The sequence below is a fragment of the Streptomyces sp. NPDC047917 genome, assembly GCF_043204345.1.
In the GTDB taxonomy this organism is placed as follows: Bacteria; Actinomycetota; Actinomycetes; order Streptomycetales; family Streptomycetaceae; genus Streptomyces; species Streptomyces sanglieri.
The window spans coordinates 462,816-692,375 of the sequence record NZ_JBIDCA010000002.1 but is presented as its reverse complement, the minus strand read 5'-3'; the positions used below and the strand labels follow the sequence as shown (position 1 = coordinate 692,375).

General features: G+C 71.0%; 193 protein-coding genes, 1 tRNA gene and 2 pseudogenes (2 of these 196 running past the window's edge). 89 read left to right on the top strand and 107 right to left on the bottom strand.

Annotated features, from left to right (window positions below; all coding sequences use genetic code 11):
* From ACGF8B_RS06745 to ACGF8B_RS06725, 5 genes are all read left to right on the top strand, one after another.
* Positions 1-1,206, top strand: partial view of an alpha-1,4-glucan--maltose-1-phosphate maltosyltransferase gene (locus ACGF8B_RS06745; protein WP_392735378.1) — the 3' portion only. 834 nt of this gene lie to the left of the window's left edge; only the last 1,206 of its 2,040 coding nucleotides appear in the window; the start codon falls outside the window, past its left edge; the stop codon is at positions 1,204-1,206.
* Positions 1,203-2,909, top strand: a complete 1,707-nt coding sequence (gene treS / locus ACGF8B_RS06740) for a maltose alpha-D-glucosyltransferase (protein ID WP_392735377.1) — start codon at positions 1,203-1,205, stop codon at positions 2,907-2,909. Before ACGF8B_RS06745 ends, treS begins: the two co-directional genes overlap by 4 nt.
* Before the next feature lie 238 nt (positions 2,910-3,147).
* A complete protein-coding gene (locus ACGF8B_RS06735; protein WP_392735375.1) occupies positions 3,148-4,551 on the top strand; it encodes a maltokinase in 1,404 nt (467 codons plus the stop codon).
* Between the two features lie 71 nt (positions 4,552-4,622).
* A complete protein-coding gene (glgB, locus tag ACGF8B_RS06730; protein WP_392735374.1) occupies positions 4,623-6,953 on the top strand; it encodes a 1,4-alpha-glucan branching enzyme in 2,331 nt (776 codons plus the stop codon).
* A 185-nt stretch (positions 6,954-7,138) separates the two neighbouring features.
* Positions 7,139-7,492 carry a beta/gamma crystallin domain-containing protein gene (locus ACGF8B_RS06725; protein WP_392735372.1) on the top strand — a complete coding sequence of 118 codons (354 nt, stop codon included), beginning with the start codon at positions 7,139-7,141 and terminating at the stop codon, positions 7,490-7,492.
* Positions 7,493-7,535: 43 nt separating this feature from the next.
* Here the strand turns inward: ACGF8B_RS06725 and trxA are convergent, their stop codons facing one another.
* From trxA to ACGF8B_RS06710, 3 genes are all read right to left on the bottom strand, one after another.
* Positions 7,536-7,877: a thioredoxin gene (gene trxA, locus ACGF8B_RS06720; RefSeq protein ID WP_342284793.1), complete on the bottom strand. Its 342-nt coding sequence runs from the start codon at positions 7,875-7,877 to the stop codon at positions 7,536-7,538.
* 3 nt (positions 7,878-7,880) lie between these two features.
* A complete protein-coding gene (locus ACGF8B_RS06715) occupies positions 7,881-8,285 on the bottom strand; it encodes a MerR family transcriptional regulator (protein WP_342284795.1) in 405 nt (134 codons plus the stop codon).
* 109 nt (positions 8,286-8,394) lie between these two features.
* A complete protein-coding gene (locus ACGF8B_RS06710; RefSeq protein WP_392735369.1) occupies positions 8,395-9,753 on the bottom strand; it encodes a cation:dicarboxylate symporter family transporter in 1,359 nt (452 codons plus the stop codon).
* A 167-nt stretch (positions 9,754-9,920) separates the two neighbouring features.
* Between ACGF8B_RS06710 and ACGF8B_RS06705 the strand changes: the two genes are divergently transcribed.
* From ACGF8B_RS06705 to ACGF8B_RS06695, 3 genes are all read left to right on the top strand, one after another.
* Positions 9,921-11,756: an ATP-binding protein gene (locus ACGF8B_RS06705; protein ID WP_392735368.1), complete on the top strand. Its 1,836-nt coding sequence runs from the start codon at positions 9,921-9,923 to the stop codon at positions 11,754-11,756.
* Positions 11,753-12,427, top strand: coding sequence for a response regulator (locus tag ACGF8B_RS06700; protein WP_392735367.1), 675 nt, complete (start codon positions 11,753-11,755; stop codon positions 12,425-12,427). Before ACGF8B_RS06705 ends, ACGF8B_RS06700 begins: the two co-directional genes overlap by 4 nt.
* A 158-nt stretch (positions 12,428-12,585) precedes the next feature.
* Positions 12,586-13,227, top strand: a complete 642-nt coding sequence (locus ACGF8B_RS06695) for a helix-turn-helix domain-containing protein (RefSeq protein WP_392735496.1) — start codon at positions 12,586-12,588, stop codon at positions 13,225-13,227.
* A 28-nt stretch (positions 13,228-13,255) separates the two neighbouring features.
* Here the strand turns inward: ACGF8B_RS06695 and ACGF8B_RS06690 are convergent, their stop codons facing one another.
* Together ACGF8B_RS06690 and ACGF8B_RS06685 are read right to left on the bottom strand one after the other, a co-directional pair.
* Positions 13,256-14,287 carry a helix-turn-helix domain-containing protein gene (locus ACGF8B_RS06690; protein ID WP_392735365.1) on the bottom strand — a complete coding sequence of 344 codons (1,032 nt, stop codon included), beginning with the start codon at positions 14,285-14,287 and terminating at the stop codon, positions 13,256-13,258.
* A 253-nt stretch (positions 14,288-14,540) separates the two neighbouring features.
* On the bottom strand, positions 14,541-15,566 hold the full coding sequence (locus ACGF8B_RS06685) for an ATP-dependent 6-phosphofructokinase (protein ID WP_392735364.1): 1,026 nt from the start codon (positions 15,564-15,566) through the stop codon (positions 14,541-14,543).
* Positions 15,567-15,785: 219 nt separating this feature from the next.
* Here ACGF8B_RS06685 and pta point away from each other — a divergent pair, with 219 nt between their 5' ends.
* From pta to pyk, 3 genes are all read left to right on the top strand, one after another.
* The gene (pta, locus tag ACGF8B_RS06680; RefSeq protein ID WP_392735362.1) at positions 15,786-17,912 is read left to right on the top strand and encodes a phosphate acetyltransferase; all 2,127 of its coding nucleotides are present in this window, start codon (positions 15,786-15,788) and stop codon (positions 17,910-17,912) included.
* Positions 17,913-17,917: 5 nt separating this feature from the next.
* Positions 17,918-19,189, top strand: coding sequence for an acetate kinase (locus ACGF8B_RS06675; RefSeq protein WP_392735360.1), 1,272 nt, complete (start codon positions 17,918-17,920; stop codon positions 19,187-19,189).
* 74 nt (positions 19,190-19,263) lie between these two features.
* Positions 19,264-20,694, top strand: a complete 1,431-nt coding sequence (gene pyk, locus ACGF8B_RS06670; protein ID WP_124716322.1) for a pyruvate kinase — start codon at positions 19,264-19,266, stop codon at positions 20,692-20,694.
* 93 nt (positions 20,695-20,787) lie between these two features.
* Here pyk and ACGF8B_RS06665 read toward each other — a convergent pair whose 3' ends face one another.
* The 4 genes from ACGF8B_RS06665 to ACGF8B_RS06650 form a co-directional block, all read right to left on the bottom strand.
* Positions 20,788-22,062, bottom strand: coding sequence for a hypothetical protein (locus tag ACGF8B_RS06665; RefSeq protein ID WP_392735358.1), 1,275 nt, complete (start codon positions 22,060-22,062; stop codon positions 20,788-20,790).
* On the bottom strand, positions 22,052-22,618 hold the full coding sequence (locus ACGF8B_RS06660; RefSeq protein WP_392735357.1) for a DUF6114 domain-containing protein: 567 nt from the start codon (positions 22,616-22,618) through the stop codon (positions 22,052-22,054). Before ACGF8B_RS06660 ends, ACGF8B_RS06665 begins: the two co-directional genes overlap by 11 nt.
* 94 nt (positions 22,619-22,712) lie before the next feature.
* A complete protein-coding gene (locus ACGF8B_RS06655) occupies positions 22,713-23,354 on the bottom strand; it encodes a DUF6230 family protein (protein ID WP_342284814.1) in 642 nt (213 codons plus the stop codon).
* A 602-nt stretch (positions 23,355-23,956) separates the two neighbouring features.
* On the bottom strand, positions 23,957-24,934 hold the full coding sequence (locus tag ACGF8B_RS06650) for a tetratricopeptide repeat protein (protein WP_392735355.1): 978 nt from the start codon (positions 24,932-24,934) through the stop codon (positions 23,957-23,959).
* A 340-nt stretch (positions 24,935-25,274) separates the two neighbouring features.
* On the opposite strand from ACGF8B_RS06650, the gene ACGF8B_RS06645 reads away from it, so the two are divergent.
* Positions 25,275-25,904 carry a TetR/AcrR family transcriptional regulator gene (locus tag ACGF8B_RS06645; protein ID WP_392735353.1) on the top strand — a complete coding sequence of 210 codons (630 nt, stop codon included), beginning with the start codon at positions 25,275-25,277 and terminating at the stop codon, positions 25,902-25,904.
* A 135-nt stretch (positions 25,905-26,039) separates the two neighbouring features.
* On the opposite strand, the gene ACGF8B_RS06640 is transcribed toward ACGF8B_RS06645, so the two are convergent.
* The 13 genes from ACGF8B_RS06640 to ACGF8B_RS06580 all read right to left on the bottom strand — a co-directional run bounded on the left by ACGF8B_RS06640 (position 26,040) and on the right by ACGF8B_RS06580 (position 39,569).
* Positions 26,040-27,740, bottom strand: a complete 1,701-nt coding sequence (locus tag ACGF8B_RS06640; RefSeq protein WP_259934717.1) for a methylmalonyl-CoA mutase — start codon at positions 27,738-27,740, stop codon at positions 26,040-26,042.
* A 120-nt stretch (positions 27,741-27,860) separates the two neighbouring features.
* Positions 27,861-28,193 carry a DUF3817 domain-containing protein gene (locus tag ACGF8B_RS06635; protein ID WP_124716328.1) on the bottom strand — a complete coding sequence of 111 codons (333 nt, stop codon included), beginning with the start codon at positions 28,191-28,193 and terminating at the stop codon, positions 27,861-27,863.
* A gap of 64 nt (positions 28,194-28,257) precedes the next feature.
* Entirely contained in the window at positions 28,258-28,767 is a 510-nt protein-coding gene (locus tag ACGF8B_RS06630) for a MarR family transcriptional regulator (protein WP_342284820.1), read from the bottom strand.
* 175 nt (positions 28,768-28,942) lie between these two features.
* Entirely contained in the window at positions 28,943-29,836 is an 894-nt protein-coding gene (locus ACGF8B_RS06625) for a siderophore-interacting protein (RefSeq protein ID WP_392735350.1), read from the bottom strand.
* Positions 29,833-31,656 carry an ABC transporter ATP-binding protein gene (locus ACGF8B_RS06620; RefSeq protein ID WP_392735348.1) on the bottom strand — a complete coding sequence of 608 codons (1,824 nt, stop codon included), beginning with the start codon at positions 31,654-31,656 and terminating at the stop codon, positions 29,833-29,835. The genes ACGF8B_RS06625 and ACGF8B_RS06620 overlap by 4 nt, the downstream gene beginning before the upstream one ends.
* Positions 31,653-33,362, bottom strand: a complete 1,710-nt coding sequence (locus ACGF8B_RS06615; protein ID WP_392735346.1) for an ABC transporter transmembrane domain-containing protein — start codon at positions 33,360-33,362, stop codon at positions 31,653-31,655. The genes ACGF8B_RS06620 and ACGF8B_RS06615 overlap by 4 nt, the downstream gene beginning before the upstream one ends.
* Positions 33,359-34,186: an ABC transporter ATP-binding protein gene (locus tag ACGF8B_RS06610; RefSeq protein ID WP_392735344.1), complete on the bottom strand. Its 828-nt coding sequence runs from the start codon at positions 34,184-34,186 to the stop codon at positions 33,359-33,361. Before ACGF8B_RS06610 ends, ACGF8B_RS06615 begins: the two co-directional genes overlap by 4 nt.
* 64 nt (positions 34,187-34,250) lie before the next feature.
* Positions 34,251-35,330 (bottom strand): FecCD family ABC transporter permease, encoded by a 1,080-nt coding sequence (locus ACGF8B_RS06605; protein ID WP_392735343.1) that lies wholly within the window; start codon positions 35,328-35,330, stop codon positions 34,251-34,253.
* A gap of 92 nt (positions 35,331-35,422) precedes the next feature.
* Positions 35,423-36,505 (bottom strand): FecCD family ABC transporter permease, encoded by a 1,083-nt coding sequence (locus tag ACGF8B_RS06600; protein ID WP_392735341.1) that lies wholly within the window; start codon positions 36,503-36,505, stop codon positions 35,423-35,425.
* Positions 36,506-36,552: 47 nt separating this feature from the next.
* The gene (locus tag ACGF8B_RS06595) at positions 36,553-37,641 is read right to left on the bottom strand and encodes an iron-siderophore ABC transporter substrate-binding protein (RefSeq protein WP_392735339.1); all 1,089 of its coding nucleotides are present in this window, start codon (positions 37,639-37,641) and stop codon (positions 36,553-36,555) included.
* 293 nt (positions 37,642-37,934) lie between these two features.
* A complete protein-coding gene (locus ACGF8B_RS06590; RefSeq protein WP_392735337.1) occupies positions 37,935-38,786 on the bottom strand; it encodes a helix-turn-helix domain-containing protein in 852 nt (283 codons plus the stop codon).
* Positions 38,787-38,928: 142 nt separating this feature from the next.
* Positions 38,929-39,222, bottom strand: a complete 294-nt coding sequence (locus tag ACGF8B_RS06585; protein ID WP_030971479.1) for an MTH1187 family thiamine-binding protein — start codon at positions 39,220-39,222, stop codon at positions 38,929-38,931.
* Positions 39,219-39,569, bottom strand: coding sequence for a DUF3817 domain-containing protein (locus ACGF8B_RS06580; RefSeq protein ID WP_342287225.1), 351 nt, complete (start codon positions 39,567-39,569; stop codon positions 39,219-39,221). Before ACGF8B_RS06580 ends, ACGF8B_RS06585 begins: the two co-directional genes overlap by 4 nt.
* A 246-nt stretch (positions 39,570-39,815) precedes the next feature.
* Between ACGF8B_RS06580 and ACGF8B_RS06575 the strand changes: the two genes are divergently transcribed.
* The 4 genes from ACGF8B_RS06575 to ACGF8B_RS06560 all read left to right on the top strand — a co-directional run bounded on the left by ACGF8B_RS06575 (position 39,816) and on the right by ACGF8B_RS06560 (position 42,459).
* A complete protein-coding gene (locus ACGF8B_RS06575; protein ID WP_124717356.1) occupies positions 39,816-40,448 on the top strand; it encodes an AIM24 family protein in 633 nt (210 codons plus the stop codon).
* Positions 40,448-41,098 (top strand): AIM24 family protein, encoded by a 651-nt coding sequence (locus ACGF8B_RS06570; protein WP_392735334.1) that lies wholly within the window; start codon positions 40,448-40,450, stop codon positions 41,096-41,098. The genes ACGF8B_RS06575 and ACGF8B_RS06570 overlap by 1 nt, the downstream gene beginning before the upstream one ends.
* Complete coding sequence (locus tag ACGF8B_RS06565) at positions 41,095-41,859, top strand: AIM24 family protein (RefSeq protein ID WP_259934722.1); 765 nt, start codon at positions 41,095-41,097, stop codon at positions 41,857-41,859. Before ACGF8B_RS06570 ends, ACGF8B_RS06565 begins: the two co-directional genes overlap by 4 nt.
* Positions 41,860-41,982: 123 nt before the next feature.
* A complete protein-coding gene (locus ACGF8B_RS06560) occupies positions 41,983-42,459 on the top strand; it encodes a MarR family winged helix-turn-helix transcriptional regulator (RefSeq protein ID WP_124716332.1) in 477 nt (158 codons plus the stop codon).
* A gap of 16 nt (positions 42,460-42,475) precedes the next feature.
* On the opposite strand, the gene ACGF8B_RS06555 is transcribed toward ACGF8B_RS06560, so the two are convergent.
* Together ACGF8B_RS06555 and ACGF8B_RS06550 are read right to left on the bottom strand one after the other, a co-directional pair.
* Positions 42,476-43,948 (bottom strand): ATP-binding protein, encoded by a 1,473-nt coding sequence (locus ACGF8B_RS06555; RefSeq protein WP_392735332.1) that lies wholly within the window; start codon positions 43,946-43,948, stop codon positions 42,476-42,478.
* Complete coding sequence (locus ACGF8B_RS06550) at positions 43,945-44,607, bottom strand: response regulator transcription factor (protein ID WP_392735330.1); 663 nt, start codon at positions 44,605-44,607, stop codon at positions 43,945-43,947. Before ACGF8B_RS06550 ends, ACGF8B_RS06555 begins: the two co-directional genes overlap by 4 nt.
* Positions 44,608-44,726: 119 nt before the next feature.
* Here ACGF8B_RS06550 and ACGF8B_RS06545 point away from each other — a divergent pair, with 119 nt between their 5' ends.
* Entirely contained in the window at positions 44,727-45,341 is a 615-nt protein-coding gene (locus ACGF8B_RS06545) for a PepSY domain-containing protein (protein WP_392735328.1), read from the top strand.
* A gap of 21 nt (positions 45,342-45,362) precedes the next feature.
* Here the strand turns inward: ACGF8B_RS06545 and ACGF8B_RS06540 are convergent, their stop codons facing one another.
* From ACGF8B_RS06540 to ACGF8B_RS06525, 4 genes are all read right to left on the bottom strand, one after another.
* Complete coding sequence (locus ACGF8B_RS06540; RefSeq protein ID WP_392735326.1) at positions 45,363-47,657, bottom strand: protein kinase; 2,295 nt, start codon at positions 47,655-47,657, stop codon at positions 45,363-45,365.
* A gap of 28 nt (positions 47,658-47,685) precedes the next feature.
* Positions 47,686-50,157, bottom strand: coding sequence for a protein kinase (locus ACGF8B_RS06535; protein WP_392735324.1), 2,472 nt, complete (start codon positions 50,155-50,157; stop codon positions 47,686-47,688).
* A gap of 310 nt (positions 50,158-50,467) precedes the next feature.
* Positions 50,468-51,427, bottom strand: coding sequence for a methylmalonyl Co-A mutase-associated GTPase MeaB (gene meaB / locus ACGF8B_RS06530; RefSeq protein ID WP_342285659.1), 960 nt, complete (start codon positions 51,425-51,427; stop codon positions 50,468-50,470).
* 51 nt (positions 51,428-51,478) lie between these two features.
* Positions 51,479-52,681, bottom strand: a complete 1,203-nt coding sequence (locus ACGF8B_RS06525) for an acetyl-CoA C-acetyltransferase (RefSeq protein WP_392735323.1) — start codon at positions 52,679-52,681, stop codon at positions 51,479-51,481.
* 134 nt (positions 52,682-52,815) lie between these two features.
* Between ACGF8B_RS06525 and mce the strand changes: the two genes are divergently transcribed.
* The 7 genes from mce to ACGF8B_RS06490 all read left to right on the top strand — a co-directional run bounded on the left by mce (position 52,816) and on the right by ACGF8B_RS06490 (position 62,547).
* Positions 52,816-53,244, top strand: a complete 429-nt coding sequence (mce, locus tag ACGF8B_RS06520) for a methylmalonyl-CoA epimerase (protein WP_124716340.1) — start codon at positions 52,816-52,818, stop codon at positions 53,242-53,244.
* A gap of 243 nt (positions 53,245-53,487) precedes the next feature.
* Complete coding sequence (gene scy, locus ACGF8B_RS06515) at positions 53,488-57,381, top strand: polarized growth protein Scy (RefSeq protein WP_392735321.1); 3,894 nt, start codon at positions 53,488-53,490, stop codon at positions 57,379-57,381.
* Between the two features lie 184 nt (positions 57,382-57,565).
* Positions 57,566-58,504 carry a cellulose-binding protein gene (locus tag ACGF8B_RS06510; RefSeq protein ID WP_072486740.1) on the top strand — a complete coding sequence of 313 codons (939 nt, stop codon included), beginning with the start codon at positions 57,566-57,568 and terminating at the stop codon, positions 58,502-58,504.
* An 85-nt stretch (positions 58,505-58,589) separates the two neighbouring features.
* Positions 58,590-59,591: an ABC transporter ATP-binding protein gene (locus tag ACGF8B_RS06505; protein WP_392735319.1), complete on the top strand. Its 1,002-nt coding sequence runs from the start codon at positions 58,590-58,592 to the stop codon at positions 59,589-59,591.
* A gap of 5 nt (positions 59,592-59,596) precedes the next feature.
* Positions 59,597-60,376: an ABC transporter permease subunit gene (locus ACGF8B_RS06500; protein ID WP_392735317.1), complete on the top strand. Its 780-nt coding sequence runs from the start codon at positions 59,597-59,599 to the stop codon at positions 60,374-60,376.
* A 192-nt stretch (positions 60,377-60,568) separates the two neighbouring features.
* Positions 60,569-61,687, top strand: a complete 1,119-nt coding sequence (locus ACGF8B_RS06495; RefSeq protein ID WP_392735315.1) for an ABC transporter ATP-binding protein — start codon at positions 60,569-60,571, stop codon at positions 61,685-61,687.
* Positions 61,684-62,547: an ABC transporter permease subunit gene (locus ACGF8B_RS06490; protein ID WP_392735313.1), complete on the top strand. Its 864-nt coding sequence runs from the start codon at positions 61,684-61,686 to the stop codon at positions 62,545-62,547. The genes ACGF8B_RS06495 and ACGF8B_RS06490 overlap by 4 nt, the downstream gene beginning before the upstream one ends.
* A gap of 17 nt (positions 62,548-62,564) precedes the next feature.
* Here the strand turns inward: ACGF8B_RS06490 and ACGF8B_RS06485 are convergent, their stop codons facing one another.
* On the bottom strand, positions 62,565-62,894 hold the full coding sequence (locus ACGF8B_RS06485) for an ATP/GTP-binding protein (protein ID WP_259931852.1): 330 nt from the start codon (positions 62,892-62,894) through the stop codon (positions 62,565-62,567).
* A 211-nt stretch (positions 62,895-63,105) separates the two neighbouring features.
* Between ACGF8B_RS06485 and ACGF8B_RS06480 the strand changes: the two genes are divergently transcribed.
* Entirely contained in the window at positions 63,106-64,149 is a 1,044-nt protein-coding gene (locus ACGF8B_RS06480) for an LLM class flavin-dependent oxidoreductase (RefSeq protein WP_392735311.1), read from the top strand.
* 76 nt (positions 64,150-64,225) lie between these two features.
* Here ACGF8B_RS06480 and ACGF8B_RS06475 read toward each other — a convergent pair whose 3' ends face one another.
* Positions 64,226-64,618 carry an SCO5389 family protein gene (locus ACGF8B_RS06475; RefSeq protein WP_392735309.1) on the bottom strand — a complete coding sequence of 131 codons (393 nt, stop codon included), beginning with the start codon at positions 64,616-64,618 and terminating at the stop codon, positions 64,226-64,228.
* A 270-nt stretch (positions 64,619-64,888) separates the two neighbouring features.
* On the opposite strand from ACGF8B_RS06475, the gene nucS reads away from it, so the two are divergent.
* Positions 64,889-65,560, top strand: a complete 672-nt coding sequence (gene nucS / locus ACGF8B_RS06470; RefSeq protein WP_392735307.1) for an endonuclease NucS — start codon at positions 64,889-64,891, stop codon at positions 65,558-65,560.
* Positions 65,561-65,641: 81 nt separating this feature from the next.
* Here the strand turns inward: nucS and ACGF8B_RS06465 are convergent, their stop codons facing one another.
* From ACGF8B_RS06465 to ACGF8B_RS06450, 4 genes are all read right to left on the bottom strand, one after another.
* Positions 65,642-68,122, bottom strand: coding sequence for an ATP-binding protein (locus ACGF8B_RS06465; protein WP_392735305.1), 2,481 nt, complete (start codon positions 68,120-68,122; stop codon positions 65,642-65,644).
* Between the two features lie 258 nt (positions 68,123-68,380).
* Positions 68,381-68,704, bottom strand: a complete 324-nt coding sequence (locus tag ACGF8B_RS06460) for an STAS domain-containing protein (RefSeq protein WP_072486732.1) — start codon at positions 68,702-68,704, stop codon at positions 68,381-68,383.
* A 236-nt stretch (positions 68,705-68,940) separates the two neighbouring features.
* Positions 68,941-69,789, bottom strand: coding sequence for a 3-hydroxyacyl-CoA dehydrogenase family protein (locus ACGF8B_RS06455; protein WP_392735302.1), 849 nt, complete (start codon positions 69,787-69,789; stop codon positions 68,941-68,943).
* A 162-nt stretch (positions 69,790-69,951) separates the two neighbouring features.
* The gene (locus ACGF8B_RS06450; RefSeq protein WP_392735299.1) at positions 69,952-70,593 is read right to left on the bottom strand and encodes a TetR/AcrR family transcriptional regulator; all 642 of its coding nucleotides are present in this window, start codon (positions 70,591-70,593) and stop codon (positions 69,952-69,954) included.
* Between the two features lie 82 nt (positions 70,594-70,675).
* Here ACGF8B_RS06450 and ACGF8B_RS06445 point away from each other — a divergent pair, with 82 nt between their 5' ends.
* The 3 genes from ACGF8B_RS06445 to ACGF8B_RS06435 all read left to right on the top strand — a co-directional run bounded on the left by ACGF8B_RS06445 (position 70,676) and on the right by ACGF8B_RS06435 (position 72,880).
* A complete protein-coding gene (locus ACGF8B_RS06445) occupies positions 70,676-71,458 on the top strand; it encodes an ABC transporter ATP-binding protein (protein WP_392735297.1) in 783 nt (260 codons plus the stop codon).
* A gap of 86 nt (positions 71,459-71,544) precedes the next feature.
* Positions 71,545-72,294, top strand: a complete 750-nt coding sequence (locus tag ACGF8B_RS06440; protein ID WP_392735295.1) for an ABC transporter permease — start codon at positions 71,545-71,547, stop codon at positions 72,292-72,294.
* 13 nt (positions 72,295-72,307) lie between these two features.
* A complete protein-coding gene (locus ACGF8B_RS06435) occupies positions 72,308-72,880 on the top strand; it encodes a cob(I)yrinic acid a,c-diamide adenosyltransferase (protein ID WP_392735293.1) in 573 nt (190 codons plus the stop codon).
* A gap of 33 nt (positions 72,881-72,913) precedes the next feature.
* On the opposite strand, the gene ACGF8B_RS06430 is transcribed toward ACGF8B_RS06435, so the two are convergent.
* Entirely contained in the window at positions 72,914-73,519 is a 606-nt protein-coding gene (locus tag ACGF8B_RS06430; protein WP_392735291.1) for a hypothetical protein, read from the bottom strand.
* A 152-nt stretch (positions 73,520-73,671) separates the two neighbouring features.
* Between ACGF8B_RS06430 and ACGF8B_RS06425 the strand changes: the two genes are divergently transcribed.
* The 3 genes from ACGF8B_RS06425 to ACGF8B_RS06415 all read left to right on the top strand — a co-directional run bounded on the left by ACGF8B_RS06425 (position 73,672) and on the right by ACGF8B_RS06415 (position 77,570).
* Complete coding sequence (locus ACGF8B_RS06425; protein WP_392735289.1) at positions 73,672-74,868, top strand: sensor histidine kinase; 1,197 nt, start codon at positions 73,672-73,674, stop codon at positions 74,866-74,868.
* Entirely contained in the window at positions 74,865-75,518 is a 654-nt protein-coding gene (locus ACGF8B_RS06420) for a response regulator (protein ID WP_392735287.1), read from the top strand. The genes ACGF8B_RS06425 and ACGF8B_RS06420 overlap by 4 nt, the downstream gene beginning before the upstream one ends.
* Before the next feature lie 174 nt (positions 75,519-75,692).
* Positions 75,693-77,570 (top strand): glycosyl hydrolase family 18 protein, encoded by a 1,878-nt coding sequence (locus tag ACGF8B_RS06415; RefSeq protein WP_392735285.1) that lies wholly within the window; start codon positions 75,693-75,695, stop codon positions 77,568-77,570.
* Positions 77,571-77,890: 320 nt separating this feature from the next.
* On the opposite strand, the gene ACGF8B_RS06410 is transcribed toward ACGF8B_RS06415, so the two are convergent.
* The 25 genes from ACGF8B_RS06410 to ACGF8B_RS06290 form a co-directional block, all read right to left on the bottom strand.
* Positions 77,891-78,337, bottom strand: coding sequence for a DUF2550 domain-containing protein (locus ACGF8B_RS06410; RefSeq protein ID WP_342281463.1), 447 nt, complete (start codon positions 78,335-78,337; stop codon positions 77,891-77,893).
* Positions 78,338-78,478: 141 nt separating this feature from the next.
* Positions 78,479-78,853: a F0F1 ATP synthase subunit epsilon gene (locus tag ACGF8B_RS06405; protein ID WP_148839239.1), complete on the bottom strand. Its 375-nt coding sequence runs from the start codon at positions 78,851-78,853 to the stop codon at positions 78,479-78,481.
* Positions 78,854-78,963: 110 nt separating this feature from the next.
* The gene (gene atpD, locus ACGF8B_RS06400; RefSeq protein WP_351260792.1) at positions 78,964-80,406 is read right to left on the bottom strand and encodes a F0F1 ATP synthase subunit beta; all 1,443 of its coding nucleotides are present in this window, start codon (positions 80,404-80,406) and stop codon (positions 78,964-78,966) included.
* Entirely contained in the window at positions 80,406-81,320 is a 915-nt protein-coding gene (locus tag ACGF8B_RS06395) for a F0F1 ATP synthase subunit gamma (protein WP_392735282.1), read from the bottom strand. The genes atpD and ACGF8B_RS06395 overlap by 1 nt, the downstream gene beginning before the upstream one ends.
* Positions 81,321-81,323: 3 nt before the next feature.
* Positions 81,324-82,895 carry a F0F1 ATP synthase subunit alpha gene (gene atpA, locus ACGF8B_RS06390; RefSeq protein WP_124716362.1) on the bottom strand — a complete coding sequence of 524 codons (1,572 nt, stop codon included), beginning with the start codon at positions 82,893-82,895 and terminating at the stop codon, positions 81,324-81,326.
* A 138-nt stretch (positions 82,896-83,033) separates the two neighbouring features.
* Positions 83,034-83,849: a F0F1 ATP synthase subunit delta gene (locus tag ACGF8B_RS06385; RefSeq protein WP_392735280.1), complete on the bottom strand. Its 816-nt coding sequence runs from the start codon at positions 83,847-83,849 to the stop codon at positions 83,034-83,036.
* The gene (locus ACGF8B_RS06380; protein ID WP_392735279.1) at positions 83,846-84,394 is read right to left on the bottom strand and encodes a F0F1 ATP synthase subunit B; all 549 of its coding nucleotides are present in this window, start codon (positions 84,392-84,394) and stop codon (positions 83,846-83,848) included. The genes ACGF8B_RS06385 and ACGF8B_RS06380 overlap by 4 nt, the downstream gene beginning before the upstream one ends.
* 38 nt (positions 84,395-84,432) lie before the next feature.
* A complete protein-coding gene (gene atpE, locus ACGF8B_RS06375) occupies positions 84,433-84,660 on the bottom strand; it encodes an ATP synthase F0 subunit C (protein ID WP_030386954.1) in 228 nt (75 codons plus the stop codon).
* A 72-nt stretch (positions 84,661-84,732) separates the two neighbouring features.
* Entirely contained in the window at positions 84,733-85,569 is an 837-nt protein-coding gene (atpB, locus tag ACGF8B_RS06370) for a F0F1 ATP synthase subunit A (protein WP_360550605.1), read from the bottom strand.
* 210 nt (positions 85,570-85,779) lie between these two features.
* A complete protein-coding gene (locus ACGF8B_RS06365; protein WP_342281449.1) occupies positions 85,780-86,217 on the bottom strand; it encodes a hypothetical protein in 438 nt (145 codons plus the stop codon).
* A gap of 262 nt (positions 86,218-86,479) precedes the next feature.
* The gene (locus tag ACGF8B_RS06360) at positions 86,480-87,892 is read right to left on the bottom strand and encodes an MraY family glycosyltransferase (protein WP_392735277.1); all 1,413 of its coding nucleotides are present in this window, start codon (positions 87,890-87,892) and stop codon (positions 86,480-86,482) included.
* A gap of 120 nt (positions 87,893-88,012) precedes the next feature.
* Positions 88,013-89,278, bottom strand: coding sequence for a serine hydroxymethyltransferase (gene glyA / locus ACGF8B_RS06355; protein ID WP_392735276.1), 1,266 nt, complete (start codon positions 89,276-89,278; stop codon positions 88,013-88,015).
* A 295-nt stretch (positions 89,279-89,573) separates the two neighbouring features.
* Complete coding sequence (locus ACGF8B_RS06350; protein WP_392735274.1) at positions 89,574-90,215, bottom strand: protein-tyrosine-phosphatase; 642 nt, start codon at positions 90,213-90,215, stop codon at positions 89,574-89,576.
* Positions 90,212-90,859: an L-threonylcarbamoyladenylate synthase gene (locus ACGF8B_RS06345; protein WP_392735272.1), complete on the bottom strand. Its 648-nt coding sequence runs from the start codon at positions 90,857-90,859 to the stop codon at positions 90,212-90,214. Before ACGF8B_RS06345 ends, ACGF8B_RS06350 begins: the two co-directional genes overlap by 4 nt.
* A gap of 64 nt (positions 90,860-90,923) precedes the next feature.
* The gene (prmC, locus tag ACGF8B_RS06340; protein WP_266912138.1) at positions 90,924-91,769 is read right to left on the bottom strand and encodes a peptide chain release factor N(5)-glutamine methyltransferase; all 846 of its coding nucleotides are present in this window, start codon (positions 91,767-91,769) and stop codon (positions 90,924-90,926) included.
* 41 nt (positions 91,770-91,810) lie between these two features.
* Positions 91,811-92,887 carry a peptide chain release factor 1 gene (gene prfA / locus ACGF8B_RS06335; RefSeq protein ID WP_266912140.1) on the bottom strand — a complete coding sequence of 359 codons (1,077 nt, stop codon included), beginning with the start codon at positions 92,885-92,887 and terminating at the stop codon, positions 91,811-91,813.
* 229 nt (positions 92,888-93,116) lie between these two features.
* Positions 93,117-93,341: a 50S ribosomal protein L31 gene (gene rpmE / locus ACGF8B_RS06330; protein ID WP_093693080.1), complete on the bottom strand. Its 225-nt coding sequence runs from the start codon at positions 93,339-93,341 to the stop codon at positions 93,117-93,119.
* Positions 93,342-93,483: 142 nt separating this feature from the next.
* Positions 93,484-94,587 carry an LCP family protein gene (locus ACGF8B_RS06325; protein ID WP_392735269.1) on the bottom strand — a complete coding sequence of 368 codons (1,104 nt, stop codon included), beginning with the start codon at positions 94,585-94,587 and terminating at the stop codon, positions 93,484-93,486.
* Between the two features lie 376 nt (positions 94,588-94,963).
* The gene (gene rho / locus ACGF8B_RS06320; RefSeq protein WP_392735268.1) at positions 94,964-96,988 is read right to left on the bottom strand and encodes a transcription termination factor Rho; all 2,025 of its coding nucleotides are present in this window, start codon (positions 96,986-96,988) and stop codon (positions 94,964-94,966) included.
* A gap of 385 nt (positions 96,989-97,373) precedes the next feature.
* Positions 97,374-98,291, bottom strand: a complete 918-nt coding sequence (thrB, locus tag ACGF8B_RS06315) for a homoserine kinase (protein ID WP_342281441.1) — start codon at positions 98,289-98,291, stop codon at positions 97,374-97,376.
* Positions 98,292-98,671: 380 nt separating this feature from the next.
* The gene (gene thrC, locus ACGF8B_RS06310; protein WP_392735266.1) at positions 98,672-99,742 is read right to left on the bottom strand and encodes a threonine synthase; all 1,071 of its coding nucleotides are present in this window, start codon (positions 99,740-99,742) and stop codon (positions 98,672-98,674) included.
* A 6-nt stretch (positions 99,743-99,748) separates the two neighbouring features.
* On the bottom strand, positions 99,749-101,098 hold the full coding sequence (locus ACGF8B_RS06305; RefSeq protein ID WP_392735264.1) for a homoserine dehydrogenase: 1,350 nt from the start codon (positions 101,096-101,098) through the stop codon (positions 99,749-99,751).
* 95 nt (positions 101,099-101,193) lie between these two features.
* Positions 101,194-102,585, bottom strand: coding sequence for a diaminopimelate decarboxylase (gene lysA, locus ACGF8B_RS06300; RefSeq protein WP_392735263.1), 1,392 nt, complete (start codon positions 102,583-102,585; stop codon positions 101,194-101,196).
* Between the two features lie 26 nt (positions 102,586-102,611).
* Positions 102,612-103,610, bottom strand: a complete 999-nt coding sequence (nrtL, locus tag ACGF8B_RS06295) for an ArgS-related anticodon-binding protein NrtL (RefSeq protein ID WP_392735261.1) — start codon at positions 103,608-103,610, stop codon at positions 102,612-102,614.
* A gap of 55 nt (positions 103,611-103,665) precedes the next feature.
* Positions 103,666-104,079: a response regulator gene (locus ACGF8B_RS06290; RefSeq protein ID WP_392735259.1), complete on the bottom strand. Its 414-nt coding sequence runs from the start codon at positions 104,077-104,079 to the stop codon at positions 103,666-103,668.
* Between the two features lie 239 nt (positions 104,080-104,318).
* Here ACGF8B_RS06290 and ACGF8B_RS06285 point away from each other — a divergent pair.
* Positions 104,319-104,390, top strand: a tRNA-Arg gene (locus tag ACGF8B_RS06285).
* Between the two features lie 170 nt (positions 104,391-104,560).
* On the opposite strand, the gene ACGF8B_RS06280 is transcribed toward ACGF8B_RS06285, so the two are convergent.
* Positions 104,561-105,709 (bottom strand): hypothetical protein, encoded by a 1,149-nt coding sequence (locus ACGF8B_RS06280; protein WP_392735258.1) that lies wholly within the window; start codon positions 105,707-105,709, stop codon positions 104,561-104,563.
* A 109-nt stretch (positions 105,710-105,818) separates the two neighbouring features.
* Between ACGF8B_RS06280 and ACGF8B_RS06275 the strand changes: the two genes are divergently transcribed.
* The 9 genes from ACGF8B_RS06275 to ACGF8B_RS06235 all read left to right on the top strand — a co-directional run bounded on the left by ACGF8B_RS06275 (position 105,819) and on the right by ACGF8B_RS06235 (position 115,007).
* Positions 105,819-106,139 (top strand): Scr1 family TA system antitoxin-like transcriptional regulator, encoded by a 321-nt coding sequence (locus ACGF8B_RS06275; RefSeq protein ID WP_392735256.1) that lies wholly within the window; start codon positions 105,819-105,821, stop codon positions 106,137-106,139.
* A 253-nt stretch (positions 106,140-106,392) separates the two neighbouring features.
* Positions 106,393-106,878: a hypothetical protein gene (locus ACGF8B_RS06270; RefSeq protein WP_392735254.1), complete on the top strand. Its 486-nt coding sequence runs from the start codon at positions 106,393-106,395 to the stop codon at positions 106,876-106,878.
* Between the two features lie 15 nt (positions 106,879-106,893).
* Positions 106,894-108,393, top strand: coding sequence for a hypothetical protein (locus ACGF8B_RS06265; protein WP_392735253.1), 1,500 nt, complete (start codon positions 106,894-106,896; stop codon positions 108,391-108,393).
* Between the two features lie 10 nt (positions 108,394-108,403).
* Entirely contained in the window at positions 108,404-109,036 is a 633-nt protein-coding gene (locus tag ACGF8B_RS06260) for a hypothetical protein (protein WP_392735252.1), read from the top strand.
* Between the two features lie 365 nt (positions 109,037-109,401).
* Positions 109,402-110,442, top strand: coding sequence for a helix-turn-helix transcriptional regulator (locus tag ACGF8B_RS06255; protein ID WP_392735250.1), 1,041 nt, complete (start codon positions 109,402-109,404; stop codon positions 110,440-110,442).
* Positions 110,443-110,589: 147 nt separating this feature from the next.
* Complete coding sequence (locus ACGF8B_RS06250) at positions 110,590-111,615, top strand: ABC transporter substrate-binding protein (protein ID WP_392735248.1); 1,026 nt, start codon at positions 110,590-110,592, stop codon at positions 111,613-111,615.
* Positions 111,612-112,733 (top strand): FecCD family ABC transporter permease, encoded by a 1,122-nt coding sequence (locus tag ACGF8B_RS06245; RefSeq protein ID WP_392735246.1) that lies wholly within the window; start codon positions 111,612-111,614, stop codon positions 112,731-112,733. Before ACGF8B_RS06250 ends, ACGF8B_RS06245 begins: the two co-directional genes overlap by 4 nt.
* Positions 112,723-113,586: an ABC transporter ATP-binding protein gene (locus tag ACGF8B_RS06240; RefSeq protein ID WP_392735244.1), complete on the top strand. Its 864-nt coding sequence runs from the start codon at positions 112,723-112,725 to the stop codon at positions 113,584-113,586. Before ACGF8B_RS06245 ends, ACGF8B_RS06240 begins: the two co-directional genes overlap by 11 nt.
* A complete protein-coding gene (locus ACGF8B_RS06235; RefSeq protein WP_392735242.1) occupies positions 113,583-115,007 on the top strand; it encodes an MFS transporter in 1,425 nt (474 codons plus the stop codon). The genes ACGF8B_RS06240 and ACGF8B_RS06235 overlap by 4 nt, the downstream gene beginning before the upstream one ends.
* Before the next feature lie 224 nt (positions 115,008-115,231).
* On the opposite strand, the gene ACGF8B_RS06230 is transcribed toward ACGF8B_RS06235, so the two are convergent.
* Entirely contained in the window at positions 115,232-115,624 is a 393-nt protein-coding gene (locus ACGF8B_RS06230; RefSeq protein WP_342281425.1) for a hypothetical protein, read from the bottom strand.
* A 366-nt stretch (positions 115,625-115,990) separates the two neighbouring features.
* On the opposite strand from ACGF8B_RS06230, the gene ACGF8B_RS06225 reads away from it, so the two are divergent.
* The gene (locus tag ACGF8B_RS06225) at positions 115,991-118,198 is read left to right on the top strand and encodes an ATP-binding protein (protein WP_392735240.1); all 2,208 of its coding nucleotides are present in this window, start codon (positions 115,991-115,993) and stop codon (positions 118,196-118,198) included.
* A 421-nt stretch (positions 118,199-118,619) separates the two neighbouring features.
* Here the strand turns inward: ACGF8B_RS06225 and ACGF8B_RS06220 are convergent, their stop codons facing one another.
* Positions 118,620-119,873 (bottom strand): hypothetical protein, encoded by a 1,254-nt coding sequence (locus tag ACGF8B_RS06220; protein ID WP_392735238.1) that lies wholly within the window; start codon positions 119,871-119,873, stop codon positions 118,620-118,622.
* Between the two features lie 392 nt (positions 119,874-120,265).
* On the opposite strand from ACGF8B_RS06220, the gene ACGF8B_RS06215 reads away from it, so the two are divergent.
* Entirely contained in the window at positions 120,266-123,391 is a 3,126-nt protein-coding gene (locus ACGF8B_RS06215; RefSeq protein WP_392735237.1) for a tetratricopeptide repeat protein, read from the top strand.
* 36 nt (positions 123,392-123,427) lie between these two features.
* Here ACGF8B_RS06215 and ACGF8B_RS06210 read toward each other — a convergent pair whose 3' ends face one another.
* On the bottom strand, positions 123,428-123,619 hold the full coding sequence (locus ACGF8B_RS06210) for a hypothetical protein (protein ID WP_392735235.1): 192 nt from the start codon (positions 123,617-123,619) through the stop codon (positions 123,428-123,430).
* 457 nt (positions 123,620-124,076) lie between these two features.
* On the opposite strand from ACGF8B_RS06210, the gene ACGF8B_RS06205 reads away from it, so the two are divergent.
* On the top strand, positions 124,077-126,038 hold the full coding sequence (locus ACGF8B_RS06205; protein WP_392735233.1) for a protease pro-enzyme activation domain-containing protein: 1,962 nt from the start codon (positions 124,077-124,079) through the stop codon (positions 126,036-126,038).
* Positions 126,039-126,122: 84 nt separating this feature from the next.
* Here the strand turns inward: ACGF8B_RS06205 and ACGF8B_RS06200 are convergent, their stop codons facing one another.
* Positions 126,123-127,187, bottom strand: a complete 1,065-nt coding sequence (locus ACGF8B_RS06200) for a Ku protein (protein WP_392735231.1) — start codon at positions 127,185-127,187, stop codon at positions 126,123-126,125.
* 61 nt (positions 127,188-127,248) lie between these two features.
* Between ACGF8B_RS06200 and ligD the strand changes: the two genes are divergently transcribed.
* The 7 genes from ligD (at position 127,249) to ACGF8B_RS06165 (ending at position 136,261) form a co-directional block, all read left to right on the top strand.
* Entirely contained in the window at positions 127,249-128,145 is an 897-nt protein-coding gene (gene ligD / locus ACGF8B_RS06195; protein WP_392735230.1) for a non-homologous end-joining DNA ligase, read from the top strand.
* A 244-nt stretch (positions 128,146-128,389) separates the two neighbouring features.
* Positions 128,390-130,573, top strand: a complete 2,184-nt coding sequence (locus ACGF8B_RS06190; protein ID WP_392735228.1) for a HEAT repeat domain-containing protein — start codon at positions 128,390-128,392, stop codon at positions 130,571-130,573.
* The gene (locus ACGF8B_RS06185; RefSeq protein WP_392735226.1) at positions 130,570-130,893 is read left to right on the top strand and encodes a zinc-ribbon domain-containing protein; all 324 of its coding nucleotides are present in this window, start codon (positions 130,570-130,572) and stop codon (positions 130,891-130,893) included. Before ACGF8B_RS06190 ends, ACGF8B_RS06185 begins: the two co-directional genes overlap by 4 nt.
* A gap of 110 nt (positions 130,894-131,003) precedes the next feature.
* Complete coding sequence (locus tag ACGF8B_RS06180) at positions 131,004-131,789, top strand: hypothetical protein (RefSeq protein WP_392735224.1); 786 nt, start codon at positions 131,004-131,006, stop codon at positions 131,787-131,789.
* Positions 131,786-133,156 (top strand): ATP-binding protein, encoded by a 1,371-nt coding sequence (locus ACGF8B_RS06175; RefSeq protein WP_392735223.1) that lies wholly within the window; start codon positions 131,786-131,788, stop codon positions 133,154-133,156. Before ACGF8B_RS06180 ends, ACGF8B_RS06175 begins: the two co-directional genes overlap by 4 nt.
* Before the next feature lie 271 nt (positions 133,157-133,427).
* Positions 133,428-134,807, top strand: coding sequence for an FtsW/RodA/SpoVE family cell cycle protein (locus ACGF8B_RS06170; protein ID WP_392735221.1), 1,380 nt, complete (start codon positions 133,428-133,430; stop codon positions 134,805-134,807).
* On the top strand, positions 134,804-136,261 hold the full coding sequence (locus ACGF8B_RS06165) for a penicillin-binding transpeptidase domain-containing protein (RefSeq protein ID WP_392735219.1): 1,458 nt from the start codon (positions 134,804-134,806) through the stop codon (positions 136,259-136,261). Before ACGF8B_RS06170 ends, ACGF8B_RS06165 begins: the two co-directional genes overlap by 4 nt.
* Before the next feature lie 80 nt (positions 136,262-136,341).
* Here ACGF8B_RS06165 and ACGF8B_RS06160 read toward each other — a convergent pair whose 3' ends face one another.
* A complete protein-coding gene (locus ACGF8B_RS06160; RefSeq protein ID WP_392735216.1) occupies positions 136,342-137,028 on the bottom strand; it encodes a hypothetical protein in 687 nt (228 codons plus the stop codon).
* Between the two features lie 248 nt (positions 137,029-137,276).
* Positions 137,277-138,398: a ferritin-like domain-containing protein gene (locus tag ACGF8B_RS06155; RefSeq protein ID WP_392735214.1), complete on the bottom strand. Its 1,122-nt coding sequence runs from the start codon at positions 138,396-138,398 to the stop codon at positions 137,277-137,279.
* Positions 138,399-138,576: 178 nt separating this feature from the next.
* Here ACGF8B_RS06155 and ACGF8B_RS06150 point away from each other — a divergent pair, with 178 nt between their 5' ends.
* From ACGF8B_RS06150 to ACGF8B_RS06135, 4 genes are all read left to right on the top strand, one after another.
* A complete protein-coding gene (locus ACGF8B_RS06150) occupies positions 138,577-139,512 on the top strand; it encodes a diiron oxygenase (RefSeq protein WP_392735213.1) in 936 nt (311 codons plus the stop codon).
* 88 nt (positions 139,513-139,600) lie between these two features.
* Entirely contained in the window at positions 139,601-140,353 is a 753-nt protein-coding gene (locus ACGF8B_RS06145) for a TetR/AcrR family transcriptional regulator (protein WP_392735210.1), read from the top strand.
* A gap of 17 nt (positions 140,354-140,370) precedes the next feature.
* Positions 140,371-140,637, top strand: a complete 267-nt coding sequence (locus ACGF8B_RS06140) for a hypothetical protein (RefSeq protein ID WP_072483748.1) — start codon at positions 140,371-140,373, stop codon at positions 140,635-140,637.
* A gap of 86 nt (positions 140,638-140,723) precedes the next feature.
* Entirely contained in the window at positions 140,724-143,492 is a 2,769-nt protein-coding gene (locus ACGF8B_RS06135; RefSeq protein WP_392735208.1) for a PQQ-binding-like beta-propeller repeat protein, read from the top strand.
* Here the strand turns inward: ACGF8B_RS06135 and ACGF8B_RS06130 are convergent.
* Positions 143,471-144,421: a Dyp-type peroxidase gene (locus ACGF8B_RS06130; RefSeq protein WP_392735206.1), complete on the bottom strand. Its 951-nt coding sequence runs from the start codon at positions 144,419-144,421 to the stop codon at positions 143,471-143,473. The two genes, ACGF8B_RS06135 and ACGF8B_RS06130, sit on opposite strands and share 22 nt — an antisense overlap.
* A 253-nt stretch (positions 144,422-144,674) precedes the next feature.
* Between ACGF8B_RS06130 and ACGF8B_RS06125 the strand changes: the two are divergent.
* Positions 144,675-144,914: pseudogene (locus ACGF8B_RS06125) on the top strand (tyrosine-type recombinase/integrase); the annotation flags it as partial.
* A 140-nt stretch (positions 144,915-145,054) separates the two neighbouring features.
* Here the strand turns inward: ACGF8B_RS06125 and ACGF8B_RS06120 are convergent.
* The gene (locus tag ACGF8B_RS06120) at positions 145,055-145,483 is read right to left on the bottom strand and encodes a hypothetical protein (RefSeq protein WP_392735204.1); all 429 of its coding nucleotides are present in this window, start codon (positions 145,481-145,483) and stop codon (positions 145,055-145,057) included.
* Between the two features lie 13 nt (positions 145,484-145,496).
* Positions 145,497-153,131 (bottom strand): polymorphic toxin-type HINT domain-containing protein, encoded by a 7,635-nt coding sequence (locus ACGF8B_RS06115; protein ID WP_392735202.1) that lies wholly within the window; start codon positions 153,129-153,131, stop codon positions 145,497-145,499.
* 669 nt (positions 153,132-153,800) lie between these two features.
* Here ACGF8B_RS06115 and ACGF8B_RS06110 point away from each other — a divergent pair.
* On the top strand, positions 153,801-154,976 hold the full coding sequence (locus ACGF8B_RS06110) for an NlpC/P60 family protein (RefSeq protein WP_392735201.1): 1,176 nt from the start codon (positions 153,801-153,803) through the stop codon (positions 154,974-154,976).
* A gap of 73 nt (positions 154,977-155,049) precedes the next feature.
* Here ACGF8B_RS06110 and ACGF8B_RS06105 read toward each other — a convergent pair whose 3' ends face one another.
* The 5 genes from ACGF8B_RS06105 to ACGF8B_RS06085 are packed head-to-tail and all read right to left on the bottom strand — an operon-like array spanning position 155,050 to position 160,763.
* A complete protein-coding gene (locus tag ACGF8B_RS06105; protein ID WP_392735198.1) occupies positions 155,050-156,297 on the bottom strand; it encodes a styrene monooxygenase/indole monooxygenase family protein in 1,248 nt (415 codons plus the stop codon).
* Positions 156,298-156,327: 30 nt separating this feature from the next.
* Positions 156,328-156,978, bottom strand: a complete 651-nt coding sequence (locus ACGF8B_RS06100; RefSeq protein ID WP_342286948.1) for an ATP/GTP-binding protein — start codon at positions 156,976-156,978, stop codon at positions 156,328-156,330.
* Positions 156,959-157,372, bottom strand: a complete 414-nt coding sequence (locus ACGF8B_RS06095) for a DUF742 domain-containing protein (RefSeq protein ID WP_392735196.1) — start codon at positions 157,370-157,372, stop codon at positions 156,959-156,961. Before ACGF8B_RS06095 ends, ACGF8B_RS06100 begins: the two co-directional genes overlap by 20 nt.
* Positions 157,369-157,848, bottom strand: a complete 480-nt coding sequence (locus tag ACGF8B_RS06090; RefSeq protein WP_342286944.1) for a roadblock/LC7 domain-containing protein — start codon at positions 157,846-157,848, stop codon at positions 157,369-157,371. The genes ACGF8B_RS06095 and ACGF8B_RS06090 overlap by 4 nt, the downstream gene beginning before the upstream one ends.
* Positions 157,845-160,763, bottom strand: coding sequence for a nitrate- and nitrite sensing domain-containing protein (locus ACGF8B_RS06085; protein ID WP_392735194.1), 2,919 nt, complete (start codon positions 160,761-160,763; stop codon positions 157,845-157,847). The genes ACGF8B_RS06090 and ACGF8B_RS06085 overlap by 4 nt, the downstream gene beginning before the upstream one ends.
* A gap of 365 nt (positions 160,764-161,128) precedes the next feature.
* Between ACGF8B_RS06085 and ACGF8B_RS06080 the strand changes: the two genes are divergently transcribed.
* Complete coding sequence (locus ACGF8B_RS06080; RefSeq protein WP_392735191.1) at positions 161,129-161,914, top strand: protein phosphatase 2C domain-containing protein; 786 nt, start codon at positions 161,129-161,131, stop codon at positions 161,912-161,914.
* Between the two features lie 66 nt (positions 161,915-161,980).
* On the opposite strand, the gene ACGF8B_RS06075 is transcribed toward ACGF8B_RS06080, so the two are convergent.
* Positions 161,981-162,463, bottom strand: a complete 483-nt coding sequence (locus ACGF8B_RS06075) for a MarR family winged helix-turn-helix transcriptional regulator (protein ID WP_392735190.1) — start codon at positions 162,461-162,463, stop codon at positions 161,981-161,983.
* A gap of 242 nt (positions 162,464-162,705) precedes the next feature.
* Between ACGF8B_RS06075 and ACGF8B_RS06070 the strand changes: the two genes are divergently transcribed.
* Both ACGF8B_RS06070 and ACGF8B_RS06065 read left to right on the top strand, forming a co-directional pair.
* Positions 162,706-163,557: a lysozyme gene (locus ACGF8B_RS06070; protein ID WP_392735188.1), complete on the top strand. Its 852-nt coding sequence runs from the start codon at positions 162,706-162,708 to the stop codon at positions 163,555-163,557.
* A gap of 245 nt (positions 163,558-163,802) precedes the next feature.
* The gene (locus ACGF8B_RS06065) at positions 163,803-164,561 is read left to right on the top strand and encodes a polysaccharide deacetylase family protein (RefSeq protein WP_206433395.1); all 759 of its coding nucleotides are present in this window, start codon (positions 163,803-163,805) and stop codon (positions 164,559-164,561) included.
* Positions 164,562-164,638: 77 nt separating this feature from the next.
* Here ACGF8B_RS06065 and ACGF8B_RS06060 read toward each other — a convergent pair whose 3' ends face one another.
* On the bottom strand, positions 164,639-167,401 hold the full coding sequence (locus tag ACGF8B_RS06060) for a M4 family metallopeptidase (protein ID WP_392735186.1): 2,763 nt from the start codon (positions 167,399-167,401) through the stop codon (positions 164,639-164,641).
* A gap of 319 nt (positions 167,402-167,720) precedes the next feature.
* Here ACGF8B_RS06060 and ACGF8B_RS06055 point away from each other — a divergent pair, with 319 nt between their 5' ends.
* A complete protein-coding gene (locus ACGF8B_RS06055; RefSeq protein ID WP_392735184.1) occupies positions 167,721-168,731 on the top strand; it encodes a TrmB family transcriptional regulator in 1,011 nt (336 codons plus the stop codon).
* Between the two features lie 277 nt (positions 168,732-169,008).
* On the opposite strand, the gene lon is transcribed toward ACGF8B_RS06055, so the two are convergent.
* The 4 genes from lon to ACGF8B_RS06035 form a co-directional block, all read right to left on the bottom strand.
* Positions 169,009-171,432 carry an endopeptidase La gene (gene lon / locus ACGF8B_RS06050; protein WP_392735183.1) on the bottom strand — a complete coding sequence of 808 codons (2,424 nt, stop codon included), beginning with the start codon at positions 171,430-171,432 and terminating at the stop codon, positions 169,009-169,011.
* A 514-nt stretch (positions 171,433-171,946) separates the two neighbouring features.
* Complete coding sequence (locus tag ACGF8B_RS06045; protein WP_392735181.1) at positions 171,947-172,510, bottom strand: hypothetical protein; 564 nt, start codon at positions 172,508-172,510, stop codon at positions 171,947-171,949.
* Positions 172,511-172,512: 2 nt separating this feature from the next.
* Positions 172,513-174,780, bottom strand: a complete 2,268-nt coding sequence (locus tag ACGF8B_RS06040; RefSeq protein ID WP_392735180.1) for a DUF6571 family protein — start codon at positions 174,778-174,780, stop codon at positions 172,513-172,515.
* An 18-nt stretch (positions 174,781-174,798) separates the two neighbouring features.
* Positions 174,799-175,170 carry a hypothetical protein gene (locus ACGF8B_RS06035; protein WP_392735178.1) on the bottom strand — a complete coding sequence of 124 codons (372 nt, stop codon included), beginning with the start codon at positions 175,168-175,170 and terminating at the stop codon, positions 174,799-174,801.
* Between the two features lie 408 nt (positions 175,171-175,578).
* Between ACGF8B_RS06035 and ACGF8B_RS06030 the strand changes: the two genes are divergently transcribed.
* Both ACGF8B_RS06030 and ACGF8B_RS06025 read left to right on the top strand, forming a co-directional pair.
* A complete protein-coding gene (locus ACGF8B_RS06030; protein WP_392735177.1) occupies positions 175,579-176,295 on the top strand; it encodes a DNA alkylation repair protein in 717 nt (238 codons plus the stop codon).
* Between the two features lie 70 nt (positions 176,296-176,365).
* Positions 176,366-177,193 carry a nucleotidyltransferase gene (locus ACGF8B_RS06025; RefSeq protein WP_392735175.1) on the top strand — a complete coding sequence of 276 codons (828 nt, stop codon included), beginning with the start codon at positions 176,366-176,368 and terminating at the stop codon, positions 177,191-177,193.
* Between the two features lie 60 nt (positions 177,194-177,253).
* Here the strand turns inward: ACGF8B_RS06025 and ACGF8B_RS06020 are convergent, their stop codons facing one another.
* Entirely contained in the window at positions 177,254-178,018 is a 765-nt protein-coding gene (locus ACGF8B_RS06020) for a rhomboid-like protein (RefSeq protein ID WP_392735173.1), read from the bottom strand.
* Between the two features lie 179 nt (positions 178,019-178,197).
* Here ACGF8B_RS06020 and ACGF8B_RS06015 point away from each other — a divergent pair, with 179 nt between their 5' ends.
* The 9 genes from ACGF8B_RS06015 to ACGF8B_RS05975 all read left to right on the top strand — a co-directional run bounded on the left by ACGF8B_RS06015 (position 178,198) and on the right by ACGF8B_RS05975 (position 189,627).
* Entirely contained in the window at positions 178,198-178,803 is a 606-nt protein-coding gene (locus ACGF8B_RS06015) for an RNA polymerase sigma factor (protein ID WP_392735171.1), read from the top strand.
* Complete coding sequence (locus tag ACGF8B_RS06010; protein ID WP_392735169.1) at positions 178,800-179,984, top strand: zf-HC2 domain-containing protein; 1,185 nt, start codon at positions 178,800-178,802, stop codon at positions 179,982-179,984. Before ACGF8B_RS06015 ends, ACGF8B_RS06010 begins: the two co-directional genes overlap by 4 nt.
* A 10-nt stretch (positions 179,985-179,994) precedes the next feature.
* Positions 179,995-180,798, top strand: coding sequence for an ABC transporter ATP-binding protein (locus ACGF8B_RS06005; RefSeq protein ID WP_392735167.1), 804 nt, complete (start codon positions 179,995-179,997; stop codon positions 180,796-180,798).
* The gene (locus tag ACGF8B_RS06000) at positions 180,795-182,096 is read left to right on the top strand and encodes a hypothetical protein (protein ID WP_392735165.1); all 1,302 of its coding nucleotides are present in this window, start codon (positions 180,795-180,797) and stop codon (positions 182,094-182,096) included. The genes ACGF8B_RS06005 and ACGF8B_RS06000 overlap by 4 nt, the downstream gene beginning before the upstream one ends.
* Positions 182,093-182,716 (top strand): hypothetical protein, encoded by a 624-nt coding sequence (locus tag ACGF8B_RS05995; protein ID WP_392735163.1) that lies wholly within the window; start codon positions 182,093-182,095, stop codon positions 182,714-182,716. The genes ACGF8B_RS06000 and ACGF8B_RS05995 overlap by 4 nt, the downstream gene beginning before the upstream one ends.
* Positions 182,717-182,830: 114 nt before the next feature.
* On the top strand, positions 182,831-183,523 hold the full coding sequence (locus tag ACGF8B_RS05990) for a spermidine synthase (protein ID WP_392735161.1): 693 nt from the start codon (positions 182,831-182,833) through the stop codon (positions 183,521-183,523).
* 223 nt (positions 183,524-183,746) lie between these two features.
* Positions 183,747-184,484: a response regulator transcription factor gene (locus tag ACGF8B_RS05985; RefSeq protein WP_124716425.1), complete on the top strand. Its 738-nt coding sequence runs from the start codon at positions 183,747-183,749 to the stop codon at positions 184,482-184,484.
* On the top strand, positions 184,481-185,557 hold the full coding sequence (locus ACGF8B_RS05980) for an ATP-binding protein (protein ID WP_392735160.1): 1,077 nt from the start codon (positions 184,481-184,483) through the stop codon (positions 185,555-185,557). Before ACGF8B_RS05985 ends, ACGF8B_RS05980 begins: the two co-directional genes overlap by 4 nt.
* Positions 185,558-185,814: 257 nt before the next feature.
* Positions 185,815-189,627: a multifunctional oxoglutarate decarboxylase/oxoglutarate dehydrogenase thiamine pyrophosphate-binding subunit/dihydrolipoyllysine-residue succinyltransferase subunit gene (locus ACGF8B_RS05975; protein ID WP_392735158.1), complete on the top strand. Its 3,813-nt coding sequence runs from the start codon at positions 185,815-185,817 to the stop codon at positions 189,625-189,627.
* Positions 189,628-189,708: 81 nt separating this feature from the next.
* Here the strand turns inward: ACGF8B_RS05975 and fxsT are convergent, their stop codons facing one another.
* The 8 genes from fxsT to ACGF8B_RS05935 form a co-directional block, all read right to left on the bottom strand.
* Positions 189,709-192,702, bottom strand: coding sequence for an FxSxx-COOH system tetratricopeptide repeat protein (fxsT, locus tag ACGF8B_RS05970; protein ID WP_392735156.1), 2,994 nt, complete (start codon positions 192,700-192,702; stop codon positions 189,709-189,711).
* Positions 192,703-192,792: 90 nt separating this feature from the next.
* On the bottom strand, positions 192,793-194,202 hold the full coding sequence (locus tag ACGF8B_RS05965; protein ID WP_392735153.1) for an aKG-HExxH-type peptide beta-hydroxylase: 1,410 nt from the start codon (positions 194,200-194,202) through the stop codon (positions 192,793-192,795).
* On the bottom strand, positions 194,199-195,344 hold the full coding sequence (locus ACGF8B_RS05960) for an FxsB family cyclophane-forming radical SAM/SPASM peptide maturase (protein ID WP_392735493.1): 1,146 nt from the start codon (positions 195,342-195,344) through the stop codon (positions 194,199-194,201). Before ACGF8B_RS05960 ends, ACGF8B_RS05965 begins: the two co-directional genes overlap by 4 nt.
* A gap of 250 nt (positions 195,345-195,594) precedes the next feature.
* Positions 195,595-195,804: an FxSxx-COOH cyclophane-containing RiPP peptide gene (gene fxsA, locus ACGF8B_RS05955; RefSeq protein ID WP_392735151.1), complete on the bottom strand. Its 210-nt coding sequence runs from the start codon at positions 195,802-195,804 to the stop codon at positions 195,595-195,597.
* 242 nt (positions 195,805-196,046) lie between these two features.
* Positions 196,047-199,538, bottom strand: coding sequence for an SAV_2336 N-terminal domain-related protein (locus ACGF8B_RS05950; RefSeq protein WP_392735149.1), 3,492 nt, complete (start codon positions 199,536-199,538; stop codon positions 196,047-196,049).
* Positions 199,539-199,545: 7 nt separating this feature from the next.
* On the bottom strand, positions 199,546-200,577 hold the full coding sequence (locus tag ACGF8B_RS05945) for an AAA family ATPase (protein ID WP_392735147.1): 1,032 nt from the start codon (positions 200,575-200,577) through the stop codon (positions 199,546-199,548).
* Positions 200,578-200,666: 89 nt separating this feature from the next.
* Entirely contained in the window at positions 200,667-202,733 is a 2,067-nt protein-coding gene (locus ACGF8B_RS05940; protein WP_392735145.1) for a trypsin-like peptidase domain-containing protein, read from the bottom strand.
* A complete protein-coding gene (locus ACGF8B_RS05935; protein WP_392735143.1) occupies positions 202,730-203,341 on the bottom strand; it encodes a CU044_2847 family protein in 612 nt (203 codons plus the stop codon). Before ACGF8B_RS05935 ends, ACGF8B_RS05940 begins: the two co-directional genes overlap by 4 nt.
* Positions 203,342-203,581: 240 nt before the next feature.
* Between ACGF8B_RS05935 and ACGF8B_RS05930 the strand changes: the two genes are divergently transcribed.
* A complete protein-coding gene (locus ACGF8B_RS05930) occupies positions 203,582-203,764 on the top strand; it encodes a DUF6104 family protein (protein ID WP_019075209.1) in 183 nt (60 codons plus the stop codon).
* Between the two features lie 18 nt (positions 203,765-203,782).
* On the opposite strand, the gene ACGF8B_RS05925 is transcribed toward ACGF8B_RS05930, so the two are convergent.
* Complete coding sequence (locus tag ACGF8B_RS05925; RefSeq protein WP_392735141.1) at positions 203,783-204,718, bottom strand: hypothetical protein; 936 nt, start codon at positions 204,716-204,718, stop codon at positions 203,783-203,785.
* 229 nt (positions 204,719-204,947) lie between these two features.
* On the opposite strand from ACGF8B_RS05925, the gene ACGF8B_RS05920 reads away from it, so the two are divergent.
* Both ACGF8B_RS05920 and ACGF8B_RS05915 read left to right on the top strand, forming a co-directional pair.
* On the top strand, positions 204,948-205,805 hold the full coding sequence (locus ACGF8B_RS05920; RefSeq protein WP_392735139.1) for a DUF4097 domain-containing protein: 858 nt from the start codon (positions 204,948-204,950) through the stop codon (positions 205,803-205,805).
* A gap of 1 nt (position 205,806) precedes the next feature.
* Positions 205,807-206,832, top strand: coding sequence for a helix-turn-helix transcriptional regulator (locus ACGF8B_RS05915; RefSeq protein WP_392735137.1), 1,026 nt, complete (start codon positions 205,807-205,809; stop codon positions 206,830-206,832).
* Between the two features lie 247 nt (positions 206,833-207,079).
* Here the strand turns inward: ACGF8B_RS05915 and ACGF8B_RS05910 are convergent, their stop codons facing one another.
* From ACGF8B_RS05910 to ACGF8B_RS05890, 5 genes are all read right to left on the bottom strand, one after another.
* Positions 207,080-207,661, bottom strand: coding sequence for a Clp protease N-terminal domain-containing protein (locus tag ACGF8B_RS05910; RefSeq protein WP_392735136.1), 582 nt, complete (start codon positions 207,659-207,661; stop codon positions 207,080-207,082).
* On the bottom strand, positions 207,661-207,870 hold the full coding sequence (locus ACGF8B_RS05905) for a sigma factor-like helix-turn-helix DNA-binding protein (RefSeq protein ID WP_114249297.1): 210 nt from the start codon (positions 207,868-207,870) through the stop codon (positions 207,661-207,663). Before ACGF8B_RS05905 ends, ACGF8B_RS05910 begins: the two co-directional genes overlap by 1 nt.
* A gap of 81 nt (positions 207,871-207,951) precedes the next feature.
* The gene (locus tag ACGF8B_RS05900; protein ID WP_392735132.1) at positions 207,952-209,355 is read right to left on the bottom strand and encodes a cellulase family glycosylhydrolase; all 1,404 of its coding nucleotides are present in this window, start codon (positions 209,353-209,355) and stop codon (positions 207,952-207,954) included.
* A 68-nt stretch (positions 209,356-209,423) separates the two neighbouring features.
* Positions 209,424-210,389 (bottom strand): zinc-binding dehydrogenase, encoded by a 966-nt coding sequence (locus tag ACGF8B_RS05895; RefSeq protein ID WP_392735131.1) that lies wholly within the window; start codon positions 210,387-210,389, stop codon positions 209,424-209,426.
* 283 nt (positions 210,390-210,672) lie between these two features.
* Positions 210,673-211,884, bottom strand: coding sequence for an NADP-dependent malic enzyme (locus ACGF8B_RS05890; protein WP_259928693.1), 1,212 nt, complete (start codon positions 211,882-211,884; stop codon positions 210,673-210,675).
* Between the two features lie 522 nt (positions 211,885-212,406).
* Between ACGF8B_RS05890 and ACGF8B_RS05885 the strand changes: the two genes are divergently transcribed.
* The 3 genes from ACGF8B_RS05885 to ACGF8B_RS05875 are packed head-to-tail and all read left to right on the top strand — an operon-like array spanning position 212,407 to position 215,092.
* Entirely contained in the window at positions 212,407-213,354 is a 948-nt protein-coding gene (locus tag ACGF8B_RS05885) for an ABC transporter substrate-binding protein (protein ID WP_392735129.1), read from the top strand.
* A 29-nt stretch (positions 213,355-213,383) separates the two neighbouring features.
* Positions 213,384-214,334 carry an amino acid ABC transporter permease gene (locus ACGF8B_RS05880; RefSeq protein WP_392735127.1) on the top strand — a complete coding sequence of 317 codons (951 nt, stop codon included), beginning with the start codon at positions 213,384-213,386 and terminating at the stop codon, positions 214,332-214,334.
* Complete coding sequence (locus ACGF8B_RS05875; protein ID WP_392735125.1) at positions 214,331-215,092, top strand: amino acid ABC transporter ATP-binding protein; 762 nt, start codon at positions 214,331-214,333, stop codon at positions 215,090-215,092. Before ACGF8B_RS05880 ends, ACGF8B_RS05875 begins: the two co-directional genes overlap by 4 nt.
* Positions 215,093-215,162: 70 nt before the next feature.
* Here ACGF8B_RS05875 and ACGF8B_RS05870 read toward each other — a convergent pair whose 3' ends face one another.
* The 3 genes from ACGF8B_RS05870 to ACGF8B_RS05860 all read right to left on the bottom strand — a co-directional run bounded on the left by ACGF8B_RS05870 (position 215,163) and on the right by ACGF8B_RS05860 (position 217,305).
* Positions 215,163-215,912 (bottom strand): hypothetical protein, encoded by a 750-nt coding sequence (locus tag ACGF8B_RS05870; RefSeq protein WP_392735124.1) that lies wholly within the window; start codon positions 215,910-215,912, stop codon positions 215,163-215,165.
* Positions 215,909-216,397 carry a sigma-70 family RNA polymerase sigma factor gene (locus tag ACGF8B_RS05865; RefSeq protein WP_365476016.1) on the bottom strand — a complete coding sequence of 163 codons (489 nt, stop codon included), beginning with the start codon at positions 216,395-216,397 and terminating at the stop codon, positions 215,909-215,911. The genes ACGF8B_RS05870 and ACGF8B_RS05865 overlap by 4 nt, the downstream gene beginning before the upstream one ends.
* Before the next feature lie 146 nt (positions 216,398-216,543).
* Entirely contained in the window at positions 216,544-217,305 is a 762-nt protein-coding gene (locus ACGF8B_RS05860; protein WP_392735122.1) for a class I SAM-dependent methyltransferase, read from the bottom strand.
* 88 nt (positions 217,306-217,393) lie between these two features.
* On the opposite strand from ACGF8B_RS05860, the gene ACGF8B_RS05855 reads away from it, so the two are divergent.
* Complete coding sequence (locus tag ACGF8B_RS05855) at positions 217,394-218,023, top strand: CGNR zinc finger domain-containing protein (RefSeq protein ID WP_392735120.1); 630 nt, start codon at positions 217,394-217,396, stop codon at positions 218,021-218,023.
* Here ACGF8B_RS05855 and sodX read toward each other — a convergent pair.
* The gene (sodX, locus tag ACGF8B_RS05850) at positions 217,927-218,385 is read right to left on the bottom strand and encodes a nickel-type superoxide dismutase maturation protease (RefSeq protein WP_392735119.1); all 459 of its coding nucleotides are present in this window, start codon (positions 218,383-218,385) and stop codon (positions 217,927-217,929) included. The genes ACGF8B_RS05855 and sodX overlap by 97 nt on opposite strands.
* Positions 218,386-218,565: 180 nt before the next feature.
* On the opposite strand from sodX, the gene sodN reads away from it, so the two are divergent.
* Positions 218,566-218,961, top strand: a complete 396-nt coding sequence (gene sodN, locus ACGF8B_RS05845; RefSeq protein WP_093899557.1) for a superoxide dismutase, Ni — start codon at positions 218,566-218,568, stop codon at positions 218,959-218,961.
* A gap of 7 nt (positions 218,962-218,968) precedes the next feature.
* Here the strand turns inward: sodN and ACGF8B_RS05840 are convergent, their stop codons facing one another.
* From ACGF8B_RS05840 to ACGF8B_RS05825, 4 genes are all read right to left on the bottom strand, one after another.
* Complete coding sequence (locus tag ACGF8B_RS05840) at positions 218,969-219,199, bottom strand: hypothetical protein (protein ID WP_392735116.1); 231 nt, start codon at positions 219,197-219,199, stop codon at positions 218,969-218,971.
* 508 nt (positions 219,200-219,707) lie between these two features.
* Positions 219,708-220,424 carry a WbqC family protein gene (locus ACGF8B_RS05835; protein ID WP_392735114.1) on the bottom strand — a complete coding sequence of 239 codons (717 nt, stop codon included), beginning with the start codon at positions 220,422-220,424 and terminating at the stop codon, positions 219,708-219,710.
* A 19-nt stretch (positions 220,425-220,443) separates the two neighbouring features.
* Positions 220,444-221,112 (bottom strand): YdcF family protein, encoded by a 669-nt coding sequence (locus ACGF8B_RS05830; protein ID WP_392735113.1) that lies wholly within the window; start codon positions 221,110-221,112, stop codon positions 220,444-220,446.
* A 14-nt stretch (positions 221,113-221,126) separates the two neighbouring features.
* Entirely contained in the window at positions 221,127-222,230 is a 1,104-nt protein-coding gene (locus tag ACGF8B_RS05825; RefSeq protein ID WP_392735111.1) for a hypothetical protein, read from the bottom strand.
* Positions 222,231-222,384: 154 nt separating this feature from the next.
* Between ACGF8B_RS05825 and ACGF8B_RS05820 the strand changes: the two genes are divergently transcribed.
* The 6 genes and pseudogenes from ACGF8B_RS05820 (at position 222,385) to ACGF8B_RS05795 (ending at position 226,412) form a co-directional block, all read left to right on the top strand.
* Positions 222,385-222,813, top strand: coding sequence for a hypothetical protein (locus ACGF8B_RS05820; protein WP_392735109.1), 429 nt, complete (start codon positions 222,385-222,387; stop codon positions 222,811-222,813).
* A gap of 11 nt (positions 222,814-222,824) precedes the next feature.
* Positions 222,825-223,088, top strand: coding sequence for an ATP-binding protein (locus ACGF8B_RS05815; RefSeq protein WP_392735107.1), 264 nt, complete (start codon positions 222,825-222,827; stop codon positions 223,086-223,088).
* Positions 223,089-223,477: 389 nt separating this feature from the next.
* Complete coding sequence (locus ACGF8B_RS05810) at positions 223,478-224,599, top strand: adenosylhomocysteinase (protein WP_392735105.1); 1,122 nt, start codon at positions 223,478-223,480, stop codon at positions 224,597-224,599.
* Positions 224,600-224,604: 5 nt separating this feature from the next.
* Complete coding sequence (locus tag ACGF8B_RS05805) at positions 224,605-225,147, top strand: NUDIX hydrolase (protein ID WP_392735103.1); 543 nt, start codon at positions 224,605-224,607, stop codon at positions 225,145-225,147.
* A gap of 131 nt (positions 225,148-225,278) precedes the next feature.
* Positions 225,279-225,602: pseudogene (locus tag ACGF8B_RS05800) on the top strand (NUDIX domain-containing protein); the annotation flags it as partial.
* Between the two features lie 144 nt (positions 225,603-225,746).
* Positions 225,747-226,412, top strand: coding sequence for a hypothetical protein (locus ACGF8B_RS05795; RefSeq protein WP_392735102.1), 666 nt, complete (start codon positions 225,747-225,749; stop codon positions 226,410-226,412).
* A gap of 23 nt (positions 226,413-226,435) precedes the next feature.
* Here ACGF8B_RS05795 and ACGF8B_RS05790 read toward each other — a convergent pair whose 3' ends face one another.
* Complete coding sequence (locus ACGF8B_RS05790) at positions 226,436-227,020, bottom strand: helix-turn-helix domain-containing protein (RefSeq protein WP_392735100.1); 585 nt, start codon at positions 227,018-227,020, stop codon at positions 226,436-226,438.
* Between the two features lie 115 nt (positions 227,021-227,135).
* On the opposite strand from ACGF8B_RS05790, the gene ACGF8B_RS05785 reads away from it, so the two are divergent.
* Together ACGF8B_RS05785 and ACGF8B_RS05780 are read left to right on the top strand one after the other, a co-directional pair.
* Positions 227,136-227,972 carry an EamA family transporter gene (locus ACGF8B_RS05785; RefSeq protein WP_392735098.1) on the top strand — a complete coding sequence of 279 codons (837 nt, stop codon included), beginning with the start codon at positions 227,136-227,138 and terminating at the stop codon, positions 227,970-227,972.
* A gap of 49 nt (positions 227,973-228,021) precedes the next feature.
* The gene (locus ACGF8B_RS05780; RefSeq protein WP_392735097.1) at positions 228,022-228,729 is read left to right on the top strand and encodes a B3/4 domain-containing protein; all 708 of its coding nucleotides are present in this window, start codon (positions 228,022-228,024) and stop codon (positions 228,727-228,729) included.
* On the opposite strand, the gene ACGF8B_RS05775 is transcribed toward ACGF8B_RS05780, so the two are convergent.
* Positions 228,719-229,546: a response regulator gene (locus ACGF8B_RS05775; RefSeq protein ID WP_392735095.1), complete on the bottom strand. Its 828-nt coding sequence runs from the start codon at positions 229,544-229,546 to the stop codon at positions 228,719-228,721. The genes ACGF8B_RS05780 and ACGF8B_RS05775 overlap by 11 nt on opposite strands.
* On the bottom strand, positions 229,543-229,560 hold the end of the coding sequence (locus ACGF8B_RS05770; protein WP_392735093.1) for a sensor histidine kinase. 1,242 nt of this gene lie beyond the right edge of the window; the window shows 18 of its 1,260 coding nt (coding positions 1,243-1,260); its start codon lies beyond the right edge, outside the window; it ends in the stop codon at positions 229,543-229,545. Before ACGF8B_RS05770 ends, ACGF8B_RS05775 begins: the two co-directional genes overlap by 4 nt.

Here is a 229,560-nt window from a genome sequence, read left to right as displayed (position 1 = left end):
GCCCCGCACGACGTGGGGGTGCCGTGGGCGATCGGCTCGGCCGAGGGCGGTCACGACGCCGTGCACCCCGCTCTCGGCACCCTCGACGACTTCGATCATTTCGTTGCGACCGCCCGGAATCTGCGTATGGAGATCGCTCTCGATTTCGCGCTCCAGTGCTCTCCGGACCATCCCTGGGTGGAGAAACATCCGGAGTGGTTCCACCATCGCGCGGACGGCACGATCGCCTATGCCGAGAATCCGCCGAAGAAATACCAGGACATCTATCCGATCGCCTTCGACAAGGACATGGGCGGACTGGTCGCCGAGACGGTGCGCATTCTGCGGTTCTGGATGGATCACGGTGTGCGGATCTTCCGCGTGGACAATCCGCACACCAAGCCGGTGATCTTCTGGGAGAAGGTGATCGCGGACATCAACAGCACCGATCCCGATGTGATCTTCCTGGCCGAGGCATTCACCCGGCCCGCGATGATGAAGACGCTCGCGTCCATCGGATTCCAGCAGTCCTACACGTATTTCACCTGGCGCAACACCCGGCATGAAATCACCGAATACGTCACGGAGCTGTCGGGCGAAGCCGCCTCCTGCATGCGGCCCAACTTCTTCGTGAACACCCCGGACATCCTGTCCGGATATCTCCAGGACGGAGGCCGCCCGGCCTTCGAGGCGCGGGCCGTGCTCGCCGCGACGCTCTCCCCGTCCTGGGGTGTGTACGCGGGCTACGAGCTCTGCGAGAACACCCCGGTCCGGCCCGGCAGCGAGGAGTACCTCCACTCGGAGAAGTACGAGATCCGGCCCAGGGACTGGGAGGCGGCGGAGCGCGAGGGCCGTTCGCTGGCCCCGCTCATCACCACGCTCAACCGCATCCGGCGGCGCAATCCGGCGTTGCAGCAACTGCGGGACGTGCACTTCCACTCCACCGACAACGACGCGTTGATCGCGTACAGCAAGCGTTCGGGTTCGAACATCGTTCTGGTGGTCGTCAACCTCGACCCGCACCACACCCACGAGGCCACGGTCTCGTTGGACATGCCGCGACTCGGCCTCGACCGGCACGAGCGCGTGCCGGTGCGCGACGAGCTCACCGGCGATACCTATCACTGGGGCAGGACCTTCTACGTGCGCCTAGAGCCGGGCGTCACGCCCGCGCACGTCGTGGTCCTGCGACCGTCCCCGCCGACCGGAGGGTCACCCACACCATGATCGTCAATGAGCCTGTCCACGACACGTTCGAGGACACCCCGGCCAAGGACCGCGATCCCGACTGGTTCAAGCGCGCCGTCTTCTACGAGGTCCTCGTCAGGTCCTTCCAGGACTCCAACGGCGACGGAATCGGCGACCTCAAGGGCATCACCTCCAAACTGGACTATCTCCAGTGGCTGGGCGTCGACTGCCTCTGGCTGCCACCGTTCTTCAAGTCGCCGTTGCGCGACGGGGGTTACGACGTCTCCGACTACACCGCCGTGCTGCCGGAGTTCGGTGATCTGGCCGACTTCGTGGAGTTCGTCGACGCCGCGCATCAGCGCGGGATGCGCGTGATCATCGATTTCGTCATGAACCACACGAGCGATCAGCACGACTGGTTCCAGCAGTCCCGCACCGACCCCGAGGGGCCGTACGGCGACTACTACGTCTGGGCCGACGACGACAAGCAGTTCCCGGACGCCCGGATCATCTTCGTGGACACGGAGACGTCCAACTGGACCTTCGACCCGGTGCGCAAGCAGTACTACTGGCACCGGTTCTTCTCCCACCAGCCCGATCTCAACTACGAGAACCCGGCGGTGCAGGAGGAGATCATCTCCGCGCTCCGCTTCTGGCTGGACCTCGGCATCGACGGCTTCCGGGTGGACGCCGTGCCGTACCTCTACCAGCGGGAGGGCACCAACTGCGAGAACCTCCCGGAGACCCACGACTTCCTCAAGCGGGTCCGCAAGGAGATCGACGCGCACTACCCGGACACCGTGCTGCTCGCCGAGGCCAACCAGTGGCCGGAGGACGTCGTCGACTACTTCGGCGAGTACCGGGCCGGCGGCGACGAGTGCCACATGGCGTTCCACTTCCCCGTGATGCCGCGGATCTTCATGGCGGTGCGGCGCGAGAGCCGCTACCCGGTCTCGGAGATCCTGGCGAAGACACCGGCGATCCCGGCGAACTGCCAGTGGGGCATCTTCCTGCGCAACCACGACGAGCTGACCCTCGAAATGGTCACGGACGAAGAGCGCGACTACATGTACGCGGAGTACGCCAAGGATCCGCGGATGCGGGCCAACATCGGCATCCGGCGGCGACTCGCGCCGCTGCTGGACAACGACCGCAACCAGATCGAGCTGTTCACCGCGCTGCTGCTGTCACTGCCCGGCTCCCCGATCCTCTACTACGGGGACGAGATCGGGATGGGCGACAACATCTGGCTCGGCGACCGGGACGCGGTACGCACCCCGATGCAGTGGACGCCCGACCGGAACGCCGGGTTCTCCTCCAGCGACCCGGGGCGGCTCTACCTCCCCACGATCATGGATCCGGTCTACGGCTACCAGGTCACCAACGTCGAGGCGGCGATGGCCTCCCCGTCGTCGCTGCTGCACTGGACGCGGCGGATGATCGAGATCCGCAAGCAGAACCCGGCCTTCGGTCTCGGCTCGTACAACGAACTGCCGTCGTCGAACCCGGCCGTGCTCGCCTTCACCCGTGAGCACGGCGACGATCTCGTGCTGTGCGTGCACAACTTCTCGCGGTTCGCGCAGCCGACGGAGCTCGATCTGCGGTCGTTCGAGGGGCGTCATCCGGTGGAGCTGATCGGCGGGGTGCGCTTCCCCGCCATCGGCAAGTGGCCCTACCTGCTCACTCTCGCGGGGCACGGTTTCTACTGGTTCCGGCTGCGCAAGGACGCGCCGCCCAGCTGACCGGACAGCACGTCGTACCACCAACCGCGGGGCGGTTTCCGCCGCCCCGCACGGGACGCCCTCCCCCACATCGCACACGTACGGCCCCTTCCGGGCCCCATCTGGCGTTTTGATCCCATCGAGTCGAGTCCGTACGGACCATCCTGACCCGACACGTCCCGCACAGCCGGACAGCTATTGCCGCAATCCGGGACACTCTTCGCATCCTGTGGTGTGCCCGGGGAAAGGACGCGATGCCATGTCGGAGGCTGCATCCCTTCGGGTCGCCCTGGCCGACAGCCCAGCCCTGCTCCCGTCTCTCGCCCCCCTGCTGTACGAATGGCTGCCCCGCCAGCGGTGGTTCGCGGGCAAGGGGCGGCCGATCACCGCGTTCTCGCTGGTGTCGGCGACCGAGATACTGCCGGTGGGCACCGGTCCCGTCGCCGCCGGAACCGGAACCGGGCTGCTCCATCTGCTGGTCCAGGTCCAACAGCCGGCCACGCCCGAGCGGTCACCGGACGACTGCTACCAACTGCTGCTCGGCGTACGGTCCATGCTGCCGCCCCGGCTGGCACCCGCGCTCATCGGCAGGGTGACCGAGGGGCCGCTGACCGGCCGCACCGTCTACGAGGCGCTGCACGATCCGCGCCTGGCCGAACTTCTGCTGGAACGATTCCGTACCCCCGGCACCCTGGGCGCGCTGCGCTTCGACCGGAGCGGCCCGGCCATCGCGGCGGGCCTCGCGCCGCGGGTGCTCGACACCGAGCAGTCCAACACCTCGCTCGTCTACGGCGACGCGTACATCCTCAAGATCTTCCGCCGGATCTTCCCGGGCACCAACCCCGATCTGGAGCTGCCGCTCGCGCTGGCACGGGAGGGTTGCGGGCGGGTGCCCGCCCCGGTCGCCTGGTTCGAGGCCGCCACCGCCACGGAGCCGCTCACCCTCGGCGTCCTCCAGCCGTTCCTGAGCGGCGCGCAGGACGGCTGGCAGCTCGCACTGCGCGCCCTGGCCGAGGGCCGGGACTTCACCGACGAGGCCCACGCGCTGGGCCGGGCCACCGCCGAGGTGCACACCGCGCTGGCCGCCGCCCTGCCGACGCCCGCCCTGCACCGCGCCCAGACCGAGCACCTGGCCGCCGCGATGGTGCGCCGGCTGGAGGCCGCCGCCCAGGCGGTACCGGAACTCGTGCCGTACGTCCCCGGGCTGCGCACCGCCTTCGACGCGGTGGCCGCGCTGGGGCACCGGGCACGCGACCGGGCGGCCCAGCGGGTGCACGGCGATCTCCATCTCGGCCAGACGCTCCGCGCGGCCGACGGTTTCTGGTCACTGATCGACTTCGAGGGCGAACCGGCCAGGCCGCTGCCCGAACGCCGCCGGCCGCAGCTCCCGGTCCGCGACATCGCCGGGATGCTCCGCTCCTTCGACTACGCGGCCCGCTCGCACCGCCCGTGGAACGCCGACTGGGCGGCCCGCTGCCGGACCGCCTACTGCGAGGGGTACGCCCGCGCGTCGGGCGCCGACCCGCGCGGCGAACCGGAGCTGCTGCGCGCCCACGAGACCGACAAGGCCGTGTACGAGGTGCTGTACGAGGCACGGCACCGGCCCGACTGGCTGCCGGTCCCGATGGCCGCGATCCACCGCCTGGCCGCCGCCGACGACTGACGGCCCGGCACGCGCCGCCCGCCGCCGCTCCCCCGCTCCTTTCCCCGACCCCCTCCGAGGAGGCTGTCCCCGTGACCGCCCGCAAGCCGTCCCGCAAAACGCCCGCCCCCACCGAGACCCCCCAGGTCAAGCCCCCAGCACCCGAGGCGGCGGCCCCCGCCGCGAAGCCGCGCCCCCGCCGCAACGCCGCAGGCCGGGGCGTACGGCGGGCACACCCCCTCGACGACGGCGACCGGGGCCGGCTGCTGGCCGGCGAGCACCACGCCCCGCACGACCTGCTCGGCGCCCACCCGGTCCGGGGCGGGGTGACCTTCCGGGTGCTGCGCCCGTACGCCCGCTCGGTGGCCGTGCTCGCCAAGGGGCTGCGGGCCCAGCTGCACGACGACGGCGACGGGTTCTTCTCCGGGCTGCTGCCGATGCCCGAGCTGCCCGAGTACCGGCTGCTGGTCGCCTACGACGACAACGAGACCGAGGTGCATGACCCGTACCGCTTCCTGCCCGCGCTCGGCGATCTCGATCTGCATCTGATCGGCGAGGGCCGGCACGAGGAGCTGTGGACCGCCCTGGGCGCACAGCCCATGGAGCACCAGGGGGTGGCGGGCACCCGGTTCACCGTGTGGGCGCCCAACGCCCGCGGGGTGCGGGTCGCCGGGGACTTCAACTACTGGGACGGCACCGGCTTCCCGATGCGCTCGCTCGGCTCCTCCGGGGTGTGGGAGCTGTTCCTGCCCGCGATCGGGGAGGGCACGCTCTACAAGTTCGACGTCTGCCGCCCGGACGGCTCGCACACGCTGCGCGCCGACCCGATGGCCCGGTACGCCGAGGTGCCGCCCGCCAACGCCTCGATCGTGACGGCCTCGCACCACCGGTGGCAGGACCAGGAGTGGATGGCGCACCGCGGGGACGTCCCGGTGCACGAGGCGCCGGTCTCGGTGTACGAGGTCCATCTGCCGTCCTGGCGACCGGGCCTGACGTATCGTCAACTCGCTGCCCAGCTGCCGGCGTACGTGAGGGATCTCGGTTTCACCCACGTCGAGCTGATGCCGGTCTCCGAGCACCCCTTCGGCGGCTCGTGGGGGTATCAGGTCACCGGCTTCTACGCCCCGACGTCCCGCATGGGCACCCCCGACGACTTCCGGTTCCTCGTCGACTCCCTGCACCGGGCCGGGATCGGGGTGATCGTCGACTGGGTGCCGGCGCACTTCCCGCGCGACGACTGGGCACTGGCCCAGTTCGACGGCCGCCCGCTGTACGAGCACTCGGACCCGTCGCGGGCGGCGCATCCCGACTGGGGCACCCTGGAGTTCGACTACGGGCGCACCGAGGTGCGCAACTTCCTGGTGGCCAACGCCACTTACTGGTGCGAGGAGTTCCACGTCGACGGGCTGCGGGTGGACGCCGTCGCCTCGATGCTCTACCTCGACTACTCGCGCGAGGAGGGCGAATGGTCCCCCAACGAGCACGGCGGCCGGGAGAATCCGGACGCCGTCGCGTTCCTCCAGGAGATGAACGCCACCGTCTACCGCCGCAATCCCGGTGTGGTGACCATCGCCGAGGAGTCCACCGCCTGGGACGGCGTCACCCGCGCCACCCACCACACCGGACCCGGCGGCTTCGGGGGCCTCGGCTTCGGGCTGAAGTGGAACATGGGCTGGATGCACGACTCGCTGGAGTACGTGTCGAAGGAGCCGGTGCACCGCAAGTACCACCACAACGAGATGACCTTCTCGATGGTGTACGCGTACAGCGAGAACTACGTCCTGCCGATCTCGCACGACGAGGTGGTGCACGGCAAGCGGTCGCTGGTCTCCAAGATGCCCGGCGACTGGTGGCAGCAGCGCGCCAACCACCGCGCCTACCTCGGCTTCATGTGGGCCCACCCCGGCAAACAACTCCTTTTCATGGGACAGGAGTTCGCCCAGGGAGCGGAGTGGTCGGAGGGCCACGGCCCGGACTGGTGGCTGCTCGACCCCTCCTACGCGGCGGAGAGCGACCACCGGGGCGTGCGCACCCTGGTGGGCGATCTGAACACGGTCTACGCCGAGACTCCCGCGCTCTGGCAGCGCGACACCGTGCCGGAGGGCTTCGACTGGGTGGACGGCGGCGCCGCCGAGGACAACGTCTTCGCCTTCCTGCGCTACGACGCGCACGGCTCACCGCTTCTCGCGGTCAGCAATTTCTCCCCGGTGGTGCGGCACGACTACCGCGTGGGCGTCCCCCGGGTGCCCGGTGACCGGGTCGCGTGGGCGGAGGCGCTGAACACCGACGCCGCGCGGTACGGCGGCAGCGACGTGCTCCACGGCGGACCGCTGAAGCCCGAACCGGTGGCCTCGCACGGCCGGCCCGGCAGCATCGTGTTGACGCTGCCGCCGCTGGCGACGGTCTGGTTCAAGCCGGTGTGAGCCGGAATTCACCAGCGTGTGGCCGATTCCTTTCCGGTGTCCGTGGCCCACGCATTCACGTTCAGGTGATTTCCCTCCGGCACCCTCCTGAATCGATGATCCACTTCATACGATGCTTACCAAGCGCCGATGTCCACGCCTGACGGAGTGGGCTCCTGGTTCCATATTCGATTCAAGGGGAAACCATGATCTCAAGAACGAGGAACGTCATGCGCACGATGGCCGCGGCGCTCGCCGCAGCCGCCGCGTTCACCCTGGCCGGCCCGGTCGGCACTGCTTCCGCCATCGACCACGTCACCTGCGACCCGGACGCGGGCTTCCTGAAGATCTGGTCGCACAACGGCAGCGGGCGCGACAGCGTGGACTGCTATGCGAATCGCGGGAAAATCGACTTCGGCGGGTGGTGGGTCGACCAGATCTCCACGGGAAACAACGACGTGAAGTACTACGACGCCAATGGCGATGTGGTGAAAATCGCCCGGAATTCGAATATCAAGTATTCGAACGTACCGAAGGTCAATGCCATCGAAATCCTGTAGGGATTTCTTCCCGGGACGTTCCGTGGTCCCGGTCGCGCCCGCCTCACGCCGTCTCGAAGACCTCCTCCAGCTCCTGGAGGAGCTTGCGCCTGGGGCGGGCGCCCACCATCGCCTTCACGGGTTCACCGCCCCGGAAGACCATCAGGGTCGGTGCGGAGAGCACCGCGTACCGGCTCGCTACGCCGGGGCTGGTGTCGATGTCCAGCTGGACGACCTCCATGCGCCCGGTCAGTTCGGTGGCCACGGCGCTGAGCACCGGGGCGAGCTGTCGGCACGGGCCGCACCAGTCGGCGGTGAATTCGACGAGCACCGGGCCGTCCGCCGCGAGCACCTCGGCGTCGAAGGTGGCATCGGTGACCTCGGCCACGCCCTCTGCATGAATCATCTGTCATCCTCCCAGTTCACAACGTGGTTCCGGACCGCCGGGGAGTACCGCCCCGGCCTCCAGCTCGGCCCTGGCGAGCTGTGCGCCCACCTCGGCGCGGACCGTGCGGAGCTGTTCGATGAGCGAGTCGAGCTCGCCGAGCTTGCGCCGGTAGACGGCGAGCGAGGCGGGGCAGGCGTCACCGGCGGGGTGGCCGGCCCGCAGACAGTCGACGAACGGCCGGGTCTCCTCCAGCTCGAAGCCGAAGTCCTGAAGGGTGCGGATCTGCTGGACGAGGCGCAGATCGTCCTCGTCGTACGCGCGGTAACCGTTGCCGGTCCGCCGCGCGGGCAGCAGTCCGCGGGACTCGTAGTAGCGCAGAGTCCGCGTGGTCGTCCCGGCCCGTTCGGCCAGCTCCCCGATTCGCATGTCCTCGACCGTAGACCTTGACGCGGACGTCAAGGCAAGCGCGAAGGGGCCGCCGCGGGAATCCCCGCGACGGCCCCTTTCCGGTGCCCGCTTCCGGTGCCCGGTGTGGTTACGCCTTCGCCACCGCGCGCCGCTCGTCGCCCTCGCGCGGCTCCGGGACGCCGTGCGCGTCGGCGTCCTGGTTGAGCATCTGCTCGTTCCACGGGAGCGCGCCGGAGAGCACCCGGTCCACCCGCTCCTTGTCGATCTCCTTGGTCCAGGTGCCGACCAGGACGGTGGCGACCGCGTTGCCCGCGAAGTTCGTCATGGCCCGGGCCTCGCTCATGAAGCGGTCGATGCCGACGATCAGGCCGACGCCGTCGACCAGGCCGGGGCGGTGCGACTGGAGGCCGCCCGCGAGGGTTGCCAGGCCCGCGCCGGTGACTCCGGCCGCGCCCTTCGAGGCGACGATCATGAAGAGCAGCAGCGAGATCTGCTCACCGGCGCTCAGCGGGTCGCCCATCGCGTTGGCGATGAAGAGCGAGGACATCGTGAGGTAGATCGCGGTGCCGTCGAGGTTGAAGGAGTAGCCGGTCGGCACGGTGATGCCGACGACCGGGCGGCTGACGCCGAGGTGTTCCATCTTGGCGATGAGCCGGGGCAGCGCGGACTCGGAGGAGGAGGTGGAGAGGATCAGCAGGAACTCGCGGCCCAGGTACTTCAGCAACGCGATCAGGTTGACCCCGGCGACCAGCCGCAGGATGGTGCCGAGCACCACGAAGACGAAGATCGCGCAGGTCAGATAGAAGCCGATCATGATGATCGCGAGGGACTTCAGCGCGTCGACACCGGTCTCGCCGACCACCGCCGCCATCGCGCCGAACGCGCCGACCGGGGCCGCCCACATGATCATGGCGAGGATGCGGAAGACGAGGCGCTGGATGTGGCCGATGCCGCGCAGCACCGGTTCACCGGCCGAGCCCATGGCCTGGAGCGCGAAGCCCGCGAGCAGCGCGACGAGCAGGGTCTGGAGCACCTCGCCCTCGGTGAAGGCGGAGACGATCGTGGTCGGGATGATGCCGAGCAGGAAGTCGGCGGTGGACTCGCTCGCCCCGGCGGCCTGCTTCTCACCGGCGGCGCGTACCGCCTCGGTGAGGTGGAGGCCCTGGCCGGGCTCCAGGAGGTTGCCGACGAGCAGACCGATGGCGAGCGCGACGGTCGACATCACCAGGAAGTAGCCGAGGGCGAGGCCGCCGACCGCGCCGACCTTGGCGGCCTTGCGCACCGACCCGACGCCCAGCACGATCGTGCAGAAGATGATGGGCGAGATCATCATCTTGATCAGGTTGACGAAGCCGGTGCCGATCGGCTTGAGCTCGACGGCGACGCCCGGGGCCGCGAAGCCCACCAGGATGCCGAGCCCCACCGCCGCGATCACGGCCAGATACAGATAGTGCGTGCGGTCCCGCTTGGCGGCTGCCACTCCCACGGGGGGTTCTCCTCGGCTCGTCCGGTAACTCCCCCGTCCCTGGGGGTGCAAGGGCTGCCCGGCGGATGGGAGCCGGAAGAACCCTTGGCGAATATCTCGCTCCCTGTGACGCCGGTCACCGTTGCGTGCATTTCGTTCATCGGATTTCGGCCAGGCAGACTGTGGCCATGCGTCTCCCCCGCCCCCGTACCCGCCCGCGCAGCCTGGCCGGTCAGCTCTTCGCCATGCAGGTGGTGCTGGTGGCGGCCGTGGTGGCGGGGTGCGCGTTCTTCGCGTACGCGTCCGGCAGCGAGCAGGCGAAGGAGACCGCGGCCCGGCAGGTCAGGGCGGCCGCCCTGGCGATCGCCGATTCGCCGTCGGTACGGGAGGCGATCGGCACCCCGGACCCGTCCGCCGTGCTCCAGCCGTACGCGGAGCGGGTCCGCAGGGACACCGGGATCGCCTTCGTCACGATCATGTCCCCGCAGCGGGTCCGCTGGACCCACCCGGACTCCGACCGGATCGGCGAGCAGTTCCTCGGGCACACCGCGCGGGCGCTGCGCGGCGAGACGTTCACCGAGACGTACACCGGCACGCTCGGCCCCTCGATCCGGGTCGTCACACCGATCCGGGACGGCTCCAGGATCACCGGCCTGGTCAGCGCGGGCATCACGGTCGAGCGGGTCTCCTCCCAGGTGCGGGCGCAGCTCGGGGCACTGGGGCTGGCGGCGGGCGGGGCGCTCGCCCTCGGCGGTCTCGGCACGTACGTGATCAACGCCCGGCTGCGGCGGCACACGCACGGGATGAACGCCGCCGAGCTGAGCCGGCTGCACGACTACCACCAGGCCACGCTGCACGCGGTGCGCGAGGGGCTGCTGATGCTCGACGGGCGGCGCCGGATCGCGCTGATCAACGACGCGGGCCGGGAGCTGCTCGGTCTGGGGCCGGGTGCGGTGGGGCGCAGGGTCGCCGAGCTGGATCTGCCGGCGCCGCTGACCGGTGCGCTGCTCGCCTCCGAGGAGCGGGTCGACGAGCTGCATCTGACGACGGACCGGGTGATCGTGGTCAATACCCGCCCGGTGGTGGGCGGGGAGCAGCGCGGCACCGTGGTGACGCTGCGCGATCACACGGAACTCCAGGCGCTGTCCGGTGAGTTGGACTCCGAGCGGGGGTTCACCCAGGCCCTGCGCTCGCAGGCGCACGAGGCGGCGAACCGGTTGCACACCGTCGTCTCGCTGATCGAACTGGGCCGGGCGGAGGAAGCGGTGGGCTTCGCCACCGCCGAGCTGGAACTGGCCCAGGCGCTCACCGACCGGGTGGTGGGGGCGGTCGCCGAACCGGTGCTGGCGGCACTGCTGCTCGGCAAGGCGGCGCAGGCGAACGAACGAGGGGTGGAGCTGGTGCTCGCGGACGACAGCCTGATCGACGACGGCGACCTGCCGGCGACGCTGTCGCACCGGGATCTGGTGACGATCCTCGGCAATCTCATCGACAACGCGGTGGACGCGGCGTCGGAGGCGGTGACCGGTGCGGGGCCCGGGTCCGTGCCCGCCCAGCGAGGGGGCGGGCGGGCCGCCCGCGCCCGGGTCACCGTCACCGCGCTGGCCGGGGAGGGCGAGCTGCTACTGCGGGTCGCCGACACCGGTGCCGGGATCGGCCCGCAGGACGCCGCCGCGGTCTTCGACCGCGGCTGGTCGACGCACGGCACCGGCCGGGGAATCGGCCTGGCCCTCGTCAAGCAGGCGGTGCACCGCAACGGCGGCACGGTCACCCTGGACGGCGGCACGGACGGCGGCACGGACGGCGGCACGGACGGCGGCACGGTCACCCTGGACGGCGGCACGGGGACCGGCACGGCCGACGCCGCGGCGACCGGTACGGAGACCGCCGCGGAAGCCGGTGCGGCCGGCGATGCGGAGGCCGGTACGGAAGCCGGTGCGGACGGCGGTGCGCGGTTCACGGTGCGGCTGCCGCTGGAAGTCGCCGGCCGCACGGCGCACACCACGAAGGAGGCCACGGCGTGATCCAGGTGCTGGTCGTCGAGGACGATCCCGTCGCCGCGGACGCCCACCGGCTGTACGTGGGCCGGGTTCCCGGGTTCACGGTGGCGGCCGTCGCGCATTCGCGGGCCCAGGCGGTGCGGGCGCTGGACCGTACCCCGGTCGATCTGCTGCTCCTGGATCTGTATCTGCCCGACGGGCACGGCCTGCAGCTGCTGCGCTCGCTGCGTGCGGCCGGACACTCGGCGGACGTCATCGCGGTGACGTCGGCGCGGGATCTGGCGGTGGTCCGGGAGGGGGTGTCGCTCGGGGTCGTCCAGTACGTGCTGAAGCCCTTCACCTTCGCCACCCTGCGCGACCGTCTGGTGCGCTACGCGGAGTTCCGAGCGGCGGCCGGCGAGGCGAGCGGCCAGGACGAGGTGGACCGGGCGCTCGGCGCGCTGCGCGCCCCGCAGCCGGCCCAGCTGCCGAAGGGGCTCAGCGGCCCGACGCTGGAGGCCGTCACCCGGGCGCTGCGGGCCGCCCCGGACGGGGTGACGGCGTCGGCGGCCGGGGAGGAGCTGGGCATCTCGCGGATCACCGCACGCCGCTATCTGGAGCACCTGGTGACGGTGGGGCGCGCGGTGCGCAGCCCGCAGTACGGCCAGATCGGCCGCCCGGAGCTGTACTACCGGTGGGTGACCCAGCACCGCTGAACCCGTACGGCCCACGGCCCTTAGGACGTTCCTACGATCCGTGGATATCGGTGGAACACACCGTAGTCATTCCATGCCTTGACTCCTACGGTGGGGCCGTGCACCCGTCCCCGCCGTTCAACGCCCCCGCCGCGCGCCGCCTGCGCGAGGCCCTGGGGATGCTTCCCGGCCATGTCGCCTACGGTCTCGGTGCCCAGTACGGGCTCCGGGTGAGCACCGATACGGTCGTCGCCTGGGAGCGCGGGCTCGCCTCGCCGACCGAGTACGAACTCACCGCGCTGGCCGGGGTGCTGTGGTGTTCTCCGGCCGAACTCCTCACCGCCGCACGCACCCTGCGGGAGCACCGGGTGGCCAGGGAGCTGGCCGTGGAGGAGCTGGCGCGGCTGCTGGGGCTGACCGCCTCCGCGTATCGGCGGATGGAGGAGTCGGGGCGCTGGCGCGGCAACGAACGCCAGTCCGCGGCGCTCGCCCAGGTGCTGGAACTGACGCCGGCCGGGTTCGTGACGGTGTCCGGCCGGGACGAGGAACTGGCGGAGCTGCTGCGCGGCGCGGTGACCACCCGCTGGCAGGCGCAGCTGCGGCCGGTGGCGAAGCTGGTGCCGCTGGAGCGCGGCTTCCTCCAGGACGTGCTGGAACAACTGCACACCGATTACCAGGCGCTGATGGTGTCGACGCTGAGCTGGAGCAGCACGGGTACGGAGCGGGCCGGGACCACGGGCGACGAGGGACGGGTGTTCCTGGCGGAGATCCTGCAACGGTTCTGGCGGGCGGCGGGGGTGCCGGGGCCCGACGGCCGCTGAGGCGTCCGGCCCCTCCCCCCGCGGGTGCTCAGCCGCCGGCCGTCTCCGCGGCCACCGGGTCGAAGGAGAACAGGTTTCCCCGGTCCGCCCGGTCGCAGCCCGTCTGCACCAGTTCGGCGCCGCGCTCCTTGCTGTTCCCCTCGGCACCCACGCACAGGCGGGTGTGGACGGGACGGATGCGGTACCCCTCGACGGGACGGCCGACGGGCTCGATCAGGAACTCCTCCGCGTCACCGCGCTTGCCGCACTCCTGGTCCTGCAAGGGTGCTTCGGCGTCCCGTATCCCGTTCCACACGCCGGTGCAGCCCTTCAGGTGCACCGGGTGATCGGTCACGATCCGCCAGGCGTCACCGGCCAGTGGTCCCAGGGAGAAACGCGGGATCGTCTCCTGCTCGCACGGCACCTGGTACAGCTCCCCGCTGTCGCTGTCCCGCTTCTCGGAGAGGCAGAACCCGGAGTGCACGGACCGTATCTGCACCGCACGCCCGGCCACCGGCCCGGTCACCCGGCGGGATTCCGGCCGGTCGTCGTCCCGCAGGAGGAGGGTGACGGTCACCGCGGCGGCGGCGAGCACGACGAGCGCGACGGCGGCCACCACGACGGTCCCCGGCCGGCGCCGGCGGGCCGGGGACGGTCCGGGGAGGGGGACGGTGGGCGGTCCGGGGAGGAGGACGGCGGGCGGTTCGGGGAGGAGGACGGCGGGCGGTTCGGACGAGTGCCCGGCGGTCGCTTCCGGTGCCGTCACGGACGCCTGCGCCGTCCCGGCCCGCTCCCCGCGCACGGCGAGTTCCTTGCGTACGGCGAGCCAGTCCGCCACCTGCTCGGGCCCGCAGCCGCAGGCCCGTACGAAGGCGGCGAGGAGTTCCTCGCGCGGCACCGACGTACGCCCCAGCATGTTGGCGATCGTGGAGCGCGGCAGCACGTCCCCGACCACTTCGGCCCGCTGGGAGAGTTCACGGAACGTCAGGCCCGACACGTCCTTGAGCAACCGCAACAGGGCGATGAACTCGGGTGCGCTGCGCGCCTCACGAGGATCCGGAGCTCTGCCGTCGACGACCATCTGCTGTGCCTCTCCCCTGGATTCCGCGCCCGGACAAGGTTGGGACATGTCCCGGACAGGGACAAGCCTTGTTGATCCGGTCCGCGGGCTCAAGAGTTGTTTCCGGCACCGCGGCCCGTCCGGATCCGACCATCCGGAACGGCTCCCGGACGCCGGGGGAACGGCAAGCGGCCCTGACCGTCCACGGGGGGACAGTCAGGGCCGCCGGGTCGTCACCCCCGGTCCGCTGCCGCGCGACCGGGGCCTGCCGGGGTCAGAAGACCGACTCGGCCTCGTCCATCCGGTCCTTGGGCACCGTCTTGAGCTGTGTGATCGCGTCGGCAAGCGGAACCATCTCGATGTCGGTGCCGCGCAGCGCGGTCATCCTGCCGAAGTCGCCCCGGTGCGCCGCCTCCACCGCGTGCCAGCCGAAGCGGGTGGCGAGCACCCGGTCGTACGCGGTCGGCGTGCCGCCCCGCTGCACATGGCCGAGAATGACCGGCCTGGCCTCCTTGCCGAGCCGCTTCTCCAGCTCGATGGCCAGCCGGTTGCCGATGCCCTGGAAGCGCTCGTGGCCGAACTGGTCGATCTCGCCCTTGGCGTACGGCATCGAGCCCTCCGCCGGGTGCGCGCCCTCGGCCACACAGATGACCGCGAACTTCTTGCCGCGCGCGAAGCGCTTCTCGACCATCTTCACCAGGTCCTCGACCTCGAAGCGGCGCTCGGGAAGGCAGATGCCGTGTGCGCCGCCCGCCATTCCGGACTCCAGCGCGATCCAGCCCGCGTGCCGGCCCATCACCTCGACGACCATGACCCGCTGGTGCGATTCGGCGGTGGTCTTGAGACGGTCTATGGCGTCGGTGGCGACGCCCACCGCGGTGTCGAAGCCGAAGGTCCGGTCGGTGGCGGAGATGTCGTTGTCGATGGTCTTGGGAACGCCGACGACGGGCATCCCGGCGTCCGACAGCATCCGGGCGGCGGTGAGGGTGCCCTCGCCGCCGATCGGGATGAGGGCGTCCATGCCGTAACGGCGGCTCAGCTCGGCGCAGTTCTCGGCGGCCTCGCGCAGCCGGTCGCGCTCCAGCCGGGCCGAGCCGAGAATGGTGCCGCCACGGGCGAGGATGCCGCTGACCGCGTTGAGGTCGAGGGGGCGGAAGTGACCGTCGAGGAGTCCCTTGAACCCGTCCTCGAAGCCGATGACTTCATCGCCGTGGCCCACCACGGCGCGGTGCACGACCGACCGGATCACTGCGTTCAGACCTGGGCAGTCGCCGCCTGCGGTGAGAATTCCGATGCGCATCGTGCCTTGTCTCCTGCTCGCTAGTGCCGTGCATTTCGGGGGACGTCCACAGAATCCCCCGTACCGTGAGCCACGACGAGTGTCCCATGCCAGGTCCGGACCTGGTGCTCCCCCTCACCCCGGTACGGGCACCTCGCCCGGCGGGCGACGCCTCGGCCCCCGCGGGTATCGTCAACATGGCAATACCATCCCAAACCGAAATTGGACGGGAGAACACGCGTGACGCGCAGCGTGTACGTGACCGGGATCGACCGGGGAGACGGCCGGCAGGTCGTCGATCTGGGAGTCATGGAGCTTCTGACGCGTCAGGTGGACCGGGTCGGGGTGTTCCGGCCGCTCGTCCACGATGGACCCGATCGGCTGTTCGAACTGCTGCGGGCCCGCTACCGGCTCTCCCAGGACCCCGGGTCGGCGTACGGGCTGGACTACCACGGGGCGTCCGCGCTCCAGGCGGAGCAGGGCACGGACGAGCTGGTGTCCCGGCTGGTCGACCGGTTCCATCAGGTGGCCCAGAAGTACGAGGTGGTGCTGGTGCTCGGCACCGACTTCGCCGCCACCCAGCTCCCCGACGAGCTGGCGCTCAACGCCCGGCTGGCCAACGAGTTCGGCGCCTCGGTGATCGCGGTGGTCGGCGGGAAGGGCCAGACCGCGGAGTCGGTACGGGCCGAGACCCGCAACGCCTACCGGGCGTACGCCGGGCTGGGCTGCGACGTGGTCGCGATGATCGTGAACCGGGTAGCGGCCGAGGACCGCGACGCCATCGCGGAGCGGCTGACGGCCACGCTGCCCGTCCCCTGTTCGGTCCTGCCCGACGACGCGGCGCTCTCCGCGCCGACCGTCGCCCAGATCACCGCGGCGCTCGGCGGCACGGTGCTGCTCGGCGACGACTCCGGGCTGGCGAGGAACGCGCTGGACTTCGTCTTCGGCGGCGCGATGCTGCCGAACATGCTGAACGCGCTGACGCCGGGCTGTCTGGTGGTCACGCCCGGGGACCGGGCCGACCTGGTGGTCGGCTCGCTGGCCGCGCACAGCGCCGGGACGCCGCCCATCGCGGGGCTGCTGCTGACCCTGGACGAGCGCCCCGGCGAGGAGATACTCAGGCTGGCCGCGCGACTCGCACCGGGCACCCCGGTCGTGTCGGTGGCCGGCGGATCCTTCCCCACCGCGGCCCGGCTCTTCGCCCTGGAGGGCAAGCTGAACGCCGCGACGCCCCGCAAGGCGGAGACCGCGCTGGGCCTCTTCGAGCGCCATGTGGACACCGGCGCCCTGCTGGAGCGGATCTCGGTGGCCCGCAGCGGCCGCGTCACCCCGATGATGTTCGAGCACGAACTGCTGGAGCAGGCCCGCGCCGACCGTCGCCGGGTCGTCCTGCCGGAGGGCACCGAGGAGCGGGTGCTGCGCGCCGCCGACGTACTGATGCGCCGCGACGTCTGCGAGCTCACCCTGCTCGGCGACCCCGACGTCATCCGCAAGAAGGCCGCCGACCTCGGCATCGATCTCGCCGGTGCGCAGCTCGTCGACCCGCAGACCTCCGAGCTGCGCCAGACCTTCGCCGAGCGGTACGCCCAGCTGCGGGCCCACCGCGGGGTCACGGTCGAGCTGGCGTACGACGTGGTCGCGGACGTCAACTACTTCGGCACCCTGATGGTCCAGGAGGGGTTCGCGGACGGCATGGTCTCCGGGGCCGTGCACTCCACCGCGGCGACGATCCGCCCGGCCTTCGAGATCATAAGAACGAAGGGGGCCGAGCGCAGCTCGTCAGGCAGGGTGGCGGCGGGCGACGGGGGGACGAAGCCGGACGCCTCGATCGTCTCCTCCGTCTTCTTCATGTGCCTCGCCGACAAGGTGCTGGTGTACGGCGACTGCGCGGTCAATCCGGACCCGGACGCGGAGCAGCTCGCCGACATCGCGGTGCAGTCGGCGGCCACCGCCGCCCGGTTCGGCGTGGAGCCGCGGATCGCGATGCTGTCGTACTCGACGGGCACCTCGGGCTCGGGCGCCGATGTCGACAAGGTGCGCGCGGCGACCGACCGGGTCCGTGCGAGCCGGCCGGATCTGCGGATCGAGGGCCCGATCCAGTACGACGCCGCGGTGGAGCCGAGCGTCGCCGCGACGAAGCTGCCCGGTTCCGAGGTGGCGGGCCAGGCGACGGTGCTGATCTTCCCGGACCTGAACACCGGCAACAACACCTACAAGGCCGTGCAGCGCTCGGCGGGCGCGGTGGCCGTCGGGCCGGTGCTCCAGGGGCTGCGGAAGCCCGTCAACGACCTGTCCCGGGGCGCGCTCGTCCAGGACATCGTCAACACCGTGGCGATCACGGCGATCCAGGCGCAGGGCAAGGAGTGAACCGGATGACCACCCCGACCACCGCGGGTTCCAGCACACCGGGCGCGTACCGCGTGCTGGTCCTCAACTCCGGCTCCTCGTCGGTGAAGTACCAGCTGCTGGACATGAGCGACCGCACCCGGCTCGCGGTGGGGCTGGTCGAGCGGATCGGCGAGGAGACCTCCCGTCTGGTGCACACCCCGCTGACCGGCGGCGGCGCGGAGCGGCGGGAGCGGATCGGTCCGATCGCCGACCACGAGGCGGCGCTGAAGGCGGCGGCGGCGGAGCTGGCGGCCGACGGGCTGGGGCTGGACTCCCCGCAGCTGGCGGCGATCGGCCACCGGGTGGTGCACGGCGGACTGCGGTTCACCGAGCCCGTGGTGATCGACGACGAGGTGCTGAAGGAGATCGAGCGCCTGGTCCCGGTGGCCCCGCTGCACAATCCGGCGAACATCACCGGCATCCGTACCGCTCAGGCCCTGCGGCCGGACCTTCCGCAGGTGGCGGTCTTCGACACGGCCTTCCACACGACGATGCCGGAGTACGCGGCGCGGTACGCGATCGACACCGAGACCGCCGACGCGCACCGCATCCGGCGCTACGGGTTCCACGGCACCTCGCACGCGTACGTCTCTCGCAGGACCGCCGAGCTGCTGGGACGCACCCCCGAGGAGGTCAATGTCATCGTGCTGCACCTGGGCAACGGCGCCTCGGCGTCGGCGGTGGCCGGTGGCCGGTGCGTGGAGACCTCGATGGGGCTGACCCCGCTGGAGGGGCTGGTGATGGGCACCCGCTCCGGGGACATCGATCCGGCCGTCACCTTCCATCTGATGCGGGTCGCGGGGATGTCGGCGGACGAGGTCGACGAACTGCTCAACAAGAAGAGCGGCCTGGTCGGGCTCTGCGGCGACAACGACATGCGGGAGATCCGGCGCCGGGTCGACGAGGGCGACGAGCGCGCGGCGCTGGCGTTCGACGTCTACGTGCACCGGCTGAAGAAGTACATCGGCGCCTATTCGGCGGTCCTCGGCCGGGTGGATGCCGTGGCGTTCACGGCGGGGGTCGGGGAGAACTCGGCACCGGTGCGGGAGGCTGCCATCGCCGGTCTGGAGGAGCTCGGCCTGGTGGTGGACGCGGATCTGAACGCCGTGCGGTCCGGTGAGCCCCGGCTGATCTCGCCGGACTACGCGCGGGTCGCGGTGGCCGTGGTGCCGACGGACGAGGAGCTGGAGATCGCCGTACAGATCTTCGCGCTCGTCGGGCAGGCCCACACCCCCGTCGGACAGGCCCACAACTGAGCACCCCCGCGCCCCTTTGTACCTTCCGCCAGACGGAATATTCCGTAGCGAAACAAACCGATAGGATCCGCCTCATGCGCCGTTCCAAAATCGTCTGCACACTCGGTCCCGCCGTCGACTCCCACGAGCAGCTCGTCGCTCTGATCGAGGCCGGCATGAGCGTGGCCCGCTTCAACTTCAGTCACGGCAGCCACGAGGAGCACCAGGGTCGTTACGACCGGGTCCGCAGGGCCGCCGCCGAGACCGGCCGGGCGATCGGTGTGCTCGCCGACCTCCAGGGACCGAAGATCCGCCTGGCGAAGTTCGCCGAGGGCCCCGTCGAGCTGGTCCGCGGGGACGAGTTCACCATCACCGCCGAGGACGTCCCCGGTGACAAGTCGATCTGCGGCACGACCTACAAGGGCCTGCCCGGCGACGTCGCCAAGGGCGACCCGATCCTGATCAACGACGGCAACGTCGAGCTGAAGGTCGTCGCGGTCGAGGGCCCCCGGGTGAAGACCATCGTCATCGAGGGCGGTGTCATCTCCGACCACAAGGGCATCAACCTGCCCGGCGCGGCGGTCAACGTCCCGGCCCTGTCCGAGAAGGACGTCGACGACCTGCGGTTCGCCCTGCGGATGGGCTGCGACCTGGTGGCGCTGTCCTTCGTGCGGGACGCGGACGACGTCAAGGACGTCCACAAGGTGATGGACGAGGAGGGCCGCCGGGTCCCCGTCATCGCCAAGGTCGAGAAGCCGCAGGCCGTCGAGCACATGGAGGGCGTCGTCATGGCGTTCGACGGTGTGATGGTCGCCCGTGGTGACCTGGCCGTCGAGTATCCGCTGGAGAAGGTCCCGATGGTGCAGAAGCGCCTGGTGGAGCTCTGCCGGCGGAACGCCAAGCCGGTGATCGTCGCGACCCAGATGATGGAGTCGATGATCACCAACTCGCGGCCGACCCGCGCCGAGGCGTCCGACGTCGCCAACGCGATCCTGGACGGCGCGGACGCGGTCATGCTGTCGGCCGAGTCCAGCGTGGGCGCTTACCCGATCGAGACCGTCAAGACGATGTCGAAGATCGTCGTGGCCGCCGAGGAGGAGCTGCTCTCCAAGGGCCTGCAGCCGCTGGTGCCGGGCAAGAAGCCCCGTACCCAGGGCGGTTCGGTGGCCCGTGCGGCCTGCGAGATCGCGGACTTCCTGAACGGCAAGGCGCTGGTCGCCTTCACCAAGTCCGGTGACACGGCCCGCCGGCTCTCCCGCTACCGCGCGGCGCAGCCCATCCTGGCCTTCACCACGGACGAGTCCACCCGCAACCAGCTCGCCCTGAGCTGGGGCGTCGAGGCCCACGTCGTGCCGCACGTGGACAACACCGACGCGATGGTCGACCTGGTCGACGGCGAGCTGCTGAAGCTCGGCCGCTACAACGAGGGCGACACCATGGTCATCACGGCCGGCTCGCCCCCCGGCATCCCCGGCACCACCAACATGGTCCGGGTGCACCACGTCGGCGGCGGCAGCCGCGACTGACGCACCCGTCACGCCCGGACGAACGACCGTGGGCCGCACTCCTGAGGAGTGCGGCCCACGGCCCTGTGCGGCTCCCGAACGGGACCGTGTCGGCTAGCCGTTGCCGCCGGTGAAGTAGTTGTGCAGCCCGGGGACCTTGAGCGAGCCGCCGAACTGACCGGCCTGGGTCACCTTGACCTTGGTGAAGAAGGCGAACGGCACGTTCAGCGGAGGCGGTGTCTCCGGGCTGAACGTCACCGGGATGAGACCGAAGAGGTTGCCCTTCAGCTCCTCCGTGTACATCGTCACCGTGCCGTTGCGGATGGTGGACTTGGAGCCCTTCCGCGCCTCGACATGGGTCGTCGTACCGGCCGGACCGACCGTCTTCTGGTGAAGGTTGTCGATGTCGATGGACTTGGCGGTGAACTTCAGGACCTTCTTGACCTTGCCGCCGTACGTCTTCACCTCGACGATGCCCTCGTAGTCGAGCCCGTTGAGGGTGAGCATCGAGCTCTCCAGGATCCACGGGTCGTCCGGAAGCAGCGGAACGCCCGTCTCCAGGTCGGCCGCGGCCAGCGCCTCGGGGTCGGCGGTGGGACAAGGGAAGCGCTGCTTGGCGCCGTCCGGGATGTCCTCGTCCTTCTTGGCGTCGAGTCCCTTGGCGCTGTCGTCGAGCTCCTCGACCGGCTTGCCCGCCTTGCCGGCCGCCTCGCGGATGGCGGCGGCCGTCTTGTCGGCCGTCTCCTTCGCGGCGCCGGTGGCCTTCTCGACGGGCTTCTTCGCCGGCTTCTCGGCGGTGTCGGTCGCCGAAGGCTTCGGGGAAGCGGTGCTCGCGCTCGGGGACGGGCTCGCCGTCTCCTTGTCCGGTCCGTCGAAGAGGTCCCTGAGCGCGTCGCCGACGCCCAGCGGGTCGAGCGGGTTCCTCGACTTCGTGGGGGTGGGCGAGGCGCTCGGCGTGGCGGCAGGCGCGTCGGCCTCGGCGGCCTTCGCCTCCGTCCTGGCCTCCGGCTTCGCCGATTCGCCCGCGGACGGGGTCGCCGAGGGCTTCGGGGTCGCCGAACCGCCCTTGTCACCGGAGTCGGTGGCGGACGGCGACGGGGACGCCGGCTTCGACGCGGACGGCGACGGCTCTTCGCTCGGCTCGTCGGAGCGGGTCACGCAGGGGCCTGGCGCGAAGGGAATGTCGGAGCTGTCGTCGGCCAGCGCGAGCTTGGGGGTGAGCCCCATGCCCACGAAGACGGCCGTCGGCATCGCGGCGAGCGCGAACGCCTTGCCCGCGGGAATGTGCAGCTTCGTCAGCAAGGACTTCCTGGGAGCCGCGTGGCGCGGTCCGCCTCTCGTACCGGAATCCTCCCCGGTCGAGTTCAGCTGCCTCTCGTCACCCCGCACGATGCCTCCCGCCGTCGACCTCAACTGTCGTGTCGTACTGCTCCGGCTGCTGCTGGGGCACCGCTGCCGTGCTGTGGAACTCGGGTCCGGACTCCTGCGTGCCGAGGCCGGCCCCGGACTTCTCCCCCACCGCGCCGGCCGGCGCGAGTTCCGGCTTCGGCTCGCCCGGGGCCCAGGAGATGGAGAGCGCGCCGCCCAGCAGCGCGAACAGGAAGCCGACCAGGAAACCGCCGATGTTGGCGACCGGTATCGAGATCAGCGCCAGCAGGATCGCGGCGACTCCGGCGAACACTCTCACGATGTGGTGGAACCACATGGTGAGGCCCAGCGTGACGAGCAGGATCCCGATGATCAGGGAACCGGCACCGGCAGTGGTGGACATCGCCAGTGTGACGTTGCCGAGGTGCATGTTGGCGTACGGAAAATAGGCGATGGGTAGACCACCCACCATGGTGAACAGGCCCGCCCAGAACGGCCGGTTACCCCGCCAGGTGCGGAATCCCCGCCAGAAGACGCGGAGGTAGTGCTCGTTCTGCCCTGTGGACTCGGGGCTCATGGAAAACAGCTCCCTGGAACCGGTACTGCTGTGAGAAGAGAAAAGGTGGGCGGCCGGAGTCCCCTCGGGAGCGCTCCGGCCACCCGGCGGGTGCTTAGTAGCACTCCTTGACGCCACTGTGCAGCCGCAGGCTCAGGTTGCTGAGCTTGAAGGTGCCGGCGGTGGTCGCCCATGCCGTCTGCTTCACGTTGGTCAGCGTCGCCGTCTTGGCGCGCTGCGCGAAGCCGTTGGGGTTGACGGCCTTCTCGGTACCGGCCTGGATGCCGGGCTTGCCCATGTCTCCGGCGGCGACACCGATGTCGATGTGCTCGAAGTACGCGTCGGCGTCGAGCTCGGCGACATCGAGGTACAGGTTGGTCGCCTCGACCGGCTTCTCCGGGTCGGTGCCCGCCTTCAGCTGAAGCGTGACGTTGCCCAGACCGAACGGAAGGTTCGGAGTGACCACCGACTGGCACATGTTGGTGATCGTGGCATCGCTGAAGCCGGACACGGCAACGGCGTGAGCCCCGTTCTTGCCCTCGGGGTCCATCCCGGTGGCGACGGAGCCGTACTGCACGAAGTCATGGCCGACGAGCTTGTCCGCACGCACCTTGAAGCTCTGGCCGGACACGCTGAAGGACGCCGCGAGGGCACCCTGCGCGAGACCGACACCCACCGCCGCGGTCGCGACGACGCTCGGCACCATGACCAGAGCGAAACGCTTCCATCTGGTGCCGCCACGAACCTGGGAACTCATAATTTTCCTCCTTCTCGGACGTACATCTCCGGTCCGGGCCTGGGCCCGTCCTGGGATGGGAGAAGTGCTACGTCCTCGGCAAGGAGAGCGCCCGCGGACGGAGGCAGGAACCGCGTCCGAATCACCGGCGATCACCCCCGAGCGACAACCACTGGCCACGCGTTCGCGCAACCTGTATCGGACAGGCCCTGCCGGACGACAGGAACCCCCCTGTCCGGAGCCCGCGTCACTGCCGCCGGCCCACTCGGTGGGGACCCAACAAGGGCCGCCGCACCGACTGGCAGCCGGGCTGGCGTTATTGGACCGAGCGTGGCCGATCGTGGTGCATTCCCGCCCGTGACACAAGGGGGTTCGTTACTCGCTAGTAACGGCGCGATAACCGATGCGCGACCGGCTGGTACCGCCCGGCCACACAGGGTGGCGCCGAGGCGAAGGACGAAAGGGTGGATCGATGCGCCAATGCGGACAGATCCCGGTGCTTGATTTACTGCGAGTAACAGGCCCTCGCTTTATCAAGATTTGGTAAAGCAGAGGCGTCTCTTATCGCCCGGACGCGAAAACGGCCGCGGTCCCCGGCGGGGGTACCGCGGCCACTTGTCACATCAGAACAAGACCCGCGCCAGCGCAGTACGCGCGGCACCGACCCGCGGGTCGTCGGGGCCGATCACCTCGAACAGCTCCAGCAGCCGCACCCGTGCGGCGTCCCGGTCGTCACCGAAATTGCGCCGCACCGTCTCGACGAGCCGGCCGAAGGCGTCCTCGACATGACCGCCGACCAGATCCAGGTCGGCGGCGGCGAGCTGCGCCGGGACGTCGGCCGGGTTCGCGGCCGCTTCCTCGCGGACCCGCTGGGCGTCCATGTCCTTGACCCGGGAGAGGAGTTCGGCCTGGGCGAGGCCGAGCTTGGCCTCGGTGTTGGCCGGGTCGTCGGAAAGGACGTTCCGGTACGCCTGGACGGCACCGGCGAAGTCGTCGGCGTCCAGGGCGCGCACGGCCGATTCGAGCAGGGCGTCGTACGGCCCCGCGGGCGCCTCGGCCGGAGCCTGGTCGGCGCTCTCACCGGCGACGTCCTGGTCGACCACGATCCCGGTGAGCCCGAACCGCTCCTCGCCGACCTGGATCAGCTGGTCCAGCGTCTGGCGGATCTGGGCCTCGGGGGCCGCTCCCTGGAAGAGCGGGAGGGCCTGCCCGGCGACGACGGCGAAGACCGCCGGGATGCCCTGGATGCCGAACTGCTGCATCAGCATCTGGTTGGCGTCGACATCGACCTTGGCCAGCACGAAGCGGCCGTTGTACTCATGGGCCAGGCGCTCCAGGAGCGGACCCAGCTGCTTGCACGGCTCGCACCACTCGGCCCAGAAGTCGATGACGACCGGGACTTCGGCGGAACGCTGCAGGACATCGTTCTCGAAGCCCGCCTCATCGACATCGATCACCAGGGCGGACGGCGGCACGGCACCGCCACCACCCTGCCGGGAGGCCTCCGCACGGGCCTGCTCCGCCTTCACCTTGGCCTCGCCGGCCGCCTTCACCGCGGCGAGGTCGACGACGCCGCTCATGGACATGTTCCTAGGCTGCATGCGTACATCCTCCCCCCTTGGTGCACCGATCCGGAAAGCGATACGGGAACCGCGCCCGTCCGCCGCCCCCGCCGGTGTGCGGGGTGTACGGACAGACACGGTCCGAGGCCGTGTCACGGACACGGCCCTGGGCCCCTGAAAGACCCGTTTCGGCGCCGGGTCCCCACCCGGTGCCTGTGGCTGCCATTCGGTTGCGGCGTCACGACGGCATGACCGTCGTCCTTACGCTACGGGTCGTAGCGTAACTGCCGACCGCCCCTCGCGCACAGGTGCGATCGGTGATCTGTCTCACGGCGATCGGGACCGGCCGCTTCTACTTACTGACCGGTATGGTCACGGCATGCTGAGCCGCAGCCACCCCAAACCCCCTCGAACGGGACGTCCGCGCAGTGTCGCGGCCGATGAAGCGATCCTGGAGGCGACCAGGTCCTCGCTGGTCGACCTCGGCTGGTCGAAGCTGACGATGAGCGATGTGGCGACGCGGGCCGGGGTGGCCAAGACGACCCTGTACCGGCGGTGGGCGGGCAAGAACGAGCTGGTCGTGGATGCCGTCGCGGTCCTCTTCGACGAGCTGGAACTGCCCGATCTGGGCAGTCTGTCGGCCGATGTGCAGGCGGTGGTGCTGCAGTTCGCGGCGCTGCTGGAGCGGCCGGAGACCCGGACGGCGCTGATGGCGGTGGTCGCGGAGTCGACGCGTGACGAGGCGCTGCGGACCCGGATCCGCGACTCGATCGTGGACCGGCAGAAGCGGCTGGTGCTCCAGGGCCGTCAACGGGCGCAGGAGCGCGGGGAGTTGCCGGTCGAGCAGGACGAGGACACGGCGTCGACCACCGCCGACCTGATCTTCGACGTGATCGCCGGCGCGGTCGTGCACCGGGTCCTGGTGAGCGCCGAGCCGGTGGACGCGGACTGGGCCCGGCGCTTCACCGTGCTGCTGCTCACGGGGCTGGGGGCCGCGGCCTCCGCCTAGGGCACGCCGAAGGGCCCAGGGCACACCGAAGAGCCCAGGGCGCGTCGAAGGGCCCGGGACACGCCGGAGAGCCCAGGACACGCCGAAGGGGCGGGACGGCCGCGCCGCCCCGCCCCCGGCCGCGTACCGGCCCCGTCAGAAGCCGGGCGGCTCCGTGTAGCTGCCCCACTCGTCGCGCAGGACACCGCAGATCTCGCCGAGCGTCGCCTCGGCCCGTACCGCGTCCAGCATCGGGGCGATCATGTTGGATCCGTCGCGGGCGGCGGCCAGCATCGCGTCCAGCGCCGACTTGACCCGGGCGTCGTCGCGGGCGTCCTTGCGGCCGCCGAGCACCCGGACCTGCTCGCGCTCGACCTCGTGGCTGACCCGCAGGATCTCCAGGTCGCCGGTGACCGAGCCGTGGTGGACGTTGACGCCGACGACCCGCTTGTCGCCCTTCTCCAGCGACTGCTGGTAGCGGAAGGCGGACTCGGCGATCTCGCCGGTGAACCAGCCGTCCTCGATGCCGCGCAGGATGCCGGAGGTGATCGGGCCGATGGGGTGCTGCCCGTCCGGGTGGGCCCGGGTGCCGCGCTCCTTGATCTGCTCGAAGATCTTCTCGGCGTCGGCCTCGATCCGGTCGGTGAGCTGCTCGACGTACCAGGAACCGCCCAGCGGGTCCGCCACGTTGGCGACGCCGGTCTCCTCCATCAGCACCTGCTGCGTGCGCAGGGCGATCTCGGCGGCCTGCTCCGAGGGAAGCGCGAGGGTCTCGTCGAGGGCGTTGGTGTGCAGCGAGTTGGTGCCGCCGAGGACCGCGGAGAGCGCCTCGACCGCGGTGCGTACGACGTTGTTGTACGGCTGCTGGGCGGTGAGCGAGACACCGGCGGTCTGGGTGTGGAAGCGGAGCCACTGCGCCTTGTCGGTCTTCGCGCCGTACGTCTCCTTCATCCAGCGGGCCCAGATCCGGCGGGCGGCACGGAACTTGGCGATCTCCTCGAAGAAGTCGAGGTGCGCGTCGAAGAAGAAGGAGAGGCCGGGCGCGAAGGTGTCGACGTCCAGGCCGCGGGAGAGGCCGAGCTCGACGTAGCCGAAGCCGTCGGCGAGGGTGTACGCCAGCTCCTGCGCGGCCGTCGCCCCGGCCTCGCGGATGTGGTAGCCGGAGACCGAGAGCGGCTTGTAGGCGGGGATGTCGCGGGCGCAGTGCTCCATCAGGTCGCCGATGAGGCGCAGATGGGGCTCGGGCTGGAAGAGCCACTCCTTCTGCGCGATGTACTCCTTGAAGATGTCGGTCTGGAGCGTGCCGTTGAGCACGCCCGGGTCGACGCCCTGGCGCTCCGCGGCGACCAGGTACATGCAGAAGACCGGGACGGCGGGGCCGCTGATCGTCATGGACGTCGTGACATCGCCGAGCGGGATGTCCTTGAAGAGGACCTCCATGTCGGCGGCGGAGTCGATGGCCACGCCGCAGTGCCCGACCTCGCCGAGCGAACGGGGGTCGTCGGAGTCGCGGCCCATCAGCGTCGGCATGTCGAAGGCCACGCTCAGCCCGCCGCCGCCGGCGGCCAGGATCATCTTGTAGCGCTCGTTGGTCTGCTCGGCGTTGCCGAAGCCGGCGAACTGGCGGATGGTCCAGGTCCGGCCGCGGTAGCCGGTCGGGTAGAGCCCCCGGGTGAAGGGGTACTCGCCGGGCCAGCCGATCCGCTCGAAGCCCTCGTACGTGTCCCCGGGCCGGGGGCCGTACGCGGGCTCCACCGGATCCCCGGAGAGTGTGGTGAAGTCCGCGTCACGCTTGCGGGCCTTGTCGTAACGGGCCTGCCAGCGGCGGCGGCCTTCCTCGATCGCGTCAGCGTCCATACCATCGAATTTACTAGGACGTCCTAGTAAATGTCGATGGCAAACCGCCCGGTGCTTCGCACGGGGCGGTTCGGGGGGCCCGCGCGGACCGGAGTCCGGCGCGGACCGGAGTCCGGCCGGTCAGGCCTTGGCGGTGGCAGGGGAACCGTCGACGATCAGCGGCTCGACCTCGCGGACGACCTTGCGCTCGACGAAGAACGCGGCTGTCGGGATGGTGCCGGAGATCAGCACCCACAGCAGCTTGCCCATCGGCCACTTCGCCTTGGAACCGAGGTCGAAGGCGAAGATCAGGTAGATGATGTAGAGCACACCGTGGATCTGCGAGACGACGAGCGTCAGACCCTCGCCCGTCTCGAAGCCGTACTTGAAGACCATGCAGGTGCAGAGCACCAGCAACATGACGGCGGTGACGTAGGCCATCACCCGGTACCGGGTCAGCACACTGCGTTTCATGGCATCGAGCGTAACCGGACGGCCGGGGCGATCTTGCAGCGGGCCGGGCTCTCGAAACGCCGTTCTACGCCTCTTCGAAGTCCTGGGCGGCGATCCGCAACGGGCGCAGCATCGCGAAGATCTCCGCGCACTCCTCGGCGTCGTACACACCGAGCCCGAACTCCATGGCGACCAGTTCCTCGGTGGCCGCCTCGACGACCTCGCGGCCCTTGTCGGTGATGGAGGCGAGGGTGCCGCGGCCGTCGTTGGGGTTGGGGCGCTTGGCGACCAGGCCGGAGCGCACCAGCCGGTCCACGGTGTTGGTGACGGAGGTGGGGTGGACCATGAGCCGCTCACCGATCTTGGACATCGGCAGCTCGCCGGCCTTGGAGAAGGTGAGCAGCACCAGCGCCTCGTACCGGGCGAAGGTCAGTCCGTACGGCTTGACGACCGCGTCGACCTCGGCGAGCAGGATCTGCTGGGCGCGCATGATCGAGGTGATCGCCCCCATCGAGGGCACGGGGCCCCAGCGCTGCTGCCAGAGTTCGTCGGCGCGGGCGATGGGATCGAAGGGAAGACTGAGCGGCTTCGGCACGGCACCGACCTTACCCACTGGTCATATGCTGGTCAGCCCCGTCTCGAACTTCGGTCCGAATACGGTCTGCGGGGGGCGGTTGTCCCGGGCCCGGGCGGGCTCTCCCGGAGGCCGGGGCGGAGCGGGGCGGACCCGACGCGATCACCGGCCCCCGTGCGTCCGCCCGCTCCGGAGGTCACAGCCCGAGCCCGCTGAGGCGGTCCTCGTACCGGATGGCGAGGTCCTCGGGCTCGTCGGCCGGGTTGTCCCACATGCTGTTCAGCTCGGACCGTACGGCGGCGGGCAGCGCTTCGTAGCGCCGGGTCCAGGACTCGCCGTCCGGCATCCAGTAGCCGACGACCTTGAAGCGTTCGGCGGGCAGCTTCAGCTCCCTGCGCAGATAGCGGCGTACCGCGCGCAGGGTGTCCGTCTGGCCGGCGACCCACACATAGCCGCCGGTCGGGTCGGTGCCGGGCGGGATCGCGGCGGCGACCAGTTCGGCCAGGCGGCTGGGGCCGTGGCCGTTGCCGCCGTAGGTCCAGGTCACCCGGACCTCGGGCCGGTCCGGGAGCGGCTGGACGCAGGACGGGTCGGGGACTTCGAGGACGGCCCGGGTCGTGATTCCGGCCGGGGTGTTCTCGATGAGGCGTCCGACGGCCGGCAGACCGCTCAGGTCGGAGACCAGGACCTGCCGGACGAGGTCGGCCGGGGGGCTGTAGAGCCCGGTGGGCGAGTTGAGGCCGATCACGTCGCCGGGGCGGGCGGCGGCGGCCCAGCCGGAGGCCGTCCCGTGGCCGTGCAGCACGAAGTCGATGTCGATCTCGCCGGCTTCCGGGCGGACGGACCGGATGGTGTAGGTGCGTACGGGGGCCTCGGGCCGTCCCTCGGGGGTCTGCCAGCCGCCGTTGTCCGTCGGGTCGGGCAGCGAGACATCGGTGCGGTCGGGGCCGTGCGGCAGGAACAGGCGGACGTACTCGTCGCCGATGCCCGTGGAGGTGAACGCGGCGAGGCCCTCGCCGTGGAACGTGATGCGGGCCATGGTCGTGGTGAGCGGCCGTACGCGGGCCACCACGGCGCGGTGGATGGTCATGGGTGCTGCTCCTTCGTGTGCGGGTTCAGATCGGGGTCCGGGGCCGGGTCCGTGCGGGGGCCGGTGGCGGTGTACGCGTGCCAGAGGGCGGCGTACTCCCCGGCGGAGGCCAGGAGTTCGTCGTGTGTGCCCTGCTCGGCGACCTCGCCGCGGCGCAGGACGAGGACGCGGTCGGCGTCGCGCGCCTGTTCCAGGTGGTGCGCCACGATCACGCCGGTGCGTCCGCGGATGGCTTGCCGCAGGGCCGTCCGCAGCTGTGCCCGGGTCTGCGGGCCGGACTGCGCGGTGGCCTCGTCGAGGACGACGACGTCGGGGTCGGCGAGCAGCACCCGGGCCAGCGCGAGGTGCTGGACCGATCCCTCGTCGAGGGGGGTGCCGGCGTCACCGAGGACGGTGTCGATCCCCCACTCCGGCTCCAGCGCCCAGCCGGCTCCGGCCCGGCGCAGGGCGCGGCGGAGTTCGTCGTCGGTGGCGGCGGGCCGGGCGATCCGGAGGTTGTCCGCCAGGGTGCCGCCGAACAGATGGGTCTCCTGGGTGACCAGATAGCGGGCCGGGTCCGGGGCGGACGCCGACCGGCCGGTGCTGATCTCCCCGTGGTCCGGTTCGCCCAGGCCCGCGATCAGCCGGGCGAGCGTGCTCTTGCCGGAGCCGCTGGCGCCGACGAGGGCGAGGCTGGTGCCCGGCGGCACGTGGAGCGAGACGTCGCGCAGGGCGTCGCGGGCGCCGTCGTAGGAGAACGAGACGCCCTTCACGTCGATCGCCGGACGGTGGCGCGCGTCCGCCGGGGCGGTCCTCCGGCGGCCGTCGCCGCTCCCCCCGGCGGCGCTCTCGCGGCCCAGGTCGATGACGCCGACGAGCCGGGACAGCCCCGCCGTCGCCCGCTGGATGTCGTCCAGGCTGCCCAGCAGCGCCCCGACCGGGCCGAAGAGGCGGTGGAAGTACAGGGCCGCGGCCGTTGCGGCGCCCACCGTGACGGCCCCGGAGCCCAGGAGCACGAAGCCCGTGACGAGCACGGCGGCGAGGCCGAGGAACTCCGCCGCGTTGAGCAGTCCGGTGAACCGGTTGCGCAGCCGTACGCCGTCGCGCTGCCGTGCGATGGCCAGTTCGCTGTGCCGGGCCAGTTCGCCGAGGTGCCGGTCCTGGGTCCGGTACGTACGGATGGTCTCGGCGCCGTGCACCGCCTCGATGACGGACTGGCCGCGGGCCGACTCCAGCCGGCGGATGTCCCCGTACACGAGGTGCGAGCGGGCGAGGAACTGCCGGGTGGCGCATATGTGGACGGGCAGGCAGACCAGGCCGGCGAGGGCCAGGCGGAAGTCGAGGACCGCGAGGCCCACCACGCTCAGGCCGATCGTGAAGCCCGCGCCGGTGACGTCGGGAAGCACGTCGGAGGCCGCCTCCGAGACGGCCTCGACATCGCGGGTCACGCGGGAGACGACATCGGAGCTGTCCGAGGACTCCAGCGTGCGCGCCGGGAGGTGGACCGCGGTCTCGAACACGTCCTCGCGCAGGGCCGCGAGAACGCCCTGGACGAGGACGACCAGCATCCGGCCGCCGGCGTGGGCGAGTGCGGCTCCGGCCACGGCGACCAGCACGAGGACGACGCCGAGCACCATGACACGGTCCCGCCCGCCGTCGTCCGCGACGGCGTCCACGATGCCGCCGAGGACCGCGGGCGTGACGAGGGTGACGGCCGTACCGCCGAGCAGGGTGAGCAGCGAGAGGGCGAGCCGGCCGCGGTGCGCGCCGAGCCGGCGGACGACCTCCGCACGGGTGCGGCGGGGGCCGGCGATGGGCAGGGTGCCGTGCGCGGGGGTCACCTGGGGGTTCCGTTCGGTTCGGGGCGGGCGCCGCCGAGGTCGACGACCCGGTCGCAGGCGGAGAGCAGGATCCGGCTGGTGGTGATCAGGAGCGTCGTGGCGGGCAGGCCGCGCAGCCCGGCGGCGATGCGCTGTTCGGTCACCGGGTCGACGGCGGTGGTGGGTTCGTCGAGAACGACGAGGTCGGCGTCGCTGTGCAGCGCGCGGGCGAGCAGCAGCCGCTGGCGCTGGCCGCCGGAGAGCCTGCGGCCGTGCTCGCCGACCTCGGCCAGGTCGCCGCCGACCAGTTCGAGTACGTCGTCGAGCATCGCGGCCGCGAGCACGGCCGGGTCGCTGTCGCCGCCCCGGGGGGTGAGGTTGGAGCGGAGCGTGCCGGAGAACACCGCGCCGTGGTGGGGCGGGGCGGCGATCCGGGCGCGCACCCGGTCCGGGCCGAGGTCGACGGCGTCGACGCCGTCGATCAGGAGTTCACCGCGGGGCAGCGGGACGCGGTAGCCGAGCCGGTCGCTGAGTTCCCTGGCGTGCCCGGGGTGGCGGGGGACGACGCCGAGGAGTTCGCCGGGCCGCGGATCGAGGGGCTCGCCGTGCCCGGGCGGATACCACCGCAGGGCGGGGGCCGAGGCGTCGGCGACGGATTCGGCGGTGGCTGCGGCGACGGCTTCGGTGGTGGTTGCGGGGACGGCTTCGGGGGCGGTCCCGGCGGGGTCGATCAGCGGCGGCTCGTCCAGCAGATCGCCCAGCCGCCGGGCGGAGGCGCGTTTGTGGATCCAGTTGGAGGCGAACGTACCGACGTGTGCCAGCGAGCCCTGGAGGAACTGGGCGAGTCCGAGGACGGTGACGAGTTGGCCGACGGTGATGGAGCCGTCGAGGGCGAGAAGCCCCGACGCCGTCGCGAGTGCGGCGAGGAACACCCCGGACAGCAGCAGGCTGAGGTTGCCGTATGCCAGGACCGAGCGCGAGGCGGCCACGGCACCGCGCCTGGATTCCTCGCTGGCGGCCCGGTAGCGGCGGGCGGCCTCCGGCCGGGCGTTCATGCCCGCGACCACCCGGAGTCCGGTGATCATGTCGGTGGCCACCTCGCCGGCCCGGGCCGCCGAACTCTGCTCGGCCAGTCCCCGTGCCTCCAGCGGCATCGAGACCCGGCGCATCACGACGAGCACCAGTGCCGTGCCGGCGATGACGCCCAGACCCAGGGGTACGGAGATCACCAGCAGCGCCGTCGACGCCGTGAGGATCGCGGTGACGGTCGAGGCCTGCTGCACGACGCTCCAGGAGACCCCGGCGACCCGGTAGGTGTCGGAGGAGACCAGGGAGAGCGCCTCCCCCGGGCCGGGCCGGCGGCGCAGGGAACGCGGGTCCAGCAGCCGGGCCATCACCCGTTGCCGCAGCTCGTGCTCCCCCCGGCCGTAGACGCCCACCATGGCCGTCGACGCCCGCTGGTACGACAGGGACAGGACGACGAAGACCAGGCCGAGCACGCCGAGCCACCGGAGCAGGGCGGCGCGGTCCGAGGGGGCCAGTGCCCGGTCGATGACGACGCCGATGAGGACCGGCACCAGCGCCTCGCACAGCTGGTGGACCATGAACGCGAGGGTGACGAGGGTGAGCCGGCCGCCGCGCCCGTCGCGCAGCAGCGCGATCCGGAACAGCGCCGGGACGGAGTTCGGCCCGTGGACACCGTTGCGGGCGGCCCCGGAACGGTTCACCGGGTGTCCCGCCGCCGGGCCAGCGGGACGACCATGGGCGTGCCGGTGACCGGGTCGGGCACGACCTGGCAGGGCAGGTCGAACACCTCCTTCACCAGGGCGGCGGTCACCACCTCCTGCGGGGCGCCCTCGGCGACGACCCGGCCGTCGCGCATGGCGATGAGGTGGGTCGCGTAGCGGGCCGCGTGGTTCAGGTCGTGGAGTACGGCGACGAGGGTGTGCCCGGCGCGGTGCAGATCGGTGAACAGCTCCATCAGGTCGATCTGGTGGGCGATGTCGAGGAAGGTGGTCGGTTCGTCCAGCAGCAGGATCGGGGTCTGCTGGGCTAGGGCCATCGCCACCCAGACGCGTTGGCGCTGGCCGCCGGAGAGTTCGTCGACCGGTCTGCCGGACAGCTCCGTGACGGAGGTCGCCGCCATGGCGTCCAGTACGGCCTGCTCGTCCTGGGCGGTCCACTGGCGCATCGCCTTCTGGTGCGGGTGACGGCCCCTGGCGATCAGGTCGGCGACGGTGATCCCGTCGGGCGCCGAGGAGGTCTGCGGGAGCAGTCCGAGGGTCCTCGCCACTTCCCTGGAGCGGTACTCCGCGATGGACCGGCCGTCGAGGACGACCCTTCCCGCGCTGGGCTTCAGGAGCCGGGAGACGGCGCGCAGCAGGGTCGACTTGCCGCAGGCGTTGGGGCCGATGACGACGGTGAAGGACTGGTCCGGGATGCGGACGTCCAGGTGCTCCGAGACGGGCCGCCGGCCGTAGCCGATGGATGCGTCGAGCACCTCCAGCCGTGCCGGGACCGGGGTCCGGGTGCGCTGTGCGGTGATGGTCACGGGTACTCCTCGCGGATGGGGGGCGGGGGTGTCGGGGCGGTCCCGGTGCGGCGGGGGCGGGCGGTCATCGGCGCCGTCCCGCGTACTGGCGGGCCAGCAGCCAGGCCAGATAGGCCCCGCCGACGCACACCGTGACGACGCCCACGGGCAGGTCGACGCGCTGGGCGATGAAGTCGGCACCGGTCAGGACCGCGGCGCCGGTCAGCGCCGCCGGGACGATCCGTACCGTGGTGGGGCTCCGTGTCAGCCGCTGGGCGATCTGCGGTGCGGCGAGTGCGACGAACGAGATCGGGCCGACGGCCGCCGTCACGAGCGCGGTGAGCGCGACCCCGACGAGGGTGGCGGCGAACCGTGCGCGCTGCGCGTCGACCCCGAGGGCCACGGCCGCGTCGTCGCCCATCTCCAGGTGGACCAGGGGCCGTGCCACCGCCGCCGAGCAGACCAGCAGGAGGGCGAAGACGATGGCCGCCGCCCGCAGTTGCCCGAAGCCGAGTCCGCTGAGGGAACCCGCTCCCCAGGTCGCCGCCAGCATCGCCTGTTGCGGGTTGACGGAGAGCAGCAGCATCGAGGTGAGGGAGCTGAGGAAGGCGCCGACGGCGATCCCGACGATGATGAGACGGAACGGGGCGAGCCCGTTGCGGTAGGCCAGCAGATAGACCAGGAGCGCGGTCCCCGCCCCGCCGATCAGTGAACCCGTGGCGACGGCCAGGTAGTTGGCGGTGCCGATCAGCAGCATGACGACGCTGGCGCCCGCGTACGAACCGGAGGCGAAGCCGATCACGTCGGGGGAGCCCAGCGGGTTCTTGGTGAGGGACTGGAAGAGCGCGCCGCTGATGGCGAGCGCCGCTCCGCAGAGAATCGCGAACAGCAGCCGGGGCAGCCGCCAGGTGACGACGACCAGCCGGTCGCGGGGGTCGGCGTCCGGGTCGAACAGGGCGGACAGCACCTGTGCCGGGGTGAGCGAGATGGACCCGGTGCCGAGGGTGAGGATGCCGAGGGCGGCCACGGTGACGACCAGGGCGGCGCAGACCAGGACGGAGCGCCGGTCGACGCGCAGCGCCGTCCCGGTCCGCCGCCAGGTCCAGACGGTCCGCCCGAAGTCGACCCGCTCCGGCGCCGCTTGCTTCGTGGTTCCGGTGGTCACGGGGTGCTCACCTTCCGGCGCCGCTTGCTTCGTGGTTCCGGTGGTCACAGGGTGCTCACCTTCCGGCGCCGCTTGCTTCGTGGTTCCGGTGGTCACAGGGTGCTCACCTTCCGGCGCCGGACGAGCGCGACGAGGACGGGTGCGCCGACGAGCGCGGTGACGAGGCCGACCCGCATCTCGCCGGAGGGCAGCACCACGCGTCCGACGATGTCGGCGGCCAGCAGGAAGGCGGGCGCGGCGATGACCGTGACGGGCAGGATCCAGCGCTGGTCGGGTCCGACGAACCAGCGCACGATGTGGGGCACCATCAGCCCGACGAACGAGACCGGCCCGGCCACGGCGACCGAGGTCCCGGCCAGCAGGGTGACGGCGACGACCAGCACCACGCGGGTCAGGGCGAGCCGGGTGCCCAGGGACCGTGCGAGGTCGTCGCCCAGCGCCAGGGTGTTGAGCGAGCCCGCGCTGCACAGCCCGAGCACGAGTCCGGCGCCGATCAGCGGGAGGGCGACGGGGAGGATGTCGAGGGACCGGCCGCCGATGGAGCCGACGCCCCAGAACCGCATGATGTCGAACGTGGTGGTGTTCTTGAGCGCCATGGCGGAGGTGAGGCCGCCGCACACGGCGGTGAACGCGACTCCCGCGAGGGTGAGTTTCACCGGGCTGCCCCGGTCGGCGCCGATGGAGCCGAGCATGTAGACGAGCACGGTGAGCCCGAAGGCCCCCGCCAGCGCGAACCAGATGAACTGGCCCGCGCCGGTGTAGCCGAGTACGGCGACGGCGAACGTCACCGCGAGGCTCGCGCCCGCGTTGACGCCGAGGATGCCGGGGTCGGCCAGGGGGTTACGGGTGAACGCCTGGATCAGCGCGCCGCTGAGGCCGAGGGCCGCGCCGACGACCAGCCCGATCACGGTGCGCGGCACCCGCAGTTCGCGCACCATCACGTGCTCGTCGGAGTCGTCGAAGTGGAACAGCGCGTCCCACACCGTGCCGGGCGCGATGGAGCGGGCGCCGACCATCACGCTGAGGACGGCGACCAGGAGCAGCAGCCCGATCGCGGTCAGCAGGATCAGCAGGCGGGACCGGTTGCGCCGGGCCGGTCCCACGCCGTGGCGCGGGCCCGGCGCATCGCGCACCGTGCCGGTGGTGGGTTCACCCGTGAGTGGGGCGGTCGTCATGGTTGTCCTTGGGAGAGGGCGTCACCTGCGGAAGCGGCGGACGGCGGTCAGCCGGCCTCGCCGGTGTTGCCCCTGCCCGCGACGGCGTCGGCGAGCATCGGGACGTAGCGCTTCAGCGCCCAGGGGATGGAGAGCACCGACGGTCCGCTGGTGGCCATGCCCATCGTCGCGTCCTGCACGAACGCGTAGTGCTTCCCGGCGATCGGCTTCCAGCGGGAGAACAGCGGGTCCTTGAGGCTGTAGGGGACCTCGGCCGTGCCGTTGGCCCAGCCGACGAAGATGTCGGCCTCGATCGTGTCGAGCTTCTCCAGGCTGACTCCGCCGTACCAGTTGGTGCCCTTCGCGGTGGACGCGATCGTTTTCATCGACGGGGTGTTCTTGAAGCCCATCTCGGTCAGCAGCCGGACGCGGGCGTCGTAGTTGAGATACAGACCGACGTCCGTCGCCCCGGGGGTGAGGGCGACTCCGTAGGTGAAGGTCGTGTCCTTGAACTCGGGGTGGTCCGCGGTGACCCCGGCCAGCTGTCCCTGTACGTCGGTGACCAGGCTCTCGGCCTTCTCGCTCTCGCCCAGCGCCGTGCCGATGGTGCGGGTCATCTCCTGCCAGGTCCCGCCGTCCCACGGCTTCTTCAGGTAGGGAAGGGTGGGTGCGATCTCGGAGAGGCGCTTGTACTCGACGTCGGTGATGCCGGAGTACAGCCCGACGATGAGGTCGGGCTTCAGCGAGAGGATCTTCTCGAAGTCCATCTCGCCCGCGTCACCGTATTTCAGCGTCTCGGGGAGGGGCCCGCCGAGCTTCTCGACAGTGCTGCGGAACCACGGGGTGTAGCCCTGCTTGTCGCCGCCCCACTGTTCGTCGACGCCGACCGGGACCGTGCCCAGTGCCGCGACCACGTCCAGCGACATCCAGCTGACCGCCACGACGCGCTTGGGCTTCTCCTTGATCGTCGTGGTTCCGTGGCCGTGCTTGATGCTCACGGGGAAGCTGCCCGAAGCGGCTCCGGCCCCGGCCTTCGCCGTGTCCGGTCCGGACGTGCCGCTGCCGCAGCCCGCCAGCACGACGACGGCCGCGACCGCCAGCGCCACGAGGCGCGCCACGGCGCCCGGTCCGCGTCCGGCCGGGATGGATCTGGACATGCTTCTCCTCGGATCTGTGCACGCCGCGGTGGTGCGACGGGGGGTGTACGGGGAGGGCGACCGCGGCGGGGCGGCACTCATGCGACCGGGCCCACATCTCGACTTAGGTAACCCTCACCTAAATGAACGCTAGAGAACGGGGCTGCCACCAGGGGACGCGGACCGGCCACGATGTGTCGAGATTCGGCCAGATACCGGACCCCCGCGGTCCGCCGCCTCCGCCCCGGGGACGAGCGCGGGCACACGAAAGGGCCCCCGCCGGGGCGGGGGCCCTTGCACAACCGGAGCCGGGCTCAGCGACCGGCCCGCTCCGGAACCGTCCGCTCGCGCAGATACCCGGTCGGGCTGATCCCGGTCACCCGGCGGAAGGCGGCGGAGAACGCGCTCGTCGTGGAGTAGCCGCTGCGGTGCGCGACCAGGCTCACCGACCGGCCCTGCGCCAGCATCGTCGTCGCCGCGGACATCCGCACCAGCGAACGCCACCGCGCGAAGGACATGCCGACGTCGCGGCCGAACGCCCGGCTGACGGTACGCACGCTCAGCGCGTGCCGTGCCGCCAGCGCCTCCAGCGAGAGCTCGCTCTCCGGGTCGCGCATGACGTCGTCCGCCAGCGCCCGGATCCGCCCGTCCCCGGGGACGGGGACCTCGATGGCGGGACGGGGGTCGTCCTCCAGCAGTTCGATGACGACGCGCTGCGTCCGCAGCCGGAGATCGTCGGGCATCGGGGTGGCGTCGAGGTGGAGCAGCATCTCCTGGAGGGCGCGCCGTACCCGCAGCGGGCGCGGGGCGGTCCAGTGCGGCGGGATCGCCGCCCGGGTCACATAGGTGTAGCAGCTGACCCCGTCCGGATCGGCCGAGGAGTCGTGCGGGGTGCCGGGCGGCAGCCACATCCCCTGGCCGGGTACGAGCCGGCGCACGGTGTTGGGGGTGTACAGCGTCAGCGAACCGTGGTGCGGCCAGACCAGGAGCCCGTCCCAGTGGGCGTGCACGCCGGAGACGGCCGGCGCCGTCGGCGGGGATCCGTCGAGGACGGCGGTGGTGAGCAGATAGGGGGCGGACACTTCGGCGCCGCCCGCCGAAGGCTCGGCCCATCGGAGCGCCGGGGACGCTTCGCCGCGTTCGCGGCCCGGGACGGTAGCCAGCATGAACTTAGGCTACCCTAACTCACCCGGAAGGCCCCTTGCCCGGCCCGGAATTCCGCCCGGCGGCCACGCCCCGGCACAAGGAAACCCCCGCCCCTCCGGCGGATCCGGCAGAGGGGCGGGGGCTCCGGGAGCGGCACCGGCGTCAGTCCGCCAGGTACCGCTCCACCGTCTCGACCTTGGAGGTCAGACCGTCGGTGACACCCGGGCGGATGTCGGCCTTGAGCACGAGGGAGACCCGTCCGGCACGCGCCTCGACGGCGGCGACGGCCCGCTTGACGACGTCCATGACCTCGTCCCACTCCCCCTCGATGGAGGTGAACATGGCGTCCGTGCGGTTGGGCAGCCCGGACTCGCGGACGACCCGGACGGCGTCGGCGACGTACTCGCCGACGTCCTCGCCGACACCCAGCGGGCTGACCGAGAACGCGACGATCATGCGCTGACCACTCCCTCGCGGCGGGCGCGGGCGGCGATGACGCCGTCGGCCTCGTACCGCTTGAGCAGCTTGTCGCCGTACAGCCCGCCGAACGGCAGCAGCGCGAGCAGGAAGAAGAGCGCGACGCGCTTCAGCGGCCACTTGGTCTTGACCCAGACGTCGAGCAGCAGCACGGCGTAGATCACGAAGAGCACACCGTGCAGGATGCCCAGCGGCATCATCAGGAAGTCGATGTCGGAGACCCGGCTGAGGACCGAGCCGAAGATGATCAGCGCCGGGAAGGAGAGCGCCTCGGGAATCGAGATGAGGCGCAGCCGGTGCAGGGCGGTAGCGGTCTTGATGTCCACGGGGGCACCTTCGGTGGGAGGACGGTGACAGCTTGTGAATACAGGCACAAGCGCCCCCATTGTGACATCGGCGCGGGCGGCCCACGGCGCCGGGGCCGGATAGCGGGGACCGAACGCAGCGGGTCATACGTCCCGGTTGCGTACGCATCAGGTACCGGATGCGTATCAGGGGCCTTTCGGGGCGAGGGATCCTCCTTCGGACCCTGTCCGGGCCGGGGGCCCTGCCGCTAACGTCGCTCCGTGGCAATGTTCCGACTCCAAGGCAGCAGAACGCTCGCCGTCGACCTGGCCGGTGACGCCGTCAAGGCGAAGAACGGCTCGATGGTCGCCTACGACGGCCGGATGACGTTCAAGAAGATGACCGGCGGCGGTGACGGGCTGCGCGGCATGGTGACCCGGCGGCTGACCGGCGAGCAGATGTCCGTGATGGAGGTGACCGGCCAGGGCACCTGTTACTTCGCGGACCGCGCGAGCGAGATCAGTCTCGTCTCGCTGCACGGCGACAAGCTCCATGTCGAGGCGAGCAATCTGCTGTGCACCGACTCCGGGCTCCGCACCGGCACCACCTTCACCGGCCTGCGCGGCGGGGCGAGCGGCAACGGCCTGTTCACCACCACCGTCGAGGGCACCGGCCAGGTGGCCATCATGTCGGACGGCTCGGCGGTGGCGCTGCGCGTCTCTGCCCAGTACCCGCTGTTCGTCGACCCGGGCGCCTACATCGCCCACCAGGGCAACCTCCAGCAGCACTTCCAGTCGGGGGTGAACTTCCGGACGCTGATCGGCGAGGGTTCCGGGGAGTCCTTCCAGATCCGGTTCGAGGGCGAGGGCGTGGTCTACGTCCAGCCCAGTGAGCGGAACACCATCGGGGGCGATGTCTGATGCCGTTCCGCGAGATCAACTCGAAGATGGTCGAGGCGACGGTGGTTCCCGGCCAGAAGATGTACAGCCAGCGGGGCGCGATGCTCGCCTACCGCGGCGAGGTGTCGTTCACCCCGAACATCCAGGGCGGCCAGGGCGGACTGATGTCCATGATCGGCCGGCGGGTGGCGGGCGAGGCGACGCCGCTGATGACGGTCGAGGGCAGCGGAACGGTGATGTTCGGCCACGGCGGCCATCACATCCAGGTGATCAACCTGGCCGGCGACACCCTCTACGTGGAGGCCGACCGGCTGCTCGCCTTCGACGGGACGCTCCAGCAGGGCACCATGTTCATGGGCTCGCAGGGCGGTGTGATGGGCATGGTGCGCGGCCAGGTGACCGGGCAGGGCCTGTTCACCACCACGCTCCAGGGGCACGGCGCGGTCGCGGTCATGGCCCACGGCGGGGTGATCGAGCTGCCGATCGTTCCCGGCCGCGATGTGCATGTCGACCCGCAGGCGTACGTCGCGCACCACGGCGACGTACGGAACAAGCTCTCGACCGCGCTCGGCTGGCGCGACATGGTGGGGCGCGGCTCCGGCGAGGCGTTCCAGCTGGAGCTGAGCGGCAGTGGCGCGGTGTACGTACAGGCCTCGGAGGAGAAGCTGTGAGCACGCCCGTGGTCTTCGACCCGATGACGCTGCCGTCGGACGACAACGTCAACTCGTACACCTTCTGCGTGGAGCTCAAGGGGAGCCAGTGGTTCCTGCAGAAGGGCAAGATGATCGCCTACTACGGGCGGATCGACTTCAACGGCATCGGCCACGGCCGCTTCGAGCGGCTGATCCGTACGAGCTTCCACTCGCCGCTGCACGCGAGCGACTGGGTGGTGGCCGAGGGCAGCGGCAAGATGCTGCTCGCGGACCGGGCCTTCGATGTGAACTCCTACGACCTGGACGAGGGGAACCTGACGATCCGGTCGGGCAATCTCCTCGCCTATCAGCCCACCCTGGCACTCAAGCAGTCGATCGTGCCCGGATTTCTCACCCTGATCGGCACGGGGAAGTTCGTGGCCGCCTCCAACGGCCCGGTGGTCTTCATGGAGCCGCCGCTGCGGGTCGACCCGCAGGCCCTGGTGGGCTGGGCGGACTGCCCCTCGCCGTGCCACCACTACGACCACGGCTACATGACGGGCGTACTGGGCGGGCTGCGGTCGCTGACGGGCATCGGGGGCACCTCGGGCGAGGAGCACCAGTTCGAGTTCGTCGGTGCGGGCACGGTACTGCTCCAGTCGACCGAGATCCTGATGGCCGAACAGCCCACGGGCGCGGTGCCGGGGCAGCCAGGGGTACCCCCGGGCGCGGGTCAACCTGGCGCCACCCCCCGCATGCCCGGTCAGCTCGGGGACCTCCAGCGTCGCTTCGGGTTGTGAACGGTAGTCTGCGGAGTGTGACGTCGAACGTCAGCGCCCCGCACCCGGACCCGTCTCCGGACGGGTGCGGACCGTCACACTCCCACTTCGTCCGGCTTTCAACTTCTTAGGTAGAATCCATATATGGAGACCGAGACGGCCACCCGCTGGCTGAACGACGCGGAGCAGTGCGCCTGGCGCACCCACCTGGACGTCAGCAGGCTGCTGATGCATCAGCTGGAGAAGGACCTCCAGCCGTTCGGGCTGACCAACAACGACTACGAGATCCTGGTCAACCTCTCGGAGTCGGACGACCAGCGCATGCGGATGAGCGACCTCGCCGCCGCGACGCTGCAGTCCAAGAGCAGGCTCTCGCACCAGATCACCCGCATGGAGACCGCCGGCCTGGTCCGCAGGGAGAACTGCGAGTCCGACCGGCGCGGTCTGTACGCGGTCCTCACCGAGGACGGCGCGGAGACGATGCGCAAGGTGGCGCCGCACCACGTGGCGTCGGTCCGCAAGCACTTCATGGACCTGCTGACGCCGGAGGCACTGGCGAACCTGCACGCGGCCCTGACCCCGGTCGCCGAGCACCTGCGGGGACGACGCGGCAAGGTCTGACCGGAACGGGCGGCGCTCAGCCGGCTCCGGGCAGCCGGAGCTCGAAGCGGGCGCCGCCCTCCCGCGCGTCGCCGACCGTGAGCCGGCCCCCGTGCCGGGCGGCGACGTCCCGGGCGATGGCCAGGCCGAGACCCGCGCCGCCGTCGTCCCGGGTGCGGGCGTCGTCGAGCCGCACGAAACGTTCGAAGATCCGCTCGCGCTCCCGCGGCGGCACCCCCGCCCCGTCGTCGGTGACGGCGACGACCACGTCACCGCGCTCCGCCGTGAGCAGCGAGACGGTCACCGCGCTGTGCGCGTGCCGCTGTGCGTTGTCGAGCAGATTGCCGATCACCCGCGCCAACTGCCCACGTGATCCGGCCACTTCGAACTCCCCCGAGTCCGGCGCGGACACCGTCACCGGGATCCGGTCGCCGGTGCGCTGCGAGACCTCCTCGCGGACCAGCGCGCCCAGGTCCAGCACCGTTCGGCCCGGCCGCTCGCCCGCGTCCATCCTGGCCAGCAGCAGCAGATCGGCGGCCAGCGCCTGGAGCCGCACGGTGTCGGCGACCGCGCCCGGCACGTCCAGCAGCTCCGGATGGGCCGCCCCCACCTCCAGTTGGGTGCGCAGCGAGGCGATCGGGCTGCGCAGTTCGTGCGAGGCGTCCGCGACGAATCGCCGCTGCCGCTCCACCGACGCCTCCAGCGCGGTCAGCGTCTCGTTGGTGGTCCGGGCGAGCCGGGCGACCTCGTCGCGCGAGCCGGGCTCCGGCACCCGCCGGCTCAGGTCCTCGGACGCGGTGATCGCGGCCATCTCGCGCCGGATCCCCTCGACCGGGCGCAGCGCCCGCCGGGTCACCAGCCAGGTCACCCCGGCGACGACCAGCAGCAGCAACGGCAGCCCGATCAGCATCGCGCCGCGCACCGTGCCCACGGCCTCCTGCTCGGCGGCCAGCGGGGCGCCCGCGTGGACGGTCAGGGTCACCCCGGCGGAGGTCGTCGCCCGCACGGACGCGAAACGGTAGTCGGCGCTCTCGCCGTCCACGGTGGCGGTGCCGTTGGTGAAGTCCGGTTCGTCGGAGTCGACTTCGCCGCGGCCCGGGGTGCCGCGGTCGTCGTCGTCCGCGTCGTCGTCACTGCCGTCGTCGTCGCTCCCGCCCCCGCCGCCGCTCCCGTCGCCGGACCGTCCGGGGACCGGTGACGGGTCCGGGGTGACCCGGTCGGTGCCGGTGCCGGAGACGGCCCGGAGGTCCTTGGACACGGCGACCACCCGCCCGTCCTCGTCGGTCACCTGGACCGGATGGTCCTCCTCGTCGCGCATCTCCAACCGGTCGTACGGCACGTCGAGGGCGAGCTGCCCGGCCACTTCCCGGGCCACCACCTCGGCCTGGAGCCCCGCCTGATCGGTCAGGTTGGCGCGCAGGACCAGCAGCACGGAGAGCCCGGCGCCGATCAGGGCGAGGGCGACCACCACGGTGGCGCCGAGCGCGGCCCGGGCCCGGACCGACCTCACAGCGCCTCCAGCCGGTACCCGGCGCCGCGCACCGTGCGGATGGCGGCCGCGCCGAGCTTGCGGCGCAGCGTGCTCACGTACACCTCGACGATGTTCGGGTCGCCGTCGTAGGCGAAGTCCCAGACGTGTTCGAGGATGTCCGCCTTGCTCACCACCTGCCCGGACCGCAGCGCGAGTTGTTCCAGCACCGCGAACTCCTTGGTGGTGAGGGTGATCTCGGTCCCGCCGAGGTGGACGCGGCGGGCGGCGGTGTCCATGCGCAGGGCGCCGACGGTGACCACCGGCGAGGCGGAGCCGCCGCCCCGGCGCCGCAGCAGCGCCCGGATCCTGGCCACCAGCACGACGTACGAGAAGGGCTTGGTCAGGTAGTCGTCGGCCCCGGTGTCCAGGCCCTCCGCCTCGTCGTACTCGCCGTCCTTCGCCGTCAGCATCAGGATCGGCGTCTCGTGCCCGGCGGCGCGCAGCGCCGCACAGACCCGGTAGCCGTTCATCCCTGGCAGCATGATGTCGAGGACGACGAGGTCGTAGGTCCCCTCGGCGGCACGGTGCAGCCCTTCGAGTCCGTCGTGCACGACGTCCACGGCGAAGCCCTCGGCGGTGAGTCCCGCGGCCAGGGACCTCGCGAGCCGCTTCTCGTCCTCCACGATCAACAGGCGCATACGCACAGGGTCGCAAACCGAACCTGAAGACGGCTTCAGGTGGCTTCAGGCTGCGTTCAGCATCACCCGGGCAATGTGGTCCTCGTCGAAACCGGCCACCCGATCGGGGAGGAACCCTCATGAAGCGCAAGTTCGTCATCGCCGCAGTCACCGCCGCCGTGCTCGTCGGCGGCACGGCGGCCACCGCGGTCGCCTTCACGGACGACGACAGCCACGACCGCGGGGCCCGGTCCAGCGTGAAGAGCGGTGACACCGCCCGGACCGGCGTGGCGGAAGCGGTGACGTCCGCCGTCCGGGCCGTCCCCGGCACGGTCACCGAGGCCGAGCTGGACGACGAGGACGGCGGGCTCGTCTGGGAGCTCGACGTGTACGGCTCCGACAAGGTCTGGCACGACGTGACAGTGGACGCGGGCAACGGCAAGGTGCTCGGCAAGCACACCTCGGACGACGACGGCGACGACGACCGCGACCGGTACGCGCCCCGGTCCGCCCCCGTGTCGCTGAACGCGGCCGTCGACGCCGCGCTGAAGGCGCAGTCCGGGACCGTGACCTCGGTCGACCTGGACGACGACCACGACGACCGGGGCGGCAGGGCGCCGCACTGGGAGGTCGACGTCCGGGGCAAGGACGGCACGAAGCACGAGCTGAACGTCGACGCGAAGTCGGGCAAGGTGACGGTGGACCGGTCGGACGACGGTCACGGGGACGACGACCGTGACGGGGACGACGACTGAGGACGCCGCCCCGGCGGGCGGTCAGGGCGCGTACCCGGAGAGAACTCTTCCGTCCTCGAAGCTCAGGAAGAGCACGTCTCCCTTCGCGAGAAGGGAGACGCTCCCCGGGGAAACCTCATTGTTGTGTTCTTCCGGCCAGCCGCTGTACGCCTTGGTCGCGACCGGGATGTCCTGCCCCCCGGGGGTGAACTCGTAGGACTCCAGGAATTGCTCCGTGACGAGGTAGGCGTGGTCGCCGACAATGACCGGTGCGCCCGAGTAGCCCACCGACTCGGGCGTCGCCCAGCTCTGGAGCCCGTCCGCCAGGCCGAAGGCGTACACCCGTTCCTCTGTGCTCAGCACGACTGTGCCGTCCCTGGTGAGAGCGGGCCGATAGGCGATGTCCACTCCGTCGGCGACGGTCCGGCGGTTGTGCGGGGCGGTCACATCGAGGACCGTCAGACCGCTCGGCCCCGTACAGAGCAGTGCCTTCCCCTTCAGGACCGGCGTACGGCAGGTGACGTCCCCGGGCCCGGTGCTCCCCGACCGCGCCCCGTCCGTGCTCTTCAGGACGGTGACGGCATCGCCGACCGCGACGAGCCGGCCGTCGGCGAAGAGCAGTTCCCCTTCGTCGGCCGGGTCGTCCCACGGCGTGTCCCACTCGCGGGTGTGCGTGCCGGTGAGCTGGTGGGCGAAGATCCGGCCCGCACCCGTGCCGGTGGTCCTGGTGGCGTAGTACAGGACTCCGGCCGACTGGACGGAGTCGGTCACCCGCGCACCGCCCGCCAGCGGCTCTCGCCACTTCTCGGTGCCGTCGGCGAGGCCGAGCGCCACCAGGGCGCCGTCGTCGAAGGCGTAGACGGTGGTGCCGATCACCGCGGCCACCGAGGCCGGTCCGGTACCCGCCCTTCCCGGACCGGTCTGCCACCGCTGCTTGCCGTTCGCCGCGTCCAGCACGGTGATCCGCTCCGGTCCGCCGCAGACCAGGGACGTGTCCGCGATCACGCACTCGACGCGGCCGTTCGCAATCCTTACGTGCCACGGCTGCCAGCCCGCCGGCTTCCCGGAGACGTCCGCGGCGGCCGTCCCGAAATCGCCGGTACGACCCGCGTCCGCACCCGGAATGACGGTAGGCCCGGCCTTCGTCCGTACGGCGCCGGAGGCCGAAGCGGTCGGCTGCGCGCCACCGGCCCCGTCCGCGTTGCCGCCGCCCCCGCCGCCCCCCTCGAAGAGCCCCGGCAGCAGGACCGCCCCCAGCACCACGCACACCGCCGTGGCCACTGCCGCCAACGCGATCCACAGCCTCTTCTTGCCCTGCCGATCACTCGGTACGGCCACCGGCACGACCGGTGTCGGGGCGAGGGCGGCCCCGCCGGGGTGCGGGGCACCGGACGGGACCGGAGGCGCGGCGGCCGATGTCGCGGCCGCCTCGACGACGGCGCGCGCCCCCGCCGCGTGCGCCGCGAGCTGCCCCCGGATCGCGTCGGTCCAGGGGAAGGGTTCCCCGGCCGCCCGGCCTTCCGGCAGCAGCATGTCGGCCAGCTGCCGGGGCGTCGGCCTGGCCCCGGCGTCGCTGTGCAGGCACTCCTCGATCACGGCGCGCAACTGCGGTGGTACGCCGGAGAGTTCGGCCTCGCCCTGGGCGATCCGGAAGATCACGGCAGCCATGTCGGAGTCGTCGAACGGGCCCCGCCCGGTCGCCGCGAAGGCGAGCACCGCACCGAGGCAGAAGACGTCCGACGCCGGTACCAGCGCCCGTGAGCCGTTGACGTGCTCCGGCGAGATGTAGCCGGGGCTGCCCACCACGACCCCGGTCCGGGTCAGCTGGGTGGCGTCGAAGGCCTGGGCGATCCCGAAGTCGATCACCTTCGGCCCGTCGGCACCGAGCAGCACGTTGCCCGGCTTGAGGTCTCGGTGCAGTACGCGCACCGCGTGCATGTCGGCGAGCGCGTGGGCCAGACCGGCGCCCATCTCGCGCACCACCGGCTCGGGCATCGGCCCGCCCCGGATCACCGCCTCGGCGAGCGAGGGGCCGGGGACGTACTCGGTCGCCAGCCAGGGCAGCCGGCCGCCCGCGTCACCGCCGACGAGGGACGCGGTGTGCGGGCTGCGCACGGCGCCCGCCGCGTCGATCTCGCGCCGGAAGCGGATCCGGAAGCCGTCGTCGAGGTCGAGATCGGCGCGTACGGTCTTCAGGGCGACCAGCCCGGCGAGCGGATCCGGCGCACCGGCGGGCCGGGCCAGATACACCTCGCCCATGCCGCCCGCGCCGAGCAGCCCGAGCAGCTGGTAGGGGCCGATCAGCCGGGCGCGGCCGGGCGGAAGCGGCTCGATCACTGTGCGGTCCCCTCAAGCGGTTCGTCGTTCATCCGGGCAGCGGTACGGAGACCGTGGTGCCGTCGTCGTACACGACATGGACGACGCCGCCGACCGGCAGCACCTGCGGGTCGAGCAGTTCCTGCTCCAGATCGATGCCGTTGGTGACACTGTCGTAGGTCGGTGTCCTGGTCGGGCCGGGAGCGCCCGGAACCGGCGTCCTGGACCGGGGCCCCAGGGATCCGTCGGCGCGGATCGGAACCGTGTAAAGCGTTGTGCTGTCCGCCCAGACCAATGTGTCGGCAGCGATCAGCGGGGCGGACACCGGGTTGCTCATGCCCTGTGCCGGCTTCCCGCCGAGCGGGAACCTGCCGAGGATGCGTCTGCCGTCGCCACTCACGACCACGAGCTCGTCGTGCACGCCTTCGCCGCTCCTGCGAAGCGTGATCACCCGGTCGTCCAGCGCGGTGAGCGTTGCCTCGGCAACGAGCGCGGGGTCCAGCGGCAGCTGCCCCAGCGTCTTCAGCGTCCCCGCCGAATACCGCAGCAGATGCATGTCACTGCCGAAGCCCGAAGGGTTTTCGTTGGTGAAGTAGGCCGTGCAGAAGGCGGAACCACCACGCACCCGGAGGTTCCCGCACCCCGAGTTGGTCGGCTCGCCGGCCCCTTGGACCGCCTCGCCACCGGCTGTGCCGAGCAGGGTGCCGTCCTTCGGCCGGAAAGCCTTGGGCGCCTCCTCGCCCATGGCGTACACCACGCCGTCGGCGGTGGCGACCGGCCAGAAGTTGCCGCCCTGGGCGTTGGAGACACCCTGCGGGGACAGCGGCTTCCGCCATTTCTCGGCGCCGGTCTTCAGGTCGTAGGCAGCGAGGGACGCGTTGTCGAACGTCGGTGAGGTGGAGGCGAAGACCAGGCCGTCCGCCACGAGCGGCGCACTCTCCAGGTTGTGCGCACCGCCGGACCGGGCCTCCCAGCGGACCTTGCCGGACCGGGCATCCAGCGACTGCAGCCGGTCACCTGCCGCGAGCAGGACGGTGTCGTCGTACACGACGGGACAGGTGGAGCCGGCCGGCATGAAGAACTGTCCACGGGGGCCCCAGCCCGCCGGGCGGGTGGTCTCCCCCGCGTCCAGCGTCCACATCCGGTGCCCGTCCGCCGCCGACAACGCCTCGTACGTACCGTCCACCTTCCGGCAGACCACCACGTCCCGGCCCGCCGAACAGCCGATCGGCGCCCCCGTGAACTTCCCCTTCCAGGACTTCTTCCACCCCGCCGGACGGACGTCCCGGCCGTACGGGACCGTGCCCGAGGCGTCCGGTCCCCCGTTCTCGTCCACGCCCGCCACGATGCGGACGGCGGGCGAACCCCCACCGCGCGCGGTCCCGCCGGGTGTGCCGCCCTTGTCGCGCCAGGCCAGGATCCCGCCCGTCGCCGCGCCCAGCACGATCAGCGCGGCCAGGGAGACGGCCAGCGCGCGCCGGGAGCGGCGCGGGGGCGGGGCGGTACCGGGACCCTGGGTGGGGGCGATGTGCAGACCCGGGGCGAAGTCGGTTCCCCGGGTAGGCAGCTGATGGAGCCCGGGCCGGCCGTCGGCGGCCACCTCCGTCGGGGTGTACCCCGGCAGCAGCGGGCCGCCCAGCGCGACGACCCGGGCCAGTTCGCGCTCGTGCTCGGCGATGTGCTGCGCCACCGCGTCCGGCCACCGCCCGGCCGCGCCGGGGTCGAGCAGCCCGGCGAGTTCGGCGGCGGCCGGGCGGGCGGCCGGGTCCGCCACCAGGCAGCGGTCCAGCACGGCCCGCAGCGCGTCCGGCACGTCGTCGAGATCGGCCTCGACGTACTTGACCCGGTAGAGCACGGCGGCGACCGGGCCGTCGCCGAAGGGGTCGCGTCCGGTGACGGCGTAACAGAGCAGGGAGGCGAGGCAGAAGACGTCCGAGGCGGGCACGACGCGTCCGCTGCCCGCCACGTGTTCCGGGGACATGAAGGCGGGGCTGCCGACCATGCGGCCGGTGGTGGTGAGCGGGGTCGCGCCGGAGTCGCGGGCGATCCCGAAGTCGATGAGGCGGGGGCCGTCCGCCGCGAGCATCACGTTGCCGGGCTTCACGTCGCGGTGGACGATCCCCGCCGCGTGGACGGCCGCCAGGGCGCGGGCGAGTCCGGCGCCGAGCATCCGCACCTCGGCCTCGTCCGTCGCGCCAGCCCGGCGGACCGCGGCGGAGAGGGTCGGCCCGGCCACGTATCCGGTGGCGAGCCAGGGCACTTCGGCGTCGGCGTCCCCGTCGAGCAGCGGGGCGAGATGGGGGCCGGCGACGGACCGGGCGACGGTGATCTCGCGGCGGAAGCGGTTGCGGAAGCCGGGGTCACGGGCGACGTCGCGGCGGACGGTCTTGACGGCGACCGGGTCGCCGCCGCCGTCGTGGACGCCGAGGAAGACCTCTCCCATTCCGCCCGCGCCGAGCCGGGCCCGTATCCCGTACGGTCCGATCCGTCTCGGCGAGTCCTCCCGCAGTGGACCCAGCATGCGCCACTCCCCCCGTCGCCACGCACGGATCGACGGGCACCCCGTGCCCGTGTCCGGCGGTAATCCTGCCACGGACACGTCATCCGCGGCAGCGTCCAGCGGGACGACCGGGAGCGGACACGTCATCCGCGGCAGCATCCAGCGGAACGACCGGGAGCGGACACGTCATCCGCGGCAGCATCCAGCGGAACGACCGGGAGCGGACACGTCATCCGCGGCAGCGTCCAGCGGAACGACCGGGGGCGGACACACGGGCGGGACCGGGAGCGGCCCGCACGCCGCCCCGGTCCCGCCCGGCCGTACCGTCGGATCAGGCCCCGCCGGTGAGCCCCGCGACCAGCTCGTCGGCCGCCGCGTACGGGTCGAGGCCGCCCGCCACGATGCGTTCGGCGAGCGCGCCGAGGTGGCGGTCGCCGTGCAGGTCACCGATGCGCTCGCGCAGCCGGGTGACGGCGATGGTCTCGACCTCGCGGGCCGCGCGGGCGGTACGCCGCTCGGCGAGCACACCGTGCTCCTCCATCCACGCCCGGTGCTTCTCCAGCGCCTCGACCACCTCGTCGATGCCCTCACCCCGGGCGGCGACCGTCTTCACGATCGGCGGCCGCCAGTCGCCGGGCCCCCTCGCCTCGCCGAGGCCCAGCATGTGGTTGAGCTCGCGCGCGGTGGCGTCCGCGCCGTCCCGGTCGGCCTTGTTGACGACGTACACGTCACCGATCTCCAGGATTCCGGCCTTCGCCGCCTGGATGCCGTCGCCCATGCCGGGTGCCAGCAGGACGACGGAGGTGTCGGCCTGGGAGGCGATCTCCACCTCCGACTGGCCGACGCCGACCGTCTCCACCAGGATCACGTCACAGCCCGCCGCGTCCAGCACCCGGATCGCCTGCGGCGCCGACCAGGCGAGGCCGCCCAGATGGCCGCGGGTGGCCATGGAGCGGATGTAGACGCCCGGGTCGGAGGCGTGCTCCGACATCCGGACCCGGTCGCCCAGGAGCGCCCCGCCGGAGAACGGCGAGGACGGGTCGACGGCCAGCACGCCGACCCGCTTGCCGGCCCGCCGGTACGCCGAGACGAGCGCCGACGTCGATGTCGACTTGCCGACACCGGGCGAACCGGTCAGGCCGACGACGTACGCGTTGCCGGTCAGCGGCGCGAGGGCCGCCATCACCTCGCGCAGCTGCGGCGACGCCCCCTCCACCAGTGAGATCAGCCGGGCCACGGCCCGTGGCCGGCCCGCACGTGCCTGCTCGACCAGGGTGGGGACGTCCACCATCACCGCTCCGTTCACTCGCTGCGTGCTCTACGTGTACCGCGTACTGCCTGCTTACTTGCCCGGAACGCGGATGATCAGCGCGTCGCCCTGACCGCCGCCGCCGCACAGCGCCGCCGCACCGGTGCCGCCGCCGCGCCGCTTCAGCTCCAGCGCCAGGTGCAGCACCACGCGGGCGCCGGACATGCCGATGGGGTGGCCGAGCGCGATGGCGCCGCCGTTGACGTTGACCTTGTCCGGGGTGACGCCGAGGTCCTTCATCGACTGGACGGCGACGGCGGCGAACGCCTCGTTGATCTCGATCAGGTCGAGGTCGCCGGCCTCCAGGCCCTCCTTCTTGAGGGCGTGCCTGATGGCGTTGGACGGCTGCGACTGGAGCGAGTTGTCCGGGCCCGCCACATTGCCGTGGGCGCCGATCTCGGCGATCCAGTCCAGGCCCAGCTCCTCGGCCTTGGCCTTGCTCATGACGACGACCGCGGCGGCGCCGTCGGAGATCTGCGAGGAGGTGCCCGCGGTGATCGTGCCGTCCTTGGCGAACGCGGGGCGCAGCTTGCCGAGCGACTCCACGGTGGTCTCGGGGCGGATGCCCTCGTCCTTGGCGAAGAGGACCGGGTCGCCCTTGCGCTGCGGGATCTCGACCGGGGTGATCTCGGCCTCGAAGAGGCCGTTCTTCTGGGCGGCGGCGGCGCGCTGGTGCGAGAGGGCGCCGATCTCGTCCTGGTCGGCGCGGCTCAGACCGAGGCGGGTGTTGTGCTTCTCGGTGGACTCGCCCATCGGGATGTTCTCGTAGGCGTCGGTCAGACCGTCGTACGCCATGGAGTCGAGCATCTCGATCGCGCCGTACTTGTGGCCCTCGCGGGACTTGGGGAGCAGGTGCGGGGCGTTGGTCATGGACTCCTGGCCGCCGGCCACGACCACGTCGAACTCACCGGCGCGGATCAGCTGGTCGGCCAGTGCGATCGCGTCGAGCCCGGACAGGCACACCTTGTTCACGGTGAGCGCGGGAACGTTCATCGGGATGCCCGCCTTGACGGCGGCCTGACGGGCCGGGATCTGGCCCGCGCCGGCCTGGAGCACCTGGCCCATGATCACGTACTCGACCTGGTCGCCGCCGATGCCGGCCCGGTCCAGCGCGGCCTTGATGGCGAAGCCGCCGAGGTCGGAGCCGGAGAAGCTCTTCAGCGAGCCGAGGAGGCGGCCCATGGGCGTACGCGCGCCCGCGACGATCACTGAGGTGGTGCCGGTCGTTCCAGACATGAGGGGCGCCCCTTGGGATGAGGAGTGAACGAGGGTTTACTTGAATGTACTGAGCGGTACCTCGCCCGTCATCCGGCAGCGGGTGTGACGGCGCGCACGTTGCGTAACCATCCGTGTGGCGCTGCACTGGTTCCATGCTGACGCGAATCGACCACATCGGGATCGCCTGTTTCGACCTCGACAAGACAGTCGAGTTCTACCGCTCGACCTACGGGTTCGAGGTGTACCACTCCGAGATCAACGAGGAGCAGGGCGTACGGGAGGCCATGCTCAAGATCAACGATACGTCCGACGGCGGTGCTTCCTACCTCCAGCTCCTGGAGCCGACCCGGGAGGACTCGGCGGTCGGCAAGTGGCTGGCCAAGAACGGGGAGGGCGTCCACCACATCGCCTTCGGCACCGCGGACGTCGACGCGGATTCCGCGGACATCCGGGAGAAGGGTGTCAGGGTGCTGTACGAGGAGCCCCGGACGGGTTCGATGGGGTCCCGGATCACCTTCCTGCACCCCAAGGACTGCCACGGGGTCCTCACCGAACTGGTCACGTCCGCAGCGGAGCACTGACCTCCGCATACCCGGCCCGGTAGAGTGGGCTGTTCCGGGCCGGGGCCGGGTCGGGGCCGCGGCGCGTCCCCAGCCGTTGATCTGTCACCATTCCCCGGGGGGACCGTTCACCGGTGAACGGTACTCGTTGGAGACTTGCGACCAGGGTTGGGGCCTCCCCTGCTCAGTGGGGCATCCCCTGCTCGAACGAAGTTGAGGGTTTGGGGAAGAAGTTGAGAGCTCGGGGAAGGATGGGACCGCGCAGTGCGGGGCTACGAACGCCAGGAGAGCCACCGAGCTGACGACGACCATCTCTCGCGGTTCGAAGCCGAGATGGACCGGCTGAAGACCGACCGGGAGAAGGCCGTCCAGCACGCCGAGGACCTCGGATACCAGGTCGAGGTCTTGCGCGCCAAGCTGCACGAGGCCCGGCGCAATCTCGCGACCCGTCCCGCGTACGACAGCGCGGACATCGGCTACCAGGCCGACCAGTTGCTCCGTAACGCCCAGATCCAGGCGGACCAGCTGCGGACCGACGCCGAGCGGGAGCTCCGCGACGCCCGTGCGCAGACGCAGCGGATCCTCCAGGAGCACGCCGAGCACCAGGCGCGGCTCCAGGCCGAGCTGCACAACGAGGCGGTGCAGCGGCGCCAGCGGCTCGACCAGGAGCTGGCGGAGCGCCGCCAGACCGTCGAGTCCCACGTCAACGAGAACGTCGCCTGGGCCGAGCAGCTCCGGGCCCGGACGGAGTCCCAGGCCCGACGGCTGCTGGAGGAGTCCCGGGCCGAGGCCGAGCAGTCCCTGTCCGCCGCGCGCGCCGAGGCGGGCCGGCTGGCGGAGGAGACCCGCCGGCGGGTCACCTCCGAGGCGGACACCGCCCGGGCCGAGGCCGAGGCGATCCTGCTGCGCGCCCGCAAGGACGCCGAGCGGCTGCTGGACGCCGCCGCCGGCCAGGCCCAGGAGGCCACCAGCCACGCCGAGCAGCTGCGTACGTCGACGTCGGCCGAGACCGAGCAGGCCCGGCAGCAGACCGCCGAGCTGAACCGGGCCGCCGAGCAGCGCATGCAGGAGGCCGAGACCCAGCTGCGCGAGGCCCGGCTGGCGGCCGAGAAGGTCACCGGCGAGGCCAAGGAGGCCGCGGTCAAGCGGCTGGCCGCCGCCGAGTCGCAGAACGAGCAGCGCACCCGGACCGCGAAGTCGGAGATCGCCCGGCTGGTCGGCGAGGCCACCAAGGACGCCGAGACGCTCAAGGCGGAGGCCGAGCAGGCGCTCGCCGACGCCCGCGCCGAGGCGGACCGGCTGAAGTCCGAGGCGTCCGAGAAGGCCCGCACGGCCGCCGCCGAGGACACCGCGGCCCAGCTCGCCAAGGCCGCCAGGAGCGCCGAGGAGGTGCTGACCAAGGCGTCCGAGGACGCCAGGTCCACCACCCGGGCGGCGAGCGAGGAGGCCGACCGGATCCGCCGCGAGGCGGAGGCCGAGGCGGACCGGCTGCGCGGCGAGGCCGCCGAGCAGGCCGACCAGCTCAAGGGCGCGGCCAAGGACGACACCAAGGAGTACCGGGCCAAGACGGTCGAGCTCCAGGAGGAGGCCCGCAGGCTGCGGGGCGAGGCCGAGCAGCTGCGCTCCGAGGCGGTCGCCGAGGGCGAGCGGATCCGCGGCGAGGCCCGCCGCGAGGCGGTCCAGCAGATCGAGGAGGGCGCGAAGACCGCCGAGGAGCTGCTGGCCAAGGCGAAGGCCGACGCGGAGGAACTGCGGTCCACCGCGGGCACCGAGAGCGAGCGGGTCCGCGGCGAGGCGGCCGAGCGGGCCGGCGCGCTGCGCAAGCAGGCAGAGGAGGCCCTGGAGCGGGCCCGCGCCGAGGCCGAGCAGCTGCGTACCGAGTCCGAGGAGCAGGCGTCCTCGACCACCACCGCGGCCGAGCAGGCCGCGGCGGAGCTGCGCGAGGAGACCGACCGCGCGGTCGCGGCCCGGCAGGCGGAGGCGGCCGAGGAGCTGACCCGGCTGCACACCGAGGCCGAGACCCGGGTCGCCGACGCCGAACAGGCGCTGGGCGACGCGCGCGCCGGGGCGGAGAGCCTGCGGCGCGAGACGAACGAGGAGTCCGAGCGGCTGCGCGCGGAGGCCGCCGAGCGGATCCGGGCGCTGCGGGAGCAGGCGGAGACCGAGGCGGAGCGGCTGCGCGACGAGGCCGCGGCGGACGCGTCACAGGCCCGTGCGGAGGGCGAGTCCGTCGCCGTGCGGCTGCGGTCCGAGGCCGCCGCCGAGGCGGAGCGGCTCAAGTCCGAGGCGCAGGAGAGCGCCGACCGGGTGCGGTCCGAGGCCGCCGCCGCCGCGGAGCGGGTCGGCACGGAGGCCGCCGAGGCGCTGGCCGCCGCCCAGGAGGAGGCGAACCGGCGCCGTCGGGAGGCCGAGGAGACCCTCGCCTCGGCACGCGCCGAGGCGAACCAGGAGCGGGAGCGGGCCCGCGAGCAGAGCGAGGAGCTGCTCGCCTCCGCCCGCAAGCGGGTCGAGCAGGCGCAGGCCGAGGCCCAGCGGCTGGTCGAGGAGGCGGACAGCCGGGCGACCGAGCTGGTCTCCGCGGCCGAGCAGACCGCCCAGCAGGTGCGGGATTCGGTCAGCGGGCTGCAGGAGCAGGCCGAGGCGGAGATCGCCGGGCTGCGCTCGACCGCCGAGCACGTCGCGGAGCGGACGAAGTCCGAGGCGCAGGAGGAGGCGGACCGGGTCCGCACCGACGCGCACGCCGAGCGGGAGCGGGCCGGCGAGGACGCGTCCCGGATCCGCCGGGAGGCGCAGGAGGAGTCCGAGGCCGCGAAGGCGATGGCCGAGCGGACCGTCGCGGACGCCATCGCCGAGTCGGAGCGGCTGCGGGCGGACACCGCCGAGTACAGCCAGCGGATGCGCACCGAGGCCTCCGACGCGCTGGCCTCGGCCGAGCAGGACGCCTCACGCAGCCGCGCGGAGGCCCGCGAGGACGCCAACCGGATGCGTTCCGACGCCGCGACCCAGGCCGACCGGCTGGTGGGCGAGGCGACGAGCGAGGCCGAGCGGATCGGTACGGAGTCGACGCAGCGGGCCACCGGGCTGGTGGAAGAGGCGACGCAGCGGGCCACCGGGCTGGTGGAAGAGGCGACGCAGCGGGCCACCGCACTGGTCGACGACGCGACGCAGCAGGCTGCCCGGCTGGCCGACGAGGCCGCGGGCGAGGCCGAGCGGCTCCGGGCGGAGGCGGCGGCCACCGTCGGCTCGGCGCAGGAGCACGCGGCCCGCACCCGCGAGGAGTCCGAACGGCTGCGCGCCGAGGCGGAGTCGGCGGCCGAGCAGATGCGCACGGAGGCCCGCCAGGAGGCGGACCGGTTGCTCGACGAGGCCCGGGAGGCCGCGGCGAAGCGCCGGACCGATGCCGCGGAGCAGGCCGATCAGCTCGTCAACAAGGCCCAGGAGGAGGCGCTGCGCGCCGCCACCGAGGCCGAGAAGCAGGCCGACACGATGGTCGGCGCGGCCCGCAAGGAGGCCGTGCGGATCACCTCGGAGGCGACGGTCGAGGGCAACTCCCTGGTGGAGCGGGCCCGTACGGACGCGGACGAACTGCTGGTCGGCGCGCGCCGGGACGCCACGGCGATCCGGGAGCGGGCCGAGGAGCTGCGGGCCCGGATCGAGGGCGAGATCGAGGAACTGCACGACCGCGCCCGGCGGGAGACGTCCGAGCAGATGAAGACGGCGGGCGAACGCGTCGACAACCTGATGAAGGCGGCGACGGAGCAGCGCGACGAGGCGGCGGCCAAGGCCAAGGAGCTGCTGGCGGACGCCAATTCGGAAGCGAGCAAGGTCCGGATCGCCGCGGTGAAGCGGGCCGAGTCGCTGCTGAAGGAGGCCGAGCAGAAGAAGGCCACGCTGGTCCGCGAGGCCGAGAAGCTGCGCGCCGACGCCGAGGTCGAGGCGAAGCGTACGGTCGACGACGGCAAGCGCGAGCTCGATCTGCTGGTGCGCCGGCGCGAGGACATCAACACCGAGATCTCGCGTGTCCAGGACGTGTTGGAGGCGTTGGAGTCCTTCGAGACGCCCGGCGGCGGCGGCAAGGGCTCGGGCGGTTCCGCCGGCGGCGTCAAGGCAGGCGCCTCGGCAGGCACTCGATCGAGTGGCAAGTCGTCCGAGGGGTAGTCGTCTTGCCATTTCCCATGCTCTGTCAGGAACGTTCAACCCTCCGAGTGGCAAGGGTTGCGGGGCTCAGCCACTCAAAAGGGGTGTCATTCTCCAGATCAAACGGGCATCCGCTCGATGACACGCCGTCCCGGCCCCTAGGATTCCCTCTAACACCTCACCGGTCTCATTCGACAGGAACCCCATGAGCGACCCTTCCTCCCCCTTCGGCTTCGAGCTCGTGCGACGTGGATACGACCGCGGTCAGGTGGATGACCGCATTACCAAGCTCGTCGCCGACCGTGATAGTGCTCTCACCCGCATCACGTCTCTGGAAAAGCGCATCGAGGAGCTCCACCTCGAAACGCAGAACGCCCAGGCCCAGGTGAACGACGCGGAGCCGTCGTACGCCGGACTCGGTGCCCGCGTGGAGAAGATCCTGCGGCTGGCCGAGGAGGAGGCGAAGGACCTGCGCGAGGAGGCCCGTCGCGCCGCCGAGCAGCACCGCGAGCTCGCCGAGTCGGCCGCCCAGCAGGTGCGCAACGACGCCGAGACGTTCGCCGCCGAGCGCAAGGCGAAGGCCGAGGACGAGGGCGTCCGGATCGTCGAGAAGGCCAAGGGTGAGGCCGGCTCGCTGCGTACGGAGGCCCAGAAGGACGCCGCGCAGAAGCGCGAGGAGGCGGATGCCCTCTTCGAGGAGACCCGCGCCAAGGCCGCCCAGGCCGCCGCGGACTTCGAGACCAACCTGGCCAAGCGCCGCGACCAGTCGGAGCGCGACCTCGCGTCCCGTCAGGCCAAGGCCGAGAAGCGTCTCGCCGAGATCGAGCACCGCGCCGAGCAGCTCCGCCTGGAGGCCGAGAAGCTCCGTACGGACGCCGAGCGCCGGGCCCGTCAGACGGTGGAGACCGCGCAGCGCCAGTCCGAGGACATCGTGGCCGACGCGAACGCCAAGGCCGACCGGATCCGCAGCGAATCGGAGCGCGAGCTGGCGGCGCTCACCAACCGCCGCGACTCGATCAACGCCCAGCTGACCAACGTCCGCGAGATGCTGGCCACGCTGACCGGTGCCGCGGTCGCCGCAGCCGGCACCCCCGCCGACGACGAGCCGGTCACCCGTGGTGTTCCGGCTCAGCAGGGCCGCTGACCCCGAGTACGTCAGCTGTACCCCTTGCGCGCCCGGTTCCGCCCTTGTGGTGGCGCCGGGCGCGCGGCCGTTCTAGCGTGAACGCATGATCGAGCTCGATGGCCTCACCAAGCGCTTCGGCAACAAGGTTGCCGTCGACCGGCTCTCCTTCCGGGTCAGACCCGGAATGGTGACGGGTTTTCTGGGGCCCAACGGGGCGGGCAAGTCCACGACGATGCGGATGATGCTCGATCTCGACAACCCGACCAGCGGTTCGGTGCGCATCGACGGCAAGCACTACCGCGAGCTGGAAGAGCCGCTGAAGTACATCGGGGCGCTGCTGGACGCCAAGTCGATGCACGGCGGACGCAGCGCGTACAACAATCTGCTCTGTCTCGCGCAGAGCAACCGCGTCCCGGAGAGCCGGGTCGCCGAGGTGCTGGACACCGTCGGGCTGACCGCGGTGGCGAAGAAGAAGTCCAAGGGCTTCTCGCTCGGCATGGGCCAGCGGCTCGGCATCGCGGCGGCGCTGCTCGGCGACCCGCAGGTGCTGCTCTTCGACGAACCGGTCAACGGCCTGGACCCCGAGGGCATCCACTGGATCCGCAATCTGATGAAGACGCTCGCCTCGGAAGGCCGGACGATCTTCGTCTCCTCGCACCTGATGAGCGAGATGGCCCTCACCGCGGACCACTTGATCGTGATCGGTCAGGGCCGGCTGCTCGCCGACACGTCGATGGCCGATTTCATCCACCAGAACTCCCGCAGCTACGTACGGCTGCGCTCGCCGCAGCAGGAGCGGCTGCGCGACGTGCTGCACGAGGCGGGGCTGATCGTGGTCGAGACCGGGGGCGGCACGCTGGAGATCGACGGCGCGACGACCGAGGCGCTGGGCGAGCTCGCCGCGCAGCACCAGATCGTGCTGCACGAGCTGAGTGCCCAGCGGGCCTCCCTGGAGGAAGCGTTCATGCAGATGACGGCGGACTCCGTGGAGTACCACGCGCACTCGGACCATGCCCCGGCGCCACCGCCGGCGGGTCCGCAGTGGGGCGACCAGTGGAACCAGCAGTCCGGTGGCCCCGCCGCCGGCAGTGGCAAGGGGGTGTGACGACGATGGCATCGGTACCCGCGGTCCTGACCTCCGAGTGGACCAAGATCCGTACGGTCTCCTCGACCGTCTGGACGCTGATCTCCGCGTTCGTCGTCACCGTCGCGATGAGTGCGGCGCTCTGCGCCCTGATGAACTCCCAGTTCGACGACCTCCCGGTGGCGCAGCGGGCCACCTTCGACCCGACCCTGATCAGCTTCTCCGGCATGGTCCTCGGTCAGCTGGCCATGGTCGTCTTCGGCGTGCTGGTGGTCGGTACGGAGTACAGCTCCGGGATGATCCGCACCTCGCTGGCGGCGGTGCCCCAGCGTGGTTCGTTCCTGTTCAGCAAGGTCGCGGTGGCCGGGGTGCTGGCCCTGGTGGTCGGCCTCGCGACCAGCTTCGTCTCGTTCTTCCTCGGGCAGGCCCTGCTCGGCGACCACCACACGGACATCGGCGCGGACAACGTGCTGCGCGCGGTCGTGGGCGGCGGCCTCTACATGGGGCTGATCGGGATCTTCTCGATGGGCGTGGCGACGATGCTGCGCAGCTCCATGCTGTCGCTCGGCATCCTGATGCCGTTCTTCTTCCTGGTCTCCCAGATCCTGTCGGCGGTGCCGGGGGCGAAGAAGGTCGCGCGATACTTCCCGGACCAGGCCGGTTCCAAGATCATGCAGGTGGTCCCCGACGCGATGAACAGCAATCCGGCCCCGTACGGGCCGTGGGGAGGGCTCGGGATCCTGGTCGCCTGGGTGGCTGCCGCGCTGATCGGCGGCTATGTCGTACTGAAGAAACGCGACGCCTGACCGCTCGCCGGGCAGCACCGCGCGCCGTTCCGAGCAGCCCGGAAGCCTCGCCTCCGCTCCGCCCCGAAGCGACGCACGGCACAACGGCTTGGCCGGAACCGTCAATGCCTGGATATCCTCCTAACTCTTACGGGGGCGTGCGGCCACATGGCCTGGGCCCCGACGACAGATGTGAGTCGATGGGGCTGGAGCATGATCGAGGCAGTCGGCCTGACCAAGCGCTACGGCGCGAAGACGGCCGTGCACAACCTTTCCTTCCAGGTGCGGCCGGGTGCCGTCACCGGATTCCTGGGTCCCAACGGGTCGGGCAAGTCCACCACCATGCGCATGATCCTGGGCCTGGACCAGCCGACCTCCGGCCATGTGACGATCGGCGGCCACCCCTTCCGCAGCCTGCCGAACGCACCGCGTCAGGTGGGCGCGCTGCTGGACGCGAAGGCGGTGCACGGCGGGCGCAGCGCCCGTAACCACCTCCTCTCACTGGCCCAGCTCGCCGGCATCCCGGCCGCCCGGGTCGACGAGGTGCTCGGCGTCGTCGGCCTCCAGGACGTCGCTCGCAAGCGGTCCAAGGGCTTCTCGCTCGGCATGGGGCAGCGGCTCGGCATCGCGTCGGCGCTGCTCGGCGACCCGCAGGTGCTGCTCTTCGACGAACCGGTCAACGGCCTGGACCCCGAGGGCATCCTCTGGGTCCGCAATCTGATGAAGATGCTGGCGTCCGAGGGGCGTACGGTCTTCGTCTCCAGCCACCTGATGAGCGAGATGGCGCTCACCGCCGACCACCTGATCGTGATCGGCCGGGGCCAGCTGCTCTCCGACATGAGCGTCAAGGACTTCATCTCGGCCAACTCGGCCGACTTCGCCCGGGTGCGGGTCGCGGACGGTCCCGCGGAGCGGCGCGAGAAGCTGATCGCCTCGCTCACCGAGGCCGGCGGACAGGTCATGTCCGAGCCGGGCGGGGCGCTGCGGATCACCGGGCTGCCGCTGCCGCGGATCAGCGACGTGGCGCACGAGGCGGACGTCCGGCTGTGGGAGCTCTCGCCGCACCAGGCCTCGCTGGAGGAGGCGTACATGCGGATGACCCAGGGCGTCGTGGACTACCGCTCGACGGCGGACCAGAAGGCGGGGCTGCAGCAGCCGTCGCCCGACGCGTACGCGCAGCACGGGTACGCGCAGCAGCCGCCGGAGACGCCTCAGCAGAACTGGTACGCCCCGCCGCCGCCCGGACAGAACCCGTACGCGGGCCCCCCGGCCGAGCCGGCCCCCGCCGCCCCGGACCTGACCAAGCGCGAATCCAGCGAGGACGCCCGATGACAACGCCGCCGACCCCGCAGGCGCCGCAGCAGCAGGCCCCGCAGCAGAGCCCGCCGGCCGCACCGGCCGGTCCGTACACCTCGCCGATCCCGATGCGCCGGGCCACCCTCGGCGACGCGATCGCCTCCGAGTGGACCAAGATCCGCTCGGTGCGCTCCACGATGTGGACGCTCGGCGTGATGATCGTGCTGCTGCTCGGCATCGGGCTGCTCGCCGCGGTCGCCGTCAGGGCCTCCGGGTCCGGTCTCGACTCGACGCCGGTGCTCAGCTTCGGATTCTTCGGGGTGCTGCTGGGCTCGATCTGCGTGATCACGCTCGGTGTGATGACCATCGCGTCGGAGTACGGCACGGGCATGATCCGTACGACGCTGACCGCCTGCCCCAGCCGGGCCCGGGTGCTGAGCGCGAAGGCGATCGTCTTCTTCCTGCTCACCTTCGTGATCACGACCGTGACGACCGCGCTGGTCGCGGTGTTGCAGACGGCGATCATCGGCGGCGCGACGCCCTCCGGCGGCGACTGGCTGCGCGCGACGGTCGGTGTCGGCCTCTACACCGCGGCGCTGGGGCTGCTCTCGCTCGCGGTCGGCGCACTCATCCGGCACTCCGCCGGCGCGATCACGATCATGATCGGTGTGGTGCTGCTGCCGCTGGTACTGGCCATGTTCATGTTCGCGGAGTCGCTCTCCGACCTGCGGATGAAGCTCTTCGAGTACTCGATCCCCAACCAGCTCAGCGCGTTCTACTCCACCTCGGTCGCCGAGTCGGGACCGTCGGGCTGGGACCCGCTGTGGATCATGCTCGGCGTCGCGGCCGTGGCGCTGCTCGGGGCGTTCGCCGCTCTGGACCGCCGGGACGTCTGAGACCTGTCCCGAGAGGCTCAGTAGCGAGGCGCGTTCCTGGACCGCTGCACCTGTGTGGTGCGGCGGTCCTTCGCGTTCCAGCACGCCTTGTGCCAGTGCCTGCGGTCGTCGATGCCGCCGTACTCGGACCAGGCCACCAGGTGCGGGACGCCGGACGGGATCTCCTGGTCGCAGCCGGGGCAGCGGTAGCGCTTGCCCGCCGCGCTCGCGCCGCTGACCGGGCGGACGGACCACTGCTCGCCCTGCCACTCCTCGGCCCGTCCCCCGCCACCGTAACGGCCCCCCGGCTCCGCTGTGCTGTCGTGGGGACTCTCGCCGCCTCGGGGGCGGTTGCGGCGCGGGGACACGTGACACCTCACGGGGCAGGCTGGGCAGTTCCCGTCCAGCGTAGGGCCATTTGGCCGACGCGGGCGTCCGGCGCCGCGCGGGCCGGTGTCCCGGGAGGGATGAGTTACCGGAAAATCGCAACAACCTGCCACTGGACCGTGCCTTTGGCACGTGTCAGACGTTGTTGCTCAATAGGGGAGAGCCGCGTCGGCCGCAAGGAGGCAATTGGCCATGCGTGTGGGAACGTTCGTACTGGCAGCCCAGTTTCCGGGGCAGGGGCCGGGGGAGGCGCTGCACCGCGCGATCCGGTCCACCGAGGTCGCGGAGGAATCCGGCCTCGACTCGGTCTGGCTGGCAGAGCATCATTTCGTGCCGTACGGGGTCTGCCCGTCCGCCGTCACACTGGCCGCGCTGCTGCTCGGCCGCACCCGCAGGATCCGGGTGGGCACGGCGGTGAGCGTGCTGCCGACCCAGCATCCGGTGGCGCTCGGCGAACAGGCCGCGCTGCTCCATCTCACCAGCGGCGGCCGGTTCACGCTCGGCGTCGGCAGGGGCGGCCCATGGGTGGATCTGGAGGTGTTCGGCGGAGGCCTTGAGGCGTACGAGAAGGGCTTCCCGGAATCGCTGGAGCTGCTGCTCGACTGGCTGGCCGAACCACGGGTGGCCGGGCGCGGCGAGCGGTACGGCTTCCGCGAGGTCGCCGTGGTCCCCCGGGCCGACGAACTGCTCGCGCGGGACGGCGGCGAGAGCCCCGGCGGCCCCGAGGTGGTCGTCGCGTGCACCTCCCCGAAGACGGTGAGGCTCGCCGCGGAGAACGGCCTGCCGATGCTGCTCGGGATGCACTGCGGGGACCAGGAGAAGGCCGACATGGTCGCTCTGTGGCGCTCCACCGCACTCGCCGCCGGCCGCTCGCCCGAGAGCGTCCGCGAGGCCGGGCACGTGTCCGCCGGGGTGGCCCAGATCGCCGACCGGCCCGAGGAGGCGACGGAGACGCTCGTCAAGACGATGCCGGGCTGGCTGCGACAGGGGCTGGACGCCCATGTGACGATCGACGGCCGGCACCGGGTGATGCGCGATCCGGTCGCGTACACGGAGCTGCTCTGCGGTATTCATCCGGTGGGCCCGCCCCGGCTCGCCGCCGACCGGCTCGCCGCCACCGCCGAGCGGACGGGCATCACCCGCTTCGCGCTCCTGGTGGAGGGTTCGGGTGACCTGGCGGCCACCGAGGAGAACGTGACGCGGCTGGGCACCGAGGTGCTCCCCCTGCTCACCTGACCGGCAGGAGGAAGGTACGGGGGCTGCCGCTCCGGAACCAATTGCGCCGATCGCGGTCCGGAACGGCAGCAAGCGTTTAGCAGTCCCGTAGTTCGGGCGACTGGTTGAGCAGCTGGCCCCTCACCGAGGTGAAGCGGGCCAGACGCTCGTCGACCGACGGGTCCAGCGGGAACACCGCGACGCGGTGGCAGTTCTGAAATGCCAGACGCACCCCGAAGTGCCGCTGCAGTGCGCCGCGGATCGCATCACTCGCGAGCGCGCGCAGCAGCTGACCACGTGCCTGCTCGTCCGGCGGGGGCGTCTGGTTGTCGGCGAACTGTCCGCCGTCGACCTTCAGCTGAGCCACCAGAGAGCTGATCATCTCCCATGCGTAGGGCAGGGAGGTCCGGACGCAGTCGACGAAGTCGGCTTCGTCGACCTCGCCTCGCTCGGCCTGTTCCAACAGCGCCGGTGAGACGTCGAGCGACATGGGTTCTCCTCTCGCGACCCCGACGCCGGGCCGGGGCCTTACGGGCAGGGAAGGAGGACGGCGACGCAGCGTACACAGACGGCGACCTCCTGCTTCCACGGTAAGGGTGCGGTCCGGGCCGCACCAGGAGATTGGGAACACAACCGGCCAATAACGAAGGGGCGCAAAGAGGGGCAAGCCCCGACTGCGCCCCTTGTGCACGAGCAGGGTGACGGGAGTGGCAGGGGGAGAATCGCGTGGAACACCCCTCGTCGAGTAGCGTTGCCGACCATGCGTCTCGTCATCGCCCGCTGCTCCGTGGACTACGCCGGCCGGCTCACGGCCCACCTGCCCTCCGCTCCCCGTCTGATCCTGGTGAAGGCGGACGGGAGTGTGTCGATCCACGCCGACGACAGGGCGTACAAACCCCTCAACTGGATGTCACCGCCCTGCACGCTGAAGGAGGGCGCCGGCGACACCGCGGATGTCTGGACCGTGGTGAACAAAGCGGGCGAGAAACTGATCATCACGATGGAGGAAATCCTCCACGACTCGTCCCACGAGCTCGGGGTCGACCCGGGTCTCATCAAGGACGGCGTCGAGGCACACCTCCAGGAGCTGCTCGCCGACCGCATCGAGATCCTCGGCGAGGGCTACACCCTGATCCGCCGTGAGTACTTCACCGCCATCGGACCGGTCGACATCCTGTGCCGGGACGCCGACGGCGGGACCGTCGCGGTGGAGCTGAAGCGGCGTGGCGACATCGACGGCGTGGAGCAGCTGACCCGCTATCTGGAACTGCTCAACCGCGATCCGCACCTCGCCCCGGTGAAGGGCGTCTTCGCGGCCCAGGAGATCAAGCCGCAGGCACGGGTGCTGGCGACGGACCGCGGCATCGGCTGTGTCGTTCTCGACTACGACGCGATGCGCGGCATCGAGGACGACAAGCTCCGGCTGTTCTGACCCGCCCGCTCCCCCGCTCCTCACCGGTTCCCGACGCCGGACGTGCGTGTCACGTCCGGCGTTCGTCCGTTCAGGGGCGGCTCAGGCGACGGCCGGGCCGCTGTCCGCGCTCGCCGCCGACGAGGACGAGGACGAGGGTCCGTTCGCCGAGTCGGAGGTGTCGGGCGAGGACGGCTCGGGCTCGGTGGCCGTGTCCGTGGGGCTGGGGGATTCGGTCTCCGTCGGAGTGTCGGTCGGGGACGGGGACTTGGTCGGCCTGGTCGACTTCGTCGGGGTGGGCGACTTCGTCGGCCCGTGCGACGACGGCCTGCCGCTGGACGAGGTGTCCGGCGAGGACGGGGTGTCGCCCGGTCCCGTCGGGTCCGCGGACGGCGTGCCGCTGCCGCTCGGCGTGATCTCGCTGCTCGACGGGCCGGGCGTCGCCGAGCCACTGCCGGATGCCGGGCCGGCCGGTGTCGCACCGTCGGCCGGGCTGTCGGCCGGGGTCTCGTCCTCGCTGTCCTGCGGGCCCTGCGACTGCTCGGTGGTGACGTCCTGGTTGCCCTGGACGTCGTCGTCGCCGGAGGTCAGCCCGAGTGCGACCACCGTGCCGAGGACACCGGTCAGGAGTATGCCCGCGGCCGTCGCGACCAGATTGCGCCGGGCCCCGGCGAGCACCGAGAAGCGCCCGCCCCTGGCGTTCCGGCCGGGCGCCGGGGCGCTCTGCCGCGAGATCACCGCGGTGGCGTCCTGGTACGGCCTCGAAAGAGTCTGCGTCACGGACGGCTGCACGCCGACGATCGGCGTCGTCTGCTCCTCGGCGCGCGGGACGGGCAGTTCGTCCCCGGGCGGGGTGAGGACGACGGGCAGCGGGCCGCCGGCACGGTCCGCGACCAGGGCGAGCGCGCGACGCCCGGCCACCGCACCGGACTTGTCGGCGAGCGCACCGCGCATGCCGATCGAGGTCTCCAGCTCGGCCCTGGCCCGGTCCGGATTGCCGGCCAGGAGCGCGAGCACGCCCAACTCGTGGTGGAAGTAAGCCTCTTCGGCGACCTCACCGGCGATCCTGGCCGCCTCCTGGCCGATCCGCAGCGCCTTCTCCCAGGCCCCCCAGTGCAGGCCCGCCGCGAAGGCCGGGGTGGCGCTGCGGGCCAGCAGCACGGCCACGCTGGTCTGCCCCGCCCCGTCGCCGGGCACCAGCTGTGCCATCGCCGCGACGACGGCGTCGCCCTCGGCCGCCACCCGCTCGGGGGTGACCGAGGGGTGCCCTGCCCACCAGGCGTAGTGCTGGGCGGCGGTGCGGGCCCGCTCGGTGGCGTCCTCGCCGTATCCGGCGGCCTCCAGCTGGGTGACGACTCCGGCGGCGAGCCGGTAGCGGGCACCGGCCGGGGAGAGCAGCCCGCAGCCGGCCAGCTCGCCGAGCGCGGCGTCCGCGTGGGTGTCCCCGATGAGCGCCGGCAGATGGGCCTGGTGCGGCACCTCGCCGCCGAGGGCCACCGCGAAGCGCAGGGTGTCGCGGGCGGCCCCGCTCAGCCGGGAGGCGAGCAGCGGGGCGGGGGCCGCGCCCTCTCCGAGGCTGGGCAGCGGTATGTGGACGCCGTCGACGGCCTGGTCGTGCCCGAACGGGGCGTCCTCGGGCAGGTCGCCGTACTCGCCGTACGCCTCGGGGTCGGTGCGCAGCAGGTCGCGCTGGCGCAGCAGGGCGGCGGCCTGGACGAAGCGCAGCGGCAGCCCCTCGGACTCGAACCAGAGGTCTCCCGCCCAGTTCGCCTCCTCGTCGGTGAGCGGGCGCTCGACGGCCCGCTCCAGCAGCTCGACCGCCGCGCCGCGGCCGAGGCCGGCGAGGAAGACCTCTTCGAGGTGCGAGTCGGTGGTGGGCGCGGCGACATCCGGAACGGTCGCGAACAGGAAGGCGCACTCCGGGGTCGCGTCGAGCAGCTCCTCCAGCGCGGCCCCGCCGAACTCCAGGTCGTCGAGGAGCACGACGGCGCCGATGCTCCGGACCAGGTCGAGCAGCCGGGTGCGGTCGGGGCGGTGCAGCGGTGCGTCGTGGACGGCCTCGAAGAGCCCGTACAGCACCTCGGTGGCGTTGCGCTTGTAGCCGCTGAGCCGTACGACTCCGTCCGGTGCGAGGTCGGCGCAGTCGGCCGCGACGGCGTCGAGCAGTGCCGTACGGCCGGATCCGGCCGGTCCGGTGAGCCGCACCGAGCGGCCCTGGGCCAGCAGGCGCACCAGCCGTTCGCGCTCCTGTGCGCGCTCCAGGAGCGGCAGTTGGGGGGCGGGCGGGCCCGGGGGTACGGGTGGTGCGGTGGCGCGTTCGCGGTCGGCGCGCCCGGTCGCGGTGCGCCGGGCGGGCGGGCCGGGCTGCTCCCCCGGCGGGCACAACTCGACCTCGCTGCCGTCGATCGGGTTGACGGTGAGGAGGTAGTCGCCCGATATGAGCCGGACGACGCGGGCCTGCGGCGTCGGCTGACCGGGCTCCGGGGTCAGCTGGTCGCGGGCCGGCCGTCTGCGGCCCGGCCCCTCACCGAAGCCGCCGTTGTCCCGGCCGTACTCTTCCGGTCCCCGGTGTGTCGGGTCCATCGCCAAAGCCCCCAGACGCGTCGCGCACGATTGCCCCTCCGGCCTCGCACGCCCCGCTGTCGTTTCCGGTCCGGTGTCCGCCCGGTGGGATCGTCAATCGGCGGACGGCCGAACCCTAGACGGTCGCACGGTGTCCCGTCACAGTCGGGGGGTCACGCCGCCCGAAGCGCACGTTCTCGTGCGGATTGTGCGCTTTCGCCCGTGGCATGCGTCCGGGGTGCACGGGCCCGGCCCGATCCGGACGAGAGGCCCCGGGGTCTAGACGCGGGGCAGCGAGTCCGCGGCGATGCCGCCCTCGATGGCCAGGATGCGGTGCAGCCGGGTCGCCACCAGCAGGCGCTGCATCTGCGGCGGCACGCCGCGGAGCACCAGCCGCCGCCCGGCCCGGCCGGCCCGGCGGTGTGCGCCCATGATGACGCCGAGTCCGGTGGCGTCCCAGGAATCCAGCTCGGTCAGGTCGAGCACCAGGTCGCCGACGCCGTCGTCGAGGGCCGAGTGCAGGGCCGTACGGGCGTCCGCCGCGCTTCGGACGTCGAGGCGGCCCCCGACGACCAGCTCGGCGTGGTCGCCCCTGATGTGCATATGCGCTCCCCTGTCATGCTCCGTAGAAAGGTTCGTCTGTCTGTTCTGTCTCTGCCACAACTGACTGCGACAGGGACAGGGAAGTTGCCGTCTGTAAGCGAACCGATACCGAATTCACCCCGTGGAGTGACCGCGGAACTGCGGGGGTCCGCTCGGACCCATTGATTCCGGGAGACTCCCCCCGTGCCTCCGGGCCCGATCGACGGCAGATCAGGCAACCGGAGGACCGAAAACGATCAGTACGTGTAGAAGCCCTGCCCGCTCTTGCGGCCGATGTCACCTGCGTCCACCATCCGGCGCATCAGCTCCGGCGCGGCGAACTTCTCGTCCTGCGACTCGGTGTAGATGTTGCCGGTGGCGTGCAGCAGGATGTCGACGCCGGTCAGGTCCGCGGTGGCGAGCGGCCCCATGGCGTGGCCGAAGCCCAGCTTGCAGGCGATGTCGATGTCCTCGGCGGAGGCGACGCCCGACTCGTACAGCTTGGCGGCCTCGACGACCAGCGCCGAGATCAGCCGGGTGGTGACGAAGCCGGCGACGTCGCGGTTGACGACGATGCAGGTCTTGCCGACGGACTCGGCGAACTCCCGCGCGGTGGCGAGGGTTTCGTCGCTGGTCTTGTAGCCGCGGACGAGTTCGCAGAGCTGCATCATCGGGACCGGCGAGAAGAAGTGCACACCGACGACGCGCTCGGGGCGCTCGGTCACGGCCGCGATCTTGGTGATCGGGATGGCGGAGGTGTTGGAGGCGAGCACCGCGTCGTCCCGGACGATCTTGTCGAGCGCCCGGAAGATCTCGTGCTTGACCTCCAGCTTCTCGAAGACGGCCTCGACGACGACATCCGCGTCGGCGACCGCATCGAGGTCGGTGGTGGTCGTGATGCGGGCGAGCGCGGCCTCGGCGTCGGCCGCGTCCAGCTTGCCCTTGGCGACGAACCTGCCGTACGACGCCTCGATGCCGTCACGGCCACGGGCCAGGGCCTCGTCGGTGACATCACGCAGCACCACGTCCCAGCCCGCCTGGGCGGAGACCTGCGCGATGCCGGACCCCATGAGTCCGGCTCCGATGACGGCGAGCTTCCTGGCCACGTCTGCACCCCTTGGTTTCTGTTCGCCTCTGCAGCTGGTCCCTGCACGGCCCTCAACGGTTTTTCACATGCTCTCCGGCGGAGATTAGTACCCGTGAGGGGCGCTGGGGCCGTGAAGAGATGCGCGTCACGTCTCACATGACGGACATCACACCGGCACCCCTCATTCAGCGGCGCGCCGGGCGTAGTTGAGGACCTTTTCGCCGAGCAGCTCCTCCATGTCGTCGAGCAGGACGAGCGCGTCCCTGGAGACCTCGCCCGCCCTGCGGCCGGCCACCATCTCGCCGCCGATGTACGCAATGAGCGTGCTGTGCACCCAGGCGAGCTGACCGGCCACCAGAACCGGCGTCGGGTCCCCCGGCTCCGCCCCGGACTCCTCCTGGAGCGTCGCCTCCAGATGCCGAAGAACCTCCTGCTGTACGTGCCACAGGCGGGCCTTGAGGCCGTCCGCGCCCTCGATGACCCGCATGAAGCGTTCGTAACCCTCCATCAGGCCGACGGCGGGCGAGACGCCCTCGACCTGGATGCGCAGTTCGCGCAGGACGGCGTCGGCCGCGGACTCGCCCCGGTCCCGGCCCCGGACGTACCGCGAGAGACGGTCGACGATGCCCTGACTGCGGTCGAGGAAGAGGTCCTCCTTGGTCGGGAAGTAGTTGTAGACCGTGTTCACCGAGACGTCGGCGGCGCGGGCGATCTCGGCGATCGTGACCGCGTCGAAGCCCCGCTCCAGGAAGAGACCGGTGGCCACGTCCGAGAGGTGCTGCCTGGTCTGGCGCTTCTTGCGCTCCCTGAGTCCCTCAGCCATGGCCTCATCGTAGGGCTCTCCTGGGGCTCCTCAATATTTGGTGTCATTGCAATTTTTAAGTGACTCTGATTTTGTGGTCGCTATGCCAATCATCAGCACGGCCGGGCTCGCCCGGACCTTCGACACCAAGGCCGGCCCGGTGGAGGCCGTACGTTCCATCGACATGACGGTCGCGGCCGGCGAGATCGTCGGCCTCCTCGGCCCCAACGGGGCGGGCAAGACCACCACCCTGCGCATGCTCACCACGCTGCTCGCCCCCACCGGCGGCGCGGCCACCGTCGCCGGTCACGATCTGCTCGCCGATCCCGTCGGCGTACGGAAGAAGTGCGGGTACGTGGCCCAGTCGGGCGGTGTCGACCCTCAGATCAGCGTCCGGGAGGAGCTGGTCACCCAGGGCCGGCTCTACCGGCTCGGCAAGGCGGCGGCAGCGTCCCGGGCCGCGGAACTCGCCGCCGAACTGGGCCTCTGCGAGCTGCTCGACCGGAAGACGGCGACGCTCTCCGGGGGCCAGCGGCGGCGGCTGGACATCGCGCTGGGGCTCACCCACCGCCCGGCGGTGCTCTTCCTCGACGAGCCGACCACCGGGCTCGACCCGGGCAGCCGCACCGACCTGTGGGAACTGGTGCGCCGGCTGCGGGACACGTACGGCACGTCCGTCGTGCTCACCACCCACTACCTCGACGAGGCCGACGCGCTCGCGGACCGGCTCGTCGTGGTCGACGGCGGTCTGGTCGTGGCCGAGGGCACACCGGCCGCGCTGAAGTCCCGGTACGCGGGCTCGCCCGCCGCCTCCCTCCAGGAGGCGTTCCTCGCGATCACCGGCCGCTCCCCCGCGCCGGTCGACGCCGCACCCGTCGCCGTCTAGAGGACGCGCGGCCCGGTCTCCGAACCGCCGGGCCGCGAACCGCCGGGCCGCGAATCACCGCACCGCCGAACCGCTGAAGGAATCCGATGCTTCTCCACGACACCGCGCTCGTCTTCGGGCGGTACGCCCGGCAGACCCTGCGCTCGAAGTTCCAGATCCTCTTCGGCATCCTGATGCCGCTGCTCTACCTGCTCTTCTTCGGTCCGCTGCTCACCGGGCTGCCGCTCGGTTCGGCCGGTGACTCCTGGCAGGTCCTGGTCCCCGGGCTGCTGCTCCAGCTCGGCCTCTTCGGCGCCTCGTTCGCCGGGTTCGCCATCATCATCGACAAGTCGACCGGGGTCGTGGAGCGGATGCGGGTGACCCCGGTCAGCCGGCTGGCACTGCTCCTGGGCCGGGTCCTGCGCGATGCGCTGCTCTTCATGTTCCAGGCGGCGCTGCTGGTGCTCACCGCCCTGGTCATGGGGCTGCGCGCCCCCCTGCCCGGGGTGCTGATCGGCTTCGCCTTCGTCGGACTGCTGACCGTCTCGCTGGCCTCGCTCTCGTACGCCCTGGCCATGAAGGTCGGCACCCCGCAGGAGTTCGGCCCGGTGATCAACTCGCTCACCATGCCGTCCATGCTGCTGTCCGGCCTGATGCTCCCGATGACGCTGGGCCCCGGCTGGCTGGACGTGCTCTCGCACCTCACGCCGTTCCGCTACCTCGTGGACGCGGTGCGGGACGCGTACGTGGGGTCGTACGCCACCGCGCACATGCTGTACGGGGTGCTGGTCTCGCTCGGCTTCGCGGCGGTATCCGTGACAGTCGGCACACGCGTCTTCCGGAGAGCGGGCGTCTGACTAGGCTGGCCGCATGGTCAATCTGACACGCATCTACACGCGCACCGGCGACCAGGGCACCACCGCCCTCGGCGACATGAGCCGGACCGCCAAGACCGATCTGCGGATCTCCGCCTACGCCGACGCCAACGAGGCCAATGCCGTCATCGGAACCGCGATCGCGCTCGGGCAGCTCCCCGAGGACGTCGTGAAGGTCCTCGTCCGTGTGCAGAACGACCTGTTCGACGTGGGCGCGGACCTGTCGACCCCGGTGGTCGAGGAGCCGAAGTACCCGCCGCTGCGGGTGGAGCAGAGCTACGTCGACAAGCTGGAGGCGGACTGCGACCACTTCCTGGAGCAGCTGGAGAAGCTGCGCAGCTTCATCCTGCCGGGCGGCACGCCCGGTGCGGCGCTGCTGCACCAGGCGTGCACGGTGGTCCGGCGCGCGGAGCGGTCCACCTGGGCGGCGCTGGAGGTGCACGGCGAGGTGATGAACGCGCTGACCGCGACGTACCTCAACCGGCTCTCCGACCTGCTGTTCATCCTCGCGCGGACCGCGAACAAGGAGGTCGGCGACGTGCTGTGGGTGCCGGGCGGCGAGCGGTAGCCGTCCGGGCCCGCGGACCGGGACGGGCCGGGGTCAGCTCGACGGCCCCGGCCCCGTCTTCGACTCCGCCCTCGGCTCCGCCTTCGGTTCTGTCTCCGGCTCCGTCTCCGGCCCCGTCTTCGGGAACAGCGTGTAGCTCCCCGCGATGATCACGTTGAGCCCGACCACGAACAGCATCTTCTGCTGCCAGGCCTGCAACGACGACACGTCGCCGTCCCCGCCGACGTACCAGACGGCCGCCTGGAGCAGCGCCAGGGCCGTCACCGCCGCGACCGTCCAGCGCGCCGCGACCTTCCACTCGTGCACCGCGCGCGCCATGCCGTACTTCGGCGGCTTCACCGGCGGCGGCCCGCCCGCGAAGCGGTGCGCCACCTGGGCGTCGGCCCAGCGGATCGTGGAGTGGCCGAGCCCCACCGTGAAGCCGATGTAGACCGCGGCCAGCCCGTGCTTCCAGTCGGGCTGCGCCCCGTTCTTCAGGTCGATGGCGGTCACCACCAGCAGTACGACCTCCAGCAGCGGCTCGCACAGCAGCACGGCCGCGCCCAGCCTCGGCTTCTTCGCCCAGTACCGCAGGGCGAGCCCCGCGGCCAGCAGCACCCAGAAGGCGACTTCGCAGAGCACGATCAGCGTGACGATCACGGCACTTCTCCTTCCCGTTCCCCTCCAGCCTCCCGGCCCCGGCGCCCCGGTTCGTCGTCTGCGATGACGAACCGCGACTGCATCCTTCGATGTACTCGCGCCTCGCCCCTGGTACGGACGTCCGGGCGCGGGCCGCCGTGTTGGATGGGAGGGTGCTCTCCCTTCCCCGGCCGCACCGCCACGACGTGCTCCTGGCGGTCATCGGCCTCCTCGGCGGACTCGTCCTGTGGGCGCTCGGCCTGAGCCTCCAGGGCCACCGGGCCTTCGCCGCCCCGTGGGTGTCCCTGCTGCCGCTCGCCGTCATGTCGGCGCTCGAACTGCTGCGCCGGACCGCCCCGCAGACGGCCCTGGTCATCGGCACGCTCGCACTGGTCGCGGACCAGTTCACGGTCGGGAACCTGGCGACGGTCCTGATGTTCACGGACCTCATGTACGCGGCCGTGCTGTACGGGACGCCGTCCGCCGCCCGCCGCATCCCGGTGACCACGTTCCTGATCACGATCGCGATCACCGTCGGGTTCCTGGCCTGGTTCCGCGACGCCCAGGCACTGCTCATCGGCGTCGTCACCGCGATGGTGTCGTTCCTGCCCGCCCTCACCGGCGTCAGCGTCCGCAACCACCGCGACGCCGCCGAGACGGCCCGGCTGCACGCCGAACAGACCGCGCTGCTCGCCGAGATGGACCGGGCCCAGGCGGTGACCGCCGAGCGCACCCGGATGGCCCGCGAACTCCACGACATGGTGGCCAACCACCTCTCCGCGATCGCCATCCACTCCACCGCCGCGCTCTCCATCGACGACCCGGCCACCTCCCGCGACGCCCTGGGGGTGATCCGGGAGAACAGCGTCGACGGGCTCGCCGAGATGCGCCGGCTGATCGGGCTGCTGCGCACCGGGGGCAATGCGCTGGAACCGGCGGCCTCCCCCACTCTCGCCTCGCTGGACGCGCTGATCGAGCAGACCCGTACGAACGCCGCGTCCAGCGGGCTGACCTGCACGTTCGAGGACACCCGGACCGAGGCCGGCCCACTGCCCACGCCGGTCGAGCTGGCCGCGTACCGCATCGTCCAGGAATCCCTGACGAACGCGCTCAAGCATGCCGCGCCCGGCCCGGTCACGGTGCGGATCGGGCAGGTCGGGCAGCTGCTCACGGTGGAGGTCAGCAGTGTGTTCGGGGACCGCCCGGGGCCACGCGCACCCGGCTCCGGGGCCGGTCTGGTGGGGATGCGGGAGCGGGTGGCGTTGCTGGGCGGCACGATCGAGGCCGCCCCCTCGGCCACCGGCGGCGGTACGAGGATCTGGCGGGTACGGGCCGAACTGCCCGTGGAGGAAGGGGCGTCGAGGACATGAGGATCCGGGTTGTGGTCGCCGAGGACCAGTCGGCCGTACGGGCGGGGCTGGTGCTCATTCTGCGCAGCGCCCCCGACATCGAGGTGGTGGGCGAGGCCGGGGACGGCGAGGAGGCGGTGCGGCTGGCCCGCGAGCTGCGGCCGGACCTGGTGCTGATGGACATTCAGATGCCGCGGCTGGACGGGGTGTCGGCGACCGGGCAGGTGGTGGCCGAACGGCTCGCGGACGTACTGGTGCTGACCACGTTCGACCTGGACGAGTACGTCTTCGGGGCGCTGCGGGCGGGGGCCGCCGGCTTCCTGCTGAAGAACACCGACGCCCGCGATCTGCTGGACGCCGTAAGGACGGTGGCGCGCGGCGAGGGACTGATCGCCCCGGCCGTGACGCGCCGGCTGATCGCCGAGTTCGCCGGGTCCTCTCCCGTACGGGTGGTGAACGAGCCCGACCCCTCGGTGCTCGACGCGCTCACCCGGCGGGAGCGGGAGGTTCTGGGCTGCCTCGGCGAGGGGCTGTCCAATGCCGAGATCGCGGTCCGGCTCTCCGTGGCGGAGGCGACGGTGAAGACCCATGTGAGCAGGCTGCTGGGCAAGCTGGAGCTGCGCAGCCGGGTCCAGGCGGCCGTGCTGGCACAGGAGTTGGGTATCCGGTGACCCACCGGTAGGGCATGTTCCATGGTCTGGACCTCTTGACGATTGGTCCAGACCTTCCTAATCTCACCGAGCACACTGCGGTGAGCACGCCATGACAAGGCGCGCTCAGGGCGGCGCAGGGTTTGCAGTCGACGGACCACCCCCGTTTGTCCGGACCTCACCCGAGGAGCACCGTTGAGCACTGAAACCCCCCTACGCCGGACCCGATTCAGATTCGGGACCGGCAGAGCCACCAGATCAAGAGCGGTAGCGGGCCTCTCCGCGCTGCTGCTCCCGCTCGCCGCGATGGTCGGCCTGGCCTCCCCCGCCGAGGCCGCCACCTCGGCGACCGCCTCCTTCGTCAAGAAGTCCGACTGGGGCAGCGGCTTCGAGGGCCAGTGGACGGTGAAGAACACCGGCACCACCGCCCTGTCCTCCTGGAACATCGAGTGGGACTTCCCCTCCGGCACCGCGGTCGGCTCCGCCTGGGACGCCACCGTCACCAGCTCCGGAACCCACTGGACCGCCAAGAACCTCGGCTGGAACGGTTCGGTCGCCCCCGGCGCCTCCGTCAGCTTCGGCTTCAACGGCACCGGCCCCGGCGCCCCCACCGGCTGCAAGCTGAACGGCGCCTCCTGCGACGGCGGCAGCGTCCCCGGCGACAACGCCCCCTCGGCACCGGGCACCCCCACCGCGAGCTCCGTCACCGACACCTCGGCCAAGCTGAGCTGGACCGCCGCGACCGACGACAACGGCGTCAAGAACTACGACGTGCTGCGGGACGGCACGGTCGTCTCGACCGTCACCGGCACGACGTACACGGACTCCGGCCTCAAGGCCGGCACCGACTACTCGTACACCGTGCAGGCCCGTGACACCGCCGGCCAGACCGGCCCGGTCAGCGGCGCCGTCAAGGTCCGCACCACCGGCGGGGGCGGCAACCCCGACCCCGGCACCGGCGGCAAGGTCAACCTCGGTTACTTCACCGACTGGGGCGTCTACGGCCGGAACTACCACGTCAAGAACCTGGACACCTCGGGTTCCGCCGCGAAGATCACGCACATCAACTACGCCTTCGGCAACGTCCAGGGCGGCAAGTGCACCATCGGTGACTCCTACGCCGACTACGACATGGCGTACACCGCCGACAAGTCCGTCGACGGCGTGGCCGACACCTGGGACCAGCCGCTGCGCGGCAGCTTCAACCAGCTGCGCAAGCTCAAGGCGAAGTACCCGAACATCAAGGTGCTGTGGTCGTTCGGCGGCTGGACCTGGTCCGGTGGCTTCGGTGAGGCCGCGAAGAACCCGGCCGCGTTCGCCGACTCCTGCTACAACCTGGTGGAGGACCCCCGCTGGGCCGATGTCTTCGACGGCATCGACATCGACTGGGAGTACCCCAACGCCTGCGGCCTGACCTGTGACACCAGCGGCCCGGCCGCGCTGAAGGGCCTCACCTCGGCGCTGCGCTCGAAGTTCGGCAGCAACAACCTGGTCACCGCCGCCATCACCGCCGACGGCTCCGACGGCGGCAAGATCGACGCCGCCGACTACGCCGGCGCCGCCCAGTCCCTGGACTGGTACAACGTGATGACGTACGACTTCTTCGGCGCCTGGGACGCGAAGGGCCCGACCGCCCCGCACTCCCCGCTCACCTCGTACGACGGCATCCCGAAGGCCGGCTTCAACTCCGCCGACGCCATCGCCAAGCTGAAGGCCCAGGGCGTCCCCGCGTCCAAGATGCTGCTCGGCATCGGCTTCTACGGCCGCGGCTGGACCGGCGTCACCCAGGCCACCCCCGGCGGCACCGCCACCGGAGCCGCCCCCGGCACCTACGAGGCCGGCATCGAGGACTACAAGGTCCTCAAGAACAGCTGCCCCGCCACCGGCACCGTCGCCGGCACCGCGTACGCCCACTGCGGCACCAACTGGTGGAGCTACGACACCCCCGCCACCATCGCGTCCAAGATGACCTGGGCCAAGGGTCAGGGCCTGGGAGGCGCGTTCTTCTGGGAGTTCAGCGGCGACACCGCCAACGGTGAGCTCGTCGGAGCCATCAACAGCGGTCTGAAGTAACCCCCACGGTCTGAAGCAGGCCGCCCGGTCCGAAGCCCCCCACCGGCACCGTGCGGCACCCCGGAAAGCAACCGGGGAGACGGGTCCGCCCCCCGTCTCCCCGGTTTTCCCGCGTCCAAGGACTGTCCCGCAATTCCTGGTGGAACAGCGCGCGGCGACGGATGCGGCGCATCGCAGGGCGCAGGGACGCCCGCACACTGGATGTACTCGGGCGTTCCGGCAACGCGGCGAGGTGCCGTGGCTGTCGTCGTGCGCCCGCCAGGAATTGCGGGACAGCCCTCAGGCCACGTTGACCCGCTGACCGGGCGGAGCCGCCTCTTCTAGGCCACGTTGACCCGCTGGCCGGGCGGAGCCGCCTCCAGCCAGGCGAGGAATCCGGTCAGCGCGTCGTCGCTCATGGCCAGCTCCAGGCGGGTCTCCCCGTGAAGGCAGCCGAGCACCACGGCGTCGGAGAGCAGCGCGAGCTCCTCCTCGCCCTCGGGCAGCCGCCGGGCGACCACCTCGATCGCAGAACGCTCCAGGACCCTGCGGGGTCGAGGAGCGTAGGAGAAGACGCGGAACCAGTTGATCCGGTCCTCGCTGTACCGGGCCACCCCGTACACCCAGCCCTTGCCCGAGAGATCGGGTTCCTCGGACACGTTCCAGCGCAGGCTGCAGTCGAAGGTCCCGCCGGAGCGCTGAATCAGCCGCCGGCGCAGACCGAAGACGAAGAGTCCAATCAGGACCAGTGCGACGATCAGCCCGCCCACCCACAGCGCGAGGAACATCTCCACCGACCTCCTCGCGTCGTCGAGTAACGGATACCGCCAGAACTACAACCGCACCTGCATCGCCTCAGCCGCGACACGGTCTGGAGGGGTCTCCAGCTCGGGCCGCGGCTGAGGGTAAAGCTACGTGGTCGCGGGGCGCTAGCGCACCGCCACCGCACGCAGTCGCACTTCGGCGCGCCGCTCGGAGGCGGCGTCCGTGTCCGACTTCGCGCGCTCCAGCGCACGCTCGGCGCGCTGGACATCGATCTCGTCCGCCAGCTCCGCGATCTCGGCGAGCAGCGAGAGCTTGTCGTCCGCGAACGAGATGAAACCGCCGTGCACAGCGGCGACCACGGTCCGGCCGTCACTCGTACGGATCGTCACCGGGCCCGATTCCAGCACACCCAGAAGCGGCTGGTGACCGGGCATGACGCCGATGTCGCCGGACGTGGTGCGCGCGACGACCAGGGTGGCCTCGCCGGACCAGACACTGCGGTCCGCGGCGACCAGCTCGACGTGCAGCTCAGCAGCCAAGGGTGGCTCCTCGGGTCACCACCCGGCCGTTCGAGCCGGGTGTTGGGTCAATTCTACGGGGCGTGGTGAGGGGGGCGGGACACACCCACCCCCCTCGGTGAGCCAGGGGCTCAGGAGACGCCGAGCTCCTTGGCGTTGGCCTTCAGGTCCTCGATGCCACCGCACATGAAGAACGCCTGCTCGGGGAAGTGGTCGTACTCACCGTCACAGATCGCGTTGAACGCGGCGATCGACTCGTCGAGCGGCACGTCCGAACCGTCCACGCCGGTGAACTGCTTGGCGACGTGGGTGTTCTGCGACAGGAAGCGCTCGACACGACGGGCACGGTGGACAACGAGCTTGTCCTCCTCGCCCAGCTCGTCGATACCGAGGATCGCGATGATGTCCTGGAGGTCCTTGTACTTCTGGAGGATCCCCTTGACACGCATGGCCGCCGCGTAGTGGTCCTCCGCGATGTAGCGGGGGTCCAGGATGCGGGACGTGGAGTCCAGCGGGTCCACGGCCGGGTAGATGCCCTTCTCGGAGATCGGACGGGAGAGAACCGTCGTCGCGTCGAGGTGGGCGAACGTGGTGGCCGGGGCCGGGTCGGTCAGGTCGTCCGCGGGGACGTAGATCGCCTGCATCGAGGTGATCGAGTGACCACGGGTCGACGTGATGCGCTCCTGCAGCAGACCCATCTCGTCGGCCAGGTTCGGCTGGTAACCCACCGCGGACGGCATGCGGCCGAGCAGGGTGGACACCTCGGAGCCGGCCTGGGTGTACCGGAAGATGTTGTCGATGAAGAAGAGCACGTCCTGCTTCTGAACATCGCGGAAGTACTCCGCCATGGTCAGACCGGCCAGCGCGACGCGCAGACGCGTGCCCGGCGGCTCGTCCATCTGACCGAAGACGAGGGCCGTCTTGTCGATGACGCCCGAGTCGGCCATTTCCTCGATGAGGTCGTTGCCCTCACGGGTGCGCTCACCGACACCGGCGAACACCGACACACCGTCGTGGTTGTTGGCCACGCGGTAGATCATTTCCTGGATCAGAACGGTCTTGCCGACACCGGCACCACCGAACAGACCGATCTTTCCACCCTTGACGTACGGGGTGAGCAGGTCGATGACCTTGACGCCGGTCTCGAACATCTCGGTCTTGGACTCGAGCTGGTCGAAGTTGGGCGCCTTGCGGTGGATCGGCCAGCGCTCGGTGACCTCGGCGTTCGCCTCGGGCTTGTTCAGGATCTCGCCGAGGGTGTTGAACACCTTGCCCTTGGTGATGTCACCGACGGGGACCGTGATGCCGGTGCCCGTGTCGGTCACCGCGGCCTGGCGGACCAGACCGTCGGTGGGCTGCATCGAGATCGCGCGGACCACGCCGTCGCCGAGGTGCTGGGCGACTTCGAGGGTCAGCGTCTTGAGCTTGCCGTTCTCGGCCGGGTCGGCCACCTCTACGGTCAGCGCGTTGTAGATCTCCGGCATCGCGTCGACGGGGAACTCCACGTCGACGACCGGGCCGATGACCCGGGCGACGCGGCCCGTGGCAACGGCCGTCTCAACTGTGGTCGTCATTACTTGTCACTCCCCGCGGTCGCGTCGGCCAGCGCACTGGCACCACCGACGATCTCGCTGATTTCCTGGGTGATTTCGGCCTGGCGGGCCGCGTTGGCAAGCCGGGAGAGCGTCTTGATGAGCTCACCGGCGTTGTCGGTGGCCGACTTCATCGCGCGGCGGCGGGCAGCGTGCTCGGAAGCAGCGGCCTGCAGCAGCGCGTTGTAGATCCGGCTCTCGACGTACCGCGGAAGCAGGGCGTCGAGGACGTCCTCCGCCGACGGCTCGAAGTCGAACAGCGGCAGGATCTCGCCCTTGCCGTCCTCGTCCTTCGTGGCATCGAGACTGAGCGGCAGCATCCGGTCGTCGACCGGGTTCTGCGTCATCATCGACACGAACTCCGTGAAGACGATGTGCAGCTCGTCCACGCCGCCCTCGGCGGTCTCCTGGGTGACCGCCTCGATCAGCGGAGCCGCAGCCCGCTTCGCATCCGCGTACGTCGGGCTGTCGGTGAAGCCGGTCCACGAGTCCGCGAGCTTGCGCTCACGGAAGCCGTAGTAGGCGACACCCTTGCGGCCGATCACATAGGTGACGACCTCCTTGCCCTCGCCCCGGAGCCGCTCGGTCAGTCGCTCCGCGGCCTTGATGGCGTTGGAGGAGTAACCGCCGGCCAGGCCGCGGTCGCTCGTGATGAGCAGGATCGCGGCCCGTGCCGGAGTCTCGGTCTCGGTGGTCAGCGGGTGCTTGGTGGTGGAGCCGGTCGCCACCGCGGTCACCGCACGGGTGAGCTCGGTCGCGTACGGCGTCGATGCCGCCACCTGGCGCTGCGCCTTGACGATGCGCGAGGCGGCGATCATCTCCATCGCCTTGGTGATCTTCTTCGTGGCGGTGACGGAGCGGATGCGGCGCTTGTAAACGCGAAGCTGAGCGCCCATCGATCAGCCCTCGCCCAGGAGCTTGCCGTCCGAGGTCTCGAACTGCTGCTTGAAGGCGGCGACCGCGTCGGCGACCGACTGCAGCGTGTCGTCGGACATCTTGGCGCCCTCGGCGATGCTGGTCAGGAGGTCCTTGCGCTCACGGCGCAGGTACTCCAGCAGCTCGCTCTCGAAGCGACGGATGTCCTCGACCGGGACGTCGTCCATCTTGCCGGTGGTGCCGGCCCAGATGGAGACGACCTGCTCCTCGACGGGGTACGGGGAGTACTGCGGCTGCTTCAGCAGCTCGACCATGCGCTTACCGCGCTCCAGCGACGCCTTCGAGGCCGCGTCCAGGTCGGAACCGAAGGCGGCGAACGCCTCCAGCTCGCGGTACTGGGCGAGGTCGACACGGAGACGGCCGGAGACCTGGCGCATCGCCTTGTGCTGGGCGGAACCACCGACACGCGAGACCGAGATACCGACGTTCAGGGCCGGACGCTGGCCGGCGTTGAACAGGTCGGACTCCAGGAAGCACTGGCCGTCGGTGATGGAGATGACGTTGGTCGGGATGAACGCCGACACGTCGTTCGCCTTGGTCTCGACGATCGGGAGGCCCGTCATCGAACCGGCGCCCATCTCGTCGGAGAGCTTCGCGCAGCGCTCCAGCAGACGCGAGTGGAGGTAGAAGACGTCGCCCGGGTAGGCCTCACGGCCCGGCGGACGGCGCAGCAGAAGCGACACGGCGCGGTAGGCGTCGGCCTGCTTCGAGAGGTCGTCGAAAATGATCAGGACGTGCTTGCCCTGGTACATCCAGTGCTGGCCGATGGCCGAACCGGTGTACGGCGCCAGGTACTTGAAGCCGGCCGGGTCGGACGCCGGGGCGGCGACGATGGTCGTGTACTCCAGCGCGCCGGCCTCTTCGAGGGCACCGCGCACGGAGGCGATGGTGGAGCCCTTCTGACCGATGGCGACGTAGATGCAGCGCACCTGCTTGTTCACGTCGCCCGAGCGCCAGTTGTCGCGCTGGTTGATGATGGTGTCGACGGCCAGAGCGGTCTTACCCGTCTGACGGTCACCAATGATCAGCTGACGCTGGCCGCGGCCGATCGGCACCATGGCGTCGACGGCCTTGTAGCCGGTCTGCATCGGTTCGTGCACCGACTTACGGACCATGACGCCAGGGGCCTGCAGCTCTAGGGCGCGGCGGCTGTCGGTCGCGATCTCGCCGAGACCGTCGATCGGGTTGCCGAGCGGGTCGACGACGCGGCCGAGGTAGCCCTCGCCGACGCCGACGGAGAGCACCTCACCGGTGCGCTGCACCGGCTGGCCCTCTTCGATGCCGCTGAACTCGCCGAGGACGATGGCACCGATCTCGCGCTCCTCAAGGTTGAGGGCGAGACCGAGGGTGCCGTCCTCGAACTTCAGCAGCTCGTTCGCCATGGCCGAGGGAAGACCCTCGACCTTCGCGATGCCGTCGCCGGCAACGCTGACCGTACCGACCTCCTCGCGCGAGGCCGCGTCCGGCTTGTACGACTGGACAAAGTTCTCCAGCGCGTCCCGGATCTCCTCCGGCCGGATCGTGAGCTCCGCCATCTGGGTTCCCTGCTCTCCTTGTTGGGCCCGAAGTTTCTTAAGGGGGTCTGGGGGCCGACCCCCAGGAATCTTCTGCAATTTCTGCACGGCCCAACCGGGCCGCTGGTCTTGCTCTGTTCTGTTGCTGCGCTGCGTCGGTCAGCCGGCCATGCGCCGGGTCGCCTCTTCGAGGCGCTCCGAGATGGTGCCGTTGATGACCTCGTCACCGACCCGCACCGCGATCCCGCCGAGGACCGTGGGGTCCACGTCGAGGTTCAGGTGCATCGGGCGGCCGTAGATCTTCGCCAGCGCGGCGCCGAGGCGCTGCTTCTGCCGATCGCTCAACGGCACGGCCGAGGTGACCACGGCGACCATGCGCTCCCGGCGGTCCGCGGCCAGCTTGGAGAGGGACTCCAGTCCCTCTTCCAGGCTACGTCCACGCGGCTGGGTGACAAGCCGCGTGACGAGGCGCTCGGTGGCGGGCCGTGCCTTGCCGCCGAGCAGGCTGCGCAGCAGCTGCCCCTTGGCGGCGGTGGACGCGGACCGGTTGGTGAGCGCGGCGCGCAGCTCCTTGTCGGAGGCGACGATCCGGCCGAACCGGAACAGCTCGTCCTCGACGTCGTCGAGGTCTCCGCCGCGCTGGGCGGCGGTGAGGTCTGCGATGTTCGCCAGTTCCTCGACCGAGTCGACCAGGTCGCGCGACTGCGACCAGCGGGAGCGGACCATGCCGGAGATCAGGTCGACGGTCTCGCCGCCCACCTGACCGCGCAGCAGTCGTCCGGCCAGCTCCGCCCGGGCCTCGCCGGCCTGCGACGGGTCGGTCAGGACCCGCCGCAGTGAGACCTCGCGCTGGAGCAGCGCCGTCACGGCGGCCAGCTCCTCGGCGAGCTTCGCCGCGTCGACCGACGTGTTGTCGGTCAGCGCGTCGAGCGACTCACGTGCGGCAGCCAGTGCCTCGCGGCTCGCGCCGTTCATCGGACAGCCTCGGCCTTCGCCTCGAGCTCGTCGAGGAAACGGTCGACGGTGCCGCTCTGCCGGGCGTGGTCCTCAAGGGACTCGCCGACGAGCTTGCCGGCCAGGTCGGTGGCGAGCTTGCCCACGTCCTGACGCAGCGCGGAGGCCGCGGCCTTGCGGTCGGCCTCGATCTGGGCGTGGCCGGCAGCGATGATCTCTTCGCGCTGCCGCTGGCCTTCCGCCCGCATCTCCTGCAGGATCACAGCGCCCTGCTCCTGCGCCTCCTGGCGCAGGCGCGCGGCCTCGTGACGGGCCTCGGCGAGCTGAGCCTTGTACTGCTCAAGAACGCTCTGGGCCTCGGTCTGGGCCGCATCGGCCTTTTCGATACCGCCTTCGATGGCCTCACGACGCTCTTCCAGAACCTTGTTGATGTTCGGGAGGAGCTTCTTGGCGAGGAAACCGAAGACGATGACGAAGGCGATCAGACCGATGACGAGCTCAGGGATCGGCGGAATGAGGGGGTTCTCCACCTCGGCTCCGGCCGCGAGCTGAACCAGGGGGTTCACATCAGTGCCTTTCGTCGGAACGGACTAGTCGCGGTTCGTCAGCTGTAGACGAACGGCATGACCAGACCGATGAGGGCGAGCGCCTCACAGAAGGCGAAGCCGAGAATCTGGTTGGCGCGGATCAGGCCGGCAGCCTCGGGCTGACGGGCGAGAGCCTGGGTGCCGTTACCGAAGATGATGCCGACGCCGACGCCGGGGCCGATGGCGGCCAGGCCGTAACCGACAGAGCTGAGGGAACCGGTGACGGCGGCAAGGGTCTGGGACATGCCAGTTCTTCCTTCTCTTTCACGGACCGGTGGGGGTTGGCCACCGGACGACTGGGGGGTGGGGAGGCGCGATCAGTGGTGTTCGGCGACAGCGCCCTGGATGAAGCTGCACGCCAGGAGCACGAAGACGTACGCCTGAACAGCCTGGATGAAGAGCTCGAAGGCCGTCATCACGATGACCATCACGAACGAGACGCCCGCGTAGGCGATACCGATGCCGTTGAGCAGGTACCAGCTGGCGATGGTGAAGAGCAGCAGCAGCGTGTGACCGGCGAACATGTTCGCGAAGAGTCGGACCGCGTGCGTGAAGGGCCGGACCACGACGTTCGAGAAGAACTCGATGACCATGACCATCGGGAGCACCGGGCCGAGCGACTTGTCGTAGCCCGTCAGGTTCTTGAAGCCGCCGACGAAACCGTGGCGCTTGAAGGTGATGCTCATCCAGAGGACGTAGACGATCAGTGCCAGCCCGGCCGGGTAGGCGATGACCGACGTCACCGGGAACTGGGCGAGCGGGATGATCGACCAGAGGTTCATCATCCACACGAAGAAGAAGATCGACACCATCAGCGGGACGTACTTCTCGCCCTCGCGCTTGCCGAGCGTCTCGTAGACGATCCCGCGGCGGACGAAGTCGTAGCCGGCCTCGGCGACCATCTGCAGCTTGCCCGGAACGACCTTCGGCTTACGGAAGGCGGCCCAGAAGAAGCCGACGATGATGACCGTACCGAGGAGCGCCAGCAGCATCGTCTTGTTGAAGTAGACGTTGCTGTCCGCGTCACCGAAGATCGGCTCGAACAGGAAAGAGTGCAAGCCAGGACCCGGGAAACCACAACCGGAGAAGATGTGGCAATCGGTCTCGAAGGCGAGCACCTGTGTCGGGTCAGCACTCACCGCGGGCTCCTTCAGCGTGGCGCATAGGTACGGCAACCTCGTTGTGTCGGCGCGGCGCGCAGCCGCGGTTCGGCACTGGACTGGTGTTACGGATGTGTGAGCGGCAGTCAGGCATTGAGCCTCGCGATCGAGCAGGCGTCAGCTCACATGCCCGCGCCCGCAGTGCCGCAGTTGGAACCGGACGATAGCAGGGTCTTGAACCTGCATTTATCCCGCCCCTACCCTTCACGACTTCGAGCCCGTGTTCTTGGGCTTTTCCGCCTTGTCGGACTCGGGTTCGACGTAAAGGATCTTGGCCTTCATGTGTGCACGGGTCTGTGCGCCGATCCACACGAGGGTCATCGCGACCAAGGTGATCGCGAACGCCTTCGGGTTGAACATCGTCGTGTTCTTGAAGGCGGCAACAAAGATGAACAACAGGAGAAGCTGAGCCGTATACAGCATCAGCCCCATCGCCTGGAACAGGTGGGGCAGGGACCGCGCGGTCCGTTGCAGGACAAGCAGTCCGATCCCCATGAAGAGGATGACCACGACCGTCGCAACGCCCGCGCCAAGGGCTCCCTTGCCGCCCGCGACACCAGCACTGACCGCGACGGCGACAACGCCGGCGGCAGCGGTGGGTACGGCGGCTTGAAGGAGAGTCCGGACGTCGTTGGACGGCATGGCGGCAGCTCCGCTTGCAGGGGGTGGGCAGTGTGTCGTCATGGACGAGCGTAGGCCCGGTCCGAGTCGATGCCTCGGGCCAATGGACCGTGCTACTCAGGTCCTTCGGCTCCGTCACCGGGCTTCGTGAACGGTATCACAAACTATTTGATGAGGTCTTTACCAAGAAAGTGTGCTTACAGTCACACGTGAGAGTGAATTCGCGCATGTGAGCAAGACAACGCAATTACTTGTCTGGTATTGCCCCTTGGTGCCCGAATTCTCAACGTGCGGATTCGGCCTTGTCTCTGTCCGAAAGACGCGAACGAGGACCGATCGCAGTCGCCCCGTTGACGCCGGAGACTCCCACGACCACCGGAGTGCGCTCCTGCGACTCGGGCCCCTTCCGTCCCATCGGGGCTTCCAGGGGCCCCTGTTGGGCCCCGGCCTCCGGCATGACTTCCGACGATGCCCCCGACGCAGGCTCCGCCCCGGGCGTCGCCCCGTCCTTGCCCCGGTGCCGGCGGTAGCGGGGCGGTACGAAGCGTTCCGCCCAGAACGGGGCCCGCGGGGTGAAGCGGGGCATCAGCAGCAGTACGAGGCCCAGCGTGCTCAGCCCCACGATCACCAGCACGATCCACAGGGACGTCGAGTGCACCGAGTAGCCGACCGCTCCGAAGGCGATCAGGGCCGACCAGAAGTACATGATCAGCACGGACCTGCTGTGCGAATGGCCGATCTCCAGCAGCCGGTGGTGCAGATGGCCTCGGTCCGCCGCGAACGGCGACTGGCCGTTCCAGGTCCGGCGCACGATCGCCAGCAGCAGGTCGGCGGCCGGGATCGCGATGATCGTCAGCGGCAGCAGCAGCGGGATGAAGACCGGCAGCATCGCGTGGGTGGCCTCGCGCTCGCTGCCGGCGAAGAGCTTCATCGTGTCCGGGTCGACCCGGCCCGTCACCGAGATCGCCCCGGCCGCGAGCACCAGGCCGATCAGCATCGAGCCCGAGTCGCCCATGAAGATCCGCGCGGGGTGCATGTTGTGCGGCAGGAAGCCCAGGCACATGCCCATCAGGATCACCGTGAAGAGCGTCGCCGGGGCCGCCGCCTCGATCATGTGCCCGTACCAGAGGCGGTAGGTGTACAGGAAGAACGCGGCGGCGGCGATGCACACCATGCCCGCCGCGAGACCGTCCAGGCCGTCCACGAAGTTGACCGCGTTGATGGTGATGACGACCAGGGCGACCGTGAGCAGCGTGCCCTGCCACTGGGTGAGCGCGACGGTGCCGACGCCGGGGATCGGCAGCCACAGGATCGTCAGACCCTGGATGACCATGACCGCGGCGGCGATCATCTGCCCGCCGAGCTTGATCAGGGCGTCGATCTCGAACTTGTCGTCCAGCACACCGATCAGCCAGATCAGCGCGGCACCGGAGAGCAGCGCCCGCGGCTCGGTGGACAGCTGGAAGACCCAGTCGAGGTTGTGGAGATGGGCCGCGACGATCAGTCCGGCGCACAGTCCGCCGAACATGGCGATGCCACCGAGCCTCGGTGTCGGTTCTCGGTGGACGTCACGCGCACGGATCGCGGGCATCGCCCCGATCGCGATGGCGAACTTACGCACCGGACCGGTCAGCAGATAGGTCACCGCGGCCGTGACACAGAGCGTCAGCAGGTAATCACGCACGGGCTGCCCCATAGATTTCGCCGGCCATCTCAGCCCACACCCTAAACCGTCCGGCAATCACTGACGGCCGCGCTGCACGGGCCTCATGACCGAGGACACAGCGAGTGGGCGGATCGGTTCCACAGCGGACGTCTACCCCGGATAGGGCGGATACCGCTCCGCCAGCTCCCGGACCTCGCCCCGGATGTCGCCCTCCTCACGCACCACCACCCCGAAGAGGGCCGCCAGCCGGGCCATGTCCGCGTCGTCCATGCCCTGGGTGGTGACGGCCGCGGTGCCGAGCCGGATGCCCCGGGCGTCCCCGTACGGCAGCGCGCAGGTGTCCAGCACCACTCCCGCCGCCGCCAGCCGGGCGCGGGCGGTGGGTCCGTCGACGCCCAGCGGGGCCGGGTCCGCGACGATCAGGTGGGTGTCCGTGCCGCCCGTGGTGACCTCGAAGCCCTCCGCCTCCAGCCCGGCCGCCAGCACCCGGGCATGGGCCACCACCCGATGTGCGTACGTGGTGAACGCCGGGGTGGCCGCCTCGCCGAACGCGACGGCCTTCGCGGCGATGGTATGCATCTGCGCACCGCCCTGGGTGAAGGGGAAGACCGCCCGGTCGATCCGCTCCGCCAGGTCCGCGCCGCACAGGATCATCCCGCCGCGCGGCCCCCGCAGCACCTTGTGGGTGGTCGCGCAGACCACGTCGGCGTACGGCACCGGGCTCGGCGCCGCGCCACCGGCGATCAGCCCCATCGGGTGCGCGGAGTCGGCGATGAGATACGCGCCCACCTCGTCGGCGATCTCCCGGAACAGCTCGTGGTCGGGATGGCGGGGGTACGAGATCGAGCCGCTCACGATCGCCTTGGGGCGGTGGGCGCGGGCCAGCGCGCGCACCTGCTCGTAGTCGATCAGGCCGCTCTCCGGGTCCACCCCGTACCCGACGAACTCGAACCAGCGGCCGGAGAAGTTGGCGGGCGAGCCATGGGTGAGGTGTCCCCCGTACGGGAGTCCCATCGCCAGCACCGTGTCTCCGGGGCGGAGCAGCGCGGCGTACGCGGCCAGGACCGCGGAGGAGCCGGAGTGCGCCTGGACGTTGGCGTGCTCGGCCCCGAAGAGCGAGGTGGCCCGGCGGCAGGCGATGCGTTCGGCGGCGTCGGCCTGCTCGCAGCCACCGTGGTGGCGGGCGCCGGGATAGCCCTCGGCGTACTTGTTGGCGAGCGGTGAGCCGAGGGCGGCGAGTACCGCGGGCGAGGTGAAGTTCTCGGCGGCGGTCAGTTGCAGGGTGCCGGACTGCCGGTGCAGCTCCCCCAGCAGCACGGCGGCGATCTCCGGGTCCTCCCGGCGCAGGGCCTCGAAGTCCTGCGGCATGGCGGCCCCGGGGGCGGAGGGCGGTGCGGCTGGAGTGGTGACCGGCATCGATGGGCTCCGGGCCTGGGGAGGGGTGCGCTGGTGTCGGATCCAATGTAGGCCCGCGACGGGCCTCCTGCCCGCTGTGCGGCGCGGTCGTGCACCCGTTGGGCCCCTACCCCGCCCGGCGGTGCGTACGCCCGTCAGGGTGGCACGGACGGTGCGCCCGCAAGTGGTCCACGGATATGCCGGTGAGTGCGGTGACGACCGGATCGGGGGCCGGGCTGAGCACGGTTCCCGACGCGTCCCTCGCACCGCTCGGCCCCGGGGAGCCTCCCGGCCTCCGGCCGTCGGGGCCGCGCCCTCAGTGGTGGGTCGTGATGCCCGTCAGCGCGGTGACGACCGGGTCGAGGGCCTGGTTGATCTCGTCGCCGATGGAGCGGAAGAACGTGATCGGGGCGCCGTACGGGTCGTACACCTCGTCCGCCTCGGCGGTGGGGGCCAGCAGCCAGCCGCGCAGCGCGGCCGCGGCGCGGACCAGTGCGCGGGCGCGCTCGACGACGCCCTCGTCCCGCGGGTCGGGCAGCGTGGCGGGGTCTATCGCCCGGACCAGCCGGGTGAATTCCTTGAGGGTGAACGTGCGCAGGCCGGCCGAGTGACCCATCGAGATCACCTGCGCGCGGTGGTCGCGGGTGGCGGTGAGCACCAGGTCGGCGCGGATCACGTGCTCGTCGAGCAGTTCCCGGCCGACGAAGCCGGTGGTGTCGGCGCCGAAGTCCGCGAGGACGGTCTCGGCGTTGGCCTCCATCGGGGCACCCTCGTGGCCCCAGGTGCCCGCGCTCTCCACGATCAGTCCGCCGCTGAGCGGATCGCCGAGGCGGTCCACCAGGGCATGGCGGGTCAGCCGCTCGGTGATGGGCGAGCGGCAGACGTTGCCGGTGCTGACGTGGAGGATGCGGAAAGTGTCGGCCCTCCCCGCTATGCCACGCCCCTCAGGGGCGGTCAATTGGCCACCTCAAGGTCGGGTACCACCTTGCGGAGCTCCTCGACGGAGAGCGCGCCGGCCCGCAGCAGCACCGGGACCTTGCCGGTCACGTCGACGATCGACGAGGGCACGATGCCGGGCGTCGGGCCGCCGTCCAGGTACACCGAGACGGAGTCGCCGAGCATCTCCTGGGCCGCGTCGCAGTCCTCCGGGGCCGGGTGGCCGGTGAGGTTGGCGCTGGAGACGCCCATCGGCCCGACCTCCGTGAGCAGCTCGATGGCGACCGGGTGCAGCGGCATCCGGATGGCGACGGTGCCACGGGTGTCCCCGAGGTCCCACTGGAGCGACGGCTGGTGCTTGGCGACGAGCGTGAGGGCACCGGGCCAGAAGGCGTCGACGAGCTCCCAGGCCTGCTCGGAGAAGTCGGTGACCAGGCCGTGCAGGGTGTTCGGGGAGCCGATCAGGACGGGCGTCGGCATGTTGCGGCCGCGGCCCTTGGCGGCCAGCAGGTCGGCGACGCCCTCGGAGCTGAAGGCGTCCGCACCGATGCCGTACACGGTGTCGGTGGGCAGCACGACCAGTTCGCCGCGGCGGACGGCCGACGCGGCCTCACGCAGACCCGTCGTACGGTCGGTCGCGTCGTTGCAGTCGTATCGCCGTGCCATCAGCCGGCCTCCTCAAGCGTGTACGGGTGTCGCGGGTACGGGTCGTGCGGGTGGTGGCCGCCGGTCACGGCATGGCCTTGCGGGCCGTGGCGAACCGCGGCCGGTTGTTCAGGTCCGGGTGGTCGGCCGCGTCCGCCCAGCCGCGCTCCTCGGTGAAGATCCACGGCACCTGGCCGCCCTGGGTGTCGGCGTGCTCGATGACGACGAGGCCGCCGGGGCGCAGCAGGCGGTGTGCGGTGCGTTCGATGCCGCGGATGGTGTCGAGGCCGTCCTCGCCGGAGAAGAGGGCCATCTCCGGATCGTGGTCGCGGGCCTCGGGTGCCACGTACTCCCATTCGGTGAGCGGGATGTACGGCGGGTTGGAGATGACCAGGTCGACCTGGCCGTCCAGCTCGGGGAGGGCGGTCAGCGCGTCACCCTGGTGGACGGTGACCCGGGATCCGTCGGCGTTCTTCCTGGTCCACTCGATGGCGTCGTCGGAGAGCTCGACGGCGTGCACGCGCGAGCGCGGCACCTCCTGGGCCATGGCCAGGGCGATGGCGCCCGATCCGCTGCACAGGTCGACGACGGTCGGCTCGACGACGTCCATCGCGCGTACGGCGTCTATCGCCCAGCCGACGACCGATTCGGTCTCCGGGCGGGGGACGAAGACACCGGGTCCGACCTGGAGCTCCAGGTAGCGGAAGAAGGCGCGGCCGGTGATGTGCTGGAGCGGTTCGCGGGCCTCGCGGCGGGCGATGGCCTCCCAGTAGCGGGCGTCGAACTCCGCGTCCGGCACCCGGTGCAGCTCGCCCCGCTTGACGCCGTGGACGAACGCGGCGAGTTCCTCCGCGTCGAATCGCGGCGAGGGCACACCGGCGTCGGCCAGCCGCTGGGTGGCCTGGGCCACCTCGGCGAGCAGCAGGTTCATCGCGGTTCTCCGTACGGTTTACGGGCGGGGCGGGGTTTTGCTCAGGCGGCGGCGAGCTTGGCGGCGGAGTCGGCGTCGACACACGCCTGGATCACGGAGTCCAGGTCGCCGTCGAGCACCTGGTCCAAGTTGTACGCCTTGAAGCCGACCCGGTGGTCCGAGATCCGGTTTTCCGGGAAGTTGTACGTACGGATCTTCTCGGAACGGTCGACCGTACGCACCTGGCTGCGCCGTACGTCCGAGGCCTCCTGCTCGGCGGCCTCCTGGGCGGCCGCGAGCAGGCGCGAACGCAGGATGCGCATGGCCTGCTCCTTGTTCTGGAGCTGGCTCTTCTCGTTCTGGCAGGAGGCGACGACACCGGTCGGCAGGTGGGTGATGCGGACCGCCGAGTCCGTGGTGTTGACGGACTGGCCGCCGGGGCCCGAGGAGCGGTAGACGTCGATGCGCAGGTCGTTGGCGTGGATCTCCACGTCGACCTCCTCGGCCTCGGGCGTGACGAGCACGCCGGCGGCGGAGGTGTGGATGCGGCCCTGCGACTCGGTGGACGGGACGCGCTGCACGCGGTGCACGCCGCCCTCGTACTTCAGCCGGGCCCACACGCCCTGGCCGGGCTCGGTGGCACCATTGCCGCCCTTGGTCTTCACGGCGACCTGGACGTCCTTGTAGCCGCCGAGCTCGGACTCGGTGGAGTCGATGATCTCGGTCTTCCAGCCGACGCGCTCGGCGTAGCGCAGGTACATGCGCAGCAGATCCCCGGCGAACAGGGCGGACTCGTCGCCGCCCGCGCCGGCCTTGATCTCCAGGAGCACGTCCTTGTCGTCGCTGGGGTCGCGCGGGACCAGGAGGAGGCGGAGCTTCTCGGTGAGCTCCTCGCGCTGCTTCTCCAGCACCTTGACCTCGGCGGCGAAGTCGGGGTCGTCGGCGGCGAACTCGCGGGCCGTCTCGATGTCGTCCCCGGTCTGCTTCCAGGAGCGGTACGTCGCGACGATCGGGGACAGCTCGGCGTAGCGCTTGTTGAGCTTGCGCGCGTTCGCCTGGTCGGCGTGGACCGCGGGGTCCGCGAGCTTCTTCTCCAGATCGGTCTGTTCGCCGATCAGTTCCTCGACCGCCTCGAACATCTTCGGGCTCCTGGTTCCTTCACTCGTGCGTGCCTGCTGGACGGCGTGATGCCGGCCGGGCGGGGGTACGGAACGGGGCCGCGTACCCCCGGCCGGAAAAAACGCCGGTCCCGACGCCCCCGCTAGGGTCTTTCGTTTGGATCAGGCCGGATCCGGCACCGGGGCACGCGAGCCCGGCATGATCCAAACGAGAGGCCCTGAGGGCGCCGAGAACCGGCGCAGTGGCTCGCTACTTGCTGGCGGAGCCGGCAGCCTTGCCGAAGCGGGCCTCGAAGCGGGCCACACGGCCACCGGTGTCGAGGATCTTCTGCTTGCCCGTGTAGAACGGGTGGCACTCGGAGCAGACGTCGGCGCGGATGTTGCCGCCGTCGATGGTGCTCCGGGTGGTGAACGACGCGCCACAGGTGCAGCTGACCTGCGTCTCGACGTACTCGGGGTGGATGTCGCGCTTCAAGGGTTTCTCCTAGGTTCGGGAGGGCGCCGGGTCGTACGCGCGGATTGCGCGTCCGTGAACCGGGGCCGACGTACCAGTCTGCCAGGACCGGCCGCATCTCCCAAAACCGGGGGCGGGCCGCAACTATTCCCGGCCCGCCCGGTCACCGTACGACGTCGCCCGCGGTGCCCTTGTCGCCCGCCGACTTCTCGGTGGCGGAGGCGGGGATCGCCTTGTCGTGCGCGAGTGCGTCCCAGACCTGCCGGGCGGACTCCTCCAGCGGTACGACGCGGTTCGGGTCGGCCGGGTCGTACTCGACGGGCAGCGTGACCATGTGGACGTTCTTCGAGCCGAGCCCCTTGAGGCCGTTCGCGAAACCGGTGAGCTTCTCGACCGAGCCCAGGTCGGAGTCGGTGGTGATGGTCTTGGTGGCCGCGTCCGCGAGGTCGAACAGGGTCTTCGGGTTGGTGAACACCCCGACGCTCTTGACCTGCTCCATCAGCGCCTTGATGAACGCCTGCTGGAGCTGGATGCGCCCGAGGTCGCTGCCGTCGCCGACGCTCTTGCGGGTACGGACCAGGCCCAGCGACTGCTCGCCGTCCAGGGTGTGGGTGCCGGGTTCGAGCTTCAGATGGCTCTTGGGGTCGTCGATCGCGGCGGTGGTGGTGATCTTCACGCCGCCCAGCTCGTCGATGAGCTTCTTGAAACCGGTGAAGTCGACTTCCAGGTAGTGGTCCATGCGGATGCCGGACATGGCCTCGACGGTCTTGACCGCGCAGGCCGGCCCGCCGACCTCGTACGCGGTGTTGAACATCGCGCGCTGCTGTCCCGCGACGGGCTTCCCGTCCGTGTCGCTGGTGCAGTCGGGGCGGGTGATGAGGGTGTCGCGCGGGATGGAGACGACGGAGGCGGTCCTGTGGCCCTTGTTGATGTGCAGCACCATCGCGGTGTCCGAGCGGGCCGTGCCCTCGTCGGCGCCGTACGCGGAGTTCGCGCCGGACCGGGAGTCCGAGCCGAGCACCAGGATGTCCTCGGACCCGTTGTCGATGTTGTCGGGGCGGTCCTTGCCGAGCGCCGCGTTGATGTCGACGGCCTTGAGGTTGCCGTTGAGCTTGACGTAGGCGTATCCCAGTCCGGCTCCGCCGACGACCACGGCACCGGCCAGGGTCCAGGCCGCGACGACTGTCGCCCTGCGGCGGCGGGAGGGCTTCTTCCGGCGCTTGCCGGTGGGGCGTATTCGGCCGCCGCTCCCGTTCTGCTCGGTCATGGGTCTCCTTCGGTCGTCAGCTCTCCCCGGCTACCCCCAGCAGCGGTGTTCGGGCGCTGGGCGGTCGGCTTGTCGGTACTGCTTACGACGCCGCGGCACCAAGAAGGGTTGCACAGCCACCCGTTGCGTCCGCGTGAGGACAAAACGGTCATCCGGCATGGGTGAACAGCAGGTGATCCCCCGCTCACCTGCGGTTTCTTGCCCGATGCAGCCATCTCCGCGCCACTCGGCGGCACGTCCGGCATGTGGCAAAGGTCTCGGTTCGGCCACGGGGTCCGGGTCGGCTGCGTCACATCCGCCCGGCCCACGGCACAGGGCCGCCCCCGTCACCGAAGTGACGGGGGCGGCCCTGTGGTTCAGCCGGTCCGGGGCGACGTCAGTCGTTGCCGTTGCCCGGGGCCGGCGTCGTCTTCTGGATCTGGAGCAGGAACTCCGCGTTGGACTGGGTCTTCTTCATCCGGTCCAGGAGGAGCTCGATCGCCTGCTGCTGGTCGAGCGCGTGCAGCACCCGGCGCAGCTTCCAGACGATCGCCAACTCGTCGCTGCCGAGCAGGATTTCTTCCTTGCGGGTGCTGGACGCGTCGACGTCCACCGCCGGGAAGATGCGCTTGTCCGAGAGCTTCCGGTCGAGCTTGAGCTCCATGTTGCCGGTGCCCTTGAACTCCTCGAAGATCACCTCGTCCATGCGCGAGCCGGTCTCGACGAGCGCGGTGGCCAGGATGGTCAGCGAACCGCCGTCCTCGATGTTGCGCGCGGCACCGAAGAAGCGCTTCGGCGGGTAGAGCGCGGTCGAGTCGACACCACCGGACAGGATGCGGCCGGAGGCGGGGGCCGCGAGGTTGTACGCGCGGCCGAGGCGGGTGATGGAGTCCAGCAGGACGACCACGTCGTGACCCAGCTCGACGAGACGCTTGGCGCGCTCGATGGCCAGCTCGGCGACGGTGGTGTGGTCCTCGGCGGGACGGTCGAAGGTCGAGGAGATGACCTCGCCCTTCACCGACCGCTGCATGTCGGTGACCTCTTCCGGACGCTCGTCGACCAGGACGACCATCAGGTGGCACTCGGGGCTGTTGACGGTGATCGCGTTGGCGATCGCCTGCAGGATCATGGTCTTGCCGGTCTTCGGCGGGGCCACGATCAGGCCTCGCTGGCCCTTGCCGATGGGCGCGACCAGGTCGATGATCCGCGTCGTCAGGACGTTGGAGTCGGTCTCCAGACGGAGCCGGTCCTGCGGGTAGAGCGGGGTCAGCTTCTGGAACTCCGGGCGGCCGCGGCCGGTTTCGGGCGCCATGCCGTTCACCGAGTCGAGGCGGACCAGGGCGTTGAACTTCTCCCGGCGCTCGCCGTCCTTGGGCTGGCGCACCGCACCGGTGACGTGGTCACCCTTGCGCAGGCCGTTCTTGCGGACCTGGGCGAGCGACACGTACACGTCGTTCGGGCCCGGCAGGTAGCCGGAGGTCCGGATGAACGCGTAGTTGTCGAGGATGTCCAGGATGCCCGCGACGGGGATCAGGACGTCGTCGTCGGAGACCGGGACCTCGTTGGCGAAGTCCTCGCGGCCACGGCGGCCACGGCGGTCGCGGTAGCGGCCGCGACGGCCGCGACGGCCGCCCGCCTCGTCGTCGTACCCGTCGTCCTGCGGGCCGCCGCCCTGCTGCTGGCTCTGGCGCTGCTGGCGCTGGCCGCCCTGCTGGCCCTGGCCGCCGCCCTGCTCGTCGCCCTTGCCCCGGCGGTCGCGCTGGCGGTCGCGGCGCTCACCGCGCTCGCCGCGCTCCTGCCGGTCACCGCGGTCGCCGCGCTGGCCGCGGTCCTGGCGGTCGCCCCGGCGGCCCTCGGCCGTGTCGGCGGCGGCTTCGGCCTTGGCGTCGGCGCGGTCCTCGCCCTTGGGCTCGGCCTGCGTGTCCGCCTTGGCCTCGGCGGGCTTGCTGTCCGCCTTGGTCTCCGGGCTGCCCGCCTGCGCGGTCGCACGGCGCCGGCGACGCTCGCCCGCGGGCTGGTCGTCGCTGGCCGGCTGGCCGGGGATGTCGATCTGCTGCTGGGCCGCGGCCTTCTCGGCCGGAGCCTCGGCGGCCGCCTCGTCCCCGGTGCGCGCCTTGGAGGTGGCACGGCGCTTCGGCTTGGTCTCGGACGTCGCGGCGGGCGCGGCGGCCTTGGGCGCGGCGGAGCTACCGGCCTGCGCCTCCTTGATGACCTCGATCAGCTGGCCCTTGCGCATCCGCGCAGTGCCCTTGATGCCGAGGCCGGACGCGACCTGCTGCAGCTCGGCCAGGACCATGCCGTCAAGGCCGGTGCCGGAGCGGCGGCGCCGTGCGGTGGTGCCAGTGGCAGCACCTTCGGCGGGCGCGGCGCTGTCGACGCTCTTGTCGGCAGTCACGCCCATCAGATCGGTGGTGTCGCTCACGAAGGGTCCTTCCCTGGAGCGGACGTCGGCCTTCTGGCTCGGCGACCGGTTGTGCTGTCCGACTGCGGTCTTTTTCTTGCGGACCGTGCCGGGGCGGTGGTCCGCCGGGTACGGCGGAGAGATGAAGGTGTGCATGGGCCCGGCGCGAGCATCCCCCTGCTCGGCCCACTCCTGGACTAGCGAGGGGTGTCGTGCCGGTTCCGGAGCGTGCACGAAACTGCTCAGGCAGGCTGCTCAGGCAGTTGGGGAGGCTCCCGGAAGAATTGGTGGTCCCGGAAAGGGACACGAAGCAACGCGCCACATAGACGTCGGTTGCAGACTTGAGGTTAACACTACCGGCTCCAACAAACATTCCCCCTCTCACTCACCGGCAATCACTTCTCGGCTACGGGGCGAGCGGCAGCACACTCGCGCCCGGGGCGTCGAGAGCGAGACGGTTGGCCGCCCATCCCTCGCCCGCCAGCTGTGCGACCTTGTCGGCCGCACCGACCTCGGCCAGTGCGAGCACGGTGGGCCCGGCACCGGAGATGACCGCGGGGACACCGTCCGCACGCAGTCGGTTGACGAGTTCCACGCTCTCGGGCATCGCCGGGGCGCGGTACTCCTGGTGGAGCCGGTCCTCGGTGGCGGTGAGCAGCAGCTCGGGGCGCCTGGTCAGGGCCTCGACGAGCAGTGCGGCACGGCCGGTGTTGAAAGCCGCGTCGACGTGCGGGACGGCGCGCGGGAGCAGTCCGCGGGCGGTTTCGGTGAGGACCGGCTTGCCGGGTACGAAAACCACCGGAACGATGGATTCTGCGGGATCCATCCTGATCGCGCGCGCCGATCCGCCGTCCATCCACGCGAGGGTGAATCCGCCGAGCAGGCAGGCCGCGACGTTGTCGGGGTGGCCCTCGATCTCGGTCGCGAGTTCCAGCAGTGCCGCTTCGTCGAGCCGGGCGTCGCCGCCGGTCGTCACGGCGCGGGCGGCGACGATTCCGGCGCAGATGGCGGCGGAGGAGGAGCCGAGGCCGCGTCCGTGCGGGATGCGGTTGGCGCAGACGATCTCCAGGCCCCGGGGCTGTCCGCCGAGCAGGTCGAAGGCAGTGCGCAGGGAACGTACGAGGAGGTGACGCTCGTCGCGGGGCAGCGTGTCCGCGCCCTCACCGGCGATGTCGATGTGCAGCCCGGAGTCGGCGACGCGGACGACGACGTCGTCGTACAGCCCCAGCGACAGGCCGAAGGCGTCGTAACCCGGGCCCAGGTTGGCGCTGGTCGCGGGGACGCGCACCCGGACGGCGGCGGCTCGGAAAGCGGGACCGGCCATCGGTTGGACGACTCTCCTTGTGAGGCAGCGGGGGTGGTGAAGCGTTTTCCTGGCGGCAGGAGGTCGTGGCGGCGGGGGGTGGTGTTCCGGGGAACCCGACGGCCACAACGGCCCATACACCGCGGCAGATGCGGCGGGGCGGGTTGGCTACAGCTTATCGAAGGAAGGTTCTGTGGCGACATAGGGCGCACAGGAGGCGCACGATGCGTGTCGCACGCCTCCTATGCGCTCTCCGCCCCGAAAAGGGGCGGTTGAGCCGGGTTCCTGCCCGGTCCGTCGGGGTCGGCCGACGGACCGGCGCACCCCCGGAGCCTCTCGTCCGGATCATGCCGGGCTCACGCACCCCGGTCCCTGATCCGGCCCGATCCGGACGAAAGACCCTAGACCAGGCCCAGCTTCTCGGCGGCGGTGGCTGCGTCGACCGGGACGGTGACCGGCTGCGGTGCGCCCGCGACGGCCCAGTCGGGGTCCTTGAGGCCGTTGCCGGTGACCGTGCAGACGATCCTCTGGCCGCGGTCGACCTTGCCCTCCTCGGCGGCCTTCAGCAGGCCGGCGACGGAGGCGGCCGAGGCGGGCTCGACGAAGACACCCTCCTGGGAGGCCAACAGCCGGTAGGCGGACAGAATCTGTCGGTCCGTCACCTCATCGATGAAACCGCCCGATTCGTCCCGGGCGTCCAGCGCGTACTGCCAGGAGGCCGGGTTGCCGATCCGGATCGCGGTGGCGACGGTCGACGGGTCCTTGACGATCTCGCCGCGCACGATGGGCGCGGAGCCGGAGGCCTGGAAGCCCCACATGCGCGGGGTGTGCGTGGACATGCTGTCGCCCGCGTACTCCTTGTATCCCTTCCAGTACGCGGTGATGTTGCCCGCGTTGCCGACCGGGAGGACATGGATGTCCGGGGCGTCGCCGAGCGCGTCGACGATCTCGAACGCGGCGGTCTTCTGGCCCTCGATGCGCACCGGGTTGACCGAATTGACCAGCGCCACCGGGTAGTTGTCCGAGAGCGAGCGGGCCAGCGTCAGACAGTCGTCGAAGTTGCCGTCCACCTGGAGGATCCTGGCGCCGTGCACCAGCGCCTGGCCCATCTTGCCGAGCGCGATCTTGCCCTGGGGCACGAGGACGGCGCAGACCATGCCGGCCCGCACCGCGTACGCGGCGGCGGAGGCGGAGGTGTTGCCGGTGGAGGCGCAGATGACCGCCTTCGCGCCCTCCTCCTTGGCCCGGGTGATGGCCATCGTCATGCCGCGGTCCTTGAAGGACCCGGTGGGATTGGCGCCCTCGACCTTGAGGTGCACCTCGCAGCCCGTGCGCTCGGAGAGGACCTGAGCGGGGACGAGCGGCGTACCGCCCTCACGGAGCGTGACGACCTGCGTCGTGCTCGTGACCGGAAGGCGGTCCCGGTACTCCTCGATGATGCCGCGCCACTGGTGGGTGCCCTTGCTGGTCATGGGTCCTTACTCCCCTTCAACACGCATGATGCTGGCGACACCGCGCACGGTGTCGAGCTTGCGAAGCGCCTCGACGGTCGCCGAGAGGGCGGCGTCGGACGCGCGGTGGGTGACGACGACGAGGGACGCCTCGCCGCCCACCCGTCGCCCGCCGCCACCCTGCTCGATGGCGACCTCGTCGCCGCTGCCCGGATTTCTTCCCTGCTGGCGGACGGTATCGATCGATACGCCCTTTTCGGCGAAGACCGTCGCGACCTGGGCGAGCACGCCCGGCTTGTCGGCCACGTCGAGACTGATGTGGTACCGCGTGACCACGTCGCCCATGGGGCTGACCGGCAGGCGCGTGTACGCGGACTCACCGGGGCCGGTGGCCTCGTTGAGCTTGTTGCGGCAGACCGCGACCAGGTCGCCGAGGACCGCGGAAGCGGTCGGCGAGCCACCGGCGCCGGGGCCGTAGAACATGAGCTGACCGGCCGCCTCGGCCTCCACGAACACCGCGTTGTACGCCTCACGGACGGAGGCCAGCGGGTGGCTCAGCGGGATCATCGCGGGGTGGACCCGGGCGGTGACCGACTGCCCGTCGGCGGCGCGCTCACAGATGGCGAGGAGCTTGACCGTGCAGCCCATCCGGCGGGCGGACGCGATGTCGGCGGCGGTGACCTCGGTGATGCCCTCGCGGTGCACATCGCCGATCCTCACCCGGGTGTGGAAGGCGATCCCGGCCAGGATGGCGGCCTTGGCCGCGGCGTCGAAGCCCTCCACGTCGGCGGTCGGGTCGGCCTCGGCGTATCCGAGGGCGGTGGCCTCGTCGAGCGCCTCGGAGTACCCGGCTCCGCTCGTGTCCATCTTGTCGAGGATGAAGTTGGTGGTGCCGTTCACGATGCCGAGGACCCGGTTGACCTTGTCACCGGCGAGGGATTCGCGCAGCGGCCGTACGAGCGGGATGGCACCGGCCACGGCTGCCTCGTAGTAGAGGTCCCGGCCGTGCTGCTCGGCGGCGGCGTGCAGCGCGGCGCCGTCCTCGGCCAGCAGCGCCTTGTTCGCGGAGACGACGCTCGCGCCGTGCTCGAAGGCGGTGGTGATGAGGGCGCGGGCGGGCTCGATGCCCCCGATGACCTCGATGACGACGTCGATGTCGCCCCGTTTGACCAGGGCCGTCGCATCGGTGGTGATCAGTGCGGGGTCGATGCCCTCGCGCACCTTGGAGGGCCGGCGCACGGCGACACCGGCGAGCTCGACCGGCGCGCCGATGCGCGCGGCGAGGTCGTCGGCGTGCGTCGTCATGATGCGCGCCACCTCTGAGCCGACCACTCCACAGCCCAGCAGCGCCACCTTCAGCGGACGCGTACGCATCATCCGACCTCGTTTCCTTTACATCTGATGTGTGGACCAGTCTCACTCACCGGACGGGGGATTCTGCCACTCGTCCGGATCCTGAGATATGTATTTCATCAGCCGACATCGAGACGCAGGAGATCTTCCTCCGTCTCGCGCCTGACGATGACATGCGCCCGACCGTCGCGCACGGCGACGACCGGCGGACGCAGGGCGTGGTTGTAGTTGCTCGCCATGGAACGGCAGTACGCGCCGGTGGCGGGCACCGCGATCAGGTCGCCGGGGGCGAGGTCGGACGGCAGGAACGCGTCCTTGACCACGATGTCGCCGCTCTCGCAGTGCTTGCCGACGACCCGGACGAGCATCGGCTCGGCGTCGGAGGCGCGTGAGACGAGCGCGACGGTGTACTCGGCGTCGTACAGCGCGGTGCGGATGTTGTCCGACATGCCGCCGTCGACGCTGACGTACGTACGCAGCCCCTCCAGGGGCTTGATGGTGCCGACCTCGTACAGCGTGAAGGCGGTCGGTCCGACGATGGCGCGCCCCGGCTCGACGGAGATCCGCGGGGTGGCGAGCCCGGCGGCCTCGCACTCGCGGGTCACGATGTCGCCGAGCGCCTTCGCGATCTCGTGCGGCTCGCGCGGGTCGTCCTCGGAGGTGTACGCGATGCCGAGTCCGCCACCGAGGTCGATCTCGGGCAGCTCCACCCCGTGCTCGTCGCGCACCTCGGCGAGCAGCTGGACCACGCGGCGGGCGGAGACCTCGAAGCCGGCCATGTCGAAGATCTGCGAGCCGATGTGCGAGTGGATGCCGATGAGCTCCAGGCCGTCGAGGGTGAGCGCCCGGCGTACCGCCTCGGCCGCCTGTCCCCCGGCCAGCGCGATCCCGAACTTCTGGTCCTCGTGCGCGGTGGCGATGAACTCGTGGGTGTGCGCCTCGACACCGACGGTGACCCGGATCTGTACCCGCTGCCGCTTGCCGAGCCGCTGCGCGATGTGCGCGACCCGGGCGATCTCCTGGAAGGAGTCGAGCACGATCCGGCCGACACCGGCCTCGACGGCCCGCTCGATCTCCGCGACGGTCTTGTTGTTGCCGTGGAAGGCGATGCGCTCGGCCGGCATCCCGGCGTCCAGGGCGGTGGTCAGCTCGCCGCCGGAGCAGACGTCGAGGTTGAGCCCCTCCTCCTGGAGCCAGCGCACGACGGCGCGCGACAGGAAGGCCTTTCCGGCGTAGAACACGTCGGCGCCGGGTCCGAAGGCGTCGGCCCAGGCACGGCAGCGGGCCCGGAAGTCGCTCTCGTCGAGGAAGTAGGCGGGGGTGCCGAACTCCTCGGCCAGCCGCGTCACTTCGATCCCGCCGACGGTGACCGCGCCGTCCTCGGCGCGGGTGACGGTACGGGCCCAGACCTTCGCGTCCAGGGCGTTGAGATCGGCGGGCGGGGCGGTGTAGTGCCCCTCCGTCATGACGTCGGCGTGACGGGGTCCGGCGGGGTGTGCGGATCGGCTCATGGTGTTGCTCTGCTCTCTCGGATCTCTCAGAGGACTTCGGGTGCGCTGATGCCGAGCAGGGACAGGCCGCCTGCCAGCACCGTCCCGGCGGCTTCGGCAAGAGCGAGCCGGGAACGGTGGGCGGCCGAGGGTTTCTCGTCACCGGCGGGCAGCGGCGAGGCGCTGTCGTGGAAGTCGAAGAAGGCCTGCGCGAGGGATTCCAGCTGCCGGGCGACCCGGTCGGGCTCCCGGTGCCGGGCCGCGGCGGCGAGCACCCCGGGGTGGTCGGCGAGCAGCGCACCGAGCGCGGGCGCGGCCACGCCCTCCTCGTACGCCGCGGCGAACCCGAGCTGCCGGGCGTTCCGTCCCAGCGCACGGATCCGGGCGTGCGCGTACCGCACCCGGAACAACGGATTGCTCTCCTGCTGTACGAGCAGCTCGCCGCTCCCGGTGCCCCGGGGCCGGTCGTGCGGGGCGGCCCGCAGCAGCGCCCAGCGCGCGGCGTCGTTCCCCAGCCGCTCGAAGAGATCGCGGTCGGTGGCCGGCACCGGCAGCACGTGCAGCACCTCCCCGCCGGCCGCCCGCTCCCCGGCCTCGGCCCCCTGGGCCCGGAGCAGCAGCTCGACGGTCTCGGTGACGACCCGGGCGCGAAGCTCCTCGACGGGCGCGAACGAGACCGTCGCACCGGCGAGGGCGTCCCCGTGCCCGTACGCCGTGCCGTGCTCGGCGATGTCGCGCACCAGGCCGTCGAGGCCGCGCGCCCCGGCTCGCAGCGTGAAGTTCAGGAATCCCGGTCCGGTGACCTCGACGTCCCCGATCCCCGGCGCGCCGACCACTCGCTCCCGCAGGATCTCGGCCACGTCCCTGGCCGGCAGCGCGGCGGGCCCGGCCAGCTGGAGGGCCACGGCACAGGCGTAGTCCCCACGCCCGCCGGGTCGCGTCCGCTCCACCCGCACGCGCGCGGGCACGGGGGCGCGCAGGGCGTTCTCGTCGACCGCGCGGCGCACGGCGTGCAGCACGGTCCTGGAGAGGTCGGCGGGGGTCACAGGACAAGCGTATGGGAGGAAGGGGGGCACCCCGCGACCCCGTTTCGCCATGCGGTCACCCCGCGGCGCGCTCCGCGGTCCCGGCGCTCCGCCTGCCGTCGAGCGACGGCCGGTCCTTCCGCTCCATCAACTCCCGCACCAGCCGCACCAGCTCGGTCGGCTCGAAGGGTTTCGCGAGAAACGCGTCGACCCCCGCGGCGACCCCGCTGTCCACCTCGTACGGCGTGCAGGCACTGATGACCGCCACGGGCAGATGTCTGGTCCGGGGATCTGAGCGCAGTCTGGTGGCGGTCTGCAGACCGTCCAGCCTGGGCATGACGACATCGAGCGTGATCACATCGGGATGGACCCGATGCACCAGATCAAGACACTCGACACCATCGGCCGCGGTCACGACCTCGAAGCCCTCAAGCTCAAGGTTGACCCTGATCAACTGCCGGATGACCTTGTTGTCGTCGACAACAAGCACGCGGCCACAAGCCCCTGACACACTTCGAGGGTAGGGGCGACTCCGTGGCTGCGTCCGGGTTTTACCCACTTCCGCCCCCGGACGGGTGGCGCGAGGGGTGGCCGGATGCATCCGGAGCACACCTCACGCCCCTCCGTCCGGACCCTCGCCGCCGCTCCGGCGAGCCGGGAAATACCTGTTCACGGACACCCCGCGGAAGCTGGTAGTGTTTCACCCGTCGCCGAGCAACACAGCGATACGCCCTCGTAGCTCAGGGGATAGAGCATCGGCCTCCGGAGCCGTGTGCGCAGGTTCGAATCCTGCCGAGGGCACTTCGGAAGAAGTGCCAAAAAGACCTTCTGGCCAGTGGAAACGCTGAGCAGAGGGTCTTTTTCATGTCTCGCGGAGCCGGGGTACTCCGCCGTGGCGGAGAACCCCGGCTCCGCGGACGCGCGTACGCCTCTGCCGCACAGCACTCGGGCCGGGCTTGATCTCAGAGCGATCAGTGAGCGCTTTCGACGTTGGGAGCTCCGTCGAGGAAGCTGTCCAGGAGTCTGTCGTGCAGCCTGTTGAGGATCTCGCTCTCCGCGTACGCGGCTCCGGCACGCAGGTGGAGTTTGCCAGTGAGCCGTGCGAACCGCTCACGCACGGAGGACGGGGGCCATTGGACCGCCGTGGCCGCGAACGCGTTCCGGCTCAGTTCACGCCCGCCCGGCCCCTGGGCGGCGGCGGTCAGTTCCCCGCTCCGGGCTCGGACTTCGTGCAGCAGCCAGTAGCTGTCGGCCAGTGTCTCCGGCTGCAGGGCGAGAATGCCTCGCCCAGGCACAACCGGAACCTCGTTCAGGACGGCGTGCACGCCGTCCTCTCTGGTCGCCAGAAGCAGGGACTGCGGAGCGCACACGGAGTCCGCGTCAGGAGAGGCGAGCCAGGTGTCTGTCCGGGAGACATACGGCAGGCCCCTACGCAGGACGTCCGCGGGCGCGACGAAGGGGACAGCGGACCCCTGGGACGATTCGTCCGCATGGGGGGCGTCCTCGCGAGGGCGCGACGCATGACCTGAGCGCAGGTGAGCCAGGGTACCGAAGGACTGTTCGGGCCAGGCTCCCTTGTCCTGTGCCTCGGCAGCGAACAGCGCGTCGCTCAACGACATGGCACATTCCGCGATGCGCGTGTTGACTGCCGCTTTCCTTTCCATGACTTCCGCCGTGCGGAGAAATGCCGCCCTGGCCTCCGGGGGCGGCAGCGGCACGGGAAGGCCGCGCAGGACTTTCAGATTCAGAGTGCGTTGCAGGGTGGAGCCGGTCACGCGACTCTCGCACCAGTCACGTACATACGGCGATCCGAGCCACAACCTGAGCCAGGCCGCCTCATCAGGCTCTGCCATCCGCACCACCGCGACAGTGCGGGCAGCATTCCAGCCGTGATACGCGTCGGTGACCATGGTTGCTTCGCCGACCCTGCCTACGAGCACGATGAGCACATCGCCGACCCGCAACTCACTACGGATGTTCGCCTGGTGCGTGCGAGGGCTGATTTTTCTCGGCTCGTCGCTATGGAGATGGCCGTCCTGGATATCCGCCGCTCGGATCATCCCCACACCATCGTCCACGTGAGCCCCGGGACGAGTGATGCCGTAGCCGATCATCTGCACCGATGGCAGCTGATCCTCACGCAGCAGTCCGTTTGGGAGCAACAGCAGTCCGCTTGGTCAGCCCCCTTCCTGAATAATGCCTCAGCCGTAAGTGCCGACGGCCGGAGCAATGCCGGACCCGCGCCGACGAAACCCGCCCGCAGGGATTTCTCCGGAGGCATACCACTCACTTCGCACGCTGCGGACCGTTCGCTACGCACCCCGGACCCGGACGCTCCGGCCCGGCCGAACAGCCACCGCCGCGACGTCCGCCTCCCCGGGTCTCGGCAGGAACACCTGCCCCGACAACCCGTTGCAGCTGTGGGCCGCGGTGTCGGAGGCCGTACTTCTTCAGCGGGTCGGCAGCCCGCACGTCATGAACGCGCAGTTGAAACACCTGCTGGCCAGTTCCGAGCATCTCCATGCGGCCATCCAGGTACTGCCGCACTAGCGTGGCGTCCATGCGAGTGAACAGCGCACACCGCAGCACGCCGGCCCTGTCGTCGCCTTCGGCCACGGCACCTGGCACGCGATTGGCCAGTGCGCTGGGCTGACCTCGGGCAGTCACGCGCGGGTGGCCCCAGACGCTCCGGGAGCACTCGTGGCAGCACCTGCTCGTACGAAACACCGGTGATGCCCAGGTGATCACGTCGCAACCTCATTGCTAGGGTGTCGCGTTGACATCGGACAGGGCCGGGGGACTCATGACGTTCGACGACGAGTGGGCCCGGCTCAAGGCGGATGCGCAGGATCGGCATTCCGCGCAGATGAGGCTCAACACGAATGAGCCCCAGGCCGACGGCGCAGGGTCCGGAGGCAACGCCGACCTGGTGGTTCACCGGGATGATCTCGGCAAGGTCGGCAATGAAGCCTTTCGGATCCACGGCGAGCTGCGGAAGCGGGCCGACCTCGCAGGTGCCGGGGCCGACAAGGACGGCGCGGGGACGACTGCCCGGGCCGCAGCGGAGTTGCAGGGCCGGAACTTCAGCGCGGGCGGTGAGTTGTACACCACCCTGGAGGTCTGGAGTTCGCAGGTGAAGACGGTCCTGCAGATGTGCGCGCACATCTCCAACCACCTTGACTTCTCACAGAAGTTGCACGCCAACGACGAGGCGGAGATCACCGCATCTCTCTCGCGCAGAGACGGCTCTCCCGTACCGGTGTCGGAGCTACTGAAGTATGTGAAGTGAGCGGGGCGAAGAAACATGGGGGCGTTTTCTTACACAGATCTCATCGAAGTGGATCTGGGCAAGCTCAGTGCGGCGGCCGACGACTGGGCGGCGACGGCGGCCGGGCTGGAGAAGCTGAGGACCGAGGTCTACAGCGGTCTTCTGCAACTGTCCGACGGGGCCGACTGGGCCGGCCTGAACGCCGCTGTCACCAAGGACTTCGTCCGCAAGACGGCCAAGGAGGTCACGGATCTCCACCTGGAGGCTCAGAGCATCGCGGCTGTCCTTCAGGACGCCCATGGTGAACTGACGCACATCCAGAAGCGCGCCAGGGAACTCTCCGCGGAAGCCCGCAAGGGTGATCCGACCCGGCAGGCAGGCCCGGACCCGGGGCTACTGGTGACGGACGGCCCCAGCGGCACCGTGAAGGTCACAGAGGCCTTCTGCGGCGTGGACGGGACTTCCCAGCGGACCAAGGACCTGATGCAGTGGTACGCCGACACGCTCACGGGGCTTGTGTCCCACGCGGCAGAGATCGATGCGGCCGTCACCCGTGCCCTGAAGAGAAGCCATGGCGACGACCCGCACAACGCGGGACACGCGACGTACACCTCGCTGGACGAGGACCAGCTGCCCCGTGCCACAAAGCTGGCTTCGCTCGGCGACGAGGCGAACACGGCGCAGCGGGCCGAGCTGCGGCGACTCTGGTCGTCGCTGAGCCCTCAGGCCCGTGCGGAGTTGTGGACCGGGCACAAGGACGGCCTTCTCGCGGCTGGACTGCTCGCTCCGTCCATCAAACAAGCCGCGCCCGACCGAGGTTCCGGGCCCCACGGCGCCGAGGAACCGGGAGCAGAGGAGCGCAGGACCCGGGAGAAGATGAATCTGATCGCCGAGGCGGCCGACTGGACGGGCGACAACGACGCTGCTCGGCACATGGCGCACTACCTGGGGAACAGCGGGACGGACATGGAGCTGCCCATCGACAAGATGATGTCGGACGTACCCGGCTTCCGTATGCACATCGAGGACGGCATCAGGGAACACCAGGACGCGTGGCGCGACCAAGCACTCGCGGAGTTCAAGAGGAACGGCGGACAGCCGGTCTCGATACCGGTGGAAACCGGCAACCGGGATTTCAGCTTCACCAAGGACGTCGACGAGAACTGGTTCTACGCGGTCGGTTCCACCAGGTCGAATGTGACCGGGGTGGTCACCGTCGTGCCGGATGCCAACGGTCGGCCCGAGGTCGGTCTCGACTATCAGGCCAACGCATGGGACCGCTACAACTGGGACCAGGACAAAGGGGTGACCATCGGCCTTCCCGGGGGCAGCGACATGAGCATTCCGGACGGTCAGATGGCCCGCCTCCACACCACGGGCATCGCTCAGGAATTCGACATGGCGGGCAGCAGTTCCGTCAAGCACTACGATCTGGGCGCATCCGCCCCGAACCACGATCCTCTGCCGCAGCCGGACGAGCCCGGGCGTGAGGGCGACCGCACGGATCCGAGCCGCGAGCAGCAGGAAGGGCGGTAGAGGACCACCGATGGAGAGCTCCAGCGAGATTGCTGCCGACAGGCAGCCCGTGCGCCGCCGTCGTGTGCCGGTCGCGGTCGTCGTCGTCCTGACGCTCCTCGCCTGCGTCGCCACCACGATCGGCCTGGTCTCCTGCGTCGCCGACGACGTGTCGTCGGACCTGGCGGACCAGGAGATGACCTGCTGCTGGGAGGACGGAGCCACGCCTGCCTGGATGAGTGGCCAGATGGGCGTCCGCATTCCGGCGGCGGCATCGGACCGTCGGGCGGGTTACAAGGTCGGGGAGCGCTACGACACCGGACTGCTGTCCTTCGTCCTCCCCGGCGACGAAGCGGAGACGTACACCGGCAGGCTCATCCGGAACGGCACCAAGATGATCGGGAACTTCCATCCCGAGAAGGAGGACTACCGGCCTGCGGCTGGCTTCGGTCACCTCGGGCTGCCCGAGCCGGAGACGTTCGTCGAGGGGCTGCGGAAGATCAGCCTGTGCCCCGATGAACTCACAACCCCGGAAGGCAAGTATCTCCAGCGCTGCGTCGACCTCTTCACCCACGAGTTCGAGCCCGGCACCACGCGAATCTACGTCCGGTCGACCATCGAACCGTCCGTGACGCCCCCTCCCGCGAGCAAGAAGGCTCCATAGCCTGCGGGGCATGGTGGTTGCCGGGGGGGTGCCACCTCCCGCACCTCGTCACCTCTCCTCTCCTCTCCCGGCGGCACGTGGAACGCGGTTCCGGGCCCCGGGACTGCGGTGGTGCCGTCCCGTCCAGCCACAGACGCACAGGATCCAGGAAGGCCTTCTTCGTGGGCGGCCACGCGCCGCTCTTCATATGCGGCCGAGCGCCGCACGGGGCACATGGCCATGACCCGTCGCATGCCTTCCCTCCGTCGCGGGCGGCTTCGTCCGCCTCGCCCCCAGCCCCAGCCCCAGCCCCAGCCCCAGCAAGAGAACTTAGGTTACCCTAAGTAGAAATGCGGGGGATTGCTTCTCATTTCTCTGGAGGCGGTGTGACCAGGCGCTTCTCTCTCACGTCCGCGCATGGGTACGCGGATCTCGGACGGCAGTACCGGGACTTCTACGCGGCGATCGCGACCTGCCGCGGCGGTGGCGTGGAGGGGGTCCGGGTGTACGACCTGCGGCCGGGGACCGGGGTCGGGAGCATCACCGTTCATGAGCTGCTCCACGGGGTCACGCTCACCCTGTACGACCTGACGTTCCACGACGAGTTGGTCCTCGACTTCGATCTCGCGGGCGACTACTTCGAGCTGGAGTACTGCGTCGACGGGCTGATGCAGCTGGAGGAGCGGGCGACCGGGGCGACGGTCTTCGGGGCGAACGAGCTGTCGATATCGCACTCGCGGGCCTCGGCGGGGCGGCTCGTCCGGCCCGCCGGGCAGCGCTACCGGGGTGTGTCGATCGCGGCCCGCCGGGAGGCGGTCGACGTCTTCTTCGGGAGTCTGGGGGCGGCGGCCTGGGAGGAGAGCGTCGAGGAGATGCCCGCCGCGTCGCGCGACGCGCACTATCTCGGCCGGCAGGCTCCACCCGAACTCGCGGCCGCTTTCGCCGACTTGTTCACGTGTGCGCTGCCGGCCCGGTTCCGCGCGCTGTATCTGGAGTCCAAGGTCATGGAGATCCTCGCCCGGATCGTCGCGGGCACCGAGTCCCCGCGCGGCCCGGCCGGGCCGCCCATGGCGGAGTACGAGATCGAGCGGATCCGGAAGGTGCCGGAGCTGCTGATGGAGAACCTGCACGAGCAGCACACCGGGGAGTCGCTGGCGCGAGCCCTGGGGATGACGCCCAAGCGGCTGAACGAGGGGTTCAAGCAGCTCTACGGCGACACCGTCTTCAACCACCATCGCAACGCCTGTCTGCGCCGGGCCTCACTGCTGCTCGTGGAGACCGATCTCAGCGTCGCCGCCGTCGCGCTCAGGAGCGGCTACTCCAGTCCCAGCAACTTCTGCCACGCGTTCAAGAAGCATTACGGGCGGACACCCCGGCAGTACCGGGCGGGGCGGGCAGTGGCCGGTGTCCGAGAGGCCGTTTCCTGATTCCGCGGGTCGTGGAGTGTGGAGCGGGCGTCCCCTTCGTGGGGCGCCCGCTCCACATTTCCGGGTCCTGCTCTCCGTACACGTCCCGCCGTGTTCCTTCCGAGGATGGCCGGGTGGCCGATGCCACGCCTTCCCCGAAAGGACATCGTGAACGCCTCCCCGCTCCGGATCCCGATACGCGTCCGCGCGGCTCTCGCCGCCGGTTCGGCCCTCCTGCTCGCCGGCTGTGCGAACACCGCGCAACCCGCTGCCGTGCGCGGTGACGGGGCCCCCGGCCAGGGCCGCTATCCGGTCACCGTGGACGTCATGGACGACGCCGGCAAGAAGCTGGAGCAGACCGTCGGGGCCGAGCCGAAGCGTGTCGTCGTGATCGGGCAGGCCCTGGCCGAGCTGATGATCGAGTTCGGGCTCGACGACCGGATCGTGGGGGTCGGCTACCTCGACAACTCGTACTCGAAGTACGCGGACCGGATCGCGAAGCTGCCGAAGATCTCCGACCAGCTCCCCTCCAGGGAAGCGGTCCTGGCGCTGCGACCCGACCTCGTCCTCACCATGTCGTTCGCGCTGAAGCCGGACAAGATCGGTGAGATCCCGTTCTGGAACGAGCGGGGAGTGGACGTGCTTCCGGCCGTGAACTACACCGCGGGCCGCGATCTGGACAGCTACTACGAGGACGTCCGGCACCTGGGCGAGGTCTTCGGCAGGACGGAGCGGACCGAGGCCTACACACGGGAACAGAAGAGCCGGATCGCCGCGATCGGGCGGACGGCGAAGAAGGCCACCGACTCCCCCGAGGTTCTCCTGGTCGCCAGCGGCGGGCGCGACACGTACGACTACTACGCGCCCTCCCTGGGCCTGGTGGACGAGATGGTGAACGGCGCCGGCGGGACGTACATGGAGCTGACCGACGACAGTTACGCGCAGCTCTCGCTCGAATCGATCGTCGCGGCCGACCCGGACAAGATCATCGTGACCGAGTTCCAGAAGTCGGACGGCGAGAAGTCGCGTGACCGGCTGCTGCGCGACCCGCGTCTGAAGAACGTCACCGCGATCAGGAACGGCGCTGTGATGATCGCCGACTACACGACCTCGATCCGGGGCTCGCTCACGCTCGCGGACCTGTGCGAGGACGTCGCGGAGTTCGTCCACCCCGACCTCTTCCCGGCCTCGTGAGCGGCCGGGACGTGCTCGCCGCGGAACGGGAGGAGCGGCGGGCGACGCGGGCGGGCCGTGGCGGGAGGGCCCGTCGGGTGGCGCCGTCCGTCCTGGTGGCCGTCCTTCTGCTCCTGCTGGCCGGCTCGGCCGTCGTGTCGGTCTCGATCGGTCAGGTCGACGTCCCGGTGCGTGCGTCCTCGCGCATCCTGCTCCATGAGCTGACCGGGATCGGCGGCCCCGGTGACCCCGTGTTCGTGGACGTGATCTGGAGCATCCGCCTCCCTCGGGTCCTGCTGGCCGCGGTCGTCGGTGCCGGACTCGCGCTGTGCGGCACCGTGATGCAGTCGACCCTGCAGAACCCGCTCGCCGACCCCTTCGTCCTCGGCATCTCCTCCGGGGCGTCCCTCGGCGCCGCGTTCGCGATCCTGACCGGTTTCGGGGCGGCCGGGGCCGCGGGGGCCGTCGCCGGACTCGGCGTGCCGTTCTGGGCGTTCATCGGGGCACTGGCCGCCGCCGCCCTGGTACTGGGGGTGGGCAGCGCGGGCTCGCGCACGTCGCCGGTCAAGCTGATCCTCGCCGGTACCGCGGTCAACGCCCTGTGCGGTGCGGCCTCCAGTGCGCTGGTGTACTTCGCCGGCAGCGCCGAGGGGGTCCGCTCGGTCACGTTCTGGAGCATGGGCAGCCTCGCCTCAGCGGAATGGGCCACGCTGCCCGCCGTGAGCGTCGTGGTGCTGATCGCCACGGTCTTCTTCCTCTTCCGGAGCAGGGTCCTGAACGCGCTGCTCATGGGCGACGAGGCCGCGGTCACCCTGGGCATCGATCCCGGGCTGCACCGGCGGATCCACCTGGTACTGGCCGCCGTGGTCACCGGAATGCTGGTCGCCACCTGCGGAATCATCGGCTTCGTCGGCCTGATCGTCCCGCATGTGGTGCGCAGTGTGATCGGGCCGGACCACCGTGGGCTGATCCCCGTCGCGGTGCTGTCCGGAGCACTCTTCCTGATCTGGGCGGATGTGGCCGCACGCGTCGCGGTCCCGAACGCCGAGTTGCCGATCGGCATCGTGACGTCCGTTCTCGGCGCCCCTCTCTTCCTGCACATGCTGATCCGTAAGGAGTACGGGTTCGGTGACAAGTAACCGAGTGCCGACGGCACATGACGGCACGTCGGGTCATCGCGGGCTGAGCGCGGAACGCATCTCGGTCACGCTCGGCGGCGCACGGATCGTTCGCGATGTGAGCCTGAAGGTGGCCGACGGCCGGTTCGTCGGTGTGGTCGGGCCGAACGGGTGCGGCAAGTCCACGTTCCTCAAGAGCATCTACAAGGTCGTCACCCCCGACTCCGGTACCGCGGTGCTCGGCGGACTGGACCTGCTCGCGAGCCGTCCCGGTGCGGTCTTCACCCGGCTCGCGGTGGTCGCCCAGTTCAACGACCTGAGCTTCGACTTCACGGTGGCGGAGATGGTCGCGATGGGGCGCACCCCGCACAAGCGGCCGCTGGAGACGACCGGCGAACGGGACCGGGAGATCGTCCGGCGGGCGCTGCGCCGGGTGCACATGGACGAGTACGCGGGGCGGAGCTTCCGGACCCTGTCCGGCGGCGAGCGACAGCGGGTGGTGCTCGCGCGGGCGCTCGCCCAGGAACCGGCCTTCCTCATCCTGGACGAACCCACCAACCACCTGGACATCAAGCACCAGTTGGAGATCTTCTCGATCGTCAAGGAGCTCGGCGTCGGAGTGCTCGCCGCGCTGCACGACCTGCCGATGGCGGCGAGCTACTGCGACGAGCTGTACGTCCTCAAGGAAGGTGCCGTGGTGACCCACGGGCCGCCGGACGAGGTGCTCACACGAGAGCTCATCCACGAGGTGTACGAGGTCGAGTGCGAGACCTACCGCAACCCGGTGACGGGCCGCCTCGCCATCGCCTACCTCGATCAACACAACCGCCCCCTGGACGTGTACGACCGGCCGACCCGGAGGAATGAACCGTGAAGTTGCGCCATTTCGCTCCCCTGATCGTCGCCTGCACGGCGACCTTCCTGCTGCTCGCCTACGCCACGGTCGTCACCGTCGCCATTCCGGCGATCGCCGCCGATCTGCACACCGGCTTCGCGGCGTTGCAGTGGGTCGTGGACCTCTACACGCTCGCGCTCGCGGCGCTCCTGGTCGTCTGCGGGGCGGTGGGCGACGCGTTCGGCCGGCGCCGGGTCTTCCTGGCCGGGTTCGCTCTCTTCACGGTGTCCTCGCTGGCCTGCGGGCTGGCGCCCGGAGTGCGGGAACTCATCGCGTTCCGGGGGGCGCAGGGGGTCGGCGGGGCTGCCATGTTCGCGACCACGCTGCCGCTGATCAGGGCGTCGTACCAGGGACGGGAACAACACCGGGCCTTCGCCGTCTGGGGCGCCGTGGCCGGGCTGGCCGCCGCTGTCGGCAACGTGTGCGGCGGACTGCTCGCCGAGGCCCTGGGCTGGCGGTGGATCTTTCTGCTCGCGGTACCGGTGGGGGCGGCCGGGCTGGTGCTCGCCGTCGTGTTCCTGCCCCGTGATCCGGAGCGCGGGGCGGGGCGGATGGACGTGCCGGGGTCGGTCCTACTGAGCGCGGGCATCGCCGCCCTGGTCGTCGGGGCGCTCCTGTTCGGCGAGCACGGCGCGGGGGCGGGTCCGGGGCTCGCGGTCCTCGTGGCGGCCGTGACCGTGCTCGCCTTCGTCGTGCACGAGCGCCGTACGCCGGATCCCGTCATCGATCCGGCGCTGTTCCGCCACCCCAGGTTCCTGGCCGTGGTCTCGGTGGCGTTCGGCTACTACTTCGCCGCGTTCGGACCGCTGACGGTGATGTCGTCGTGGTTCCAGGACGGTGCGGGCCTGGACGCGGTCGACACCTCGCTGCTGCTGGCCCTCCAGCCCGCGGTCTTCTTCGCCGTCTCCGCCCTGTGCGGGGCGGTGCTCCAGCGCGTCGCGCTGTGGATCCCGCTGGGCGTCGGCACCGCGCTCTGCGCGGCGGGATGTGCGGGTTTCGCGTTGCTGGGTGTCTCGTACGGGCCGGTGGCGCTCGTACCGTCGCTGCTGCTGACCGGGATCGGTGCGGGCATGGTGTCGCCGGTGCTGCCGTCCGCGGCCATGCGGGACGCCGAACCGTCCCGCGCGGGCACGGCGGCGGCCGTGGCCAACACCGCCCGCCAGGTGGGTCTCGCGCTGGGCACCGCGGTGTGCGGCGGGCTGTTCATCGGCCTCGCCGCTCCGGGGCGGCGGGAGTACACGGCAGTGGTCGGCGAGGTCGGTGCCGTCGCGGCACTGGTCGCGCTCGCCGCCGCGGTGGTGGCGGTGGTGCTGCTGCGGCGGGCGGACGCGGGGCGCGCGGGGGCGCGCGGGGGCCGGTCCGGGGTGGGAGCCGGTGAAGCGCAGGTCGGTGAGCCGTAGGCCGGAGAGCCGCAGGCCGGTAAGCCACAGGCCGGAGCCACAGGCCGGCGAGTCGTAAGCCGGTAAGTCACAGGCCGGTGCCACAAGTCGGTGGGCCGTAAGCCGGTAAGTCACAAGCCGGTGAGCCGTAAGCCGGTGGGCAACAGACCGGTGAGCCGGGCGGTCGGCCGGTGAAGCGCGGGCCGGTGTTCCGGGGACCGGTGCCGCCGGGCGATCCTCGCGGCCTACGCGCCCGCTTCCTCCGGTCCTGTGTCGTCCGGGCCGGAGGAGCCGATCTGTTCGGCCCGCAGCGCCAGGTCCTGGAGCACATCGGCGGAGGTCACGTCCGTCTGCCCGGAGTCGTGCACCTGGGCCAGCATCGCGAAGGCCAGGGTGAACGCGCCGACCAGCTGCTCCACCGCACCGCCGACCTCCCGGCCGACGAGCGTCGCGATCTCCTCGATCGAGGCGTCCTCGGGGACGGTGATCCGGGGCATCGTCTCGTTGAGGAGCACGGTCACCACGCTGGGATCGGTCTCCAGGTCGTCGCGGTCGACGTTCTCTTCGAGCAGCCGACGGATCTCGCCCGCCTCCGTGAGGATGCCCACCACCCGCTTCACCACTTCGCTCTGCTCCATCCGGCGAGCATAGGCGCGCGGCGGTGCGGGCGGTGATCAATCGGCGCTTCCCGTCGGCGTCCCGGCCGGACCGGGGCCGTTCGCCGCGTGTCCGGCGGCTTCGCGGACTGCCCGACGGCTTCGCGGACTGCCCGGAGGCTTCGCGGACTGCCCGGAGGCTTCGCGGACTGTCCGGCGGCTTCGCCGCGTGTCCGGCGGCTTCGCGGACTGTCCGGAATATGCCTCTGGCACGTCCATGAGGCGGCACCCTGGGCAATATCAGGACATGCGGGAGGGTCCGGCCCCCGGCGAGCCGGATTTTTCGCTCGCCTGTGCGGAAAGGATGTTCTTCAGGAGACGGCCGGGTGACCGTCCGGAGGGGGACCGGTGCTGGGGCACGAGCACAGTGACAACGACTTGAGCGGTACGGTGCACGGCCCCGCGATCCAGTCGGGCAAGGTGTACGGCGGCATTCACTTCCACGGGGAGACCGCGCAGGAGGCCCGCGGGCCGAGGCCGCCCTGGCAGCTCCCGCCCTCGATCCGGATCACCGGCCGTTCGGCGGAGGTGAGCACGCTGGAGGGGCACCGCGCCCGTGCCACCCGGGAGGGGCATCCGACGCTGGCCGCGGTCAGCGGGCTGGGGGGCGTCGGCAAGACCGCGGTCGCGCTGGCCTGGCTGCACACCATCCGCCCGCACTTCCCCGGCGGCCAGCTGTACGCGGATCTGGGGGCCCAGTCGCCCGGCGGCCCGGTCGACCCGGGCGAAGTGGTCGGGCGGTTCCTGCGGGCCCTGGGTGTACCCACCCCGCAGGTGCCCCCGGCCCTGGCCGAACGGGTCGCCCTGTACCGGTCGTTGACCGCGGACCGGCGGCTCGTGGTCATGCTGGACGACGCGGCGACCGCGGCACAGGTCCGGCCGCTGTTGCCGGCGGGTCAGTGCGTGACCGCGGTGACCAGCCGGCGGCGGCTGCCGGGGCTGAGCGTCGACGGGGGCCATGTCATCCATCTGGAGCCGCTCGGCCGGGAAGCGGCGGTGGAGCTGCTGGATTCGACCCTGGCGGACAGCCGGGTGTCCGAGCAGCCCGAGGAGGCGCGAGCCCTGGTCGATCTGTGCGCGGGGCTGCCGCTCGCGGTGCGCATCGCCGGGGCCCGGCTGGCGGCGCGCCCCCGGCACGGCATCACCACGATGGTCCGGGCACTGACCGAGGAGCACGACCGGCTGGAGGCGTTGGCGATCGACGGCGACCACGATGTGCGGGCGGCGCTGGACCTCTCCTACCAGGGACTGCCGGCCGGGGCCGCCCACCTCTACCGGCTGCTGGGGCTGCACCCCGGGCGGGAGTTCGGCGGGCCGGTGGCCGACGCGGTCCTGGGCTCGGACGCCGCCGACGCGCTCGATGTGCTGTACGACGCGAGTCTGCTCATCGACGCCGGCCAGGCGGCCGGGACCGAGCGCTACCGCTTCCACGACCTGGTACGGCTGCACGCGGTGGCGCAGGCGGACCGGGACGAGTCCCCCGGGGCGCGGGCCGCGGCGCTGCGCCGCATCGGCTACCACTACCTGGCCAACGCCACCCGTGCGGAGGAGGTCATCGACCCCCAGCACCGCACCATGGCCCGGGACTACGGCCCCGACCCGGTCGTGGTCGCGGAGTTCGGTGACGGCGGCGCGGGCGGCGGCACGGGTGCGGCGGACGCCGCGCTGGACTGGCTCGAACACGAACTGCCCAATCTCATGGCGGTGCTCCGGATCGCCCGTCCGGCCGGGATCCCGGCGCTGGGCTGGCAGTTGGCCGACGCCATGTGGCCGCTGTTCCCGCGGCGGAAGTTCTACCCGGAGTGGCGCGAGGCGCACCGGGAAGGGCTGCTCGCGGCGGAGGAGTGCGACGACGGGGCGGCGGTGTGCCGGATGCTCACCTCGGGCGGCCTGGGCGAACTCGACATGGGCTGCCCGGAACAGGCGCTGGTGATGTTCGAGCGGGCCGCCGATGCCTTCCTGCGCACCGATGACGCGCTCGGGCACGCCCGGACGCTCAACTACCGGGGTCTGGCCCACCAGCGGCTCGGGGAGACCGACCGGGCCGCCGGGTTCTTCGGCCGGGCGGCCGCCGAGCTGCCGGACTGCGGCGACCGGCGGGCCGGCGCGCTGGCGCGGTTCAACCTGGCGGACGTCGCGCTGTCGCGGGGGCTGTACGAGGACGCCGCCCGCGAGGCCGGGGCGGCCCGCGAGGTACTGCGGGAGGCCGGTGACACGTACAACACGGCCCGCGCCGACGCGCTGGCCGGGCGGGCGTACCTCGGCCTGGGGCTGCTCGACCGGGCCGAGACGGGTCTGCGGGCGGCGCTGGACGTGCTTCGGCCCATGTCCGCCGACCACGAGACGGCCCGCGCGCTGGGAGGCCTGGCCCTGGTCTCCGAACGGCGCGGGCAGCCCGAAGTCGCCCGGCGGTACTACCGGGAGGCGCTGATCCTGTACTCCGGTGCCGGCGGTCCGGGCTCGGCCGACGCGCAGGAGGTGCGGGACAGGCTGGACGCACTGGGACCGGAGGCCCGGGAGAACGGCACCGCGGACGACGGCGGTGCCGCCGGCTGAGTGCGCGTGTTCCCGACGATCCGTACCGCCGTGGTGCCGAACTCCGCCACGGGCAGCCCGGCCACCAGCCAGGCGTGGGCGACCGAGGCCCAGATCGCCCACGGCGCGTCCGCCCGGCGCGCGTCCAGCGTCACCGGGCGGGCCGCACCGCCGAGGAGCAGCCAGCACCGGGGGCCGCGGTGCACGGCCACCACCAGGGCTCCGGGGTGACGGCCGGCCAGCGCCGTCGCGGACCGGGGCCCGTCTCCCCCGGCCACCAGCACATCGGCGAGCAGCGGCAGCGGGGACGGGGCGGGCAGCCGGACGCGTACGTGTTCGTCCACGACCGGGGCGCCGGTGGCCGGGTGCAGCAGGGTGACCTCGGTGCGGCGGACCGGTCCCCGGGCCAGGGGGTCCTCGTACAGCGCCACGGTGAGCGCGGTCATCGCACTGCCCCGCCGCGCTCGTCGTACCGCACGCCGAACGGCAGCGGCGCGTGCTCGGCGGCGAGTCGCACCGCGGGGGCCCGCAGGCGCAGCTTGCGGTAGATCAGCGTGCGCATCCGGGTGGCGAACCGGCCGGGTTCGGAGGTGATGCGGTCCGCGATCCGCTCGTACCGCTGCCGCCGGTAGAGCGCCGAGGAGCGGGCGAGCTGGCGGCCGAGCGGCCGGTCGCGGTGCAGCCTGGGGACGAGGGAGGCCAGTTCGGCCACCGGGGACCCCGGGTCGACGTCCGCCTCCGGCGCGCCCGCCATCAGGACGGGGACGCCGGTCATCGATCCGTAGAGCGAGACGGATCCGTGGTCACCGACGATGTAGTCGGCGGCGACGAGGGCGCCGACCCAGTCCGCGTGCTGGCTGATCACGGTGAGGCCCATCCTGCCCAGGGGCGCCAGCCAGCTGCGGATCTGCCATTCCCCGTGGGCGTTCCAGACGTTGGGGTGGAGCAGGAGCGCGATCCGGTGGTCGTCCCGGGGCAGTTCGGTGACCAGCCGTTCCAGGACTTCCGGGCTCTGCCCGAACAGGGAGCGCGGCCCCCAGGTGGAGCAGGCGAGCACCAGCCGCTGCCGGGCCCTGGTGTGCAGTGCCTCGCGGTAGAGCGCCCGCAGCGGCAGGCTCGCGGCGATGCGGTCGAAGCAGGGGTCGCCCACCACCTCCGCCGCGGGCAGCGCCTCGGGGCACTCGCGGCCGAGCCGGGTCAGTTCCTCGTGGTGCGCCAGCACGATCGACTCGGGTACCAGCCTGCCGTCCTGGACCAGCCACTGCCGGTTCAGCCCGTACACCCCGCGCTCCGCGACCTGGCGTCCGCGCTGCCCGGCCGGGACCAGCTTGTTGTGCCCGGCACCGTGCGGCAGCACGATCACCGGGGCGTGCAGGTCGTTCAGCCCGCCGTGGGCTGCGGACAGCGCCAGGTCGAAGGGCATCTGGACCGCCTGGTGCCAGGGCAGGACCAGCCCGCCCAGCTCCTCCAGGAAGGAGTCCACCCCGTGACTGAACACGTCGGGCGCCGGGGTGAAGAAGACCTGTACCCGGGCGTCGCCCTCCAGCAGCCGTACCGCGTCCAGCAGCCGCTGTCCGGCGGTCACCGTATGCACGACGGCCAGCACCCTCCGGCGGATCTGCCGGGTGGCCCAGCGGTCCACGTCCAGGCGCATCGGCACATGCGGCCGATGCGTTTCGGCCAATGTCAGACTCATAGAATCGTTCCCCCGATTCCTCGTCCTCGGACCGGTGGCCCCGTCCGAGACACCGCGTCGTTTCGCGGCGCACGCCGAAGTCATGCCCGACGCGTTTGACGGGTCGCTTGCAGGAATCCTGCACTCCGGGTGCGGGCGGTCGCGGGCCGTTTCCGGGCGGCTCCGGGGGATCTTCCGGGCGACCGGAACGGCGGGTGGAGGGTGCGCCCGGTACGCGCCCGTGCGCCCTGCCTGCTCCCCGCGCCCGGCGCGACATTGGAAGGTCCGGCACACCCGTGCGGGCGCTGCCGTCGGCGGCAGGTAGCAGCGCACCCAGCGGGGGCGATGTGGAACTTCTTGCTCTGGGACCTCTTGAACTATGGCATCAAGAACAGCAGTGCAGGCTGGGATCGGTGAAAACGCGCTGTGTACTGGCCGTTCTGCTGCACGCGCGCGGTGAACCGGTCTCCATGGACGCGCTGATCGACCGGGTCTGGGGTGACGAACAGCCCGATACGGCCGTGAGCACCATGCAGACCTATGTGTCGAGGCTGCGCAAGCTGCTGCGCGCCTCCGTCGGCGATCTCATTCAGGTGGAGAGCCTGTCGCCGCGCCGGTACCAGCTCCGGATCGACGCTGGTACCGAGGTCGATGTCTCGCACTTCCAGCGGCTGCGCCAGGAGGCCCGTGCGGCGGCCGGGCAGGGCAAGCGGGAGCTGGCGATCGGTCTGCTGCGCACGGCGGAGGCCCGGTGGCGCGGCGAGCCGCTGCCCGAGTCCAGGAGCGACTGGGCCGCCTCGGTACGGGGCCGGCTGGTGGAGGATCTGCGCCGGGTGCGGGAGGAACGCATCGGGCTGGAGCTGGAGTTGGGGCGGCACGCCGATCTCGTCGGTGAACTGCAGGGACTGGCGTCGGAGAATCCGCTGGCCCAGCAGGTGATCCACGCGCTGATGCTGGCGCTGTACCGGTCCGGACGGCACGACGAGGCACTCGCCGTCTTCCGTACCACGCGGGGCAGGCTGCGCGACGGGCTCGGCATCGAGCCCGGTCCGGAGCTCCAGGAACTCCACCGGCGCATTCTCGAACAGGACCGTACGCTCCTGGAGACGGCGGTGAGCGCCGACCGGCAGGCGGGTCCGGGGCCACGCAGCAACCTGCCGCGCGACAGCCGCGACTTCACCGGCCGTGCCGCGGAACTCCGCGTACTGCTGGGCGACGTGATGACACCGGACGGCTCCGTCCCGCGGGGTTCCGGCCCGCCGGACGGCTCCGCCGCGTACGCGATGCCGCTCACCGTCGTCCACGGCATGCCCGGCATCGGCAAGACCACGCTCGCGGTGCACGCCGCCCACCGGCTCCACGACGCCTATCCGGGAGGCCGGCTCTACGTCGATCTGCACGGGTTCAGCGGGCGGGCGCCGTACGACCCCGCCGAGGCGCTCGCGGTGCTGCTGCGGGCGGCCGGGGCGGGGGGTGATCTGCCGGACTCGCTGGACCAACGGGCGGCGCGTTGGCGGGAGTGGACGGCACGTCACCGGGTGCTCGTGGTGCTGGACAACGCGCGGGACGCGGCCCAGGTGCGTCCGCTGCTGCCCGGCGCCGCGACCTGCCGGGCGATCGTGACCAGCCGGAACCGGCTCGCCGGGCTCGACGGCGCCACCTCGCTCCTGGTGGAGGTGCTGTCCGACGAGGAGGCCGCCGCGCTCTTCACCCGGATCGCGGGCGCCGACCGGGTCTCGGCCGACCCCGAGGCGCTCGCGCTCGTGACACGGGCCGGTGGACACCACCCCCTTCACATCCAGCTGCTGGCCAGCCGCTTCCGTCACCGGGAGTCCTGGAACCTGCGCCATCTGCTGGAGCGGCTGGCCGAGGCGGCCGACCCGCTGGACGAGTTCGACGACGGCGAACTGGTCTCGGTGTTCCGCTTCTCGTACACCGAACTGGCGGGCCCCACCCGTAAGCTGCTGCGCCACCTGGCGCTGCATCCCGGCCCGGACATCACGGTCGCCGCAGCCACGGCGCTCGTCGGCGCGCCTGCGGACGGCGCCCGGATCCGCCGCGCCCTGGACGAGCTCCACGACGTCCACCTTCTTGAGGAGCCGGCCCCGGGCCGGTACCGGCTGCACGATCTCACCAGGGCCTTCGCGCTGCGCATGTTCGCCCAGGCGGAACCGGAGGAGGCCCGGGAGGAGGCCGCGGGAAGACTGTTCGGCCACTACCTCACCATGGCGCACCACGCCGACCGGCACACCCGGCCGCACCGCCGGAGGCTGCCCCCGGGGCCCGAGTGCGCCTCGGCGTACGCCCCCGGGTTCCGTGACGCCGACGACGCCTCGGCATGGCTGGCGCGGGAGCGGGCCAACCTCCTGGCGGTCGCCCGTACGGCCGCCGGCGAGGCGCCCGCGTACGCGGCCCTCTTCCCGCACGTGCTCGCTCCGGTGCTCAAGCGCTGGGGCACCTGGGCGGTCACGAACGAGCTCTACGGGGCCGCCGTTCACGCCCTTCGTGCCCTCGGCACCCCGTACGCCCTCGCGCAGACGCTGATCGAGGCCGCCGACGTACTGGCGCAGACCGCTCCCGACGAGGCGCTGAACTGTGCGGGCGAGGCGCTGGAGCTGTTCCGCGGTCTCGGCCACCTGCACGGCTGTGCGGACGCCCTGCTCCAGGCGGGCCGGGCCCATCTGGCGGCCGGGCGCGGAAGTGCGTCGCTGCGCGTCCTCGACGAGGCCCTGACCGGGTACCGGCGGGTCGGGGACCGCGAGGGCGAGGCGGGCGCGCTGAACGTCCAGGGCGCGGCGTTCTTCCAGGCGGGCCGTCACGGGGAGGCGCTGGGCAGGGCCCGGGCGATTCTCGGCATCTACGAGGAGACCGGGAACCTGCTCGGGCAGATCTACGCCCAGAACAACCTGGGCGAGTTCCATCAGAGCCAGGGGCAGTACGAGGAGGCGCTCACCCACTACGAACGCTCGCTGGAGCTGGCGCAACGGCACGGCGGCCGCCAGGAACTCGACATCCTGGACACCAACATGGGGGCCGTGTACCAGGCGACCGGACAGACCGCGCGGGCCCTGGCCTGCTTCCGGCGTTCCCTGGAGAGCCACCGGGCACACGGCGACGCGCTGGGCGAGGCCAACACACTGATCAGTCTGGGGACGATGTACGCGGCGACCGGACGCGCCGGCGAGGCGCTCGCCCACTTCCGGACGGCCGGGGAGGTGGCCCGCCGGATCGGCAGCGGTTACGAGTACATGCGCGCCCTGCTCGGCGCGGCCGACGCGCACCGCGCGTCGGGGCAGTTCGCCACCGCGTCGCGGACGTACGAGCAGGCTCTGACGGCGGCCCGGAGGACCGGTTCCCTGCTCGGCTCGGCGCAGGCCCTCTCGGGCCTGGCACACACGGCACTGGACACCCAACGTTGGGGCCCGGCCCGGCGCCACGGCACCCGGGCGGTGGCGCTGTACCGGAGGCTGGAGGCGTGGGAGGAGGCGGACGACCTGCGCCGGCTGCTCCTGGAACACCCCGAGGCGGCCGGCTCCTGAGCCGCTTCGCCCGGGAGCCGGACCCCGGTCAGGCGTCTACCACATCCACTGCTTCGTCTCCGCGCGCGCCATCACGACGCCCGGGGCCCCGGTCGTCGGCTGCTCGACCACGGACCGGAGACCGGAGACCGCTTCGCCCTGCGCATGGGCGAGTCCGCAGATGCCCGGAGCGAAGACGGCGGCAGCGGCGACAGAGGCCGCGAGGGTACGGAACCGGTTCTGGTTCATGGCTACAACTTTCTTGCTGAATGCACTACTTGAAAGATCCCCAGCTGATTTGCGGGGGGCTCGGCGCGAGACATTACCGGGATCATGACAATGCGTACCAACGTATTTGCCGGGCGTTCAACACGTGACGACAATGCTCGCGATCACCGGCTCGCCCCCCCCTGGTGCGGGCGGCCCCGGCGGCCAGGGCGATCCACCGCTCGACGGAGTGGCGGGGTGGGTGCGTACGGGCGCGGCCACGGGCTCCCCCAGGCCGGTCGCCCGCCCGACAAGGGCGCCACCACACCACATTTAGTAGATTTCCCTGCGAACTGCCCTGCGCATTGGCGCACTTGGTCGATTCTTGGTGAGTGCATGCCCCTTACATGAGGCGTTCCTCGCCAGAGTGACGCATTACATGTGCACAACATCCGGCACATGTAATCCACACGCGTAGACCCACATCGCAGGGGGTTGTATGAGAACCAGCCGCGCGAGAAGTCGCGCCGTGCTGAGCATGGCGGCGACGCTGCCACTGCTGGCCGGTGCGCTCGCCCTCGGGATACCGAACGCCAGCGCCGACTCCGCGCCGGGCGGGCGGGACGCGTTGCAGGGCACCAAGCCCGCATGGGCGACCGCCGGGGCGGACCTGGGAGCCACATCGGACAGCGGCAGGGTCAGCGTCCGGGTCCATCTGGCCGGACGGGACGCGAAGGGGCTGGCCGCCTATGCCGCGGCCGTCTCCGACCCGCGGTCCGCCTCGTACCGGAAGTTCCTGAGCGCCGATCGGGCACAGGCCCGGTTCGGGGCGGCCCAGCAGCAGATCGACCAGGTCGGCCAGTGGCTGAGGTCGAACGGGCTGACCGTCACCGGCAGCAACCGGCACTACGTCTCGGCCACCGGTGAGGTCGCCGCCGCCGAGAAGGCGTTCGGCACCCAGCTGCGCAACTACCGCAAGGGCGGCCGCACCTACCGTGCCCCGGCCTCCACCGCCTCCGTGCCCGCCGCTCTGAGCGACGCCGTGCTCGCGGTCTCCGGCCTGGACAACGCGCCGCACAAGTCGAGCCACGACGAGGCGCTGCCGCCGCCGGACGCGGTGTTCCGCAACTCCGGCCCCTTCTCCACGTACTACGGCTCGAAGACCGCCTCGTCGCTGCCCAGCGCCTACGGGGCCAGGGCGCCGTACGCCGTGAAGGGGTACACCGGCAAGCAGTTGCGCGCCGCCTACGGTGCGGGACGCTGGACCGGCAAGGGCGTCACCGTCGCGATCACCGACGCGTACGCCTCGCCGACCATCGCGAAGGACGCCGCCGAGTACGCCAGGCGCAACGGCGACGCCCCGTACCGCCGCGGGCAGCTCACGCAGGTGCTGCCGGACGACTACACGAGGACCGAGGAGTGCGGCGCGTCCGGCTGGTACGGCGAGGAGACCCTCGACGTGGAGGCCGTGCACGCGGTCGCGCCCGCCGCCGACATCGTGTACGTGGGCGGCGCCTCCTGCTACGACGCCGATCTGCTGGACTCGCTGAACAAGGTCGTCGACCACCGGCTCGCCGACATCGTCTCCAACTCCTGGGGCGATGTGGAGGCCAATGAGACACCGGACGTCGCGGCCGCGTACGACCAGGTCTTCATGATGGGCGCGATCGAGGGCATCGGCTTCTACTTCTCCTCCGGCGACGACGGCGACAACGTCGCGTCGACGGGTACGAAGCAGATCGACGTGCCGTCCAACTCCGCCTGGGTGACCTCCGTCGGCGGCACCGCGCTGGCCGTCGGCAAGCACGACAAGTACCAGTGGGAGACCGGCTGGGGCACGCTCAAGTCGAGCCTCTCCGAGGACGGGAGGAGCTGGGACGGCTTCCCGGGCGCGTACACCTCCGGCGCGGGCGGCGGCACCAGCTCGTCCGTGAAGCAGCCGTTCTACCAGCGCGGAGTCGTTCCCGACTCGCTCGCCCGGGCGAACGGGAAGCAGCGGATGCGCACGGCCCCGGACATCGCGGCCGTCGCGGACCCGAACACCGGCTTCCTGGTCGGCCAGACCCAGACGCTGCCCGACGGCTCGCTCGGCTACGACGAGTACCGCATCGGCGGTACGTCACTGGCCGCGCCGGTCATCGCCGGTGTCCAGGCGCTCGCGCAGCAGGCCGCGCACGGGCGGCCGCTCGGCTTCGCCAACCCGGCGATCTACGCCCGGTACGGTTCGAAGGCGTACCACGACGTCACCGACCACCCGCTGGGCCCGAACCGGGATCTCGCGGTGGTCCGGGTCGACTACGCCAACGGCGTGGACGCGGCGGACGGTCTGCTGACCTCGCTGCGCGGCCTGGGCAAGGACGCCTCGCTGAAGGCGGTCCGGGGATACGACGACGTGACGGGGGTCGGGACTCCGGCGGCCGGCTACGTGGACTCGTACCGCTTCCCGTTCCGCAGGCACTGAGCCACCGGTCCGCAACCGACGGCCGCCCCGGAGCACTGTCCCCGGGGCGGCCGTCGGCCGTGCGCACGGGGCGCGGCCCGCGGATCAGGCCGAGGCGCGCTTGCGGGGGGACGCCTTCTTCGCCGCCGGCTTCGGGTCCGCCTTCGCGGTGGTCCTCTTCGCCGCCGACTTGGTGGTCTTCTTCGCCGTCGACCGCGCGGCGGTCTTCTTGGCGGGTGCCCGGCCGGACGCGGGCTTCTTCGCGGCGGCCTTCTTCTTGGTGGCCGCGGTGGCCTTCTTCTTCGCCCCGGTGCCGCCGGACTTCCTGCGGCCGCTGAGGGAGGTGACCTCGGCGACCGGGGCGCCCGCGGCCTCCTTGGCCTCCGGTTCCTCGCCGCGGGCCTCCTTCGCCGCCCGGACACTGCTCTCCAGGGCCGCGATCAGGTCGATGACCTTGCCGCCGGAGTCGTCCGCCGCCGCGGGCTCCGGGGTCCGGCCGTCCGCCTTCGCGGCGATGAGCTCCTCGACCGCCTCGCGGTAGTCGTCGTGCAGCGAATCCATGTCGACCTCGCCGAGGGTGTCCATCAGCGCGTCGGCCAGGTCGAGTTCGGCGTCCCGGACCGTGACCTCGGCCTCCGGGGCGACGCCCTCGGGGCTGCGGATCTCGTCCGGCCAGAGCAGGCCGTGCATGGCGATCACGTCGTCGACCACCCGGAGCATGCCCAGCCGCTCGCGGCCGCGCAGCGCGTACTTCGCCAGGGCGACCTTCTGGCTCCGCTTCAGCGCCTCACGGAGCAGGGTGTACGGCTTGGCCGCCGGGACTCCGTTGGCGCAGAGGTAGTACGCCGCGTCCATCTGGAGCGGGTCGATCGAGGATGCCGGTACGAAGGCCACGATCTCGATCGTCTTCGCCGTGGGCAGCGGGAGCGAGCCGAGGTCCTCGTCGGTGATCGGGATCATCGAGCCGTCGGCCTCCTCGTACGCCTTCCCGATCTCGCCGGCGGAGACCTCCTGCTCGTCGATCTCGCAGACCTTGCGGTAGCGGATCCGGCCGCCGTCGGCGAGATGGATCTGGCGGAAGGAGATCGAGTGGTTCTCCGTGGCGTTGACCAGCTTGATGGGGATGCTGACCAGCCCGAAGGAGATGGCGCCGTTCCAGATGGACCTCACCGTTCACCCCTTGTGTCCGCATGAATACCATTGAGTCCGCAAAGCGTGTGATTCTTATCGTATGACGCCGATCACAGAGGTGGCAGGGCGACGGCTGACGCTCAGCAATCTCGACAAGGTGCTGTATCCGGCCACCGGGACCACCAAGGGCGAGGTGCTGCACTACTACGCGGCCACGGTCGCGGAGCCCCTGCTCACCCATCTGCGCGACCGGCCGGTGTCCTTCCTGCGCTACCCGGACGGGCCGGACGGGCAGCGCTTCTTCACCAAGAATCCGCCGCCCGGTACGCCGTCCTGGGTACGGACCGCCGCGGTGCCGCACCGGGAGGACGAGAAGGCCAGGCAGGTGGTCGTGGAGGATCTGGCCTCGCTGATGTGGGCGGCGAACCTGGTGGTGGAGTTCCACACCCCGCAGTGGCGGGCCGGCGCGCCGGGGATCGCCGACCGGATGGTGTTCGACCTCGACCCGGGTGCGCCCGCGACGGTCGTGGAGTGCTGTGCGGTGGCGCGGTGGCTGCGCGAACGACTGGCGGCGGACGGGCTGTGCGCGTACGGGAAGACGTCCGGGTCGAAGGGGCTGCACCTGCTCGTACCGCTGGAGCCGACCCCCTCCGAACGGGTGTCGGCGTACGCGAAGGAGCTGGCGGTCCGGGCGGAGCAGGACCTTCCCGGCCTGGTCGTGCACCGGATGAAGCGGGCGCTGCGGCCGGGGAAGGTCTTCGTCGACTTCAGCCAGAACGCGGCGGCGAAGACCACCGCCACCCCCTACACGCTGCGCGCCCGGCCCGAACCGACCGTGTCCGCGCCGGTCACCTGGGCGGAGATCGAGCGGTGCCGGACCCCCGGCGAGCTGGTCTTCCCGCTGGATGCGATGGGGGCGCGGCTGGAACGGTTCGGGGATCTGCTCGGGCCGCTGGCCGACCCGGACCGGGCCGGGCGTCTGCCGGCCGCCCGGTAGCGGCTCCTCTTCCCCCTCCCCCGCCGGTGCCGCCCGGCCGGAATCCTCTCCGGCCCCCGCCGGGTGTCCTGCTGTCGTCCCGTCACCGGAAGCGGCCGATTCTCGACGGTCCGCCGATAGCGCATGGCACGTCCCTTTGTCATGCCCGCCAGGAAAAGACCGCATGTGGCGGGCGGATCGTCCGACCGGTGGTGCACACTCCTCGCAGACACTGCTTCGTTGAAATGCGTGGGGAGGCGATGGGGTGTTCGCAGGGATCGATGAGGTCGACTGGGCCTCGATGGAGCACGCCTACGGGCCGGCCGGTGACGTGCCTGCGATGCTGCGGGGTCTCGCGTCCGCGGATCCGGCGGAGCGCGAGGCGGCGCTGGACGGGATGTACGGGGCGGTTCACCACCAGGGTGATGTGTACGCCTGCACGCTGGCCAGCATTCCTTTCCTCTTCGAGCTGGTCGTGGATCCGGGCATCCAGGACCGGGGCAGCATCGTCGAACTTCTCACCAGCATCGGCGGTATCGATCTGGACGAGGACGACGAGGACGAGATCGACGAGGACGAGATCGAGGGCGCGGCCAACTACGCGATGGCGGCGACCGCCGTCACCGCGGGCGCCGGGGTCTTCTTCGAGCTGATGGCCGACGAGGACCCGGGGGTACGGCTCAACGCGCCCCTGGCGCTCGCCGCGCTGCACGACCATCCGGACAGGGTGCTCGCGCTGTTGCGGGAGCGTCTGCCGATCGAGCCGGACGAGGAGGTGCGGCTGGCTCTGGTGGAGGCCGCGGGGCGGGTCGCCCTGCGCCACCGGGCACTGGCCGGTCAGGCGGCGGTGTGGCTGAGCAGGCTGGCCGGCGAGGGGTTCTGGCCGGGGCTGCGGCTGGCCGCGCTGGCCCAGCTGGCCCGGTGCGCACCGGACGCGCTGCCCGGCGATGTCGTGCGGGTGGTGACGGGGCTGCTGCGGCAGCTGCGCTCGGTGCCCGCGCGCCGGCCCGGGACCGCCCCCGCGGTCGACGCGCAGAGCGGTGCGGCCGCTTCGGCCGAGGCGGTCGCGGCCGTCGACGCGCATCCGGACGCGGCCGGGGAGCCGCCCGCCGAGGAGCGGGTCGCGCCGGTGGCCCGGGTGGGCCGGTTGCGGGCGCTGCCGGACGAGGAGGCCCCGGTGCCCACCGCTCCCTGGACGGCGGACCTGCTGCGCACCCTGCACGTCGGGCTCGACGACCGGGTCGCCGAGCGGACCGCGCTGCTGACGGATCAGCTGCGCAGCCCGGACCGCAGACAGCGGATCGACGCGCTGCGGATGTGCAGCGGGCTGATCCGGACCTGGCGGGGCTCGTACGAGGAGCTGGTCCGGCTGGTCGGTGAGCAGCTCGCCACCCCGGAGCCCCTGCTGGCCGAGGCCGCCTCGCACGTGCTGGAGGAGCTCTTCGGTCTCGCCGCGCCCGCCGCGGACGCGCTGGCGGCCCGGGTGGCGGCGGATCCCGGGGCCTGGGTGCAGGACTGGCCGAGCGGGCCGCCCGCGCTGGGCAGTGCGGTGAAGGCGCTGGCCCGGCTGGGCGACGCCCGCGCCGTGCCCGCGCTGGCCGCCGCGCTGGAGCGGCCCGAGGTGCCGCACGACGTGGGCTTCGCCATCGGCTTCCTGGGGGCGGCGGCGGCCCCGCTGGCCGGGGCGCTGCGCCGCCGGCTCGGCGAGGTCCCGCTGGACGAGCGGCTGCACGACCGGGCGGGCCCGCTGCTCACCGGCCTGGCCGCGCTGCGGGCGGACGAGGCGCTGCCGGAGGTGTTGCGGGTGCTGCGCGGGGCGCCGGAGTACCGGGGCGAGTGGCTGCGTACCGAGGCGCTGCGGGCACTCGGTTCGTTCGGGCCGGCGGCGCGCGGTGTCCTGCCCGAGCTGCGGGCGCTGCTGCGGAGCCCCGGGGCCACCCCGGCGACCGAGATCGCGAAGGCCCTGTGGGCGGTCGAGGGGGACGCCGATGCCGTGCTGCCGGTGCTGATCGAGGGGCTGCGGGCGGAGCGGGTGCACGAGATCCGGTCGGCGGTGAACGCGCTGGGCGGGCTGGGGGTGCGGGCCGTGGTGGTCGCTCCCCGGCTGCGGGCGCTGCTGGGCCACGGCGAGCAGTGGCTGCGGGTGGACGCGGCGATCGCGCTGTGGGACGTGTCCGGGCGGGCCCAGGAGTCCGTGCCGGTGCTCCTGGCGGACTGGGAGAAGAATCATCATGTGCGCATCCGGGTGGCGGAAGGCCTGGCGCGGATGGGTGCCGCTGGTGCAGGGTCGGACGCGGCACGCGTACTGCGCGCCGAACTCGCCTCCGTACGCCGTCACAACGCGATGGACGGCGTGTTCGGCAGCCACGACACCTACGAGGACGAAAAGCTGCTGGCGCTCTGTCGTCATGCGCTTCTGCGGGACACGGGGAAGGGACCCACAACATGATCATTTTCGGTACGCGAGGCTATCTGTACCAATTGGCGATACTGACCCTGGTCTGCGGCTGGTGCGGCAACCCGGCCGCGCACACGCTGCGCAAGAGGGTCACGAAGTTCACGTTGTTCTTCGTGCCGCTCTTCCCCTTCTCGACGAAGTTCGCGACCCAGTGCACGTTCTGCGGCGGTGAGCAGCAGATCCCCAAGGAGCAGGCCGAACAGCTGCTGGCCCAGCACGCGGCCGCCCAGCAGGGCAATCCGTACGGACAGCAGCAGGACCGACCGGGTTACGCGCCGAACGGGCAGGGCCAGAACCCGTACCAGAGCTGATCGGCACCTCAGCAGGAATACGCCAATTTAATATCATTCACATATGAACGGGCATAACGGACTCCCTTCCGAATAAGGTCATGAGAACTGGACCTCCGGAAGGGAGAGTCATGCGTCCGCGTCGCCGGGTACGGTGCCGCACGGCGGTGGCCCTCGGGGCCGTCGCCGGCCTGGCGCTGCTGACCGGCTGCGGCAACGGCGGCGGGCTGCGGAGCGCCGGGCGGACCCCGGACGCGGTGGGGCCCGCCAGGCTCTGGCCCTGGCTGCCGCCCGCCTCGGCCGCCCCGTACGACTACGGCGAGGGCGAGACCGCGCGCATCCCCGGCATCGAGGTGCCGCCGGACGGCGATGTGCACCGGCTGGATCCGGTGGCGGTGGTGCGGGCGGGGCTGGCGGCCCGGCCCGACCGGTCCAGCGGCACGGCCGACCTCCCCGCCGACACCGTGAAGAAGATCAACGCCTGCCGGACCGAACCGGCTTCCTGTCCCGTGCTCCGGCCGTACTTCCGTGATCTGACGGGCGACGGCAGGGACGAGATGGTGCTCGGCATCCGGCTGGCCGACCACCAGCTCTCCGTACGGGTCTACATGCCTCAGGCGGGCGGGCTGACCCGGATCCTGTCCACCTCGGACGCGGTGATCAGCGTCGAGCTGGCAGGACGGGACCTGATCATGCGGGCGCCCTCGGCGATCACCGGGTACGAGTACCGCACCGCCTGGTCCTGGGACGCCCGGCAGCGGGCGATGCTGCCGACCCAGGACGAGATCCAGCGGATCCCGCCGTCCCGGGCGCCGCAGCCGAGTCCCTCGGCCACCGCACCGCCCACCCCGCCGACCGCCGCGCCCGTCTCCCCCACCGCGGCACCGTCCGCCGGGATCTCCGCGGAGCGCCGGTGAGACGGCCGGGCCCCGGCGGAAGCGGGCGGGCAGCGCGGTGGCGGCGCCCCCGGGTGCCGGCCTGGGCGGCGACGCTCACCTGGAAGTCGGCCGTCTTCCTCACCGCGATGTGCTGCGCGCTGGCCGCGTTGCTGGGCGCGCTGGTCCACGCCGGGGTGACTCACCAGACCGTCGACCGGGCCCGCGAGAAGGCCCTGTCCCGGCTGACGGACGTCACCGCCGCGTACGAGACCGGCGAGGCGCTGCCGCCGGGTTCCGGTATCGATCCGCCCGGACTGCCGGCCGCCCTGCGCGCGCTGGCCGCCGGGGGCCGGCGCGGCACGCTCGTCGGCGAGCACGACGGGCGTCCGGCCATGTGGGCGGCGGGCCCGGCGGACGGCCGCGCGCTGGCCACCCAGGTGGACTACACCCAGAGCGCCCGCACCATCGACAGCCTCGACGGGGCGATCCTCGTCTCCTCCCTGCTGGCCATCTGCGCCACCCTGCTGGTCGGCGCCTTCGCGGTCACCCGGGTCACCCGTCGGCTGCACCAGACGGCCCGGGTGGCCCGCCGGATCAGCGCCGGTGACCTCGACGCCCGCGTCCGCGACCCGCGTACGGCGGACCCCTCGCGCCCGCAGGACGAGGTCGCGATCGTCGCCGGGGCGCTGGACACGATGGCGTCCACGCTCCAGCGCAAGCTCCAGACCGAGCAGCGTTTCACCGCCGATGTGGCGCACGAACTGCGCACCCCGCTGACCGGCCTCTCGGCCGCCGCCGAGCTGCTGCCGCCGGGACGGCCGTCCGAGCTGGTGCGGGACCGGGTCCGGGCGATGCGGGCGCTGACGGAGGACCTGCTGGAGATCTCCCGGCTCGACGCCCGTACGGAAGCGGTCGACCTCGATGTGTACGAACTGGTGCCGCTGGTCGAGCGGGTGGTGCGCGCGTCCGGGACCGGCACCGCGATCCGTGTCGACCCCTCGGCGGGTGCCGCGCGCGTACGCGTCGTGACCGACAGGCGGCGGCTGGAACGGGTGCTGGGCAATCTGATCGCCAACGCGCACAAGCACGGCCGGCCCCCCGTGGTGCTGACGGTCGACGGGCCGGTGGTGACCGTACGCGATCACGGCCCGGGTTTCCCGGACTACCTGCCGGCCGACGGCCCGCAGCGGTTCCGCACCGAGCCCGGCGGCAAGGGGCACGGACTCGGGCTGACCATCGCCGCCGGACAGGCGGCGGTGATCGGCGCCGGCCTGGAGTTCCGCAACGCCCCGGACGGCGGGGCGGTGGCCCGGGTGACCCTGCCCGAGCACACCGGCCCGGACGGCGGGACGCCGGAATCCGGCCCGGGCACCGGCATGAAGTCCGCGCCCCGCCGGGAGCAGTGACGGACCGCCGGAGCGCACACCGGCCACCCCCTCGCACCGTCCGTCACCGCACACCGGCCACCCCCGGACACCTCCTCGCACCGTCCATCACCGCACCACGGCCGACCGGCCACCGCCGCACACCGGCCACCTCCCGCACCACGGCCGGCCGTCCACCACCCCACACCGACCCACCACCCGCACCACGTCCGACCGGCCGGCCACCGCACCACCGGACATACCTGCTACGACATAAGGGAAATAGCCACCAGCTCTTGCTACGTTGCCTGGCATGACCGCAACGACGGCGGACGCGCCCCCGCCCGATCTACGCCTGCCCAAGCGGCGCGGAGTCGAGCTGCTGCTCCTCACCGGGGCCGTCCTCATCTCCGTCTACGGCTACGCCGCCGTCGGCCTGGCCAAGAACAACGCGGTCCCGCCCGACGTGGCCGGCTACGGCGCGGGCCTCGGACTGCTCGCCCTCCTCGCCCATCTCGCGGTCCGCTTACGCGCCCCGTACGCCGATCCGCTGCTGCTGCCCATCGCGGTACTGCTCAACGGACTGGGCCTGGTGCTGATCTACCGGCTCGACCTGGAGACGCCGAGGGACCAGGCGGCCCCCACCCAGCTCATCTGGTCCACGCTCGGGGTGGCGCTGTTCATCGCGGTGGTGGTCCTGCTGCGCGACCACCGGGTGCTCCAGCGGTACGCGTACCTCTCGGTCGCCACCGCGCTGGTCCTGATGATCGTGCCGATCTTCTTCCCGGCGGTGAACGGTGCCAAGATCTGGATCCGGGTCGGCGGATTCTCCTTCCAGCCGGGCGAGTTCGCCAAGATCCTGCTCGCGGTGTTCTTCGCCGCGTACCTCGCCGCGAACCGCAACGCGCTCGCGTACACCGGCCGACGGATCTGGCGGCTCCAGCTCCCCACCGGCCGGGTGCTCGGCCCGATCGTGGCGATCTGGCTGCTGAGCGTCGGCGTGCTGGTCCTGGAACGCGACCTGGGCACCTCGCTGCTCTTCTTCGGCCTCTTCGTGATCATGCTGTACGTGGCCACCGGCCGGACCGGGTGGATCGCGGTGGGTCTGCTGCTCGCGGCGGTCGGCGCGTTCGTCGTCGGCTCCTTCGAACCGCATGTGCACAGCCGGGTCCAGGACTGGCTGGACCCGTTCGCCTCCATCGACGCCGGCCAGGGGCCCGGCCAGCTGGCCCAGTCGCTGTTCGCGTTCGCCGCGGGCGGGATGCTGGGGGCCGGGCTGGGCCTCGGCCACTCGATCCTCATCGGTTTCGCCGCCAAGTCCGACTTCATCCTGGCGACCGCGGGCGAGGAGCTCGGACTGACCGGGCTGACCGCGGTCTTCCTGCTGTACGCGCTGCTGGTGGCACGCGGCTACCGGGCCGGGCTCGCCCTGCGCGACCCCTTCGGGCGGCTGCTCGCGATCGGTCTCGCCTCGATCCTGGCGCTCCAGGTGTTCGTGATCGCGGGCGGGGTGATGGGGCTGATCCCGCTGACCGGCATGGCGATGCCGTTCCTCGCCCAGGGCGGTTCGTCCGTCGTCACCAACTGGATCATCGTGGCACTGCTGATCCGGGTCAGTGATCTGGCCCGAAGACCGCAGCCCGGCCAGGTGGAGACCGGGATCATCGCGCCGATCGCGCGGGACGAGCGGTGATCCGCTACATCCGGCGGGCCGCCGCGCTCCTGCTGGTGCTGCTCGTGGCGCTGTTGCTGAACGCCGCCCGGATCCAGGTCCTCGACGCCGACAGCCTGGACGACAACCCCGCCAACCGCCGCCTCACGATCGCCCGTTACGACCAGCCGCGCGGCAACATCCTGGTCGGCGGCAGGTCCGTGACCGGTTCGAAGGACACGGGCGAACAGCTCAAGTACGAGCGCACCTACCGCAACGGCCCGCTGTACGCGCCGGTGACGGGCTACGCCTCGCAGACGTACGGCACGACCCTGATCGAGAACGCCGAGGACTCCGTCCTGTCCGGCACCGATCCGATGCTCGCCCCGTTCCCGCTGTGGAACGAGATCACCCGCAGCCGGCAGCCCAGCGGCAACGTCGTGACGACCATCAGGGACTCGATGCAGCGGGCCGCGTACGAGGGGCTCGGCGGCCGGCGGGGCGCGGTCGCCGCCGTCGAACCGTCCACGGGGAAGATCCTGGCGCTGGTCTCGACCCCCTCGTACGACCCCGGCCGGCTCTCGGGCACCGGCCCGTCCGTCACCGACGCCTGGGAGCGGCTGAACGCGTCGAAGAGCCTGCCGATGCTCAACCGGGCGATCCGGCAGACCTATCCGCCGGGCTCCACCTTCAAGATCGTGACCGCGGCCGCGGCGCTCGACGCGGAGGTCGTCACCGATCCCGACGCGGACACCGGCACCCCGTCGCCGTATGTGCTGCCGGGCACGTCGACCACGCTGCCCAATGAGGCTCGGGGCTGCGAGAGGGCCTCGCTCGCCGAGGCGATCCGGGTCTCCTGCAACACCGTGATGGCGGACCTCGGGGTCCGGGTCGGCCTCAAGGGCATGGTGGACGCGGTACGGAAGTTCGGCTTCAACGACACCGGGCTGCGGATCCCCTCGGGAGTGGCCAAGAGCAACTTCGACACCGAGATGACCGACGACCAGCTGGCGCTGTCGTCGATCGGGCAGTTCGACACGACGGCGACCCCGCTCCAGATGGCGATGGTGGCGTCCGCCGTGGCCAACGGCGGTGACCTCATGCGCCCCTACCTGGTCGACCGCACGACCACCCGCGGCGGCACGAACGTCCACCAGAACGGTTCGCACACCTACCACCGGGCGATGAACCCGCGCACGGCGATGCAGCTGCGGGAGATGATGGTGGACGTCGTGGAGAACGGCACCGGGTCCAGCGCCGCGATCGACGGGGTGACGGTCGGCGGCAAGACCGGCACCGCGCAGCACGGCATCGACAACTCGGGCCGCCCGTACGCCTGGTTCATCTCCTGGGCGCAGGCACCGGGTTCGGCGCAGCCGGCCGTCGCGGTCGCGGTGGTCGTCGAGGACGCGGCGGCGAACCGGGCGGACATCAGCGGCGGCGGCAGCGCGGCCCCGATCGCCCGTTCCGTCATGGCGGAGGCGCTGGGCGGCTGACCGTGCCGCGGCGGCGCGGAGGCCTTACCGGCGCCCGGCCCGACGGGCGGCGCCGGCGCCCGCCGCCCGCGACGGGCCGGTCAGCCGATCGGCTTGCGCGCCTCGGACCGGACCTTGGCGGTGTCCGCCGCCAGCTGCGTCAGGTCGATGGAGCCGGGAGCCTTCACCGCGGTCTCGGGCGTGATCACGGCGACCATGGCCCCGGTGTTCCCGTCGCCCCAGGCGCACATGGGGAAGCTGGTCGTCGTGCCGTTCGTCTTCTGCTGCAGGACCTGGCACTCGACCGTGATGCCGTATCCGTCGGGGGTGAACTTCCTGGCCGGTACGGCAAGGGTCGCGCCGTCCGCCTCGGCGGCCCCCGAGAGCATCTTGCGCCGGGCGAACTCGGGGCTCCTCAGCTGCCCCCACATCCCCGACAGCACCAGCGCGCCGCCCTTGTCGGAGGTGTACTGCGCGACGACCGCCTTCGGGTTCCGGATGCTGGGGTCGTAGGTGTTCTCGATCTCCTTGCCCTTGTCCCGCGACATGTCGGTGGCCAGCGTGAACTCGCCGTCCAGCAGCTTCTGCTCGGCCGTGAGCCGGTACTCCGACGGCGGGAACCCGCCGTCGGCGACCGACTTTCCGATGTCCATCAGCTTGAACGCGGCGAAGCCGAGACCGCCCACCACCGCGAGTACGGCGACGGTGATCCCGATGACGAGTCCGGTCCGCTTCCTCTTCGGCGGCTGCGCACCGGGCCATCCGGGCACCCCTGGCTGTCCGGGCACCCCGGGCTGCCCCCATGCTCCCTGCGGCGGGAGTTGCTGCTGCGGAGGCCCGTACGCGGGCTGCTGCGGGTAAGAACCGTACGGGGGCTGTGACTGCGGAGGTCCGTACGGCCCCTGGGGCTGGGGAGGTCCGTACGGGCCTTGGGGCGGCTGCGGCGGCATGCTCATGGCACCACGGTACGTCACACATGCGAACGCGAATTCGACCGCGGTGGGTTCGGTGCGACGGCTCCCGCCACCGCTTCGGTTCATCGGTCCCCGGACGCGCCCGGCCCGCCCTGCGCCATCGCCTCCTCGACCTCGGCGACCCGGGCCTGCTCCTCCTCCGCGAAGCGGTCCCGGTCCAGTTGTTCGGCTATCTCCTCGTCCTGGGTCATCAGCAGGTCCAGGTTGGAGTCGCCGAGGTCGAAGACGCCCATGTCGACGTAGGCCTTCTGGAGCCGTTCGCCCCACAGGCCGATGTCCTTGACACACGGCACTATCCGGCTGAACAGCAGCTTGCGGAAGAGCTGGAGGAACTCCGAGTGCTCGGAGAGGTCCTTGGCCTCCTGCTTGGCGATGCCGAAGTTCTCCAGCACCTCGACGCCGCTGAGCCGGTCCCGCATCAGGTAGCAGCCCTCGATGACGAACTCCTCGCGCTCGCGCAGTTCGGCGTCGCTCAGCTGCTTGTAGTAGTCGCGCAGCGCCATCCGTCCGAACGCGACGTGCCGGGCCTCGTCCTGCATGACGTACGCGAGGATCTGCTTGGGCAGCGGCTTGGTGGTGGTGTCGCGGATCATGCCGAAGGCGGCCAGTGCCAGCCCCTCGATGAGGACCTGCATCCCGAGGTACGGCATGTCCCAGCGGGAGTCGCGCAGGGTGTCGCCGAGCAGCCCCTGGAGGTTGTCGTTGACCGGGTAGAGCATCCCGATCTTCTCGTGCAGGAACCGGCCGTATATCTCCGCGTGCCGGGCCTCGTCCATGGTCTGGGTCGCGGAGTAGAACTTGGCGTCCAGGTCGGGGACGGACTCCACGATCCTGGCCGCGCAGACCATGGCGCCCTGCTCACCGTGGAGGAACTGGCTGAACTGCCAGGAGGTGTAGTGCTTGCGCAGCTCGCCCCGGTCCTTCTCGGTCATCTTCGCCCAGTGCGGGGTGCCGTACAGGGTCAGGGCCTCGTCAGGGGTGCCGAGCGGGTCGGTGGGGTCGACCTCCAGGGACCAGTCGATGCGCTTGTTGCCGTCCCACTGCTTGTCCTTGCCCTTCTGGTAGAGGGCGAGCAGGCGTTCGCGGCCGTCGTCGTAGTCCCAGCTGAAGCGGGCGGCGCCGGAGGCGGGTACCTGCCACGAGGGTGCGTCGGGGGCGGTGGTGTAGAGGTCGTGTGTCGACACGGACGGCTCCTTCGCCTGGCATGTTTCGGCAATTCCCTTGGCGGTTGCGCCAGTTGGCAGGTTCACACGTTGGTAGACGCCGGGTCAACAAGTCGTGCGCCAGGGATTGACGGCCTTACTGACGAGGAGTCTCATAAGGAGTGACCGCCGGTAACCCAGGTGTGAGGTGCCTCCAGCCATGACCCCAGTGACCGAACTCGACGTCCAGCTGCTCCGCGACGCGCTCGGCCCGCTCCGGGACCGCGAACAGATCGCCGAGCGGCTGCTCGACTCCTCGGCCAAGCACTCCTTCGACCCGGACAAGGAACTCGACTGGGACGCGGCGATCGAGGACGGCAAGTGGTTCTGGCCGCCCGAGCTGGTCTCGCTCTACGACACCCCGCTGTGGCGGAGGATGTCCGAGGAACAGCGGATGGATCTGTCCCGGCACGAAGCGGCGTCGCTGGCCTCACTGGGCATCTGGTTCGAGATCATCCTCATGCAGCTGCTGGTCCGGCACATCTACGACCGGCCGGTCACCAGCAACCACGTCCGCTACGCACTCACCGAGATAGCCGACGAGTGCCGGCACTCGATGATGTTCGGCCGCATGATCACCTGGGGCGGGACGCCCGACTATCCGGTGCCGCGCGTCTATCACAACCTCGCGCGGGTGCTGAAGACCGTCTCCACCACCCCCGGTTCGTTCGCCGCGACCCTCCTCGGCGAGGAGATCCTGGACTGGATGCAGCGGCTGACCTTCCCGGACGAGCGGGTCCAGACGCTGGTGCGGGGCGTGACCCGCATCCATGTCGTCGAGGAGGCGCGACACGTCCGGTACGCCCGCGAGGAGCTGCGCCGCCAGATGGTGACCGCCCCGCGCTGGGAGCGCGAGCTGACCCGGCTGAGCAGCGGCGAGGCGGCCCGGGTCTTCTCGGTCTGCTTCGTCAACCCGCGGGTGTACGAGAACGTCGGCCTGGACCGCCACGAGGCCGTCGCCCAGGTGAAGGCGAGCGGCCACCGGGCGGAGGTCATGCAGTCGGGCGCGAAGCGGCTGACGGACTTCTTCGACGACATCGGGGTGCTGAACGGGGTGGGGCGCAGGCTGTGGAAGCGCTCGGGTCTGCTGGCCTGAGCGGGCCGCCCCGCGGCGCGGCCCGCTCCGGGTCCTTCGTCCGGACGGGCCCGGCGTGATCCGGGCGAGAGGCCCTAGGCTCTGACTCATGACCTCTGCTGCCGCCAGCGCGCCGCCGGCCCGCGCGTACCGAAGGCTGAGCGTCGAGGAGCGCCGCACCCAGCTCCTCGGTGCGGCCCTCACCCTCTTCGCCCACCGGGCTCCCGACGAGGTCTCGCTCGACGAGGTCGCGACGGTCGCCGGGGTGTCCCGCCCGCTCGTCTACCGCTACTTCCCGGGCGGGCGGCAGCAGTTGTACGAGGCGGCGCTGAGGTCCGCCGCCGAGCAGCTGATCCTGTGCTTCGGCGAGCCGCCGGTGGGCCCGCCCACCGAGCGGGTGACGCGGGTGCTCGACCGCTACCTCGCCTTCGTCGACGAGCACGACACCGGTTTCAGCGCGCTGCTGCGCGGCGGCTGTGTCGTCGAGACCTCCCGCACGTCGGCGATCGTCGACGAGGTGCGGCGGGCGGCGGCCGAGCAGATCCTGCTGCACCTGGGCAGGGAGGGGGCGGCGCCGGGCCCCAGGCTGCGGATGATGGTGCGCACCTGGATCGCGGCCGTCGAGGCGGCGTCGCTGATCTGGCTGGACGAGGGGAAGCGGCCCGACGCGGCGGAGCTGCGCGACTGGCTGGTGGACCAGCTGATCGTGCTGCTGGCCGCCACGGCGGCGACGGACCGGGAGACCGCCTCGGCGGTGGCGGCGCTGCTGCCGCTGGAGTCCGCCGGGGGGCCGGCGGGGCGGCTGGCACAGCGGCTGGTGCCGGTGCTCGGCGAGGCGGCCCATCTGCTCCCCGAGAACTGATCGGTCAGACTGAAGTCGTGCGAAGCGAGAACACCGCCTTCACAGGCGGCCCCCTGGACGGGCGGGTGCTGCCCGTCCTCGTCGGCCCGACCGGACATCCGCCGAAGTGGTACGAGGTCCCGGTGCCGGCCGCCGACGGCGGGCCGGCCACCGTGTACGCGTACCGCAGGGTTCCGGCCGGCCACAGCAAGCGGCTGGGGCTGCCGCGCGGCTGGGTGTACGAGTACGCCCCCGGCGGCCGCGAGCGGCACAGCCCCAAGTGGCCCTGGTCGAAGCCGGGCTGAGGGTACGGGGCAGGGTGGGGAGGCGGGGCACTCGGTCTAAGATCGACGCTCCGGTGCTCTGGCACGGTCAGCGAGGGGGGTGCGCCATGGAGGCGCTGCGTCAGGACGATCCACGCCGCTTCGGCCCGTACACCGTGCTGGCACGGCTGCGCGAGACCGCGAGCGCCGTTCAGTACCTCGCGCACGCCGCGACCGCGCCGGACGCGGTGGTGATCACCGCCGCCCGGCCCGGACTCGCCGCACTGCCCGCCTTCCGGCGCCGGTTCCAGGCGGAGGCCGACACCGCGGACCGGCTGACCGGCGACCGGTCCCGGCCGGCCGTCGCGGACGACGCCGCGAGCGACGCCGCGGACGAGTCCCCGGACGACGACCTGCTGTGGACCGCGAGTCCGTACGTACCCGCGCTGACACTCGCCGAGGCGATCGGGACCACCGGACCGCTGCCCGAGCGTGCGGTACGGATACTGGGCGCGGGCATCGCCGAGACCCTGTCCCGGGCGCACGCCACCGGAGCCGTGCTCCAGGGCCTGGCTCCCCGGACGGTGCTGCTCGCCGGGGACGGACCGCGTCTCACCGCGTTCGGCCCGCTGGGCGCGGCGGCCGCCGCCGAGGCCCGGCCCGGCGGCCAGTTGTCCGTACGGCTCGGCTATCTGACCCCGGAACAGGTGGCGGGCGAGGAGCCCGGACCGGCTTCCGACCTCTTCGTGCTGGGCCTGCTGCTGGCGTACGCGGCGACCGGCACCACCCCGCTCGCCGACGGCCCGGCTGCCGAGGGCGCCGAGCGGATCGCCCGCACCGCGCCCGAACTCGGCGCGGTTCCCGAGGAGTTGCGCGACCTGGTCGCCCGCTGCCTGGCGAAGGCCCCGGCCGACCGGCCGAGCGCCGGAACGGTGGCGGCCGAGCTGGCCCTGGAGGGTGCGGCGGGCATGGCGAAGGGCGGCTGGCTGCCCGAGGCGCTGGCCGCCGCGGTGGCGGAGCAGGGGGCACGGGCACGGGAGGCGGTCGCGTCGGGCCGCCCGATCGAGGAACCGGCGGACGGACCGGTGTCCGCATCCTCCGGGGGCCCTGCCAAGGTTCCCGCCGATGCCCCGGTCGGCACCCCGGTGGATGCCGCTGTCGAGGGCCCGGTCGACGCCCCGCCGATCGAGCCGGTCGACACACCGCCGGACGCACCGATCGACACATCCATCCCCGCCGCCGCCGTCCCCGCCCCCACTCCCACGACCGCCCCTGCCGTCGAACCCCTTCCCCTCCCCGGCTCCCTCCCCCTGCCGGACACGCGGACCGCCCAGTTCGGGAACCTCGGACGTCAGGTCCCCGGGACCGACCGGCCGACGACCCAGCTGTCCGTCCCGCCCGAGCTGACCGGGCGTCCGGCCGCGTCGGCTGCCGCAGCGCCCGCCCCGGCGGCTCTCCCCGCCGGACCTGCCTCGGCCATGCCCGGCGGGGTGCCCGCCGTGCCCCCGCCGATGGTTCCGCCGGTCCCGCTGCCGGTCCCCGCGGGACGCACCGTCACCTCCGTACGGTCCTCCTCCCCCGACGCCGACCGGCGCACTCTGCTCATCGGACTCGCCGCCGGGGCCGCCGGCCTGGTCGTCGGTGGCGGCGGCGCGCTGGCGCTGAGCGGCGGCGACGGCGGGACCACGGACGACCCCAAGCCCGCGCCGGGCCACAGCGGTCCCACCGTCGCCGGACTGCCGCCGCAGCCCCGCTGGGTGTACACGGTCCCGGCGGCGGAAGAGGCACCGCTCACCGCCGCCGTCTGGAACGACCGGCTGCTGGTGCTGACCGGCAGGAGCGGCGCGACCGCCGTCGATCTGCGTACCGGGCGCCGGATCTGGGAGAACGCGGACGCCGCCGAGGGGCGTGCCGCCCTCCCCGCCGGCAAGGACCTCTGCTTCATCGCCGCCCCCTCCGGTTTCCTCTGGCTCTCCCCGAAGGACGGGAAGACCGTGCACCAGGTGGAGCACGCGGCCCTGTCCCCCAGCATGCCGAAGCTCTCCGCGCCGGAGATCGTCGGCTCGTCCGGTCCGGTGGTCTGGTTCACCGGCTCCGAGAAGGTCACCGTCAAGGCCCCGCCGCCGAAGAAGGGCAAGAAGCGCGGCAAGGACAAGCAGGTCGTCAGGGCCTATCTCTTCGCGTACGACATCGTGCGGCGCGAGCAGCTGTGGCGGGCCCCGGTACCCGCCGGACGCGACGGCACCCCCGTCCACCGGCTGATCGCGGTCCGCGAGGACAACCTGGTGGTACGTCAGAGCCCGGCCACCCTCGCCCCCGGCGACGTCCGGGCGGCCAAGGGCAGGGCGGTCTTCCGGAGCTTCGGCCGCAGGACCGGCAAGGCCCTGTGGACCAAGCAGTTCGGCACGGTCGCCCCGGACGCGGCGGTCACGGGCGACGACCGGGGCCTGCTGTACGCGGCGGTGGGCGACGACCTCCAGGCGTTCGAGACCCCGGCCGGCAAGCCGAAGTGGACGCTGAACGGCACCGGCGGCACCCCGTACGGCACGCCCGTCGCCACCGGAGCCGTACTCCACACCACCAACCGCAACCAGGAGGTGGGCGCGGTCGAGCGGGAGACCGGCCGGCTGCGCTGGCGCCGCTCGACGGAGGCGGCGATCGGCACCGCCGCCCCGGCCGTCACGCTCAGCACGACCGGCCGCACCCTGCTGGCCGCGGACGGCGCCCAGGTCACCGCGTTCGCCGCCGAGGACGGCCGGCGACTGTGGAAGTTCCAGGACATCGGCACCCAGGACCCGAAGGGCCCCACGGTCACCGCTCCGTACCGGGTCCTGACGACCGGCCGGACCGCCGTCGTACAACGCGGCCGGATCTTCTACGCGTTCCCGGTCGCCTGACCGAAGAGCGCGTCGATCCAGGTGTCCCCGGGCGGCGGCACGAAGAAGTACCCGCCGCCGGTGGTGAGGATGTACTTGGCCATGGCCTCCCCCTCCAGGCGCTTCTGCACGGCCTCGAACCCGGTGGCCAGGTCCCGCTGGAAGCAGGAGAAGATCAGCCCGCTGTCGCCGTCGCCCCGGTCGTAGTTGTAGCTGCGGCGCACCAGGGGCGGCGGGTCGCGCCGATCCGGTGCGGCGAGCCGCACATGCGAATCCAGCGGTGTGGCCCTGCCATTGGGGTCCGCCACGAAGCCGGGTTGCTCATGGGCCGGAGTGCCGTCGAGCCAACGGCCGTCCCGCCGCCGCCCGATGACGCGCTCCTGCTCGCGCACGGAATCCTTGTCCCACAACTCGGTCGCGAACCGCACGATCCGCACCACTTGATAGCTGCCGCCCACGGCCCAGTCCGGTTCACCCTGGCCACTGCGCACAACGGCCCGGTCGGCCACCTCGCGCTCGGTGCCCGGATTCCCGAACCCTTCGGTGAAATGAAACGGATTACGGGAAAGCCCCTTGCCGTCCTCGACCCGATTCTCATCCCGGAACCCGTCGACCTGCCACCGCACACGCCACCCGGCGGCCTGCCCCACCACTCGCTCGGCAGCCTCCTGCACAGCCCTCTTGCCGGCCCCGGTCACCTGTACGAGCACGTCCCCGTGCGACTGGGCAGGGTCGAGCAGATCCCCGGCAGAGGAAGGCATCGCCCTCAGTTGGCGCGGACGTCGCGCCCCTCCCAACCCCCCTCCGGCAAAGACACGGCTCCCCAACGCAAGCCAGGCGTCAACGCCGCCCCTGTCAACCGCCGCAACCGACTGCTGCACCCGGGTCAGAGCTGTCTTCAGTGCTGGTGGCTTCCGGCCTGACAGATCGCCAGCCGGATCCAGGGCCATGACACGCGTACAAACGGCGGGCAGGACCCCTCGCAGAGAGGCCAACGAGCCCGTGGAATCACCGGGTGACGTCCGGAAGGGCGAGGCATCCGTCGCCATCACACCGACCCCTCCCACGGCCACCGCGGTCGCCCCCAGCAATATGCCTCTTCTGCTTCTCACGCCCACATCCCCACCCCAGGGCCGACCTTGAGTGCGCATACCCTACCCACTACTGGTGAGAGATTCGGAAGTACTCCTCCACGGCTCGGAACTCCGGGCGATTCGCTTCCGCGGCCTCCGCCACTCGTCCGCCACCCTGCTCCTGGAACAGGACGTCGACCTCGCCGCGATCAAAGAACTCCTCGGCCACGCCCACATCGGCGTCACCGCCGACGTCTACGCCCACGTCCGACTCCGCCTCCAGCGGGACGCCATCGACGCCCTGGGCACCACCCTCAGCCTGGCCAACGACGAACCTGACGACCCATCCGACGCAGCAGCCGTCCGCTGACGTTGCCGTCAACTACTGCCGTCAGACACCCCAGCACACGCCAGAGGCCCCACCGGAAACCAACCCGGTGGGGCCTCTCACATTCTAAGCCGCGAAAGCGCAACCCAGCGTCATCAAATTCGTTCAGCCTTCATGCGCACCTACTCCTCGCCTGCCCGATCGAGAAGATCAGAAACTTCCACTCGACGCCAATCCCATTGCGGATGATTCTCGATCAACCTGAGAAAATCGCCAAACTCGACGACATCGCCATGATTGGTGTCGATTAGACCGGAGAAGCCTACGAGTACTTCGCCAAGGAAGCCGCGCGCTGCATCCATGGACTCGCAGGACAGGTAGATCGCAAACGGTTCACCAATCCTTCGGGAAATTTCTTCGATCTCCTCAGGCTCAAAGTCGTCGAGCACCCTTCCCGAGAAATCAAGACTGTACGAGTAGCCCTTCCAGCCCAGCACATCGCCGTCGGTGAGGGGGTCCCGCCGGATGCCGTATGACCTGATGCGAGCCGTGATGGAGGAGCACTCTTGCGCCGTGGCGAGAAGGATCACAGAAGGCCAGGACATGCTCATCGCCACCTTTTAGTCATGGTGCAATCACCGCTAGCAGCTCGTCGAGGTCGGTCGTGACCATCTTGCCCGCGCGCTCCAATTCCTGGATCGCATGCTTGGGATATCGCTTTCCAGGTTGGATGAAGCTGATTACCGGATAGTCCGTCGCCGATTCGTACTTGAGGTGATCGTTCAGGGACCCCTTTGCGGCGCCAGTCTTCACCTGGATTACCGCATTGCGTGTCACGATGTCAAAGTCGGTGATGGTCCGCCCGTCTCCGATGATCTTCATCTCGACCGCCTTCACATGCCCAGGGTATCGCTGCTCAATTGCGGCGACGAGTTCGGGAACTCCGGGGTCGCTGGGAGTGCCCACATAAGTCGGACCACAGTTATGAACCAGGACCGGCGTAGCGCCCGCGAGCACATAGTACGTATGCAGGTCATCAACGGTGAGGTTGTAGACCTTCGTTGACTGGGCCCGGTGCTTGGTAGCGGTGATCTGGACCCAGGTGCCGGCGCTCGTTTGCAGCCATTGCCCGGTCTTGAGGCTTCCTGCCTCTACCCACTGATGGAGTGCGGGCACCCAGAACGGGTGGCCCTCTGTGGCGGTGATGTGATCGTTCGTCGTGTTCCGGGCCTGGCCGGTGTCGAGGGTGAGGTCGACGAGTTGTTTGTCGCCGTTCCCCTCGATGAGAGCGGTCACAGTGCGGGGGCCGGTTTCGCCGGTCTGTGGGTCGGTGGCGAGGACCTTGTCGCCGATCTTGATGTCCTTGATTGGCTTGTTTGTGCCATCTGCCATGAGGACCGGTGTTTCGGCGGTGAAGCTGTTGTGCGTCAGGCAGCTCCCGGCGCGCAGGGAACTTCTGGCGGCCATGAAGGCGCCCAGGGCTTCTCCGGCCATGCCGAGCATGCAGCCGGTCAGGGCGGCGTTGCCGACCTGGCCCCAGTTGACCTTGCGGCCGGAGAGTCGCTGGAACGCCCAGTCGATGCCGCCGTCCATGAGCCCGCCGACGGCGCAGGCGGCGATCATCGGGTTGTCGCCGGTGGGGTCGGTGTAGGTGGTGGGTGAGGACAGGGCGTACTGGTAGAGGTTGGTGCCGCCGGCCTGGCCGATGGGGTCCTGGGAGATGAAGCGGCCGGTTTCGGGGTCGTAGTAGCGGTCGCGGTAGTAGAGCAGGCCGGTGCCGTCGTTCTCGCGGCCGGTGAAGGTGTACGGGTTGGAGGAGGCTGCTCCGGAGACGGTGGGCCGGCCGTTGGGGTCGTAGGTGTATTTCGTGGCGATGGTGCCGTCGCTGTTGGCGAGGCCGATCACCGAGCCGAGTGCGTCGGTCAGGTAGATCTGGGTGTTGCCGTTCTCGGTGCGGGTGAGGAATTCGTCCAGCCCCGAGGTGGCCACGGTCGCGGTGGTGTCGCCCGTGCCGTTCTGTTCGACCAGCGGGTTACTGCCGTCGGTGAGGAACTTGTTCGTCGTCCCGCCGACGGTCTTCGTGCTGCGGGTGCCCAGGGCGTCGTATCCGAAGCTGCTGTTCTGCCCGGCCCTGGTCAGGCCGGAGAGCTGGCCGCGTGCGTTCCACGTGTAGTCGCGGATGCCGTCCGTCTTGAGCTGGCCGTCCGCGTCGTAGGCGAAGGAGCGACCGCCGTAGGTGGTGATGCGGTTGTCCTTGCCGAAGACGGTGCCCGTCTCGGCGGCCGGCAGGGCGACGTTCGCGAGGGAGCCGGTCAGTCCGGTCTGAAGGGCCCGTTCGTCGCGGGTGTAGTGCAGGTCGCCGATGTTGCTGGTGCCCCGGGCGTAGGCGATGGATGTGATGCTGCCGGTCTTGTCGTAGCCGGTGGTGCGGGCGATGCCGCCGGGCATCGTGGCGGTCTTCTCCCGGCCCACGGCGTCGAGCTCGAACCCGATTTCCTGGGTGCCCGACGTGATGGAGGTGAGGATGCCGGCCGTGTCGAAGCCGTAGCTGGTCGTCCGGCCGCCCGCGGTCATCGTCTTGCGGCGGTCGGCCGCGTCGTAGTCGTAGCCGACGGTGCCGTTGGGGCCGGTGACCGTCTTGGGGCGGTCGTAGGTGTCGTAGGTGAAGGACTGGTTGCCGGCCTGGCTGTCGTTGATCTGTTTGAGCAGGTCGTGGCCGTCGTAGTCGTAACTGACACTGGATTCGGCCTGGCCGGCGATGTCGACGCCGTACTGGGCGGTCTTGGCCCGGCCCAGGAGGTCGTAGGTGGCGAGCGCGATCTTCCCGGATCGGCTGGTCGCCTTCCTGAGCAGACCGGCCGCGTCGTACTCGAATGTGGCCTTCGCACCAACGGCGTCGGTTGCCGTCCTGGGGCGGTCCGCGTCGTCGTACTCCCAGCTGACCGCGTTGTTCCGGGCGTCGGTGAGGGTGGTGAGGTTGCCGTTGTCGTCGTAGTCGAAGCCCGTCGACCGGCCGAGGGGGTCGGTGACCTTGCGGAGCTGGTTCAGCTTGTCGTAGACGACGGTGGTGAGCGACCCTGCCGTGTCGTTGAGTGCGGACACCCTTCCTGCGGCGTCGGTGAACTGGCGCGACACCCTGCCCTCGGCGTCCTTGACGGAAACCAGGTCGCCGTTGCGGTAGGTGAACTCCGTGACCGCGTCGGCATTGTCGGTGACAGATTTGATCTGCCCGTCCGGCGCGTGGACGAGAGTGGTCCTGCGGTCCTCCGGGTCGGTGACCGTCTGCAGGTTCCCCTGAGCGTCATAACCGAAGACGGTCTCGTTGCCCAGTGGGTCGGTCACCCTGCTGGGCTGATCAAAGGGGCCGTTGAAGGTCGCCGTGCCCGAGGCGCGGGCGTTGGCGGTACCGGCCTGCTCTACGGAGCGGGTCACATGACCGTTGGCGTCGTAGGTCAGCTCGGTGCGCTGCCCGTACGGGTCGACGATCGCGTCTATGCGGTGGTTCGGTCCCCGGACGTACCGCGTCCCGCGTTCGAGCGACGATCCTCGGGCGGCGACGTCCAGGACACCGTACCCGGCCGCGTCGAACTCGACCCGGCGTATCGCGCCGCCCGGCTGTGTCACCTCGGTGGAGGTGATCTGGCCGGTGCCCGTCTGGGTATAGGCGAAGGAGTACTTCGCGCCTTCGGTGAGGAGCTGGTCCTTTACCTTCCCGTCCGGATAGAACGAGTTGGTCATGTACGTGATGTCGCGGGCATCCGTCGCGGTCAGGATCCGGTTCGAGGAGCCGTCGTAGGTGTAGCGGCTGACCTTGTCGGCCGGATCCGTCACCGTGCTCAGCCGGCCTGCGCTGTCGTACTCGTAGACGGTGGCTCGGCCGGTGTTGTCACGGGCCTCGTGCACCCGGTGCTTGGTGTCGTAGGCGAGGGAGATCCAGCGGCCCCCCGGAGTGGTGATCCGGGTGATCTCGCCCTTGTTGCCGGACAGCCGGGTCAGTTTGAGCGCATTGCCATGCCGGTCGCGGATCTCCTTCAGCGGCGAATACAGCGGGAAGACCCACACGCCGCCGTCCCGGAACCGCAGTTCCCACTGACCGCCGCTGTAGGCGATCTTCGAACCGCGGAAGCCGGTCGGAGTGTCCAGCGGCTCGAAGACGGCATCCATGTAACCGGTACCTGGCGACGTGCGGGTGAAGTGGATCTTCTGGCCGCCGGGGAGATACAGGTCGACTTGTTCGTATTGCTTCTCGGAGTGCAGGAAGGCGTTGTACGACAGGTCGCGGCCGATACCGAAGGCCCGTGGTTGGGTGTCGCCCTGCCAGTAGGTCCGGTTCACCTCGGCCGAGCCGCGCGGGTCGGAGACGCCCAGGTCGGTTCTGGAGTCGGTGAGCTGACCGGTGGCGAGGTCGACCGGGTCGCCGGACAGCCAGTCGATGACGTCCTTGAGGCCGGTCAGGTCCCACGGCACGAGGTCGGTGACGTTGAACATGGCACCGTGGAAGGCCCATACACGGGTGCTCGCGTCGGGGACGACCTGCCTGCCGTCCGGGCTGACCTGGCCGTGGCCGTAGACGTGCCAGCCCTTGCCCTTGGGGTCGTAGTCCAGGAAGTCGACGCGGGCGCCGGGGGCTTCGTGGGTGTAGTTCGGGTAGACGATCTGCGCGCCCTTGGGGAAGACGGTGGTACCGCCCGGCTGCACGGTGAAGTAGACGGGCACCACGCTGTTCCTGGGCAGCGGGAACGGTGGCCGGTCGATCGGGATCGCGGTGATCCCCAGCTCGGTGACTGCTTTGCCGTTCTCGTCCCGCACCACCGATCCCTTGGGGATGCGTACCTCAAGTCCCGGGATCTGCGGGGTGGTCAGTGTGATGTCCTTCTTCGCCGGGGCGTCGAAGGACACGGTGTGCTTGGTGTCCAGCGGGGTCAGCCACACCGGGAAGCCGAGGTCGGTGCTCCGACCTGCTCTGGGGCGGATACGGATGTCGAAACGGCCGTACCGGCGTTGCTGGGTATCGGCGCTCGCGCCGTCCACGACCAGGGTGGTGGCGTCCTCGTTGATGCCCGTCAGCAGGAAGCGGCCCTTGGCATCGGTGCGCCCGCGCTTGCCGTCGACCCGGACGGTCACGTCGGCCAGTGGCTTGCCGTCCAGTTTGAGTACCCGGCCGGTCAGGGCCGTGGTGCCCGGCGGAGCTCTGAGCTTCGCGGGTGCCTTCGGCGTCCTGCCCCGCGCGGTGATCCAGTCCCGGCCCTTCAGGTTCGCCTTGCCGGGCTGCCAGGCATCAGGGCCCTGGGGCAGGATGCCCGCAGTCGCTTTCTTCTCCGCTGCGGCACCGGAATCGGATCTGAGAGTTGCTCTGTCCTTGCCGGCTGCTGGAGCAACTGTGAGGGTGGTCGTCAGGCCCAGGTTGAACGTGCCGGTCTTGGCGAACCGCGGGTTCACAGTCAAGGTGTACGTGCCCGTGGCGGGCAGGGCCGACAGATCCTTGGTCACCGTGGTGGTGGTCATGTAGGCGGCGTCGTAGAGCCACTTGCCGTCCGGCCCCCACAGGGACAGTTCCCAGTCGCCGGGCGGGGTGTCAAGGCCGAGGGTGAGCTTCTGCCCCTCGGTGCCGGTGAAGGTGTAGCGGGCGTTCTGCCCGGCCGCGGTGACCGAGACGGCCTTCCTGCCACCATCCGCGATGAGCGTGCCGCCGTCCGCGTCGGGCAGCAGGGTGGCCTTCACATGACCGGTCGCCGGCTCATCGGGCTGAAGCAGGACCTTGTGCGTGCCGGCGACCAGCGGAGCCCGCAACGCACTGTCGAAGGTCGTGTCCGACATGTAGCCGAGACGCTCGTCCTTGTCGGCACCAGGAGCCCAGTGCGCCACTCTGACCAACTTCGTCAGGGTGCTGTCGCTGAACACGACCGCCGCTCCGGCCCCTGCCACCGCGTTGTAGGTGAACTCCAACTGCTGCCCGGGACGGGTGATGTCTCCACCGGCGGTGGGCCGATCCGCCGACAGCTCGCCGGCGGTGACCGGATTCGACAACCACAGCCTGGCCTCGCCCGTGGCCGCGTTGTCAGGTGTGATCACCACCGCATACCTGGCGCCCGGCGTCACTCCGGTGAGGTAGAACGCCACCGGCGAGTGGGCGGAGACATATCCGAGGTAGGTTCCTTCTCCGCCTGCGGGCCCCACCAGATAGGCCTCACCCGCCGCGGCAAGCGTGCTGTCGGTCAGGGCGAACCCGAACACCTTGGCGTCCGGCGCCACGAACTCAGCACGGATTTGCTGTCCGGGTCGCGTGATGGCGGCCTGCTGCGCGGGACCGTCGGCCGTCAGTGCGCTCACCACATCTGCCGACAGTGTGAGCCGTGCTGTTCCGGCAGCGCCCAGATATGGGTCCATCACCACGCGGTACAGGCCGGTCTCAGGCAGGTCCGACAATTTGAACCCGCGCGTAAAACCGGGCATCAGGCCCTGGTCGAGAACTTTTGCACCTGAAGGCGTGAATACGGTGATGTACAGCGTGGAGGTGAAGGTGTTGCTGCTGAAACCCAGCGACAGATCATCTCCTGCCGCGGCCCGGAAGGTCGATTCCGCGTTCTGCCCGCGCCGGTCGATGGTCACATCAGCCGTTGGCCCAGTCGTGGTCAGCTCGGGAACGACCGTCGGGTTCGACAGCGTCAGCGTCAGCTTGCCGGTACCTATGCTCTGCGGCTTCAGGCTGAGCGTGTAGGTGCCGCTCACCGCCAGGGCGGGGCTGTCCCACTCGCTGGTGGAGTTCTCGGACACGATGAAACTGCTGTCCACCACCTTGCCGTCCGGCCCTCGCACTTCGATCGACGTGTACGACGGGAAACCCTGGGACGTGGCACCCAGCGAGATGCGCTGTCCCAGCTGGGCCGAGAAGTGAGCGATTCCGTTCTGGCCCGGCCTGGTGATGGCGAGTTCCGTGTCGGGGCCCGCGACGGTGAGCTGCCCCGCGTCCACGTCGTGCGAAGCCGTCACCTTTGCTGTGCCGGTGGCAACATTCGTGGGGTGCAGCCACAGGTCGTAGCGGTCCGAGGTGGGCAGCGCGTCGACTTCCAGCTTTGCGGTGAATCTCCCCGATGCGTAGGCAGAATCCACGGACTGTCCGTCCGGTCCCAGCAGTTCCACGCGCAGTGACGCGTCCTTTGCCATGTTGGTGGCATCGATCCCGATGCTGAGCGACTCGCCCTTGGTGCCGGACAGTGTCCAGTGGCCCTCCTGGCCCGCCCGCAGCATTGGCGTGTCAGCGGGTGGAGCCGCCAGGTCCAGCACACCGCCGACGGCCTTGGACACCGTCACCGTGGCCGCACCGATGTTTGCTGGTCCTGGATCAACCACCAGGGAGTACGTCCCGTCTGTGGCGAGGTCGTGGGCCTGCCAGGTACCGCCCGTCTTACTCAGGTAGCCGGTGCCGTCCGTCTGGACACCATGCGGATCGTAAAGTCGCAGCGTCAGATTCGAGTTGAACGTCGACGCAGTGACCGCGAAGCCGATGTCGTCGCCCCGCTCGGCATCGAAAAGAACCTGCGCACGCTTACCCGGTGTCGTGATCGCCACCGCCGGCGGGTTGTCGTCCGTCACCGAGGTACGCACCGTGGTCTCGAACGTGCCGTCGTCGCTGCCGGCCGTCATGGTGAAGTCCGACGGAGCCGTGGCAGTTCCGTCCGGCGTCTCCACCTGGACACGGCCGGTGGTAGCCCCCTCAGGCACCTTCACCGTCACCGACGTGGCCGTGACACCGACCAGTTCGCCCAGCGTCCCGCCGTTGAAGCGCACCACGTTGTCCGTCGCGGCCGAAGCGAACCCCGAACCCGACAGCACTACCTGCGTGCCGGGCGCTCCGGATATCGGCTCCATCTTGGAGACAGCCGGGCCCGAGCCGGCCAGGGCGAACGGTTCCACCGACTGTGCGTTTGAACTGCCCACCTTCACCGCGACCTTGCCGTCGTCCGCCCCCACAGGAACAGTCACAACCAGTCGGGTGGATGTCGCGGAGGTAACCGTGGCCGCCTTGCCACCGAATGACACGGCGTTGTTCGCAGCTGTCGTGGAGAAGCCTGTGCCCGACAGCGTCACCTTCGCCCCGGCCACAGCCCGCACCGGCACCACCGACAGCACGGACAGCGTGCTGGAAGCGAAGCGGTCCACACCCAAGCGGTTGCCGGCCTCGTCGTAGCGGTAGCGGGCGGTCTCCCCACCGGGATCGGTCACCCCGACCAGACGCCCGGCCGCGTCGTAGGCGTACACCGCGTCACTGGTCGTCGTTGCGTCGGCCGCCCGGGGCTCACCCTTCGGCGCGGCCGTCCTGGGCCGTGAAGGCTCCGAGGGAAGCGCCGAGGGAGATGGGCTGCCACTTGGGAGGCTGCTGGGGAGCTCCGACGGCGTCCCCTCGGCACGGGCTGCCGCGGACGGAACCGGAGCAGGCTGACGAGACGGGTCCGGGGCCGCCTCCGCGGAGATCGCGCCGCTTGTCAGTGCGAGCGCCAGGACGCCAACGGTCAATGCCCGCCCGCGCATGGAAAGTCGTACCCCGAACCGTTCGCCGCGCACGCGCACCGCGCCCCCCAGGACAGTCACACAAGCCACAACAAGACCACGAAACCCGCACTCCCCATGCAGGCCGTCACAACATACACACACTCCGTCATGTTCATGCTGGAGATCGCAAAAAGAATCGCGCAGCCGAACGAATCGAGTCAGAGGACTCGAACACTTCGGTCGGCGCCGGCGAACCTCGAACGCTCCAGCGGCGGCCGCACCCGGCTCACGGGCAGGCCCACCCGCGACCGTCCGGGCGAACCCGCCCTCCGCCACCCCACCCGGTTCTTGCATCTCCGAACCACGAGTGACCGTATTGATGCGTTGTGCTCGCATGTGGGGTAGTCCCATGATCGCCCCGCCATCGGAGGTGATGTCGTGTCAGGCGGTGTCCTTCGTACGGTCTGCACGGCGGCTCTGGCCGCAGTCGTCGCGGCCTCGCCCGCGGCTGCCGCGCCCGCGGCCCCGGACCCCGCCGGGGGCGGCGCGGCGAAGGTGCCCGCCGGGCCCGCGGGGGCGAACCGGAGTGTCGCTCAGCTCCTGTCCGAGCTCCGGCAGTTGTACCAGAAGGCCGAGGAGGCCACCGAGAAGTACAACGGGACCAACGCGGAGCTGAAGAAGCGCGCTGCGCAGGCGAAGAAGCTGGACGCCGCGCTCGTCGTCGCACGGACCGCGCTGGCCGACAGCCGCGACGAGGCCGGGCGGCTGGCCCGGGAGCAGTACCAGGGGCGGTCCGACTTCTCCGCGTACCTGCGGCTGCTGCTGGCCCGGGATCCCGAACACCTGCTGGACCAGGAGCATGTGATCCGGCGTGCGGCGGCCGGGCGGGCGGCCACGGTGAAGCGGCTCACCGGTGCCGAGAAGCGTGCCGACGACCTGGCCACCGAGTCCCGCAAGGTGCTCGACCGGCAGCAGGTGCTGGCCGCGAAGCAGAAGAAGCAGCGGGACACGGTCCGGGCGCGGCTGAAGGCGGTCGAGTCGATGCTGGCCAAGCTCTCCGGCCCACAGCTCACCGAGCTGTCCCGGCTCGAACAGCGGAACGTGGCGAAGGCGCAGGGCGCCCTGGCCGCATCGGGGGCGCTGTCCTCGACGAGGGCGCCGTCGGCGGCGGGCGGGGAGGCGGTGCGATACGCGATCGAGCAGGTCGGCAAGCCGTACGTGTGGGGCGCGGAGGGGCCGGACTCGTTCGACTGTTCGGGGCTCACCTCGCGGGCCTGGGCGAAGGCGGGCCGGACCATTCCGCGGACGTCGCAGGAGCAGTGGCGGCAGCTGCGGAAGGTCCCGGTGAACGGGCTGCGCCCGGGTGACCTGGTGGTCTACTTCCCGAAGGCCACCCATGTGGCGATGTACATCGGCAACGGCCTGGTGGTGCAGGCGCCCCGGCCGGGTTCGCGGGTGAAGGTCTCGCCGCTGGCGTCGAATCCGCTGCTCGGCGCCGTGCGGCCGGACCCGCTGAGCGCGACGCTGTCCACGTACAGGCCGCCGCGGCTCCCGCAGGGTGCGTCTTCGGGCTCGGACACGGGATACGGCTCGTCGTCGGCCCCCGGGCGGTGACCCGCGCTCCCGGGAACACCGGCAGGGCCGGGTCCGGTCGGTCGCCCGACGGAGCCCGGCCCTGCCGCGGTGATCAGGCGGCCGGTGCCGCGCCGGACACCTCGGCGAGGTACGCGTTGGTCTTCTCGGGGTCGAAGAAGAAGTTGTCGAAGTCCGCCGGGTCGTTGAACCCGTTGGCGAAGCGGTCGGCGACCGGCTGGAGCTGACCGGCGGCGCCGATCAGGTTCAGCACGTGCTCCGGCGGTACGCCAAGCATCGCGTTGGTCCACTTCACGACGTGCTGCGCGGTGTCCCAGTAACGGTCGAACGTGGCCTGCATCCACTCCGCGTCGAACTCCCGGTCGCCGTGCTCGATGATCGAGTCCAGGTACGCGTTGGCGCACTTGGAGGCCGAGTTGGAGCCCTGGCCGGTGATCGGGTCGTTGGCGACGACGACGTCCGCGACGCCGAGCACCAGGCCGCCGCCGGGCAGCCGTCCGATCGGCTTGCGGACGGTCGGGGCGTAGCGGCCCGCCAGGGTGCCATTGGCGTCGGTCAGTTCGACCTTGGTCGCGCGGGCGTACTCCCACGGCGTGAACCGCTCCATGAGCTCCAGCGTCTTCGCCAGGTGCTCGGAGGGGTCCTTGATGCCCCGGAACACGTCGAGCGGGCCACCCGGGACGCCCTCCCAGAACAGGATGTCGGCGCGGCCGGACGTGGTCAGGGTCGGCATCACGAAGAGCTCGCCGACGCCGGGGACCAGGTTGCAGCGGACCGCGTCGAAGTCGGGGTGCTCCGGGCGCGGGCCCATGCCGTGGACGTACGCGACGGCCAGGGCCCGCTGCGGGGCGTCGAACGGCGAACGCGAGGCGTCCCGGCCGAACATGGAGACCAGCTCGCCCTTGCCCGCGGAGACCATCACCAGGTCGTAGGTGCGGGAGAAGTAGTCCAGGTCGGAGACGGCCGCGCCATGGATGACGAGCTGTCCGCCGCGCTGGGCGAAGGTCTCCATCCAGCCGGCCATCTTCACGCGCTGGTCGACGGACTGGGCGAAACCGTTCAGCTTGCCGACCCAGTCGACGGCGCGCGAGGAGTCCGGGGCCGCGACGGAGACGCCGAGGCCCTCGATGCGCGGGGCCTGGGACTCCCAGAAGTTGAGCTGGTAGTCACGCTCGTGCTGGAGCGCGGTGTGGAACATGCACTGCGTGGACATGACCCGGCCGGAGCGGATCTCGTCGGCGGTGCGGTTGGACATCAGGGTGACTTCGTACCCTCTGGACTGCAGTCCGAGAGCGAGCTGGAGCCCGGACTGGCCGGCTCCGACTATGAGTATCTTCCGCATCGCGGTTCTCCGTTACGTATGGCGTTCGAGCTATGCCGGGGTGGCGTCGAGGGCGAGGCCCACCAGGGCCAGCAGCGACTCGACGACGGTGATCCTGTTACGCGCGTCCATGATCACAACAGGCACGTTCGGCGGGACGGTCAGGGCCTCCCGGACGTCCTCGACCTCGAACCCTGGCGTTCCCTCGAAGTGGTTGACGGCCACGATGTACGGCAGCCCGCAGCTCTCGAAGTAGTCGAGGGCGGGGAAGCAGTCGGCGAGCCGGCGGGTGTCGGCCATCACCACGGCGCCGATCGCGCCGCGCACCAGGTCGTCCCACATGAACCAGAAGCGCTGCTGGCCCGGTGTGCCGAACACGTACAGCACCAGGTCGTCGTCGAGCGTGAGCCGGCCGAAGTCCATGGCGACCGTCGTGGTGACCTTGTCGGGCGTCGCGGAGAGGTCGTCGGTCTCCTCGCTGGCCTCGGTCATCATCGCTTCGGTCTGCAGCGGGGTGATCTCGGAGACCGACCCGACGAAGGTCGTCTTGCCCACGCCGAAGCCGCCCGCGACCACGATCTTCGTGGCGATCGGGGCCCTGGTGTGGTCGAGCTGCCAGGCCTGGAGCGATTCCTCGGCCTGATCCCTGGCGCCCGGCTGACGCGGGGCGAAGAGCGGCGACTCAGAGACGGCGGAGTCCATTGAGCACCCTTTCGAGCAGTGCGCGGTCGGGCTGGCCGGCGCCGTGACCGGTCCCGTACACGCGGATCTTTCCTTGGTCGGCCAAGTCGCTGAGCAGCACCCGGACCACGCCGAGCGGCATCTTCAACAGGGCCGAGATCTCCGCGACGGTACGCATCCGGCGGCAGATTTCGACGATGGCCTGGAGCTCCGGCATGACGCGGCCGGCCAGGTTGCCGTTGGTCAGCTCGCGGCGCTCCTCGGGCGCTTCGAGCGCGGCGACGAACGTCTCGACGAGCAGGACGTGGCCGAAGCGGGTGCGTCCGCCAGTGAGGGAGTACGGGCGGACCCGTGCGGGCCTTCGGTCGGCCCCGCGGACGGGGAGCCTGCGGGCGGATTCAGCAGCGGGCTTCACTGGGTGCTCTCCATCGATTTGCGCAGTTCACTGCGGAGTTCGGGGGTGAGTACGTGTCCGGCCCGGCCGACGAAGAGCGCCATGTGGTAGGCGATGACGCTCATGTCGCAGTCCGGGGTGGCGTGCACTCCGAGGAGTGAGCCGTCGCTGATCGACATGACGAAGACACTGCCTTCGTCCATGGCGACCATCGTCTGCTTGACGCCGCCGCCGTCCATCAGCTTGGCGGCGCCGATGGTGAGGCTGCCGATGCCGGAGACGATGGTGGCCAGGTCGGCGCTGGAGCCTCGGGGGCCGCCCTGGCCGCCGCCGGTCGGGGCGTTCAGATGACCGGGGTCGGAGGAGAGCAGCATCAGTCCGTCCGACGAGACGACGGTGACCGAGTGGACCCCTGGCACCTCCTCCACGAGATTGCTCAGCAACCAGTGAAGGTTACGGGCCTCGGTACTCAGCCCGAATGTGCTGGGCGCAGTCAACTGCGTGCCTCCTCGACTGTGTCCCCCGTCTCGTCGGTCCGATCGGTCCGGCCGCCATCGAGGCCGGCCGCCCCGCTGTGTTCGGTCTGTGCGGCGGCTCCCGGGACTGCCCGGGTGGCCGTGGTCTCCGCGATCTCCGCCTCGACGTCCCGGCGGCCGTCCTTCGCGCCCTGGTGGAAGCCGCCGAGCCGGCGGCGCAGCGCCTCCTTGTCCAGGCTGCCCCTACGCTCGGCGGTGGGTGCAGCGGCGGGCTTGGTGACCTTGGGGGTGCGCTTGGGCAGCCCCTTGTCGGTGATGCGTTCGGCGGGCTGCCCGGGCTGGGCCAGCTGCTCCGGCTGCCGGGGGCCGGGCAGGGCGTCGGACACCGGCGTGGCGGCCGGCGCGGCGGGGTGCGGCTCCGGGGCCTCGTCGGCGGCGCGCTCATGGCGGTCGGGGCCGACGACGTACGGGTCGGGCGCATCGGTCCCGGGGACGTCCGCGAACTCCGGCACCACGGGGAGCCGGACCTGCATCGTGACCTCGGACTCCGCCTCTGCCGGGGCCTGCGTCCCGGCGGGGGCCTGCGCCCCGGCCGGAGCGGCCTCGGGGGCGGGAGCCGGCTCGGGAGCGGGAGCCGGCTCGGGAGCGGCGGGAGCCGGAACGGCCTCCGCCTGGCGGATCGTCTGCTCGGCGGCGGCGATCAGCGGGTCGCCGGGCAGCGCGAGCGTACGGGTCGGCAGGGCGTTGGAGTTGGCCTCGGCGACCGACCCCGGCAGGTTCAGCGCGGGGGCGTCCCCGGGGATCTTCACCGGCGGCGGGGTGGCCGTCGGGGGCGACTTCGGCAGCAGGGCCTGGGGCAGCACGACGACCGCCGTGATCCCGCTGCCCTTGTGCTCGCGCAGCTGGACCCGGACGCCGTGGCGCGCGGCCAGCAGGGAGGTGACCTGGAGGCCGAGGCCGGCCCCGTCCGCGCTCTGCTCGCCCGCCTCGAAGAGTGTCGGGTCGGCGAGCCGGGTGTTGAGTTCGCCCATCCGTACGGTCGACATCCCGATGCCCTCGTCCTGGACGGAGAGCATCACCTCGCCGCTCTCCAGCAGCCAGCCGGAGAGCTGGACGTGGGAGTCCGGCGGCGAGAAGGAGGTGGCGTTCTCCAGGAGTTCGGCGACCAGGTGGCTCAGGTCGTCGGCGGCGAAGCCGGCGATCTGGGCGTGCGGCGGCAGGGACTGGATGGTGACCCGCTCGTACCGCTCGATCTCCGAGACGGCCGCGCGCAACACGTCGACCAGCGGGATCGGCCCCGCGTGCCCGTGGCCGTGCTCGGCACCGGCGAGGACCAGCATGTTCTCGCTGTGCCTGCGCATGACGGTGGCCATGTGGTCGAGCTTGAAGAGGGTGGCGAGCCGCTCCGGGTCGTGCTCCCGCTCCTCCAGGCTCTCGATGACCCCGAGCTGGCGCTCGACGAGGCCGAGGGTGCGCAGCGAGAGGTTGACGAAGGTGTGGTGGACCGTGTTCTTCAGCCGCTCCAGCTGGTTGGTCAGGTCGGAGGCCAGGACCTGGAGCTCGGCGCGCTGGACGGTGAGGGTCTCGCGGGCGGTGATCAGCTCGCCGTGCTCGGCCCGGAGGGTCTCGTAACGGCCGTTGAACTCGGTCAGGAGACCCTGGAGCCTGCCGTGCAGGCCGTTGAGGGACCGTACGACCTGGGCGAACTCGTCGTTGCGGCCGGTGTAGCGGATCGGCTCGGCGGTGTCGGGTTCGGTGGCGAGGCGGGCGGCGCCGATCCGCAGCACGGCGAGCGGCTGGGTGAGGGTGCGGGCCACGGCGGTCGAGACGCCGACCGCGATCAGCAGGCAGCCGCCGAGCAGCGCGATGCGCAGTTCGAGCGCGGTGACGTCGTCGTCGCGCAGCTGCTCCAGACGCCGGATCTGCTCGGTGCCGAGGGCCGATTCGACGCTGCGCATCCGGTCGATCCGCGCGGAGAGCGCCGCTTCGGCCTTCTTGCGGTTGGTCCCCTGGTCGGAGTCGGACAGCTCGGGGCGGTCGGTGAGGGTGTTGAGGTACTTCTCCGCGCTGTTGACCTCGGGCCCGGTGACGGTGGACGACAGCTTGTCGCGGGCGGTGGAGCCGGCGGCCTGGTCGAAGTCGGCGAGCGAGCCGAGTTCGCGGACCCGGGCCTGCTGGGCGGCGGCGCTCAGCTCGTCGCGGGTGCGGTCGTCCTTGTCGTTGCCGCCGTCCTCGACCTGCACCGGAAGTCCGGTCACCGGGTCGAGCTGCGGGACCGCGACCGGGCGGGGGACGGAGAGCGCGGCGATCAGCAGCCCGCGGGTGGCGGAGGCCTGCTCGGTGGCCCGCCCGAGGGCCAGCGGGGCTCGGGTGGCCTCGGCCGCGCGCGGCGGGGTCTTCTCGGCGAGCTCTTCGGCGAGCTCGTGGAGCTTGGCGATGACCTCGGAGTAGGCCTGGTGGGCCTCCAGCGCGGTGCCCTTGCCGCTGAGCGCCTCGCGGCGCAGGGACGGGACGGCTGAGAGGTCGCGGCGCAGTGCGGCCGGGGCCGTGGCGCGGATCTCGTCGACCTGCTGGTCGACCCGGGCACTGTGGCCCCGGGGGTCGTCCTTGCCGCCGGACGCCTGGTCACGTCCGGCCGCGATCCGGGCGGTGACCTCGTCGCGCTCGTCCGCGAGGGCGTGGGCGAGGGCGGTGGCCTGCTGGTTCAGCTCGGCGAGGGTGACCAACCGCTGCGATTCGTTCAGTTCGGAGGAGGCGGCGAGGATCGCCGGGGTGCCCGCGGCGATGACGGTGATGCCGACCACCGCGACACCGGCGACCAGCCGGCTCCGTACGCGCACGGTGCGCCGGGTGCTCTCGCTCCCGTCAGGTGCCGGCGGCGTCACCCCGGAACCGCTCTGCTTGCCGCCCTTGCTCCGAGGCCGCTTCTTCTGCACCGGTGCTCGCAATCTTGACTCGTCCGCCCTTGAAGCAGAGGTGACGCACGGTCACATATAACGAGCGCCCCGACCCCTGGTACGGCTTCTGACCATTCCAGTGCTTTTGAGAGGGGGGCGTGCATCAACCACTCCGCCACCTGAACGAGTGAACATCACTCCAGAGTTGGCAAACAAGTTTGCCCCGGAGGCCCTTCGGCCACACCTGGTCCGTCGGCTGGAACTTCCGCGCAGGCTTTGGCAGGATGCCCGCCCGCACGCCCCACGGAGCCGTTCCTTCCGCTCCGGTCGTTCGCTTGACCTGCTGGTGCAGGCCAATTTCGGCCGGGTGCAGGGCTCGTGAAGGCACCGTGCAGACTGGTCGTATGCGCATCGAACTGGCCACCGTCGCCGGCAGCCCGGAACGCCCGAACGAGGACTGGGCGGCCACCGCACTCCCCGCCTCCGGCCAAGGTGGGACGCTGGTCGTGCTCGACGGGGTGACACCGCCCCGGGGTGACGACGGTTGTGTGCACTCGGTCCCCTGGTTCACCGCCCGGCTGGGCGGCGCCCTGGTCGAACTGTCCGGTTCGCGGCGGGATCTGACCCTTCAGGAGATCCTGGAGGAGTCCATTCGGCACACCGCCGACACGCACCGTTCCCTGTGTGACCTTTCTCACGTGCGTACGCCTCAGGCAACGGTCGTCATGGCGCGCTGGGACGACACCGGGGTCGAGCACTTGGTGCTCTCCGACTCCGTACTGTTGTTCGAGGCGCACGACGGGAGTGTGCGCCCCCTGCTCGACGACCGGCTCGACCGCCTGCCGCCCGGCTCGCTGAGCACCGAGGCGATCGCCGACTCCGGATTCCGGAACAAGGAGGGCGGCTTCTTCACCGCCGCCGCCGACCCCTCCGTGGCGGCCCGCGCGGTCACCGGGCACACCCCGCGCGACCGGGTGCGGGCGATCGCCGCGCTGACCGACGGGGCGTCCCGCTGGACCGAGATGTTCCACGAGGGCGACTGGGCGAACTGCCTCGGGGTGCTCCACAAGGACGGGCCGCAGGGGCTGATCGACCGGGTCAGGGCCCTGGAGGACGCGGACACGGAGCGCGTCCGGCTGCGCCGCGGCAAGACCCATGACGACGCGACGGCGGTCTACGCGGTGCTGTGACGGCGCGACGGAGGCCCTGGCAGCGGGCGTCACTCCTCGGCGCGACGGAGCCCCTGGCAGCCGGCGTCACTCCTCGGCGCGGGCGTTCAAGTGGTACAGCAGCCGGGCCAGTTCGGCCACCTCCGCCCGGTCCCAGTCGTCGAGCTTGCGGACGTAGCGCTCCCGGCGGGCGTCACGCACACTGCGGTAGCGGGCCAGCCCCTCGGCGGTGAGGTGGACGAGAAAGGCCCGGCCGTCCGCCGGATCGGGTTCACGGGCCACCAGTCCGAGGCCCTCCAGGGCGCGCAGTTGACGGCTCATCGTCGCCTTGCCCACCCCGAAGTAGGCCGCGAGATCGGTGGCCCGCTGCCGCCCGGCCGACTCCAGCCGTACGAGCAGTCCGTACGCGGCGGCCTCCAGTTCCGGATGGACCTCGCGCGCCATCTCGCCGGAATTGGACCGTGCCCGGCGCAGAAAGACGGCCAACTCCCGCTCCAGGGCTAGGAATGCGTGGTCCACACCACTTCCGCCGGTCGCGCCCGGTTCACTACCGCTTTCGCTCCCGTGCACGTCAACACCCCTCGTGAGCTTTCCTGTCGCTGAAAATTTCTTTCGCCGCTGGTCATCGCCGCAGCTCCGCCAGTATTTCGCAGGCGTAGACCAACGGCAGCTACCAGGCCCCCTTCCGCAGCACGGGTCTACGTGCGTAGCGTCAGTCCTGGCATGTTCACACCATTACATGCCCGCAGGGGTTCGTTCCGCGTCCCCCTGGGATCAGCACGTCCCCCCACCACGTCCTCGGAGGCACTCCCATGCCGGTGCTCAGATCCACTTCCAAGACATCCCGCCGCTCGCGCTTCGCGGCGGCCGGGACGCTGCTCGCAGCCCTTTCGCTCCTCCTCACCCTGCCCGGTGCGGCGAGCGCCGCCGGCTCCCCCGACGCGGCCGCCGGGAAGCCCGCCCGCGGCACGGCCACGATGGGCATGGGCGTCGTCGCCCACGACGGCCAGGGCGGACTGCCGCGGGACACCCGCGCCGTCCAGACCGAAGGCGTGGACGTCTCCGGCCACCAGGGCAACGTCGCCTGGTCGACGCTCTGGAACAGCGGAGTGAAGTGGGCCTACACCAAGGCCACCGAGGGCACGTACTACAAGAACGAGTACTTCGCCCAGCAGTACAACGGCTCGTACAACGTCGGCATGATCCGCGGCGCGTACCACTTCGCCACTCCGAACACCACGAGCGGTGCCGTCCAGGCCAACTACTTCGTGGCCAACGGGGGCGGCTGGTCGCGGGACGGCAGGACGCTGCCCGGCGTGCTCGACATCGAGTGGAACCCGTACGGCGACCAGTGCTTCGGTCTGAGCCAGGCCGGCATGGTCTCCTGGATCCGCGACTTCGTGAACACCTACAAGGCGCGCACCGGACGCGACGCGGTCATCTACACCGCGACCAGCTGGTGGAAGACCTGCACCGGCAACAACGCGAGCTTCGGCGCGACCAACCCGCTGTGGGTGGCCCGCTACGCCTCCACGGTCGGTGAGCTCCCGGCCGGCTGGGGCTTCTACACGATATGGCAGTACACCTCGTCCGGCCCCACCGTCGGCGACCACGACCGCTTCAACGGCGCCCTCGACCGCGTACAGGCCCTCGCCAACGGCTGAGCCGGCCCGCCGCATCCTCGCCGCCCCACCGCTCCACACCGCAGAGCCCCGGCGATCCGCCGGGGCTCTCGCCGTTTCCCGCCCCCGACCAGCGGTTTTCCGTCCTCCGAGCCGACAGCGAACCCCATATACACCGGGTGTATACCCACTATGTATAGTTCTTCTCTGCCGCACACCGCGCGCCCTGTACAGCTGTCCGGCACCTGTACAGCTGTTCAGCAACGGAGGAGTGACCCGCCTTGTCCATGAAGACGAAGTCGATCGGTACGGGGTTGGCCGCCGCCCTTGTGACAGCGCTCACCCTCACGCTGAGCGGGTGCTCCATGCAGACCACCGCCCCCGCCTCGGCCCGCGGGGACGCGGGCTCCGACGCCAAGGGCTCCTTCGGCCCGGTGGACTGCCGCAAGGCGAAGTGCATAGCGCTGACCTTCGACGCGGGACCGGGCGAGGACACCCCGCACCTGCTGGACATCCTCAAGGAGAAGAAGGTCCACGCGACCTTCTTCCTGCTGGGCAAGAACCACGTCAAGAAGCACCCCGACACCGTGCGCAGGCTCGCCGCCGAGGGGCACGAGGTGGCCAACCACACCTGGACCCACCAGGTCCTGACCGACCGCAAGCCGGCCGAGATACGGGCCGAGCTGGAGAAGACGCAGAACGCGATAGCGGACATCACCGGCAAGAAGCCGCGCCTGATGCGCCCGCCGCAGGGCCGCACCGACGACACCGTCTCGGACATCAGCAAGGACCTCGGGCTCTCCCAGATCCTGTGGAGCGCCACGGCGAAGGACTACTCCACGACCGACTCGGCGCTGATCAAGAAGCGCATCCTGGACCAGGCGAGCAAGGACGGCGTCATCCTGCTGCACGACATCTACAAGGGCACGGTGCCCGCGGTGCCGGGCATCATCGACGAGCTGAAGAAGCAGGGCTACACCTTCGTCACCGTCCCTCAGCTGATGGCTCCCGCCGAGCCGGTCCCGGGGACCATCTACCGCCCCTGAGCATGCCGCGGAAGGCCGAAGGACCCCCGGCGCGCGGTGCGCCGGGGGGTCCGGTCGTCCGATCGGGGCCCGCGCCGTCAGCCGCAGTTGCCCGCGGGCCGCTCCCGGGTCACCAGGTCGCTCCAGCCGGTGGTGCCGTCGATCCACACCACCCGCCGGCCGCCGTCGGCCGCCGCGTTCGACTGCTCACCGCGGTTGCAGGAGACCCGCTGGACGCGCGACCCGTCCGGGGTCAGCTGCCACAGCTTGGGCAGCGTCTCGTTGCGGTACGCCGTGTCCGGGGTCTGCGCCGTCACGGTGATCGCCTCGTCGGACGCCGTCAGGTCGTAGGCGAAGAGGGCGCCGTCACCGGTCTCCGGGCTGATGTCCTTGAGCCCGGTGCCGTCCGGGGCCGACCGGCGCACCGCCATCTGCCCCTGGTCCTCGACCTCGTCGACCAGCCACACCACGGAGTCCTTGGTGACCGCGGTCCGGCCGAGCGCCTGCGGGGTACCGCTCTGCGGCAGCAGCTTCGTCCTCCCGGTGGTCACGTCGAACACCTCGACGCCCAGCTCGTACTCCGTCTCGCCCGGGTAGAGCTTCCCGTAGGCGATCGTGGAGCCCTTGACCGAGCCGACCGCGGTGGAGAGGTGGTACTTGCCGCCGTCCACGTAGGCCTGCTTGCCGGTCCGGGTGTTCACATAGCCGACGTGCTGGCTGCCGAACGGGTCGTACTCGGTGAAGACCACCAGATCGCCGTCGACCCGCAACCCCTCGACGCCGGTGAAGGAGGTCCAGACGGTCTTGACCGGGCCCCCGGAGATCGGACGCTTCAGGATGTCGACGCCGGTGTCGCCGAAGGCCGCCCAGACCACCGACTTGCCGTCGGTCGCCGGGTACACGTGGTAGCGGCCGTCGTTGGGGCTGATCAGCTTGGGCGCCCCCTTGCCGTCGGTGCGCCCGGCGTAGACGGAGTACGGCTCCGAGCCGTCGTCGTTCGACTTCGACGTGGCCCACCAGCCGCCGCCCGCGCCGACGCCGGTACCGGAGATGTTGAGCTTGCCGAAGAGCTTGTCGGAGTCGACGCCGAGCGCCTTCTCCCAGCCGGGGACGATGCCGTGGGCGTCGAACGCCCGCTTGACGACCGCGAGTTGTTTCTTCGTCACGCCCAGCTCCCTGGCTGCCGCGACGGTGGCGTTGCGGCCCTCGGTGAAGCCGTCGAGCGGAGTCAGGTAGGAGTCGAGCGCCCGGTAGGCGATCCTGTCGGCGAGCTCGGCGCCGAGGTCCTCACGGATGTCCCAGAGGGCACCGGAGTAGATCGTGGAGTTGAGGTGCACCCCGCCGTTGTCGGTGGAGAAGGCCACGCCGAGGAAGTTCTTCGAGGTGGTGGCGCCGTCGTTGAGGTCACGGAAGGCGCAGGCGCGCGGCGCGGTGGTGCGGCACAGGTCCTCGCCGATCAGCCCCGCGTCCGGGTCGTCCATGGCGGTGCCGGAGGCGGTGACGTCGATGGCGTTGCCGAAGTAGTCGGCGATCGCCTCGTTCATGGCACCGGACTGGCCCGCGTAGACCAGGTTCGCGGTGCTCTCCACGACGCCGTGGGTCATCTCGTGGCCGACCACGTCGAGGTCGGAGGAGAGCGGCTTGTACTCGCTGTCGCCGCTGCCGTAGACCATCTTCTGGCCGTCCCAGAAGGCGTTGACGTACGGCTGGCCGTAGAGGGTGACGCCGACCAGCGAGTTGATGGCCATGCCTCGGCCGTCGAGGCTGTCCCGGCCGTGCTGCTTCTTGTAGTAGTCGTAGACCTGGCCGGCCGCCCAGTGCGCGTCCGTCGCGCCGGACTGGCCGGCCTCCTTGCCGAAGTCGCTGGTGGGGTGGCTGAACTCACTGATCCCGCCGGGCCAGCGACCGGACGCCTCACCGACGTCGACGCCCCGGGCGTCCCAGGTGACGAGCGAGTTCCGGGTGGTGTCCCACTGGCGGGAGTAGTCCCGCATGACGTACTGGTCCTTGCCACTGTCGTGGTAGAGGTCCAGCTCGACCTTGGAGCCGTCGGCGCGCAGACCGGTGCCCTTGACGCCCGGGAAGTCATCGCCCGCGGTGCCGGTGGCCGGTGCGGCCGCGGTGCCTGCGGCCTTCGCGGGGGTACCCGCCGCGGACGTGGCCCCCGGTGCGGTCAGGGTCTTGATGCCGCTGTACTGGAGGACCGGGAAGCCGGCCGCGGCGTCGATGTAGACCTCCTGGAGCACCGGTTCGCCGGTGGCCGGGTCGGTGCCGCGCACGGTGACGTGCTGGGCGAGGACGCCGGTCCCCTTCGGGATCACCACGAGCCCGCGGGCGGTGCCGGTGAGGGCGGCCGCCCGTGCGGACTTCCCGCCCTTCGTCCGTACCGCGTCGTCCTTGGTGAGCGTGTCGCCCCTGAGCCGGGAGGCGGTCGTGGCGACCGCGCGCCGTACGGCGAGCTCCGCGTCGACCCGGGCCTCGGTGGAGGCGGTCAGCCCGGTGAAGTACTTGCCGGAGGTGCCGGTGACGACACGCTTTCCGGCCTTCTTCTCCATCCGTACGACGTACTGCCCGCCGAGCACCGCGATGCCGTGGTGCTTCTGCTGGAACCGCACGGTCTCCTCGGAGCCGCTGGTCAGCGAGCGTACGGGGGTCAGGTCCCGCTTCGGGTCGGCGATCCGGTAGCGGTTCTTCTTCGCGGCGAGGTGGCTGCGGGCCGCGTCGGCCGGCTTCGCCCCGGCGTCCACCGGCTCGGAGATCGCATCGACGAGGGCCGGGGTGGCGGTGCCTTCGCCGGAGACGACCTCGGACCGCGGCGCGGCGGCCGACGGGACCGCCTGGGCCGGGATCGCGGTCACCACGAGTGCCGCACTGCCGAGCAGCGCGGCCAGGGCGGCGCCCCTCGGTATGCCGCTCCCCCTCGGTATGCCGCTCCCCCTCGGTATGCCGCTCCCCCTCGCCGTACCGGTTCTCCCCGCCGTACCGGTTCTCCCCGCCGCCGCGGATCTGCGTGAACCTCTGTTGGACGTACGCAATTTGGCCCCTCCCACACGCCTGGAAACCATCCAAGTGGTCATGGCCATGCAACCCGCGGGCCGGCAATGGATCAATGTGACAGCCGTGTTGACAAGTGGGCACGCCCACTTGTGTGCCCTGTGAAAACGGAGTGAGAATCCAGGCATGATCCAGGGGGAGCTACGGGATCTCGGTCTCGGTGAGGCCGAGCAACGCGTATACGAGGCACTGCTCGCGGGGAAGGCCGCCGACACCCGGGAGCTCGCCGCGCTGCTGGACATGGCGCCGGAGCCGCTGGCGGCGGTGCTCGGCCGGCTGACCGAGCACGGCTTCGCCCTGCCGGGGCCGCCCGGGGAGCCGGACGCGTTGCCGCGCGCGGCGACCCCGGCCGGCGCGATCCGTGCGCTCATCCACCGCCGTCAGGCCGAACTCCATCTTCGCTCCGCCGAGTTGGAGCAGCTGCGGATGAACGCCGACCGGCTGGCGGGCCGGCTGATGTCGGGCTCGCCCACCGCCCCCGAGGACGGCATCGAGGTGCTCGTCGGCCCGCAGGCCATCGGCGAGCGCGCCGAGTATCTGCTGGCCTCCGCCGAGCGGGAGGTGGCGATCCTGGACCGGCCGCCGTATGTGAAGGGCCAGTCACGGGAGGGCAGTTCGCGTCCGCCGGGCCTGGACATCGGGGCGCTGCTCGACCGGGGGGTGCAGGTGCGGACGGTGCTGGACCGGGAGGGCGTCGGCTATCCCGGCCGGATGCGTTCGCTGACCGGACTGGTCGAGCGGGGGCTGCGGGCCAGGGTCGCTCCGGACGTACCGACGAAGCTGATCATCGTGGACGGGCGGATCACCCTGCTGCCGCCGAGCGACGCGTCCGACCCGACCGCGTCCGCCCTGGTCATCGGCGACGCGCTGCTGCGCAACGCGCTGGTGCCGCTGTTCGAGACGGTGTGGGAGCGGGCGACTCCGCTGGGCGGCTCGGGCGGACCGCTGCCGGAGCCCCAGAAGGAGCTGCTCGGCCTGCTCGCGGCCGGCCTGAAGGACGAGGCGATAGCCCGCCGGCTGGGCGTCCATGTGCACACCGCCCGGCGCCGGATCAGCGTGCTGCTGGACTCGCTGGGCGCCCAGACCCGCTTCCAGGCGGGGGCGCAGGCGACGCTGCGGGGGTGGCTGGAGGTGTGAACGCGGGGCGCGCGAGCGGCCTGCGCACGCGGAACGGCTGCGCTGATCGGCGGCGCGGTGGCGGCGCTGACCGGCCGCGCTGATCTTCCACGCGGAACGGCCGCGGTGATCGGCCATGCCGATCGGCGGCGCCATGGCGGCCCTCGCCCCAGCGTCCCGCGCACGCGGAACGGCCCGCCCACCCATTGCTTGCGGGGAAGGCGGGCCGTCCGTACCGGTCGCGCGTGGTGCCACGTCCGTCACGCCGTGGCGGCCGGGGCCTTTCGGACGAGAAGCCCTATGCCGCGGCCGGGATCCTCTCCTCGGGCCTGGCCGCGGACGCCGGGGCCAGGGCGATCTCCAGGACCTGCCGGACATCGGTCACCGGGTGGACCTCCAGCGTGTCCAGGACCTCGGCGGGGACGTCGTCCAGGTCGGCCTCGTTCCGCTTCGGGATCACCACGGTGGTGATCCCGGCACGGTGCGCGGCCAGCAGCTTCTGCTTCAGGCCGCCGATCGGCAGCACCCGCCCGGTCAGCGAGACCTCACCGGTCATCGCCACGTCCGTACGGACCAGCCGTCCGGAGAGCAGCGAGGCCAGTGCCGTCGTCATGGTGATGCCGGCACTGGGGCCGTCCTTCGGGACCGCGCCCGCCGGGAAGTGGATGTGCACGCCGCGGTCCTTCAGGTCCGCGACCGGCAGCTCCAGCTCCGCGCCGTGCGACCGCAGGAAGCTCAGCGCGATCTGCGCGGACTCCTTCATGACGTCGCCGAGCTGGCCGGTGAGGGTCAGTCCGGACGCCCCGGTCTCCGGGTCGGCCAGCGACGCCTCGACGAACAGCACGTCACCGCCCGCGCCGGTCACCGCGAGTCCGGTGGCCACACCGGGCACCGAGGTCCGGCGCTCGGCCGGGTCCTGGGCGGACTCGGGGACGTGGTGCGGCCGTCCGATCAGGCCGCGCAGATCCGCCTCGGTGACCGTGAACGGCAGCTCCCGGTCGCCCAGTTCGTGCTGTGCCGCGACCTTGCGGAGCAGCCGGGCGACGGCCCGCTCCAGGTTGCGTACGCCCGCCTCGCGGGTGTACTCGCCGGCCAGCCTGCGCAGCGCGGACTCGTCGAGCGTCACCTCGTCCTTCTCCAGGCCGGCGCGCTCCAGCTGGCGCGGGAGCAGGTGGTCCCGGGCGATGACGACCTTCTCGTCCTCGGTGTAGCCGTCGAGCCTGACCAGCTCCATGCGGTCGAGCAGGGCTTCCGGGATGGCTTCGAGCACATTGGCCGTGGCCAGGAAGACGACGTCGCTGAGGTCGAGCTCGACCTCCAGGTAGTGGTCGCGGAAGGTGTGGTTCTGCGCCGGGTCGAGGACTTCGAGGAGGGCGGCGGCCGGGTCGCCCCGGAAGTCGGAGCCGACCTTGTCGATCTCGTCGAGCAGGACGATCGGGTTCATCGAACCGGCCTCCTTGATGGCCCGCACGATGCGTCCCGGCAGTGCGCCGACGTACGTACGCCGGTGGCCCCGGATCTCCGCCTCGTCCCGCACACCGCCGAGGGCGACGCGGACGAACTTGCGGCCCATGGCGTGCGCGACGGACTCACCGAGCGAGGTCTTGCCCACGCCCGGAGGGCCCACCAGTGCCAGCACGGCCCCGCCGCGCCGCCCGCCGACCACGCCGAGCCCCCGGTCGGAGCGCCGCTTGCGCACGGCCAGGTACTCGGTGATGCGTTCCTTCACGTCCTGGAGGCCCGCGTGCTCGGCGTCGAGCACCTGCTGCGCGCCCCGGATGTCGTAGGCGTCCTCGGTCCGTTCGGTCCACGGCAGTTCGAGGACGGTGTCGAGCCAGGTCCTGATCCAGGAGCCCTCGGGGCTCTGGTCGGAGGAGCGCTCCAGCTTGTCGACCTCCTTGAGCGCGGCCTCGCGGACGTGCCCGGGAAGGTCGGCGGCCTCGACGCGCGCCCGGTAGTCGTCGGACTCGTCCTCCGGGTCACCGTTGAGCTCGGAAAGCTCCTTGCGGACGGCTTCGAGCTGGCGCCGCAGCAGGAACTCGCGCTGCTGCTTGTCGACGCCCTCCTGGACGTCCTTGGCGATCGACTCGGCGACGTCCTGCTCGGCGAGGTGTTCGCCGAGCCACTGGATGGCGAGCTTCAGCCGGGCGACCGGATCCACGGTCTCCAGGAGCTGCACCTTCTGGGCGGTGGTGAGGAAGGGCGAGTAGCCGGAATTGTCGGCTAGCGCGGAGAGGTCCTCGATCTGCTGGACCCGGTCCACGACCTGCCAGGCGCCGCGCTTCTTGAGCCAGCTGGTGGCGAGCGCCTTGTACTCCTTGACCAGCTCGGCGGCGGCCCCGGGAAGCGGATCGGGAACGACCGCGTCGACCCGGGTCCCCTCCACCCAGAGCGCGGCACCCGGCCCGCTGGTCCCGGCCCCGATCCGCACCCGGCCCCGGCCGCGGATGAGCGCGCCCGGATCCCCGTCCGAAAGCCGCCCGACCTGCTCGACGGTGCCGATGACACCGGTACCGGTGTACGTACCGTCGATCCGCGGAACAAGAAGCACCTCGGGCTTGCTGCCACCGTCACGGGCCGCGGCCTGTGCGGCCTCCACAGCGGCACGTACATCGGTGTCGGACAGGTCCAGAGGCACCACCATCCCGGGCAGCACGACCTCGTCGTCGAGCGGCAGCACGGGCAGGGCGAGCGGAGTGACCGCATTGGAATCGGTAGCCATGATCTCCCCTTCGGCAGTCAAGTTGAGCTATGCAGACTCAATGCTGCTGAGCCGCCCATTGTTCCCAGGCGTGCGTTCGCTGTGAGCGATCGCATGGGGCGGGCGACCGAGGGGCGCGAAGGGGTGAGGGCAGGGGAGGGCACCCGACCGGGGCGACGACGGCGGTGGCGCAGGTCATGGCCGAGCCGGCCGGGCTCGACGATCCGAAGAAGCGCAGGGTGAACGAGAAGCACGGCGACGATCACGGGGTGAACCTCGGCAGGCTGCGCGCACTCGCGAGCGACTCAGGCCACGGGAGAAGCTCGCGGGCGGGCTCCAGGTGCCGGACGGCCCTGCGGCGGGGCTCCCGAGGCCCCTGATCTACCGCCCGCAGGCGTTCGGGCGCGAGGAGCCGGACACCGCGGTGCGATCCCGGGCCCCACCGAACCCGAGGCGGTTCAGCTACATCCCAGGAGAAAACCCGCCGAGCCTCCGATCGATGCCGAACCGCCGATCACCCGAACCGATCAGGGATTCAATTCCCACTACTCGCACCGCACTTCAGCTCGCGCTGAGCAAATGCCACAAACTGCTTCATAAGTGCTGGCAGGACGCTCGGCAGCTTGGATTTATCGGGGGCACTACCCACGGTGATGCGCAGGTCGATGTACTTTCCGGGCGAGTTCGGCCCCCTGGAGGGTTCACAGATGAAATAGGCGGCAGCGCCGCTGTCCCAGATGATGCCCTTCTTTCCCACGTCGATCGGCTGCGGATTGGCCCTGTCCATCGAGCTCCAGTCAATCTGACCCTCGAACCCTCGGAGGGCGGCGTCCGCCGCAAACATCGGAGCGCCATCAATGGCGAGGGAACATGTGACAGAGTCGAGATCATCAACCAACACGAAGGGCCTGTGATACACGGCAGCTTTGTCACCCATCGGAAGGATGGGCAACACGTCACTGCCGGCGAACGCGTTCCAGCAGATTCGCTTGGGAAGTTCCGGAACAGCCTCCTTCTCGCTGCCCGAACAGCCCGTCAGAAGACCTACCAAAATCACGAATGTTGATACCACTACGGCAGAATTCACGAATCGGCGCATGATTAACTTCCCTTGGGGGCTGAACTGGCGACCAGATCGCGGCCCACTGAGTGCGCCACTGCTGTCTCGATGGAGGCCGAGCCTTGGTACTCCTCGATCTGCTCAGACGTCAGACCGGTCCCTCGTCCAGCCGCCCCCACCGCTGAAGTGGCGGCGCTCTTGGCGGCCTCCTCGGCGCGCGTGTAACCTGCCGCAGATTCATGGCGAGACGCTGTCGTCGTGTCGTGCTCTGCATTCTTCACAGCGGACTCACTGACGTCTTCCTTGATCCAGCCCACCACGTCACCACCTGCGGGAAGCATCTCGACGTACTTGGCCCCGACAGCATCAATGATGCGATTCGTCCACTTCGCATTTTCTGCGACGCCGTCGTTGTATTCCTCGTCCTCGGCGACCTGTGCTTCGAATACCCCCTGCGCCCTCGCCTCGGTCATGATTCCGGCGATCTCGCCTCCCGGGTGGACGGCATTGCGCACCGCCTCACCCATGTCACTGTGTTTATCGAGGTGTTGAAAGACGTCGGACACCAGCGCTGTGGTAAATGCCTGCTGAGCGTTGGTGATCGCACCGTACGCCTGGGGGTCCTGGCCGACTGCGCCGAGGAAGAAGGCCATCTCATCCTTCTTGAATTTTGCGGGCGTACCGAACGGTTCGATCTGTTTCGCGCCGTTCTCAGCCGTGGCCTGCAGGTCAGGCATGTATTCGGCGGCCATGTTGCCGAAGTTCTGGGTGAGTCCGTTGAGTCGCCCATCTTCTGCCACGAGTTCGGGCTCCGCACCGATCTTCGCGACAACCTTCGTCATCACGCTGCTCATGTGCTTGCCGTGCTCTACCGGCGGCGCGCCCTCGTCGCCCGGCACTCGTCCCGTGACTGCCGCTTCCAAGGCGTTGCCCATGGCCGTCTGGCCAGGGCTCTGCTCTCCGCCGGTGACCGTGTCGTACCAGTCGTCCATGGGCTTCTTGTCGAGCATGTAGCTGACAACGTCCTGCGCCTTCTCGCCTTTGATTTCAGCATCGTCCGTGGTCACGATGCCGTCCTTGTCGCTGTCCTCGCGGAGCGGCTCGTCGAAGAAGGCTGCTGATGCCCCGGGATTGTTACTCATGGCCTCCATCAGGCCGGTCAGGGGATTGAAGCCCTTGCCACCCGTCTCGTCGAGGTTGATGAGCATCTTCTGGTCCGACGGCAGGCTGTCGTGCCAGATGCCCGGATTCTTCCTGTCCATGGCGACCATGTCCCGGCCGACAGACAGCAGGAAGCTCTTGTCGTACGTTCCTTCCCGGAGGAGCGCACCCAGCGCCTGGTAGCCGTACAGCTTCGCGAAGCCGGCGCCCGGTACGTCGATCTGCTTGTGGCCCGCCTTCATGAGCTGCGTGGTCCACCCGGCGCCAAGGTGGTCCGGTGTCGACGTCTTGGTGGCGAGACCCAGCATGGCGCCCATGTCGCTCTGGATGTTGCGGACCATGTTCGCCCGGTCCTGGCCGGCCGGTCCGAGGGACGTCGCATCCAGCGACATCTTCATGTACGACTCAAGGGTGCCCTCGGCGCCCAGCTTCCGGTAGAAGTCCGGGGCGAACTCGGGATCGTTGCGGTTGTCGTCCAGGAGGTCTTCGAGTTCCCTCAGCGCTGCCACATTGCGCGCCGTGCCGCCGTCCCCGGTGACCTTCTTCATCAGCCCCAGCGCCCGGTCCACCTGCTCGGCGTCCAGGCTCTCGTACTTGGGAGCCGTGAAGTTGTGGTCGTCCTTCACATTCGTCGCGAGGGCGCGCTTCAGTGATTCGTCGGCGTCGGAGCAGTCCTCGACGATCCTGTCGATCTTCCGCTGCCAGGAGGACACGGCATCGTTCTGCTTCCGCAGGGCCTCCGAGTAGCCCGGGTCGTGGCGCGCCGCGATGTCGCTCTCCAGGTCGTACTGAGGCGTGACCTTGCCCTTGGCGTCCACATGGATCCCGGCGGCCGGGCCCTCCTCGTCCCTGATCCTGACGAGCGCGTCCTTGGCGGACTTGAACGACGTGTGCGCATCCGCGAGCAGCAGATTGATGCCTTTGGCCTGGGCCCCGGCGTCTTCGAACTCCTTGGCCGTCTTGCCGATGAAGGGTTTGGTGACATCGGAGTTGACGCCTTGCCATCGCGCCTTGTCGGACTTGGCCTTCATTCCCTGCCGGGCGTCGTCGGCAAGTTTCTCCAGCTTGGTCACCATTTCCGACCAGTCGTCCGCGGCTTCCTTCAACTTGGCGACGGGCGCGTTGACGACGTCATCGAATGTCAGCACGGCGCCTCCCTCCTCGTCCTACTCGTAGTACTCGCTGATCTTGGACACGGTGAGCAGGTTGCCGCCGATGTCCGCATCGTCCGCGGCGTGAACGGACTTGCTGTAGTCGAGGTGGTCGGAGATCCGGGCGCAGGCGTCCAGAAGCGTTCGCAGCTGGCTGTTCCACCGGTCGTGCACCTTCAGCAACTGCGAGCCGCTGGTGAAATTGCCGTTCGTCAGGGCGATCGCCGCGTCGAAGGTGGCAGGACGGGCATGGTCACCGTCCCGGGAGAGCCGATCGCGCAGCATGTACGCCTCGTGTCCGACCGCTCCGAGGTCGTCCTGGTTCACCACCAGATCAGCCGGACCACCTGAAGCTCCCGGCTCTCCGTCAGCTCGATTCAGCTGCATGTGAGCTGATTGCCGCTGCGCGGCTTCAGCCTTGACCTGTTCCCACTCGTTCCAGGCCATCACGCCCCCGTTCGACCAGTTCTCGTTGTGAGGATCTTCGTCCTCCGGGCTCGATCGCCAAGGCCTGCTGCGGGTTCGCCGCGTGGACCGCATACAGGATGTCGAACGACGCCCCCGTGCCGGGCGCTGCCGCCCCGTCTTCCGTGCGGCTGCAGACCCCTCCCCCTTCAGCCCATGACCGAACAGGCATTTTATTTGATCGGGGACCGCTGATCACAGCGGCAACGCCCTCACAACGCCTCGTGATTTGGCCAACTTCAGCCCCACGGTTCACACAGACATGAGGTCACGTGTCGCCCTCCGGGCGATCACGTGCGCCGGCGGCCTGCGTCCGTACGCTGGGATTTCATGCGCGCGGGACAGCACGAAGGGCAGGAGGCCGAGGTGGCCGGGACGACGACGGTGGCGCAGGTCATGGCCGAGCTGGCCGGGCTCGACGATCCGAAGACGCGCAGGGTGAACGAGAAGCACGGCGACGATCACGGGGTGAACCTCGGCAGGCTGCGCGCGCTCGCGAAGCGGCTCAAGACGCAGCAGGAGCTCGCGGTCGGGCTCTGGGCGACGGACGACACCGCGGCCAGGCTGCTGGCCATCCTGATCTGCCGGCCCAAGGTGTTCGGGCGCGACGAGCTGGACGTCATGGTGCGTGGGGCGCGCGCCCCCAAGGTGCACGACTGGCTCGTGAACTACGTGGTGAAGAAGAACCCGCACGCCGAGGAGCTGCGCCTGGCCTGGTCCGCCGACCCGGATCCGGTCGTCGCGAGCGCCGGCTGGGCGCTGACCACCGAGCGGGTGGCGAAGAAGCCCGAGGGGCTCGATCTCCCCGGGCTGCTCGATGTCATCGAGGCGGAGATGAAGGACGCCCCGGACCGGCTGCAGTGGGCGATGAACCACTGTCTGGCGCAGATCGGGATCGAGCACGCCGAGTACCGCGCCCGCGCCATCGGCATCGGTGAGCGACTGGAAGTGCTCAAGGACTACCCGACGCCCCCGAACTGCACGTCCCCGTTCGCACCGGTCTGGATCGCCGAGCTGGTGCGCCGCCGGGAGGGGCAAGAAGGCTGAGGGGCCCCGTGGTCCCCGTCGGGCGCGAAAATCGTTCGGCTCGTCGCACGAGTACGAGCACAGTGCCCCCATGGACGTCGACAGCGGTGGCCGGGGGTTGAACGCGGACGGGACGATCCGGCGGGAGGGCTCGCTGAGCCGGGTGCCCTCGGCGTTCGCCCCCGTGGTGGCGGCTGCCCGGTCCCGGATCACCGGGGCGTTCGACGGTACGCGGCTGCACAGCGCGTACGTCTACGGCAGCATTCCGCGCGGCACGGCCGTTCCCGGTGTCTCCGATCTGGATCTGCTGCTGGTGCTGCGTACCCGGCCGACCGGGGCCGACGAGGCGGCGGCCCGTGCCGTCGAGGCCGGCCTGGACGCCGGCTTCGGGCAGATCGACGGTGTCGGCGCCCTCCTCACCAGTACCGACGCCGTCACCAGTGAGCTCGAACGCCACGACCTCGGCTTCTTCCTGGCCTGCCTCTGCACCCCGCTGCTGGGTGAGGACCTCGCCGGGCGGTTGCCGCGCTACCGCCCGACCTCCCTGCTCGCCCGGGAGACCAACGGAGACCTGGTGCTCTCGCTGCCCCGTTGGCGGCGCAGGGCCGCCGAGGCCACCACGGACGCCGCACGCCGAAACCTCAGCCGGGGCGCCGCCCGCCGGCTCGTCCGGTCCGGCTTCACGCTGGTCATGCCGCGGTGGCAGGGCTGGACCAGTGACCTGGCCGAGTCCGCCGAGGTGTTCGCCCGCTACTACCCGGACCACCCGGAGCGGATCGAGCAGATGCGGCTGGCCGCGTACACCGGCCGCAACCCCTCCGCCGATCCGGCCGTCCTCAGCACGCTCATCGAGGACCTCGCGCCCTGGCTGGCGGCCGAGTACGTCGCGGTGCACGGCGAGAAGGCGCCGCGCCCCTGACCACCGTGCCCCTGATCACCTCGCCGCTGGTCACCTCGCCCCTGATCACCGCACTTCTGATCACCTCGCCCCTGGCCGCCACTCCCTGGCCGCCACTCCCCTGGTCACCGCCTCCCGGACCGCGCCGGCCCGCCGCAGCAGCGGCCAGCAGGCAATCCCGAACAGCAGCGCCAGCGGATGGCCCCAGTCGGTGAGTGGGCTGCTCAGGTCGATCAGATCGGCTGTCAGCATCACACCCAGCCCGCCGAGCACCAGCGTCCGCACCAGCGGGGTGAGCAGTCCGGTGAGCGCGCCCACGCTCGCCATCAGCCCGAAGCTGATGCCGTAGTCGAGGCGGTGCAGCGACGATTCCGGCAGGTGCCCGGCGACCACGGAGATCCCGACCGGGATCTCCGTGGCGAGCGTGGCCACGACATGGCCGAGCACGAACACCGCGGCGGTCCGCCATCCTCCGATGCGGCGTTCCAGCGCGGTCAGTACGAGGGCGAGGACGAAGACCACCGGGGAGGCGAGCCCGCCGACCACCCACAGGGCGCTGGCGGCCAGGACCAGCAGCGGGGTCTCGCCGAGGTGCGCGACATCGGTGCTCGATTCACGCAGCGCGGCGGCGACGACGGCGGGATCGGCGAACTCCATGAACAGGGACGTGGCGACCAGCACCAGCAGGTACCCGAAGGTGAACGGCGTGCCGGCGGGCGTCGGCAGCAGCCGCGGCCACCGGCGGGCCCCGCCGGCCGGAGGGGGTGGTGGGGCGGCCGGGCCCGAAGCGGCGGGGCGGCCCGGCCCGCCGGGCTGGCACGGGACGGCGTCGAGCAGCGGAGCCACGGAGGGTTTTTCGCGGACCGCCCTGTCCGTACGCTGATGCACCGCGCGAGGCCCCTTTCCATGACAAGCCCCCCGAAGCAAGGCCCTACCTTCTTTGATCTTCCCCCGCGCCGTCTATGGCGTGAGCCACAGACACCCGTCCGTGAACCGGTCGTGGTCCGCCCCCCGATAGAAGAGGTGTGAAGCTGCTGCGCCCCTCGGGGGAGGACCCGAACGACGACGACGCCCTGCTGCGTGCCGTCGCGCAAGGAAACACGGAGGCCCTTGCAACGCTCTACGACCGGCACGCCGGCTGGCTGCTGGCCCGGCTGAGCAGGCGCTGTGCGGATGCCGAGACCGTGCGGGAAGTCCTTCAGGACACCTTCGTGACGGTCTGGCGCTCCGCGGCCTCGCACCGCGGGGCCAGGGTCGGCGGCTGGCTGTGGGTGATCGCCTCGCGCCGGCTGGTGGACGCCCAGCGGGTCCATGCCCGTTCCGATCTCGCCCACCGGGCCGAGCGGGCCGGGAGCAACGAGTGGGCCGCCACCGCGCCGTCCGCCGAGGAACGGGTGCTCGCCGGGCTGGAGTACGGGGACGTGGGCGCCGCGCTCGACCGGATCTCGCCCGAGCTGCGGGAGGTCCTGCGCGCCACGGTCGTCGACGGGCTGACGACCCGCGAGACGGCCCGTCTTCTCGGCATACCCGAAGGCACGGTCAAGACCCGGGCGATGCGGGCCCGGCGCGAGCTGCGGGCCGCGCTGGAACTGCCGGCCCCGGCGGCCGGACCGCTGGGAGGAACGGCATGACCACGAGGGGAGGGGCCGGCATGCCCCACTGGCACGTGAGCGAGGAACTGGCCGGGCGGTACGCCGCCGGTTCGGTGCCGGAGACGGACGCCTGGTCCGTGGAGAAGCACGTGGAGACGTGCGGCGGGTGCGCGGCCCGGCTCTCGGCGGCGGTACGGGCACGCCCGGAGACCGGGGCGGTGCTGGCCGGCGTGCGCGCGGGGGTGCTGGCCGCGGTAATGACCGCGGTGGCGGCGGAGGGGACGGAGGGGGTGAAGGAGGCGAACGGCGCGCCCGCGAAGGGGCCGGTACCTGGGCCGGTACGAGGACCGGCCCAGGGGCCGGAGCCGGTTCGGGAGCCGGCCTGGGAGCCGGCACGAGAGCCGGATCCGGTACGAGGGCTGGTACGAAGGCCGATACAGAAGCCGGTACGAAGGCCGGCACGGGAGCCGGTGCAAGGGCCGGAGCCGGCACGGGAGCCGGTGCCGATGGCGGCTTCCCACGCCGCGGCGGACGGCGCGCCCGCGAAGGGGCCGCTCCCCGGCGCCCCGTTCCGCTTCGCCGGGGCCGCCACCTGTGCCGGGCGGCTGCTGTGGGCCGCCGGGCCCGCGCTGCGCGGGTCGTGGCTGGTGGCGTTGGTGCTGGTGGCCGTCGGGGCCGTCGCGCTGGCGTACGGGGCCGGGGCCGGGGAGGCGGTCCGTCCGCTGCTCCTCGTCGTCGCGCCGGTGCTGCCGCTCGCCGGGGTCGGCCTCTCCTACGGCCGGCACGCGGACCCGATGCACGAGATCACCGCCGCCACCCCGTCCGGCGGGCTGCGGCTGCTGCTGACCAGGACCGCCGCGGTGCTCGCCGTGAGCATCCCGGCGCTCACGCTCGCCGGCGCGGCGCTGCCCGCGTCCGGCGGGCGGCCCGGCGCGGCGGCCTGGCTGCTGCCCGGGCTCGCGATGACGCTGGCGGCGCTCGCCCTCGGCTCGTACGTCGGCTGCCGCACCGGCGCCACGTCCGTCGCCGTGGCCTGGGCGGCCGCCGTCGTCCTGCCCGTCTTCGCCACATCACCCCCGGCCGCCCTCGCGGCGGCGACCGGGGCCGCCCGGTACTTCGCGGGCCCCGCCGCACAGGCCGGCTGGGCGGCCGGCGCGCTGGTGTGCGCCGCGCTGCTCGCCGTACGCCGTAGATCCTTCGACCATCTGGAGACGTTGTGAGCGTGAACGCATGAGCGGCACCGAGGCCGTGAACACGGTCGAGGTCAGGGCGCTGACCGTCCGGCACCGCAGGACGACCGCGCTCGACGCCGTCGACCTCGATTTCGCGCCCGGTGTGCACGGGCTGCTCGGGCCGAACGGGGCGGGCAAGACCTCGCTGATCCGGGTGCTCGCCACCGTCGCCGCACCCTCCGGCGGCCGGGTGGAGCTGCTCGGCAGCGAGGTCGGCGCCGGGTCGGACCACAGCAGCCGCGCGGCGGTCCGGCGCAGGCTCGGCTATCTGCCGCAGGAGTTCGGCTACTACCCGGGCTTCACGGTCCGCGAGTTCGTCTCCTACGTGGCCTGGCTCAAGGAGATGGACGCGGCGACGGTCCAGGCGGCCGTGGAGCGCGCGGTGGACCGGGTGGGTCTGGCGGACCGGATCGACGCCCGGGTGAAGACCCTGTCGGGCGGCATGGTGCGGCGCGTCGGCATCGCCCAGGCGATCGTCAACTCCCCGGACCTGCTGCTGCTCGACGAGCCGACCGCCGGTCTCGACCCGGAGCAGCGGGTCGAGTTCCGGGCTCTGATACGGGAGCTGGGCCGCTCCACCACCGTGATCGTCTCGACCCATCTGGTCGAGGACGTCGCCGCGGCCTGCACCGGTGTGACGCTGATCGAGGCGGGCCGGATCGCGTACCGGGGGACTACGCGGGAGCTCACGGAGCTCGGCGGCGCCGAGGACGGCGGAGCCGGGCAGCCGGACGGAAATCCGATCGAGCGCGGCTACACCACCGCGCTGCGGGCGCACCGGGCGGCGGTGGTGAACCGATGACGGATCCCGGAGCACTCGTACGACGCCGGACGCACACCGCCCTGCGGACCGAACTCCGGCGCGGGATCGCCCCGTGGACCGGTCTCGCCGTGGCGCTCACCCTCCTCGTTCCGCTGTGGAGCAAGGCACCCCAGTGGCAGGGGAGCTGGGGTGAGACCCAGTCCCAGCTGCACTCGGCGACGGCGCTGCTCGGCGGGCCGCTCGTCGCCGCGGCCGCCTGCTGGCAGGGCGGTCGGGAGTACCGCCGCCGCACCGCCGAACTGCTGCTCTCGGTCCCGCGCGGCCGGCTCGCACAGGCGACGACGGCAGCGGCACCGATCGCGCTGTGGGCGGCGGCCGGATATCTGCTGACGCTGGGCGGGGCGTTCGCGGCGACGGCTCCGTACACCGGGGCGGGCGGGCCGTCCTTCTCGATCGCCGTCACGGATCTCGGTTGGCTGCTGTCCATCGCCTTCGTGGGCTTCGTCGTCGGCCGGCTGGTGCGGTGGCGGCTGATCGCCCCGGTGCTCGCGGCCGTTCTCTACGTGCTCCTGGGCGCCCCGAGCTACATGGAGTCGGAGGTCCGGTTCCTGAGCCCCGCCGAGCAGTACCCGCTCGACGGGTACGTCCCGGTGCGGTGGTTCGCACCGGTCCTGCTGGCCTGGACGGGTGGCATCGCCGTCACCGCACTGCTGGCGTACGCGGCCCGGCGGCGCGGCCTGGCCGTCGTTCCACTCGCCGTGGCGGTCACGGCCGGCGCGGTGATCGTGCACACGGGCACCGGCCTGTTCCGGGACGACCCTGCCGTGCGGCACCGGGTCTGCTCGGCGGCCGCACCCGGCACGCCGCAGCTCTGCGTACGGGCGCCCGACGCCCAGCTGCTGCCCCGGATGTCCGAGGCCCTGTCGGGAGTGTTCTCGCGGCTGGCGGAAGTGCCGGGCGCACCCGCCAGATACGTGGACACGGAGTCCGGCCCGAAGGACGGCGAGGCCGGTCTCTCACTCGCGACGCGCGGCTGGGGCATCACCCGCGACAAGCTGACCGACCCCCAGCTGTTCGTCTCGGACACCGTCCTGGGGCTGACGTGGCGTGACTGCTCGGCCGATGCGCACTGGAGCGAACGCGAGGGTGCGGATCGGGTGATGCGGACGGACGACACCGTGGCCGACTGGCTGGCCGGTGAGCACTCGACATGGCGCCCGGACAAGCGCTACCTCACCCGCCTCAAGGCCATGCCGGACACCGACCGCAAGGCCTGGCTCGGCCGCTATCTGGCCACCCTGAAGAGCTGCACGCCCTCGGAGGTACCGGCCCTGTGAGCACCCACCCTGCCCTCGCGGCTCTCCCTCTCCTCTACCTCCGCTCCCGCGCCCTCCCCCTCACCGCCGCCACCCTGGCCGGCATCGCCCTCGTCGCCGCCCGGGCCGCCGACTGGCTCCAGGACCAGCCCCACTTCGACCACACCGCCCGGGTCCCGGTCGTCGTGCTGGCCCCGCTGCTCGCCTCCGCCGCGATCGGCACCGGCCTGCACTCGCACTCCGACGAGCTGGACCGGACCGCCGTACGCCGCTGGTGGCCGCGCCGGCTGCTGCATCTGCTGGTGCTGACCGCGTTGGCGGCCGGGGCGCTCGCGGCGGCCGTCCCGGGGCACCCGGAGGAGTTCGGCGTACCGGCCATGGTGCGCAACGTGCTCGGCGCGACGGGGGTGGCCGCGGCCTCCGCCGCCCTGCTCGGCGCCCGGCTGAGCTGGCTGCCGATGACGGTCTACGGCGGCGCCGTCTACCTGACGGCGCCCCGCGCCCCGGGCGGCGCGGCGGCCGTGTGGGCCTGGCCGATGCAGCCGGGCCCGCAGGGTGCTGCGTGGGCGGTGGCCGTGACGGTGTGCGCGGCCGGGGCCGCCCTCCTGGTGGTGCGCGGCGCACGCCCGGAGCGCGGGTGACCGGCCGGTTCCCTCCGGGCACTCGGCTCGGATCCGGCAATCCGCTGGCACCGGGCCACGCCGACCGGCCAGGATGGCCGGGAACCTGCCCGCCACCCGCCGGAGACCCGCACCATGCCCCAGATCCATCACTCCGACACCCCCTCCCCCGTCGTTCTCGACCGCCGCGAAGGCCCGTACGGCGAGGTCGTGCTGCGGGAGCGGGGTGACGACTTCGAGATCATCGCCAACGGGTGCTTCCTGATGGACACCTCCGACGGGCGCTCCGAGCGGCTGCTGATCGACGCGGCGCTGGCCGCGCTGCCGCCCGACCGGACCGCTCCGTCGGTGCTCATCGGGGGTCTCGGCGTCGGCTTCTCGCTGGTCCGGGCCGCCGACGGGCCGAGGTGGGGTCGGATCGTCGTGGCCGAGCGGGAGCAGGCGATCGTGGACTGGCACCTCCGGGGGCCGCTGGGCACGATCTCCGGCGCGGCGCTGGCCGATCCGCGGACCGGGATCCTGACGACGGATCTGGTCGAGTACCTGCGTACGACTACGGACCGTTACGACGCCCTGTGTCTGGACATCGACAACGGGCCGGACTGGACCGTCACCGAGGACAACAACGGTCTGTACTCCCCGGCCGGTCTGGCGGACTGCCGGGAGCGGCTGACGCCGGGCGGCGTTCTCGCGGTGTGGTCCGCGCAGCCGTCCGCCGACTTCGAACAGGCCTTGCGGAATGCCGGATTCGATGGGGTAAGGACTGAAGAGATCACTGTTGCCCGAGGTGTTCCCGACGTGGTGCATCTCGCACTTCGGACAGCCTGAGTTCCCCCACCGGGTATCTCCGGCCCCCGGAAGTCCGGGGGCCAAGCGTCACAAGACCGACACTCCGCCACCTCTTTGCGTCCGAGGCGTTACACCCTGCGTAGCCGAGAGCAGTCCACTGCCTTTACGCTGCTGACCGGTAACGGGATCACCCACGAAATCCACAAGCGAAGACCGTGCGTCCGGGGGAATGGCCCCCGCGAGAACGGGCAGGGGCGGGGCGATGGAACAGACACACACCACCCACAACGGTGTCGCGGCCACCCCGGGCGCGCAGCGCCGGGTGCTGGTGGTCGAGGACGACGCCACGATCGTCGAAGCCATTTCCGCCCGGCTGCGGGCCGAGGGCTTTCTGGTGCAGACCGCACTCGACGGCCCCGCGGCGGTGGACGCGGCCGAGGCGTGGCAGCCCGATCTGATGGTGCTCGACATCATGCTTCCCGGCTTCGACGGCCTGGAGGTCTGCCGCCGGGTCCAGGCCCAGCGGCCGGTGCCGGTGCTGATGCTGACCGCGCGGGACGACGAGACGGACATGCTGGTCGGTCTCGGCGTGGGCGCCGACGACTACATGACCAAGCCGTTCTCGATGCGCGAGCTGGCGGCCCGGGTCCACGTCCTGCTGCGCCGGGTCGAGCGCGCGGCGCTGGCCGCGGTGACACCGCGCAGCGGGATACTGCGCCTCGGCGAGCTGGAGATCGATCACGCGCAGCGCCGGGTCCGGGTGCGCGCCGACGACGTCCACCTCACGCCGACCGAGTTCGACCTGCTGGTCTGCCTGGCCAACACCCCGCGGGCGGTGCTCTCCCGGGAGCAGTTGCTGGCCGAGGTCTGGGACTGGGCGGACGCCTCCGGCACCCGTACGGTCGACAGCCACATCAAGGCGCTGCGCCGGAAGATCGGCGCGGAGCGGATCCGTACCGTGCACGGTGTCGGCTACGCCCTGGAGACCCCGGCTCCATGACCCGGCCCGGTTCCGGACTGCGCCCCTTCTCGGTCAAGGCCAAGATGAGCACGCTCGTCGTGGTCTCGGTCTTCATCACCACCGGGCTGCTGATGGTGGCCGTGCGCACCAGGACCGAGCTGCGGTTCATCACGGTGTTCTCGGTGATCGCGACCCTGCTCATAACCCAGTTCGTCGCGCACGGTCTGACCTCGCCGCTGGACGAGATGACGACGGTGGCCCGGTCGATCTCGCACGGCGACTACACCAGACGGGTGAGCGGCGCCGACCGGCGTGACGAGCTCGGTGACCTGGCCCAGACGATCAACCGCATGGCGGACGATCTGGAGGCCGTGGACCGGCACCGCAAGGAGCTGGTCGCCAATGTCTCGCACGAGTTGCGAACACCCATCGCGGCGCTGAGAGCCGTGCTGGAGAACGTCGTGGACGGGGTGTCCTCGGCCGATCCGGAGACCATGCGTACCGCTCTGAAGCAGACCGAGCGGCTCGGCAGGCTGGTGGAGACGCTGCTGGACCTGTCCCGGCTGGACAACGGGGTGGTCACGCTCAAGGCCGGCCGCTTCGAGGTGTGGCCCTATCTGTCGGGCGTGCTGAAGGAGGCGAACCTCGCCGCCGGGCACCGCCGGCTCTCGTCCGGTTCCGGGAACCACACCCGTAAGGACGTACATCTGCACCTGGACGTGTCGCCGCCGGAGCTGACCGCGCACGCGGACGCGGAGCGGCTGCACCAGGTGGTGGCCAATCTGATCGACAACGCCGTCAAGCACAGCCCGCCGCACGGCCGGGTCACCGTGCTGGCCCGGCGCGGGACCGCGCCGGAGTCCCTGACGCTCGAAGTCATGGACGAGGGGCCGGGCATCCCGGAGTCCGAGCGGCACCGGGTCTTCGAGCGCTTCAACCGCGGCGAGGTGCCCTCCCCGCACGGCCCCGGCAGCGACGGCGGGACGGGCCTCGGCCTGGCGATCGCCCGCTGGGCGGTGGATCTGCACGGCGGACGCATCGGCGTGGCCGAATCGGTGCGCGGCTGCCGCATTCAGGTCACTCTTCCGGGGATCCCTCAGCAGCGAGGTTGACATAGGGTTCGAACCGGAAGGGCACGTTCTGCGTGTTCCGTTCAAGGGGTGCGGCCCAGTGGGCCGTAGCCGCGCTGCCACGTACCCAAAACAAAGCGGAACTGTGCTTGTTTCCCGCCAATTCCCGCACCGAAACCCGCCTTCCGATGTGACTTGCGCGACGAAGACCGGCCCGGCCTGCGTGGAACGGCCGGGGAGGCGTAGCCTTGATTTCCGCTGTCCATCACCTTGTGAAGCGGAAGAGGGCGGTTGCCGCCGTGTCGTCTCAGTCCCCCAGTAACTCGAGCATCTCGACCGACCAAGCCAGCCCGGGTTCGAACCCGGCCGCTGCTTTCGGGCCCAATGAGTGGCTCGTCGACGAGATCTACCAGCAGTACCTCCAGGATCCCAATTCGGTCGATCGCGCCTGGTGGGACTTCTTCGCCGACTACAAGCCGGGTACGTCCGGCACGGCGGACAAGCCCGTTCCCGGCGCTCCGGCCGCGGTGACCCCGGCCGCACCCGCGCCGGCCACCCCGGCCCAGGCCCCGGCCGCACCCGCTCCGGCCCCCGCGGCTCCGGCCCCCGCACAGGCCGCGCCCGCCGCCGCTGCTCCGGCAGCCCCGGCAGCCCCGGCGAAGGCCGCTCCGGCCCCGGCCGTGAAGGCCGCCGAGCCCGCCCCGGCCAAGGCCGCGGCCGCGCCGGCCACCGAGGCCCCGGCCGGTCCCGAGTACGTGACGCTGCGTGGGCCCTCGGCCGCCGTCGCGAAGAACATGAACGCCTCGCTGGAGCTGCCGACGGCCACGTCCGTCCGCGCCGTCCCGGTGAAGCTGCTCTTCGACAACCGCATCGTCATCAACAACCACCTCAAGCGCGCCCGGGGCGGGAAGATCTCCTTCACGCACCTCATCGGCTACGCGATGGTGCAGGCCCTCAAGGCCATGCCGGCGATGAACCACTCCTTCGCGCTGAAGGACGGCAAGCCGACCCTGGTCAAGCCCGAGCACGTGAACCTGGGTCTCGCCATCGACCTGGTGAAGCCGAACGGCGACCGCCAGCTGGTCGTCGCGGCCATCAAGAAGGCCGAGACGCTCAACTTCTTCGAGTTCTGGCAGGCCTACGAGGACATCGTCCGCCGTGCCCGCAACGGCAAGCTCGGCATGGACGACTTCACCGGCGTCACCGCCTCGCTGACCAACCCCGGCGGCATCGGCACCGTCCACTCGGTGCCCCGCCTGATGCCCGGTCAGGGCCTCATCATGGGCGTCGGCGCGATGGACTACCCGGCCGAGTTCCAGGGCACCTCCCAGGACACCCTGAACAAGCTGGGCATCTCCAAGGTCATGACGCTGACCTCGACGTACGACCACCGGGTCATCCAGGGTGCCGCCTCCGGCGAGTTCCTGCGGATCGTCGCCCAGCTGCTGCTCGGCGAGAACGAGTTCTACGACGAGATCTTCAAGTCGCTGCGCATCCCGTACGAGCCGGTCCGCTGGCTGACGGACATCGACGCCTCGCACGACAACGACGTCACCAAGGCCGCGCGGGTCTTCGAGCTGATCCACTCCTACCGGGTCCGCGGCCACGTCATGGCCGACACCGACCCGCTGGAGTACCGCCAGCGCAAGCACCCCGACCTGGACATCACCGAGCACGGCCTCACCCTGTGGGACCTGGAGCGGGACTTCGCGGTCGGCGGTTTCGCCGGCAAGTCGCTGATGAAGCTCCGCGACATCCTCGGTGTGCTGCGTGAGTCGTACTGCCGCACCACCGGCATCGAGTTCATGCACATCCAGGACCCGAAGCAGCGCAAGTGGCTCCAGGACCGGGTGGAGCGCCCGCGCGCCCAGCAGCCCGAGCGCGAGGAGCAGCTGCGGATCCTGCGCCGGCTGAACGCCGCCGAGGCGTTCGAGACGTTCCTGCAGACCAAGTACGTCGGCCAGAAGCGGTTCTCGCTGGAGGGCGGCGAGTCCGTCATCCCGCTGCTCGACGCGGTCATCGACTCCGCCGCCGAGGCCCGCCTCGACGAGGTCGTCATCGGCATGGCCCACCGCGGCCGGCTCAACGTGCTCGCCAACATCGTCGGCAAGTCGTACGCGCAGATCTTCCGCGAGTTCGAGGGCAACCTCGACCCCCGGTCGATGCACGGCTCCGGCGACGTCAAGTACCACCTGGGCGCCGAGGGCACCTTCACCGGTCTGGACGGCGAGCAGATCAAGGTCTCGCTGGCCGCCAACCCCTCGCACCTGGAGGCGGTCGACCCGGTCCTGGAGGGCATCGCCCGCGCCAAGCAGGACATCATCAACAAGGGCGGCACGGACTTCACGGTCCTGCCCGTCGCGCTCCACGGCGACGCGGCCTTCGCGGGCCAGGGCGTCGTCGCCGAGACGCTCAACATGTCGCAGCTGCGCGGCTACCGCACCGGCGGCACCGTGCACGTGGTGATCAACAACCAGGTCGGCTTCACCGCCGCCCCGGAGTCCTCGCGCTCCTCGATGTACGCCACCGACGTGGCGCGCATGATCGAGGCGCCGATCATCCACGTCAACGGCGACGACCCCGAGGCCGTCGTCCGGGTCGCGCGGCTCGCCTTCGAGTTCCGCCAGGCGTTCAACAAGGACGTCGTGATCGACCTCATCTGCTACCGCCGCCGCGGTCACAACGAGGGCGACAACCCGGAGTTCACCAACCCGCAGATGTACACCCTGATCGACAAGAAGCGCTCGGTGCGCAAGCTCTACACCGAGTCCCTCATCGGTCGCGGCGACATCACGCTGGAAGAGGCGGAGCAGGCGCTCCAGGACTTCCAGGGCCAGCTGGAGAAGGTCTTCGCGGAGGTCCGCGAGGCCACCTCGCTGCCGGCCCCGGCGCACACCCCCGAGGTCCAGCCGGAGTTCCCGGTCGCCGTGACCACGGCGATCTCCCCGGAGTTCGTGAAGGTCATCGCGGAGTCCCAGGTCAACATCCCCGACCGGATCACCGTCCACCCCCGTCTGATGCCGCAGATGCAGCGCCGCGCGGCCTCGGTGGAGAACGGCACGATCGACTGGGGCATGGGCGAGACCCTGGCCATCGGTTCGCTGCTGATGGAGGGCACCCCGGTCCGGCTCGCCGGCCAGGACACCCGCCGCGGCACCTTCGGCCAGCGGCACGCGGTCCTCGTCGACCAGGTGACCGGCGAGGACTACACCCCGCTGCTCTACCTCTCCGACGAGCAGGCCCGTTACAACGTCTACGACTCGCTGCTCAGCGAGTACGCGGCGATGGGCTTCGAGTACGGCTACTCGCTGGCCCGTCCGGAGTCGCTGGTCGTCTGGGAGGCCCAGTTCGGTGACTTCGTCAACGGCGCGCAGACCGTCGTCGACGAGTTCATCTCCTCGGCCGAGCAGAAGTGGGGCCAGACCTCCGGCGTCACGCTGCTGCTGCCGCACGGCTACGAGGGCCAGGGCCCGGACCACTCGTCCGCCCGCCCCGAGCGCTTCCTCACCCTGTGCGCGCAGAACAACATGACGGTCGCCATGCCGACCCTGCCGTCGAACTACTTCCACCTCCTGCGGTGGCAGGTGCACAACCCGCACCACAAGCCGCTGATCGTCTTCACCCCGAAGTCGATGCTCCGCCTCAAGGCGGCCGCGTCGAAGGTGGAGGAGTTCACCACCGGCGGCTTCCGCCCGGTGATCGGCGACGACACGGTGAACCCGGCCGACGTCCGCAAGGTCGTCTTCTGCGCCGGCAAGGTCTACTACGACCTGGAGGCCGAGCGTACGAAGCGCGGCGTCACGGACACCGCGATCATTCGTCTTGAGCGCCTGTACCCGCTGCCGGGTGCCGAGCTCCAGGCCGAGATCGCCAAGTACCCGAACGCCGAGAAGTACCTCTGGACCCAGGAGGAGCCGGCCAACCAGGGCGCCTGGCCGTTCATCGCCCTGAACCTGATCGACCACCTGGACCTGGCCGTCGGCGCGGACGTCCCGCACGGCGAGCGCCTGCGCCGCATCTCGCGCCCGCACAGCTCGTCCCCGGCGGTCGGCTCGGCCAAGCGCCACCAGGCCGAGCAGGCACAGCTGGTCGCCGAGGTCTTCGAGGCCTGACCGGTCGCTGTACGCAGAAGGGCCCGGCCCCCCGCGAGTCACTCGCGGGGGGCCGGGCCCTTCGGTCCGTCCGGCAGGCTCTCAGACGATCGGGGGCTCGAAGTCCCAGTACGGGCGGTTGCGCGAGCGGGCCGAGACCGTATGCACGTGCTGGGCGCCGAGAGTGGCGGCCAGGTCGCCCAGTGCCTCGCTCTCGACCTTCTCGGCCCGTTGCCGCTCCCGTACGCCACGCAGGTCCGCCGCGTGGGCGATCCGGGCGGAGAGGGTCAGCGGGTGGGTCCGTCCGAGGGTCTCGGTGGCCCTGCCGATGACCGCGTCCGTCAGTGCGGCCGCGGATTCCGGGTCTCCCACCAGGTTGCGCAGCGCCGAGGCGTTGATGGCGCACCCCAGGGTCCAGGGGTGGTATTCGCCGACGGCCTGGGTCAACGCGGCCAGAGCCCCTTCCAGGAGGGCGTGTGCCTGGTCCCGCTCGCCCACGTTGCGCAGGATCAGGGCGTGGTTGGCCCGTGTTCCCGACACGAAGGGGTGCTCCTCGCCGAGCATCTCCAGGTAGCCGTCGACGACCTTCTCGCTTATGGCCCTGGCCTGGTCGATGTCCGCGTGCTCGCGGGCGAAGCAGCTCTGGCCGGCGGCGAACATCATGGTCAGCGGGTCGCCCTCGCCCAGCACGCGTTCGCATCGCTCCAGGACCCGGGTGAACAGGTCCGAGGCCTTGGCGCGCTCGCCCGAGCGGTAGTGGCACAGCGCGAGGTTGTACTCGGCCCGCAGGGTCTGCGGGTTGTCGTTCCCGAGGACCAGCCGGTGTACCCGGGCGCTCTGGTTCTGGAGCGACAGTCCGTCGCTGTAACGGCCGAGCAGACGCAGATCGGTGGCGTAGTTGGTCTGGGAGGACAGGGTCCAGTTGTGGCGCTGGCCCAGGAACTGCCGACGGGCTTCCAGGGTGCGCTGGTTGAGGTCCAGCGACTCCTGGTACCGGCCGAGGAGCCGCAGCGAAACGGCCAGGTTGTTCTGCGCGTTGAGCGTGCGCGAGTCCTGGTCGCCCAGCAGCTCGCGGTAGGCGGCGAGGACCCAGCCGGACATCTCCAGCGCCTCGTCGTACCGGCCGAGGCCGCGCAGGTCGGCGGCGAGGCCCCCGGCGGCACGCAGGTGCTCCAGGTCCTGTACGCCGCGCTCGGTGCGCAGATGGTCCACGGCGGCGCGTTCGATCGCCTCCGTGCCGGCGTAGTCGCCGACGGCCCGCAGCAGGTTGGCGTAGTGGTAGCTGAGGTCCCAGATCCTGGGGTGGTCCTCGCCGAGGAGTTCCCGCCAGGCCCGCATGGCGCGTTCGCCCAGCTTGATGCCGGCCCGGTACTCCCCCGAGAGGTACATGTAGCGCAGGCAGTTGAGCACCAGGGACTGCACCGCCGGGTCGGTGCTCCGAAGCACGTCGGCCCATTTCAGGTGCGGGGTGATCTCGGCGTAGGCGGGCCACAGGCGGGTGTCGGTGGGCCTGCCGGGGTCCGCGGCGGCGAGCGCCCGCCGGACGACGTCGATGAACTCCTTGCGGTCCCGCTCCGTCATGTCGTGGCCGACGATCTGGTGGACCATGCGGTGCATGTAGAGCGATTCGCCGGACGACGCCTCTTCGACGGCCGACTCGTGGGACTCCAGCCGGACCACGGAGTACTGGCGGAGCTGGGCGATCGCCTTGTTCCACAGCAGCGGGTCGTTCAACAGGCCGGATACCTGTTCCGGCAGCTCCCCCGCGGGCATCTCCTTCAGCAGCCGTACGGGGATGGAGCCGGGCGCGAAGAAGCTGCACAGGCGGAGCAGGTCGACGGACTCGGGAACGGTGTCCTTGAGCTTGTTCAGCAGTATCGACCAGGCGGTCTGGAAGGCGAGCGGAAAGTCCGCGGAGACCTTGACGACGTCCTGGTCGATGCCGCCCTCAAGGAGTTCGATGTACTCCTCGACCGACAGGTCGGAGTCGTTCAGCCAGCCCGCGGTCTGGTCGAGGAGGAGCGGGAGGTCTTCGAGCGCCTCGGCGAGCCGGTCCGCCTCGGCGGGGTTCAGGCGCGGGGCGCGGCGCCGGACGAAGGCGACCGACTCGTCCCGGCTGTAGACGGGCACGTCGACGAGGTTGCTGTTGTGCTCGCCCCACTCCGGGTTGCGCGAGGTGATCAGGACGTGTCCGGGTCCGGTCGGCACCAGGTCCCAGATGTTCTCCGGCTCGTCGGCGCCGTCGAGGACGAGGAGCCAGTGGGAGTGCGGTTCGCCGCGGCGCAGCGCGTCACGTACCGCGCGCAGCCGCTCGCCGTACTCGACGCCGGTGGACAGGCCCAGTTCGGGGGCGAGTTCGGCGAGCCGCTGGCGGTAGAGCGCACGCCGGTCGGCGGGCACCCACCAGACCACGTCGTACTCGGAACCGAAGCGGTAGACGTACTCCGCGGCCAGCTGCGTCTTGCCGACGCCGGACATGCCGTACAGCGCCACGACCCCGGCGCCGGACCCGGCGTCCTGGAGCGCCTGGTACGTCTTGTTCAGCAGTTCCTCGCGACCGGTGAACCGGGTGTTGCGCCGCGGCACCCCGCCCCACACCTCGGGGGTGTCGGCCGGGTACCGGGGGCCCGGCCGGTGCTCGACCGGCTCGGGCAGCGGGTCGGTGGGCAGACCCAGGCGGACGAGGAGACGCCGCTCGGCCTCCTCGGCTCCGACGTTGGTGAGGTCGGCGGCGGCGAGGGCGGAGGTGGCGCCGGGCAGGGCCGAGGTGGTGAGGCAGACCGCGGCGAAGCGGTCCGGGTCGGGGGCGACGACCTCGCGCAGCGCCCGGTTCCACTCGTCGTGGGTGCGCGGGCCGAGCTGGAAGTACCAGTCGCTGAGGATCACCAGGACGCGGCCCCTGGAGAGCGTCAGGTCCCGCAGCGACTCCTCCAGCGGCACCTCCACCGGGGGGTCCCAGCGCTGCCGGACGACCGTCACTCCGCGCCGCTCCAGACGGTCCCCGATCCAGGTCGCCCAGGCGCGGTTGAATCCGGCGAAACTGATGGTGACGGTTTGCGCCCCGGTTGCTCCAACTTGCCTACGCGTTCCGGGCATTCAACCGTCTCCCTGCCTCGATTCGAGCCTTGTCAACATACACCGGAGCCTGGTCTTTCCGGCGGACAATCCCGGGGTCCGGCACGGCCTTCACGGGCCGTTCCTCTGCTGCCATATCACCTTGGTGGTGGCCACGTACGCCTCCGCGCGCGCGAGGTGCCCCGCAGGAGGCGGACAATCGTCCAGACGGTGGTAGAGCGTGATCATCTCGTTGACGAGTATTCGGCCTTCGCGGGTGAGCGCCGCCGATCCGGCCAGTGCGGGGAGTACGGCGCCGACCTGTTCGCGGCATCGGGCGTGCTCGGCCCAGGCCAGGTCGCGGTGGGTGACGCGTCGCGCGCCGAGGGCGAAGCGCTGCCAGTAGTCGGCGAGCGCGAGGTGCGAGTAGGCGCCCTGGAGGAGGCCGTCGAAGGGGCGCGGGTCGGGGCGCCAGGGGGCGAAGTGGCGCGGTGCGGCGTCCTCGTGGTGCAGCGGTACGAGGGCGCAGAGCGCGGCCAGCTTGGTGTGCTGGAGTTCGTGGACGAGGGTGGAGGCGAAGTAGGCGGGGGTGGCCGGCCTGCTGCTGAGGACGGCGCCGAACGCTTCCCGCCTGGTGCCGCTGCAGTGTGCCGCGCTGTCGCCCGCGGGCCCGGAACCGGGTGGCGGGCCGAGCGGGACCAGGCAGCGCAGCAGGACCGCCACCTCGGTGATCCGGTGCTCGCCGCCGACGCGGAGCAGTGGTGCCACTCCGGCCCAGGACTCGGCCCAGGTCTTGCGCGCGTGGTCGTCGACGCGGGCGGCGGTGCTCAGCCCGTGCGGTTGCGGTCGGCGGCCGTCGGTGCGGTACGGGTCCACGTCGTCCAGCGGCACGGGGCCGATGCCGTCTTGCAGGGCGGGCAGGGCGAGCACCGGCAGCCAGCGCGGGTCGGCCGACCCGGTCGTTCCGTCCGGGTGGGTGTGCGCGACCAGGGGCGGCCCGGTGGAGCTGTCCCGCAGCGTCAGTTCGCCGCCGGAGAAGGTGACATCGACCGTTCCGGACGCCTCGTGGGCGGTGCGCAGGGCGCCCAGGGTGGGCAGCGGCAGGAGCCCGTCGTGTGCGGTGAGCCGGGTCGTGAACGGGATTCCGGCGCGGATCGCGGCTGCGGCCGCCAGGGCGCTCAAGTGGTCGAGATCCGCCCGGAGTCCGGGGCCGGGGGCGAGGCCGGCCGTGGGGCCCGGGCCGGCGAGTCCGCGCAGGCAGCGCTGCGCCCAGGGGCCCGTGAGGGGGTGCAGCAGGACGGTGCGCACGGCGGTCCGGTCGGCGCGTTCGGCCTCCTCCAGCAGGGCCCAGTCCTGGCGGAGGCGGTCGAGGGCCCCGTACGGGAGGACGGTCGTGGGGGCCGCCCCGGCCGCGTCGAGCAGGGCCCGCAGCAGCACGAGCCGGCGGGTGTCCTGATCGCGTACGAGTACCCGCAGGGTGTCGGCGTCGCCCTCGGTGCGGCCGAGTCGACGCAGCATGTGGTCCGGGAGTGGGGGGATCATCGGCGTTCTCCTGCGGTTGCGTCGGACAGCCGGGCCGCGACATGGCGTACCAGCCGTTCGAGGTCGGCGCAGTAGACGGACGGGTTCGCGAAGCCGTTCTCTGCGCGGTAGCGGTGTGCGTAGTGGCCGCCACCGCAGACGGTCAGCAGCGGGCAGGCCCGGCAGGTGGCGGCGAGCGCGTCGGCGCCTGCCCGGCGGGCGGCGACGCCGGGGTGGCGCAGGGCGTCGTCGAAGGTGTGGCGGAAGACGTCGAGACCGGTGGCGGCGGCGGTGTCGTAGGCGGACTTGAGGGAGTCGACCTGCTCGATCGTCCCGTCGGTCTCGACCACGATCGCGTCGACGGGGTCGAGACCGAGCGATTCGGTGGCGGCGGGCAGGCCCAGCAGCAGGGCGATGCACTCCTCGAAGAGCCGGATCCGGGTCTCCCGCCGTCCGCTGCGCCACCAGCGGTCGAAGACGGTGGTGAGCCAGTCGCCGTACGGGGTCGGGCGGCCGGGCCCGGTGACCGCGCGCGGCAGGCCCGGTGGGGGGTTCGTCCAGTTGCCGTGCGGGAGCAGCAGGTCCAGGGCCGGTGGGCGCAGGGTGAGCAGCGATTCGTACATCTCGACCGGGTCGGTCCGCGGATCGACGACGGTGAGGATGCCCGCGTAGGCGTCGGGGTGGTGGTCGGCCAGGAGCCGGGCGCCGCGCGAGGCGGCGGGCCAGGAGGGGCGTCCCGCGTGGTCGGTGCGCTGGGTGTTGTGGGCGGCCAGGCCGCCGTCGAGGCTGATGCCGATGCGTATGCCGTGCCGGGCGAGAGTGGCCGTGCGTGCTTCGGTGAGCAGCGTCGCGTTGGTCTGGACGGTGGTGTGGACGGTGCAGCCGGCGGGCGCCAGGGCACGTACCCGGTCGGCGAAGGCGGCCAGCCGGCCGGCGCCCGCGAGGAGGGGTTCGCCGCCGTGCAGGACGAGGGCGGCCTCGGGCAGCCGGTGGGCCGCCGTGTGTTCGGCGATGCGGTGCGCGGTGCGGTCCAGGACGGCGGGTGCGGCGGCGGCCGGGCGGTCGCGCCAGGTGTGGTCGGGGCCCGCGTAGAGGTAGCAGTAGCGGCAGGCGAGATTGCAGCGGCCGTGCACCTTGACGATGAACTGCCCGAAGGCGGGCAGGAGTCGGCGGTCGTCCGGGCGCGTGGGTGTTTTCGGCGTCGCCTGTCGAGACACTCCCGCACCCCCGTGCCGTTCGCATCCGCCGGCACGGCCCCCGTCGCCGCCCCGGGCCGGGTATTCCTGGCCTGCGGCGGCGACAAACCCGTGCCCTGTCACGTTGTCCTGTTCGACCGGGCCCCCGGACCTGAATCGTGCGGCCGCGGCGCCCTTCTCCCGGGGCCGGGCCGCGAGCGGAGGGAGACCGCGGCCGTCAGAAGGAGTTGTTGAACCCCCACAGCATCTCCCGCGGCTGTTCGACCCGCCCGCGCAGATCCGCGACGACCTCGGCGAGCACCGGATGGTCCAGTGTCCGCAGCGACTCCAGATCGAGCGCCAGCAGGTCGGGCAGCGTGTCCGCCCCGCCGGACGGAACACCCGGCAAAACGCCGTCCGGGATGTTCCTGTGCACCGTCTCGCTCATCACGCCTCCCCGTAACACCCCTCGTGCCCGAGCCGGTTCGCTCGCCCTTGAGCGTCCGGTCGGGCCCGTGTACCTGATGGTCCGTGCGCCGACACTGGTCCCGTGTACCGGCCGCCAATGTACGGATGCCCCGCAGGACCCGGGCTACGCCTTGCCGGACCTGCCGTCCACCGGCGTCGGTCGTACGCCGGTCACACGGTGGCGGGACTCCTCACGCCGGCCGCCTCCCCCCTCGGATGCTGTCAGCGCTCCAGCTCCGCCAGCCGCTCGGCGGTCGACCCGCCCGCGGATCCGCCGCCGTCCGGCAGCTTGCGCCATTCCTGGCGGGCCGCCCGGTACGCCTCGCGGGCCGCCCGGGGGCGTTCCGCTCGCTCGTACGTCATGCCCCGCCAGTGGTTGGCCGTGGCCGCCAGCTCGACGGCTTGCCAGACCTGTTGCGGGCCGTCCAGTTCCTCCTCCGCCGCGCCGGCCGCCTCCGCCGCGCCCCGGAACGCCTCGGCCGCCTCGTCGAGCCGGGCCGGGCGTCGGAGCACCCGGGCGGCGTCGAGGTGGGAGCGGCCCAGTTCCAGCCAGCAGTTCGCCTCGGTCAGCGGGTCGGCCGCTTCCTGGGCCGCGCGGCCGAAGAGGTGCTCGGCCTCGCGGAGGTCGACCCGGTCCTCGGTGGCCCGGTGGCGGAGCATCAGCGCGCGGCCCAGCATCAGGAGCCGCCCGGCCTGGCGGGTGCTGCCCGCGGGCGTCTCCGTACGGCAGTCGCGCAGTACCCGGATCGCGGCGCCGATGTGCGGGCGGCCGTCCGGCAGCTGGGCCCGGCGCAGCAGGGTGCCGCCCCATTCGGCGAGCAGGTCGGCGTGGGCCCGCGAGTCGCGGGGTACGCCCCGGGCGGCGTGGGCGAACCAGTCGGCGGCGGCCACGAGTTCGTCCGGCTCTCCGGTGTGCTCGTACCGGGCGACGCGGATCCGGCCGGCCCTGATCCGGAGCATGGCGAGCTGCCGCTGGTCGCGTACGGTCGCCAGGGCCTGCTCGACGAGTGTCGCGGCCTCGTCCGGCTCCTCGCCGGAGCCGAGGAGGGCGTCCACCAGGTCGAGCAGGATGCGCACCTCGGTGCCGAGGGTATGCCGGCCGCCGCCCTGTCCGAAGGCGGTGCGCAGGGAGCGGGCGGCCTGGCCGGCGTACACCCGGGACTGTTCGGGGTCGGCGGTGGCACCGGCCAGCTTCAGCAGGGTCCGTCCGTGTGCCAGCGGCAGGGTGGTGGGGCGGTTCTCCTGGTCGGGCCAGACATCGGCGAACGCCTCCAGCATCCCGCACGCGGCCTGGAGCAGGGCGGTGTCGCCGTCGAGCCGCCACTGCGCCTCCAGGGCCCGGACCCGTTCCAGGGTCAGCCGGAGGGCCTCGGCCGGGTCCAGGCCGGGGGCCGAGCAGGCGGCCGTGTACTCGCGGTCGGCGCGGCGCAGCAGCTCCAGTGCGCCGCGCCGGTCGCCGCGCCGCCGCCGGTCGTCGGCCGCGGCGTGCAGCACCTTGGCCAGTACCGCCCGTTCGCGTACCGCGGCTGGTTGTGCGGCGGCCCGTTCGGCGGCGTACTCGGCCTCGCGGAGCAGTTCGGCGTCGCCCTGGACCTCCCACAGGCGCAGTACGCAGCGGGAGTACTCCGCCCACAGCCCGGGATCGGTGTCCGGCTGCTCCTCGCGTTCGGCGGCGCCGCGCAGCAGCTGCACCGCGTCGATGAGGTACTGCACCATGCTGTCCGACTCGAACTGCCGCAGCAGGGCGCGGGCGCTCGCCACCGCCGCGTGCGAGGTCCGGACGGGGCCCGGACGGCCGCCGCGTCCGGTCTGCGTGACGAACTGCTCGGGCAGGGGCATGAAACGCTCCAGTACGCGGACCGCGACCTCGGCGAAGGGGTGGGGGACGCGCGACCCGCCGCTTGCGTCGCTCTCCCCGTTCTCACCACCCTCCTCGATCTCCCCGTCGGGTGCGCCATTCTCCGAAGAAGCCGCGCCGTATCCGGCCGGCGTCGGCAGGTGTGCGCGGGCGCGCGGGCGTTCGCCGAGCTGGGCGAAGGCCAGGGCGGGGAAGTTCGGCCCGCCCTTCCCGAACCGCTGCTCGATGTACTGCGAACAGTGTTTGAGGACGAGCAGTGCCTCGTCGCGGCCCAGCGGGCCGAGCAGGGCCTCCCGGACACCGGGCACGAATTCGTACCACTGGCCGTCGTGCTCCCCGCCGTCCTCGTTCCTGCTGCGCGTCAGCAGTCCGCTGAGCAGCACCTCGGCGAGTTCGGAAGGGCCCGAGTGGGGCAGCATCGTACGTTGCACCAGCTGCATCACGGGGAGGTGGAGCGGGGCCGCCGCGAGGTAGACGGCCAGCTGCCCGGCGGCCGGTGAGGCCGCCGAGCGGAAGCGGCTGACCAGTTGGAGCGAGGAGAGTCCGTCGCCGGCCCGCTGCGCGGCCGCCGCCGGCTGATCGGCCCGCACCCAGCCGACCGCGCCGGAGATCTGCCCCGATCCGGCGCCGGAGAGCAGCCTCGCCCAGGCCGCCAACGCCCCTTCCACCGGGGGGAGTACGGGTACGGCGAGGGCGCCGGGGTGCACGGCGGGGCCCATGCCCGGCTGCTCCACGACCTTGAGCACGGCGGCTCCGCCGGGGCCGTCGCCCCGGGACAGCGAGCCGTAGGTGACCGGCAGCCTGGTGCGGTTCCACATCCGTTGCGGCAGTGGCTGGAGCACGGCGGCCGGGGCCTGCGCGGCCAGCTGGTGCAGCAGCCGGTGGGCCCGGCCGCTGTGCCAGAGCGGGCCGGCGCAGTCGCTGACCAGGACGGTGACGCGGCGGCCGGTCGGATCGCTCAGCCGGTCCGCGGAGTTCAGCGGCGCCGCGGCCGGGTCGGGGCTGCGGCTCACCGCGGCCGCACCGTCCGGGCCCTGGTGCAGATAGCGCACCTGGACGTCCCGGAATGCTCCCAGCTGACCGAATATCTGCTGGAGTTCACCGAACATCCGGTCCCACACCAGCATCGAGGACGACGCGTCCATGACGCACTGCAGGACCGCCTCGCCCCGGGACGCGCCCCGGAACACCGGGATGATCAACCCCCCGGCACGGGCGCTGAGTTCGGCGGTGGCCGTCTCGTCGAGGGTGCTGCGCAGGGGTGGCGACGCGGGGTGGTATCGCTGCAACGGCCTGAGCGCCCGCTGGAGTTCGAGCGGGGCGGGCAGCGCCGGGGCGGCGGGCACGCCGAAGGTGAGCTCCGCCGTACGCCCGTTGCGGGCACCGCCCGTCCTTGTGCCGGAGGGACCGCCGCCGGGGCGGGCTCGGCCGGAGGGGCCGGTGCGGGGCGCGGGGTAGAGCGTGATCCGCCGGTCCGGGTCCCCCGGGTCCGCCCTCGGCAGGGTTTCGTCGCCCGGCACGTCGCGCGCGGGCCGCACGGAGCCGGGCGCGGGGCCGGGGCCGGGGGCGTCGGGCCGCCCGTCCGGGCGCTCCTGGGGGAGGTGGACGTCCGGAACGTATCCCTGCTCCTCGGCATCCGCCTGTGGCGCGTCCGGGTGACGGGCCCAGCGGGCCAGCCAGAGCGCGTCGCGCAGCTGCTCGACGTCGGGGTCGAGCCCGGCCTCGCGCAGCCGTGCCACGAGGGCGGGGTAGAGCCCCGCGTCGTCGGGGCCGGGGCCGCCGTGGCCGTCGCCGTCGTGGTGTTCGCCGTCGTGGTGTTCGCCGTCCGGTCCGTGTCGTGCGCCGGCGCCCGCCATCAGCACATCACCTCGGCCGGTCGAGTCGCTGGATGAGCAGGTCCGCGAGGCGGTCGCGGCCGGCCGGGGCCGCGGCGTCGGTGAGGTAGATCGCGTTCAACAGCTGGTCCGTGGCCAGGAGTTCACTGCGGGACCGCTCCAGGAAGTGGGCGATGAGGTCGTCCCCGGAGCGCGCCGCCTCGTCGCCGAGGTGGGCGCGTACGAAGGTCGCGAGGCGCTGGTGGTCGGGGCGTCCGAGCTCCAGGTGGATGCAGCGGCGCATCAGGGGCGCCGGGAAGTCCCGCTCACCGTTGCTGGTGAGCACCACGAACGGGAAGGAGGTGCACCGCACCCGGCCGCCCCGCACCTTCACCTTGTTGCCGTCGTCGTCGAGGACCTGCGCCTCCCCGTCGGGCAGCCGGTCGGCGATCCGCTCCAGCTCGGGAATGCCGAACTCTCCCTCCTCCAGCACGTTCAGCAGGTCGTTCGGCAGATCGATGTCGCTCTTGTCCAGCTCGTCGATGAGCAGTACCCGGGGCCGGTCCGCGGGCAGCAGTGCGGTGCCGAGCGGTCCGAGCCGGATGTAGCTGCCCACGTCGTCCGCGACGCGGGCCCCGTCCGGGTCGGCCGCGGCGCTGTGCGCGGCGATCTGTACGTCCTGGAGCCGGGCGATCGCGTCGTAGTGGTACAGGCCGTCCAGCAGCGTCGTCCGGCTCACGATCGGCCAGCGCAGCACCCGGCCGAGCCCGAGCTCGTGGGCGACCGAGTGGGCCAGGGTGCTCTTTCCGGCGCCGGGGGTGCCGGTGACCAGCAGCGGGCGCCGCAGATAGAGCGCGGCGTTGATCATTTCGAGCTCCTCGGCGCCCGGCCGGTGGAGTTCGGCGATGTGCCGGTGGCCGCCGAGCCGCCGGTCGGCGGAGCCGTCGCCGTCGGGCCCGTCGGGGTCCGGGGCGCCGCGGCTCGCGAAGTCGCGCCAGGGCGGCGGCGGAGGCAACTGCTCGATGCCTTCGTGCGGTTCGCCGGCCCCTCGGTAGATGAGCCACTCGCTGGGTTCACTCATAACGTGTTCCTCGTCATCACTCGTCCGGCCAGGGGCAGCAGTCGAACGTGGTTCACCGTAGTCATCCGGGACAGCCCTCGTAAGGGGGTTCACGGGGCCTGCAACAACGGGCCGGGCGACGGTGGTTGCGGGCCTCCGTAGACCAGTGCGATGCCGTCCGACCAGAACATGTCGGGGCGGCCCTCGCGCACCCCTTTCCTCAGCTCCTGGATCTTCCCCGGAAGCCGGTCGGCCACCACCGCCCCGTCGACCGTGTCGACGACCCGGAGGTGGAACTCCGTGCAGGACGCGGGCCGTTCGGCCTTCGGGCGCCGCCACAGGACCACACCGAACCCGGCGTCGAGCACCCGTGCGAACCCCGCGACGCTCTGGGTGTCGTGCCGGCCGCCGTACCGGCAGAGGACCGGGACGGTCTCGTACGGCAGTCCGCGCAGCTTCGCCGCCACCGGCACGGGTACCCGCATTTCGTCGTCGCAGTCCAGGACGGCGGCCCGGGTCGGGCCGCTGCGGAGGCGGTTCCAGCGCGCCTCGCTCTCCAGGACCGCGTCGTCGGACGGGCCGGGGCCGCTGTCCGCACACCGCACGACCACCGGCCGCAGGACTCCGAGGGGCAGGCTGTCCGCGGGCAGCTGCCACTTCTCGACCTCCAGGTCGAACAGCGTCGAGGGCGCCACGACCTGGAGGATCGCGGGGTTGTCGGGCTCGTCGCACATCCGGAACGCCTTCCCGAGGGAGGCGCCGAGCCTGGCCGGGAGCTCGTCGGACCTGGTGCCCTGGTAGTTCTCGGTGACGGGCAGATCGACGGCGGAGAGGCGGGCGACGACCCGCCAGTCGTAGTGGTCGGGCTGCCACGCGCGGGGCTCCAGATGGAGCACGACGAATGTGGGGGCCTTCGGTGGCCGGACCGGTTCACCGGCCGGTTCGGGTGTCCGCAGGTGCCCGGTGCCCGGGGCGTATCTGCCCTGGTTGCGGAGCCTGGCCATCTCGCGGCGGAACGGCCGCCGCAGCCGGTCCTCCGCGGTCTCCCGCACCCAGTCCCACAGGGCGTCCTCGGCGAGCCGGGTGGAGGGCACCACATAGGGGCGTTCGGCCGAGATGGCGCTCATGCAGTAGCGCAGGACGCGCTCCAGCGCCTCGTCGCCCTCGCGTGCGTCGTACAGGACGCCCAGCCCGTCGCGCCAGCCCCGGGGGGCCGGTACGCCTACGGTCCGGTATCCGTACCCGAGGTCGCCGAGGATGTCGAGCAGGCTGCGGGTGCTGACCGGCGGGGGGAGCTTGGCGAGCCGTCCCAGCAGGTCGACGCGCTGCTGCGGGGTGAGCGCCGGGCCCGCCACGGTGCCCAGGTCCCGCTGGACGTCCGCCCAGGTCTCCTCGTCGTCCACCGGGTTGTTGTGCCGGTCGGCGTGGTAGCGGTCGTGGGCGTGGAACACGGCCTGGTACGGGTCGTCGGACTCGGCCGTGGCGGCCCGGACCGGCACGGGCAGTGTGCGCAGCCGCTCCACGCCGATCGCCGTACCGCCGTCGGTGTCGGTGGAGCGCGACTTGAGTACGCCGACGACCTCGCCCCGGGCCAGGTCGACCACGGGTCCGCCGGACATGCCCGCGTACAGCTGGCTCGCCTCGATCAGCACCTGTTCGTCGCCGTCGGCCCAGTCGTCGACGGTGCCCACCACCCGGCACTCCCGGCCGAGCCGCTTGAGCGCCCCCGCTCCGCCGGCCGCCCAGCCCGCGAAGTAGTACGCGCCGCGGTTCATGCCCGTGGAGCGCTCGCTGAGGTACACACAGGGGTGTTCGACGGGCCGCACCAGCTGGATGAGCGCGAGATCCGGGGCCGGCCAGCCGCCCGTACCGGACCGCTCCTCGGGCAGCGCCGCCACGACCGTGCCCCCGACCCGGACGGCGTCGCCGCCGCGAGCGGTCTTGTAGACCACGTTCACCTGACGCCCCCTCCCCTCCATCGCCACGTGCGCGCACGTGAGGACCCAGCTCGGAGCGATGAAGAAGCCGCTCCCCAGGAAGTCGCCGTCGGATCCTTCAGGGGCATACCCGGGCTCCGGACGATGGATGCGCACCGTCGCGTCCTTCACGAGGCTCATCAGCGCGGCTTCGGCGCCGTTCGGCCCCGGCCACGCGCCCCCGCCCGGCGGCTGCGTCACGATCCGCTTCCGTCGTCCGGCGCGGTGCCGCCCGCGTGCGCCGGTGCGCCGGTGGATGCCCCGGCGGCCGGGTCGGTGGCGGGGTCGGTGGCGGGCCGCACCGCGGAGGCGGAAGGAACGGGCGCGGCGGAGGGAACAGGAGGGGCGGAAGGAACGGGCGGGACGGGTGGAGCAGGATCGGCGGGTGGAGCAGGATCGGCGAGTGGAACAGGATCGGCGGGTGGGTCGGGATCGGCGGGTGGGTCGAGCGGTGGTCCGCCGCCGTTCCACGTCAGCGTGACCTTGATCGACCCCTTGGCCTCGCCGTCCGCGAGCAGCCCGACGATCTTGCCCGACTTCGCGGTGAGCTCGATGCCGAATTCGACGCTCACCCCGTCGGGCCGCACGGACCGCAGTGGCTCGGCGAGCGAACGCGCCACGCTGGTCACGACCCCTTGCAGGCTCTCGACCCTGGCCTGTACCCGATCGGCGATGTTCCCGGCGCCGATGTCCGTGAACGACGGGCCCGATCCGGGCTGCGCCAGCTCCTCGGCACCGGAGATCCGCGCCCAGACCTCCGTACCGTCGGGCATCTCAATGCGCGTAATACGGGCGTCACTGTCACCCATGAAACCCCCCGTTCCCCAACTACCCGCAGGCTAACGGCAGTCCGCGTCCGATGCGAGGTACATGGACGGGTACACGGACCAGGACGCGGGGGTGGCGCCGGCCGGTTCTCGGTGGGCTCACGGGGAGACGGCGGGGTGGCTCGGGCCTATCCGTACGGGTCCTCGGAACAGCCGGAACGTACGGTCCGGTGACCCGCTCCCGCCCGCCGGGGGGCTGTCACCAGGCATTAGGCTTGCCGCATGTACTTCACCGACCGCGGTATCGAGGAGCTGGAGAAGCGGCGAGGCGAGGAAGAGGTCACTTTCGAGTGGCTCGCCGAGCAGCTCCGTACGTTCGTCGATCTCAACCCCGACTTCGAGGTGCCGGTCGAGCGCCTCGCGACCTGGCTGGCCCGGCTCGACGACGAGGACGACGACGAATAGTCGGACGACGACGAACAGTCACGCGTTCGGTCGCTCCCGCAGTCGCTCCCGCCTGTCCGCCGTTCCCGTTCCACCGGCGCCCCTGATCCGGTCGTAGGCGAGCCCGAGCGCCCCGTGCGCCACCAGTAGCGCCCCCGCGAGCGCCCATCCGCCGCTGCGGCGGCGGATCCCCCGGAGGACCAGCGGCAGTCCGGCGGCGAACTGGGCACCGGCCAGCACCCGGACCCTGGAGCCGCACATCCACGGCCCGAGGCGGCTGCTCTCGACCGCGTCGAGAGCAGCCGGCACCGCCCCGCGCCGGCCGGTCCAGGCGACCGGTTCCGCCCCGGGCCGGCCGTCGGCCGCCGCGTACAGCCGGTCGCCGGGCGTGTCCGGGTCCAGGCCGGGCGGCAGGGCCAGCCCGATCCGGGTCAGTACGGCGAGCAGCCCGCGCAGCCGGATGCGCGCGTCGGCGTCCGGGTCGGTGCGGGTCAGCTCTTCGAGCGCCTGCACGTCCAGTACGGGGTCGAGGCCGAGGCGGTCGGCGAACGTGCGCATGGCCTCGTCCTCACCGGCCGGGGTGCCGTCCGCGAGCCAGACGTAGCCGACCGGGCGGCGGAAGCCGGCGGCGAGCGTACAGCCGGCCCGGTCGCCGTCCCACCACAGGGCGAGCACGGGCCACGTCGAGCCGACCGCGAGTGCGGTGACCCAGCCGGAAACGACCCGGTCCACCGGCTCCGTGACGTCCGCGACACGGAATCCGGCCCCGGGGCCGGGGCGGGGACCGACGCCGGAACCGGTTCCGGCACCGGGGCCGGGCCCCTGCCAGGGCTTCCCCTCGGGCACCAGGACCGACCATCCGTCTCCGGCGGGGGCGAGCAGCATCCGCTCGCGCAACAGGGCGGCCACCGGCCGTACGGCCTCCGGTTCCGCCCGGCACAGCAGCAGCGCCCCCGCGGGAGATGTCGCATTCATGTCTCACACGCTAGGGCAGTTTGCCCGCATACGGCGCGCTTTGATCACCCGAAGACCACCCAATGACCGCCCGAAGGTCCCGACGATCCGCCGCCGCCCCACCGCCGACCCACCACTGAGCAGCCACGGGCATCACGACGTGCCTTGACTTCCCCGTCCCGCGATATATCGTGTTGTTCAAGAGACGCGATATGTTGCGTCATGCCGTACTCCCCGGGAGGTCAGATCCGTGCCTGCGTCGACATGGGCCATCGCCGAGCCCCAGAAACTGACCTTCGACGAGCCCGTGACGGCGCTCAATGTGCGCATCGTCGGAGGCGCCGTCAATGTCGTCGGCACCGAGGAGCCGACCGCCCGGCTGGAGGTGTCCGGGATCGAGGGTCCGCCGCTGATAGTCACCCTGGAGGACGGCACACTCACCGTCGCGTACGAGGACCTGCCCTGGCACGGCTTCCTGAAGTGGTTCGACCGCAAGGGCTGGCACCGCAGCGCGGTCGTCTCGCTCGCCGTGCCGACCGGCTCGGCGGTCGAGGTCGGCGTCGTCGGCGCGGGCGCCGTCGTCTCCGGGATCCGCGGGCGTACGGACGTCCGGGGCGTCACCGGGGACACCACGCTCGTCGGGCTCGCGGGGCCGGTGCTGGCCGACACGGTCTCCGGCAGCGTGGAGGCCCAGTCGGTCACCGGCGAGCTCCGCTTCCACTCGGTCTCGGGCGATCTGACGGTCGTCGAGGGCGCCGGTGCCTCGGTACGGGCGGAGTCGGTCAGCGGCAACATGGTGCTCGACCTGGACCCGACCGGGGAGCCCACTGACATCCGGCTGACCACGGTCTCCGGCGAGGTCGCCATCCGGCTGCCGCACCCGGCGGACGCGACGGTCGAGGCCAACACCGCGAGCGGCTCCGTCTCCAACGGGTTCGAGGATCTGCGGGTCAGCGGCCAGTGGGGCGCGAAGAAGATCACCGGCACGCTCGGCGCCGGGACCGGGAAGCTGCGCGCGACAACCGTCTCGGGCTCGATCGCCCTGCTGCGCCGCCCACCGGCCGAGGACGCTCCGTACGATGCCGAGCCGACCGGAAAGGTGCTCTGACATGCCCCCCGTATTCGCCCACGGCCGCCTCCGCCTCTACCTGCTGAAACTCCTCGACGAGGCCCCTCGACACGGATACGAGGTGATCCGGCTCCTGGAGGAGCGCTTCCAGGGGCTGTACGCCCCCTCGGCGGGCACGGTCTACCCCCGCCTGGCCAAGCTGGAGGCCGAGGGCCTGGTCACCCATGCCACCGAGGGCGGCCGGAAGGTCTACTCGATCACCGACGCGGGCCGCGCCGAGCTGGCCGGCCGCACGGGCGAACTGGCCGATCTGGAACTGGAGATCCGGGATTCGGTCGCCGAGCTGGCCGCCGAGATACGGGACGACGTGCGCGGCGCCGCCGGCAAGCTGCGCAGTGAGATGCGGGCCGCGGCGCACGAGACCCGGCACACCGGTGGCGGCTCGGGCTCCGGCTCCGGCTCAGCCCCGGGCTCGGGCTCGGGCCGCAAGGGCGACTGGGAGTCCGCCTTCGGCGATCTCGGCGACTTCGGCGACAAGGAGGCCTGGCGCGCCGCCAAGGAGGAGCTGCGCAAGGCCAAGCAGGAATGGAAGGAGCAGGCCCGCCGGGCGAAGGACGAGTCCCGCCGCGCCCGCGAGGACGCGCAGCAGGCCCGCCGCCAGGCCAAGGAGGCCCAGGACAGGGCGCGCGAGCAGATGCAGAACGCCGCCCGGCAGGTCCAGGAGCACTTCGCCCGGGGTGACTGGCCCTCGGGCGTACGGGAGGGACTGGCCGAGATCACCGGCCAGCTCGGCGGCTTCGCCAGGACGGGCGGATGGCCCCCGTACGCAAAGCCGGAGCCGGCCGACGCCGGCGCGGACACCGACTGGGGCAAGGACACCCCCCGCACCGGCGACCCGGCCCGCGACCTGGACCGGCTGCTCGACCGCTTCCGCGACGACATCCGCGACACGGCCCGGGACAAGGGCGTCACGGACGACCAGCTGACGGAGGCCCGCCGCCACCTTTCGACGGCGGCGGCCCACATCGGGGCGCTGCTGCGGAAGGGCGACGACGGGCCGAAGTAACGGGGACGGGAGGCCGGGACGGGGACGGGGACCGGAGGCCGGGCCGGGCCGGGGCCAGGGGCCGGAAGTCGAGGGTCGGGGACCAGGGCCAGAAGCCGAGGGCCGGACCGAAGGCCGAGGGCCGGACCGAAGGCCGAGGGCCGGACCGAAGGCCGGAGACCGGACCGAAGGCCGGAGACCGGAACGAAGGCCGGAGACCGGAACGGGGACCGGGCTCGACGGGACCGGAGGCCGGGCTGGACGGGGGTCAGCCCGCCTCCTTGAACCGCTCCCGCTCCCCCTCCCCCGGCTCCCCGCCCCCGTACAGCGCGCGGTTGACCGTCCCGTACGTGGCGCCGTGCGCGGCGAGCACTTCGGCGGCCACGCCGGGGCCGGCGGTGAGCGCCAGGAGGAGGTGTTCGTCGCCGATGAAGCGGTCCCCGCGCCCGGCCGCGATCCGCAGCGACCTGGTCAGGACGCCCTTCGCCGCCCGGCCGAACGGGCGGCGCCGGGCCCCGCGCCGCCGGGCCCGGTCGAGCGCGCCCACCCCGTGCGCCTCCTCGACGCGGGCGACGATCTCGGTCACGTCGATGCCGATGCCGGCGAGCGCGTCGGTGTCCGCCCGGGTCAGCCCGCCGTGGCGGCGGGCCGTGGCGAGCTCGGCCTCGACGGACGCGCGGCGGTCCGCGAGCCCGAGTGAGGCGACGGCGAAGGCGGCCCGCCCCTCCTGCCGGTCCAGCAGCGCGAGCAGCAGATGCTCCTCACCCACCGACACCGCATCGGTCCGTTCGGCATGGGTCACGGCGCCGGTCACGACTTCCCGGGCGCTCCTGGTGAATCGTTCGAACATCACTGCCTCCCGTACTTCTTGTGCACGGCCTGCCTGCTGACGCCCAGTTCGGCCGCGATCTCCTGCCACGACCAGCCCTGCACGCGGGCGCTCCTGACCTGTACGGCTTCGAGCTGCTCCAGCAGCCGGCGCAGCGCGGCGACCGCCCGCAGCCCCACCCGGGGGTCGCGGTCACCGGCACGCGCGGCGAGATCCGTCGCTTCAGTCATGATGTCAACGTAGGTTGACGCGCTCCGCCTGTCAACCGTGATTGACAGACGGGGGCGTGCGATGTGCGCCGTGCGGTACGTTCAGCCGCGCGCCGTCCCGGTCACCGTCACCGTGACCCGCGCCCCCTCGCGGGCGTGGACGCGTACCTCTCCCCCGCGCCTGCGGACCTCGGCGCGGCCGTCCACCGAGACCCGCCAGCGCACGGCGGCCGGCGGCAGCGAGATCTCCGTGGTGCCGCGGCGGCCCGCCGTGTAGGTGAGCCGGTAGACGTGCGCGCTGTCGTCGTACGTGTCGGAGTGGACGGTTCCGGCGACGGCGGGTGCGTACGGTGTGGCGGTCCGGTCCTTGTTGGCGGCGAAGGCCCCGTTCTCGTCCAGGGCGCAGTAGCCACCGCCGTAGCACCAGACATAGCCCGCCCAGCCGGAGCTGTAGCGGCTCAGGGAGGTCATCGCGTCCCGGTAGAAGCGGCCCATCTGCGGGAGCCGGTTGTTCAGCGGGCCCCATTCGCCGACGACGACCGGGATCCTCCGCCGCTTCGGGTACGCGGTGACGGCGGCCTCGTACGACTCGATCCAGCCGGCCGCCGGATCGTAGTCGGCGCCCGCCTCCATCGCGGTGTTGTAGAAGTGCGGGGCGTAGACGGTGCGGTGGTCCCTGATCGCGCCCAGCCCGGTGGGCACGCCCTCGCCGACGATGGGAGTGGGTTCCACGAACAGCCAGTTGGTGCGGTCGGCCGAACGGACCGCGCGGGCCAGCCTGTTGTACATCGGGGTGAGCTGCTGGGCCTCGATGCGGCGGGCGGCCGCCGGCAGCTCCTCGCCCTCCCGGAGCTCCCCCATCGGCTCGTTGATCAGGTCGTAGCCGAGGAGGGCGGGATGACGCCCGAAGCGCTCGGCGAGGACCTGCCACATCCGCGCCTGGGCACGCTGGAGGTCGGCGTCCTCGTAGAGATGGGTGAAGGCACGCTGCACGGCGGGCTCGAAGTACTCCGAGAACCAGTCGTCGGGGTGCGGTGTGAAGGGCAGCCCGTCGGTGCGGGTCGCCCAGGCCGGGATGCCGCGGTGGCCGAACGCCGGGCCGAAGACGTCCTGGTGGGCGTCGAGCAGCACCTGGATGTCGTACTTCCGCGCCCAGTCCAGGACCCGGTCGATGCGGCGCAGATACTCGGTGCTGTACCGGCCCCGGGTCGGCTCCAGGTCGTCCCAGAAGATGAGCAGCCGGGCGAAGTCGAAGCCCTTGGCGTGCAGATCGCGGAAGTGCTTCTCGGTGATGGCGGTCAGCGCCCGGTCACCGCGGTTCGCCTTGTCCTCGACGTTCCAGCCGCGCAGGGTGAGCGTTCTGCCCAGGTCGTCGGTGAGGCGCGGGATGCCGGTGCGTTCCGATGGCGCGGGGCGTACGGGGTGTGCGTCGGCGGCGGGCGCGAGGGCCCCCGCCGCGAGCACGACCGAAGTGACGACCGAGGTGAGTACGCTGCCCATCCGCATCCGCGTCCGCGTCCGCGTCCGCGTCCGTATTCGCATGGCGCAGATCAGAGCAGCTCACCCCGCACTCCTCAAGAGCAGGTGAGCACAATCTTTCCGAACTGGTCGCCCGCCGCGAGCCGTTCGAACCCCTCGCGGGCCCGGTCCAGCGGCAGCACCTCGTCGATGACGGGGCGTACGCCGGTGGTCGCGCAGAACGCCAGCAGGTCCTCCAGCTCGTCCTTGGAGCCCATGGTCGAGCCGACCACCTTCAGCTCCAGGAAGAAGATCCGGGTCAGTTCGGCGTGCGAGGGACGGTCGCCGCTGGTCGCGCCGGAGATGACGAGCGTGCCGCCGGGGCGCAGCGACTTCACGGAGTGGGACCAGGTGGCCGCGCCGACCGTCTCGATGACCGCGTCGACGCGCTGCGGCAGCCGTGCGCCCGGTTCGTACGCCTCGATGGCCCCGAGCTCGACGGCGCGCCTGCGCCTGGCCTCGTCGCGGCTGGTGGCGTAGATCCGCAGCCCGGCCGCCCGGCCGAGCACGATCGCGGCGGTGGCGACGCCGCCGCCCGCACCCTGTACGAGGACCGAGTCGCCGGGGCGCACTCCGGCGTTGGTGAAGAGCATCCGGTACGCGGTGAGCCATGCGGTCGGCAGGCAGGCGGCCTGCTCGAAGGTGAGTTCCTTCGGCTTGGGCAGCACGTTCCAGCTGGGGACGGTGACCTGCTCGGCGAAGGTGCCCTGGTAGCGCTCGGTGAGGATGGAGCGGGGTTCCTCCGGGCCGACGCCGTGGCCGGTCTGGCCGATGACGGAGTGCAGGACGACCTCGTTGCCGTCCTGGTCGGTCCCGGCCGCGTCGCAGCCGAGGATCATCGGCAGCTTGTCCTCGGCGAGGCCGACGCCGCGCAGGGACCAGAGGTCGTGATGGTTGAGGGAGGCTGCCCGGACGTTGACGGTGGTCCAGCCGGGTCGCGCCTCGGGGGCGGGGCGTTCGCCCAGCTCAAGGCCGTTGAGGGGCTGGTCGCGGTCGATGCGGGATGCGTAGGCGGCGAACATGGCCCCGACGATAGGCCGGGCACGGGCCGGGCGTAACCGGCCACGGGTGTGACGCGCGCCGCGCGGGTGGGCAGGCGCCGCGCACCCGGGCCCCTTTGGCGTTTGAGGAGCGGGGGTCCGGCGGCGTTTGAGGAGCGGGGGTCCGGGGCGGCGCCCCGGTCACGGGAAGGGACGGAGGGCCGGGGGCAGCGCCCCGGTCACAAAAAGGGGCGGGGTGGGGGACAAGCCCGCCGCAGGCGCACCCCGCACCCGGGAACCCGTACCCCCGCCCCGCCCCACCGGCTCAGCGCCGGGCCACACCCTCCGCCCGCGCGGCAGCCGCCACCGCGGCCGTGACCGCAGGCGCCACCCGCTCGTCGAACGGCGACGGAATCACGTAGTCCGCCGCAAGCTCCTCGCCCACGACATCGGCCAGCGCGTTCGCCGCGGCGATCTTCATGCCCTCGGTGATCCGGGAGGCCCGGACCTGGAGGGCGCCCGCGAAGATGCCGGGGAACGCCAGCACGTTGTTGATCTGGTTCGGGTAGTCGGACCGCCCGGTCGCCACGACGGCCGCGTACTTGTGCGCGATGTCGGGGTGGACCTCGGGGTTCGGGTTCGCCATGGCGAAGACGAACGCGCCGGGCGCCATCGAGGCGACGGCGGCCTCGGGCACCGTACCGCCGGAGACGCCGATGAAGACGTCGGCGCCCGCCAGCGCGCTCTCCAGCGGGCCCGAGATCCCGGCCCGGTTGGTGAGCTCGGCCAGCTCGCGCTTGACCTCGGTCAGGTCCTCGCGGTCCCGGCTCACAATGCCCTTGCGGTCGGCCACGGCGACATCGCCGAGCCCCGCCTCCAGCAGGAACTTCGCGATGGCGACGCCCGCGGCGCCGGCGCCGGAGATGACGGCCCGCAGGTCGCCGAGCTCGCGGCCGGAGAGCTTCGCGGCGTTCCGCAGGGCCGCGAGCGTCACGACGGCGGTGCCGTGCTGGTCGTCGTGGAAGACCGGGATGTCGAGCCGCTCCTGGAGCTTGCGCTCGATCTCGAAGCAGCGCGGCGCCGAGATGTCCTCCAGGTTCACGCCCCCGAAGGACGGCGCGAGCCGGACGACGGTCTCGACGATCTCGTCCGCATCGGTGGTCGCGAGCGCGATCGGGACCGCGTCGACGCCGCCGAACTGCTTGAAGAGGATCGCCTTGCCCTCCATCACCGGGAGGGATGCCTCGGGTCCGATGTCACCGAGGCCGAGGACCGCGGTGCCGTCCGTCACGACGGCGACGACCTGCGACTTCCAGGTGTAGTCGTGGACCAGCTCGGGGTTCTCCGCGATGGCGCTGCACACCTTGGCGACGCCGGGCGTGTACGCGAGGGAAAGGTCGTCCTTGTCGCGGATGGGAACGGTGGCCTGCACGGCCATCTTCCCCCCGCGGTGGAGAGCGAAGGCCGGATCGAACGGCTCATCGGTGGTGCTGTCAGTGGTGCTGTCGCTGCGAGGATTGACGATCTCCGCTGCCATGGTGTTGACCCCTTAAGTCTTCATCGTTTGAGGGTGGCCACTCCTGGTTGAGGAGGGGTGGGCGGGCACCGCATACGTTCCCTGCGCCGGCGGTTGGCCCGCACCGGCAGGGGGAAACACATACGCGCGGGCGCGCCGCACACGCGCCCTGAGCCCCGGATGAGGGGTGTAAAGGTCTTTCTTACCGGACGAACCGCTTCATGGACGAGTCCATATCGGTTCGGTGACGTGACTCATAGTCGAATATCTGGACAAGTCCGCCAAGCGACGAAAGCGTCCACCAGTCGAGACGCGCCGCAGATCTTCCGGCGTGATGATGGAACCCCCACAGATGGTCCGGCCCCGTGCATCGGCCTCGTGAGGTTCGGGGATCGCCCGTTATCCGATTTTGACATGATCAGCGCCCAGATTTGGCCAGTCCGAATGGCAAGATGCCCTAATCCCACAGGGGGGCGACATCCGAAGTCGTGTGTCCATACCGCCTGGCAACACCACCCCTCACCTGCCGGAGGCAACCCGATCATGACCGCAAGCTCCACTCGTCGCACGGCCGCGAAGTCCAGGATCGCAGCGGTTTGCGCCATCGCGGTCGCCGGCACGATGCTGCTGGCCGCCTGCGGCGACCAGACCAAGAACGGTCCGCGGAACCCGGCGTCCACCCAGGCCCCGCTCGCCGGTCTCCTGCCCAAGGAAATCAAGGACAAGGGCGTCATCAAGGTCGGTTCGGACATCGCGTATCCGCCGGTCGAGTTCAAGGACAAGTCCGGCAGGACGGTCGGCATCGACCCCGACATCGGCGCGGCGCTCGGCAAGCAGCTCGGCGTGACCTTCGAGTTCCAGAACGGCACGTTCGACACGCTGATCACCGGTCTGCGCTCCAAGCGCTACGACCTGGCGATGTCCTCGATGACCGACACCAAGGACCGCCAGGAGGGCATCGACTCCGAGACGAAGAAGAAGGTGGGCGAGGGCGTCGACTTCGTCGACTACTTCAGCGCCGGAGTCTCGATCTACACCCGGAAGGGCGACGACCAGGGGATCAAGAACTGGGCCGACCTCTGCGGCAAGAAGATCGCCGTCCAGCGCGGCACCGTCTCGCACGACCTCGCCAAGACCGAGTCGAAGAAGTGCCCGGCCGGCAAGTCGATCGCGATCGAGACCTTCGACAACGACCTGGAGGCCCAGACCCGGCTGCGCAGCGGTGGCGCCGACGCCGGCTCCTCCGACTTCCCGGTGGCCGCGTACGCGGTGAAGACCTCGGGCGGCGGCAAGGACTTCCAGATCGTCGGCGAGCAGGTCGAGGCCGCCCCGTACGGCATCGCCGTGGCCAAGGGCAACGACCAGCTGACCAAGGCCGTTCAGGCGGCCCTGAACGCGATCATCAAGAACGGCGAGTACGACAAGATCATCTCGAAGTGGGGCGTGGAGGCCGGCGCGGTCACCGAAGCCGAGCTGAACGGCGGATCCTGAGCACGCACCGGCGCTGAAAGGTTCTTCCTGTGACTGACATCGAGAAGACGGGGCCGGCCGACCAGCCGCCCATACCTCGCACCCCATCGTCCGCACCCGAGACGATCCGGGCCATTCCGGTCCGGCACTACGGCCGGTACGTCTCGGCCGTCATCGCCATCGCGGCACTGGTCGCGATCGTCTACGCCTTCAGCCAGGGCAAGATCAACTGGGGTGCGGTCCCGGACTACTTCTTCGACGACCGCATCCTCAAGGGCGTCACCCAGACGCTGCTGCTGACCGCGCTGTCCATGGTCATCGGCATCGTCGGCGGTGTCCTGCTGGCCGTGATGCGGCTGTCGAAGAACCCGGTGACCTCGTCGATCGCCTGGTTCTACATCTGGTTCTTCCGCGGCACCCCGGTCCTGGTCCAGCTGTTCGTCTGGTTCAACCTGGGCCTGGTCTTCGAGTACATCAACCTGATGCCGATCTACAAGGACTACTGGTCGAGCTTCATGACGCCGCTGCTGACGGCGCTGCTCGGCCTGGGTCTGAACGAGGCCGCCTACATGGCCGAGATCTGCCGCGCGGGTCTGCTCTCGGTCGACGAGGGCCAGACCGAGGCGTCGCACGCGCTGGGCATGAGCCACGGCAAGACCCTGCGCCGCGTCGTGATCCCGCAGGCCATGCGGGTGATCGTGCCGCCGACGGGCAACGAAGTGATCAACATGCTCAAGACCACGTCGCTGGTGGCGGCCGTGCAGTTCTACGAGCTGTTCAAGTACGCCCAGGACATCGGGCAGGGATCCGGCGCCCCGGTCGAGATGTACTTCCTGGCCGCGGCCTGGTACTTGATCATGACGTCGGTGCTGAGCGTCGGCCAGTACTACCTGGAGCGGTACTACGCGCGCGGTTCGAGCCGCAGCCTGCCGCCCACCCCGTTCCAGAAGGTCAGGGCCAACCTCCTGTCCCTCGGCCGCCCCAAGGGAGGCATGGCATGACCGCCATGGTGAAGGCCGAGGGCGTACACAAGTCCTTCGGCGCCGCGCACATCCTCAAGGGCATCGACCTGGAGGTCGCCCCGCGGGAGGTCTTCTGCCTGATCGGCCCGTCCGGTTCCGGCAAGTCGACGTTCCTGCGGTGCATCAACCACCTGGAGCAGATCAACGCCGGCCGGCTGTACGTCGACGGCGAGCTGGTGGGCTACCGCCAGAAGGGCGACAAGCTCTACGAGCTCAAGGACAGCGAAGTCGCGCTCAAGCGCCGGGACATCGGCATGGTCTTCCAGCGCTTCAACCTCTTCCCGCACATGACGGCGATCGAGAACGTCATGGAGGCCCCCGTCCAGGTCAGGCGTGAGTCCAAGGCGGTCGCGAGGGCCCGCGCCGTACGGCTGCTGGACCGGGTCGGCCTCGGCGACAAGGCGAAGAACTACCCCTCCCAGCTCTCCGGCGGCCAGCAGCAGCGGGTGGCCATCGCCCGGGCCCTGGCCATGGAGCCGAAGCTGATGCTCTTCGACGAGCCGACGTCGGCGCTCGACCCGGAGCTGGTGGGCGACGTCCTGGACGTCATGCGCGGCCTCGCGGAGGACGGCATGACGATGATCGTGGTGACCCACGAGATGGGCTTCGCCCGTGAGGTCGGCGACGCGCTGGTCTTCATGGACGACGGCGTGGTGGTCGAGTCGGGCCACCCGCGCGATGTGCTGACCAACCCGCAGCACGACCGGACGAAGTCGTTCCTCTCGAAGGTGCTGTAGCGGCAGCGGCAGGAGGGCGGTACGAGGGACACCCCCGTACCGCCCTCCTCCTCTTCCTCTTTCCCCTGCCCTACTTCTTCGGCAGCAGCTCCGGGCTGAGCAGCAGCGCCCGCATCTGGGCGCGGGTCAGCGGCGGCGTCTTCAGCATCGGCCCCTGCGCCCGCTCGCCCTTGAAGCCGGTGCTGGCACGGACTGCCAGCACCCCACCGCCCTTCAGAGTGAGCCGGCCGGTCAGCTCCTTGCCCCAATGCGGAGTGACATCGTTCATGGGGTCGCTCCAGGTCGCCAGGGTCCTTCCGTCCGGCAACTCCTCGTTCACGCAGTCCGCCAGATCCGGCTGCCCCTGGACGGACTTGCACGGATCGTCCCCCGCGCTGGGGTTCCCGGTGTCCATGTAGCCGATGACGAGGTAGCCGACGCCACCGTCCTTGCGCACGGAGAAGTGCCCGTCCAGCGGTCCCTCCAGGTGGGGCATCTCCTTCTCGGAGGTGTCGCCGTCACGGATGACGGACAGCGAGACCTGATCGATCTCCCCGACGTCCTCGGGCAGCACCTTCGCCAGTTCCTTCGCCCGGCCGCCGTTGCCCACGAGCTCGACCGGCGCCGCCACGGTGGTCTCCTGCATCTCGCCGCCCTTCGGCGCCAGGTTCGGCACCACGACGGCTCCGGCCGCGACCGCGGCGACCGCCGCGACCGAGACGGTGACCCGCCGCCGCATTCGCACCCGGGCGGCCCCGGCGTACACCGTCCGGGTGGTGGTGGCCGGCGCTCCCGCGTCGTCCGCGGCCCGCCCCAGCAGCTCGTGCACGTCGTTGCTCATACCAATTCCTCCGCCATCTCGGCGCGCAGCGCCGCCAACCCCCGAGCCGCGTGGCTCTTGACCGTGTTCTCCCGCATCCCGAGCAGCCCGGCCGTGGCCTCGACGCTCAGGTCCTCCCAGTAGCGCAGGACCAGTACGGCCCGCTGCTTGTCGGTGAGCCGGGCGAGTGCCGCCCGCACCGCCAGCCCGGTGTCCGTGTCCGGTGCCCGGCCGGCGCGGTCGGGCAGTTCGCCGTAGGACTGCTCGCGCCGCCAGAACCTGCGGCGGGATGCGATGAAGGTGTTGACCAGCGTCTTGCGCGCGTACGCCTCGATGTTGTCGAGCCGTCCGTACCGCCGCCCCCCGAGCACCACCTTGACCAATGTCGCCTGGACCAGGTCATCGGCCTCGTGCCGGTCGCCGCAGAGCAGATACGCGCTGCGGAACAGCGCGGTACGTCTGCCTTCCACGAAGGCGTGCAGCGCGGCATCGTCTTCGATCCGCATCGTCGGCGCCCCTCTCCGGGTCCGCGGGTGCGGACCGTCTCACCCTTCCAGTGCGGTGGGGTGCACGGCGGGTTGCGGCAACGCCAGGAAATAAATCATGGGCGGTACGGCCACCGGCCGTACCGCCCATGCCTCCTCCTACGCCGCTACTTCACGGCGAGCACCAGGGTGTCCGAGGGCGACGCCCAGACGGCGCGCGCCTCCCCGAATCCGGACTCGCGCAGGGTGTCGATGTGCCACCGCGCCGGGGGCATGTCGCCGTCCGCGTGCTCGCCGTAGATCTCGTACCGCTCGGCGGTCGGCCCGGCGAGGACCGGGTCCTTGGCGGCCAGCGCCCACCAGTCGGCCCAGTCGACCGCGCCGTCGGCCTTGGCCCGGTCCATGGCAGCGTGCCGGTGGGCGCGTTCGGCGGCGTTGATCCGGGGCGTCCCGGTGTCGATCATGTGGTCCGCGTTCATGAACACCCCGCCGTCGCGGACGAGCCCGCCGATGTGCCCGTAGAGCGCGGTGAGGGGTTCGGTGTGCAGCCAGTGCAGGGCGGTGGCGGTGAGGACGGCGTCGTAGGAGTCGTACGGCAACCGCCCGGCCCATTCAGGGTCCTTGAGGTCGGCGGTGACGAACGTGACGCGCTCGTCGCCGTCGAAGTAGCCGCGCGCGATGGCGAGCAGCGCCGGGTCGAGATCCACACCGGTACTGGTGGCTTCCGGGAACCGCTTGAGCAGCCGGTCCGTAATACTTCCCGTACCGCAAGCGAGATCGAGCACCCTCGGCCGCGGCCCCACCAGGGCCTCGACCATGTCCAGCATCACCCGGAACCGCTCCTCGCGGTCGGGCATGTACCACTCCTGCTGCCGGTCCCAGCTCTCCTGCCAGGCCCGCCAGTCCGTACCTGTCGATGTCTCAGCCACCAGGAACCTCCATGTAATACCCTGGACCCGAAAAGGCCCATTACATCGTTCGTGCAATGACCATAGACCGACGCCGTAAGGACTACAAGTGGAACTGGCCTATTACTCGGACTACGCCCTGCGTCTGGTCAACACCGAGGAGCCGGCCCGCAACAAGGACTCCCTCACCTCCGTGGAGGCGGTCCGCGAACTGTTCGGCGCCAACGGCCAGGCGGCCCGGCGCGCGACCGACGCGGACGTGACCCGCTTCAGGTCGGTACGGGCACGGCTGCGCTCGGTCTTCGAGGCGGCCGACGGCGGGGACGAGACACTCGCCGTCGACCTGCTCAACTCACTGCTGCTGGAGTTCCCGGTCAGCCCGCAGATCTCCGGCCACGAGACCCGGGACGAGGACGGAAAGCCGGACTGGCACATGCACCTGGCCGACCATCCGTCGAACGCGACGGCCGGGTACGCCGCCATCGCGACGATGGGCCTCGCCTTCCACCTCACCTCGTACGGGGTCGACCGGCTCGGCCTGTGCGAGGCATCGCCGTGCCGCAACGCCTACCTCGACACCTCGACCAACCGGTCCCGCCGCTACTGCTCGGACCGCTGCGCGACCCGCGCGAATGTGGCCGCCTACCGGGCCCGCAAGCGCCTGGAGACGGAACGGGCGGCCGACACCGGCCGCAGCGCGGAGACCGCCCAGGTCACCACGCCCAGCACCGAGCGCTGATCCTTCTTCAGCGGCCGGTAGCGCGCCCGGACCCTGGCCAGTACGAACTCCTCGGGCACCGTCCCGTAGTCCGTGCTGTCCCCACCCGCGAAGGTGTTGTCGGCCAGCACCCACCAGCCGCCCCGGCGGCGTTCGGCCGCCCGCTTGACCACCAGCAGGTCCTGCTGGAACGGATGCCGCAGAATCACCACGTCCCCGGGGCGCACCGCCGCCCCGTACTGCACCAGCAGCCAGTCCCCGTGATGGAGCGTGGGCACCATCGACGGCCCGGTCACCTCCACCACCTGGAACGGCACACGCGCCGCCAGCCCTCGCCCGGACTGCTCCTGCGTCAGCTCAGGCACCTCCGGCACCTCCCGCATCTCTCCGGCACCTCCCCGATCCGTCCAGTACACCGTCCCGTACAGCGTTACGTACATTCGGCCACTGGTCCCATCCTCGCCCTGGACTTTTGGCCTAAGCCCATGGGGGCACCCACGAAAACACGTCTCTCACGGAGTAATGTCCCACCTGAGAAGACGATCACGAGGAAGGACAGCTCAATGCTTTCCCGCCTGTTTGCCCCCAAGGTGAAGGTCAGCGCCCACTGCGACCTGCCCTGCGGCGTGTACGACCCGGCCCAGGCCCGCATCGAGGCGGAGTCCGTCAAGGCCGTCCAGGAGAAGTACCAGGCCAACGAGGACCCGCACTTCCGGGCCCGCGCGGTGGTCATCAAGGAGCAGCGCGCCGAGCTCGCCAAGCACCACGTCTCGGTGCTGTGGAGCGACTACTTCAAGCCCCCGCACTTCGAGAAGTACCCGGAGCTGCACCAGCTGGTCAACGACGCCCTGAAGGCGCTGTCGGCCGCGAAGGCCTCCACGGACCCGGCGACGGGCCAGAAGGCGCTGGACTACATCGCCCAGATCGACAAGATCTTCTGGGAGACCAAGAAGGCCTGATCTTCGATCAAGCCGCTTGACCTGCGATTTCTCCGATCGCCTGGTCAACCTGTCCGCACCCGGTCCACTGGCCGCCGAGCACGGCGTCCATGACGGCCCGGGTGCGGTCTTCTTTGCCCGGCCACAGGTGCGCGTAGATCCGCGGCCTGATGAACCACAGAGGCGAAATCGACGGCCACAACCCCGAAGCCTCCTGGCCGAAACGGGCACCCAGCGTGAACTCGACAGTGCCGAGCACCCCGCCGAAGTCCTCAACTGGCCGGCACCACTCAGCCGAACCGGCGGACACAAGCAACTCGCAGGCCAAGCACCATCAGCGGCACATCGGCCATGTCCGCCGCGCCACTCCCCTCGGGCCGCATCAGGGGCCGTGAGGCCCGAGGAGCGCAGTCGACACCGCTGACCGCCAGGATCCGATGTCCCGGCACGTGTCATGACGGGACATCCGGTCGGTTCAACAGCCCGCTGCTCGCCGGCCATGAAGCTGCTCGCATTGATTCCCCACCCGCTCCGGTGGACGGTGTGTCGCTCCGGTCGGCCGCGCACTCGGGTGGGGCCGGCCCGCGAACCACGCTTCAGGAACAGTTCCACTCTTCGCTGGGCAGCGAGTGCCACAGGTCGAGCCAGTCATGGAGCAGGAAGAGTGCAGCTGACCTGACCGGCCGTCGCCCTCGTGTCGGAGGCCCTACGCAACTGCGGACGCCCAGCAGTACGTCTCCCTCCGCAAGGAGGGGAGACGGCCGTGGTCAGGCGGCGGCCTGCACCTCGGTCTGGTTCGCGACGAGGGCCTGGAGGCGGGCGGCCACGGCCCGCGGGCCGAGTTCCGCCAGGGCCCACACAGCACTGATCCGGCGGCCGGAGGACCAGATGCCGGTCGTCGGCGGCCGGAACGGGGCCACCGTGATGTTCTGGGCCGCGAACGGGGTCTGGTCGAGATAGCTCATGCCGCCGGTTCCGCACAGATACGCGCGGGCGCCGGTCACGGCGGCGAGGTCGGCGAGCCGCTGGGATCGGCCTGGCCGGGACGGCAGTTGGCTGCTGGTGAGGATCTTTCCCTTCCAGCCGAGCAGGTCCACCAGGACGCGGGTGGAGATCTCGGCGACGGCCGCAGTCCGGCCAGTGGAGAAGGCGTCCAGAAACGGGGCCAGGACCTGGGCGAGGACGGGCCGGTGCGGGCTGGTGCCATAGTGCTGCCGCAGCACCCCTGCGATCCGTCGGCAGGCCAGATCCGGGTCGGTGATCAGCGCGTCCCGGATGAGCGTGAGCCGTCCCCGGGGCAGGTGGGTGGGGATGGTGAGCCACTGGTGGCAGGCCGGGCCGTCGAGGCCGGCGAGGCGGGCTCGGTGCTGGTAGTCGCGGCGGGTGAACTGCACGTCGTCCAGGACGATCCAGTAGTCCGCCGCGAACAGCTTGGCCGGCGTGGTCGGCCGGGGCAGGAAATTCGGCTGGTGGATGGCACACAACCCGCCTGGCTCGGGCAGGTCAGGGGTTGATGAGGCGGCTGGTGAAGCCGCCGCGGATGAGGGACTCGTACGCTGCATGCACGTCCTCCGGGACCTCCTGCTCGATGGCGAACCCGAGCTTTGGATACTCGATGACCCGCTGGAGGTCGCCGACGAGCATGTCCAGGACGAGTTTCTCGTCGCCGATGGACTTCAGATAGTCGTCGAACTCCAGCGGCTCCGACGCGCAGAGGATCTCGACGTCGGGCCACAGCTCGCGGGCGGTCGCGAACGACCGCCTTTCCATATAGGGCTTGGAGACCAGCAGCACCGACGCCGGGGTGATGCCTGCGGCGACGAGGACCTCACGCGAGAGGGTGATGTTCTGCCCGGTGTTGCCCGCGTTCGGTTCCAGCAGGATCGCCTCGACGGGGACGCCGAGGTCGATGGCGTGCTCGCGGAAGTGGACGGCCTCACCACGCGGGAAGACCTTGGCGGTGGTGGGGCTGTTGCCGCCGGTGAAGACCAGGGTCGGGAAGAGCCCGGAGCGGTACAGCTCGGCGGCATGGGCTGCGACGCCGAGGTCGTGGCTGCCCAACCCGATCGCCACGTCGACGGGCCGCAGCTCGTGCTGCATCTGGTGGTAGTTCCAGATCAGCTTGGCCTGGCGCCAATGGTCGGCGGTGATGCCCTGCTGGTCGTTGCTCACGCGTTTCTCCCTGGTCACCGTTGCCGGGGGCCGGTCGGCCCGTCGCCCATGGCCTTGATGCCCTCGATACTGCGCAGTTGGTGTACAAGTCCGTACTGCGCGGCCACCTTGGCGGCCTGGTCGAGGACGAGGTGTCCATCATCCCGGGTCGCCGCATCGGAGAGCAGGATGTGGCCATGAGCGGTGTCCAGTCGCACGCGTTGCATCGGTGAGTCGGGCGTCCCGCTGCTGCGTGCGATGTCGATGAAGTGCAGGGCGTGGGTAAGGTCGCCGGCGCCGCGGCGGGCGAGGACGAGTTTTTGGTGGGCCACCGACCAGTCGTCCGGTTCGGTTAGGTCCTCGAAGTCGCGGGTCGCCACCTGCATGACGCGGGTCGCATAGTCGTGCTGGCCGTCCTTGCTCAGCGCGGTCCCCACCCACAGCCTCGCGCGGGCCCGGTCGCGGCGGGAGAGCCGGTCATCGACGGCGAGTGTCTCGTAGTCGCGGGCGGCGATCTCCAGCTTCCCGGACATCTCGGTGACGACCGCGAGAGACAGGTCGAGCTGGGCGACGCGGCGGGGGATGTCGAGCTGAGTGAAGACCGCGCGAGCGCCGGCATAGGAGTGCTGGGCGGACAGCGGGCCCAGGACAACGCCCTGGTCACGCTTGAGGTCGCCGAGCAGGGCGGTGGAGCGGGCGAAGAGATACAGGCCCTTCTCGTCCAGCTCGGGGGCCTTGAACCGGCCCAGCCACCGGGTGATGAGGCTGTCGGCGAAGGCGAAGTTCTGCCGGGACAGGGCGACCACGACGCGGTCGAGGTCATCGGCCCAGGACTCGTATTCCCAGGTTCTGGGACCGGAGGCGGTTATGCGGCGTCGGCCAGCGTTCTGCACCGGGCTGGTCATCTCGGACAGGAGCGTTTCGAACCGCAGGTGGACAGCAGCGTCCGCGCGGCCGAGGGCGGTGTCGAGGATGGCCTGAGTGTCGGGCCTGGGCTCGGTGTCGGCGAGCTTGCTCTCCCACTTGGACACGGTCGCGACGGCCAGGCCGAGCTGCTGGGCGAAGGCCCGCACGCTCAGTCGCAGGGCGAGCCGCAGGGCCCTGGCCTCCAGGCCGGTCCAGTGGTGCACGGTCGCCACGCGTCACTCCCTTCCACCGGTCATCGAAGCAGATCCGTGCAGTCGGCGGGACGGAAGTGGAACGGAAGTAGCACGGTCGGTGATTGGCCGCGAGTTGGCCGGACGCCATGCTCAGAGCGTCACCATTTGTCGAGCCTTTGGGACGGTCCTGAGTATGGAACCCCTCACGGAGCATCGCCCGGTCAACGGCCCGGTCGTTTACGGCTTCCTGCGGCTGGTGCGGGTCTCCCAAGCGCGGCAGGACGCGCTGGCCGCCTCGCTCACCGAATACTGCCGCAGCCACGAACTCCAGCTGTCCGGCGTCTTCACCGACCGCGACGCGTCCGCCGGGCCCGCCTCAGCTGCGTTCACCGGGCTACTGGACGTGCTCGCGCTGCCGGAGGTCTACGGCGTCATCGCCCCGGCCATGTCGCACCTGGGGCTTCAGGCCACAGCCGCTGAACGCGGGCGGCGGATCGAGGCGGTCGGCTCGCGGCTGCTGCTGGTCCGCAAACCCCGCACGGCCCACCACTCCATCTCCCGCAGCGGTCCCGTCCGCCGCCGTCACCCCGGCACCACTCGCGTCCTGGACGCCGAGTCATGAGGACCACCGTGATGACCAAGACGATCCAGCAGTTCTTCGACGCGCGGCCCGAGTCGGTCGGCCAGGCACGGTCCTTTACCTCTGAGGCCCTGGCCGACTGGGATCTGCCGGACCGCGCCGAGGACGTCCGGCTATGCGTCTCCGAACTCGCCACCAACGCCCTGGTCCACGGGACTGCCCCCGGACACGGCTTCCTGGTCAAGCTCGACGCCGACGAGGATGTCGTACGCCTGGAAGTGCACGACAGCCGCCGCCAGCACCCGGAACGGCCCTGACCGGCTCGGGCACCGCTGAGACTGCCGAGGCCAGGATGCGGCGGCTGTCCGCCAGCCTGGGTGGCCTGGCCGGCGCCCGGGAGGTCGTTCCGGTGCTGGAGCACTGCCTGCAAGATCGTCGGCGACCAGGTGCTGGTGCGCTTCCCCGGCGCCTCCCAGCGGCTGCGGCTGCCCACCCGTCTCCCGGACCGAACAGGTCGCCCGCAGCGGTGAGGCAATCCTCCTACTCGGGCTGGACCCCCTGCCGCAGTCCGCTGACGCCGCCAAGGTCGACACCTACCTGGATGCAGCGCTCGTAGCCGACCGGCTGCTGTTCGGACGCGCGCACCCGTTGAACCCGCGTCTCCTCGCACGCCCCCCCCGGACGGAACAGATGAGAGGGAACTGTCATGGAAACCTTCGAACGCGCCCGGCTGGACGCCTACTTCGCCCGGATCACCGCCCAGTTCGCCCCGGGTGAGCAGACGGCGTCGTTCCTCATCACGCACCTGCTGGCCGAGCGTCCCGCGTTCGTCCGCGCGGTCGCCGCGATGACCCGGCTCACTGCGGTGCTGCCCAAGCCGAAGTCCGTCCACCCGGCCGCGAAGCGCGAGGTCGAGCAGACGCACATGGTCGACACCCTCACCCGCGAAATGTTCGCCCAGGCCGACGACGCTCTGGACTACCTCGAATCCCGGGCCGCCGACCAGACGGTCACCCTGCTGGACGTCGGCGGCTACTTCGCCCCCAGCCTCGTCGACGTCCACAGTCGCTTCACGGGACGGATCGCCGGGGTGATCGAGGACACCGAGAACGGGCACCACCGCTACGAGGACCTCGGCAAGCTGCCCTGCCCCATCGTCTCCGTCGCCCGCTCACCACTGAAGGACCCCGAAGACTTCCTCGTCGGCCAGTCCGTAGTCTTCTCCACCGAGGCCGTCATGCGCGATCGCGGTGACATCCTCCACGGCCGCCCCGCCCTGGTGATCGGCTTCGGTAAGCTCGGCAGCTCGATCGCCCGCCTCCTGCATGCCAAGGGCGTCCATGTCACCGTCTTCGACATCGACCCCGTCCGCCGCACCCAGGCCCTCTCCCAGGGCTTCACCGTTGCCCGCGACCGCGAAGCGGCCCTGACCGGGGCCGGCCTGGTGCTCTGCGCGACCGGCGCCGTCTCCCTGCGCGGCGAGGACTTCTCCCACCTGCGCAACGGCGCCTACGTCGCCACCGTGACCTCCAGTGAGGACGAACTCGACCTCGCCGGACTCCCCGACGTCTACACCCGCACCCAGGTCGGCGACCACGTCACCCGCTACCAGACCACCGGCCACTACTTCTATCTGGCGAACGGCGGTAACGCCGTCAACTTCATCCACGGCGCCAGCGTTGGGCCGTTCATCTTCCTGGTCCAGGCCGAGATCCTCGCCGCGATCAGGATGCTCACCCGCGGAGACCTCGCCCCCGGCATCCATGAGGTCCCCGCACCCGACCGCGAAGCCATCGCTGCGACCTGGCTCTCCTACTTCAACAGGTGATCACCATGACCATCACGGCAGACCACATCCGCACCACCATCGCCGCCTACCTCGACGAGCACCCAGAGGACAAGTGCGAACTCGGCGTCGTCCTTGGCCTTCTGGACGACGGCGACGACCTCACCAGCCGCAAGACCCTGCCCGGCCACGTCACCGCCGGCGCGATCCTCGTCGACCCCGACAGCCGCATCCTGCACATTCTCCACAACGCGACCCAGAAGTGGCTGCTGCCCGGCGGCCATCTGGAGCCCTCGGACAACACGCTCCTGCAGGCCGCCGGCCGCGAACTCGCCGAAGAGACCGGCATCCCGCCCCACGCCGTCACCCCGCACAGCGAGACCCCGCTCCACATCGATATCCACCCCATCGACGCCAACCCCGCCAAGGACGAACCCGCCCACCAGCACTTCGACTTCCGCTTCCTGTTCCGCACCACCGCCGACATCGGCGAACTGCAGACCGAGGAAGTCTCCGACGCTGCCTGGCGAACGGTCTGCGCCCTCCACGACGAGAGGTTGAGTCAGCGCGTGGTGCAAGCACTGCGCTGACTCCAAGATCGGCCGCCCCTGCGTCTACGACCTCCGACGCGCGGGGCGTCCTACCCAATGGGAAGCGGCACGATGCGCCGTCTCAACGAGACACGCGCCGAAGCAATCGCCACCTTCTGAAGCGACACGCGAGCGAGCCGGGCGAACCCGTCACGGAAACCGCAGTCCGCGAGCTCTACGAGGAGACGGGCCTCACCGTGAAGCCCGAGTCCCTCAAGGTCGCCCACATCATCCACGGCGCCTGGGGCGTCGAAGCCCCCAACGGTTTCCTCACCATCGTCTTCGCCACCCACGAATGGACCGGCGAACCCGAAAACCGCGAACCACGCAAGCACTCCCAGGTCCGCTGGGTCGACGCCGATGCCATCCCCGAGGAATTCGTGGAGACCACCGCTGGCGCCCTTCACCGGTACCTCAAGGGCGGCCCGCAAGTCTCCCTCGACGGCCGGCAGTAGAGGCGCCGAAACGAATCGACCTGTTACCAGAGCGTGTGCTCCGTACTCGACCAGGCTGCTGCACCGGGGGCACGGGGAGTCTGCCTTGAACGGGACCTTTTAGACACCCTCCGCTGTGGGTCGCGGGCGGTTCAGAATGCTGCCGTGGCTGTTGAAGAAGACCGAAGCGGTACGGAAGCGCGCTCATTCCTGGCCTGCGCGGCGGAGGTGGCGCGGTTGCTCGGCATCGAGGACACGGCCCCGGTGCCGGAAGAGCCGGAGGAGCGGCGCGCCCGGTACCTGGCCCATGCGGTGCGAAAGCCGCTGCTCGAACGTGCCGTGCTGCCCGAGGATGCCTTCGCCGCGCTGATGGCGGCGGCGGTCCACGACCCGGATCCGAGCTTCTGCCGCTGGTTCGTCGAGCCGGCGCTCTACGTGTTCGGACGCCGCAGGGTGCTGGCGGCACTGGTCGACCGCATGCGGACGGGCTCGGACGCCGAACGGGCGGGGGCCGTGCGGGCCTGGTACTGCGCCCACCTGCCGCTCAGCGCGGACCGGTCTCCGGCGTACGCGCCGGGCGGAAGCCGTGATCCCGCCCTGGACGAGTGTCGGGACGTGGTGGATTCATGGCTGGAGGAATCGATGCGGGTCTTCGCCCGGAGCACCGATCCACAGACCCGTCTTCGGGTCCTGCTGAACCTTCCCGCCGCGCGTGCGGCGTACCCGCAACACCTCCACGAGTTGCTCGATCACACCATCGTCTCCGCCCGGACCCATCCCAGCGAGCACATCCGCCGTTGGGGCGCCGTGGCGGAGCGGCACGGCGCCTGAACCGGCTGTCGCGTCGCATTTGATCAGGGTGTGGGGTTGGGGCCCGGCGGCAGGTGGACCGTCATGATCAGGTGGCAGGTGCCGGAGCCGGAGCCGCGGTACGTGTGGGACAGGTCGCCGTCGAAAGTGGCGGTCTGGCCGGCCTCGACGGGGTGTTCCGTGCCGTCGACGACCAGGGTCATCCGGCCGGCGGTGACGCTGATGGTCTCGGTGACCCCGGCCTGGTGGGGGTGGCTGGGGTATTCCTCGCCCGGTTCCAGCTGCCAGCGCCAGATCTCCACCGGGGCCGGGCCCGAGGTCGTGAGCATGAGCCGGGCCTCGCCGCCCCGCGCTCCGGTCCACAGTGGTGCGACGGATTCGGCGGCCACGACGCGGACGCGGCCCTCGGACGGGCCCTGCATCAGGGCGGAGACCGAGATGCCGAGGGTGTCGGCCAGCCGGACCAGGGTGGCCAGGTTGGGGTTGCCCTGGGCTCTCTCCAGCGCCACCAGGGCCCCCTTGCTGACCTGGGCGCGCCGGCCGAGCTCGTCCAGGGAAAGGCCGGCGCGGGTCCGGGCCGCCCTGACGTTGTGGGCGACCGTCCGCAGGGCTGCGGCCGTCTCGGCCATCTGATCTCCATCCCCGCCACGGACTACTGGATTGAACCGTGCGGTCGTTTTGTTGACACCGACCGGTCGATCCGTTGTACGGTGCGGTCGTTCCAATAATGGTAAGGGATGTGCCGTGATCGCTCTGCTTCTGGCTCTGGGCAGCTCGCTCGCATACGGGTGCGCCGACTTCCTCGGCGGTCTCGGTGCCCGCAAGGCCCACGTTCTGCGTACCGTGATGATCGCCGCCCCGGCCTCGCTCGCGGTCGAGCTGTTGCTGTGGCCGGTGCTCGGGGCCTCGTTCAGCGTCGGCGCCCTCGGCTGGGGTGCGGCGTCGGGGGTCGTCTCCGCCGCCGCGTTCGCGCTGCTCTACCGCACCCTGGCGATCGGCCCGATGAACGTGCTCTCGCCGGTGACCGCGCTGGTCTCCGCCGCGCTGCCGGTCGGCGTGGGGCTGTTCCAGGGCGAGCATCTGGGGGCCGCCGGGCTGGTGGGCCTGCCGCTCGCGCTGTTCGCGGTGGTACTGGTCAGCGCCGGGCACGGCGCCGGGTCCGCGCGCCCGTCCCGTACCGCGCTGCTGCTGGCCCTCGGCGCGGGCGCCGCCATAGCCCTCCAGCTGATCTTCCTTCACCAGGCGCCGTCCGACAGCGGCGTGGCTCCGCTGATCATCGGCCGGGCGGTCTCCTCCGCCGTCACCCTGGCCGCCGCCGGGCTGCTGTTCCGCAAGCTCGGCTCCGAGCGGCCCGCCTATGCGATGTCGGCCGCCGCGGGTGTCCTGGACTCGCTGGCGAACCTGATGTTCCTGCTCGCCGCCCGCAGCGGGGACCTGACCGTCGTCGCGGTGATAACGGCCCTCTACCCGGCCGGCACGGTCCTGCTCGCGCGCGGAGTGCTCGCCGAGCGCATCCACCGCGGCCAGCTCGTCGGCCTGGGGACCGCCGCCGTCGCCGTCGGCCTCCTCGCCCTGACCTGATCCCGACACACCCGCGCACCCGCACACCCGAGAAACGGAAACACCGCTCATGCCCGCCTTCCGCATCGCCCCCGCCGTCACGGACGCCTTCCCCGGCACCCTCATCGCCCTGGTCACCGCCACCGGCCTGCGCGGCCGTGAGCCCTGGCCCGACACCGCCGCCGCCCTGGCGGATCTGGAGCAGCGGCTCGCCGACGGTGCCTGGCAGCCCGCCGACGAGACCGACCCGCGCATCGAGGTATGGCACACCGCCTACCGCTCCTTCGGCACCAACCCGCGCCGCATCCGGCCCAGCGTCGACGCGCTCGGCCGCCGCTTCGCGAAGCGGGGCACCCTGCCCCGTATCAACCCGGCCGTCGATTCCTACAACGCCGTCTCCGTCCGTCACGGTCTGCCCGCCGGGGCCTTCGACCTGGCCCACGTCGACGGTGATGTCGACATCCGGTACGCGGACGGCGGCGAGGAGTTCACCCCGCTCGGCGAGCCCGGCACCGTGGAGAACCCCAAGCCCGGCGAGATCGTCTACACGGACGCCACCGGGGTCCTGACCCGGCACTGGAACCACCGCGACGCCCACCGCACCCGGGTCACCGAGGACTCCGGCCGCGTCGTCTTCGTACTCGAAACCCTGCGCGCCGACCACGACGGCGACCTCGTCAGGGACGCGGCGGAGGAGCTGCGGGGGCTGCTCGGCCCGCATGCCGAACGGACCGCGGTGCGGTACCTCGGGCCGACGGACGCCGAGGTCACCGTCTGAGACCGTCCCGCCTGCGGGCGTCGACCAGCCCGGTCTCGTAGGCGACGATGACGAGTTGGGCGCGGTCGCGCGCCCGGAGCTTGGCGAGCAGGCGGCCGATGTGTGTCTTGACCGTGGCCTGGCTCAGATGGAGGTGCCGCGCGATCTCCGTGTTGGACAGGCCGCGCGCGATCAGGCCGAGCACCTCCAGTTCCCGGTCCGTGACCCCGTCCAGCGAACGGGCCGGTGGCCGGCCCGGCTCCGGGCGGCGGGCGAATTCCGCGATCAGGCGGCTCGTCACCGAGGGCGCGAGCAGTGACTCCCCCGCGGCGACGACTCCGATGGCGGTGAGGACGTCGGCCGGCGGGGTGTCCTTCAGCAGGAAGCCGGTGGCTCCGGCGCGCAGCGCGGCGTATACGTACTCGTCCAGGTCGAAGGTGGTGAGGACCAGGACGCGGACGCCAGAGGTGTCGGGGTCCGCGCAGATACGGCGGGTGGCCTCGATGCCGTCGAGTTCCGGCATCCGGATGTCCATCAGCACCACGTCCGGCCTTTCGCGGCGGGCCAGTTCGACGGCTTCCGCGCCGGTCGCCGCCTCCCCCACCGCCGTCATGCCCGGCGTGTGGTCGACCAGTACACGAAAACTGCCGCGCACCATGGCCTGGTCGTCCGCGACCAGCACCCGGACCGGCGGCCGGCCGTCGGTGGCCCGCACCCGAACCGGCGGCCGATCGTCGGTGGACTGCGCCCGAACCGGCAGTCGGCCGTCGGTGGACTGCACCCGGGCCGGCGGCCGGTCCTCCGTGGCCGGCACCCGGACCGGCGCTTCGTCGGTCATGTGTTCCGCTCCCC

Excerpts from the sequence above, each read along its gene's own strand:
- treS (WP_392735377.1), top strand. The coding sequence starts at position 1,203 with ATGATCGTCAATGAGCCTGTCCACGACACGTTCGAGGACACCCCGGCC.
- ACGF8B_RS06735 (WP_392735375.1), top strand. The coding sequence starts at position 3,148 with ATGTCGGAGGCTGCATCCCTTCGGGTCGCCCTGGCCGACAGCCCAGCC.
- ACGF8B_RS06725 (WP_392735372.1), top strand. The coding sequence starts at position 7,139 with ATGATCTCAAGAACGAGGAACGTCATGCGCACGATGGCCGCGGCGCTC.
- trxA (WP_342284793.1), bottom strand. The coding sequence starts at position 7,877 with ATGATTCATGCAGAGGGCGTGGCCGAGGTCACCGATGCCACCTTCGAC.
- ACGF8B_RS06715 (WP_342284795.1), bottom strand. The coding sequence starts at position 8,285 with ATGCGAATCGGGGAGCTGGCCGAACGGGCCGGGACGACCACGCGGACT.
- ACGF8B_RS06705 (WP_392735368.1), top strand. The coding sequence starts at position 9,921 with ATGCGTCTCCCCCGCCCCCGTACCCGCCCGCGCAGCCTGGCCGGTCAG.
- ACGF8B_RS06695 (WP_392735496.1), top strand. The coding sequence starts at position 12,586 with ATGCTTCCCGGCCATGTCGCCTACGGTCTCGGTGCCCAGTACGGGCTC.
- ACGF8B_RS06690 (WP_392735365.1), bottom strand. The coding sequence starts at position 14,287 with ATGGTCGTCGACGGCAGAGCTCCGGATCCTCGTGAGGCGCGCAGCGCA.
- ACGF8B_RS06685 (WP_392735364.1), bottom strand. The coding sequence starts at position 15,566 with ATGCGCATCGGAATTCTCACCGCAGGCGGCGACTGCCCAGGTCTGAAC.
- ACGF8B_RS06675 (WP_392735360.1), top strand. The coding sequence starts at position 17,918 with ATGACCACCCCGACCACCGCGGGTTCCAGCACACCGGGCGCGTACCGC.
- pyk (WP_124716322.1), top strand. The coding sequence starts at position 19,264 with ATGCGCCGTTCCAAAATCGTCTGCACACTCGGTCCCGCCGTCGACTCC.
- ACGF8B_RS06660 (WP_392735357.1), bottom strand. The coding sequence starts at position 22,618 with ATGAGCCCCGAGTCCACAGGGCAGAACGAGCACTACCTCCGCGTCTTC.
- ACGF8B_RS06655 (WP_342284814.1), bottom strand. The coding sequence starts at position 23,354 with ATGAGTTCCCAGGTTCGTGGCGGCACCAGATGGAAGCGTTTCGCTCTG.
- ACGF8B_RS06650 (WP_392735355.1), bottom strand. The coding sequence starts at position 24,934 with ATGCAGCCTAGGAACATGTCCATGAGCGGCGTCGTCGACCTCGCCGCG.
- ACGF8B_RS06645 (WP_392735353.1), top strand. The coding sequence starts at position 25,275 with ATGCTGAGCCGCAGCCACCCCAAACCCCCTCGAACGGGACGTCCGCGC.
- ACGF8B_RS06640 (WP_259934717.1), bottom strand. The coding sequence starts at position 27,740 with ATGGACGCTGACGCGATCGAGGAAGGCCGCCGCCGCTGGCAGGCCCGT.
- ACGF8B_RS06635 (WP_124716328.1), bottom strand. The coding sequence starts at position 28,193 with ATGAAACGCAGTGTGCTGACCCGGTACCGGGTGATGGCCTACGTCACC.
- ACGF8B_RS06625 (WP_392735350.1), bottom strand. The coding sequence starts at position 29,836 with ATGACCATCCACCGCGCCGTGGTGGCCCGCGTACGGCCGCTCACCACG.
- ACGF8B_RS06600 (WP_392735341.1), bottom strand. The coding sequence starts at position 36,505 with ATGACGACCGCCCCACTCACGGGTGAACCCACCACCGGCACGGTGCGC.
- ACGF8B_RS06595 (WP_392735339.1), bottom strand. The coding sequence starts at position 37,641 with ATGTCCAGATCCATCCCGGCCGGACGCGGACCGGGCGCCGTGGCGCGC.
- ACGF8B_RS06590 (WP_392735337.1), bottom strand. The coding sequence starts at position 38,786 with ATGCTGGCTACCGTCCCGGGCCGCGAACGCGGCGAAGCGTCCCCGGCG.
- ACGF8B_RS06585 (WP_030971479.1), bottom strand. The coding sequence starts at position 39,222 with ATGATCGTCGCGTTCTCGGTCAGCCCGCTGGGTGTCGGCGAGGACGTC.
- ACGF8B_RS06575 (WP_124717356.1), top strand. The coding sequence starts at position 39,816 with ATGTTCCGACTCCAAGGCAGCAGAACGCTCGCCGTCGACCTGGCCGGT.
- ACGF8B_RS06570 (WP_392735334.1), top strand. The coding sequence starts at position 40,448 with ATGCCGTTCCGCGAGATCAACTCGAAGATGGTCGAGGCGACGGTGGTT.
- ACGF8B_RS06560 (WP_124716332.1), top strand. The coding sequence starts at position 41,983 with ATGGAGACCGAGACGGCCACCCGCTGGCTGAACGACGCGGAGCAGTGC.
- ACGF8B_RS06550 (WP_392735330.1), bottom strand. The coding sequence starts at position 44,607 with ATGCGCCTGTTGATCGTGGAGGACGAGAAGCGGCTCGCGAGGTCCCTG.
- ACGF8B_RS06545 (WP_392735328.1), top strand. The coding sequence starts at position 44,727 with ATGAAGCGCAAGTTCGTCATCGCCGCAGTCACCGCCGCCGTGCTCGTC.
- ACGF8B_RS06535 (WP_392735324.1), bottom strand. The coding sequence starts at position 50,157 with ATGCTGGGTCCACTGCGGGAGGACTCGCCGAGACGGATCGGACCGTAC.
- meaB (WP_342285659.1), bottom strand. The coding sequence starts at position 51,427 with ATGGTGGACGTCCCCACCCTGGTCGAGCAGGCACGTGCGGGCCGGCCA.
- ACGF8B_RS06525 (WP_392735323.1), bottom strand. The coding sequence starts at position 52,681 with ATGTCTGGAACGACCGGCACCACCTCAGTGATCGTCGCGGGCGCGCGT.
- mce (WP_124716340.1), top strand. The coding sequence starts at position 52,816 with ATGCTGACGCGAATCGACCACATCGGGATCGCCTGTTTCGACCTCGAC.
- ACGF8B_RS06510 (WP_072486740.1), top strand. The coding sequence starts at position 57,566 with ATGAGCGACCCTTCCTCCCCCTTCGGCTTCGAGCTCGTGCGACGTGGA.
- ACGF8B_RS06505 (WP_392735319.1), top strand. The coding sequence starts at position 58,590 with ATGATCGAGCTCGATGGCCTCACCAAGCGCTTCGGCAACAAGGTTGCC.
- ACGF8B_RS06500 (WP_392735317.1), top strand. The coding sequence starts at position 59,597 with ATGGCATCGGTACCCGCGGTCCTGACCTCCGAGTGGACCAAGATCCGT.
- ACGF8B_RS06495 (WP_392735315.1), top strand. The coding sequence starts at position 60,569 with ATGATCGAGGCAGTCGGCCTGACCAAGCGCTACGGCGCGAAGACGGCC.
- ACGF8B_RS06490 (WP_392735313.1), top strand. The coding sequence starts at position 61,684 with ATGACAACGCCGCCGACCCCGCAGGCGCCGCAGCAGCAGGCCCCGCAG.
- ACGF8B_RS06480 (WP_392735311.1), top strand. The coding sequence starts at position 63,106 with ATGCGTGTGGGAACGTTCGTACTGGCAGCCCAGTTTCCGGGGCAGGGG.
- ACGF8B_RS06475 (WP_392735309.1), bottom strand. The coding sequence starts at position 64,618 with ATGTCGCTCGACGTCTCACCGGCGCTGTTGGAACAGGCCGAGCGAGGC.
- nucS (WP_392735307.1), top strand. The coding sequence starts at position 64,889 with ATGCGTCTCGTCATCGCCCGCTGCTCCGTGGACTACGCCGGCCGGCTC.
- ACGF8B_RS06465 (WP_392735305.1), bottom strand. The coding sequence starts at position 68,122 with ATGGACCCGACACACCGGGGACCGGAAGAGTACGGCCGGGACAACGGC.
- ACGF8B_RS06460 (WP_072486732.1), bottom strand. The coding sequence starts at position 68,704 with ATGCACATCAGGGGCGACCACGCCGAGCTGGTCGTCGGGGGCCGCCTC.
- ACGF8B_RS06450 (WP_392735299.1), bottom strand. The coding sequence starts at position 70,593 with ATGGCTGAGGGACTCAGGGAGCGCAAGAAGCGCCAGACCAGGCAGCAC.
- ACGF8B_RS06445 (WP_392735297.1), top strand. The coding sequence starts at position 70,676 with ATGCCAATCATCAGCACGGCCGGGCTCGCCCGGACCTTCGACACCAAG.
- ACGF8B_RS06440 (WP_392735295.1), top strand. The coding sequence starts at position 71,545 with ATGCTTCTCCACGACACCGCGCTCGTCTTCGGGCGGTACGCCCGGCAG.
- ACGF8B_RS06435 (WP_392735293.1), top strand. The coding sequence starts at position 72,308 with ATGGTCAATCTGACACGCATCTACACGCGCACCGGCGACCAGGGCACC.
- ACGF8B_RS06420 (WP_392735287.1), top strand. The coding sequence starts at position 74,865 with ATGAGGATCCGGGTTGTGGTCGCCGAGGACCAGTCGGCCGTACGGGCG.
- ACGF8B_RS06410 (WP_342281463.1), bottom strand. The coding sequence starts at position 78,337 with ATGTTCCTCGCGCTGTGGGTGGGCGGGCTGATCGTCGCACTGGTCCTG.
- atpD (WP_351260792.1), bottom strand. The coding sequence starts at position 80,406 with ATGACGACCACAGTTGAGACGGCCGTTGCCACGGGCCGCGTCGCCCGG.
- ACGF8B_RS06395 (WP_392735282.1), bottom strand. The coding sequence starts at position 81,320 with ATGGGCGCTCAGCTTCGCGTTTACAAGCGCCGCATCCGCTCCGTCACC.
- atpA (WP_124716362.1), bottom strand. The coding sequence starts at position 82,895 with ATGGCGGAGCTCACGATCCGGCCGGAGGAGATCCGGGACGCGCTGGAG.
- ACGF8B_RS06385 (WP_392735280.1), bottom strand. The coding sequence starts at position 83,849 with ATGAACGGCGCGAGCCGCGAGGCACTGGCTGCCGCACGTGAGTCGCTC.
- atpE (WP_030386954.1), bottom strand. The coding sequence starts at position 84,660 with ATGTCCCAGACCCTTGCCGCCGTCACCGGTTCCCTCAGCTCTGTCGGT.
- ACGF8B_RS06365 (WP_342281449.1), bottom strand. The coding sequence starts at position 86,217 with ATGCCGTCCAACGACGTCCGGACTCTCCTTCAAGCCGCCGTACCCACC.
- ACGF8B_RS06360 (WP_392735277.1), bottom strand. The coding sequence starts at position 87,892 with ATGGGGCAGCCCGTGCGTGATTACCTGCTGACGCTCTGTGTCACGGCC.
- glyA (WP_392735276.1), bottom strand. The coding sequence starts at position 89,278 with ATGCCGGTCACCACTCCAGCCGCACCGCCCTCCGCCCCCGGGGCCGCC.
- ACGF8B_RS06345 (WP_392735272.1), bottom strand. The coding sequence starts at position 90,859 with ATGGCACGGCGATACGACTGCAACGACGCGACCGACCGTACGACGGGT.
- prmC (WP_266912138.1), bottom strand. The coding sequence starts at position 91,769 with ATGAACCTGCTGCTCGCCGAGGTGGCCCAGGCCACCCAGCGGCTGGCC.
- prfA (WP_266912140.1), bottom strand. The coding sequence starts at position 92,887 with ATGTTCGAGGCGGTCGAGGAACTGATCGGCGAACAGACCGATCTGGAG.
- ACGF8B_RS06325 (WP_392735269.1), bottom strand. The coding sequence starts at position 94,587 with ATGACCGAGCAGAACGGGAGCGGCGGCCGAATACGCCCCACCGGCAAG.
- thrB (WP_342281441.1), bottom strand. The coding sequence starts at position 98,291 with ATGGCCGGTCCCGCTTTCCGAGCCGCCGCCGTCCGGGTGCGCGTCCCC.
- thrC (WP_392735266.1), bottom strand. The coding sequence starts at position 99,742 with ATGACCAGCAAGGGCACCCACCAGTGGCGCGGCATCATCGAGGAGTAC.
- ACGF8B_RS06305 (WP_392735264.1), bottom strand. The coding sequence starts at position 101,098 with ATGATGCGTACGCGTCCGCTGAAGGTGGCGCTGCTGGGCTGTGGAGTG.
- lysA (WP_392735263.1), bottom strand. The coding sequence starts at position 102,585 with ATGAGCCGATCCGCACACCCCGCCGGACCCCGTCACGCCGACGTCATG.
- ACGF8B_RS06275 (WP_392735256.1), top strand. The coding sequence starts at position 105,819 with ATGCCGGACCCGCGCCGACGAAACCCGCCCGCAGGGATTTCTCCGGAG.
- ACGF8B_RS06270 (WP_392735254.1), top strand. The coding sequence starts at position 106,393 with ATGACGTTCGACGACGAGTGGGCCCGGCTCAAGGCGGATGCGCAGGAT.
- ACGF8B_RS06265 (WP_392735253.1), top strand. The coding sequence starts at position 106,894 with ATGGGGGCGTTTTCTTACACAGATCTCATCGAAGTGGATCTGGGCAAG.
- ACGF8B_RS06260 (WP_392735252.1), top strand. The coding sequence starts at position 108,404 with ATGGAGAGCTCCAGCGAGATTGCTGCCGACAGGCAGCCCGTGCGCCGC.
- ACGF8B_RS06230 (WP_342281425.1), bottom strand. The coding sequence starts at position 115,624 with ATGGAGCAGAGCGAAGTGGTGAAGCGGGTGGTGGGCATCCTCACGGAG.
- ACGF8B_RS06220 (WP_392735238.1), bottom strand. The coding sequence starts at position 119,873 with ATGAGTCTGACATTGGCCGAAACGCATCGGCCGCATGTGCCGATGCGC.
- ACGF8B_RS06210 (WP_392735235.1), bottom strand. The coding sequence starts at position 123,619 with ATGAACCAGAACCGGTTCCGTACCCTCGCGGCCTCTGTCGCCGCTGCC.
- ACGF8B_RS06205 (WP_392735233.1), top strand. The coding sequence starts at position 124,077 with ATGAGAACCAGCCGCGCGAGAAGTCGCGCCGTGCTGAGCATGGCGGCG.
- ligD (WP_392735230.1), top strand. The coding sequence starts at position 127,249 with ATGACGCCGATCACAGAGGTGGCAGGGCGACGGCTGACGCTCAGCAAT.
- ACGF8B_RS06185 (WP_392735226.1), top strand. The coding sequence starts at position 130,570 with ATGATCATTTTCGGTACGCGAGGCTATCTGTACCAATTGGCGATACTG.
- ACGF8B_RS06180 (WP_392735224.1), top strand. The coding sequence starts at position 131,004 with ATGCGTCCGCGTCGCCGGGTACGGTGCCGCACGGCGGTGGCCCTCGGG.
- ACGF8B_RS06170 (WP_392735221.1), top strand. The coding sequence starts at position 133,428 with ATGACCGCAACGACGGCGGACGCGCCCCCGCCCGATCTACGCCTGCCC.
- ACGF8B_RS06150 (WP_392735213.1), top strand. The coding sequence starts at position 138,577 with ATGACCCCAGTGACCGAACTCGACGTCCAGCTGCTCCGCGACGCGCTC.
- ACGF8B_RS06145 (WP_392735210.1), top strand. The coding sequence starts at position 139,601 with ATGACCTCTGCTGCCGCCAGCGCGCCGCCGGCCCGCGCGTACCGAAGG.
- ACGF8B_RS06135 (WP_392735208.1), top strand. The coding sequence starts at position 140,724 with ATGGAGGCGCTGCGTCAGGACGATCCACGCCGCTTCGGCCCGTACACC.
- ACGF8B_RS06130 (WP_392735206.1), bottom strand. The coding sequence starts at position 144,421 with ATGGCCCTGGATCCGGCTGGCGATCTGTCAGGCCGGAAGCCACCAGCA.
- ACGF8B_RS06120 (WP_392735204.1), bottom strand. The coding sequence starts at position 145,483 with ATGAGCATGTCCTGGCCTTCTGTGATCCTTCTCGCCACGGCGCAAGAG.
- ACGF8B_RS06105 (WP_392735198.1), bottom strand. The coding sequence starts at position 156,297 with ATGCGGAAGATACTCATAGTCGGAGCCGGCCAGTCCGGGCTCCAGCTC.
- ACGF8B_RS06100 (WP_342286948.1), bottom strand. The coding sequence starts at position 156,978 with ATGGACTCCGCCGTCTCTGAGTCGCCGCTCTTCGCCCCGCGTCAGCCG.
- ACGF8B_RS06080 (WP_392735191.1), top strand. The coding sequence starts at position 161,129 with ATGCGCATCGAACTGGCCACCGTCGCCGGCAGCCCGGAACGCCCGAAC.
- ACGF8B_RS06070 (WP_392735188.1), top strand. The coding sequence starts at position 162,706 with ATGCCGGTGCTCAGATCCACTTCCAAGACATCCCGCCGCTCGCGCTTC.
- ACGF8B_RS06065 (WP_206433395.1), top strand. The coding sequence starts at position 163,803 with ATGAAGACGAAGTCGATCGGTACGGGGTTGGCCGCCGCCCTTGTGACA.
- ACGF8B_RS06055 (WP_392735184.1), top strand. The coding sequence starts at position 167,721 with ATGATCCAGGGGGAGCTACGGGATCTCGGTCTCGGTGAGGCCGAGCAA.
- lon (WP_392735183.1), bottom strand. The coding sequence starts at position 171,432 with ATGGCTACCGATTCCAATGCGGTCACTCCGCTCGCCCTGCCCGTGCTG.
- ACGF8B_RS06045 (WP_392735181.1), bottom strand. The coding sequence starts at position 172,510 with ATGCGCCGATTCGTGAATTCTGCCGTAGTGGTATCAACATTCGTGATT.
- ACGF8B_RS06035 (WP_392735178.1), bottom strand. The coding sequence starts at position 175,170 with ATGCAGCTGAATCGAGCTGACGGAGAGCCGGGAGCTTCAGGTGGTCCG.
- ACGF8B_RS06030 (WP_392735177.1), top strand. The coding sequence starts at position 175,579 with ATGCGCGCGGGACAGCACGAAGGGCAGGAGGCCGAGGTGGCCGGGACG.
- ACGF8B_RS06025 (WP_392735175.1), top strand. The coding sequence starts at position 176,366 with ATGGACGTCGACAGCGGTGGCCGGGGGTTGAACGCGGACGGGACGATC.
- ACGF8B_RS06010 (WP_392735169.1), top strand. The coding sequence starts at position 178,800 with ATGACCACGAGGGGAGGGGCCGGCATGCCCCACTGGCACGTGAGCGAG.
- ACGF8B_RS06005 (WP_392735167.1), top strand. The coding sequence starts at position 179,995 with ATGAGCGGCACCGAGGCCGTGAACACGGTCGAGGTCAGGGCGCTGACC.
- ACGF8B_RS06000 (WP_392735165.1), top strand. The coding sequence starts at position 180,795 with ATGACGGATCCCGGAGCACTCGTACGACGCCGGACGCACACCGCCCTG.
- ACGF8B_RS05990 (WP_392735161.1), top strand. The coding sequence starts at position 182,831 with ATGCCCCAGATCCATCACTCCGACACCCCCTCCCCCGTCGTTCTCGAC.
- ACGF8B_RS05985 (WP_124716425.1), top strand. The coding sequence starts at position 183,747 with ATGGAACAGACACACACCACCCACAACGGTGTCGCGGCCACCCCGGGC.
- ACGF8B_RS05980 (WP_392735160.1), top strand. The coding sequence starts at position 184,481 with ATGACCCGGCCCGGTTCCGGACTGCGCCCCTTCTCGGTCAAGGCCAAG.
- fxsT (WP_392735156.1), bottom strand. The coding sequence starts at position 192,702 with ATGCCCGGAACGCGTAGGCAAGTTGGAGCAACCGGGGCGCAAACCGTC.
- ACGF8B_RS05965 (WP_392735153.1), bottom strand. The coding sequence starts at position 194,202 with ATGATCCCCCCACTCCCGGACCACATGCTGCGTCGACTCGGCCGCACC.
- fxsA (WP_392735151.1), bottom strand. The coding sequence starts at position 195,804 with ATGAGCGAGACGGTGCACAGGAACATCCCGGACGGCGTTTTGCCGGGT.
- ACGF8B_RS05950 (WP_392735149.1), bottom strand. The coding sequence starts at position 199,538 with ATGGCGGGCGCCGGCGCACGACACGGACCGGACGGCGAACACCACGAC.
- ACGF8B_RS05945 (WP_392735147.1), bottom strand. The coding sequence starts at position 200,577 with ATGAGTGAACCCAGCGAGTGGCTCATCTACCGAGGGGCCGGCGAACCG.
- ACGF8B_RS05935 (WP_392735143.1), bottom strand. The coding sequence starts at position 203,341 with ATGGGTGACAGTGACGCCCGTATTACGCGCATTGAGATGCCCGACGGT.
- ACGF8B_RS05930 (WP_019075209.1), top strand. The coding sequence starts at position 203,582 with ATGTACTTCACCGACCGCGGTATCGAGGAGCTGGAGAAGCGGCGAGGC.
- ACGF8B_RS05925 (WP_392735141.1), bottom strand. The coding sequence starts at position 204,718 with ATGAATGCGACATCTCCCGCGGGGGCGCTGCTGCTGTGCCGGGCGGAA.
- ACGF8B_RS05915 (WP_392735137.1), top strand. The coding sequence starts at position 205,807 with ATGCCCCCCGTATTCGCCCACGGCCGCCTCCGCCTCTACCTGCTGAAA.
- ACGF8B_RS05910 (WP_392735136.1), bottom strand. The coding sequence starts at position 207,661 with ATGTTCGAACGATTCACCAGGAGCGCCCGGGAAGTCGTGACCGGCGCC.
- ACGF8B_RS05905 (WP_114249297.1), bottom strand. The coding sequence starts at position 207,870 with ATGACTGAAGCGACGGATCTCGCCGCGCGTGCCGGTGACCGCGACCCC.
- ACGF8B_RS05900 (WP_392735132.1), bottom strand. The coding sequence starts at position 209,355 with ATGCGGATGGGCAGCGTACTCACCTCGGTCGTCACTTCGGTCGTGCTC.
- ACGF8B_RS05895 (WP_392735131.1), bottom strand. The coding sequence starts at position 210,389 with ATGTTCGCCGCCTACGCATCCCGCATCGACCGCGACCAGCCCCTCAAC.
- ACGF8B_RS05890 (WP_259928693.1), bottom strand. The coding sequence starts at position 211,884 with ATGGCAGCGGAGATCGTCAATCCTCGCAGCGACAGCACCACTGACAGC.
- ACGF8B_RS05885 (WP_392735129.1), top strand. The coding sequence starts at position 212,407 with ATGACCGCAAGCTCCACTCGTCGCACGGCCGCGAAGTCCAGGATCGCA.
- ACGF8B_RS05875 (WP_392735125.1), top strand. The coding sequence starts at position 214,331 with ATGACCGCCATGGTGAAGGCCGAGGGCGTACACAAGTCCTTCGGCGCC.
- ACGF8B_RS05870 (WP_392735124.1), bottom strand. The coding sequence starts at position 215,912 with ATGAGCAACGACGTGCACGAGCTGCTGGGGCGGGCCGCGGACGACGCG.
- ACGF8B_RS05865 (WP_365476016.1), bottom strand. The coding sequence starts at position 216,397 with ATGCGGATCGAAGACGATGCCGCGCTGCACGCCTTCGTGGAAGGCAGA.
- sodX (WP_392735119.1), bottom strand. The coding sequence starts at position 218,385 with ATGCGGGAGGTGCCGGAGGTGCCTGAGCTGACGCAGGAGCAGTCCGGG.
- sodN (WP_093899557.1), top strand. The coding sequence starts at position 218,566 with ATGCTTTCCCGCCTGTTTGCCCCCAAGGTGAAGGTCAGCGCCCACTGC.
- ACGF8B_RS05820 (WP_392735109.1), top strand. The coding sequence starts at position 222,385 with ATGGAACCCCTCACGGAGCATCGCCCGGTCAACGGCCCGGTCGTTTAC.
- ACGF8B_RS05815 (WP_392735107.1), top strand. The coding sequence starts at position 222,825 with ATGACCAAGACGATCCAGCAGTTCTTCGACGCGCGGCCCGAGTCGGTC.
- ACGF8B_RS05810 (WP_392735105.1), top strand. The coding sequence starts at position 223,478 with ATGGAAACCTTCGAACGCGCCCGGCTGGACGCCTACTTCGCCCGGATC.
- ACGF8B_RS05805 (WP_392735103.1), top strand. The coding sequence starts at position 224,605 with ATGACCATCACGGCAGACCACATCCGCACCACCATCGCCGCCTACCTC.
- ACGF8B_RS05790 (WP_392735100.1), bottom strand. The coding sequence starts at position 227,020 with ATGGCCGAGACGGCCGCAGCCCTGCGGACGGTCGCCCACAACGTCAGG.
- ACGF8B_RS05780 (WP_392735097.1), top strand. The coding sequence starts at position 228,022 with ATGCCCGCCTTCCGCATCGCCCCCGCCGTCACGGACGCCTTCCCCGGC.
- ACGF8B_RS05775 (WP_392735095.1), bottom strand. The coding sequence starts at position 229,546 with ATGACCGACGAAGCGCCGGTCCGGGTGCCGGCCACGGAGGACCGGCCG.